218 protein-coding genes, 9 tRNA genes and 3 pseudogenes (2 of these 230 only partly in view) are annotated in these 230,686 nt (G+C 29.4%); 63 read left to right on the top strand and 167 right to left on the bottom strand.

Annotated elements, in window-relative coordinates; genetic code table 11:
• Both CBLAS_RS03005 and CBLAS_RS03000 read right to left on the bottom strand, forming a co-directional pair.
• On the bottom strand, positions 1–1,759 hold the 5' portion of the coding sequence (locus CBLAS_RS03005) for a cytochrome c3 family protein (RefSeq protein ID WP_106871230.1). It extends 356 nt beyond the left edge of the window; 1,759 of the gene's 2,115 nt are visible here — the first part of the coding sequence; it begins with the start codon at positions 1,757–1,759; its stop codon lies beyond the left edge, outside the window.
• A gap of 63 nt (positions 1,760–1,822) precedes the next feature.
• Positions 1,823–3,703 (bottom strand): cytochrome c3 family protein, encoded by a 1,881-nt coding sequence (locus CBLAS_RS03000; RefSeq protein WP_241517595.1) that lies wholly within the window; start codon positions 3,701–3,703, stop codon positions 1,823–1,825.
• A gap of 546 nt (positions 3,704–4,249) precedes the next feature.
• On the opposite strand from CBLAS_RS03000, the gene CBLAS_RS02995 reads away from it, so the two are divergent.
• The 4 genes from CBLAS_RS02995 (at position 4,250) to CBLAS_RS02980 (ending at position 10,451) form a co-directional block, all read left to right on the top strand.
• The gene (locus tag CBLAS_RS02995; protein ID WP_106871234.1) at positions 4,250–4,681 is read left to right on the top strand and encodes a hypothetical protein; all 432 of its coding nucleotides are present in this window, start codon (positions 4,250–4,252) and stop codon (positions 4,679–4,681) included.
• Positions 4,682–4,768: 87 nt separating this feature from the next.
• Positions 4,769–7,879: a cytochrome c biogenesis protein gene (locus CBLAS_RS02990; protein ID WP_106871236.1), complete on the top strand. Its 3,111-nt coding sequence runs from the start codon at positions 4,769–4,771 to the stop codon at positions 7,877–7,879.
• A 54-nt stretch (positions 7,880–7,933) separates the two neighbouring features.
• Positions 7,934–8,602: a leucyl/phenylalanyl-tRNA--protein transferase gene (aat, locus tag CBLAS_RS02985; RefSeq protein ID WP_106871238.1), complete on the top strand. Its 669-nt coding sequence runs from the start codon at positions 7,934–7,936 to the stop codon at positions 8,600–8,602.
• Positions 8,603–8,648: 46 nt separating this feature from the next.
• A complete protein-coding gene (locus tag CBLAS_RS02980; protein WP_106871240.1) occupies positions 8,649–10,451 on the top strand; it encodes a peptidoglycan D,D-transpeptidase FtsI family protein in 1,803 nt (600 codons plus the stop codon).
• A 1-nt stretch (position 10,452) separates the two neighbouring features.
• On the opposite strand, the gene hemH is transcribed toward CBLAS_RS02980, so the two are convergent.
• Entirely contained in the window at positions 10,453–11,394 is a 942-nt protein-coding gene (gene hemH / locus CBLAS_RS02975) for a ferrochelatase (RefSeq protein ID WP_106871242.1), read from the bottom strand.
• Positions 11,391–12,266: a Gfo/Idh/MocA family protein gene (locus CBLAS_RS02970; RefSeq protein ID WP_106871244.1), complete on the bottom strand. Its 876-nt coding sequence runs from the start codon at positions 12,264–12,266 to the stop codon at positions 11,391–11,393. The genes hemH and CBLAS_RS02970 overlap by 4 nt, the downstream gene beginning before the upstream one ends.
• A 142-nt stretch (positions 12,267–12,408) precedes the next feature.
• Between CBLAS_RS02970 and alaS the strand changes: the two genes are divergently transcribed.
• The 7 genes from alaS to CBLAS_RS02935 all read left to right on the top strand — a co-directional run bounded on the left by alaS (position 12,409) and on the right by CBLAS_RS02935 (position 20,088).
• Entirely contained in the window at positions 12,409–14,952 is a 2,544-nt protein-coding gene (gene alaS, locus CBLAS_RS02965) for an alanine--tRNA ligase (RefSeq protein ID WP_106871246.1), read from the top strand.
• Complete coding sequence (locus CBLAS_RS02960) at positions 14,949–15,440, top strand: hypothetical protein (RefSeq protein ID WP_106871248.1); 492 nt, start codon at positions 14,949–14,951, stop codon at positions 15,438–15,440. The genes alaS and CBLAS_RS02960 overlap by 4 nt, the downstream gene beginning before the upstream one ends.
• Entirely contained in the window at positions 15,437–15,979 is a 543-nt protein-coding gene (maf, locus tag CBLAS_RS02955) for a septum formation inhibitor Maf (RefSeq protein ID WP_106871251.1), read from the top strand. The genes CBLAS_RS02960 and maf overlap by 4 nt, the downstream gene beginning before the upstream one ends.
• Positions 15,979–17,934, top strand: a complete 1,956-nt coding sequence (locus CBLAS_RS02950; protein WP_106871644.1) for a transglycosylase domain-containing protein — start codon at positions 15,979–15,981, stop codon at positions 17,932–17,934. Before maf ends, CBLAS_RS02950 begins: the two co-directional genes overlap by 1 nt.
• A 49-nt stretch (positions 17,935–17,983) precedes the next feature.
• Positions 17,984–18,844, top strand: coding sequence for a pentapeptide repeat-containing protein (locus CBLAS_RS02945; RefSeq protein WP_106871253.1), 861 nt, complete (start codon positions 17,984–17,986; stop codon positions 18,842–18,844).
• A gap of 270 nt (positions 18,845–19,114) precedes the next feature.
• Complete coding sequence (locus CBLAS_RS02940) at positions 19,115–19,375, top strand: hypothetical protein (RefSeq protein WP_106871257.1); 261 nt, start codon at positions 19,115–19,117, stop codon at positions 19,373–19,375.
• 344 nt (positions 19,376–19,719) lie between these two features.
• Positions 19,720–20,088 carry a hypothetical protein gene (locus tag CBLAS_RS02935; protein WP_106871259.1) on the top strand — a complete coding sequence of 123 codons (369 nt, stop codon included), beginning with the start codon at positions 19,720–19,722 and terminating at the stop codon, positions 20,086–20,088.
• Positions 20,089–20,135: 47 nt separating this feature from the next.
• Here CBLAS_RS02935 and CBLAS_RS02930 read toward each other — a convergent pair whose 3' ends face one another.
• The 20 genes from CBLAS_RS02930 to CBLAS_RS02835 form a co-directional block, all read right to left on the bottom strand.
• Entirely contained in the window at positions 20,136–21,605 is a 1,470-nt protein-coding gene (locus tag CBLAS_RS02930) for a BatD family protein (RefSeq protein ID WP_157940021.1), read from the bottom strand.
• Entirely contained in the window at positions 21,583–22,401 is an 819-nt protein-coding gene (locus tag CBLAS_RS02925) for a tetratricopeptide repeat protein (protein WP_106871263.1), read from the bottom strand. Before CBLAS_RS02925 ends, CBLAS_RS02930 begins: the two co-directional genes overlap by 23 nt.
• Entirely contained in the window at positions 22,398–23,339 is a 942-nt protein-coding gene (locus CBLAS_RS02920; RefSeq protein ID WP_106871265.1) for a VWA domain-containing protein, read from the bottom strand. Before CBLAS_RS02920 ends, CBLAS_RS02925 begins: the two co-directional genes overlap by 4 nt.
• Positions 23,336–24,247 (bottom strand): vWA domain-containing protein, encoded by a 912-nt coding sequence (locus CBLAS_RS02915; RefSeq protein ID WP_106871267.1) that lies wholly within the window; start codon positions 24,245–24,247, stop codon positions 23,336–23,338. The genes CBLAS_RS02920 and CBLAS_RS02915 overlap by 4 nt, the downstream gene beginning before the upstream one ends.
• Entirely contained in the window at positions 24,241–24,648 is a 408-nt protein-coding gene (locus tag CBLAS_RS02910) for a hypothetical protein (protein ID WP_106871269.1), read from the bottom strand. Before CBLAS_RS02910 ends, CBLAS_RS02915 begins: the two co-directional genes overlap by 7 nt.
• Positions 24,649–25,473 (bottom strand): DUF58 domain-containing protein, encoded by an 825-nt coding sequence (locus CBLAS_RS02905; protein WP_106871271.1) that lies wholly within the window; start codon positions 25,471–25,473, stop codon positions 24,649–24,651. It lies immediately after the preceding gene.
• A 3-nt stretch (positions 25,474–25,476) separates the two neighbouring features.
• Positions 25,477–26,424 (bottom strand): AAA family ATPase, encoded by a 948-nt coding sequence (locus CBLAS_RS02900; RefSeq protein WP_106871273.1) that lies wholly within the window; start codon positions 26,422–26,424, stop codon positions 25,477–25,479.
• A gap of 150 nt (positions 26,425–26,574) precedes the next feature.
• Positions 26,575–26,931 carry a 50S ribosomal protein L19 gene (gene rplS / locus CBLAS_RS02895; protein ID WP_106871275.1) on the bottom strand — a complete coding sequence of 119 codons (357 nt, stop codon included), beginning with the start codon at positions 26,929–26,931 and terminating at the stop codon, positions 26,575–26,577.
• Complete coding sequence (trmD, locus tag CBLAS_RS02890; RefSeq protein WP_106871277.1) at positions 26,912–27,634, bottom strand: tRNA (guanosine(37)-N1)-methyltransferase TrmD; 723 nt, start codon at positions 27,632–27,634, stop codon at positions 26,912–26,914. Before trmD ends, rplS begins: the two co-directional genes overlap by 20 nt.
• Positions 27,631–28,158, bottom strand: a complete 528-nt coding sequence (rimM, locus tag CBLAS_RS02885; RefSeq protein ID WP_106871279.1) for a ribosome maturation factor RimM — start codon at positions 28,156–28,158, stop codon at positions 27,631–27,633. The genes trmD and rimM overlap by 4 nt, the downstream gene beginning before the upstream one ends.
• Positions 28,159–28,404: a KH domain-containing protein gene (locus tag CBLAS_RS02880; RefSeq protein ID WP_106871646.1), complete on the bottom strand. Its 246-nt coding sequence runs from the start codon at positions 28,402–28,404 to the stop codon at positions 28,159–28,161.
• Between the two features lies 1 nt (position 28,405).
• Positions 28,406–28,636 carry a 30S ribosomal protein S16 gene (gene rpsP, locus CBLAS_RS02875; RefSeq protein WP_106871281.1) on the bottom strand — a complete coding sequence of 77 codons (231 nt, stop codon included), beginning with the start codon at positions 28,634–28,636 and terminating at the stop codon, positions 28,406–28,408.
• 71 nt (positions 28,637–28,707) lie between these two features.
• Positions 28,708–30,042, bottom strand: a complete 1,335-nt coding sequence (gene ffh / locus CBLAS_RS02870) for a signal recognition particle protein (RefSeq protein WP_106871283.1) — start codon at positions 30,040–30,042, stop codon at positions 28,708–28,710.
• A 76-nt stretch (positions 30,043–30,118) separates the two neighbouring features.
• The gene (locus CBLAS_RS02865; RefSeq protein WP_106871285.1) at positions 30,119–30,871 is read right to left on the bottom strand and encodes a pseudouridine synthase family protein; all 753 of its coding nucleotides are present in this window, start codon (positions 30,869–30,871) and stop codon (positions 30,119–30,121) included.
• Positions 30,868–31,998 carry a lipid IV(A) 3-deoxy-D-manno-octulosonic acid transferase gene (waaA, locus tag CBLAS_RS02860; RefSeq protein ID WP_106871287.1) on the bottom strand — a complete coding sequence of 377 codons (1,131 nt, stop codon included), beginning with the start codon at positions 31,996–31,998 and terminating at the stop codon, positions 30,868–30,870. The genes CBLAS_RS02865 and waaA overlap by 4 nt, the downstream gene beginning before the upstream one ends.
• Positions 31,995–32,708, bottom strand: coding sequence for a zinc ribbon domain-containing protein (locus tag CBLAS_RS02855; protein WP_106871289.1), 714 nt, complete (start codon positions 32,706–32,708; stop codon positions 31,995–31,997). Before CBLAS_RS02855 ends, waaA begins: the two co-directional genes overlap by 4 nt.
• A 9-nt stretch (positions 32,709–32,717) precedes the next feature.
• A complete protein-coding gene (locus CBLAS_RS02850) occupies positions 32,718–33,440 on the bottom strand; it encodes a Nif3-like dinuclear metal center hexameric protein (RefSeq protein WP_106871291.1) in 723 nt (240 codons plus the stop codon).
• Positions 33,430–34,296 carry a glycine--tRNA ligase subunit alpha gene (glyQ, locus tag CBLAS_RS02845; protein WP_106871292.1) on the bottom strand — a complete coding sequence of 289 codons (867 nt, stop codon included), beginning with the start codon at positions 34,294–34,296 and terminating at the stop codon, positions 33,430–33,432. The genes CBLAS_RS02850 and glyQ overlap by 11 nt, the downstream gene beginning before the upstream one ends.
• A 33-nt stretch (positions 34,297–34,329) precedes the next feature.
• Positions 34,330–34,836 (bottom strand): 5-(carboxyamino)imidazole ribonucleotide mutase, encoded by a 507-nt coding sequence (purE, locus tag CBLAS_RS02840; protein ID WP_106871294.1) that lies wholly within the window; start codon positions 34,834–34,836, stop codon positions 34,330–34,332.
• A gap of 11 nt (positions 34,837–34,847) precedes the next feature.
• Positions 34,848–36,110 carry a peptidase U32 family protein gene (locus CBLAS_RS02835; protein WP_420912991.1) on the bottom strand — a complete coding sequence of 421 codons (1,263 nt, stop codon included), beginning with the start codon at positions 36,108–36,110 and terminating at the stop codon, positions 34,848–34,850.
• Between the two features lie 138 nt (positions 36,111–36,248).
• On the opposite strand from CBLAS_RS02835, the gene glnA reads away from it, so the two are divergent.
• From glnA to CBLAS_RS02820, 3 genes are all read left to right on the top strand, one after another.
• Entirely contained in the window at positions 36,249–37,676 is a 1,428-nt protein-coding gene (gene glnA / locus CBLAS_RS02830; protein WP_106871298.1) for a type I glutamate--ammonia ligase, read from the top strand.
• Between the two features lie 147 nt (positions 37,677–37,823).
• A complete protein-coding gene (locus tag CBLAS_RS02825) occupies positions 37,824–38,081 on the top strand; it encodes a helix-turn-helix domain-containing protein (RefSeq protein WP_241517591.1) in 258 nt (85 codons plus the stop codon).
• Positions 38,068–38,913, top strand: coding sequence for a hypothetical protein (locus CBLAS_RS02820; RefSeq protein WP_106871302.1), 846 nt, complete (start codon positions 38,068–38,070; stop codon positions 38,911–38,913). Before CBLAS_RS02825 ends, CBLAS_RS02820 begins: the two co-directional genes overlap by 14 nt.
• On the opposite strand, the gene CBLAS_RS02815 is transcribed toward CBLAS_RS02820, so the two are convergent.
• The 8 genes from CBLAS_RS02815 to CBLAS_RS02780 all read right to left on the bottom strand — a co-directional run bounded on the left by CBLAS_RS02815 (position 38,910) and on the right by CBLAS_RS02780 (position 46,348).
• Positions 38,910–39,980 (bottom strand): DNA cytosine methyltransferase, encoded by a 1,071-nt coding sequence (locus tag CBLAS_RS02815; protein ID WP_106871304.1) that lies wholly within the window; start codon positions 39,978–39,980, stop codon positions 38,910–38,912. The two genes, CBLAS_RS02820 and CBLAS_RS02815, sit on opposite strands and share 4 nt — an antisense overlap.
• Before the next feature lie 304 nt (positions 39,981–40,284).
• Positions 40,285–41,616, bottom strand: a complete 1,332-nt coding sequence (locus CBLAS_RS02810; protein WP_106871306.1) for an L-cystine transporter — start codon at positions 41,614–41,616, stop codon at positions 40,285–40,287.
• 620 nt (positions 41,617–42,236) lie between these two features.
• Entirely contained in the window at positions 42,237–43,409 is a 1,173-nt protein-coding gene (locus CBLAS_RS02805; protein WP_106871308.1) for a hypothetical protein, read from the bottom strand.
• An 8-nt stretch (positions 43,410–43,417) separates the two neighbouring features.
• On the bottom strand, positions 43,418–43,921 hold the full coding sequence (locus CBLAS_RS02800; protein WP_106871310.1) for a GDYXXLXY domain-containing protein: 504 nt from the start codon (positions 43,919–43,921) through the stop codon (positions 43,418–43,420).
• A gap of 2 nt (positions 43,922–43,923) precedes the next feature.
• A complete protein-coding gene (locus tag CBLAS_RS02795) occupies positions 43,924–45,186 on the bottom strand; it encodes a DUF2157 domain-containing protein (RefSeq protein WP_106871312.1) in 1,263 nt (420 codons plus the stop codon).
• A gap of 92 nt (positions 45,187–45,278) precedes the next feature.
• Positions 45,279–45,614 (bottom strand): hypothetical protein, encoded by a 336-nt coding sequence (locus CBLAS_RS02790; RefSeq protein WP_106871314.1) that lies wholly within the window; start codon positions 45,612–45,614, stop codon positions 45,279–45,281.
• 83 nt (positions 45,615–45,697) lie between these two features.
• Positions 45,698–45,976, bottom strand: a complete 279-nt coding sequence (locus tag CBLAS_RS02785) for a hypothetical protein (RefSeq protein ID WP_106871316.1) — start codon at positions 45,974–45,976, stop codon at positions 45,698–45,700.
• Positions 45,977–46,117: 141 nt separating this feature from the next.
• Positions 46,118–46,348 (bottom strand): hypothetical protein, encoded by a 231-nt coding sequence (locus CBLAS_RS02780; protein ID WP_106871318.1) that lies wholly within the window; start codon positions 46,346–46,348, stop codon positions 46,118–46,120.
• 120 nt (positions 46,349–46,468) lie between these two features.
• Here CBLAS_RS02780 and CBLAS_RS02775 point away from each other — a divergent pair, with 120 nt between their 5' ends.
• Positions 46,469–46,714 (top strand): helix-turn-helix domain-containing protein, encoded by a 246-nt coding sequence (locus CBLAS_RS02775; RefSeq protein WP_106871321.1) that lies wholly within the window; start codon positions 46,469–46,471, stop codon positions 46,712–46,714.
• Positions 46,715–46,777: 63 nt separating this feature from the next.
• Here CBLAS_RS02775 and CBLAS_RS02770 read toward each other — a convergent pair whose 3' ends face one another.
• From CBLAS_RS02770 to pheS, 12 genes are all read right to left on the bottom strand, one after another.
• Positions 46,778–48,160 carry an aldehyde dehydrogenase family protein gene (locus CBLAS_RS02770; RefSeq protein WP_106871323.1) on the bottom strand — a complete coding sequence of 461 codons (1,383 nt, stop codon included), beginning with the start codon at positions 48,158–48,160 and terminating at the stop codon, positions 46,778–46,780.
• 12 nt (positions 48,161–48,172) lie between these two features.
• Positions 48,173–49,819 (bottom strand): acetolactate synthase large subunit, encoded by a 1,647-nt coding sequence (locus CBLAS_RS02765; protein ID WP_106871325.1) that lies wholly within the window; start codon positions 49,817–49,819, stop codon positions 48,173–48,175.
• Between the two features lie 55 nt (positions 49,820–49,874).
• The gene (locus CBLAS_RS02760) at positions 49,875–50,783 is read right to left on the bottom strand and encodes a 1,4-dihydroxy-2-naphthoate polyprenyltransferase (RefSeq protein ID WP_106871327.1); all 909 of its coding nucleotides are present in this window, start codon (positions 50,781–50,783) and stop codon (positions 49,875–49,877) included.
• Between the two features lie 18 nt (positions 50,784–50,801).
• Entirely contained in the window at positions 50,802–53,546 is a 2,745-nt protein-coding gene (locus tag CBLAS_RS02755; RefSeq protein WP_106871329.1) for a M16 family metallopeptidase, read from the bottom strand.
• Positions 53,547–54,002 carry a GatB/YqeY domain-containing protein gene (locus CBLAS_RS02750; protein WP_106871331.1) on the bottom strand — a complete coding sequence of 152 codons (456 nt, stop codon included), beginning with the start codon at positions 54,000–54,002 and terminating at the stop codon, positions 53,547–53,549.
• 3 nt (positions 54,003–54,005) lie between these two features.
• Positions 54,006–54,896, bottom strand: coding sequence for a Ppx/GppA phosphatase family protein (locus CBLAS_RS02745; protein ID WP_106871333.1), 891 nt, complete (start codon positions 54,894–54,896; stop codon positions 54,006–54,008).
• 75 nt (positions 54,897–54,971) lie between these two features.
• A complete protein-coding gene (gene serA, locus CBLAS_RS02740) occupies positions 54,972–56,549 on the bottom strand; it encodes a phosphoglycerate dehydrogenase (RefSeq protein ID WP_106871335.1) in 1,578 nt (525 codons plus the stop codon).
• A gap of 26 nt (positions 56,550–56,575) precedes the next feature.
• Positions 56,576–58,261 (bottom strand): 30S ribosomal protein S1, encoded by a 1,686-nt coding sequence (locus tag CBLAS_RS02735; protein ID WP_106871337.1) that lies wholly within the window; start codon positions 58,259–58,261, stop codon positions 56,576–56,578.
• A gap of 109 nt (positions 58,262–58,370) precedes the next feature.
• Positions 58,371–59,198: a 4-hydroxy-3-methylbut-2-enyl diphosphate reductase gene (locus CBLAS_RS02730; protein ID WP_106871339.1), complete on the bottom strand. Its 828-nt coding sequence runs from the start codon at positions 59,196–59,198 to the stop codon at positions 58,371–58,373.
• On the bottom strand, positions 59,179–60,462 hold the full coding sequence (gene aroA / locus CBLAS_RS02725; protein ID WP_106871341.1) for a 3-phosphoshikimate 1-carboxyvinyltransferase: 1,284 nt from the start codon (positions 60,460–60,462) through the stop codon (positions 59,179–59,181). Before aroA ends, CBLAS_RS02730 begins: the two co-directional genes overlap by 20 nt.
• A complete protein-coding gene (pheT, locus tag CBLAS_RS02720) occupies positions 60,459–62,783 on the bottom strand; it encodes a phenylalanine--tRNA ligase subunit beta (protein ID WP_106871343.1) in 2,325 nt (774 codons plus the stop codon). Before pheT ends, aroA begins: the two co-directional genes overlap by 4 nt.
• Positions 62,780–63,772: a phenylalanine--tRNA ligase subunit alpha gene (gene pheS / locus CBLAS_RS02715; RefSeq protein WP_106871345.1), complete on the bottom strand. Its 993-nt coding sequence runs from the start codon at positions 63,770–63,772 to the stop codon at positions 62,780–62,782. The genes pheT and pheS overlap by 4 nt, the downstream gene beginning before the upstream one ends.
• 123 nt (positions 63,773–63,895) lie before the next feature.
• On the opposite strand from pheS, the gene CBLAS_RS02710 reads away from it, so the two are divergent.
• The gene (locus CBLAS_RS02710) at positions 63,896–64,255 is read left to right on the top strand and encodes a histidine triad nucleotide-binding protein (RefSeq protein ID WP_106871347.1); all 360 of its coding nucleotides are present in this window, start codon (positions 63,896–63,898) and stop codon (positions 64,253–64,255) included.
• Between the two features lie 8 nt (positions 64,256–64,263).
• Here the strand turns inward: CBLAS_RS02710 and CBLAS_RS02705 are convergent.
• Together CBLAS_RS02705 and atpE are read right to left on the bottom strand one after the other, a co-directional pair.
• Positions 64,264–64,348: transfer RNA gene (locus CBLAS_RS02705), tRNA-Leu, on the bottom strand.
• A gap of 57 nt (positions 64,349–64,405) precedes the next feature.
• Entirely contained in the window at positions 64,406–64,744 is a 339-nt protein-coding gene (gene atpE / locus CBLAS_RS02700; protein ID WP_106871349.1) for an ATP synthase F0 subunit C, read from the bottom strand.
• 240 nt (positions 64,745–64,984) lie between these two features.
• Here atpE and pckA point away from each other — a divergent pair, with 240 nt between their 5' ends.
• The 4 genes from pckA to CBLAS_RS02680 are packed head-to-tail and all read left to right on the top strand — an operon-like array spanning position 64,985 to position 69,697.
• Positions 64,985–66,562, top strand: a complete 1,578-nt coding sequence (pckA, locus tag CBLAS_RS02695) for a phosphoenolpyruvate carboxykinase (ATP) (RefSeq protein WP_106871351.1) — start codon at positions 64,985–64,987, stop codon at positions 66,560–66,562.
• Positions 66,522–67,874: a CAP domain-containing protein gene (locus CBLAS_RS02690; RefSeq protein ID WP_206603530.1), complete on the top strand. Its 1,353-nt coding sequence runs from the start codon at positions 66,522–66,524 to the stop codon at positions 67,872–67,874. The genes pckA and CBLAS_RS02690 overlap by 41 nt, the downstream gene beginning before the upstream one ends.
• A 1-nt stretch (position 67,875) precedes the next feature.
• The gene (gene argH / locus CBLAS_RS02685) at positions 67,876–69,267 is read left to right on the top strand and encodes an argininosuccinate lyase (protein WP_106871353.1); all 1,392 of its coding nucleotides are present in this window, start codon (positions 67,876–67,878) and stop codon (positions 69,265–69,267) included.
• A gap of 13 nt (positions 69,268–69,280) precedes the next feature.
• Complete coding sequence (locus tag CBLAS_RS02680) at positions 69,281–69,697, top strand: SRPBCC family protein (protein ID WP_106871355.1); 417 nt, start codon at positions 69,281–69,283, stop codon at positions 69,695–69,697.
• 122 nt (positions 69,698–69,819) lie between these two features.
• Here the strand turns inward: CBLAS_RS02680 and CBLAS_RS02675 are convergent, their stop codons facing one another.
• From CBLAS_RS02675 to CBLAS_RS02630, 10 genes are all read right to left on the bottom strand, one after another.
• Positions 69,820–70,611 carry an alpha/beta hydrolase gene (locus CBLAS_RS02675; RefSeq protein ID WP_106871357.1) on the bottom strand — a complete coding sequence of 264 codons (792 nt, stop codon included), beginning with the start codon at positions 70,609–70,611 and terminating at the stop codon, positions 69,820–69,822.
• Positions 70,612–70,817: 206 nt separating this feature from the next.
• On the bottom strand, positions 70,818–71,669 hold the full coding sequence (locus tag CBLAS_RS02670; RefSeq protein ID WP_106871359.1) for a universal stress protein: 852 nt from the start codon (positions 71,667–71,669) through the stop codon (positions 70,818–70,820).
• Positions 71,670–71,753: 84 nt separating this feature from the next.
• The gene (locus tag CBLAS_RS02665) at positions 71,754–73,964 is read right to left on the bottom strand and encodes a polyribonucleotide nucleotidyltransferase (RefSeq protein WP_106871361.1); all 2,211 of its coding nucleotides are present in this window, start codon (positions 73,962–73,964) and stop codon (positions 71,754–71,756) included.
• Positions 73,949–74,659, bottom strand: coding sequence for a phosphoribosyltransferase (locus tag CBLAS_RS02660; RefSeq protein ID WP_106871363.1), 711 nt, complete (start codon positions 74,657–74,659; stop codon positions 73,949–73,951). The genes CBLAS_RS02665 and CBLAS_RS02660 overlap by 16 nt, the downstream gene beginning before the upstream one ends.
• A 9-nt stretch (positions 74,660–74,668) precedes the next feature.
• Positions 74,669–76,894 (bottom strand): LPS-assembly protein LptD, encoded by a 2,226-nt coding sequence (locus CBLAS_RS02655; protein ID WP_106871365.1) that lies wholly within the window; start codon positions 76,892–76,894, stop codon positions 74,669–74,671.
• Positions 76,884–77,312 carry an RDD family protein gene (locus CBLAS_RS02650; protein ID WP_106871367.1) on the bottom strand — a complete coding sequence of 143 codons (429 nt, stop codon included), beginning with the start codon at positions 77,310–77,312 and terminating at the stop codon, positions 76,884–76,886. The genes CBLAS_RS02655 and CBLAS_RS02650 overlap by 11 nt, the downstream gene beginning before the upstream one ends.
• The gene (gene purD / locus CBLAS_RS02645) at positions 77,309–78,556 is read right to left on the bottom strand and encodes a phosphoribosylamine--glycine ligase (RefSeq protein WP_106871369.1); all 1,248 of its coding nucleotides are present in this window, start codon (positions 78,554–78,556) and stop codon (positions 77,309–77,311) included. The genes CBLAS_RS02650 and purD overlap by 4 nt, the downstream gene beginning before the upstream one ends.
• A 267-nt stretch (positions 78,557–78,823) precedes the next feature.
• Entirely contained in the window at positions 78,824–79,477 is a 654-nt protein-coding gene (locus CBLAS_RS02640; protein ID WP_241517592.1) for a uroporphyrinogen-III synthase, read from the bottom strand.
• Positions 79,478–79,568: 91 nt separating this feature from the next.
• Positions 79,569–80,063: a DNA-deoxyinosine glycosylase gene (locus tag CBLAS_RS02635; RefSeq protein WP_106871371.1), complete on the bottom strand. Its 495-nt coding sequence runs from the start codon at positions 80,061–80,063 to the stop codon at positions 79,569–79,571.
• Positions 80,064–80,191: 128 nt separating this feature from the next.
• The gene (locus CBLAS_RS02630; protein WP_106871373.1) at positions 80,192–81,688 is read right to left on the bottom strand and encodes a protein adenylyltransferase SelO; all 1,497 of its coding nucleotides are present in this window, start codon (positions 81,686–81,688) and stop codon (positions 80,192–80,194) included.
• A gap of 239 nt (positions 81,689–81,927) precedes the next feature.
• Here CBLAS_RS02630 and CBLAS_RS02625 point away from each other — a divergent pair, with 239 nt between their 5' ends.
• Positions 81,928–82,257, top strand: coding sequence for a cupin domain-containing protein (locus CBLAS_RS02625; RefSeq protein WP_106871375.1), 330 nt, complete (start codon positions 81,928–81,930; stop codon positions 82,255–82,257).
• A gap of 249 nt (positions 82,258–82,506) precedes the next feature.
• Here the strand turns inward: CBLAS_RS02625 and CBLAS_RS02620 are convergent, their stop codons facing one another.
• From CBLAS_RS02620 to guaA, 15 genes and pseudogenes are all read right to left on the bottom strand, one after another.
• Positions 82,507–85,512: a type I restriction endonuclease subunit R gene (locus CBLAS_RS02620; RefSeq protein WP_106871377.1), complete on the bottom strand. Its 3,006-nt coding sequence runs from the start codon at positions 85,510–85,512 to the stop codon at positions 82,507–82,509.
• A 9-nt stretch (positions 85,513–85,521) separates the two neighbouring features.
• On the bottom strand, positions 85,522–86,664 hold the full coding sequence (locus tag CBLAS_RS02615; protein ID WP_106905676.1) for a restriction endonuclease subunit S: 1,143 nt from the start codon (positions 86,662–86,664) through the stop codon (positions 85,522–85,524).
• Positions 86,657–88,204: a type I restriction-modification system subunit M gene (locus CBLAS_RS02610; protein WP_106871652.1), complete on the bottom strand. Its 1,548-nt coding sequence runs from the start codon at positions 88,202–88,204 to the stop codon at positions 86,657–86,659. Before CBLAS_RS02610 ends, CBLAS_RS02615 begins: the two co-directional genes overlap by 8 nt.
• A 214-nt stretch (positions 88,205–88,418) precedes the next feature.
• Complete coding sequence (locus tag CBLAS_RS02605) at positions 88,419–89,042, bottom strand: ABC transporter permease (RefSeq protein ID WP_106871383.1); 624 nt, start codon at positions 89,040–89,042, stop codon at positions 88,419–88,421.
• Between the two features lie 42 nt (positions 89,043–89,084).
• Positions 89,085–89,972 (bottom strand): glycine betaine ABC transporter substrate-binding protein, encoded by an 888-nt coding sequence (locus CBLAS_RS02600; RefSeq protein WP_106871385.1) that lies wholly within the window; start codon positions 89,970–89,972, stop codon positions 89,085–89,087.
• 16 nt (positions 89,973–89,988) lie between these two features.
• The gene (locus CBLAS_RS02595) at positions 89,989–90,567 is read right to left on the bottom strand and encodes an ABC transporter permease (protein ID WP_106871387.1); all 579 of its coding nucleotides are present in this window, start codon (positions 90,565–90,567) and stop codon (positions 89,989–89,991) included.
• A 92-nt stretch (positions 90,568–90,659) separates the two neighbouring features.
• Positions 90,660–91,421, bottom strand: a complete 762-nt coding sequence (locus tag CBLAS_RS02590) for an ABC transporter ATP-binding protein (RefSeq protein WP_162296617.1) — start codon at positions 91,419–91,421, stop codon at positions 90,660–90,662.
• A gap of 204 nt (positions 91,422–91,625) precedes the next feature.
• Positions 91,626–92,264, bottom strand: coding sequence for an AIPR family protein (locus CBLAS_RS09665; RefSeq protein ID WP_241517596.1), 639 nt, complete (start codon positions 92,262–92,264; stop codon positions 91,626–91,628).
• Between the two features lie 26 nt (positions 92,265–92,290).
• On the bottom strand, positions 92,291–93,235 hold the full coding sequence (locus CBLAS_RS09660) for an AIPR family protein (protein WP_106871393.1): 945 nt from the start codon (positions 93,233–93,235) through the stop codon (positions 92,291–92,293).
• Positions 93,236–93,397: 162 nt separating this feature from the next.
• Complete coding sequence (locus CBLAS_RS02575) at positions 93,398–94,141, bottom strand: TRM11 family SAM-dependent methyltransferase (protein WP_106871395.1); 744 nt, start codon at positions 94,139–94,141, stop codon at positions 93,398–93,400.
• Positions 94,134–94,961: a restriction endonuclease gene (locus tag CBLAS_RS02570; protein WP_106871397.1), complete on the bottom strand. Its 828-nt coding sequence runs from the start codon at positions 94,959–94,961 to the stop codon at positions 94,134–94,136. Before CBLAS_RS02570 ends, CBLAS_RS02575 begins: the two co-directional genes overlap by 8 nt.
• Before the next feature lie 11 nt (positions 94,962–94,972).
• Positions 94,973–95,832: pseudogene (locus CBLAS_RS02565) on the bottom strand (type II restriction endonuclease).
• The gene (locus CBLAS_RS02560) at positions 95,829–96,389 is read right to left on the bottom strand and encodes a PD-(D/E)XK nuclease superfamily protein (protein WP_106871399.1); all 561 of its coding nucleotides are present in this window, start codon (positions 96,387–96,389) and stop codon (positions 95,829–95,831) included. The pseudogene CBLAS_RS02565 and the gene CBLAS_RS02560 overlap by 4 nt, the downstream one beginning before the upstream one ends.
• The gene (locus CBLAS_RS02555) at positions 96,382–97,410 is read right to left on the bottom strand and encodes a DNA adenine methylase (RefSeq protein WP_206603292.1); all 1,029 of its coding nucleotides are present in this window, start codon (positions 97,408–97,410) and stop codon (positions 96,382–96,384) included. The genes CBLAS_RS02560 and CBLAS_RS02555 overlap by 8 nt, the downstream gene beginning before the upstream one ends.
• Before the next feature lie 85 nt (positions 97,411–97,495).
• Positions 97,496–99,031: a glutamine-hydrolyzing GMP synthase gene (gene guaA / locus CBLAS_RS02550; RefSeq protein ID WP_106871403.1), complete on the bottom strand. Its 1,536-nt coding sequence runs from the start codon at positions 99,029–99,031 to the stop codon at positions 97,496–97,498.
• 169 nt (positions 99,032–99,200) lie between these two features.
• Here guaA and CBLAS_RS02545 point away from each other — a divergent pair, with 169 nt between their 5' ends.
• The 5 genes from CBLAS_RS02545 (at position 99,201) to CBLAS_RS02525 (ending at position 106,359) form a co-directional block, all read left to right on the top strand.
• On the top strand, positions 99,201–99,668 hold the full coding sequence (locus tag CBLAS_RS02545; RefSeq protein ID WP_106871405.1) for a hypothetical protein: 468 nt from the start codon (positions 99,201–99,203) through the stop codon (positions 99,666–99,668).
• Positions 99,649–101,445, top strand: coding sequence for an excinuclease ABC subunit UvrC (gene uvrC, locus CBLAS_RS02540; RefSeq protein ID WP_106871407.1), 1,797 nt, complete (start codon positions 99,649–99,651; stop codon positions 101,443–101,445). Before CBLAS_RS02545 ends, uvrC begins: the two co-directional genes overlap by 20 nt.
• Before the next feature lie 70 nt (positions 101,446–101,515).
• A complete protein-coding gene (locus CBLAS_RS02535) occupies positions 101,516–102,181 on the top strand; it encodes a hypothetical protein (RefSeq protein ID WP_106871409.1) in 666 nt (221 codons plus the stop codon).
• Positions 102,178–105,972 (top strand): ATP-binding protein, encoded by a 3,795-nt coding sequence (locus CBLAS_RS02530; protein ID WP_106871411.1) that lies wholly within the window; start codon positions 102,178–102,180, stop codon positions 105,970–105,972. Before CBLAS_RS02535 ends, CBLAS_RS02530 begins: the two co-directional genes overlap by 4 nt.
• Positions 105,973–105,981: 9 nt before the next feature.
• Entirely contained in the window at positions 105,982–106,359 is a 378-nt protein-coding gene (locus CBLAS_RS02525) for a response regulator (RefSeq protein WP_241517593.1), read from the top strand.
• A 29-nt stretch (positions 106,360–106,388) separates the two neighbouring features.
• Here the strand turns inward: CBLAS_RS02525 and dnaJ are convergent, their stop codons facing one another.
• Positions 106,389–107,504 (bottom strand): molecular chaperone DnaJ, encoded by a 1,116-nt coding sequence (gene dnaJ / locus CBLAS_RS02520; RefSeq protein WP_106871415.1) that lies wholly within the window; start codon positions 107,502–107,504, stop codon positions 106,389–106,391.
• A 105-nt stretch (positions 107,505–107,609) separates the two neighbouring features.
• On the opposite strand from dnaJ, the gene CBLAS_RS02515 reads away from it, so the two are divergent.
• The 5 genes and pseudogenes from CBLAS_RS02515 to CBLAS_RS02495 all read left to right on the top strand — a co-directional run.
• Positions 107,610–108,281, top strand: coding sequence for a response regulator transcription factor (locus CBLAS_RS02515; protein ID WP_106871417.1), 672 nt, complete (start codon positions 107,610–107,612; stop codon positions 108,279–108,281).
• Positions 108,278–109,585, top strand: coding sequence for an ArsS family sensor histidine kinase (locus CBLAS_RS02510; protein ID WP_106871419.1), 1,308 nt, complete (start codon positions 108,278–108,280; stop codon positions 109,583–109,585). Before CBLAS_RS02515 ends, CBLAS_RS02510 begins: the two co-directional genes overlap by 4 nt.
• Entirely contained in the window at positions 109,569–110,141 is a 573-nt protein-coding gene (gene recR, locus CBLAS_RS02505; RefSeq protein ID WP_106871421.1) for a recombination mediator RecR, read from the top strand. Before CBLAS_RS02510 ends, recR begins: the two co-directional genes overlap by 17 nt.
• A gap of 47 nt (positions 110,142–110,188) precedes the next feature.
• Positions 110,189–110,329 (top strand): annotated as a pseudogene (locus CBLAS_RS02500) (recombination mediator RecR); the annotation flags it as partial.
• Between the two features lie 37 nt (positions 110,330–110,366).
• Positions 110,367–110,507 (top strand): annotated as a pseudogene (locus tag CBLAS_RS02495) (recombination mediator RecR); the annotation flags it as partial.
• A 45-nt stretch (positions 110,508–110,552) separates the two neighbouring features.
• Here the strand turns inward: CBLAS_RS02495 and CBLAS_RS02490 are convergent.
• From CBLAS_RS02490 to CBLAS_RS02470, 5 genes are all read right to left on the bottom strand, one after another.
• Positions 110,553–111,359: a transporter substrate-binding domain-containing protein gene (locus CBLAS_RS02490; protein WP_106871423.1), complete on the bottom strand. Its 807-nt coding sequence runs from the start codon at positions 111,357–111,359 to the stop codon at positions 110,553–110,555.
• A 177-nt stretch (positions 111,360–111,536) separates the two neighbouring features.
• Positions 111,537–112,346, bottom strand: a complete 810-nt coding sequence (locus tag CBLAS_RS02485; protein ID WP_106871425.1) for a transporter substrate-binding domain-containing protein — start codon at positions 112,344–112,346, stop codon at positions 111,537–111,539.
• Between the two features lie 115 nt (positions 112,347–112,461).
• The gene (gene pyk, locus CBLAS_RS02480) at positions 112,462–113,916 is read right to left on the bottom strand and encodes a pyruvate kinase (protein ID WP_106871427.1); all 1,455 of its coding nucleotides are present in this window, start codon (positions 113,914–113,916) and stop codon (positions 112,462–112,464) included.
• Positions 113,917–114,151: 235 nt separating this feature from the next.
• Positions 114,152–114,841, bottom strand: a complete 690-nt coding sequence (locus CBLAS_RS02475; protein ID WP_106871429.1) for a class I SAM-dependent DNA methyltransferase — start codon at positions 114,839–114,841, stop codon at positions 114,152–114,154.
• Positions 114,828–116,186: an FAD-dependent oxidoreductase gene (locus tag CBLAS_RS02470; RefSeq protein WP_106871431.1), complete on the bottom strand. Its 1,359-nt coding sequence runs from the start codon at positions 116,184–116,186 to the stop codon at positions 114,828–114,830. The genes CBLAS_RS02475 and CBLAS_RS02470 overlap by 14 nt, the downstream gene beginning before the upstream one ends.
• Before the next feature lie 231 nt (positions 116,187–116,417).
• Between CBLAS_RS02470 and CBLAS_RS02465 the strand changes: the two genes are divergently transcribed.
• From CBLAS_RS02465 to CBLAS_RS02440, 6 genes are all read left to right on the top strand, one after another.
• The gene (locus CBLAS_RS02465; protein WP_106871433.1) at positions 116,418–116,669 is read left to right on the top strand and encodes an OadG family protein; all 252 of its coding nucleotides are present in this window, start codon (positions 116,418–116,420) and stop codon (positions 116,667–116,669) included.
• Positions 116,669–118,468, top strand: a complete 1,800-nt coding sequence (locus tag CBLAS_RS02460) for a biotin/lipoyl-containing protein (protein WP_106871435.1) — start codon at positions 116,669–116,671, stop codon at positions 118,466–118,468. The genes CBLAS_RS02465 and CBLAS_RS02460 overlap by 1 nt, the downstream gene beginning before the upstream one ends.
• Before the next feature lie 8 nt (positions 118,469–118,476).
• Positions 118,477–119,772 carry a sodium ion-translocating decarboxylase subunit beta gene (locus CBLAS_RS02455; protein ID WP_106871437.1) on the top strand — a complete coding sequence of 432 codons (1,296 nt, stop codon included), beginning with the start codon at positions 118,477–118,479 and terminating at the stop codon, positions 119,770–119,772.
• 124 nt (positions 119,773–119,896) lie between these two features.
• Positions 119,897–120,712, top strand: coding sequence for a hypothetical protein (locus tag CBLAS_RS02450; RefSeq protein ID WP_106871439.1), 816 nt, complete (start codon positions 119,897–119,899; stop codon positions 120,710–120,712).
• Between the two features lie 146 nt (positions 120,713–120,858).
• The gene (locus CBLAS_RS02445) at positions 120,859–121,074 is read left to right on the top strand and encodes a hypothetical protein (protein WP_133169614.1); all 216 of its coding nucleotides are present in this window, start codon (positions 120,859–120,861) and stop codon (positions 121,072–121,074) included.
• Between the two features lie 329 nt (positions 121,075–121,403).
• Positions 121,404–122,072 carry a hypothetical protein gene (locus CBLAS_RS02440; protein WP_106871443.1) on the top strand — a complete coding sequence of 223 codons (669 nt, stop codon included), beginning with the start codon at positions 121,404–121,406 and terminating at the stop codon, positions 122,070–122,072.
• Positions 122,073–122,154: 82 nt separating this feature from the next.
• Here the strand turns inward: CBLAS_RS02440 and CBLAS_RS02435 are convergent, their stop codons facing one another.
• The 5 genes from CBLAS_RS02435 to CBLAS_RS02415 are packed head-to-tail and all read right to left on the bottom strand — an operon-like array spanning position 122,155 to position 126,299.
• Positions 122,155–123,114, bottom strand: coding sequence for a hypothetical protein (locus CBLAS_RS02435; protein WP_106871445.1), 960 nt, complete (start codon positions 123,112–123,114; stop codon positions 122,155–122,157).
• Positions 123,115–123,768 carry an ABC transporter ATP-binding protein gene (locus CBLAS_RS02430; RefSeq protein WP_106871447.1) on the bottom strand — a complete coding sequence of 218 codons (654 nt, stop codon included), beginning with the start codon at positions 123,766–123,768 and terminating at the stop codon, positions 123,115–123,117. It lies immediately after the preceding gene.
• Complete coding sequence (locus CBLAS_RS02425; RefSeq protein WP_106871449.1) at positions 123,765–124,937, bottom strand: ABC transporter permease; 1,173 nt, start codon at positions 124,935–124,937, stop codon at positions 123,765–123,767. Before CBLAS_RS02425 ends, CBLAS_RS02430 begins: the two co-directional genes overlap by 4 nt.
• A complete protein-coding gene (locus tag CBLAS_RS02420) occupies positions 124,934–125,218 on the bottom strand; it encodes a hypothetical protein (RefSeq protein WP_133169615.1) in 285 nt (94 codons plus the stop codon). Before CBLAS_RS02420 ends, CBLAS_RS02425 begins: the two co-directional genes overlap by 4 nt.
• Complete coding sequence (locus tag CBLAS_RS02415; RefSeq protein WP_241517594.1) at positions 125,211–126,299, bottom strand: nitrous oxide reductase accessory protein NosL; 1,089 nt, start codon at positions 126,297–126,299, stop codon at positions 125,211–125,213. Before CBLAS_RS02415 ends, CBLAS_RS02420 begins: the two co-directional genes overlap by 8 nt.
• A gap of 153 nt (positions 126,300–126,452) precedes the next feature.
• Here CBLAS_RS02415 and CBLAS_RS02410 point away from each other — a divergent pair, with 153 nt between their 5' ends.
• Positions 126,453–127,154 (top strand): TenA family protein, encoded by a 702-nt coding sequence (locus tag CBLAS_RS02410; RefSeq protein ID WP_106871455.1) that lies wholly within the window; start codon positions 126,453–126,455, stop codon positions 127,152–127,154.
• A 21-nt stretch (positions 127,155–127,175) separates the two neighbouring features.
• On the opposite strand, the gene CBLAS_RS02405 is transcribed toward CBLAS_RS02410, so the two are convergent.
• From CBLAS_RS02405 to ileS, 19 genes are all read right to left on the bottom strand, one after another.
• A complete protein-coding gene (locus CBLAS_RS02405; protein WP_106871457.1) occupies positions 127,176–127,547 on the bottom strand; it encodes a RidA family protein in 372 nt (123 codons plus the stop codon).
• A 97-nt stretch (positions 127,548–127,644) separates the two neighbouring features.
• Positions 127,645–127,968 carry a hypothetical protein gene (locus CBLAS_RS02400; protein WP_106871459.1) on the bottom strand — a complete coding sequence of 108 codons (324 nt, stop codon included), beginning with the start codon at positions 127,966–127,968 and terminating at the stop codon, positions 127,645–127,647.
• Between the two features lie 187 nt (positions 127,969–128,155).
• The gene (locus tag CBLAS_RS02395) at positions 128,156–128,656 is read right to left on the bottom strand and encodes a hypothetical protein (RefSeq protein ID WP_106871463.1); all 501 of its coding nucleotides are present in this window, start codon (positions 128,654–128,656) and stop codon (positions 128,156–128,158) included.
• Entirely contained in the window at positions 128,637–129,698 is a 1,062-nt protein-coding gene (locus CBLAS_RS02390) for a hypothetical protein (RefSeq protein ID WP_106871465.1), read from the bottom strand. Before CBLAS_RS02390 ends, CBLAS_RS02395 begins: the two co-directional genes overlap by 20 nt.
• A gap of 162 nt (positions 129,699–129,860) precedes the next feature.
• Positions 129,861–130,709: a hypothetical protein gene (locus CBLAS_RS02385; RefSeq protein WP_106871468.1), complete on the bottom strand. Its 849-nt coding sequence runs from the start codon at positions 130,707–130,709 to the stop codon at positions 129,861–129,863.
• A 144-nt stretch (positions 130,710–130,853) separates the two neighbouring features.
• Positions 130,854–131,951: a succinyl-diaminopimelate desuccinylase gene (gene dapE, locus CBLAS_RS02380; RefSeq protein ID WP_106871470.1), complete on the bottom strand. Its 1,098-nt coding sequence runs from the start codon at positions 131,949–131,951 to the stop codon at positions 130,854–130,856.
• Positions 131,952–132,161, bottom strand: coding sequence for a hypothetical protein (locus CBLAS_RS02375; RefSeq protein WP_106871472.1), 210 nt, complete (start codon positions 132,159–132,161; stop codon positions 131,952–131,954).
• A gap of 65 nt (positions 132,162–132,226) precedes the next feature.
• On the bottom strand, positions 132,227–132,553 hold the full coding sequence (locus CBLAS_RS02370) for a LysE family translocator (RefSeq protein ID WP_106871474.1): 327 nt from the start codon (positions 132,551–132,553) through the stop codon (positions 132,227–132,229).
• Between the two features lie 8 nt (positions 132,554–132,561).
• Positions 132,562–134,766: an endonuclease MutS2 gene (locus CBLAS_RS02365; protein WP_106871477.1), complete on the bottom strand. Its 2,205-nt coding sequence runs from the start codon at positions 134,764–134,766 to the stop codon at positions 132,562–132,564.
• Positions 134,759–135,109, bottom strand: coding sequence for a hypothetical protein (locus CBLAS_RS02360; protein WP_106871479.1), 351 nt, complete (start codon positions 135,107–135,109; stop codon positions 134,759–134,761). The genes CBLAS_RS02365 and CBLAS_RS02360 overlap by 8 nt, the downstream gene beginning before the upstream one ends.
• Positions 135,106–136,413 carry a UDP-N-acetylmuramate--L-alanine ligase gene (gene murC, locus CBLAS_RS02355; protein WP_106871481.1) on the bottom strand — a complete coding sequence of 436 codons (1,308 nt, stop codon included), beginning with the start codon at positions 136,411–136,413 and terminating at the stop codon, positions 135,106–135,108. Before murC ends, CBLAS_RS02360 begins: the two co-directional genes overlap by 4 nt.
• 209 nt (positions 136,414–136,622) lie before the next feature.
• On the bottom strand, positions 136,623–137,177 hold the full coding sequence (locus CBLAS_RS02350) for a DNA-3-methyladenine glycosylase I (RefSeq protein ID WP_106871483.1): 555 nt from the start codon (positions 137,175–137,177) through the stop codon (positions 136,623–136,625).
• A 367-nt stretch (positions 137,178–137,544) separates the two neighbouring features.
• On the bottom strand, positions 137,545–138,201 hold the full coding sequence (locus CBLAS_RS02345; protein ID WP_106871484.1) for a HesA/MoeB/ThiF family protein: 657 nt from the start codon (positions 138,199–138,201) through the stop codon (positions 137,545–137,547).
• Complete coding sequence (locus CBLAS_RS02340; protein ID WP_106871486.1) at positions 138,198–138,995, bottom strand: carbon-nitrogen hydrolase family protein; 798 nt, start codon at positions 138,993–138,995, stop codon at positions 138,198–138,200. Before CBLAS_RS02340 ends, CBLAS_RS02345 begins: the two co-directional genes overlap by 4 nt.
• Positions 138,988–139,182, bottom strand: coding sequence for an exodeoxyribonuclease VII small subunit (gene xseB, locus CBLAS_RS02335; RefSeq protein WP_338152844.1), 195 nt, complete (start codon positions 139,180–139,182; stop codon positions 138,988–138,990). Before xseB ends, CBLAS_RS02340 begins: the two co-directional genes overlap by 8 nt.
• Positions 139,170–140,279 carry a homoserine O-acetyltransferase MetX gene (gene metX, locus CBLAS_RS02330; protein ID WP_106871490.1) on the bottom strand — a complete coding sequence of 370 codons (1,110 nt, stop codon included), beginning with the start codon at positions 140,277–140,279 and terminating at the stop codon, positions 139,170–139,172. The genes xseB and metX overlap by 13 nt, the downstream gene beginning before the upstream one ends.
• A complete protein-coding gene (gene guaB / locus CBLAS_RS02325; RefSeq protein ID WP_106871493.1) occupies positions 140,279–141,727 on the bottom strand; it encodes an IMP dehydrogenase in 1,449 nt (482 codons plus the stop codon). The genes metX and guaB overlap by 1 nt, the downstream gene beginning before the upstream one ends.
• 1 nt (position 141,728) lies before the next feature.
• A complete protein-coding gene (gatA, locus tag CBLAS_RS02320) occupies positions 141,729–143,087 on the bottom strand; it encodes an Asp-tRNA(Asn)/Glu-tRNA(Gln) amidotransferase subunit GatA (protein ID WP_106871495.1) in 1,359 nt (452 codons plus the stop codon).
• Between the two features lie 96 nt (positions 143,088–143,183).
• Positions 143,184–145,937: an isoleucine--tRNA ligase gene (ileS, locus tag CBLAS_RS02315; protein WP_106871497.1), complete on the bottom strand. Its 2,754-nt coding sequence runs from the start codon at positions 145,935–145,937 to the stop codon at positions 143,184–143,186.
• Between the two features lie 114 nt (positions 145,938–146,051).
• Here ileS and CBLAS_RS02310 point away from each other — a divergent pair, with 114 nt between their 5' ends.
• From CBLAS_RS02310 to CBLAS_RS02300, 3 genes are all read left to right on the top strand, one after another.
• The gene (locus CBLAS_RS02310; protein ID WP_106871499.1) at positions 146,052–147,155 is read left to right on the top strand and encodes a CinA family protein; all 1,104 of its coding nucleotides are present in this window, start codon (positions 146,052–146,054) and stop codon (positions 147,153–147,155) included.
• A 43-nt stretch (positions 147,156–147,198) separates the two neighbouring features.
• Positions 147,199–147,603, top strand: a complete 405-nt coding sequence (locus CBLAS_RS02305) for an acyl-CoA thioesterase (RefSeq protein ID WP_106871501.1) — start codon at positions 147,199–147,201, stop codon at positions 147,601–147,603.
• 112 nt (positions 147,604–147,715) lie between these two features.
• Positions 147,716–149,053, top strand: coding sequence for a sodium-dependent transporter (locus CBLAS_RS02300; protein ID WP_106871503.1), 1,338 nt, complete (start codon positions 147,716–147,718; stop codon positions 149,051–149,053).
• Positions 149,054–149,080: 27 nt separating this feature from the next.
• Here the strand turns inward: CBLAS_RS02300 and CBLAS_RS02295 are convergent, their stop codons facing one another.
• The 4 genes from CBLAS_RS02295 to ybaK all read right to left on the bottom strand — a co-directional run bounded on the left by CBLAS_RS02295 (position 149,081) and on the right by ybaK (position 152,913).
• Positions 149,081–149,791 (bottom strand): metallophosphoesterase, encoded by a 711-nt coding sequence (locus CBLAS_RS02295; RefSeq protein ID WP_241517598.1) that lies wholly within the window; start codon positions 149,789–149,791, stop codon positions 149,081–149,083.
• 392 nt (positions 149,792–150,183) lie between these two features.
• Positions 150,184–151,035: a tetratricopeptide repeat protein gene (locus tag CBLAS_RS02290; protein WP_106871507.1), complete on the bottom strand. Its 852-nt coding sequence runs from the start codon at positions 151,033–151,035 to the stop codon at positions 150,184–150,186.
• A gap of 79 nt (positions 151,036–151,114) precedes the next feature.
• Positions 151,115–152,284 carry an NAD(P)/FAD-dependent oxidoreductase gene (locus CBLAS_RS02285; RefSeq protein ID WP_106871509.1) on the bottom strand — a complete coding sequence of 390 codons (1,170 nt, stop codon included), beginning with the start codon at positions 152,282–152,284 and terminating at the stop codon, positions 151,115–151,117.
• A gap of 152 nt (positions 152,285–152,436) precedes the next feature.
• On the bottom strand, positions 152,437–152,913 hold the full coding sequence (gene ybaK, locus CBLAS_RS02280; protein WP_106871511.1) for a Cys-tRNA(Pro) deacylase: 477 nt from the start codon (positions 152,911–152,913) through the stop codon (positions 152,437–152,439).
• A gap of 428 nt (positions 152,914–153,341) precedes the next feature.
• On the opposite strand from ybaK, the gene CBLAS_RS02275 reads away from it, so the two are divergent.
• Positions 153,342–153,418: transfer RNA gene (locus CBLAS_RS02275), tRNA-Ile, on the top strand.
• 501 nt (positions 153,419–153,919) lie between these two features.
• Here the strand turns inward: CBLAS_RS02275 and CBLAS_RS02270 are convergent.
• From CBLAS_RS02270 to hemB, 28 genes are all read right to left on the bottom strand, one after another.
• Positions 153,920–153,996, bottom strand: a tRNA-Arg gene (locus CBLAS_RS02270).
• Positions 153,997–153,998: 2 nt separating this feature from the next.
• Positions 153,999–154,124 carry a hypothetical protein gene (locus CBLAS_RS09740; RefSeq protein ID WP_277620696.1) on the bottom strand — a complete coding sequence of 42 codons (126 nt, stop codon included), beginning with the start codon at positions 154,122–154,124 and terminating at the stop codon, positions 153,999–154,001.
• On the bottom strand, positions 154,121–154,426 hold the full coding sequence (locus CBLAS_RS02265) for an effector binding domain-containing protein (RefSeq protein WP_106871513.1): 306 nt from the start codon (positions 154,424–154,426) through the stop codon (positions 154,121–154,123). The genes CBLAS_RS09740 and CBLAS_RS02265 overlap by 4 nt, the downstream gene beginning before the upstream one ends.
• Positions 154,427–154,469: 43 nt before the next feature.
• Complete coding sequence (gene fusA, locus CBLAS_RS02260; RefSeq protein WP_106871514.1) at positions 154,470–156,545, bottom strand: elongation factor G; 2,076 nt, start codon at positions 156,543–156,545, stop codon at positions 154,470–154,472.
• 15 nt (positions 156,546–156,560) lie between these two features.
• Positions 156,561–157,031 carry a 30S ribosomal protein S7 gene (gene rpsG, locus CBLAS_RS02255; RefSeq protein ID WP_106871516.1) on the bottom strand — a complete coding sequence of 157 codons (471 nt, stop codon included), beginning with the start codon at positions 157,029–157,031 and terminating at the stop codon, positions 156,561–156,563.
• 73 nt (positions 157,032–157,104) lie between these two features.
• The gene (gene rpsL, locus CBLAS_RS02250) at positions 157,105–157,479 is read right to left on the bottom strand and encodes a 30S ribosomal protein S12 (RefSeq protein WP_106871518.1); all 375 of its coding nucleotides are present in this window, start codon (positions 157,477–157,479) and stop codon (positions 157,105–157,107) included.
• A 135-nt stretch (positions 157,480–157,614) separates the two neighbouring features.
• Entirely contained in the window at positions 157,615–162,126 is a 4,512-nt protein-coding gene (rpoC, locus tag CBLAS_RS02245; RefSeq protein ID WP_106871520.1) for a DNA-directed RNA polymerase subunit beta', read from the bottom strand.
• Positions 162,119–166,258, bottom strand: coding sequence for a DNA-directed RNA polymerase subunit beta (gene rpoB, locus CBLAS_RS02240; RefSeq protein WP_106871522.1), 4,140 nt, complete (start codon positions 166,256–166,258; stop codon positions 162,119–162,121). Before rpoB ends, rpoC begins: the two co-directional genes overlap by 8 nt.
• Before the next feature lie 103 nt (positions 166,259–166,361).
• The gene (gene rplL, locus CBLAS_RS02235; RefSeq protein WP_106871524.1) at positions 166,362–166,736 is read right to left on the bottom strand and encodes a 50S ribosomal protein L7/L12; all 375 of its coding nucleotides are present in this window, start codon (positions 166,734–166,736) and stop codon (positions 166,362–166,364) included.
• Between the two features lie 24 nt (positions 166,737–166,760).
• A complete protein-coding gene (gene rplJ / locus CBLAS_RS02230) occupies positions 166,761–167,240 on the bottom strand; it encodes a 50S ribosomal protein L10 (RefSeq protein WP_106871526.1) in 480 nt (159 codons plus the stop codon).
• Positions 167,241–167,342: 102 nt separating this feature from the next.
• Positions 167,343–168,044 carry a 50S ribosomal protein L1 gene (gene rplA / locus CBLAS_RS02225; protein ID WP_106871528.1) on the bottom strand — a complete coding sequence of 234 codons (702 nt, stop codon included), beginning with the start codon at positions 168,042–168,044 and terminating at the stop codon, positions 167,343–167,345.
• 57 nt (positions 168,045–168,101) lie between these two features.
• Complete coding sequence (rplK, locus tag CBLAS_RS02220; RefSeq protein ID WP_106871530.1) at positions 168,102–168,527, bottom strand: 50S ribosomal protein L11; 426 nt, start codon at positions 168,525–168,527, stop codon at positions 168,102–168,104.
• Between the two features lie 17 nt (positions 168,528–168,544).
• Positions 168,545–169,075 carry a transcription termination/antitermination protein NusG gene (nusG, locus tag CBLAS_RS02215; protein ID WP_106871532.1) on the bottom strand — a complete coding sequence of 177 codons (531 nt, stop codon included), beginning with the start codon at positions 169,073–169,075 and terminating at the stop codon, positions 168,545–168,547.
• Between the two features lie 7 nt (positions 169,076–169,082).
• The gene (secE, locus tag CBLAS_RS02210; protein ID WP_106871534.1) at positions 169,083–169,262 is read right to left on the bottom strand and encodes a preprotein translocase subunit SecE; all 180 of its coding nucleotides are present in this window, start codon (positions 169,260–169,262) and stop codon (positions 169,083–169,085) included.
• Positions 169,263–169,282: 20 nt separating this feature from the next.
• Positions 169,283–169,358: transfer RNA gene (locus CBLAS_RS02205), tRNA-Trp, on the bottom strand.
• A 17-nt stretch (positions 169,359–169,375) separates the two neighbouring features.
• Positions 169,376–169,534 carry a 50S ribosomal protein L33 gene (gene rpmG / locus CBLAS_RS02200; protein WP_106871536.1) on the bottom strand — a complete coding sequence of 53 codons (159 nt, stop codon included), beginning with the start codon at positions 169,532–169,534 and terminating at the stop codon, positions 169,376–169,378.
• Positions 169,535–169,583: 49 nt separating this feature from the next.
• Positions 169,584–170,783: an elongation factor Tu gene (tuf, locus tag CBLAS_RS02195; RefSeq protein ID WP_106871538.1), complete on the bottom strand. Its 1,200-nt coding sequence runs from the start codon at positions 170,781–170,783 to the stop codon at positions 169,584–169,586.
• 69 nt (positions 170,784–170,852) lie between these two features.
• Positions 170,853–170,927: transfer RNA gene (locus CBLAS_RS02190), tRNA-Thr, on the bottom strand.
• Between the two features lie 114 nt (positions 170,928–171,041).
• Positions 171,042–171,118: transfer RNA gene (locus CBLAS_RS02185), tRNA-Gly, on the bottom strand.
• Positions 171,119–171,128: 10 nt separating this feature from the next.
• Positions 171,129–171,213, bottom strand: a tRNA-Tyr gene (locus CBLAS_RS02180).
• A gap of 44 nt (positions 171,214–171,257) precedes the next feature.
• Positions 171,258–171,333: transfer RNA gene (locus CBLAS_RS02175), tRNA-Thr, on the bottom strand.
• 111 nt (positions 171,334–171,444) lie between these two features.
• Positions 171,445–172,905: an aldehyde dehydrogenase family protein gene (locus tag CBLAS_RS02170; protein ID WP_106871540.1), complete on the bottom strand. Its 1,461-nt coding sequence runs from the start codon at positions 172,903–172,905 to the stop codon at positions 171,445–171,447.
• A 72-nt stretch (positions 172,906–172,977) separates the two neighbouring features.
• Positions 172,978–173,655, bottom strand: coding sequence for a hypothetical protein (locus CBLAS_RS02165; RefSeq protein WP_106871542.1), 678 nt, complete (start codon positions 173,653–173,655; stop codon positions 172,978–172,980).
• On the bottom strand, positions 173,648–174,931 hold the full coding sequence (locus CBLAS_RS02160; protein ID WP_106871544.1) for a (Fe-S)-binding protein: 1,284 nt from the start codon (positions 174,929–174,931) through the stop codon (positions 173,648–173,650). Before CBLAS_RS02160 ends, CBLAS_RS02165 begins: the two co-directional genes overlap by 8 nt.
• The gene (hemN, locus tag CBLAS_RS02155; RefSeq protein ID WP_106871546.1) at positions 174,931–176,304 is read right to left on the bottom strand and encodes an oxygen-independent coproporphyrinogen III oxidase; all 1,374 of its coding nucleotides are present in this window, start codon (positions 176,302–176,304) and stop codon (positions 174,931–174,933) included. Before hemN ends, CBLAS_RS02160 begins: the two co-directional genes overlap by 1 nt.
• Complete coding sequence (locus tag CBLAS_RS02150) at positions 176,301–176,783, bottom strand: DUF2603 domain-containing protein (RefSeq protein WP_157940023.1); 483 nt, start codon at positions 176,781–176,783, stop codon at positions 176,301–176,303. Before CBLAS_RS02150 ends, hemN begins: the two co-directional genes overlap by 4 nt.
• Entirely contained in the window at positions 176,773–177,711 is a 939-nt protein-coding gene (gene argF / locus CBLAS_RS02145; protein ID WP_106871550.1) for an ornithine carbamoyltransferase, read from the bottom strand. The genes CBLAS_RS02150 and argF overlap by 11 nt, the downstream gene beginning before the upstream one ends.
• A gap of 10 nt (positions 177,712–177,721) precedes the next feature.
• A complete protein-coding gene (hemB, locus tag CBLAS_RS02140) occupies positions 177,722–178,696 on the bottom strand; it encodes a porphobilinogen synthase (RefSeq protein WP_106871552.1) in 975 nt (324 codons plus the stop codon).
• A gap of 147 nt (positions 178,697–178,843) precedes the next feature.
• Between hemB and ribA the strand changes: the two genes are divergently transcribed.
• The 4 genes from ribA to CBLAS_RS02120 are packed head-to-tail and all read left to right on the top strand — an operon-like array spanning position 178,844 to position 180,538.
• On the top strand, positions 178,844–179,410 hold the full coding sequence (gene ribA / locus CBLAS_RS02135) for a GTP cyclohydrolase II (RefSeq protein ID WP_106871554.1): 567 nt from the start codon (positions 178,844–178,846) through the stop codon (positions 179,408–179,410).
• The gene (gene rsmG, locus CBLAS_RS02130) at positions 179,407–179,952 is read left to right on the top strand and encodes a 16S rRNA (guanine(527)-N(7))-methyltransferase RsmG (RefSeq protein ID WP_106871556.1); all 546 of its coding nucleotides are present in this window, start codon (positions 179,407–179,409) and stop codon (positions 179,950–179,952) included. The genes ribA and rsmG overlap by 4 nt, the downstream gene beginning before the upstream one ends.
• Entirely contained in the window at positions 179,952–180,155 is a 204-nt protein-coding gene (locus CBLAS_RS02125; protein ID WP_106871558.1) for a PP0621 family protein, read from the top strand. Before rsmG ends, CBLAS_RS02125 begins: the two co-directional genes overlap by 1 nt.
• Positions 180,155–180,538 carry a hypothetical protein gene (locus CBLAS_RS02120; protein WP_106871560.1) on the top strand — a complete coding sequence of 128 codons (384 nt, stop codon included), beginning with the start codon at positions 180,155–180,157 and terminating at the stop codon, positions 180,536–180,538. Before CBLAS_RS02125 ends, CBLAS_RS02120 begins: the two co-directional genes overlap by 1 nt.
• A gap of 391 nt (positions 180,539–180,929) precedes the next feature.
• Here CBLAS_RS02120 and argS read toward each other — a convergent pair whose 3' ends face one another.
• From argS to bioB, 11 genes are all read right to left on the bottom strand, one after another.
• Positions 180,930–182,522, bottom strand: a complete 1,593-nt coding sequence (gene argS, locus CBLAS_RS02115) for an arginine--tRNA ligase (protein WP_106871562.1) — start codon at positions 182,520–182,522, stop codon at positions 180,930–180,932.
• A gap of 5 nt (positions 182,523–182,527) precedes the next feature.
• Positions 182,528–182,755 carry a twin-arginine translocase TatA/TatE family subunit gene (gene tatA, locus CBLAS_RS02110; RefSeq protein ID WP_106871564.1) on the bottom strand — a complete coding sequence of 76 codons (228 nt, stop codon included), beginning with the start codon at positions 182,753–182,755 and terminating at the stop codon, positions 182,528–182,530.
• A gap of 22 nt (positions 182,756–182,777) precedes the next feature.
• Positions 182,778–183,389 (bottom strand): guanylate kinase, encoded by a 612-nt coding sequence (gene gmk / locus CBLAS_RS02105; RefSeq protein WP_420912993.1) that lies wholly within the window; start codon positions 183,387–183,389, stop codon positions 182,778–182,780.
• Entirely contained in the window at positions 183,389–185,089 is a 1,701-nt protein-coding gene (locus tag CBLAS_RS02100) for a hypothetical protein (protein ID WP_172658166.1), read from the bottom strand. The genes gmk and CBLAS_RS02100 overlap by 1 nt, the downstream gene beginning before the upstream one ends.
• Positions 185,090–185,169: 80 nt before the next feature.
• Positions 185,170–185,811: an ABC transporter ATP-binding protein gene (locus tag CBLAS_RS02095; protein ID WP_106871570.1), complete on the bottom strand. Its 642-nt coding sequence runs from the start codon at positions 185,809–185,811 to the stop codon at positions 185,170–185,172.
• Positions 185,812–185,813: 2 nt separating this feature from the next.
• The gene (tsf, locus tag CBLAS_RS02090) at positions 185,814–186,869 is read right to left on the bottom strand and encodes a translation elongation factor Ts (RefSeq protein WP_106871572.1); all 1,056 of its coding nucleotides are present in this window, start codon (positions 186,867–186,869) and stop codon (positions 185,814–185,816) included.
• Positions 186,870–186,878: 9 nt separating this feature from the next.
• Complete coding sequence (gene rpsB, locus CBLAS_RS02085; RefSeq protein WP_106871574.1) at positions 186,879–187,664, bottom strand: 30S ribosomal protein S2; 786 nt, start codon at positions 187,662–187,664, stop codon at positions 186,879–186,881.
• A 174-nt stretch (positions 187,665–187,838) separates the two neighbouring features.
• On the bottom strand, positions 187,839–188,978 hold the full coding sequence (gene iadA, locus CBLAS_RS02080; RefSeq protein WP_106871576.1) for a beta-aspartyl-peptidase: 1,140 nt from the start codon (positions 188,976–188,978) through the stop codon (positions 187,839–187,841).
• Between the two features lie 57 nt (positions 188,979–189,035).
• Positions 189,036–189,740 (bottom strand): peptidoglycan editing factor PgeF, encoded by a 705-nt coding sequence (gene pgeF / locus CBLAS_RS02075; RefSeq protein ID WP_172658165.1) that lies wholly within the window; start codon positions 189,738–189,740, stop codon positions 189,036–189,038.
• Positions 189,704–190,312, bottom strand: a complete 609-nt coding sequence (locus CBLAS_RS02070) for a riboflavin synthase (RefSeq protein WP_106871578.1) — start codon at positions 190,310–190,312, stop codon at positions 189,704–189,706. The genes pgeF and CBLAS_RS02070 overlap by 37 nt, the downstream gene beginning before the upstream one ends.
• 11 nt (positions 190,313–190,323) lie before the next feature.
• Positions 190,324–191,292: a biotin synthase BioB gene (gene bioB, locus CBLAS_RS02065; RefSeq protein ID WP_106871580.1), complete on the bottom strand. Its 969-nt coding sequence runs from the start codon at positions 191,290–191,292 to the stop codon at positions 190,324–190,326.
• Between the two features lie 119 nt (positions 191,293–191,411).
• Between bioB and mnmG the strand changes: the two genes are divergently transcribed.
• Positions 191,412–193,286 carry a tRNA uridine-5-carboxymethylaminomethyl(34) synthesis enzyme MnmG gene (gene mnmG / locus CBLAS_RS02060; RefSeq protein ID WP_106871582.1) on the top strand — a complete coding sequence of 625 codons (1,875 nt, stop codon included), beginning with the start codon at positions 191,412–191,414 and terminating at the stop codon, positions 193,284–193,286.
• 385 nt (positions 193,287–193,671) lie between these two features.
• On the opposite strand, the gene CBLAS_RS02055 is transcribed toward mnmG, so the two are convergent.
• The 14 genes from CBLAS_RS02055 to putP form a co-directional block, all read right to left on the bottom strand.
• A complete protein-coding gene (locus CBLAS_RS02055; RefSeq protein ID WP_106871583.1) occupies positions 193,672–194,880 on the bottom strand; it encodes a Wzz/FepE/Etk N-terminal domain-containing protein in 1,209 nt (402 codons plus the stop codon).
• A gap of 193 nt (positions 194,881–195,073) precedes the next feature.
• Positions 195,074–196,102: a c-type cytochrome gene (locus tag CBLAS_RS02050; RefSeq protein WP_106871585.1), complete on the bottom strand. Its 1,029-nt coding sequence runs from the start codon at positions 196,100–196,102 to the stop codon at positions 195,074–195,076.
• A gap of 2 nt (positions 196,103–196,104) precedes the next feature.
• Positions 196,105–197,364, bottom strand: coding sequence for a cytochrome b (locus CBLAS_RS02045; protein WP_106871587.1), 1,260 nt, complete (start codon positions 197,362–197,364; stop codon positions 196,105–196,107).
• A 10-nt stretch (positions 197,365–197,374) separates the two neighbouring features.
• On the bottom strand, positions 197,375–197,875 hold the full coding sequence (gene petA, locus CBLAS_RS02040) for a ubiquinol-cytochrome c reductase iron-sulfur subunit (protein WP_106871589.1): 501 nt from the start codon (positions 197,873–197,875) through the stop codon (positions 197,375–197,377).
• Between the two features lie 185 nt (positions 197,876–198,060).
• Positions 198,061–198,543 carry a c-type cytochrome gene (locus tag CBLAS_RS02035; RefSeq protein WP_106871591.1) on the bottom strand — a complete coding sequence of 161 codons (483 nt, stop codon included), beginning with the start codon at positions 198,541–198,543 and terminating at the stop codon, positions 198,061–198,063.
• Positions 198,544–198,610: 67 nt separating this feature from the next.
• Positions 198,611–199,903, bottom strand: a complete 1,293-nt coding sequence (locus CBLAS_RS02030) for a major outer membrane protein (protein ID WP_106871593.1) — start codon at positions 199,901–199,903, stop codon at positions 198,611–198,613.
• 286 nt (positions 199,904–200,189) lie between these two features.
• On the bottom strand, positions 200,190–200,531 hold the full coding sequence (locus CBLAS_RS02025; RefSeq protein ID WP_106871595.1) for a chaperone NapD: 342 nt from the start codon (positions 200,529–200,531) through the stop codon (positions 200,190–200,192).
• A gap of 1 nt (position 200,532) precedes the next feature.
• A complete protein-coding gene (locus CBLAS_RS02020; RefSeq protein WP_106871597.1) occupies positions 200,533–201,468 on the bottom strand; it encodes a WD40 repeat domain-containing protein in 936 nt (311 codons plus the stop codon).
• A 10-nt stretch (positions 201,469–201,478) separates the two neighbouring features.
• Entirely contained in the window at positions 201,479–201,931 is a 453-nt protein-coding gene (locus tag CBLAS_RS02015; protein WP_106871599.1) for a 4Fe-4S binding protein, read from the bottom strand.
• Between the two features lies 1 nt (position 201,932).
• On the bottom strand, positions 201,933–202,436 hold the full coding sequence (locus tag CBLAS_RS02010; RefSeq protein WP_106871602.1) for a nitrate reductase cytochrome c-type subunit: 504 nt from the start codon (positions 202,434–202,436) through the stop codon (positions 201,933–201,935).
• Position 202,437: 1 nt separating this feature from the next.
• Complete coding sequence (napH, locus tag CBLAS_RS02005; protein ID WP_106871604.1) at positions 202,438–203,226, bottom strand: quinol dehydrogenase ferredoxin subunit NapH; 789 nt, start codon at positions 203,224–203,226, stop codon at positions 202,438–202,440.
• Positions 203,226–203,975: a ferredoxin-type protein NapG gene (gene napG, locus CBLAS_RS02000; protein WP_106871656.1), complete on the bottom strand. Its 750-nt coding sequence runs from the start codon at positions 203,973–203,975 to the stop codon at positions 203,226–203,228. The genes napH and napG overlap by 1 nt, the downstream gene beginning before the upstream one ends.
• A gap of 8 nt (positions 203,976–203,983) precedes the next feature.
• Positions 203,984–206,767: a periplasmic nitrate reductase subunit alpha gene (gene napA / locus CBLAS_RS01995; RefSeq protein ID WP_106871606.1), complete on the bottom strand. Its 2,784-nt coding sequence runs from the start codon at positions 206,765–206,767 to the stop codon at positions 203,984–203,986.
• Positions 206,768–206,959: 192 nt separating this feature from the next.
• The gene (putP, locus tag CBLAS_RS01990; protein WP_106871608.1) at positions 206,960–208,468 is read right to left on the bottom strand and encodes a sodium/proline symporter PutP; all 1,509 of its coding nucleotides are present in this window, start codon (positions 208,466–208,468) and stop codon (positions 206,960–206,962) included.
• 128 nt (positions 208,469–208,596) lie between these two features.
• Between putP and CBLAS_RS01985 the strand changes: the two genes are divergently transcribed.
• From CBLAS_RS01985 to CBLAS_RS01960, 6 genes are all read left to right on the top strand, one after another.
• The gene (locus tag CBLAS_RS01985; protein ID WP_420912994.1) at positions 208,597–209,304 is read left to right on the top strand and encodes an amino acid ABC transporter permease; all 708 of its coding nucleotides are present in this window, start codon (positions 208,597–208,599) and stop codon (positions 209,302–209,304) included.
• Complete coding sequence (locus CBLAS_RS01980; RefSeq protein WP_106871610.1) at positions 209,297–210,025, top strand: amino acid ABC transporter ATP-binding protein; 729 nt, start codon at positions 209,297–209,299, stop codon at positions 210,023–210,025. The genes CBLAS_RS01985 and CBLAS_RS01980 overlap by 8 nt, the downstream gene beginning before the upstream one ends.
• Positions 210,026–210,073: 48 nt before the next feature.
• Complete coding sequence (locus CBLAS_RS01975) at positions 210,074–210,826, top strand: transporter substrate-binding domain-containing protein (protein WP_157940024.1); 753 nt, start codon at positions 210,074–210,076, stop codon at positions 210,824–210,826.
• A 241-nt stretch (positions 210,827–211,067) separates the two neighbouring features.
• Positions 211,068–211,802: a basic amino acid ABC transporter substrate-binding protein gene (locus CBLAS_RS01970; protein WP_106871614.1), complete on the top strand. Its 735-nt coding sequence runs from the start codon at positions 211,068–211,070 to the stop codon at positions 211,800–211,802.
• A gap of 46 nt (positions 211,803–211,848) precedes the next feature.
• Positions 211,849–212,457, top strand: a complete 609-nt coding sequence (gene thiE, locus CBLAS_RS01965) for a thiamine phosphate synthase (RefSeq protein ID WP_106871616.1) — start codon at positions 211,849–211,851, stop codon at positions 212,455–212,457.
• Between the two features lie 2 nt (positions 212,458–212,459).
• Positions 212,460–213,236 (top strand): undecaprenyl-diphosphate phosphatase, encoded by a 777-nt coding sequence (locus CBLAS_RS01960; protein ID WP_106871618.1) that lies wholly within the window; start codon positions 212,460–212,462, stop codon positions 213,234–213,236.
• Positions 213,237–213,245: 9 nt separating this feature from the next.
• Here CBLAS_RS01960 and CBLAS_RS01955 read toward each other — a convergent pair whose 3' ends face one another.
• A complete protein-coding gene (locus tag CBLAS_RS01955; RefSeq protein WP_172658164.1) occupies positions 213,246–214,553 on the bottom strand; it encodes an aminotransferase class V-fold PLP-dependent enzyme in 1,308 nt (435 codons plus the stop codon).
• 111 nt (positions 214,554–214,664) lie between these two features.
• Here CBLAS_RS01955 and CBLAS_RS01950 point away from each other — a divergent pair, with 111 nt between their 5' ends.
• The gene (locus tag CBLAS_RS01950; protein ID WP_106871620.1) at positions 214,665–215,474 is read left to right on the top strand and encodes a DUF234 domain-containing protein; all 810 of its coding nucleotides are present in this window, start codon (positions 214,665–214,667) and stop codon (positions 215,472–215,474) included.
• A 59-nt stretch (positions 215,475–215,533) separates the two neighbouring features.
• Here the strand turns inward: CBLAS_RS01950 and dnaE are convergent, their stop codons facing one another.
• Complete coding sequence (gene dnaE, locus CBLAS_RS01945; protein WP_106871622.1) at positions 215,534–219,145, bottom strand: DNA polymerase III subunit alpha; 3,612 nt, start codon at positions 219,143–219,145, stop codon at positions 215,534–215,536.
• Positions 219,146–219,314: 169 nt separating this feature from the next.
• On the opposite strand from dnaE, the gene CBLAS_RS01940 reads away from it, so the two are divergent.
• Complete coding sequence (locus CBLAS_RS01940) at positions 219,315–221,240, top strand: WG repeat-containing protein (RefSeq protein WP_106871624.1); 1,926 nt, start codon at positions 219,315–219,317, stop codon at positions 221,238–221,240.
• Positions 221,241–221,315: 75 nt separating this feature from the next.
• Here the strand turns inward: CBLAS_RS01940 and CBLAS_RS01935 are convergent, their stop codons facing one another.
• On the bottom strand, positions 221,316–221,861 hold the full coding sequence (locus tag CBLAS_RS01935; protein ID WP_106871626.1) for a DJ-1 family glyoxalase III: 546 nt from the start codon (positions 221,859–221,861) through the stop codon (positions 221,316–221,318).
• A 101-nt stretch (positions 221,862–221,962) separates the two neighbouring features.
• Between CBLAS_RS01935 and CBLAS_RS01930 the strand changes: the two genes are divergently transcribed.
• Complete coding sequence (locus CBLAS_RS01930) at positions 221,963–222,196, top strand: SelT/SelW/SelH family (seleno)protein (RefSeq protein WP_420912995.1); 234 nt, start codon at positions 221,963–221,965, stop codon at positions 222,194–222,196.
• A 35-nt stretch (positions 222,197–222,231) separates the two neighbouring features.
• On the opposite strand, the gene efp is transcribed toward CBLAS_RS01930, so the two are convergent.
• Positions 222,232–222,795: an elongation factor P gene (efp, locus tag CBLAS_RS01925; RefSeq protein ID WP_106871630.1), complete on the bottom strand. Its 564-nt coding sequence runs from the start codon at positions 222,793–222,795 to the stop codon at positions 222,232–222,234.
• Positions 222,796–222,884: 89 nt separating this feature from the next.
• Positions 222,885–222,960, bottom strand: a tRNA-Glu gene (locus CBLAS_RS01920).
• A gap of 243 nt (positions 222,961–223,203) precedes the next feature.
• On the opposite strand from CBLAS_RS01920, the gene CBLAS_RS01915 reads away from it, so the two are divergent.
• Both CBLAS_RS01915 and CBLAS_RS01910 read left to right on the top strand, forming a co-directional pair.
• On the top strand, positions 223,204–224,529 hold the full coding sequence (locus tag CBLAS_RS01915) for a TrkH family potassium uptake protein (RefSeq protein ID WP_106871632.1): 1,326 nt from the start codon (positions 223,204–223,206) through the stop codon (positions 224,527–224,529).
• Positions 224,526–225,185, top strand: a complete 660-nt coding sequence (locus CBLAS_RS01910; RefSeq protein ID WP_106871634.1) for a potassium channel family protein — start codon at positions 224,526–224,528, stop codon at positions 225,183–225,185. The genes CBLAS_RS01915 and CBLAS_RS01910 overlap by 4 nt, the downstream gene beginning before the upstream one ends.
• Positions 225,186–225,451: 266 nt before the next feature.
• Here CBLAS_RS01910 and CBLAS_RS01905 read toward each other — a convergent pair whose 3' ends face one another.
• Together CBLAS_RS01905 and CBLAS_RS01900 are read right to left on the bottom strand one after the other, a co-directional pair.
• Positions 225,452–226,057, bottom strand: a complete 606-nt coding sequence (locus CBLAS_RS01905) for a LysE family translocator (protein ID WP_106871636.1) — start codon at positions 226,055–226,057, stop codon at positions 225,452–225,454.
• Positions 226,058–226,406: 349 nt separating this feature from the next.
• On the bottom strand, positions 226,407–227,255 hold the full coding sequence (locus CBLAS_RS01900; RefSeq protein ID WP_106871638.1) for a transposase: 849 nt from the start codon (positions 227,253–227,255) through the stop codon (positions 226,407–226,409).
• Positions 227,256–227,627: 372 nt separating this feature from the next.
• On the opposite strand from CBLAS_RS01900, the gene CBLAS_RS01895 reads away from it, so the two are divergent.
• Positions 227,628–227,861, top strand: coding sequence for a phage tail assembly protein (locus CBLAS_RS01895; RefSeq protein ID WP_106871639.1), 234 nt, complete (start codon positions 227,628–227,630; stop codon positions 227,859–227,861).
• A gap of 121 nt (positions 227,862–227,982) precedes the next feature.
• Here the strand turns inward: CBLAS_RS01895 and CBLAS_RS01890 are convergent, their stop codons facing one another.
• Entirely contained in the window at positions 227,983–228,285 is a 303-nt protein-coding gene (locus tag CBLAS_RS01890; protein WP_133169616.1) for a hypothetical protein, read from the bottom strand.
• Positions 228,286–228,314: 29 nt separating this feature from the next.
• Here CBLAS_RS01890 and CBLAS_RS01885 point away from each other — a divergent pair, with 29 nt between their 5' ends.
• From CBLAS_RS01885 to CBLAS_RS01870, 4 genes are all read left to right on the top strand, one after another.
• Positions 228,315–229,304: a phage tail tape measure protein gene (locus CBLAS_RS01885; protein WP_106871643.1), complete on the top strand. Its 990-nt coding sequence runs from the start codon at positions 228,315–228,317 to the stop codon at positions 229,302–229,304.
• Between the two features lie 172 nt (positions 229,305–229,476).
• On the top strand, positions 229,477–229,617 hold the full coding sequence (locus CBLAS_RS01880) for a hypothetical protein (RefSeq protein WP_157940025.1): 141 nt from the start codon (positions 229,477–229,479) through the stop codon (positions 229,615–229,617).
• On the top strand, positions 229,614–230,315 hold the full coding sequence (locus tag CBLAS_RS01875; RefSeq protein ID WP_157940026.1) for a Rha family transcriptional regulator: 702 nt from the start codon (positions 229,614–229,616) through the stop codon (positions 230,313–230,315). Before CBLAS_RS01880 ends, CBLAS_RS01875 begins: the two co-directional genes overlap by 4 nt.
• Positions 230,312–230,506, top strand: a complete 195-nt coding sequence (locus tag CBLAS_RS01870) for a hypothetical protein (protein WP_106872952.1) — start codon at positions 230,312–230,314, stop codon at positions 230,504–230,506. Before CBLAS_RS01875 ends, CBLAS_RS01870 begins: the two co-directional genes overlap by 4 nt.
• Before the next feature lie 143 nt (positions 230,507–230,649).
• Here the strand turns inward: CBLAS_RS01870 and CBLAS_RS01865 are convergent, their stop codons facing one another.
• Positions 230,650–230,686 carry the 3' end of a phage virion morphogenesis protein gene (locus CBLAS_RS01865; protein ID WP_106905684.1) on the bottom strand. 452 nt of this gene lie beyond the right edge of the window, so 37 of the gene's 489 nt are visible here — the last part of the coding sequence; the start codon falls outside the window, past its right edge — the gene reads right to left on this strand; its stop codon occupies positions 230,650–230,652.

Raw genomic sequence — 230,686 nt, 5'->3', positions numbered from 1 at the left:
TAAACCAAACAGGGAACCAAAGCATTAAACCAGATAAGCCTATAATAAACATACCCCAGAACACCGCAATCCAGTCAAATTTCTCCCAGTATGTCCATCTATCAAACTTAGGCATAGTTTCACGCTTACCAATGAACCATAGGAAGTTTTCTTTAAGATCTCTAAAGTCTTGGAAATTTGGCATTAATGAATCTGGTCCAAACAATTTTCCTAAGAATATCTTAAAGCTGTATTTTCCTGTTGCAGGATCAATTATAGCTTTTCTATTTCTCCATCCATGTAGAGTAAACTCGGCAATATGGCTTAAGAATACTATAATCATAATAATAGCTGATATATGGTGAATTTTAATTGCACCCATAGGTCCACCCATTATAGCGATCATATCTTGAGCCCAAGAAGCTGTATAGAACTTTTGAGGAAGTCCAGAGAATCCTAAGCCTAAGAAGCTAGCTGCTAAGAAGAAATGCTGAATTTTATGGAAATTCGTAAATCTTTCAATTTTAACAGGGTCACTATGAGCTTTTTCTTTTGCCTCTTTCCACTCTTTTGGATATTTTGCTCTTGTTATAAGCAATCTCATTGTCCATAATGCTGTATGTATAAAGAAAAATCCAAATACAACTGCTATTAATCCTGTCATAAAAATAAATGCACTATATAGCATTGTATTATCTGGATCAGTATGATCAGCATGAGCTATCCAATTAGAGAAGTTTTCTCCTCCACCAGGGTGACATGATGCACAAGTTTCTATTCTATTTGCACCAGGATGTAGAGTTGAACGCTTATCATCTATTTTATAAATATTATGAGCACCATGACAATCATAACAAGCAGCAACATCTATAGCTTTACCAGCATCTTCAAGATACATCGCCTTTCCATGGAAAGTATTATGATAATGCTTTCTCTCTTTTTCATGACAGCTACCACATTTTTGGTCACTCATTTTTTTCATATTTACAAGAGTTGTTTCCTTGCCCATATGCACATCGTGACAATCTGTACACATAGGGCTATTTTCTTTTGTGCTAACTAAAAAGCTATGAGCACTTGTACTAAATTCTTCGCCCTCTTCTTCGTGACAAAGAGCACAGTTTTGGTTAATATTTTTTCTATTACTCGCAAAATTTTCAGATATTGCTTTTTTATCATAGCCTATTTGAATACCATGACAATCTCTACAAGATGGAATATCTCCAAACATAATTTGTCTATGTATAACATCTGTATAATCAGTTACACTTTCTGATTTTGCCCAGTTATTACTACCAACATATTTGTATTTATCTGGAACATTTGAACCATTCTTTTTTTCAACTGGATTACCATGTAATATCCAAGCTTCAATACCTTCAAGCATTACATAAACATTTTTATAACCCATCTTCATAATAGATAATGCCGCTTCACTACTTGTATAGCATAATCTATTTAAGCAGTAACAAAGTATTGTTGCATCTTTATCTTTAGGCATCATAGCCTCTAATTTATCAAAAGGTATTCCCATGTCTACATCAACTAAGGTAGCACCTTTTATAAACCCATACTCATTTCTAACTTCATTCATATTAAAATCATAAACATGAGCGCCATTTTCCATAATCCCTTTTGCTTGAGACATACTGATTGGAATTACGCCATCAACGATGGCCATAGAACCTTCTCCAGAAGCATGTGTTTTAGCTGGAGAGAAAAACAGCAATGAAGCAAATAGAAAAAGAGTAGTAAACATTTGTTTTAATAATCTATTCATATCATTGTCCTTATTACTTTATAAAAGCTCAGCTATTGAAGCTGAGCTTATAATTAAAAGATGTTATTTAATACCTAGTATATTTTTTGCTTGTTCTAAATACACTAATGCTTCATCAACTATCTTTTTAGAATATTGCGGACCATGAATTCCCCAACCACCATCTTTTTCAAGTTTCTTTTTAACTTCATTAGCTTCTTTTGCTAAGAATATAGCTTGGCTTTTCTTATCAACATCAAGACTTACGTTATTAGCAATAGCTTTATTAACTTCTTTTAAGCCTTTTTTGATTTCTTCATATCCATTCTTAACAGGAGTTTGCCATTCCATAACTTTTTCATAGATCATAGCTTGATCTGTAAAGTGTAAATCTTTTGGTAAAGTTGATTGGATAGGACTGTGACATCCACTTGCACCTGGTTTAACTAGGTTAGGGTCTGCCCAAGTTGTTCTACCACAACTCCACATTAAGTCAACAAAGAATCTACCATTTTCATCTCTATCAAATCTCCAGCCTTTAACATTCATAGGATCTCTATCTTTTCCTGCTGGTGGGTTGATTGACTTTCTATCTTTGCTTACATCAATTTTCCAAATATGGCTTGTTCTAACATTATCGAAACCACCTTTATCTGGATTTTGAACAGCTGCAAAGTTTTCACAACTCATCATAACAGGCATATGGCATCCTGTACAATTATCTTTAGAATGGGCTCCACCCATTTCAGCAAAAAACTCTGTTTGTGTTGGGTGGCAATCTTGACAAGTTTGTTTTAGTCCAACTAAAGTATATTCATCTCTCCAGTCGTTTGCTGTAACTTCGTGTGGATCGTGACAAGTTGTACATCTCATACCTTTATCATAGTGTAATGAACTATACATTTGAGCACCTTCTGTGCCACATGATGGACAACTTGATTTAAAGTATGCATTAAATGGTTTTCTTGGATTTGGCTCAGCCTCATCTTCATGAAATGCAAATCTTTGGTGACATCTTTCACAGTTACTTGGCATACCAGCACCTCTTGCACCATACAAGTGAGCTCCAGCTCCATGACACTCTTCGCATGAAATACCTCTTGAGATAGTGTGTTCTCTTAGCATATCCTTATCTCCTATAGCGTCAAAAAACTCTTGTCTTGATTTAAAATCAAATTTGAAACTATGACATACTTCACAGTATGAGCTAGCTGGTTGAAAAGCCATTGATTTAGCATAGTTTGCACCATATGAGTTTGTTCCCCATACAGTTGATTGAGAACGACCAAAATCTTCCATTTTTGTTGGGAAGCCTGGTGAAAATTCAGCAATTTTTTTAGCTGTTTCTGGTGTAATGTGTTGCGCCCAAACTCTAGAGAATTGGTTGCCACCAGCTACCATTTTACCACTTAAGTCGCTCAAATTTCCATCTTGAACATGGTAAGTTCCTCTAACTAACCATCTATCTATAAAACCATATTTTGTTCTTGGTGTTCCAATAACCGCATATATATCATCTTCTTGAATACCTAGTGGGAGTATACTTGCTGAACTTCCATAAAGAGGTCTTTTTAAATCGCCATCTACCTCTAACATTTGCTCAGGGAATCTTACTGATTTTGCATGTCTTGATCTTTCCCATTGTTCATATTGTGCAGGGTGACACTCACCACATTTATCTGGACCAACAAATTTATTAGGATAGTCTAGAATTGATTCCATACCTAATCTATATGTTATAGCAGCTCTTTCAAGTCCTTTTTTCTTTGCAAATTTCGGACCAGAGTTCATCTCAACAAACTCTTCCATACGGTCACTGATTCTATATTGACCTACAAGCCTACCCTCTCTTTCATAGTGAAACATAGGGTGTCTTTCAAAAAGTATCTCTAAAAAACCATCAGCATCGCCAACATAGTTTTCTAAAGTTCTTGGAGTATTTGGATCAATCTCCCTAATACCCATAGCGTTTAATCTCTTCTCATTTTGAATTTTGCTTTGATATTTGTTAACATCAAATTGTTCTGGACGCTTACTAGCAGCCCCCAAAGATGCAAAACTTCCCCCAAAAAGCAAACAGGCCACTGTTACTTTTAACCAACGTGTTTTCATCCAACACCTCCTAAATTTGTTCTTTAACTATATTTAGTCCTTATTAAAGGAGCTAAAATCCTAAATTTTGATATATATACTCAATATTAAACTTAATTTATATGAATTGAGTTGAAAATTTAAAAAATATATATATCAACTATTGAAATTATATTTAATTAATATTAATCTAACTTGAAATATTTAGCTATTATTTTAATATTGTTTACTATTTATTACTTTTTATTTATCTTATTAAATAATATATAAATTTTATTATAATAATATTGTATTTTATATCTAATTTTATATAGTCTTATAGCTTTTATGCATAAGGTACTTTAAAGCAATAAAAAGTAATAATCTTAAATATATAAATATAATTTAAAATCTAACATATTAAATTAAAAAGGATATATAATGTGTAAAAAGATGATATTCGCATCTGTATTTATTTTATTGTTTTTTACAGCCTGTAGTCCCAAGATTGATGAAACCAATCCTGTTGAAGTAGTTAGGGGCTTCATATTATTGTGTGAAGATGGTAAAGTAGAAAAAGCAAAAGAGCTATTAACTAAAAATCATAATCTCTTATATTTGAAAAAATTTGAAGATATGGGAAATGGAAAAGATCTGTTTTATATAGATTATGATTATAAAGGCAACGATGATATTGTGGAGCTTACTTTTGAAAATCTTAAAGAAAAAAGTAGTCCAACTTTAGCAGTTATAAAACTTACTTCAAACTACAAAAGACAGCATCATACTTTTACAAAAAATGTAGTATTGCATAAAGTAAAAAATAAATGGAAAATACACGATTTTATGTTTATGCCTGTTAAAGTTAAATAGCTATATTAACTATTTAAAAATAGTTGCATTATTAAATGTAATATTAGACCCAAGTTACAAATCATACAAATTTATTAAGGAAAATATATGAGAAAATTTTTATACGCCTTTTTAGGTATGCCTGCGGCATTAGTACTAATGTTGATATTTGGCATAGCTAGTGCTGTGGCTACTATAGTAGAGACTACGCAAGGCATTGATGCTGCATGGGCATATGTTTATGGCGCTGATTGGTTTGCTATTGTACAACTTCTAATTGTTATAAACCTAGCATACAATATCTATAAATATAAATTATATTTGCCAAGAAAAATTCCTGGTTTTTTATTTCATGCTAGTTTTATAGTTATATTTATAGGTTCTGCATTAACTAGATATGTTGGCTTTGAAGGCTCTATGCATATAAGAGAAAACTCTCAAACCAATTTAATATCAACAAGAGAGGTGTTTATACAACTTATGGCTCAAAATGATGACAATGAAGAGGTTTCTAAAGATATAAAAAAATATATATCTACAGAGGGTTTAAAGCCGTTTGATTTCTCTTTAGATTTAGGTGAAAATACTGCAACCTTAAGATATGAAAAATTTGTATTAAATAGCGGTATGCAATGGGTGGAAAAAAAAGGCGGTGAACCAGTTATCGAACTTTTTTTCTCAGATGAACAAAACAAAAGAACTGTTCTTTTAAAAGATCGCCAAATAATACCAATAGGTGATCTTGATATTGCTTTTAATACAAAACCAAGACAACATAATTATATCCAAATCACACTTAAAGACGATGGTAAATTCTATATAAAAACTAATCAAAATATAGGTTTTATAGATATGGCTGAGCAAGAAAAAGGAACTTTAGAAAAAGATGTGGATATATCTGTGGAAAATCAAAGATTATACAATATAGATGGCATTAACTTTGCATTCAAAACAAAACTCAAAGAAGCCAAAAGAGATATAGTAGAACTACCTAGAACAGAAATGGGAAACAATGCACTTACAGGAACGCTCGAATACAATGGAGGAAAAGAAGATGTTTATGTATTCTTTGGTGATGCGCCAAGATCGTTTTTTGTTGGTGGAAAAGAATTTAAACTAGCATGGTCACCAAAAATGATAGAACTTCCTTTTAGTTTGTATTTAAAAGATTTTGCCATGGATAGATATCCAGGCTCAAACTCGCCTTCTGGATATAGTAGTGATGTAATAGTAAAAGATGGAGACTTCGAAATGGAATATAAAATTTATATGAACCATGTACTTGATTATAAAGGATATAGATTTTTCCAAAGCTCTTACGATAGAGATGAAAAAGGGACTATACTTTCTGTAAACAATGATCCTGGAAAAGTTCCTACATATATTGGCTATTTTTTAATGATGCTTGGAATGTTTTTAACACTGTTTAATAAAAATTCAAGATTTTTAGAACTATCAAAATTAATTGATGACAGAACTAAGATAGATAATAAAAAAACAAATTCTTTTAAAAAAGGCGCTATGGCATTGCTTATAGCAACATGTATAGGATTTAGCACAACACCGGCAAAAGCATTTTCAGATGTACCACCAATTGATGTAGAACACTCCATGAAACTTAAAACTTTAACTGTTCAAGGTTTTGATGGGAGAATGAAGCCATTTGATACGGTAGCAAAAGAAGTTCTTCAAAAAGTGTACAAAAAAAGTAAATATAAAAACATGAACCCAACTCAAGTTATGCTTTCTATAATGGTAAATCCAGGATATTGGAGAAATGTTCCTTTTATTAAAGTAAGTGATCCTGAACTTAAAAAGATTATTGGAATTCCAGAAAATGCAACTCATGCTAAATTTAGTGATTTTTATGCTATTAATGATAAAAAAACATCATATTATAAGCTTAGTTTATTAACAGATGAGATAAGTAGAAAACCGCCTAATATTAGAACTAAATTTGATAAAGATGTTATAAAAGTTGATGAAAGATTAAATATTTTTTATATGACATATATAACAGAAATTTTTAAAATTTTACCAAAACAAAATGATCCAAATCATACATGGTATTCTCCATATAGTGCTATGAGATCATTTACAGGAAATGAATTGCAACAAACAACAAATCTACTTGAGGGGTATTTTGACAATGTTATTGAAGCTCAAAAAAGTGGCGATTGGAAAAAAGCAGATCAAGGACTAGAGGCAATAAGAGAGTATCAAAACACAATTGGAGAAAAAGTTGTTCCTAATATGAATAAGATAAAATTTGAACTTATATTTAATAAAGCTAAAATTTTCCAAAGACTTTCACCTATCTATCTTTTAGCTGGGCTTGCTCTTTTAATTTTTGTTTTTATAAGGATAATGAGGCCAAATATAAATATGTCTTTTGCTTTTAAAAGCGTATATACTGTAAACATATTAGCATTTATAATACACACTATTGGACTTGGTATAAGATGGTATATATCAGGTCATGCTCCTTGGTCAAATACATATGAATCATTAGTTTATATAGCATGGTCGCTTTCGTTAAGTGGGATAATATTTTCTAGAACTTCAGCCATTTCCCTATCTCTAACATCAATCCTAGCTGGTGTTACGCTTTTTGTGGCTCATTTAAGCAGTATTGACCCACAAATTACTCCACTACAACCTGTTCTTAACTCTTATTGGTTAGTAATCCATGTTTCAGTTATAACTGCAAGCTACGGATTTTTGGGTCTTGGTGGACTTTTAGGTATGTTTACTTTAATGCTTTTATTATTTAAAAAATCAGATAAAGATGATGAAATTTCTAGAAATATAGCAGAAGCTTCAAGAATAAATGAAATGAGTTTGATTTTAGGTCTTTTTTTATTAACTGCTGGAACATTTCTAGGTGGTGTTTGGGCAAACGAGAGCTGGGGAAGATATTGGGGTTGGGATCCTAAAGAGACTTGGTCTTTAATTACCGTGTTAGTTTACTCAGTTGTAGTTCACATGAGACTAGTTCCAAAACTAAATTCTCAATACTGGTTTGCTGTAGCTTCAATGTTCTCTTATGCAAGTGTAATGATGACATACTTTGGAGTAAATTTTTATCTTTCAGGAATGCATAGTTATGCAAATGGTGAAAGTATCCCAGTACCAAAATCTGTTTGGATAAGTATTTTAGTTGCTATAGGCTTATCAACCTTAGCTTATTTTAAAAGAAAATATTCTAAAAAACTTTGAATAACAAAACCAAATCTAAGCTAATATTTAGCTTAGATTTGGCATTTTATCCACATGTATATTTATAATAATTTTCCTGATCCAAAATTTGCTCCTGATGATATGCCACTTTGTGTTGGTGGAAATTTAAATCCTGAAACATTGATTAATGCATACAAAAAAGGTATTTTTCCTTGGTTTTTAGAAAACGAACCAATATTATGGTGGTCTCCAAATCCACGTGCAGTTTTATCTCCAAAAGAGATAAGAGTTCAAAAAAGCATGAAACCATTTTTAAATAGATATAGTGTTAAATTTGATTATGATTTTGAATCTTTAATAAATTTATGTTTTAATCAAAGACAAAAAGAGGGAGCTACTTGGCTAAGCCAAGATATAGTAAATGCCTACACCAAACTTTATCATATGGGAATTGCTCATAGTGTTGAAGTCTACAATAAATCAAATAAGCTAATAGGCGGTCTTTACGGTCTAATATTTGGTAAATTGTTTTGTGGAGAAAGTATGATTAGCATAGAAAAAAATGCATCAAAAACAGCCCTAATATATCTATGTAAAACCTTAGAAAAATATAATTTTTTAATAGATTGTCAGATATCAAACCCTCACCTTAAATTTATGGGCTCAAGAAATATATCAAGAGATAAATTTTTAGAAATATCAAAAATTTTAATCTCTCAAGAAGTGATAGATTTTAAAAAATTAAAACCAATTTATAACTAGTATTAAGTTATTTTTTTTATAATAGTTGTTTATTAAAAGGTAAGGCATGCACAAAAACAAAGACACAAGATTAAGCGCTATTATAATTTTTATGCTTATAGTCCCATTATTGCTATCTCTTTTTATTTTAGCTGCTTATTACTGGGCTAATACAGATAGAAACCTACCTACTCTACAACTTAAAAAAGAAAATCTATCTATAAGAGGAGATATAATAAGTCAAGATGGCTTTATATTAGCACACTCTAAAAAATTACATAAAATTACAGTTGATACTAGAAGCATTGATATAAATAAACTAGATATGTTTATAAATTTATATTCAATCTATACAGGCGAGGATAAACAAAAGATAAAAAATCTTCTAAGCAAGAAAAATGGATCAGTTGTTTTATCTTTTAACGCTGACACAAAAACAGCAGAAAATTTAAAATCTTTATCTCGAAAACTTAATCAAAAAAAAGTTTTTATGCCTTTCAAGGTTAGAAATGGTATTTATTCCCCTGCTATAGATATAGATATTATTCAAAGTGGAGAAAATAGAAATTATATAGCAAATGACTCACTTAGCCCAATTCTTGGATATGTTAAAAAAGAAGAGATAAATAATATAACTAGAACGCAAGGAGTTAAAGGAGTAGAGAAATTTTATGATTACTATCTTAGTGATTATAAAAATGATGAGATAAAAGGATATAGAGATATAGGCAATAATATAATCTTAGATAAATCTTCTTTGCTAAATAAAAAAGAGAGTGGCTTTAATATCATTTTAAACATACCCATAAAGTTACAAAAAAGAATAGAGCTTTTACTTAGTCAAAAAGCTAAACAATATGACGCAAAAGAGATAATTTTAGGAATAATAGAATCAAAAACTGGCAAAGTTTTATCTCTTGTCTCATCACAAAGATACAACCCATCAAAAATTACAAAAAAAGATTACCACGCGTTAAATTCTTCTGCAATTGAGTATATTTATGAACCAGGTTCAGTTATAAAACCAATAGTATTTTCTATAATATATGAAGCTGGAAAAGTAAAACCAAATGATATTATAAATACTCACAATGGTGTATTTAGACTAGGTAGACAAACTATAAAAGATACTCATCCAAAAAAAGAGATGAGTGCTGAAGATATTATAGTGTACTCATCAAATATTGGAATGGCAGAACTTTCTGAAAGAATAGATGGATTATCTTTAGCGCAAGGCTTTAACTCTTTTAAAATCTCCAGACATACAAATATTGATTTACCATATGAACATCAAGGAAATATAAGAGCTCTTAACAATAAAACCCATAAAATAAGTGTTAGCTATGGGTATGCCATAAACACAACATTCATTCAACTTTTAAATGCCTATACTATATTTAATAATAGTGGTCTTATATCATCGCCTAGAGTAGTAAATACTTTAGAGAAAAATGGTAAATATTATGAAATAAATAAACCAAATTTAGAAAAAGCTATATCACCAAAAACAGCAGAAGCTGTAAAAGAAATTTTAATTAACACTGTAAAAAGAGGAACAGGTAGAGGAGCACAAACAAATGGCCTTATAGTTGGCGGAAAAACTGGAACTGCAAAAGTTGCACAAGGTGGAAAGTATGGAGATTTATACAATAGCTCATTTTTTGGCTTTGCAAATGACGCCAACCGTAGCTACACTATAGGAGCATTAGTAATAGAACCAAAACAAGGTAGTTACTATGCATCACAAACAGCTCTTCCTGTATTTAAAGAAGTTATCAATATCTTAATAGATGAAGGCTATCTAACACCTGCAAAATCTAATGAAGATATTGACATTGATAAAAACGATTTAGAAAATATTATTGATTAAACTATATCTCCAAACTTAGTTTATTTATAAAACTAGCAAATTCGTCTTTGTCATTTGGGCATTTTACCACTTCATAAAATTCAAATTCTTCCTCATCAGCAATTTCACGGTATTCTATATCTAGTTCAAAATCTGTTTCTGAATTATCTATACAAAACGACATTGGTATAACTAAAGCTCTTTTGCTTTTTAAATTTTTTAAAACTTCACTTAAATTTGGACCTAGCCACTCTACTGGTCCTAATTTTGATTGATATGCAAGCCTTATCTCTTTAAAATTGATTTTAAACTCTTTTATTAATTTTGTTAAGATATCTACATGTTCTTTAATATGCTCTTCATAAATATCGCCACGCTCTACCATCTTTTTAGGCAATGAGTGTGCTGAAAAAATTAAACTTGTTTTTGCTATATCCTCATCTGAGAGTTTTTCTATACTATCTTTAATTAAGTTGACAATTATCTCATTATATTTGCTATTTTTATAAAAATATTCAACCTCTTTAATATTTGCTTTAATATCTAATTTTTTTAATGCCATTTTAACATCATCTAGGCTAGATAATATAGTTGTTTTAGAATATTGAGGATATAAAGGAAAAAGTATAATTTCATTATAATCTTTATATTTAGATAAAACATCAATGGCAAATGGTGGAGTATATCTCATTATAAAATCAACATCATACTCACTAATTTTTTCAACTTTATCTACTAATCTTTTTGTTATATCAACTATGGGTGATTTACCACCTAATCTTTCATAATTGCTTTTAGCATCTTTTTTTCTAAAAAATGTTATTAAATTTGCTAAAACTGATCTTAAAAAATCACTTTTAATATTTAAAATATATGGGTCGTTGAACATATTTTTTAAAAATATCTCAACCTCATCTAGATTATTTGGGCCACCCATATTTAATAATAGTATCACTTTTTTCATTTTAAAATCTCTCTAGCTTTTATTATATCTTCTACTCTTGCTAATGGACCAGAATTGTCATTTGTGCACATCTCATAGAAGTATTTATGCTCATTTCTAATAGAAAAATCCTCATTTTCAACCTTTAAATTTACCCTTCCATTGCTTGTTAATTTACACAAAGAAAACTCAGCTAAATCTGCTAAATATATTCCACTTTCTGCGCAAATTTCCATAACAACTCTATATTGAGGATAGAAAGAATTTGAACTTATATTGACTAAAATATTATTTTTTGTTTTGAGATTAGAGTGTGCTATAGCTAAACTATCTTGATTCTCAAATATAATTTTTTTCATATCAAAAAGGTTGATATCTGAATTTGTTAAAAACCTAACTAAATCCAAATCTCGCAATAAAAAGTTTTCCACAATATCCATGTCATTTTTACAATTACAAGCCCTTATTATATTTATAGAGTATATATTTTTTTCTTTTTTAAATTCTCTAACTAATGATGTAACGGTTGGATTAAATCTATCATTAAATCCGATTGCGATTTTAACATTGTTAATAGAAGCTGCATATTTCATCTCTCTTGCTTGTTCTAAATTTGAAGTAAATGGAGGTTCTACAAAAATATTTTTAATATATTTCATACATTTTAGTATAATCTCTTTATGTGTTCTTGAAGGAGTTGTTATTATAACTGCTTGAGGTTTTGACACCGCAAACATCTCATCAATATCTTTAAAAAAAGCAAATCTTCCAAATTCCTGAATTTCTTCTTTATCGCAAACCGCAACAAGCTCAAAGTAATCAGACCTTCTAAGCTCGCTTAAGTGCTCTTTGCCTATTTTACCAAGTCCTATTAGTGCGACTTTTACCTTCATAGCCTTCCTTGATTTCATACTTGTTACAAATTATATCTTAAATTATTTAACACTTGAAAAAGAGCTGATAAAAGCTTTGTTAGCTTAAATTTAAAGTAATTTAGATAAAATATCTGAATTAAATTTTAAATTAGGAATATTTATGGATATTAGAGCTGAATTTTTAAATTTTTTTAAAAACAAAAAACATGAAATAGTACCAAGCTCACCATTAGTACCAAATGATGATACACTTTTATTTACAAATGCTGGAATGGTACCATTTAAAGATATTTTTACAGGATTAGTTCCAGCCCCAACTCCTCCAATTAGAACAAGTTGTCAAACTTGCATTAGGGCTGGTGGAAAACATAATGATTTAGATAATGTTGGCTACACAGCAAGACATCACACTTTTTTTGAGATGCTTGGAAATTTTAGCTTTGGAGCATACTTTAAAAAAGAAGTTATAGGATATGCGTGGGAATTTATAACAGAAGTTTTAAAACTTGAAAAAGATAAACTATATGTAACGGTTCATGAAAAAGATAATGAAGCATATGAGTACTGGAAACAGTATGTAGATGAATCAAGAATATATAAATTTGGAGATAAAGATAACTTTTGGCAAATGGGTGATACTGGACCTTGTGGACCTTGTAGTGAGATATTTTACGATCAAGGAAGTGAACATTTCAATACAGATGAAGATTATATGGGTGGTGATGGTGATAGATTTTTAGAAATTTGGAATCTTGTTTTTATGCAGTATGAAAGAAGCAAAGATGGCAAATTAAGTCCACTACCAAAACCTAGCATTGATACTGGAATGGGATTAGAGAGAGTTTATGCTATTAAAGAGGGCAAATTTAGTAACTATGATAGTTCGCTTTTTATGCCAATTATTGACAAAATTGAAGAAATTTGTGGTAAAAAATATGAATACGCAAGTGGTGCAAGTTATAGAGTTATAGCTGATCATATACGCTCAGTTGTATTCTTACTAGCACAAGGTGTAAATTTTGACAAAGAGGGTCGCGGGTATGTTTTAAGGAGAATTTTAAGACGCGCTGTAAGACATGGTTATCTTCTTGAAATTAAAAAGCCTTTTATGTATAAATTAGTAGATATAGTGTGCAAGATTATGGGTGAGCATTATGCCTATCTAAATGAGAAAAAAGATTATACAAAAGAGTTAATAAAACTTGAAGAAGAGAGGTTTTTTACAACCATTGCAGCTGGCATTGAGCTTTTTAATGAAGAGCTTAAAAACACAAAAGATATTTTTAGTGGAGAGGTTGCTTTCAAACTTTATGACACTTACGGATTCCCGCTTGATTTAACATTAGATATGCTTAGAGATAAAAACTTAAATGTCGATGAAGATAAATTTAATGAACTTATGAGCGAGCAACGAAAACGTGCAAAAGCTAGTTGGAAAGGTAGTGGAGATAGTGTAAAAGAAGATGGTGACTTTAAAAAACTTTTAGAAAAATTTAAAAACAATGAGTTTATAGGGTATGAAAATAAAATTTCTAAAAGTAAAATTTTAGCACTGCTTGACAATGATTTCAAACAAGTAGACAGCCTACAAGCAAACGAAACTGGTTGGATAATGCTGGATAAAACTCCATTTTATGCACAAAGTGGAGGACAATGTGGCGACACTGGAACTATCAATTCTAGCTCCAAAATATTAGACACAAAAAAGTTTTTTGGTTTAAATTTATCCAATGTTCAAACTAAAGAAATTTTAAAAGCTGGAGATATAGTAAAAGCAGAAGTTAGTGACACAAGAGATATGATAGCAAGACATCATAGCGCTACTCACCTGCTCCACTCTGCTTTGAGGACTATACTTGGTGAGCATGTAACACAAGCTGGAAGTAGTGTTGAGGCTGATAAGTTAAGATTTGACTTTTCACATCCTAAAGCACTTTCAAAAGAAGAAATTCAAAAAATAGAATCTTTTGTAAATAGTGCAATATCAAAAGGAGCTGCTGCTAAAACAGAGATAATGAGCATAGAAGATGCTAAAAAAAGTGGCGCTATAGCTCTTTTTGGTGAAAAATATGATAGCAACGTAAGGGTTCTTAGTTTTGGCGATGTTAGTAAAGAGCTTTGCGGAGGGACGCATGTTAAAAATATCTCAGAGATTGGAGCATTTTTAATTACAAAAGAGAGCGGTGTTAGTGCTGGAGTTAGAAGAATTGAGGGGATTTGCTCTTTGGAGGTTGTGAAATTTGCAAATAGCCTCAAAGAACAAATATTTAAAATAAATGATGAATTAAAAAGTAAAGACCCGTTAATATCTATTCAAAAACTAAAAGAAGAGATAAAAACACTAGAAAAAGAGTTAAGAGATAGAAGCTCATCAAAACCAATTGAGCTATCAGATATAAATGGTACCAAGGTTGCAGTGGCTGAGTTTGAAGGCGATATTAAATCAAAAATAGATGAATTAAAAAATCAATATGATAAAATAGTTATTGTCTTTTTCAATGTAGTAGATGAAAAAATTCAAATAGCAGCTGGAGTTAAAAATGCTCCCATTAAAGCTGGAGTGTTGGTAAAAAATATAGCTAAAATTCTAGGTGGTGGTGGTGGCGGAAGAGATGACTTTGCAACTGCTGGAGGAAAAGATATAAGTAAGCTGAATGAGGCTATGGATAGTACTAAAAAAGAGATAGAGGAACAACTGATTTGAACTATGAAATAGATGGTGCATTTGCAAAAAGTGAGCAAATTTTACCATTTTTAAATGATGTATTTATCATATGCTTTATAACCGTAAATATCATGTTTGTATTTACAACTAGGTTGTGTTTTAAAACAGAGCAAGAAAATTATAAAGCTCTGTTTAAATTTTATAGATTATATAAAATTTACTTTATTGTTCTTTTTTTATGCGTTATATTTTCTGATTATATACTCTCTCAAAGTGGCGATTTTAAGTTCTCAGACCCTATGATATTAGCTACTATAAATACAAAATTTGTTATTTATCTATTTGTATTGTGCAATTTTATATATATCTCCTCTAAAATAAATATAGCTAGAAAATTCTATCAAGAAAACAACATTGAAGAGACAAAAGAAAATCTAATTATAGCAAGCCATTATTTTGGAGTTTTAAATATAGCTCTTCTATTTTTTATAATATATCTTAAAGTTGTTATTGGAGAATTTAAATGATCTATTTAGCCTCAAGTTCATCATCAAGAGCTAAGATACTAAAAGACAATAATATAGAATTTAAACAAATTCCATTTGATTATGATGAGAGTGGGGTTAATAAAAAAAATATTTATAAATATCCATATGAAATTGTTACTTTAAAACAAAAACAGTTTATGAAAGCCTATAAAAATATCACAAATGTTTTATTTGCTGACAGTGTTGTTGCTGTAAATAATCAAATTTTTGGCAAAGCTAAAGATGATGAAGAGGCACTTTTTATGATTGAAGAGCAAAGTGGTAATTACTCAAGCGTTATAAGTGCTTTTATATTTAACTCAGAAGATAAAATAATCACAAACTTAAGTATAACAACTTATAAATTTGCTAAATTTAATAAAGACGATATTGAAAATTATATAAAAACTAAAGAGTATAAAGGAAAAGCTGGGGCTATGATGATAGAAGGTTTTAATAAAAAATATATAGTGAAACAAAAAGGAAATACAAGCACAGCAATGGGACTTAATATAGAGGCTTTAAAGGCATACTTATGATGAAATTTATAGTAAGAGCTATATTTGGCTTTGCAATAGTATCTGTATTTACAGCTATTGGTATATTTATCTATTTTTATTCAGAAATTGAGCACGATTTAAATAATATTATAGATTATAAACCCACCCTTACGACTCAAATTTATGATAGAAATGGTGATTTGATAGCAAATGTCTTTGATGGAGAAAATAGGGTCTATGCTAAATATGAAAATATTCCTGGAAAGATGATAGAGGCACTAGTTGCTATAGAAGATACAAACTTTTTTGAACATGAGGGGATTAATGTAGAGGCTATTCTTAGAGCTATCATAAAAGATATTGAGACGATGAGTTTTGCACAAGGAGCATCTACCATAACACAGCAACTTGTTAAAAATATCCTTTTAACCAATGAGAAAAAATTAGATAGAAAAATCAAAGAGATGATTTTATCTCTTAAACTGGAAAAAGAGCTCTCTAAGGAGGAAATTTTAGAGAGATATTTTAATGAGGTTTATTTTGGACATGGATACTATGGTATAAAAACAGCAGCTCTGGGCTATTTTAGAAAAGAGCTTGATGAGCTAACACTTAAAGAGATAGCAATGCTTGTTGGTCTTCCTAAGGCTCCTAGTAGTTATGATCCTACAAGGCATCTAAATCTATCTTTATCACGTGCTAATAGAGTCATTGAAAGAATGTATGAGATTGGATGGATAAGCAAAATAGACTATGAAAATGGACTTAGAGAAGAACCTACTATCTATGATGATAGTCTTACACAAAACAAAGCACCTTATGTAGTTGATGAAGTTATAAAAGAGGCAAATAGATTTTTACCGAATTTAAAAACTAGTGGATATAAAATCTATACGAGCGTGGATCTTAAAGTTCAAAAAATGGCACATGATGCTTTGGTTTTTGGCTATAACGAAATCTTAAAAAGAGACAAAGATGCCAATGAAAGTATTTTAAATGGAGCTATTACGGTTACAGATCCTACAAATGGAGATGTGTTAGCATTAGTTGGTGGTGTTGATTATAGTAAAAGTAATTTTAACCGTGCAACACAAAGCAGAAGACAAACAGGCTCTAGCTTTAAGCCATTTATATATCAAGTTGCGCTAGAAGAAGGCTACTCTCCAATGAGTGAAGTGGCTGACATACCAAGAACATTTGATGATGGTTCAAACAAAGAGTGGGCGCCTAAAAACTATAGTAAAAACTATGATGGCTATATTACTATAAAAACGGCACTCCAAAAATCAAGAAATTTAGCAACTGTAAATTTAATGTATTCGCTAGGAACCAAAGAGGTGGTAGATACTTTAAGAAGTTGGGGGTTTAAAAATCTTCCTTACGCCCTATCAGTATCCCTTGGAAGTTATGGAATTTCTCCACTTGATTACTCAAGATTATACTCTATGTTTGCAGGAGGTGGTGTGGTTAGCACCCCTAAATTTATGGTTAGAGCCACTAGTTTTTATGGTGGAGAGACTATCTTTAAACCTGAGCAGATTGAGCTTATAAAACCTGAACAAGCATATCTAATGGTAGATATGATGAAAAACGTTATAAATAGTGGAACAGGTAGAGCAGCTAGGGTAAAAGGCATACAAATAGCTGGAAAAACTGGCACTTCAAACAATAACATAGATGCATGGTTTTGCGGGTATACCCCTGAACTTTTAATTATGATATGGTATGGAAACGATAACTATACGCCTATGAGAAATGTAGAAGTTGGAGGAAGAACTGCAGCTCCTGTATTTAAAAAATTAGTTGAAGACTATATAAAAGAATTTCCTGAAACAAAAAGAGTATTTAGCGTTCCAAAAGGGGTATATAGTAAAATATATAAAGGTAAAGATGAGCTATACACAACAACTTCGCCTCTTCCATCTCAAGAGAGAATTCCTGATAATTTTGACTACGAAACAGGAACGGGTGGCGGAAGTTCGCTATTATTTTAGATTATTAAGATTGTAAATTTACAATCTTAATTTTACTTAAGGGTTTGATTTGAACGATAAAGAATTAAAAGAAATATTAGAAGCAGAATTTCTTGATATTCGTTGTTATATAAACAATGATTCAATTACGATAAGTCCAGAGAGTATAACACATAGACCATTTGAGATAAAATGGTTTAAAAAGATTGAAGACATATTGGCAACCTCAAAACCTAAATCTAGTATTACATTTAGATATTTTATTTTTTTAGATGAAGTTGATTTAATAAATCATCAAATAACTTTTGAAAATTGTGCTTTTAATTATCCATTTAATATAGATTCCAAAGAATACAATAAAGCCTTAAAATTTAAAAATTGTCAATTTAATTTAGAAGAAAATTTAATTTTTGACAATAATAACAAAACTAATTTTATAAATAATATTCAATTTTTAAATTGTAATTTCAATTCTGATTTTAAAATAAATAGCCAAAATTTTAAAAAGCTAGAATTTAAAGATTGTATTTTTAATGAAGATATAAAAATTGATTGCTGTAAAATACATAATTTAGTTTTTTGGAATACTCGACATTCTGAAGTTATTTTTAACAAAGAAATAAATTTTGATAATACTAAACTAAATGATGTAGATTTTATAGACTATATATTTACAAAATATCCGTGTTCATGTTATATGTCAAAACTTAAAAATCAAAATTACACAAATTGTAAATTTAATTTTGATTTTAACTACATAACCGAAAAAGATATTTTAAATTTGAAATTTGAAAATTGTATTTTTACTGGAAATGTAAATTTTAATAATACTGAGTTTAATCAAAATTTATCTTTTAAGAATTCTAAATTTGAAAAAGAATTTAGATTTGAAAATGTTAAATTTTTACAAGATAATGATAAAAACAAATAAAGTAAAACTATAGATTTTTCCAATATAAAATTCAAAAACAATGCTTACTTCAATAATACAATATTTAATAACTATGTTGATTTTCATGAAACACAATTTGAAAATGTAGCTTGTTTTTTTGGAGTTATTTTCAAAGACATTATAAATTTTTCAAATGTTGTTTTTAAAGAATTTAACAAAGTAAATTTTGTAAATATAAATATAAGCTGTATAAACATAGATGCATTGGTAAATAATTTTAAAAATAAAGATATAAAACATATAAAAAGCATGAGAGATTCTTTTAGAGTAATAAAACATTCTTTAATAGAAATGGATAATAATCTTAAAGCCTCAAATTTCCATAAATTAGAATTATATGCAAAAGAAATTGAACTTAAAAATAAATTAAAAAATGAAACAAATAAATCTCAAGCTTCAATATTACTTGATAGAATAATGCTTTTAATCTATAGAACAACAAGTGATCATCATACAAATTTATTAACAATATTAAATTTTACTATTATGATGATAGCTATTTTGGAATAGTAATTTTTATTAAAGAATCTATTATTTCTGACATTTTATACAACAATTTAATTATTAATATAATTATCTATTTATTATTTGGTATTATTTCTATTTGGGCATTCTTCTGCACTGATAAAAAATATTTAAATGCTACTAATTTATTAAATGAAACAATTCTATTATTTATACTTGGTGTTTTATTTTATACCATATTAATATCCAATATCTCGATAATTGTATTTTTTATTGATGTATATCTAGTTCTTATGTTCTTTTTTTATAAATATTTTATTCACAAAAATATTATTTTAAGAACCCTATTTGCTTCAATTTTTATATGCATTCTGGCAATGAATCCTTCTATGATAATACCTATTTTTAATGCAAATCAGAATTTAGAAAATAAATTTTTACAAGCTGAAATATTAAAAATTAAAAATGACCAATTATCAGATATAGCTAGACAAATCAATAGTAAAGCCAATATAAAAAATATAATTATGACAAATCATTTTATATTAAAAAATAAAGAAATTTTATACAACAAAATAGAAAATAATAAAAGCCTAAAAACTCAAACTCCATATAAAGAAATTTATACTGCAATTTATAAAGATAAATTAAATAAGGATATATCTAATAGTATTAATTTTATCTATATGATAATTTTAGGTCTTTGTTTGTTTTCACTTCAAAAAACTGCGCGTAGAAACTCTGTAGTTCCAAATTAAAAAAGCTAGCGATAACTGCTTGCTCTACAAAAAGTAGAGCAAAGCTCTTACTTTATTGAACTTAGATAAAAATATCTCTCAAGTCTTTCAATTAGCTTTTTCTTATCTATATTATGCGTTGCACTTTTATAGATATTTTCTTCTAGCTTTGATAAAATCTCATCTATATATGCATCTTTTTTAGCATATGGAAGTAAAATACCAAAAAGTTCTTTATCGCTTTTTGATCTTTTAATCAAAATTTCAATAGGCAACTCTTCTTTTGGAGTTCTCTTAAAATTAAATTTCAAAAGCGCAAACATACATAAAGCTCCAGCCATAAAGCCAAACAATATGTTTAAATAATTATTTTTATATTCAATTTTGGTTATAGTTGTTGCTTTTGATATAGAAGAATCTAGTGTTTCTATATTACTACTTAAACTTTTTGGATCTACCTCTACTTCAATTTTTATCTCATCTGTTTTTATAGTCTTTACGCTATTTGTTTTACTATCTAAATATCTAAAAGATATACTAGGTATAGTATAGTTTCTATCAGAAATTAGTGCAAATTTTTGTATAAATTTACCGCCGTATTTGTCATTTTTCATACCATGCTTTAGATCTGTTTCATCTGAGTAAACCATAGCACCATCAAAATTTAAACTAAATTTATCAATATCGTCTATATTGCCAAAGCCTTCTATCTCAAGAGTTAAATTTACCGGCTCATTGGCTTTTACCTTTGTTTTATCAACAATAGTTCTTATGTTAAAATTACCAAAATTTGCAATTCCAGCTGGAAGTGGCTCAACATTTATCTTAAAAGATTTTGAATACACCCTCTCCCACTCTAAATCAGCAAAAAAATCAGCCGAGACTATCGTGCCAATATATGCTGCAATTGATGGAATTTTATATGTTCGTGCTTTTAAAGGCGTAAGAAGAAACTCCACCTCTTCTACTGTGTAATTGCCATCAATATATCTTTTAGCATCACCAACCCTTCGTAAAAGCAGTCCATCTATATCCAAACTATCTAGTCTAACCCTATCTGGATTTCTTCCTATTTTACTTTTTATAATAAAGCTTAACTTAGTACTATCACCTAAAACTAGATTAGTTTTGTCAATTTTAAGTTCAAAAACATGATTATCCCCATCTTTGCTAGCTTCTGGCTCAACGACTTTTATCTCTGCTTTTTGTGTTTTATAACTCCTACCATCTACAATTACCTCAAACTCAGGTATAGTTACGCTCCTATTTGGCATGAAACCATAAGTTCTTGAAAATCTTTTTATAGTTTTTCTATTTATCGTATTAATGCTTTGTGAGCTAGATGTAGATAAGACTTTAAATTCATCTATATCAACGATTATAGGAAATTTTACATCATTTCCAGTTGCTATAATGGTAAACTGAGCTAAATCACCTTTATTAATAGCTGGAGTATTAAGTCTTAGTTCTGCGCTTGCAAAAACATTTATGCTTAAAAATATGGTTAAAATAATACTACCAAGGTTTAATTTCTTCATTTTCATCCTCTTTTTTATTAAAAGGCACAATAAGAGTTTGTATCCCATCTCTCTCATCTAAAAGCTTTTGCCATTTTTTCTCTTCTATATTTACAGATTTTTCATTCAATTTTGCAACATTTTTTTGACTATTTAATTTTTCTTCATCTTCTTTTTTCTTATTACTATCTTTGTGCTTATTACTATCTTGCTGGTTTTTCATATCGTGCTCATCACTATTATCATCGGTTTCGTCTTGTTTTTCACTCTTATTTTTTTTCGGAGTTTTATTGCTTTGACTTTGTTTTTGTTTGCTGTTTGTGCTTTGATCATCTTTTTTATCATTATCTTTTGGAGTTTTATTACTATCTTGATTTTCTTTTTCTTCTTTTTCCTCATTTTCTTTTTCTACTTGTTTCTTTTTCAAACTTTTTAAAAGCTCAAGATTATACCTTGTATCGTTATCATCTTTTATCATTAAAGCTTTTTCATAAGCATCTATACCTTCATCAATCTTATTTAATTTTGCAAATGAGTTTCCTAAATTATGCAACTTTTCAAATTCCAAAGTATCCAAATTTAACTCGTTTAAAATTTCTATGGTTTTATTAAAATCGTTTAGCTTATAAAAGGCATTGGCTTGATTAAATTTTGCTTCTTTGGATTTAAGCTTTCCATAATAACTTATAGCTTTTTCATAATCACCGCTAATATAGGCATTTTTTGCGTTATTTGCGTTTTTATAATCAACCAATTCAAAAAAAGAAAAGTAGGAAAATATGGCAATAAGGATTGATAGTGCTAAGTATTTTTTCATATTTTTCTCCTATCCATTAAAGAAAAATTTGCCATAATAAAAAAGATTATAGCCAAGATTAAAGGATAGTAAAAAAGCTCTTGTCTATTATAGATAGTTTTTTCTTTTTCTTCTTGGTTTTTAAACTTAGCACTAGTTAGGCTATTTAACTCTTTCATATCTTCATTGCTTAAAGAAAATCTAACAAAGGCTCCGCCTGTTTCAAGTGCTAAATTTCTAATGTTTTCATTGGCTTTTAGTAAAACCACATCCCCATTATCGGCCTTAAAAAGAGATCCTTTTTCAGTAGCCGTTAAATATACAAAAACTGCGATATTGTTACTTTTAGCATACCTTATCTCTTTAGAAAAATCTTCATTATCTCCACCATCTGTAAAGATAATTAGAATTTTATTTTTTTCATCTTTAAACATAGTATTTGTAGCTTCTAGCAATGACATAATGCTTGTCCCTTTTAAATTTAGATGGCTAAATTTAAGATTTTCTACAAGATATTTTAGTGAATTAAAGTCATTTGTTAAAGGAGATACCAAAAAAGCTCTACTACTAAAACCTATTAAGGAAACATCTTTATCAAAAGCATTTTCCATAAATGCAAAAATTTTTCTTTTTGAAAACTCAAGCCTATTAGGGTAAATATCATCCACACTCATTGATTGCGATACATCAAGCCCTATGGCTACATCTACCTGCTCTGATTTAATCTTAATTTTACCATTATCAATATATGGTCTAGAAAGTGCTAAAATAGCAAATATCAGTGCTGCAATCAAACAATATGAGCGAGTTTTTTTACTAAAGCCATATTTTTTTATCTGAATTTCTTTTAAAACATCTTTTGAAAAATAGGAATTAAAATCTCTTTTTTTGGCAATAAAAAATATTAGCAAAAAAGGGATGATAAGTAAAATTAAATAATAAGGATTTAAGATACTCATATGACCTCTTTTTTGTTTCTATATAAAAATAAAGCTATCAATGTCAATATAGCTAATCCTAAAAATATTTGGTAATAGTAAGTTTTTTTATAATGTCTTTGTTTTTTAACTTCACTTTTTTCTAAAGCATCAATCTCTTCATATATTTCTTTTAGCTTTTCATTGGACTTTGCATGAAACTCTTTTCCACCTGTTGCTCTAGCTATTTTTCTTAAAACATAGGAATTATAATCATGATTAAGAGGATTATAATCTGTGTTTCTTCCTATCCCTATTGTATGGACTTTAATGCCATATTTCTTAGCCCTATCAATTGCTACATCTATAGGAACAGTGTTTGAGTTATCCATACCATCAGTTGCTAAAACTATGATTTTTTCTTTTGCAATGCTATTTTCAAACAAATTTGCACCCAAGAACAGTGCTTCATAAAGTGCTGTTCTTCTACTTCCTGCAACACCGACCTCTATCATATCTAAAAGCCTTAAAATACTATCTTTATCATAAGTCAAAGGAACTGCAACATAAGCAAAATCAGCAAAAACAGTAAGTGCTAAGCTATCATCTTTTCTCTTTTGAATAAACTCTTTTGCAATTTTTTTAATATTAGCAAATTTATCATCTTTAAGCATAGAAGCACTAACATCTATTAAAAGTGCTATCTCATAACCTTTGCCTTTTTGCTCCTCTAATTCATCTTTTTTTATAGGACTTGCAAGAGCTATAATTAAAAATAGCACAGAAAAAAACTTAAGCAGACTTAGGATTAAATTTTGCTTTTTGCTAGCTTCTTTAAGCATAGAGATATTAGAAAAATATAAGCTATCATTTTTAGCCTTAAAATATCTAACCAAGATAAAATAAACAACTAAGCCTAAAAAAACCAAAGGATACTCAAATGTTAACATTTTATCCCTTTTACAAATTCTTTAATCTCTTTTTTCAACTCTTCATCTATCTCATCTATATCTTTTTTATATTTATATTTATAAAGATTTAACTCTAGCATTTGAAGTGGTTTTGTGTTTTTATGATCTATAAAATAGAGATAGTTTTGACTAAATTTATAAACTATATCTTTTGTATTGCTATAATCTATGTTCTTTAAACTCTCATATGCTAGCTCTTTTTGTGTCTTAAAAAATCTTTTTTTGCTATTTTTACTTAAAAAATCGTATATTAAAAATATCATTAAAACAGACAAAGATATGGCAAGTAAAATGGAGAAGAAAAAATTAAAAGGTAAATTTGTAAGCAATCCAAAACTATTAATATCTACAATATCTTTTATATCTTTTAACTTATCCATTTATGACCTTGTAATTTTTATAAGTTTTGGTAAAACTTCATCGTCTGTATATATTTTATCTGAAAAAATTCTATTTTCTAAGAAATGATTTTTAACTTTTCTATCATGCTCTTTTAAAAGCTCTTTATATCTTTCCACTACACTTTTATCTAGATGAAGTTCGAATTTATCTAATTTTACAGGATTTATTAAATCCATATCACTATCAAATTTTAACTCTTCTTCTATCTTGTCTCTAATTATTATAGAATAAACATCATTATAATAAGCAATATCTGTAAAATCTGGTTCTTTTAAAAAATCACTTATTATAAAGATGGCTGATTTTCTTCTAATTGTTGAGTTTATGGTATCACATAGATTTTTATAATCAACATCTTTACCTAAAACATCAATATTTAAAGAGTCTTCTATAGCTTGATATACGCCATCTTGGCTCTTTAAAGCTGGATAAAACTTTTCTAATTTATCACTAAAAATAATCGGATAAAGCAGATTTTTACTCTCAACTGCCGCTAAAGACAAAAGAGCAAAAATTTCAGTCGCAAGATCACGCTTTAGCCTAACTGAGCCAAATTTTAAACTACCACTAAGCATTAAAACTACAACTATATTTATCTGCCTTGTCTCATTAAAAACATTGGCTTTTATAGCTCCACTTTTAGCTGTGGCTTTCCAATTTATTTTTTTTAAATCCTCATCTATATAATCTTTAATCTCTTTGAAATCAAGTCCGTCCCCTTTTATAGGGCTTTGCATATTTCCAAAATTTTGATTATATATATCTTTTTTAGCTTTAAAAAAAATCTCTTTTGCTCTTTGCATAGATTAAGGTGCCTTTATAGTTTCAATAATCTTTTCAACTATATTATCAGGAGTTATACCGTTTGCTTTTGCTTTATAATTTAAAGTAAGTCTATGTCTTAAAACACCCTTTACTACATTTGCAATATCTAAAGGAGTAACATAATCTTTTCCATTTATAAACGCATAAGCAAGGCTTGATTTAAGAAGATCGATACTCGCTCTAGGACTTACACCAAATTCAATGTATTGTGATATATCTGGTATCTCATATAGTTCTGGCTCTCTTGTTGCATGAACTATTTTAACCATATATTTTTTAACCTCTTCATCTATGTGAACTTTTTTAACTTCTTCTCTTAACTTTAATATATCCTTAGAATCAGCTACTTTTTGAACCTCTTCAAACCCTTTTAATGCAACTCTTTCTATAATTTCTAACTCTTCATCGAAGGTATTATAATCAACTAAAACCTTCATCATAAACCTATCAAGTTGTGCCTCAGGAAGACTATAAGCACCCTCTTGTTCTATTGGGTTTTGTGTTGCCATAACCAAAAAAGGCTCATCTACTTTAAAAGTTTCATCACCAATAGTAATTTGTCTTTCTTGCATAACCTCAAGCAAGGCTGATTGAACTTTTGAAGGAGCTCTGTTTATTTCATCTGCTAACAAAAGATTTGTAAAAGCTGGACCTTTTTTAAAACTAAACTCGCCTGTTTTAATATTGTAAATTTCAGTACCTGTAATATCACTTGGAAGTAAATCAGGAGTAAATTGAACTCTTTTAAAATCAATACCCAAACTCTTTGATAGAGCATTTATAGCAGTTGTTTTTGCAAGACCTGGAACACCTTCAACTAAAATATGACCATTTGAAATTAGACCTATTAAAAGTGAGTCTATAAGCTCATCTTGCCCAACGACTATTTTTTTAATCTCTGTTTTTATTCTTTGTATAGTTTTATTCATAATTAACCTTATAAATTTGTTATTTATTATACAATTTATTGGTTAATAGAATTATATAAATGCTGATAGTTTGATATTTTGAAATTTAAATTTGTAATAAAATTAAGTATAATAATTATAGCAAAGCTATAAAAAGGGATAAGCCCCTTTTTATTTTCTAAGTTCTCTAATTTTAGCAGCTTTACCACGTCTATCTCTAAGATAAAATAGCTTAGCTCTTCTTACGCGACCATGTCTTAGAACTTTTATCTCTTCTATACTATCACTATAAATAGGGAAGATTCTCTCAACACCTACACTATTAGCACCAATTTTTCTAACTATAAAACTCTCGCCTGTTCCTGTTCCTCTTCTAGAAATACAAACACCTTCAAAATTTTGAATTCTGCTTTTGTCACCTTCTTGAATTTTAACAGCGACTCTTAAAGTATCACCTGCACGAAAATCTGGAATACTTTTTTCACTAATTTGTGCGTTTTCAAACGCTTCAATGTACTTGTTTCTCATTTTTTTTCCTTTTGTTTTGGCTATTTAATCTGAGATATAAATCTGGACGAAAAAATTTTGTTCTTAAAATCGCCATATTATTTTTTAAAGCTTGTATTCTACCATGATTACCCTTTAAAAACTCTGAAGGCACATAAGAATTATTAAAAATATTTGGCTTTGTAAAAGATGGCGCCTCTAAAATCCCATCTTCAAAACTCTCAATTTCTAAAGATTGGCTATTTCCTAATACACCTTCAATGTTCCTGCTTATGGCATCACACAAACAAAGTGCTCCAAGCTCTCCACCTGTTAAGACAAAATCACCTATGCAAAAAACCTCATTTGCATATTGCTCAACCACTCTTTCATCAACACCCTCATATCTACCACAGATAAACACTATCTCTTTTTTGGTTGATAATCTTTTGGCATCATTTTGGGTAAATTTCTTTCCAGCTGGAGTAAGATATACTATATGTAAGTTTGGATTTTTTTCTTTTGCTTTTAAAATTGAGCTTTCAATTGTGCTAGCATTTATTAAAAGCCCAGCTCCACCACCTATCATATAGTCATCTACTTTTTTATGCCTATCTTCGCTATAATCTCGCGGATTTATAAACTCAACATCTATTAATTTAGAATCAACTGCTCTTTTTAAAATAGAGTCATTAAAATATGGCTTAACTAAATTTTCAAAAAGAGTTATGAATGTAAATTTCATGAATTTTCTAATAACAAAATAGCGTTTTTGCTATAAATTTTCCCATCTTCTATGGAAATTTTTTCTATATAATTATCAATGTATGGTATATAAAAAATATCACTAAATTCTTTTTTAATAAAATCTTCGTCTGTTTTTATCTCAAAAAGATAGCTTCCGCCAACTTCTAAAATATCATCAACTCTACCTAATTTATGGTCATCTTCATAAACTTCAAGACCAATTATATCAAAATAAAAAAACTCATCTTTATCTAGTTTGCAACTTTTTCTTGTGTTTTCAATACTTTGATATAGTTTCTTGTTTACTAAATTTTGGGCTAAGTTTATATCTTCATAGCCTTTAAATATAACAGATAAATTTGACATATTTACACTTAAAATTTCTAACTTCGTTTCATCTTTTAAAAAAAATATTTTACCTTTTTTAAATTGTGAAACAAAGTCGCTTTTATTATGAAGTTTTAAAGCTCCTTTAAGGCCTATAGTTTTGCCTATAACTGCTACTTCAAGAAGCTTTTCCATCTATTCCTCTAGAGCTTTTATGTTAACTTTATATGAAGTTTTATTTTTACTTTTATAAGCAGATATAACTGTTTTTATAGCGTTTATGATTCTGCCATCTCTGCCTATAAGTTTACCTGTATCTGATTTGTCAGCTGTTATGATAATCTCAACAAAATTATCTTCGTGTTGTATCTCTTCTATGGTTACTTTTTCTGGATACTCTGCAATAAGCATTGCATATTGTTTTAAAAATTCTTTTATCATATTATTTACTAGTAATCTTTTCAACTCTATCGCTAAGTTTAGCACCTACGCTTTTCCAGTAAGCAAGTCTTTCAGCGTCAAATTTGATAACTTCAGGTTCTGTCATTGGGTTGTAATAACCAATGTTTTCTATATAACCACCGTCTCTTCTTTTTCTACTATCCGTTACTACGATACGATAAAAAGGTCTCTTTTTTCTACCTACTCTGTTTAGTCTAATAACCGTTGCCATTGTTTCTCCTTGTGATTTTAAATAAAACTTTATTATAAGTAAGTGCTTTACTCATAATAAAATCCTAAGCATTACCTAGGAATTTGATTGTTTTTCATCATGTTTGCCATGTTTTTCATAGCGCCTTTATTTGAAAACTTTTTAGCTAATTTTGAAGCATTGCTAAACTGCTTTATAAATCTATTAACCTCAACTTGTTCAAGTCCAGCCCCTTGTGCTAGTCTTCTTTTTCTTGAGTTATTTAAAAGCTCGGGGTTTTCTCTCTCTTTTGGAGTCATTGAGTTAATCATAGCTTTAATATGCAAAATTTCTTTTGAATTTTCTAAATCCATATCGCCAATCTTGCTAGCCATATTTCCCATACCAGGAATCATTCCTATAAGATTTTTCATATTTCCAAGTTTTTTAACACTCTCAAGTTGATTTAAAAAATCAGTAAATGTAAATTTACCTTTTTTAATTTTTTTGGTTATATCTTTTACATCTTTTTCATCAAAAATTGCATTTGTTTTTTCAACTAGTGTTGCAAGGTCACCCTCGCCCATAATTCTACCAACAATTCTATCTGGTATAAACCCTTCAATATTACTTGACTTTTCACCTGTTCCTATAAATCTTAAAGGAATTCCAATTTGCTTTGCAATACCTAAAGCAACACCGCCTTTTGTATCAGCATCAAATTTACTTAATATAACACCTGTTATGGATAAAGCGTCGTTAAAAGTGCTTGCACTTCTTACACCATCTTGTCCACTCATAGCATCAGCTACATAGAAAATTTCATCTGGATTGATAGTGTTTTTTACATTTTTAATCTCTTCCATAAGCTCTTCATCTATTGCCAAACGCCCAGCAGTGTCAACCAATAAAACATCATATAGCTCTTTTTTAGCCTTTTCTAATGCATTTTTTGCAACTTTTATAGGATTTGTTTCATCTTCTATATAGTATAAATCAAGCTCGTTTGCTTCGCATAGTTGCTTTAGTTGCTCTACTGCAGCAAGTCTTTGCAGGTCACAAGCTGCTATTAAAACTTTCTTTTTTCTAAGTTTTAAATAGTTTGCAAGCTTCACTGTTGTAGTTGTTTTACCACTACCTTGAAGTCCTGCCATTAAAACTACTGTCGGTGGCTTACTAGCAAAAACAAAACCTTGATTTCCTGGTGCTGTTAAAACATCTGTTAGATTTTTCTTTATAGCATCTAAAAACTGCTTTTGACCTATAGTGCCACTTTTTACATCTGTCTCTATAAGGCTTAATAGCTCTTTGGTAACTTTGTGGTGAACATCTGATTTTAATAGTGCTTTTTTGAGTGTATCTAAAGCATTTTTTAGTGCTTTTTCATCATCAATTATTTTTAATTTATTTACTGCTGATCTAAACGATTCACTTATTTGTTCAAACACATCTCTACCTTTTTATTTTCAACTTTTATAATTAAAGGGCTCATTTTACTATTTTTTTGCTTAAATATCTTTAAATTTAGATATCTTTTGGAATTTCAAAACCAAAAGCATGAAAACTATTATCTAAATTTGCTCTAAATTTATAACCTAAAATTTCAGTCTCATAAGAGTGTAAAAATAGTCTTTTTGAGCTACCTTTTCCATATTTTTCATCACCAACTATAGGGTGATTAATGCTTGCTAAATGAACTCTTATCTGATGAGTTCTGCCTGTTTGTATTGTAACTTTTACGATGCTTTTTTTACCACTTATCATAAGTGGCTCAACCTTTGTTATAGCGTTTTTTCCTTGCTTAGATATTTTAGAAAAAGCACCACCTTTTGTTTTTAAAGTTATGATTGGCTCATCTATGATGATCTCTTCGCTTACAATGCCATCAACCATAGCAACATATATTTTTTTAACTCTTAAATGCTTAAATTCCTCTATTGCTTTTTCTTGAAATTCTTTGTTTTTGATAAGAAGTATAACTCCGCTTGTATCTTTATCTAGCCTGTTTAAAAGCTCAAATTTAAATTTTTTAGCTATCTGTTCGCTTGTTGTAAATTGTGGTTTATTTATAGCTACTATATTATCATCTTCAAATATAACTTTTGGCTCTTTAGTTTTTAAAACCTTAAATGTAGTTTTTGAAGAGATTAATCCCCTTGCTATTAATATCTTTTTATCATGTGCAAAAACCTGCCCATTGTCTATTAAATTTTTAGCTTCATTGTTTGAAATTCCCTCTTGAACTGCTAAAAGTTTATATGCTTTTTCTTTTGTCAAATTTTTTCCTTGATTATGTTTTCTATCTCTTTTATTTTATAGGTTTGTTTTATCTTTGTTTTTGTTAAATTCTTGCTCAAAAGTTCATTTAAATTTGATAAATCACTAAAATTTACTCCATCTATCAAACCAAAAAGAACTTTTTGATTATGAAAATACTCTCCATTTATTATAGGAGTGTTAAATTGTGCTATTTCTACTGGGTTATGTCCACCAATCCCTTTTATAAAACCGCCTCCTAATATAACAACATCTGCAATCTTATAAAAATTTATAAGTTCTCCTAATGTATCAAGCAATATAAAATCAGAACTTAAATCTTTATTTTCTGAAAATCTCTCAAAGCTAAGATTATGCTTACCACAAAATGCTTTGCAAATTCCGCCAACTTTTTCAAATCTTTCAGGATGTCTTGGTGCAAGTAGAAACTTTTGCTCTTTATTTGGATTTAGATTTTTTAATATAAGCTCTTCTTCACCCTCATGTGTGCTTGCTATGACTATAAATTTTTTATTAAACTTAGAGTAATCTTTTGAAGCTGGTTTAAAATTTGCACTTTTAATATTACCAACTACTTTTATATTTTTTGCACCCAACTCTTCTAATCTTCGCCTATCTACTTCGCTTTGTGCTAAAACTAAATCTACATTTTCAAAAACTTTTTTATAATATAAGCTTAGTTTTTTATAACTTTTATATGACTTATCATTTATCCTAGCATTTAATAAAATAACATAAGATCCATTTTTTTTAGCATATTTTACTAAATTTAGCCAAAGTTCTGCTTCAAAAACAACTAAAACTTTTGATTTTTCAAGCCACAATGGTAAAAACATCTCATATGGTAAAAATCTTACATTTTTAGTAATACTACTAGCCTTATTAAAACCTGTAGCAGTTGCTGTGGTTATAGCTATATCATCAAATTTTAAAGCCAAAGATGATATAGCCTCTACTTCGCCTAAACTACAAGCATGAAAATGAACATCACAAGATTTTAATTTAGAATTTTTAAATAGAAAAAAGCGTGCTGGTATACTACGCTTATATTTTTCCTTAAAAGCTAAAATCAATAAAAATGGGATTGAGATTAGCCATAATATAAAACTTAAAAGATTATATATCACTCAGAATCAATCTCTTTATAAAGAATTCTACCACAATGCGGGCAAGTAATTATATCATCGCCTTTTATAACAGATATAAAAGTTTTATCATTTATACGCATAAAGCAACCATAACAAGCTTGTTTTTTAACTTTAACTACAGCTGTATTTCCAGCCCATTTTCTAATCTTTTCATAAAATGAGATTAGTTTGTGATCCATTTTTTTAACTAATTTATCTTTGTTTGCACAAACTTCATCTCTAAGTTTTTCTATCTCGGCTCTCTTTGCTTCTGTTTTCTCTTTTGTGCTTTCAAGTTCAGCCTCTAAGACAACTTTTTTCTCATTAAGCTCTTTTAAAATTCCCTCTTTAAAATCAATTGACTTTTCAAGTTTTACGATATCTTCATTAGCTGCGCTTAATTGGTCTTTTGCAAGGCTCTCTTCAAGTTGTAAAGCCTTTGCTTCTCTTTCTGTCTTTACAGATGCACTTTTTTTACCAGCATCTTTTAATTTTGCAGAAAATTCAGCTATATGGGTGTTTGTAGATGAAATTTGAGATTTTACATCTTCTATTTCTTCTAATACAGTTGCAATTTGCTCTTCTACTAAGTTAATTTCATTTTTTTTGCTATTGAACTCTTTTTCTATATCTTCTATTTGTGGTATAAATTTATCTATACTTTTATCATATTCGGAGAGTTCTACTAATTGTTCTAAATTTTTGTTCATAAATGTTCCTTAAATTTGTGTAAATGGATTTACTGAATTTGTTATTATAACTTCTATTTGCTTTTTTTTCAAATTTTCTTTTAAAGAGATTGCAAAATATCTCTCGCTTTCAAAGTGATTTATATCTATTAAAGATATGCCATTTTCCATAGCTTCCAAGGCTTCGTGATACTTTAAATCTCCAGTTAAAAAACAATCTCCATCAAAATGCCCAAGCATGCTAATCCCACTTCCTGTGCAAAGTGCAACTCTTTTAACTCTATCTTTTGTCTTAACAACTCTAAGATTTGGGATATCTAACTTCTTTTTTATATCATCTACAAATTCATTAAAACTCATATCAACTTCCATATTGATTAAAAAATCATCTATGCTAACTATTTCATATCTTAAAATCTCTTTTGCTACAAATTTATTTAAGATATGCTTATCGTAATTTGTATGCATAGATATAAGTTTTATATCTTTTTTTATAAGTTTTTGTATCAAATTTGATGGATATCTAGAGTAATCAATTCTTTTTAAACCTTTAAAAATAAGTGGATGATGGGTGATTATAAGCGAGTTTTCTTCCAAGCTATCAACCAAGTTTGAATCTAAATCCAAACTTGCATAAACTCTATCAAATTCATCATCAAATGAGCCTACAAGAAGTCCTGAGTTATCCCACTCTTCTTGATCTTCAAACGGCGCTATCTCATCTAAAATTTGATAAATTTCACTAATCTTCACTTTTATCATCCTTTTTTATATAAGCTAGTGCACACCCTTTTGCAAGCTCTCTAATTTTTAAAATATAATCTTGCCTTTGAGTTACACTAATTGCCCCTCTTGCATCTAAAACATTAAAAGTATGAGCAGCTAGCATACAATAATCATAAGCAGGTAGTGCCAAACCATGCTCCAATACATGCTTGCACTCTTTGCAAGCATTATCAAATTGGTTAAAAAGCATATCCACATCAGCTATCTCAAAGTTGTATTTTGAAAACTCATATTCGCCTCTTTTATGAACATCGCCATATGTTATGATTTTTCCATCTTTGTCATCCCAAACTATATCATAAACATTATCAACACCTTGAAGATACATAGCAAGTCTTTCTAAGCCGTAAGTTATCTCACCGCTAATTAGCTCACAAGTTATACCGCCAACTTGTTGAAAATATGTAAATTGAGTAACTTCCATACCATCAAGCCAAACTTCCCAGCCAAGTCCCCATGCACCAAGAGTTGGGCTTTCCCAATTATCTTCTACGAACCTAATATCATGCTTATTTAAATCAAGTCCTAAAATTTCCAAACTTTTTAAATATAGCTCTTGGATATTGCTAGGACTTGGTTTTAAAATCACTTGAAATTGATAATAAGCCCCTAATCTGTTCGGGTTTTCTCCATATCTTCCATCAGTTGGTCTTCTTGATGGTGCAACATACGCAGCTCTCCAAGGATCATTGCCTAATGATCTTAAAAATGTAGCATTATGGTAAGTTCCAGCCCCAGCTGGCATATCATAAGGCTGAACTACTATACACCCTTGTTTGCTCCAATATTCTTGAAGCGTTAAAATTATACGCGAAAATGTCATTTTTTACCTCTGTTTTTATTATAAATAATTAATCTATTTAAGTAGTTTTTCTATCTCTGCTGAGTCTTCTTCTACTTTTTTAGCCATCTTAATTTTGTCCTCTTTTAAAATAGCATTTAATCTATCATCTTTTAAAGCTAAAATTTGAGCCGCTAAATACGCAGCATTTTTTGCACCTGCTTTTCCAATTGCTAAAGTTCCAACAGGCATACCTCCTGGCATTTGAACAGTTGAATAAAGTGCATCAACACCATTTAAAGCTCCTCCGCCAATAGGAATTCCTAAAACTGGCTTTATAGTTTGAGATGCTACAACTCCTGCTAAATGAGCTGCCATACCAGCTGCACAGATAAATACCTCAGCACCTTTTTCTTCTGCTGCTTTTACATATTTTATAGTTCTTTCAGGACTTCTATGCGCTGAACTAACTATAATCTCATGCTCTATTCCAAATTTTTCTAAAACTTTTAAAGCTTCACAAACTACATCATAATCACTTTTACTTCCCATTATAATTGATACAAAAGTTTTTTCTTTCATATTTCTTCTCCTTAAATTTCTTTTCTTAAAAAACTATAAATTGGTAATCTAGCAGGTAGCAAAATTTCATGAATATTTCCACTATGAATTTCTTCAAATTCTTTACCTGTTTTAGTAGTAAGTTTTTTAAACTCAACTAAATGTTTGCCATCTTTTTTATAAATTTTACCTATTTCATTATCTATATTTAAAATTTCGCTCTTAAGTGGCGACATTATCTCATAAGGTTCATCTTTTATAATTTTAAATTTTGTCTTAAACACCTCACCATCTTCACTAATGGCATGAACTTGATGGGTGCCCTCTTCTAAACTTGAAGTTAAATTTTGGGTATCATCTCTCTCATAAGGTTTATGAACTAAATATCCATCAGTAAATCCTCTATTTTTAAGAGTTTTAATTTCTATATCATATTTTTTAGTATCAAATTTACCATTCATAGCATCATCAATAGCCATTCTATAGGCTCTTGTTGTACAGGCTACATAATACTCGCTTTTTGTTCTTCCCTCTATTTTAAAACTATCTATGGCATTTGTTTGCATTATCTTTTCAATATGTTTTGATAAATTTAAATCCTTAGCATTCATTATATGAGTGCCTTCTTCATCTTCATCTAGCCTAAACAAAGCACCATTTTCACTATTTTTAGCATATAATTCATACTTAAATCTACAATCATTAGCACAACTTCCTCGGTTACTAAATCTACCGCTTTGAATAGCACTAACCAAACATCTTCCACTATATGCAAAACACATTGAACCATGTACGAAAATCTCTAACTCCAAATTTGGGTTTAATTCTTTTATCTTAATAGCATCTTTTAAATTCATCTCTCTTGCTGCAACTATTCTACTTGCACCCATTTGATGATAAATTTTAGCATCTAAATAGTTCATAACATTTGCTTGAGTTGACAAATGAACATCAATTTCTGGTGCTATCTCTTTTGCTAAACTCATAACGCCCGGAGTTGCTAGTATAAAAGCATCAACTTTACAATCCCTTAGAAATTTAATATGTTTTTTAAAGTTTTCTATTTGACCATTAAAAGGAAACCCATTTATAGTTGCATAAAATTTCTTACCTTTTTTGTGAGTATAATCAACTCCTGCTTCAAAACTATCTTTGCTAAATTCTTTTGCTGATCGCTGTCTTAAAGAAAAAGCTCCAACGCTTGCATATACAGCGTCTGCTCCATAATTTATAGCTATTTTAAGTTTTGTTAAATTTCCAGCTGGTGCTAAAAGCTCTGGTTTTTTCAAATGCATTCCTTAAAATTATTATAGTATTTCATTATATATTAATTTTGTTTAAAGAAAGTTATATTATCTAAATAATTTTAATTTTATATTTATTTTTAACTCTATTATGATAAAATACTTTTTTGATATTAAAAGGAGATATATATGGGGAAGTTTGTTAATAACATAGATGAGTTTCATAAATTTTGCAAAGAAAACGAAGTTGTTTTTGTAGATTTTAGATTTACTGATTTAAAAGGTGTTTGGCACCATGTAGCATATAATTACAAAAGGTTGCCAGATGGTTTTGAAAAAGGGCTTCCTTTTGATGGTAGTAGCATTGATGCATGGCAACCAATACATAAATCAGATATGATTTTAATTCCAGATATTCCAACTGCATTTTTAGATCCTTTTACAGCAGATGTAACCGTAATAGTAATTTGTGATATTTACGATATTTATAAAGAACAAATGTATGAAAAATGTCCTCGCTCTATCGCAAAAAAGACAGAACAATACCTAAAAGATAGTGGCATAGGCGATACTTGTTTTTGTGGACCCGAGAATGAATTCTTTGTATTTGATGATGTTAAAATAGTTGATGATATAAACCATGCTATGTATTATGTAGATAGCGAAGAAGGTGTTTGGAACAGCGCAACAGACTATAAAGATGGTTACAATACAGGCCATAGACCTGGAACAAAAGGTGGATACTTTCCTGTTCAGCCTGTTGATAGTATGGTGGATTTAAGAGCTGAAATGCTTCAAGTTTTAGAACAAGTTGGACTTGAAACATATGTTGCTCACCATGAAGTTGGACAAGGACAAGGCGAACTTGGTGTAAAATATGCGACCTTAGTTGAAGCTGCTGATAATGTTCAAATTTATAAATATGTTGTAAAAATGGTAGCACATTTAAATGGTAAAACTGCAACTTTTATGCCTAAACCACTTTATGGAGATAATGGAAGTGGAATGCATGTACATCAATCAATTTGGAAAGATGGTAAAAACCTATTTTACAAAAAAGGCACATACGCAAATTTAAGCGATACTGCTAGATATTTTATAGGTGGAGTTTTAAAACATACAAGAACCTTAGCTGCATTTACAAACCCTAGCACAAATAGTTATAAAAGATTAATTCCTGGCTTTGAAGCACCAAACATTTTAACCTACTCATCACAAAACCGCTCAGCTGCTATTAGAATTCCTTATGGCGGTAGTGAGCATAGTACTAGAGCTGAGATGAGATTTCCTGATGGGACATCTTGCCCCTATCTAGCCTTTGCTAGTTTACTTTTAGCTGGAATAGATGGGATTAAAAATAAATATGAACCAGTTGGTCCTATGGATGAAAACCTATTTAAACTACACTTAGATGAAATTCGCGAACGAGGTATCCAACAACTTCCTCATACATTAAGAGGTGCCTTAGAATCTTTAATTAGAGAGCATGAATTTTTAAAACCCGTTATGACTGATATTTTTATCCAAACATATCAAAGATTTAAATTTGAAACTCAAGTTTGGCCATATGAGGCTAGACCTACTCCATTTGAATTTGCAACTTGCTACTCTTGCTAAACAGGTATCCTAGCTCTTAGCTAGGATAAAATTTATCGATCTCATATCATAAAATCAATCAACCATTATTATCATACCATTCCCATTCATAATTATGAAACTTATAGTCTGTAGACTTATTTTATCATAGTTATTATAATTACAAAATTGGAGATTATAATGAATTTAGTTGAAATTTTTGCTTTGAATGTAAAATTTTATAGACAAAAAATTGGTATTTCACAAGAACAATTAGCGTTTTTATGCAATTTGCATAGAACTTATATTAGTTCAGTTGAAAGATGTGAACGAAACATATCTTTAAAAAACATTCAAAAAATAGCCAATGCTCTCGGACTAGAACCATATAAATTACTAGAACCACGCAATTGTTTACAAGCGAGGACAAATGATGAGAAGAAATAAATCTCAAGGTTGGTCTCATGCGAAAAATAGTGGGCACAAAAACGAAAATTTAGTGTCTGACTTGTTGTTAAACAATATATCATACCAAGAACAAATTTTAATGAAACTTGGTTTTGATAAAAATATCTATCTACGCAAAAATGTTGTTAATGGTTTAAATGAAAAGCAAGTTGAAACAATACTTGGAGGAAAAGCATATTCCAAAACGGATTTAAAATTATATTTAAGCAACGATATGATTATTAATATTTCTTTAAAAAAATCCGATGCTGGACAAGTTTATCTCATAACAAAAAATAATTTTATAAACGGTTTTGAAAAAATATTTAATAAAATAATTCCCAATAATGTAAAAATAGGAATAAACTTATTCTGGAGTGGGAAAAATGATAGGGATCTATATGGTATTATAAATGAAAATAGCCCATATCCATACAACATAAAACAACATGAATTAAATCACAATAGACTTCATTCTGAAACTCTAAAATCATATAATCAAAATATACATGATGCCTTGATAGCCTGGTTTAAAGATAATATATTTGAAATTACTTTATTTTGTTTTTCATATGGACTTTCAAAAGAAACTAAAGAGCATTCAAAATATATATGGTATAAAAATTTAATTAAATCAGACAATCTACAAGATATGGATTATATCTTTGATATAAAAACCTTAGCCTTATGTTGTAATAAAAAAAATAATGATATAAATTATAGTAGCAAGAACGGATCCACTATAACTTTACCTTTTGGATTTGTGCAGTGGCATAAAAACAGCCTACAATTCCATCATCAACTAAAAGAGATTTTAAAAATTTACTCCTAATTTTTAAAATATTTTTTAACTTGATTTGATATTGCAATTGACAACAGTGGAGGGACTGCATTTCCTATCTGTAATCTTTTTATACTATCTGAACCATAAAATTGATAGTCATCTGGAAAACTCTGCAATCTAGCCCCCTCTCTTATACTCATAGCTCTTGAATCCCTAGGGTGAATACATCTTGAAGATGAAGGACATGCAAAGTTTCTTGTAATTGTCGTGCTTGGTCTGTTCCACCATAATTTAGCATATGTGTTTCCGTATCCGCTTTTTGGTCTAATGTTTTCAGGCAACATATCTTTAGTTTCACCATCTTTTAAAGTTTTCATAATTTTTATTAAATGTAAATTATTTTTTGGAGCTTTGTGTTCAGTTAAAGAATATTTAGCTTTTCTTACAAATTTTAAAAAATCGTTGTCAGCTTCCTTTAAATATTTATTAGAACTACCACCTGACTCTAAATAATCCAAATCTCCTATAGCTTCATTAACTGTTATATAAGGTTTTAATCCCTCGCCATAGGTTGCCTGTGGAAATTCAAAAGTATTTTTTTCAAAAGTTCCTACAATTATTACTCTCTCTCTATCTTGCGGAACACCATATTTCAAAGCATTTAAAATTTGGTATTTTACATCATATCCTAGTTTTTCAAATTCATTTTTTATTTTTAAAATCAACTTTCCATTTTGCATACTAAGCAAACCTTTAACATTTTCAAAAATAAAAATTTTAGGCTTTAATATACTAAGTATTCTACAATATTCCGTGAATAAATTAGCCCTACTATCCATCTGTCTTTTACCTAGGGTAGAATAGCTTTGACAAGGAGGTCCACCAATTATTATGTCAACATTTTTATTATTTAAGTGACAAAGTAATTCCATCTTGTCAATTTCTTTTATATCTTTATTCAACATTACTACACCAGGATGGTTTAATGAGTATGACTTGGCTGTATTTGGTTCTATCTCATTTGCTAGCAAAATACTAAAATTACTATCTATAGAAAATCCATAACTTAAACCACCTACACCACTAAATAAATCTATTACATTTATTTTTTTCATCTTTTACTACTTTTTTTATATATTTATTTTATCAAATTTCAAATAAAAATATTGCTTAAATTCTGATTTTTTAATTTTTTATACTAGACATTATTAAAATTTTATATTCATACCTCTATCATAAGTACTATATTAACTAAATTATATTGTTTTATCTTTATTTTTTAAAGAGATACAAAAAATATTATAATAATTATAGTAAAAAAATTTTAATTGTATTTTTTTGCTATAAAAAATATGCTTTTTAAATTATAAAATACACGATAAGTTTTTTATTAGCTCATCGTGTATCTGTTTTTATAATTTAGTTTTGTTTTTTATTTAAAATTCTATCACTCAAAGTGCCTGCAACCATAGCACCATTGACATTTAAAGCTGTTCTTCCCATATCTATTAAAGGTTCAATAGATATTAGCAAGCCAACCAAAGCAAGTGGTAAATTTAAAGCAGACAATACAACAATAGCAGCAAATGTAGCACCACCACCAACACCTGCTATACCAAATGATGAAATAGTAACAATCAAAATAAGACTAAGAATATATTGAACACTAAAAGGATCTATACCTACTGTTGGTGCTACCATAACCGCTAGCATTGCAGGATAAATCCCAGCACAACCATTTTGTCCTATAGTTGCACCAAATGTTGCGGCAAAATTAGCTATAACGCTATCATTTCTGAGTTTATCTATTTGCGTTTCTATATTTAAAGGTATAGATGCAGCACTTGAACGAGAGCTAAATGCAAAACTTAAAACCGGTAGTACTTTTTTATAATAATCAAATGGATTAACTTTAAAGATTAAAAGTAATAATCCATGAATGATAAACATTAACAATATAGCCGAATAAGAAGCTATTATAAAGCTACCTAAGTTCACTATATCAGACCAAGCAGACACAGCCGCCATTTTTGTCATTAAAGCAAAAACACCATAAGGCGTTAAGCGAATTATAAAACGAACTAGGCGTATTATCCATTGATTTAGTAACTCTACCCCGCTAGCAATTCTTTCGCCAAATTCTTGATTTTGTTTAGCTAAGCTTAAAGCAGCTATACCAAGCAATGCTGAAAAAATAACAGTGCTAATTATAGATGTAGAACTAGCACCTGTAAGCTCTGCAAATGGATTTTTTGGTATGAAAGATAAAAGCATAGAAGGTATTGTTAAACCGCTTATCTTTTCAGCTCTACCATTTACACTAAGTTGTGCAGCTAATTCTCTTTCTCCAGCAACTAAGCCCTCTGCTGATAAATCAAACATATAAGCCATCATAATACCTATAGTAGCAGCAATAGCCGTAGTAATGAGCAAAGTAGTTAAAACACTAAAACTAACTTTACCTAATGATTTTGTCTGGTGCAATCTAGTAATGGCTGCTAAAATAGAAATAAAAACTAGCGGCATTACAATCATTTGAAGCAAACGAACATATCCGCTACCAACTATACTTATCCAATCCAATGTAGGGTTTATAATTGATTTATCATAAAAGTTTTGCATTAAAGCACCACTAATAAGACCCAAAAATAAACCAATAAACACAGTTAAACCCAATTTGTTAGTGCTTTGAAATATTTTAAATAGCACAAACAGCAAAGCAACAAAAACTACTAAATTAAAAATAATCATATTAAATCCTTAAAAATAAAACAATGACAAAATATATCGCCATAAAAATACGAGTAAATTTCTAAAATATAAATTTACAACTTATAAAAATAATAAAAAATGTATAGACCTATTTAAGGTAGTAAGTATTATTGCTACAACAATATCCAGCAGTAACTTCTGGAGTTTTTAAAGTATATTCGTTTATAGGCAAAATATAATTAGCAAATAAACGAGATAAAATATTGTTCATAGCAAACCTTTCATAAAAGTGGAATAATTTTATCCTAGCCTATTAAACAAATTTTCAATGAATTATATAAAATATGAATATAGGTTTTTGATTTTTATTTAAATGCATTATATTCAATATAAAAATATAAATTTTTTAGATTAAACAATAAGAACACATCAAATTTTATGTAAAAATTTTATTATATTAAACATTAAGATTATATCTTTTAAAACCTTTTTATATAAAATTTCATTTGAGCTTATTTACTATAAATATATAGTTCATCTTAAATAAGTTTTTTATGGTTATAGTTTTTTAGTTAGGAAGTTTTATATTTATATTATAAATTACAATATAAATATAATTTTTAAAATAATATATTTATTTTACATAAATTAAAAAACATCTACCTAACTTCTAAAATTTTACCTAGTTCCCTCTTTTGAACATCGTTTAAATTTTCATGTGCATATGCCCACTCCATGTATTGTTTTACTAGCTTGTGTTGTTGCATATTGCTTTTTAAAGACCAAACTAATGAGCCATATATGGCATTGTATAAAGCGTTCTTTTTATCATTTTGAGTTTTATTATTTTTATTTTTATAAGTCTTTAATGCTCCATCATACTCAACATAGTCTAAAGTTTGAATAAGCTTTAAAATCGGTTTATAACTACCGCTTGCCATAAAATTTGTCCATAACATATCTAGCTGCATTGGATGCATTATCTCTTCATATGGATTTGGAATAGGAGATTTTTTAAACTTCAAATAACTCTCTTTTTCATCTTTTGTAAGTTCATTTATAAACAAATTCTCATCAATATCCAAATTTGATATTAAAAATAAAAGCATATTTCTAGCGTAGCCTTTTTCATTTTTTAAAGCTTCTAAAATATCTGGATACAAAAAGGTATTATTTTTAAAAATTTCCAAAAAGAACTCTGCAATATGCAAAGATAACCTATTTTTTTTAGCAATACTGCTTTTTGTAAAATATATAAAATTTGATAATGCTTTTTCTGGTTCAAGCTTTGTATAATAAAATGAAAGCCATTTTCCTAATTCCTTATCATTTTTTACCACAAAATCACTATATTTTGGCAATTCAACTAAGTTTATTTTGGAGTTTAGTTCTTTAGTTTTGCCTGAGATATTATCTGTAATTTTTGCATAAATTTTGTATTCTCCAAACTCATCAACATCTTCAAAAGATATTTTTAAAACAGCATCTCCAATCAAAACCATATCTTTAGGCGTGTTTTTATGTTTATAAAAATCAGCGATTCCTTCAGAAAAAGCCTCTTTGCCATTAGGTTTTACAACCTTTATAGACAAACTAATATCAACCATTCCATCATCTTTCATATCATAATGGCTAAAAGGAACTACTATATAAAAATATTGATTTTTGAAAATAGTATCCGATCCTACAAGTGTAGGTCCATCGTTTGATTTAATCTTACTCCATTTATCCATAAAAGTGTAATCTTTTGTCGCTACAATAAGCCCATCAATACTAAAACCATTTATGGCAAAAACCATTAAAAATAGTGGCAACAATATATATTTTTTCATCTTTTCTCCTAATTATTTTTTTGCAATTCAACTTTTTTAATTCTAGCAAAACCCTTTAAAACCCCAAGAGTTACTATAGCTTCAGCATCTCTTAAATCCTTTTCCATATCTAAAGCCTTTTGTCTTGGCAAATAGTATTTTTCTATCCCAAATTTTAAATCCAATCTTATTCTAATTCCATTTTGTAAAATTCCTCCACTAGTCCTGCCACTTAAATAGACTTCATCTTTTGGTCTTTGTTTAGTTACAAATTTACCCTTATATAAATCTCCATTTTTTTCTAAAACTACATAAACTTTCCTACCCACATCAACTTTTTCATCAAAATTTACATCTTTTATATCAGGATAATCCAACCTAACATAATTGCCTAAAAATATATCTCTTGGATCAAATCCAGTAGCCCTTACTTTAACTTCATTTCCAAAATACAAAGGAGCATAGGCAAAAAAGATAAAAGAAAACAAAACTAAAATTTGAAAAGATATTCCTATTAAAACCATTTTTTTCATAACTATGCCCTTTTAATTTTTTTAAAAAATTTTACACTAATAAGTAAAAACATTGCACATACAAAGAAAAATATAGCTGTTGAGATATAGTCTTGCGATATGAGATTATAGTAGTGGGTGCATATAAAAATCAGCACAGAAGCCACGCCCAAACGGTATGAGCCAAGGTTACTTTCTATTATACTGTGGTATATAACATAACTATAAAATAAAAAGATTAAGAAATTCATAGCTATAAAAATATAACCATAATACTCTGAACTTGTTATCATAAAAACAAAGATTAAAAATAAAAATATGGCTGTTGATATATAAAATTTCTTTTGATTAAGTAAAAATGCTAGCAGCAAAATACAACCAATTAAAGGATAAAAAATTACATTAGAATTTAGATCAAAAGTCTTTATTAAAGAGAGACAAACATCTTCAAATAAAAACAAAAAAGATGACATATAAGCAAGTGTTATAAACATAGAATTTGTTGTTTGGAGGTATTTGTTTTCAAATTTGCTTAATGTAAAATTTAAAAATAAATATATCAAATACGCTGACAATATAAAAAACAATACATAAAGCTCTAATTCATATGAATAAAACATTTTAGCATTGACAAGATAGTATTCTTTTGTGAAATAATACAAAGTGTAAGGTATAAACCATAGTAAATTTAGCACAAACAAAACAAACAAAGCTCTATTTTTCTCCTGTTTATAAAGAATGTGTATGACAACTAGTAAAAATACCCAAAACAGATATGGATAAAATCCTTCTATCTCCATAAATGCCCAAATCATAGCAATAATCAAAGCCTGCAAATTTACCCATTTGTTGTTTACAAAAATAGCTACCAAAAATGAGCCTATTGCCCAAAGTAACACGCCATTTGGCATATATGTGCTTAGATGATAAATTTGAGCTATAAGTATAATGCTAGCTCCATAAAACAAATTTGCTAAAAAGAAAAAATTTGATTTTTGCTGATTTATGGAATTTTTGTAAGCTATAATGTGAGTTACTGAAGTGATAACTATAAGGGCAAAAACTTTTATAAAAGCTGGAATTTCATTCCAATTATTTGCGATTAAAACTATTAAAGCAACACCCAAAAACAGATACCCTAAAATGGAAAGAATGCTAAAATTTTTCTCGCTCTCATCATATTTTAAATCATACCTGCCTAGTATGCTTAAAGCTTGTTCTTTTGTGATAGTTGCATCTTCCACCCATTTTACTATCTCTTTTTTTAAAAACATTTTGCCAATCATACAGCACTTCCTAGCTTAAATTGTTTGTGAACTTATACCATTTTAACTAAAGATTGTAAACTGTATTCTTGCCGTAATGTTTGTTATTAGAATTAAAAATTGAAAGTCCAATCTCCTTTATTAGTTGAAACTTCAACTTCTTTTAAATTTCTACATACTACCATAAATCTTTGTTCTTCTCCATATTTTATAATACTTTTATTATCAAAATAAGCTTGAAATTTACAATTTCCCCTGTTTAATACAAGTTTTTTTACCTCAACCTCGTCTATCATAGATACAATATGCAATGTATTAACATATACTTTTAGAATTGAATCATAATCATTTGTCATGGTAATTTCAATAGGTGTTTCTTGATTTTCTTCTTCACACCCTACAAAAATAAAACTAAATATCAATAACAAACCTAATAAAATATTTTTCATTGTTTAACTCCTTAGTATGTTTTATTTTATAAAATAATTATCTATTTTTTTATATTGCAATTGCTAATCTTTTGTATGCTAATTTAATAATTTTTTAACCTAACTTGCTCATCTGAAATTGTTTTAAATGTGTTTTCTATACTTCCTTTAAATGGTCTACTTTTAGAATTTATAAAATATCCGGTTAATGATAGAGCAACTTCATAGCCATATCTATTCCCACAATCATTTTCTCCAGTATATGATGTTCTGCTCCAGTCCCAAACCCATTCAGATGTTTCATAGTCTTTTGTATCAAAATAATAATCTACTCCAGAACAAAAACTAGTTTGATATCCGAATTCATCAAAACAATCCTCCATAAACTGTTCCAAAGAAACATGGTCAAAAGTAGGAACATATTGAATGTGTATTGTATTGATATCATTTTTTTCATCATAATAACCATCACTAGCAATTAAAGTATTATCAATTTTATGATATTTAACTTTTTGTTCTGGCTTTTAAAGGCACATCAAAACATCTAATTCAAAAATTTTCTTTTCTTCTGCCATTTTATCTAAAAAATTAAAAAATAGTTCTGCCTCTTTTTTATTTGAAATTGAAGCACTATATTTTTGAATTTTTTCTTTTTTCAAATTTAATAAATCTGGAAAAAATATAGCCACTATACCAAGAGCAGTAGCAACAAAACTAACAATAGAACCAATAATTATCTTTTTTTGAAAAACCAATTATAATCCTTTTTATTAATTCCAAATAGAACAATTTTTTAAAATAATGTTCTATTGAACATTGTTAAATAATTATATTGAATTTAAACTTTCATATAGCTTATACCAATAGGACATTATATGGAAAATTATGAAATACAAAAAATAAATATAGATAATTTCTATAAAAAAGTAGGTAATAACGTAAAAAGAATTAGAGAAAAGAAAGGTTTTAGCCAACTTCAATTGGCAAATGAAATTGGACATAACTCAGTAGGGCATATAGCAAAAGCAGAAATATATGCATATAATAAAAGATTTAATCTAGAACAATTATACAAAATATCAATTGTTTTACAAGTTGATATAAAAGATTTTTTTGATTAAATGTTTTTTATCAAAAAATAAAAAAGTCTGCATCTAGTTTTTTGACTAGATGCAAAGAAATATTTAAATTGAGTTTGATTTTACAACAAATAATTTTTGATTTGACATTTCTTCCATAGAGTAATTAATTCCACCAATTCCAATGCCTGAGCTTTTTGCACCACCAAATGGCATCCAGTCAACCCTAAATGCTGTGTGGTCATTTACCATAACAGCAGTTGCATTTAGCTCTTTAACTGCTTTGATAGATGTGTCAATATTTTTAGTGAAAATCGCAGCCTGGAATGAAACATCAAGTGAATTTGCTCTTTTAATAGCCTCATCAATATTTTCATAAGAATAAACACAAACAACAGGTCCAAAAACCTCATTTTGTGAGATAGTTGCACTATCTTTTGCATTATAAATCACAGTTGGAGCGTAGCAGTTATTTTCTAGTCTTTTACCGCCACATAAAATCTCTCCACCACTTGTATTCACCCACTCTTCAACTCTGCTAACCTCTTTTGGATCAATTAACGGTCCAACCTCAGTTTTGGGATCCATTTGATTTCCAACTACCAATTTACTAGCTAAATTTGCCAACTTATTTGCAATTTCTTTTGCGATATCTTTGTGAGCATAAACTCTTTGAACAGAGACGCAAACTTGCCCAGCATGGTAAAATCCACCTTTTAAAAGTGCTGGTAAGACCTCATCTAAATTCGCATCTTTTTCAACTATTACAGGTGCAACTCCACCATGTTCTAAAGCTATTCTTGTGCCATTGTTTACCTTTTTAGATAAGCCCCAACCAACTTTTGCTGAACCTATAAATGTTAAAAAGCTAATTTTCTTAGATGAAGCAAGCATTTCAGCACTATCTCTATCACAAAGCACGGCAGTTGCATAGCCTTTTGGAAGTCCTGCTTTTTCTAAAATTTCAACTAATTTAAAAGCACTAAGCGGGGTTGAGCTAGCTGGTTTTATAATCACAGGGCAACCAACAGCGATAGCTGGAACTACTTGATGAACTGCAAGATTAAAAGGGTGGTTAAAAGCAGATATTGCAGCAACTACTCCGATTGGCTCTTTAAAAGTGTAGGCTATTCTGTTTTCAGAGCTTTTTGTATGTCCCATGGCAATTTGCTTACCCTCATAACTTCCTAGATGAGAGATAGCAAGTTTTATACCATTAATCGCACGAAGTATCTCAACTTTTGAATCCATATAAGGCTTTCCGCCCTCACTTGCTGCTAAATTTGTAAGCTCTTCTACATTTTCCTCACAAATTTTGGCTGCTTTTTCTAAAATTTCAACTATTTGATATTTTGGAAGTCTGTATTTGAAATTTACAAATTTCTCATAAGCCTCATCTATTATTTTTTCCAACTCCTCTTTAGAAGTAAAAGGAACTTCACCTATCTTTTTTCCATCAAATGGAGATGTTACTTCAACCATTTTCATTTTATAACTCCTTTATATTAAACAACTTTTTTTCTCTAATAACTCATGTAAAATTTTATGATTTAATGAATAATCAACCGCCAAATCAATCAGATGAACTCCTTTTGAGTTCAAACAACTATCCAAAATTTCTTCAAATTCTTCGCAACTTTTTGGTCTATAACCCTTTGCTCCATAGCTTTGTGCATATTTCACAAAATCAGGGTTTCCATAATCAAGTCCAAAATTTGGAAGTCCCATTCCCTCTTGTTTCCACTTTATCATACCATAAGCACTATCATTTAAAATAACTACAACTAAATCTAAATTCAATCTTACAGCAGTTTCTAACTCTTGTGAATTCATCATAAATCCACCGTCGCCACAAACAGCAAGAACTTTCTTATCAAGATTTAACATTTTTGCAGCAATAGCAGAAGGAAGTCCTGCACCCATTGTAGCAAGTGCATTATCTAAAAGCAATGTTTTTGGTGAGGTGCAAGCATAGTTTCTTGCAAACCAAATTTTATATATTCCATTATCAAGGGTAACTATATCTTTATCACCCATAGCATTTCTAACAGTCCTTACAACTCTTTGTGGCAAAATAGGAAATCTAGTATCGTTAAAATATTTTTTTAAACGATTTCGTATTTCATCAGAAATTTTATAATAATACTCAAAATCCCAATGCTTTTGTGGAGTTATGACCTCAGTTATAAATTCCATATTTGCATCTATATCACCTAAAACATCAAGTTGTGGAAAATATACATCATCAACCTCAGATGGATAATAGTTTATATGTATAACTTTTGTAGCACCCTCTTCATTTTTCATAAAAAATGGTGGTTTTTCAATAGCATCGTAACCTATATTAACAATCAAATCTGCCCTATCAATAGCACAATGTAAAAAATCATCTTTTGATAAAGCCGCTGTTCTCAAACAAAGTTCATGGTTTTCATCAACAACACCTTTTCCCATTTGAGTTGTAAAAAATGGAATTTTAGTTTTTTCTATAAATTTTGTTAAAACTTCACTAGATTGTTTTGTATTTGCCGCTCTTCCTATTAATATCAAAGGTCTTTTTGCCTCTTCTATAATCTTTGCAGTTTGTTTTAAAAGATGTGTCCTTGCCCTTGGGAAGATAGTTTTATTAACTGGAAAAATTTTAGCATCACTTTCTTCTATTGCTATATCCTCTGCTAGTTCTATATGAACAGCTCCATATCTATGAGTGGTTGCTATTTTAAAAGCATCTCTTACCATAGATGGAATGTTATTTCCATTAACAACTTGTTTTGCGTATTTTGTAACCGGTTTCATCATATTTACAATATCAATAATTTGAAAACGACCTTGTTTTGACTTTTTAATCGGCTTTTGCCCTGTTATCATAAGCATAGGCATTCCGCCAAGTTGGGCATAAGCTGCTGCTGTTACTAAATTTGTAGCTCCTGGTCCTAAGGTTGCTAAACATACTCCAACTTTTCCAGTAAGTCTTCCATAAGTTGCTGCCATAAAACCAGCTCCTTGTTCGTGTCTTGTTAAGATAAATTTTATTTTTGATTTTCTAATAGATTCTAATAAATCTAAATTTTCTTCTCCTGGAACACCAAAAATATATTCAACACCTTCGTTTTCCAAAGCTTTTACAAAAAGATCTGAGGCTTTCATAAAGATACTCCTTTTAGTGACATTCGTATATCACTTTATTTATAAAATTATATTTTTAAAAAAAGAACATTAAGTAAACTCCAAAACTTAAAACCTGCAGAAAAGACATAACACCTAAATTTGTAATTATATATTTAAAGCTTTTTAGTTTAATTGGAGTTTTTTCTAGCCTAATAGTATTTTTTACAACCAAAGGAATACAGATAAAAACTAAAAGTAAACTAATAGGGTAAACTTTTGTGAAAACTGCCAAAATCACAGATAAAAACCCAAAAATATATGCAAATTTAAAAAGCAAAATTGAGTTTTTAAACCCTAAAATATGAGGCAGCGTAACTCTTCCATTTTTTCTATCTTCGTCCATATCGCAAATATTATTAGCAAAAAGTAAATTTGAGATAAAAATTATATTTATAAAGCTAGATAAAAACACTATCCATAAATTACTTATCTCAAAAACATGACGCTCTGGATTTAGTGTAAAAACGGTTATTAATGGTATTAAAAAACCCATAGTAAGCCCAGATGCAATTTCACCAAATGGCGTTGAGGAGATTGGTCTTTTTCCATATGAATACCAAACCCCAACGATAAATGATATAAGTCCTAAAAAAAGAAGCTCAATCCCTGTTTTAGAAACTAAAAAAATGCCCAATGAAAAAGAAACTAAAAAGGAAATTGCCATTATGATCTCAAGTTGTTTAATATTTAAATTTTCTCTGCCAATGACATTGGTTTTAACTTTATAATGTTCTTCATCAATGGCGTTTTTATAGTCCATATAATTATCCCAAATATCAACAAAACAATTAAATAAAAACATAGCAAGATACAAGATAATTGCTATGTTTAAATCAAAACTATTAAAATGATAGATAGATATACAAACACCAAGTAAAAACGGAAAAAGGCTTGCTGCTTTTGCTTTAAACTCTATTAATTCTAAAAATATTTTCAGATTCATTTTACCAACTCTGCAACTCTATCTCTTGTCTGATTTTATATACCGATTGGAACTTATGATAAAATTTCTTGTATCAAAAGCATAAGCTGCAACTCTTTTTATATCATCTAATGTTATTTGGTCTATCAAAGAAACTATCTCATCATAACTAAAAAAATATTCATCAAAAACAAGAGTTTCAAAAAGGCTATCTACCCAGTATTGTGGTTGTTGGTATGCTTTTTCTAAAGCTACTTTTTTAATGGTTTTAATGTTTTTAAGCTCATTTTCATCATTAAAAGTTGTTTTTAATTTATGTATAATTCTTTTTACATCGCTAACTATTTTATCACTGTCTTTAACATTACTTGTAAAATATATCTTAACATTACTATATTGATATGGAATATCTTTAAGAATAGAGTAGGCATTAATCCCATAAACTTTGCCTTGCTTTTCTCTTATATCTTCCCTCATTAAGATATTTAAAATATCAGTTGCAAATTCCAAAGCTAGTCTATTTTTAGGTGTATTTTGAAGTTCGTTATTTTCTATAAAAATTGTATTTTTAGATACATTTTCACTAAGATAGTTTTTAACAAATTTGTGGTTTCCTAAAATAGGCCTAACCCCGTCATCAACAATATCAATAGAGGTTTTTTCTCCTTTTAAATTTCCTATATAGTTTTTTGCTATTTTAATAAAATTATCAGGGTCCATATCTCCAACAAATACAAAATCATACTCTCCTGCATTTTCAAAAGCGCTTCTTATAAATTCTCTTGATCTGTTTAAATCCAAATTTATAATGTCTTGCTTGGTTGTAAATTCCATCTTTGGATTGTTATCATAGTAAAAATCATTAAACTCTTTTGCAAATTTATAATCTGGATTTTCTTCATTTTTTTTAAGTTTGTCTAAAGCTACTATCTTATAATTTTTAAAATAATTCTCATCTATCTTTGGATTATGAAAATCAACATAAAAAGCATCAAAGAAATTTTTAATATCATAAATCATAAAATTACCTTGATAACCTAAAGATGTTCTATTTATATATTTTGAATACTTAAACACCTGACCAGCAGTTATCTTTTGCACCTCGTAATCATTGAAATCGCCTATACCGCTTCCATTTGATAGATTAACACTAAAATTTGCCAATTTTAAATCGTCAAAATTTGAGTATCCCTTTTTCTTAAATGCCTTAAAAAATATATTATCTTTTCTTGTGTCAATTTGTTTAAAATAAACATTTACGCCATTTTCAAATTTATACATATGAACCAAATTAACATTATCAAAACTACTTTTATATGGATTTTGTCTTTTTAATCTCTCTTTTAAAATAGGTCCACTAAGCTCTTTTTCTATATTTTCTGTAACAACTATATCTTCATATATTGCTAAAAAATCATCTTTATTAAAACTTACAGACTCTTTAGATATTAAGCCAATTAAAACCCCATTTGCACTTACTATTTTTTTAAAGTGAGCATTAATCTCTTCTAGGCTTAATTCATCAAGGATTTTTTCTGTAAAATTATATCTGTCTTCAATGTTTAAAAATGTTGTGTTTGATTCAACATAGTCTAGAATTTGAGAAACTAAAGCACTATTTTCTCTTTTTTTACTCTTTTTAAAAATGGATAAATTTGCAGCTTTTAGATCTTTTTTTACATCTTCAAAATCATTTTTATTAAACCCAAATTCTTTTATGCTCTTTATAGTATAGAGTAAATTTCTAATGCTATTTTCAAAATCATTTTCTAAAACACTACTATTAAAAGCATTTAAAACTTTTTTATTATATAAATTTATGGGATAAAAAGCACTGCTTAATGTAGTATTACCCATGCTTCTTTCTCTTTGATTTATGGCGCTAAAAAGCTTTGATATAAACTCATTTTTTATATCGTGCTTTAACCCATCATAGCTATTAATCAAACTAACATTATCTTCAAACATAATATTTAAGCTATTATCCATAATATCTTTATCGTGGCTATTGTAAACTACAAGCTCATTAAAATATCCTATGTTTTTTTCCATATGTTCTATCTTTTTGTATGCAATATCTCCAAAAACCTTTTGAATTTTACTATCCATTTTATCTATATCAAAATCCCCAGCAACAACTAAAACGGCATTATTTGGATGATAATATTTATTATAAAATCCTTTTAAAAGATCTGGTGTAGAGTTTTTAATAATATCCATATCTCCAATAGGAAGTCTTTTTTGAAAAATACTATCTTTGAAGTAGTATGGGATTGATTGTTCAAATATTCTAGTTCCAGCATTTCTTCTATTTTTTTCTTCAGCTATTATAACGCCTTTTTCATCTTCAAGATCGTCTTCATTAAATAAAACCTTAAAGCCCATATTTGCAAAAATATTTAAAGCTTTTTGGATATTTTCATCGCTATTTTTTATATCTAATTTATATGTAGTTGAAACAAACCCTGTAGCCGCATTTAAATCTGCTCCAAATTTAACACCTAAGCTTTCCAAAACTTTTATCAATTCATTTTTGTTATAGTCTTTAGTTCCGTTAAATGCCATATGTTCAACAAAATGAGCTAAGCCCTGTTCGCTATCTTTCTCGTCCGTTGAGCCAGCTTTTATAAGAAGTCTTAAAGATATACTATCTTTTGGCGTTTCATTTTTGTATAAATAGTATGTAAAGCCATTTTCTAGCTCTTTTTTTATTAATTCTTTATCATTTTCAAAACCAAATAAAGCTACTGCAAAAAGCAGAATTAAAACTAAAACCTTTCTCATTTATTGCCCTTGATTGCTTAATAGTTTTTTAGCACATTCGCTAATGTTTTTTCCATCACTACTTGAGCCTATCTCCTCTTTAGCAACCTTCATAACTTTTCCTAAATCCTTTATACTAGTAGCGTTTGTTTTAGTTATTATCTCCGCTAATTTTGCTTCTAATTCATCTTTGCTTAACTGCCTTGGTAAATAAGAGATTATTACATCTATTTCTGATTGTTCTTTATCTGCTAAATCTTTTCTATCTCCTTTTAAATACTGCTCTATTGAGTCTTTTCTTTTTTTAATTTCACTTTGGATTATAGAAAAAGCTCTTGTATCATCTATCAAAACTCTCTCATCAACTTCAATTTGTTTAAATACCGATAAAATAGTCCTTAAAGTATCTCTTTTAAAATTATCTTTTTCTCTCATCGCAGTTTTAACATCGTTTTGAATTTGCTCTTTTACACTCATCTTTTATCCTTTTATTTTATTATATTTTAGTATTTCTGATATCATAACACCTTCTCTTAAACCATCATTAACAACGATATATTTATGCATTGCAAGTGGCTTTAAAAGCTCTTTTAAAATAAAAATTCCACCTAATATATACATAGCTCTATCTTTTCCAAAAAGTTTTTCAAGCTCTATTTCTTCCATATGGATAATTTTTTCAATCCAAATATCAAAATCATCATATTTTAAAATAGATCCATTGACAATATTTTCATCATAGTTTTTATAATCCAACCCATTATTTAAAGCAGCCAATGTTGTTGGGACACCTGAAGTTAATACAACTTTATCAATATCTAATTTAGAGATAAACTCTTTTGCATCTTTTACTGCAAATTTTGCATTTTCTTTCATATCTTTTATCTGCTTAGACTCATTATATAGTTTAATAATTCCAAATTTATATGTTTTAAAATTATGCTTATTTGATATCTCTGTGCTAGCTCCACCTAGATCTATAGCAAGAATATCTTTAAAGTTGACACTTAGCTTACTTAATCTATGTTCAACTGCCAATCTTGTAAACTTTGATTCACTAATGCCATCTATTATCTCAAAATTAATATTAAATTTATCTTTAATAAATTTAAAAAATTCCTTACTATCTTTTGCAATCCTAAAAGCCTCTGTTGCAACTGCAATATATTTAAATTTATTAAAATTAAATTTTGCTTTAATTTTCTCTAATGCATTTATAATATTGTTTTTAGAATTAGGGCTTAAATTTCCACCATCTTTTAAATCTTTAGCCGATCCAACTATAATCTCATAACTTTTTAAAATTTCAAATCGCTCATTCATAAGCGCTACTCTTAGAGTGTTGGAACCAAGATCTATACCAATTACCATCTTGTTTAATAACCTTTTAGGGTATGTATTGGAATTTATTGTATAAAAATATTTAAGCTCATTTGAGCTTAAATATTATAAGGTTGCGTATTTAGCCCAGACGCAAGCTTCTACTTCATTTAATTGCTTAAGTATCTCTTTGTCTATGCTTTCATCTATCAAAATAACAGCTAGTGCAAAACCATCTTTATTTCTTCCAAGCCTAAAATCCGCTATATTTACATTGGCTTTTGCAAGTATTGAACTTATATCCATAATAAAACCCGGAATATCTTTGTTTTTAAGCAAAATCATTTTACCTTTTGGCTTAAAGTCTGTTTTAAAGCCACTTATATTAACAATTCTTGCCTCTTCATCACCAAAGATAGTTCCACTAACGGAAGAAACTTCTTTATCTGTTAAGATGTTAACTGATATTTGATCTTTATAGTTAGCATCTTTGCTTTTTATAATTTCAGTTTTAATTCCTCTTTCATCTGCTAAAAATTTAGCATTTACATAGTTTATAGAATCGCCAAATCTCTCTTTTAATCCACCATAAATAGCAAATGTAAGAGCTGAATCAGAATATTCCATCATCTTTCCATTTATCTCTACTCTTATTGCTTTTATAGGTGCTTTATTAATCTGAGCAGCTAAATATGCCATTTTTGATACTAGTTCCAAATATAGTTGTACCTCTTTAGGAATATTGTCTGTTTTAATAGGTAAATTTAAAGCATTTGGATAGTTAATTCCTCTAGATGCGCTAATTGCTTGTTCAGCTGCTTGTGTTGCTATATTTTGTTGTGATTCTAAGGTATTTGCTCCAAGATGTGGAGTTGCAACTAAATTATCAAGATCTAACAAAGGGTGACTCGTTGCTGGTTCATTTACAAAAACATCAATTCCAGCATATGCAACCTTTTTGGTCTTTAGTGCCTCAAGCAAAGCTTCTTCATTTATGAGCCCACCTCTAGCACAGTTAACTAGCCTTACTCCGTCCTTCATTTTTTCTATCTCGTGAGTACTGATTATATCTGTAGTTTCTTTTGTTTTTGGTGTATGTATAGTTATAAAATCACATTTTAAAATATCTTCAAAATTTGAAGTAAATTTCACACCAAGATCTGTAGCTTTTAATGGCTCTATATATGGATCATAAGCAACAACATCCATTCCAAAGGCTTTAGCTCTAACACCAACCCTTGAACCGATATTACCAAAACCAATTATTCCTAAAGTTTTTCCAAATAGCTCAGTTCCATACCATTTTTCTCTTTTCCAAGTTCTGTTCAATTTAAGATCATTGCAAGAATCTACATATTTTCGTGCAGCATTTAAAAGATGACACATTGTCATCTCCACTGCTGCTATGGTATTTGCAGTAGGGACATTCATAAGAATTATACCTCTTTTTGAGCAGCCATCTATATCCACATTATCAACACCAACACCAGCTCTAACAATAGCTTTTAGGTTTTTACCAGCTTCTAAAAAAGCTTCGTTAACAGCTGTCGAGCTTCTAGTAATGGCTATATCTGCATCCCCTAGAATCGTTAAAAGTTCATCCTTTGGGGTTTTTGAAGCATCAACTACCTCAATATCACTCTCTTTTGATAATATTTCAAATCCAGACTGGTGAATAGCATCACAAACTATAATTTTACTCATAACATCCCTCTTTAAATAATTTATATTTAGTTATCTGATAATTGTTCTTTTATAAGATCACCTAAAGACATTAAATCATTATCTTCACTACTATTAATCTCTTTTAAAACTGCTCTTTCTTTTTCTCTAGCAAGTCTTCTAATACTAAGGCGAATTCTACTTCTTTTAGTATCTATAAAATCAATAGCAGCTTCAATCTCTTCATCAATTTTCAACTCATCGATATCAACATTACCCAAATCTTCTTTTCTAATAAGAGCGTCAACTCCCTCACCTAAATCAACAAAAACTCCAAAATCTTTTTTGTCTCTTACTATGCCTTTTACAACATCACCAACTCTATGGTTTTTAGCATATTTAGCAATAGGACTCTCTTCTAGCTCTTTTTTGCTTAAAGATATTTTCTCACCATCAAAATCAATGTTAATTATCTTAACTTCAATTTCATCGCCAACTTTTAAAATATCTTTTGTTTTAATACTTCTATCCCAAGATATATCTTCATTATGCAAAAGTCCTTCAACACCATCTATTTTAACAAATGCACCAAAATTTGGTATTGTTGTTATAACTCCTTTTACCACATCGCCAACTTTATAGGCTTTCTTGAACTTAGCAAAAGGTTTTTCAAGTAGGTTTTTAAGGCTAACTCTTAATCTTCTTTTATCTGTATTAATTTCTATAATTTCAACATCAATGTCTTCATCTTCAGTTATAAAATCTTTTGGATTTTTAATATTTTTATCCCAAGAAATTTCACTAATATGCAAAAATCCCTCTATGTCATTTCCTAAATCTACAAATGCACCATAAGGTTCAATATTACTAACTTTAACCCTAATTGTATCGCCAACCTCTAATCCATCTTCTATTATCTCTTCCCAAGGATCAGGCATAGCAGCTTTTATAGATAAAGAAAGATGTTTTTTCTCTTCATCATAATTTATAACTTTAACAGGAACTTTATCACCCTCATTAAATAATTTACTAGGGTTTACAGGGCCTTTATAGCTTATTTCACTATAGTGAACAAGGCCATCAGCACCACCAACATCAACAAACATACCATATGTTGTTATCTTTTTAATAGTTCCTTCAATTATCTCTTCACTTTTTGAAATTTTTTCAATAAGTTCTTTTTTAACTCTTCTCTCTTCATCAACTATTTTTTTTCTAGAGATTAGAATGCTATTATTTTCTTTATCAACTTTTATAACTTTAGCTTTATAAGTTTTACCAATTAGCGAAGGAGAATCCTTAAGAGCACTTTGAGATCTAGGCATAAAAAATTCAACATTATCTTCGTTTACACAAATATAACCGCCTTTGTTTTTTGCCCTAATTGTAACCTCAACTATGTTTTCAGCATCTTCGTCGTAGTTTTCTATAAAATCAGCTACCTTAACTTTTCTGATTGCTTGTTCATATGAAAGTATTGGTCTTCCGCCTCTGTTGCCAGTTATTACCACATCTATAGGATCTCCCACTTTAACAGTGATATTTCCATCTTTGTCAGTAACCTCACTAGCCCTTAGCACACCTTCTATTTTTCTATCAACATCAACAAAAATCTCTTCGCCTTTGATAGCAACTATAGTACCTTTGCTAATAACACTCTCTTCTCTTTTTTTAAAAGACTCTTCTAATAGAGCTTCGAAATCTTCGAACTCCTCTTTTGTAGAATTTTGAACCTTATCGTTCACCTCAGCCATTGTTTTCCTTTATGAATTATAATTTTTATCCTAAGCAGAATAAATAGCCTTAATTATACTTAAAATTTGCTTTAGATTTATTTAAAATAATTTTTTAATATTGCAATGGCTAAGATAGTTCTTTTATTTTATTAACTACTTTTTGTATAATCCAACCGGGTGTACTAGCTCCAGCTGAAATTCCACAAAATTTCTTACCATCAAACCACTCTTTTTTTACTTCACTGTCGTTTTCTATTAAATAACTATCTTTGCAAACTTGTTTTGATATTAAAAAAAGCTGTTTTGTATTAGATGAGTTTTTACCACCAATTATAACCATAACATCAGCTTTTAAAGCAAGCTCTCTAACTGCTTCTTGGTTTTCCAAAGTAGCGTTACAAATAGTGTTAAAAACTCTAACTTCTTTAGTTCTAGTCATCAAATAACTTACTATTTTTGCAAATTCTTCTATCTTTTTTGTAGTTTGAGAAACAACTGCAACTTTATTTCTAATTTTAACCCCATCTAGCTCTTTTGGTTCTAAAACTACAAATACATTGCCACTAGCATAAGACATTACACCTTTTACCTCTGGATGATTAAAATCCCCAAATATAACTATATCATAGCCATCTTTACTCATTTTTTCAACTATATTTTGCGGCTTAGTAACAAATGGACAAGTGGCGTCTATTATGTTTTTATTCTCTGTTTTTAAAATTTCAAGATCATTTTTAGTAATGCCATGAGTTCTAATAATAACTTTTTTTTCATTTTTCATCTCATCAATAGTTTTTAGAGTTTTAACATTAAAATCATCTTTTAATCTTTTAATCTCCTCGCTATTATGGATAAGCTCTCCAAAAGTTGCTCCATCTTTACTATTTTCAGCTATTTTAATAGCTCTTTTCACTCCAAAACAAAATCCATAATTTTTAGCAAGTTGTATTTTCAACTTTTACCCCTAATGACATTAACAATTCTTTAAAATTTGGAAATGATATATTTATTGATTTGCTACCACTAAGATTCATACCACATTTAATACCAAGAATTGCAAAACTCATAGCAATTCTATGATCTCCCCATGAATCTACATTGCCTAACTTAGCAACACCTCCAACTACTTTAAAGCCATCATCTAGCTCCTCTGCCTCAATTCCACAATTTTTTAAACCATCTACTGTAGCTTTTATCCTATCACACTCTTTTACTCTTAACTCTTTCGCATTTCTTAAAATACTTTTTCCTTTTGCATTTGCAAAAGCTATAGCTAAAGCTGGAGCTTCATCTATTAACCAAGATATATTCTCATGAACTTCAATTGCTTTAAGAGGCGCATACTCAACTACTATATCTCCTACATCCTCATATTCGCTAGATTTTAATTCAAATGTAATATTTGTACCCATTTTTTGAAGAATCTTATAGGCTTCAATTCTTGTTTTATTAAGTAAAATATTTTTAAGCACTATTTTAGAACCAGGTATTATAGCAGCGGCAAGTGCAAAAAAGAATGCAGAACTTGGATCATTTGGAACTATTATATTTAGAGGCTTTAAAGGTTTTTTAAGAGGAGATACCTCTAAAGTCAAACTATTTTTAACTATATCCGCTCCCATTCCTAAAAGCATTTTCTCACTATGATCTCTGCTAAGTTCTATCTCACTAAACTCACACCCCTCGCCTCTTAAAGCAGCTAAAATAAGGGCTGTTTTAACCTGAGCAGAGGCTATTTTACTATGATATTTAAAATATTTAAGTTTTTTTCCCTGAATGCAAATAGGTGCTTTGTTTCCACCCTCTCTACCGTAAATTTGAACTCCTATATCTATTAAAGGCAACCCTACTCTATTCATAGGTCTTTCATTTAAATACTTATCTCCACTTAAGACAAAAAATCCATCCACACTTGAAAGTAGTCCCATAAAAATTCTCATTGAAGTTCCTGAGTTTCCGCACTCTAAAATGTGATTTGGCTCTTTTATCTGCGTAGGTGGTGTTATGATAATTTCCCCATTATCAATCTCTACTTTACAGCCTAAGCTTTTTATAATATTTAGTGTATTTAATGTATCTTCTGCTTGGAGATAATTTCTAATCCTAGATGGCTTGTCACTTAAAAGCGAAAAAATTGCACATCTATGAGATATTGATTTATCAGATGCAATATTTTCTATATCACATCTGATAGGTTTTTTAATTGGATAAATCTTCATCTAATTCCAATATTTAATTTTTCATTTAGTTGGCTTAATATTTTATCTATTTGCGTATTTATATCATCATCCTCTAATGTTTTTTCCATACTTTGAAAAACAAATTTAATAGTTAAACTATTTTGATCGTGCATTTTTTCATCTGTATAGATATCTATTATATTATATGATTTTAAATTGTTTATTTTTATTGAGTCTAAACATTTACGTATCTCCTCATATCTCATACTAGAAGGAGCTATTAGGCTTAAATCTCTACTAATAGTAGGAAATTTAGCATATGGTTTTGCAATGATTGGATTAAACTCGAGCTTACTAAAATCAATTTCACAAACATAGGTTTTAGGAAGGTCATATTTAGCTTCAATAGCTAAATTTAACCTACCTATGTATCCTACATTTTTACCATTTTGGATGATATTTGCTTGTTCAAAATTATTTAAAAATTCTATATTTTCTTTTGGAATTTCGCATTTAAACTCACCTATGGTTGATTGAACCTTTGAAGCAAACCTTAAAAAATCAATTGCTTTTGGTTTTGCACCATTAAGCAAACTACTCTCCCCAATAAGTCCACTAGATAAAAAGGCTATATTAGTTTTTTCTTTAGAGCTTATATCAAAAACAGTTCCTATCTCAAAAAGATTCACAGATTTTCTTGAGTTTTTTATATTTCTCTCGCAAGATTTTATAAGGTTGTTTATTAAAGTAGGTCTAAATGCATTTAAATCGTTATTTATTGGATTTATAATTTTTACCTTGCAGTTTTTAAAACCTAACTCTTCAAGCTCTTTATCGTTATCAAAAATATAATGAAGCGTTTCAAAAAAACCCTCTCCAATTGCCTTATATCTAACTTCTTTTTTATTTTTATACTCTATAAATGATTGGTTTAGCCTATTTGTTTCACTATAAGATAGTGGTTTTGAAGGTATGTTATCAATACCTATAATCCTAACTATCTCCTCTGTTACATCATGGATATTTTCTATATCATGTCTAAAATAAGGTACCTTTATATTAATAGATTCTTGTTCAATGGCAACATCAAATTTAAGCTTTTTAAGTATTTTAACTATCTCATTTCTATCAACTTTTTGCCCTATGATTGAGTTTATCTCTTTTGTATCTAAATTTATAATTTTTCTATCTCTATGTGGTAAAATTTGTTGCGAACCATTATATAAATCCACATTATCCATCTTTGAAAAAATATTAAACAGATAATCACCACCCAAACTTAAATTTGGCTCACTACCTCTTGCAGATCTATATACATGATTATCGCCCTTATGTTTTTTGTCTTCATTAACTGCAACTGATATTATCTTTGGATCTGTATAGTTTGCTTCTAAGATAATTACTTTTGAATCATCACTAATTTTTCCAAAATCATTTTGTGATATTCCTGCTATTGATAAGCACTTATCATCATAATATACTCCACAATTCTCATTTTTTTCCTCTTTTATGCTAAGTGTTATCTTATCGCAAGCTGGACAAAGTTTTATTGCATCATATGCCCTTAATAAAACCCCAGTAGAATATGTTGTGTATGCTAGCATGCTTTCAATATTATTTTCTTTATTAATTTCAGCAAGATGAATTCTTATTAAAACAAGCATATTTAATTTTATACTATTTTTTACATTAAACGCCCTATACTGAAAAGAGCTTTGAATTTTTTCATTTGAGTGAATTCCTAAAAGTCTGCCTATGCCAAGACCATCTTCTTCATTATAAACTACATTTTTTAGCGATAAATCAAGAGCTGCGCTTAGATCTCTAGCAATACCATAAACACTAAGACAATCGCCTCTATTTGGAGTTAAATCAATCTCAATAATATCATCATTTAATATTGGATATTGGCTTAATTCTTTTCCAAGTTCGAGTTTGCCAATACTATCATCTAAAATCATGATACCTTCGTTAATTTTGATAAGTCCAAGCTCAGTTGAAGAGCATATCATCCCATTGCTCTCAACTCCTCTTAGCTTTGTAGTCTTTATCTTAAGTCCACTAGGAAGTACAGCGCCAACCAAGCTTACTGCAACATATTGTCCTGCTTCAACATTTTTAGCACCACAAACTATTTGCAATACCTCATCTTTGACATCCACTTCGCATATACTTAACTTATCTGAGTTTTCATGCTTTTTTTTGCTTTTTACATAGCCAACAACTACTTTTTTAGGTATTCTTATCTCTTTATAGCTATCAACTTCAAGACCTATCCTGTTTAAAGTCTCTTTTAGCTTATCGCTGCTAATTTTTGATATATCTATCCACTCTTGCAACCAACTTCTTGTTATTATCATTTAAACTGCTCCAATAATCTTAAATCGCCCTCAAATAAAGAACGTAAATCCCCTATACAATGAAGTAACATTGCAAATCTTTCAACCCCTAAGCCAAAAGCATATCCACTAACATTTTTATATCCAACTTGTCTAAATACATTTGGATCAACAACACCACTTCCTAAAACCTCAAGCCAACCTGTATGAGAACAGACCCTACAACCACTTCCTTTGCAAAATATACAGCTTATATCAACCTCGGTTGAGGGCTCAGTAAAAGGGAAAAAACTTGGTCTAAACCTGACTTTTACATCACCAAACATATATTTTAAAAAATTTTCTAAAGTATATTTTAAATTTGCAAAACTAACTTTATCTCCTTCCTCTACAACAAGCCCCTCAATTTGATGAAACATAGGAGTATGTGTTAAATCAAAATCTCTTCTAAAAACAGCTCCTGGACAAATCATTCTAATTGGTGGTTTTGAAGCTTCCATAGTTCGTATCTGAACTGGACTAGTGTGAGTTCTAAGGAGTCTTTTGTCATCTGTATAAAATGTATCTTGCATATCTCTTGCTGGATGATATTTTGGCAAATTTAATGCCTCAAAATTGTGGAAATCATCTTCAATTAATGGACCATTTTCAATACTGAAATTTTGAGATAAAAAATACTCTATAATTTTATCCATTGTAATCATCACAGGGTGTAAAGCACCTATACTTCTTTCTTCGTTGAACAAAGTAACATCAATAGATTCTGCTTTCATTTTGTTTTGAAGATCTATTAGCTCTAATTCATTTTTCTTTATAGAAATAGCGCTATTTAATTCATCTTTTTTTCTATTTAAATTATTAGCAAACTCTTTTTTCTCATCATTTGGCATATCTTTTAACTTAGAAAACTCTTGTGTTATAAGTCCTTTTTTGCCAAAAAGACTTACTCTTATCTTATCAAGCTCTTCTAAGTTTTTGGATGAATTTATTTTCGAGATTATTTCATTCACATTTCTTCCTTAAAAATATTTTGTTGATTTTATTAAAAAAATGATAAAAATAAGGTAAAGTTCGTGATAAATATCAATATTTTAGCTATAATCTATAAATTCTTATATATAAAAGGAGTATTTATGAAAAATGTATTTGAAAAAATTGTAGATGGCGAAATTCCTAGCAATAAAGTTTTAGAAAATGAAAAATTTTTAGCTTTTCATGACATAAACCCAAAAGCACCAATACATATACTTATCATACCCAAAAAATGTTATAAAAACTTTCAAGAAGTTGATCCAAAAATAATGGGAGAATTTACATCATTTATACAAGAAGTTGCTGTAAAAATGGGATTAGATAAAACAGGATATAGACTAATTAATAATTGCGGTGAAAATGCTGGGCAAGAGGTAATGCACTTGCATTTTCATATGCTAGGTGGAGCAAATTTATCATGGGATCAAACATCTGGTTCTAATATGAAAGATGGGTTCTAAAAGATAGGTGGTGCGATTGACGAGACTTGAACTCGTACAAGCGAAGCTTACTACCCCCTCAAGATAGCGTGTCTACCATTCCACCACAATCGCATAAAAATAAAATATTTTAGTTATAAAACCCTCTAAAAAAAGAGGGTTTTATATTAATTAATTAGCAGCTGTTTGAATAGCATCTGTAATAAGTGGATTTGCATAAAGCAAAATAAATGTAATAACTAGTGCATAGATAACTTGTGCTTCAATCATCGCCAAAGAAACATACATAGTTGTTGATAATTTATTAGCAACACTTGGGTTTCTTGCTATACCTGTTAATGTTGCAGAAGCAGCATTACCCATACCTAAAGCACCACCAAGAGCAGCAAGTCCTAAAACAATTCCAGAACTTATGATAGAATAAGAAGCTATAGTTGTATAAGCATCCATTCCCTCAGCAGCGAAAATAACACCCGTAAGTGAAAACAGCAAAAAAACAATCTTTTTCATAAAGATATCCTTTAAAATATATTCTTTAAAGCGTGTTCGGATCTTTCCCCTACTTACAAACTTTAAACAGCCGTATTTTACAAAAATATAACTTTTATTTTGATTAAAATTAAAATACACATACTAGAAAATAATCTTTTTTATAATTTTAATAATTCCTTAATTTATAAAATAATTAAAATATTAAAAAGTCTTTTTTTGATATAATTACGATAAATTTATTACACCAAGGATTTAAAAATGATTAACGACTTAAAGAAACTTGATTTAAAGGGCATTAAAGAGATATTTTATAATCTAAGCTATGAAGAACTTTTTGAGCATGAAGTCAAAAACAAAGAAGGAAAAATTAGCGATAATGGCACTTTCATAGTGGATACAGGTATTTTTACAGGAAGAAGTCCTAAAGATAAATATTTTGTTAAGCAAGATCCCTCAAATAAATATATAGCTTGGGGAAATATCAATCAACCAATAACAAAAGAACTTTTTGAAAAACTATTAAAAAAAGCAAAAGCGCAACTTTCTAATAAAAATATATATATTCAAGATGCCTATTGTGGTTCAAGTAAAGATAGTAAAAAATCTGTTAGATTTGTAACTGAAGTTGCTTGGCAAGCACATTTTGTAAAAAATATGTTCATAAGACCTAGCGAGGAAGAACTTAAAAGTTTCTATCCTGAATTTATAGTTTATAATGCTTGCAAATGTGTAAATGAAGACTATAAAAAAGATGGGTTGAACTCTGATGTTTTTGTAATTTTTAATATTGAAGAAAACATGGCTGTAATAGGCGGAACATGGTACGGCGGTGAGATGAAAAAAGGTATTTTTTCTATGATGAATTACTGGCTTCCACTTGAGGGAAAACTGTCTATGCATTGCTCTGCCAACATTGGTAAAAATGGTGATACTGCCCTGTTTTTCGGACTTAGTGGAACAGGTAAAACAACACTCTCAACTGATCCAAATAGAAAACTAATCGGTGATGATGAGCATGGCTGGGATGATAAAGGTATATTTAACTTTGAGGGTGGTTGTTATGCTAAATGTATAAATTTAGATCCTGATAGTGAACCTGAAATTTATAATGCCATAAAAAGAAATGCACTTTTAGAAAATGTCATATCTGATGAAAATGGCAAAGTTGATTTTAGTGATGCTTCAAAAACAGAAAATACAAGAGTAAGTTATCCAATAGAGCATATTAAAAATAGAGAACCAAGCCTGCAGGGTTCACATCCTAGAAATATTATATTTTTAACAGCAGATGCATTTGGAGTGCTTCCACCAGTTTCAAAACTTACAAAAGAACAAGCAATGTACTATTTTCTAAGTGGATATACTGCCAAGGTTGCAGGAACTGAAAGAGGTATAACTGAACCAGTTGCAACTTTTAGTGCTTGCTTTGGTGAAGCTTTTTTACCATTACATCCAACAGTTTATGCAAAACTTCTTGGAGAAAAAATGGATAAATATAATGTTAATGTATATTTAGTAAATACTGGATGGAGTGGCGGAGAGTATGGTGTTGGTAAAAGAATGAGCATTAAAGCCACAAGAGCTTGCATAAATGCAATTTTAGATGGCTCTATAAACAACTGCGAATTTGAAAATTTTGATAAGTTTAATCTTGCTATACCAAAAAAATTAGAAGGAGTAGACGCTAATTTACTGAACCCTAAAAATAGTTGGAAAAATCAAGATAGATTTGAAGAATTAAAGGCAAATTTAGCAAATATGTTTGTAGAAAATTTCAAAAGATATGAAGATGTAGTTGAAGGGGTGGAATTTGCCAAAGCCGGTCCAAAAATATAGTTATATATTTTTAACAATAATAGCTATATTTTTTACAGCTTGTGATGATGGTAAAAATTTAAAAGATGCATCATATCCTATACCAATGCCAATTTATGAAAATCCTATTGATTTTTTAAATGCCATAAGAATTGATTCAGGACTAAATTCTTTAGCCCTGAATCAAAAACTATCTGATTCGTCATTAAATCATGCAAAATATCTATATGAAAATAATTCTAAGTCCCACTATGAAACTGAAAACAATAGATACTTTACAGGCATATCTCCAAAAGATAGAGCTTTTTATGTTGGATATAACACTCAAATAACCGAAAATATATCCATTAACTCAATTAATTCAATGGATTCTATAGATGGATTATTGAGTGCTATATATCATAGATTTAATTTTTTAGATCCAACTATCAATGAGATTGGATATGGCTTTTTTGGTAATGATAAAAATCAAAACTATGTATATAATATGGGTAATTCTAATTTAAATGAGTTTTGTCAAAGAGGAATTTCAGACAAAGGATATGGTAAATTTTACTCTGGATATTGCAAGGAAAAAGATATAGCAATATTAGAATCCAATTTAGATAGATTTAAAAATTTAAATTTTTTTGATTATGTAGTTTATCCTAACTCAGACAAGACGAAATCTTTTTTTAGCAATGAAGATCCAAATCCTTTTCCTGAATGTAAAATCACTAGCAATCCTGTAAGTATAGAATTTAATAAGCAAGGCAGTCTAGTAACAATGGTTGATTTTAAGATATTTAAAAATGGCGAAAGACTATTAAATACAAAACAGCTAACAAGTTTAAATGATGTAAATTCTATTCTAAATAAGTATCAATTTGCACTTTTTTCAAAAGATGTTTTTGATTTTAACCAAGAGTATTTGGTAGAATTTGACTATATACAAAAGCAAAAGCAAAAAACTATAACTTGGAAATTTAAAACAAAAACACCACAAAATAAATATTTTGTGGCTAACAATAAGGATAAATTATCTCTTTCACCAAACATTTGGTATGATATTTTTTTAAAGCCAGAAAATTGTAACGATGTTTTTAATAGTTATCAAGCCAGTTATAAGTTAATGAAAAAACCTGATATAAAAACATTAGATACAAATATGCTAAGAGTTAAATTAAATGGTCTTAAAAATTCAAAACTAACACTTAAATTTGATAATAATAAAGAGATATATTTAATCTTATCAAAAAGTTCAGAAAGTTTAAAAATTTATGAAAATAAATTTATTTATATTATTTTTGTGGCTATATTAATAACTATATTTTACATAATAAAAAGGAGATAATTTGAAAAAGTTATGGCAAGGTAGATTTAATGAAGAAAGTTCTGAGCTTTTAGAAGAATTTAATGCTTCAATTAATTTTGATAAAAATTTATACGAGGAGGATATAAAAGGCTCCATCGCTCACGCTAAAATGCTTGGAAAATGCAATATTATATCAGAACATGAAAGTAAAGAAATAATAAATGGATTAAAACAAATACTATTTGAAATAGAAAATGATAGATTTATTTTTAAAACAGAAGATGAAGATATACATATGTCTGTGGAAAAAAGATTGTCTCAAATAATTGGTAAAGAAATTGGCGGAAAACTACATACTGCAAGAAGCAGAAACGACCAAGTTGCACTCGATTTTAGATTATTTGTTTTAAAGCAAAACAAAGAAATAGCAAATTTAATTTTAAGCCTAGTATCTACTTTAAAAGACATTGCAAAGGAAAATTTAGATACTTTAATGCCCGGATATACTCATCTTCAACACGCACAACCTGTTAGCTTAGCTTATCATTTAATGGCATATGCTTTTATGTTTATAAGAGATTATGAAAGACTTGTGTCAAGTTATGAAAGAAATAATCTATGTCCACTTGGATCAGCTGCACTTGCAGGAACTCCTCATCCAATAAATAGAGAATTAACTGCATTAGAACTTGGATTTAGCAAACCTACATTTAATGCAATGGATTCAGTTAGTGACAGAGATTTTGCGTTAGAGTTTTTATTTAACATTAGCGTTTTATTCACTCATACCTCAAGACTATGCGAAGAGCTTATTTTATGGAGCTCTCAAGAGTATGGTTTTATAACTATAAGTGATCAGTTTTCAACAGGAAGCTCCATAATGCCTCAGAAAAAAAACCCAGATGTTGCAGAGCTGATTCGTGGAAAAACTGGAAGAGTTTATGGGAATTTAATCTCTCTTTTAACTATTATGAAATCACTGCCAATGGCATATAACAAGGATATGCAAGAGGATAAAGAGGGTGTGCTTGATAGCACAAAAACTACAAAAGATAGCCTAATAATCTTAACTCAAATGTTAAAAACTACAAAATTTAACAAAGACAATATGATAAATGCTTGCAAAAAAGGACATCTAACCGCTACTGATTTAGCTGATTATTTAGTGAGAGAAAAAGGGATAAATTTTAGAGAAGCACACTATATTACTGGGCGTTGTGTTGCACTGGCTGAGAGTAAAAATTTAGACTTAAGTGAGTTGAGTCTTGATGAATTAAAAACAATACATAGTGATTTTGATAAAAATGTTATTGACATTTTAAATTTAGTAAATTCCAAAGAAGCAAGAAAATCATATGGAGGAACTTCAAATAGAAGCGTTGAAAAACAAATTTTAATAATTGAGAATTTTTTAAAAGATAAGCTTAGCTAAAAAAGAGTGCACTATGTGGGCGAAGAAAGTGACTATTGAAACTAGCGCAACAAAAGAGCAAATTTGGAATTTATATAGTGATGTAGAAAATTGGAATAAATGGGATAACACAATCAAATATTCAAAATTATATGGAGAATTCAAAGCAGGAAATAAAGGGATTTTGAAGTCTAGCAATGGACCAAAGTCAAATTTTGAACTAGTTTTAGTCTCTAAATTTCATAAATTCACAAGTCGCTCATCTTTACCTTTTACTAAAATAGATTTTATTCATGAAATTAATGAAAAGAATGGGAAATTATTTATTACTCATGAAATTCAAATAAAAGGATTATTAACATTTTTATTTTCAAAAATAATTGGCGAAAAATTATTAAAAGAGTTGCCAAAAACCATGCAAACACTTTCTAAAGAAGCTACAAAAAACTAAAATTTTAGTTTTTAAAATTTAGGATTTTCAAGATAAATTTGACTAAATTTAAATTCTATGATGCTATTAAAGATATTAGATGCTAAAATCATCTAATATCTTTTTTAAAATATAGTTTTAATTTATTGTTTTTCTATCCAAGAAATTATAAATTCCCAATGAGAATTTTTTGAATCAATCATTTCCATATGAGGCATATTTGCAAGTCTTAAATAGTCCACATTTACATTATAATCACTTTGATTCTTTACATATTTATCTGAAGTTTCTATCAGAACTGAATCATCATTTTTTCCGTGCACAACCAAAACATTTTTTCCTGCTTTAAGTTTATAGTTTGAAGGAGATGCTTTTAGTAGATTCTTATAGCTATGATCTTTAAAATACTGCTTAGCTGCATTGTTATCACCTAAATTTTTCTTATAACCAAAGTATACATCGGTAACTGGTGATAAAGCTATTACTCCATCTACAAGATTTTCGGTTAGAAGCACTAATTGTCCCCCAACAGAATGGCCAATTGTAATGATTTTTGCATTTTTATAACGTTTTTTAATATCATTTATCGCAAGAGATACATCGTTATAAGGAATAGGCCATTGATTTTCAACACCTCTTCTATATTCAACACTTGCCACATTAAAACTTTTGTTTATCAAATAAGACATCAAGTCATTTAGATGATCAAGATTATATTTACTACGCCAATATCCACCATGAACAAGAACTATTATCTTATCTGGATCTTTCATATTTTGAATATGGATATTATAAAATTGATCTTTATCTTCTCCATAAACAACTTTTTCTACCTCAACCATTTGATTGTTCATATTAATATCAGGATTTTTTTTACTGCAACCAGAAATTAATATAGCAACAACTGCAACTACTGTTAAAATAATCTTTTTCATAATAACACCTTTGTTTTGAATTTTGATAATTATATCATAGAGAAAATAAAACTTATAAATTTAATTAATATTAGTATTGAAAAAAAAGATATTTTTAATATTAATTAGTTATTTAAAATATATATATTTAATTTATTATATTTTGAGTGAATTTTATATTTTTGATAAATTTTAAAAAATAAGTTTGGCTTTTGAGCCAAACTTTGTTACATAAGAACAGGTATAGTTGTATTTTGCAAGAAATACTTAGAAGTTCCCCCTAAAAATATTTCTCTAAATCCATTGTTTTCTGCCATTCCAGCTACTATTAAATCAGCATTATGCTCTTTTGCACTATCCAAAAGTGCTTGTCCTGGTATTTTACCTTCAGTTTTTACAACCTCAAATGTAGGATCAATTCCATGCATACTAAGATAGTTCTTTATTCTACCTCTAGTTTCATCAATATCCTCTTCAAGATAATGATGAGCAGTAATACAATGAACCTCTTTAGCCTCTTTTAAAAACGGTATAGCATTTGTAAGGGCTCTTGCGCTACTCGTACTTCCTGTAAGACTTAAAAGTATTTTATCTGCTTTAAAAGATTTTAATTTTCTTGGTATGACAATAGCTGGCTTACCACTTTTTATAACAGCAGCTTCAAAAGTTCCTGTTATAGCTCCATTAGGTGGCACAGCTGCTACTACTAAATCACAATATTTAGAGTATTTTTCAACTAGTTGTGAGCGAGTTCCTATATCGTTTCTCAAAAAAGCACTGCTTGGTTCGTGTTGATTTTCTGTAAATGTTATACCAACTTTTTCTGCCTCTTCTTTGGCAATTTGTATATTTTTTTCTTGTTCTATTTTCAGCTCCTCTTTGGCTGTTTCTATAAACTCGTCCATTAAAATTCCACCCCTTAGTGTCATTCTAACATTATAAACTGTCTCTGGATCTAATTGAAATGCAAGAATGCTCATGTGTGATCCAAAGTATTTGTTAACAAGTAAAGCCCCATGAATTCTCTCCCTTAGCTCTTCACCTCCGCCTATTGGAAAAAATATTTTTTTTACATTCATTGCAAATCCTTTAATTATGATATATTTATTACTATTTTATCTTTTTTTTCTTAATATTTTTCTTTTTATTTATAATAACATATTTTATACTAAATCTAAAGAAATTTTTCCATTCTTATCGTCGTTTACTTTAACTCTTACAATATCGCCTTCTTTTAAATGATTTTTTATTTTTGATATATGTAAAAGTCCGTCAACTCCATCTTTTAAGTGTATGAAAGCACCAAAATCAACTATTTTTTTAACCTCGCCATCAAATTCTTCGCCTATTTTAAAAACTACATCTTTCTTAAAATCTCTTTTTCCACCTCTTTTGAAGTTTCCTTTTGACTCTTTTTGGGTTATTTTAATAATTGTATCTTTAGCAAGCTCAACATCTTTTTTATTATCACCTGAAATTTTAACTTCTCCTTTATCTCTGTCAAGATCAATTGATACATTAAATCTCTCTATCATCTCTCTTATGGTTTTACCGCCTTGTCCTATTATGTCAACAATTTTTCCGGGATCTACAGTAAAAATTTCTAACTTAGGTATAATATCCTCATTTACGACTATGTTATTATCTGCTTCTTTCATAATATTTAAAATATGTTCTCTTCCTTCTTTAGCCTGATATAAAGCCTCTTTTAATACATCAAGACTGATTCCTCCAAGCTTTATATCCATTTGAAGTGCAGTAATACCATCCATAGTTCCAGCTACTTTAAAATCCATATCTCCATCATGATCTTCAAGCCCCATTATATCACTTAGCACCGCATGTTTACCATCTTCAAAAATAAGCCCCATAGCAATACCAGCTACTAGCTTATAACTTTTAATTCCAGCAGCTCTGATAGCTAGTGAACCACCACAAACTGTAGCCATAGAGCTTGATCCATTTGATTCTAAAATTTCACTAACAAGCCTGATAACTTGTTCTGTATTCATATCTATAGTAGGTGAAAGAGCTCTTTTTGCTAAATTCCCATGCCCAAGTTCTCTTCTACCCGGTGCTCTTAATGGGCTTGCTTCACCTACGCTAAATCCCGGAAAATTATAATTAACCATAAATCGTTCACTAACTGCTTGCTTTTCCGTTAAAATTTCACTCATTTGAGCATCGCTTTCCCCACCAAGAGTTACAATGGCTAAAGCTTGAGTTTGTCCTCTTGTAAATAAACAACTACCGTGCGCATTAGGAAGTATATTAGTTTCTATTGAGATTGGCCTAATGTCTTTTAACCCTCTTCCATCTGCCCTTACTCTCTCATTTATAATTTGATTTCTAACAATTTTTTTCTTATATTTTTCAACTGAATTTGTTACAGTTTTTTCTTCCCATTCTTCACTAATTGCTCTATCAGATTTCATAATTTTTTTAATAAGTTCATTTAATTCAGATGCTCTTTCGCTTTTTGCCATTTTATTAATTGCAAATTTAATATCTTCTTTATAGTTTTCTTCTATACAAGCAAGAATATTTTCATCATTAATATCTTTTTTATACTCTAATTTTACTATATCTTTTTTATGTGATAAAAATTTTTCCTCATAAGCAAGGCTTCCTTTTAATATAGCCTCACCTGCAAATTTAATAGCTTCAACCATAAGTTCTTCGTCAAATTCATTTATACGCTGTTTGCTATCTACAATATCAAAAACATTAACATCATTTGCTGATTCAATACCATCAAAATTTGTAATTGGTTTGATTGGCGTTGTATCTTCATCTATTGATTGCGGAATTGATCTCATCTCTATCATTAAAAGTTCATCCTTAACACCTGCTACATAAAGATCAATATCGCTTGTTTTAAGCTCTGAATTACTTGGATTTATGATAAACTCATTGTTAATTCTACCAATTCTAACACCACAAACTGGTTGCTCTACTGGTAAATCACTTAAATATAAAGCAACACTTGCTGCATTTAAAGCTGCAACTTGAAGGTCAACTTCACTATCAGCTGATAAAACATATATTACTATCTGAGTTGGATATGCATAACCTTTTGGAAAAAGTGGTCTTAAACTTCTATCAATTATTCTTGATGTTAAAGTCTCAAAATCTCCTGGTTTTGTCTCTCTTTTTATATACCCACCAGGTATTTTTCCTGCTGCATATGACTTTTCTACATATTGAACAGTGAGTGGTAAAAAATCCCCTTCTACTTGCTCGTCATCTCTTGCTACTGTTGCTAAAATAACTGTATTTTTAATCCTAAGTATAACTGAGCCAGCTGCTTGTTTTGCAACTTTATTTAGCTCAAATATCTCTACTTGATTATTTATGTTTAGCGTATATTGCATGCTTGTTTTTCTCCTTCTTTTTGTAGTGGCAAATAATATGGACTTTCTTCTAGTATAGATACTATTTTTTGTGAATCCACTTCTATTTTTTCTTTGTAGTAAAAGTCCACTTCCACGAAATTTAATATATTATTTACTGTATAAATTTGATCTGTAATGCTATTTAAGTTATCAGCAACATTATTAGCAATTAATGGCGTAGCATATGATACTGATTTTGCTTTTAAACCTATAATTGATTTTAGGCAAGTAAATGAAGTAAGTCCTGTCTCGCACCCTTCATCAATGAGAATTATATCCCTATCACTTAAATTTCCTATTTTATTTCCTTTTCTATATTTATATATATTTTTTAATATTTTTTCTTCATATTTTCTATTGCCCTCACCATATATATAATCCAAGCTTATATTAAATGAGTCAACAAGTTCATCAATTATAACTATATCTTCTGTTTCACTTACCATAGCTATAGTACAATCTTTATTATTAGGCGCTGTTATCTCTTCCGCGAAAAGCAGTTCATAGCTAAGTCTTAGTTTTCTAGCAAGATAATCAACCAAAATTACAGATTCTAAAGACGCTGCTACTAAAAGTGGTTTTTTATCTAAAATTTCCTTTACAGGCATCTCTTCAAAAAGCTTTTGGGCTGCTTCTATTTGATCTTTAAACATTAACTTGTCTTTTTTAATCATCCTTTAAACCTATTCATAAACCGTATCTTTTGAATAATTATAATTAAAGCCACCAAATGGATAGAAATTTATAAAGAAATATAAAGTTCTTTCCTTTGAAGCTTTTTCATAACTAAGTGAGCTACTAGTTTTTGGCTCTATGTTTTCTTGATAAACTAAACTATAATTCCAACATTTTCTATTTTTAGTAATTCCTATCCTCCACATTTTAGTGTAATCTCTCTCTAAATCATAATCAAACCTACCAAATAATCTATAATAGTCTGGTAGCTTTAGAGAAAAATCAAAAATTATATAATTATCTTTATCATACTCATTATCATACCTTTTAAAACTTTCATAAGTATGCCTTAGCCCTACATTATACTTAACATTAGAATACCTTGCATATGTTTGAACTTTTTCAAAAATATGATCTTCATGAGAAAATTCAAATTTATTTCCAATTGTTAATCCATTTTGAAAATAAATATCAAGCCTATGGTTTAAATTTGATAAATCATCTTCATCAAAATCATATCCTTGAGAAACAGAGTGTCTAATAAATTTTCTGCCCTCTTTATTAAAAACATATTGAGTCAAGCTAGCCTTAGCATTTTCTTGTGTATAATCTTTTCCTAATTCACTTAAAAAATTATCTTCATAATATAGATTGTTTGTAATATCTTCTAATCTAAATTTGTTTAGCTTATTACTAGCTTTATCATAATCATACTTATGTTTTTTAAAAAGTCTTGATTTTATACTACCACTTTGATAGCCAGGTAAAACATAATCAAGTTTTAAATTCATTGTATGAAAAAAACTTTCATAAGGCTTTGCTAAATCTGTGCTTAGTGAAATTTGATGATAGTGGTTTATATAATCATCTGAACTATCTGCTTTTAAATACCCATTTCTATACTCGAACTCATCTTTATATTTTATATGTGTAGCATAGAAATTTTCACTTAACTTTAAACTTGCATACTCATTAAAAATTGGTATGCTTATGCCAATTGGAACACTAAGCTCATATTGATTTGCTGTAACTCCAGCTTTTCTTGTATAGTTATGGTATTTTGAGTCAACAGAATATGTTAAATTATCCAAAAAAAGTGAATCTAAAAATTTATGGTAGTGGATTGTAGGTAGTTCTTGAACTGTCTCATCGTTTCTAAAAATATTTTTACTATTAAGCTTATCTGTATCAATATAGTATCTTGCATAAGCTCCTAAATAGTGATTATCATCAGTTAAATAATAATTTATTTTAGAGATTACTAATGAATCTCTGCTATCTGAATCTCCACTTTTACTTTTTAAATCAAAATATTCTATATCATTTACTTGTTGTATATTTACCCATAAATACTCTTTAAAATTTCTATCAATAAAGTAACTTAAAAGTTTACTTCTATCATAATCTATCTCAAACCCATAGTGTTTTTTATTTTTATATTCTAATCTCTCCTGATGTTTTCTTTTGTTGTTAAATATCCCACCGCGAATCTCTCCATAAGAATAAGGAGAATCAGCAAATCTTAATGTTGAATATAAACCAACACCTCTTCTAGTTCTAATTTGTGGGTCAAATTGCAAATCCCAGCTTTTATACGGTGCAAAGTAAATTGGCTGTTTGTAATATCCGCCTTGACTACCTATATATCCAACCTCTGGTATTAAAAGCCCGTTCTTTCTTTCTTTACTAGTAGAAAACCCAAAATATGGAAGATATAATACAGGCACATTTTTTATATAAAAAACAGGATTATATAGGTGTAGAAATTTTGTTTCTTTATTTAGCTTTCCACTTGAAAAATTAATTTTCCAATCAGGGTCTTGTATATTACAACTAGATACCACAGAGCCTTTTGTCCGGTAATATTTTTTATCACTACAACTTTCATTATTTTGACTCCAAAACTCAGACTCTTTGTCCATAACAAAATTTTCAGTTGTAGATGTTTTATCATCCTCTAAATTAATTTTAAAGTAGTTAGTTCTAGAAACCTCATTCTTGCCTTTTAAGATATTTACATTCCCAAAAAACTCAACTACTCCCTCTTTTTGATTATATGTTGCCCTATCTGAGGTTACAAAATACTCTTTAGAGTGCATAATTACATTGTCTTTAGCAACTATAATATCTCCATCTTTATCCACACCATTTGCTAATAACTCTACATCTTGAACTTGTGCAAACAGATAAAATGTGCTTAAAATAAGTAAAGCTATAACTCTTCTAACTAACATCTATCACCAAAGTTTTTGCTAATTTATCATGCCATGTTTGTCTGACTGGGTTAAAATATGCCCAAATATACCCTATATAAAAAAGGGTTTCGCTTATAAAAATTCTTACCATCGCTCTATTCAAAGAGGTTAAAAAATTTGGAATTTCTCCATTTAAATTTATGCATTTAATCTTAAAAATCAATTTTCCAACCGTTGCTCCGTAGTAATTTACAAAAATTGCTTGATAGGCAACTTTAACAAATACAAAGTAAATAGTAAAAGTTCCTAAAATTTGTATAACTTCCTCTTGGGAGGTTATATTGGAAAATTTATCATAAAAAGCAATTATAAACAAAATACTTAATATTATTTCATCTATTAAAAAAGCACCTACTCTCTTGTTGAAACTAGCTAGTTTTACATCTTCATAGTTCATTTTAAAACCTGATAAGCAATATCTTTTCTATAGTGCATTCCTTTAAATTTAACTTTTTTACAAAGTTCATAGGCCTTATCTCTAGCTTTATTTATTGTATCTCCTACACCTACGCAAACTAAAACCCTTCCACCATCAGCATACAAATCACTACTTATAGCGCTTACTCCAGCATATGCGATATGAGAATTGTGTGGAATTGTTTCTATATGTATTAGTTCAGGCTTTGAGCTAGAGTATGGATAGTTCTTGCTAGATATAACAACTGCAACAGCAAATTTATCTTCAAGTTTTATATCTTCCAACTTTCCAATAGAAGCGTTATATAGTATCTCACTTAAATTTCCATCTATTAAAGGCATTATAGCTTCACATTCAGGATCTCCAAAGCGAACATTAAACTCAAGAACATAAGGTGTATTATTTACCACCATAATACCTACAAATAAAACTCCACAAAATTCATTACCATCTTGTTTCATACCTTTTAAAGTAGGCTTAATTACATCATCTTCAACTTGTTTTATAAGCTCTTTTGTAGCTAGTGGACTTGGTGCGTAAGCGCCCATTCCACCTGTATTTGGACCTTCATCATTATCAAGAAGTCTTTTATGGTCTTGTGCAACGGGTAATAAAACATAATTTTCTCCATCGCAAATAGCAAAGAAACTAAGTTCAAAACCATCTAAGTATTCCTCAACTACAACTCTTTTACCAGCATCTCCAAAGCTACTTCCACTAAGCATATCTTGTGCTGCTTTTTTTGCTTCTTTATGATTGTTTGCTATTATAACACCTTTTCCAGCACAAAGTCCGTCAGCTTTTACCACAACTCTTTCACTCATAGTATCTATAAAATCTGAAATTTCTTCGTAATTATCACTATTTATATATTTTGCAGTTAAGATGTTATTTTTAGCTAGAAAATCTTTCATATAAGCTTTGCTGCTTTCTAATCTTGCAGCAGCCTTTGTTGGGCCAAAAATAGCTAAATTATATTTTTTAAAAATATCAACAATTCCAGCACTAAGTGGTGCTTCAGGACCAACTATTGTTAAATCTATTGTATTTTGGATAGCAAAATTAGCAAGCTTATCAAAATCACAAATATCTATATTTTCGCCAAGTCTAGCAGTAGCACCATTTCCTGGCGAGAAGTAAATTTTATTAACTTTATTTTCACTTTTTAACTTTTGACCTATAGAGTACTCTCTTCCACCGCTTCCTATTATTAATATATTCAAAATAACTCCAAAGTATGTTTTACCCAGGTGACCGATGCGTACGACTGATTAGGCCCTAATCAGCCAATCATGCAGATAGAAATTTTCTTTAGGTTGCAAACTCTAATCCTTTAACAGACTCAAGCAAGATCACATCTCACCGAAAATTTACATCTCCGCCTATACTAAAGTGTTGGACCCTCATAAACGACACTGTCGAATCACCCAGGCAAATAAAATTATAACAAAACAATACTTAAAATGAAAATAGTTTCAATATTTTTTGAACTATTTTAAGTTTTGAGCTATTTCTATACACTTCTTTACATCCTGAAAAGAAGAAGTTATAACATTTTTATACTCTAACAACTCATTAGTGGTAGCTTTTCCTATGGATACTATACTATAACTCTCATCAATTTCAAAATTTCTTAAAAAGCCTTTTACATTTGATGGTGATGTAAAAATTAAAATGCTATTTTTTGGTGGAATTTTATCAGCACTTAGTTTTATAAACTTATTTCGATAGGCTACTATTGAAGTTAAGTCTACTTCATTATCAAGCAATATACCATCTACATTTGAAACTACCTCTTTTGCCCTTAAAAAAAGCACTTTTTTGTTTGGTAAAAGTGACAATATCTCTCTTGCAAATTCATTTCCATGATGATTTTTTGCTGTATATATATCTGTAAAACCAAAAGCCTTTGCTTCGTTTGTAGTTCCATCGCCAATTGAAAAAACTTTAATATTTTCAAATTTTATATTATTAAATTTTAAGGCTTTTATACTATGTTTTGAAGTTACTACTAAAGCATCAAAATCTTTTAAATCTATGCTAAATTTCAAAAACTCAATCTCACAGACTTTTAAGTGTTTCACCTCATCATTTGGCGTATGTGATATTAGATAAATTTCTCTCATATTATATTTTCCAACCATTTATATTTCTTGCAAATTTTACTTTAAATTACAATTAAACCTATTTTAGCACAATAAATTTTAGTACGCTTTATTTTAATTAAAATATTTATCAAACTCTAGCTATTATATCCCACTCTCTAATAAGCATGTCAAGATTAAATTTAGCATTAGCTGGGCTTGTTGAAGGAAGCTTTATAATACTTTTTTTAGTAGCTTTTACTATATCATCCTTTAAATATTTTTGGCAAATTTCATATGCTTTGTTTCCATTTGCAAAAACTTGAACTATGTTTGAAGTATTGAAAATTTCACTCAAATTTGCAGGTTTGATATCACTCATCTTTGCATCACTTGAGCCTTCTATCTTGCAAGATATCGCAGCATCATAAAGAGCAATTTTATAATTTAGCAAAAACTCTATTTTTTCATCTTTGTTTTTTGGAATTTGCGAACTAAAAATATTTGCTAAAACTTTCCAAAAACGATTTTGTGGATTTGCATAATAAAACTGTTCTTTACGGGAAATAACAGATGGAAAAGAACCTAAAATTAAGACTTTTGAGCTTTTATTAAACACAGGCTTTATAGGGTGAGTTTGCAAAATTTACCTCCAAATTAATACAATTTTTACATTTTAATATTTTAAACTATTTTTAAATTTACTTTTTGCCAAACCAACACCTTATGACTATATTATTACACATTATTTTTACATAAAATTTAAAAATAGCCTCATGTGCCACAAAAAGTTTGATATTTTTGCATAGTTTTTGGTGGTAACTCTTGATAATTTTTGTTTTTATCTTTATATTCATATGGATTTTTTAGGGCATTTAAAAAATTATTAAATTCTTCAAAATTCCCGCTTGAAGCCTTTTTAAGCACATCTTCTACTATATTATTTCTAGGGATTATAAATGGATTTGCCTTTTTCATATTTTCAAAAATTTGCTTTTTATCTATTTTTGATGAGTTTATATTTTCAAGCCATTTTTTTTGCCAAATTTTAAACTTGCTACTATCAAAAAGCTCTTTTGTCCCTTGCAAATAACTTCCATCTTTGCCTCCCATTTTTAAAGTCAAACGAACAAAGGTATTTGTGTAATCAGCTCCCATTTCTTGCATCATAGTAAGTAAATTTTGGATTAACTCTAGGTAATCATCCTCATTGTTTAACAACCCTATTTTTGCTTTCATACCTGATATAAAAGCTTTATTAAATTTCAAACTATATTTTGAAAGCGCTTTTGTGGCGATTTTTACAGCCATATCTTCATCTTTATGAATAAGTGGCAAAAGAGTATCAGCAAATTTTGAAAGATTCCATTGCCCGATTGATGGTTGATTACCATACGCATAACGTCCATTTCTATCAATGGAGCTAAATACTGTATTGACATCATATTCATTCATAAAAGCACAAGGACCATAGTCAATACTCTCACCCGAAATAGTCATATTATCAGTATTCATAACCCCATGTATAAATCCGACAAGTTGCCATTTAGCTATAAGATTAGCCTGTTTTTCTATAACATTTTGCAAGAGTTTTGTATAAATATTTTCTTCATTTTGAGTAAGAATTTCCCCATAATGCCTTTTTATAGCATAGTTAGCAAGCTTTTTTAAGTCTTCTTTTTCATTTAAAGAAGCAAATTCAAATGTCCCAACTCTTAGATGGCTACTTGCAACCCTTGCCAAAACCGCACCTTGTTCCATACCATTTCTATAAATTTCTTCTCCAGTTAATGAAACAGCTAAACTTCTAGTTGTAGAAATGCCTAAATAGTGCATTGCCTCACTTATCAAATACTCTCTTAACATAGGCTTTATAACCGCTTTTCCATCACCTCCACGCGAATATGGTGTTGTTCCACTGCCCTTTAAATGCAAGTCATATATCTTTCCATCTAGTGCTTGTTGTTCTGCAATTAACATTGCCCGTCCGTCACCTAAAATTGTGAAATGTCCAAACTGATGCCCTGCATATGCTTGAGCTATGGGTTTTGTATGTTTTATAGGCTTGTTTCCGACAAAAATTTCAGCCTTTTCATCTTCACTTAATTTTTCTATCTCTTCATCTATGCCTAATGTTTTGGCTAAGCTTTCATTATACAAAATTAGTTTTGGATTTAAAAAATTTGCATTTTTAACTTTTGAATAAAACTTTTTTGGAAGTTTTTCATATGTATTAACTATACTCCAACCGGATTTTTCTGATAAATTCATTTTTTGCAATTTCCTTTTATTTTTTATATATTATATAAAATTAGGTTAAATCAAATTTGATATTTAATTTATAAAAATAAAATGGCAAGCAGATGATCTTGTATAAATTTGATAAAAGCTTCTAATTTTATAATTTGTATTTACTAGGTAGTTTTAAAAAATTTAGCTTATTCTTAACACATATCAATGTTTTTAATTTTGAAATTTGATATTATTATAAAAATTATTTAGGAGATAACATGAAAATAATTAATTGGAAAAATGAAGATTTCAGAGATGTTTCAGCTATTAAGCTTTTTGAGCATAGTGGCGGTAAAGAAATTAGAATAAGTATGGAAAAAGACTCTTTTATGAAAGAACATCAAGCACCAGCGGCTATAATGGTTCAAGTTTTGCGTGGAAAGATAGAGTTTTTCGTTCAAGATGAAATGCAAATTTTAGATGAGCTAGATATGGTAACTCTAGATTCAAATGTTCCACACTCTCTAAAAGCACTTGAAAATAGCATAATTAGATTAAGTTTAAGCAAAAATGATGATGTAAGCCGTGTTTTTAAGGTGGTAAATTAATTTTACAAATTTGTTAAAAGCTTAAAAATTATTTAAGTAATGAAATTATCAATTAAATTACATAATTTTATTATAAATAAAGTAAAGAAATTTCTTTACTTTAACTTTTACATATCTAATAACAATAAACAAGATTTATTTTGTTTATTCTACATAAAGCAAAATAATAAGTTAACATAACAATCATATTTTAAAACATTTAATTTGATTATAAAATTATCTTACTATCTTTTATAGTAAAACTAAATTTTAAATATTTACAAATATCTCAACAAGTTTTTGAATTTTTTCTAAAACAGTATGTTTTTTAGCCTCTCTAGCTCCACCTCTTCTTGAAACTGCTGGTAAAATTTCATCTAAATCAGTGCCTGCTGAACTTGCAAAACCTTTGTTTATAGAAGTTTCAATATATCTTTTAGAACTATCTTTTAAATTTTCATTCTTTATAAGTTTGTTTATTTGGACATCTTTTTGCTCTTTTGCAAATTTATAAAACTTTTCTAAAATTTCTTCTTTATCATTTAGTTTAGATAAATCAGTACTATTCATAAAATTAATTATCAACTCTTCTTTAGCTCTAGTTCCCAAAGATGAACGAATAACTCTTTTAATCTCTTCTTTAAACACTTCACCATCTTCTTGATTTTGTGATTTTTCAAATATTAAAGCCAAAATATAATCAAGATTTATCTCATCAGTTTTAAGTAAATCTACCTCAAACTCAACATCACTAAAATCAATTTTTGAATTAGCATTTTCATCATTTTTTTTAGATTTTAATGCTTCTTCTCTTATCTGCAAATATACACTTTTCATATCTTGCATTACTCTATCAGATATAATAGACTCAAAGCTATCAAATTCATCAAAATTTCTTAAAATATTTTCGCTTTTTAAAAGATCTCCAAATATTTTAGCAAATTCTTTTTTCTCACTTTCAAGAAATATTTGCGTAGGTTCGGGAAATTTATCAACCATCTCATTGCAAATTTCAATATAACCTTTTACACTTTTCTTGCCTTCTTCATCAACAAAACCATTCATATATTCATTATAACTTTTTTCTAAGATTATATTTATACTATTTTCATCTCCAAAAAGTTTAATTGCCTCCTTTGTTGCATCTTCTAAATTTCTAAAACAAACTATATTTCCAAAAGCCTTAACTTTATTTAGTATTCTGTTTGTTCTAGAATATGCTTGGATTAGTCCGTGATATCTTAAGTTTTTATCAACAAACAAAGTATTAAGAGTTGGTGCATCAAATCCAGTTAAAAACATACCAACGACAATAAGTAAATCAATATCTTTGTTTTTCATACGCTTAGATAAATCTTTATAGTAATTAGTAAATCCATCGCCATCAATTGAATAATTAGTTTTAAATTGCTCGTTATAATCTTCAATAACTCTATCTAAAAACTCTTTAGAACTTGAGTTTAAGGCACTAGGTTCAAATCCTTCATCAATTATATCACCATTAGCACTTTGCTCTTCATTGGCAGCAAAGCTATAAATAGTTGCAACTTTTAACCTTTTTTCTTCTGGTAAATTTTGTTGTTGTCTAACAATTTCTTCATAGTATAGTTTTGCAGCCTCTATGCTTTGGACGGCAAACATAGCATTAAATCCATTTAATCTTTTTAATTTTACAGTGTATTGTTCATTCCTATGAGTTTTACTGTCAAAAACATCTAAAATATGTTTAGTTACTTCAGAAATTCGCTCAGGATGAAGAAGGAATTTTTTGTTTTCAAGAGCCTTCAACTTTTCTTCATCTTTTTCTAGTTCTACAGATTTAAATTTAGCCTCTACGTTGTTATAATCAACCTTAAATTTTAAAACTTTGCCATCACGAATAGCATCGGTTATAACATAGCTATGAAGTTGAGCCCCAAATACTCCAGCAGTAGTTTTAGCACCTGAAGCATTTTCAACAAATATAGGCGTTCCAGTAAAGCCAAATTGATAGTAGTGTCTGAAAGATTTTTTTATATTTTTTTGTGCCTCGCCAAATTGAGAACGATGACACTCATCGTAAATTATCACACAGTGTTTGTTATAAATTTCATGTTGTGAATTTTTCTTTACAAACTCATTTAATTTTTGAATAGTAGTAACTATAATTTTATTATCATCTCTTTGGATATTTCTTTTAAGCTCTTTTGTATCCTTACTACCATTTACACTATCTTTCTGAAATTTTTGATACTCTTTCATGGTTTGATAGTCCAAGTCTTTCCTATCAACTACAAAAAATACCTTATCAATAAAGCCAAGTTCACAAGCTAATCTTGCTGCTTTAAATGAAGTTAGAGTTTTACCAGAGCCTGTTGTATGCCACACAAATCCACCCGCATTAATGCTTCCTGATTTTCTAGTTTCATAACTTGATTTTATTTTCCATAAAATTCTCTCAGTTGCAGCTATCTGATAAGGTCTCATAATAAGCAAAGTATTTGTTACATCAAAAACACAATATTTAGTTAAAATTTCAAGCAAAACTCGTTTAGTAAAAAATGTAGCAGTAAAATCACTAATATCGTTAATTGCTCTATTTTTAGCATCTGCCCAAACACAAGTAAATTCATAATTGTTTTTATTTTCAGCTGTAGTATTAGCAAAATATCTAGTATAAGTTCCATTTGATATCACAAAAATTTGGACATATTTATAAAGTGAGCTTTGTGTATTAAAACTCTCTTTTGAATACCTATGAATTTGATTAAATGCTTCTTGCAAACTCACACCACGCTTTTTTAACTCTATATGCACAAGTGGCAAACCATTTATCAAAACAGTTACATCATAGCAGTTGGCGTGAGAGCCTGATTGATTTAGTTGATTTATCACTTGTAAGTGATTATTATTTATATTTTTCTTATCTATTATTTTGATATTTTTTAAATATCCATCATCAAAAATAAAATCATGAATATGTTTTTCCTGAATTTTACGAGTTTTCTCTACAACTCCATCACTAGGAGCATCAAGATACTCTTTTAAAAATCTCTCCCATTCGCTAGGTAAAAATTTCACGTTATTTAATCTCTCTATTTGAGTCTTTAAATTTTCACAAAGTTCTTTTTGAGAGTGGATATCAAGCTTTTCATAACCTTGAGAGATTAGATTTTCTATAAGTTCATCTTCAAGCTGAGCTTCACTTTGATAACTCTCACTTCTTGGTTTTAAACTCTCAAATTTGGCTAGCACTATACCGTCAGTCATCTGTGCAATAGGCTTAATATCATTCATGTTTTTCCTTTATGTTTTACTAAAATTTAATAACTTATCTCTATAATATTCATATTGTTTAGTTCTCAAACTTATCTCTTTTGGCAACCCTTCACTTATATCATTTACCAAAGTATCAAATTTATCTAAAATTTTAACTATTTTTTCTTGAACATCAATTGGAGGGATTGGGATGAGAATTTTTTCTAAATCAGTTAAATTTACAGCAGGTGTTCCTCCTTCTTGTTTTAATAAAATTATTTGATTTGAAGTCAATAAATAAAAATATAAATATTTAATACTTAATTCTTTATGATTTTTAGCTCTTATTCCGTAACATAATGCTCCAAGCCAAAATTTTTCTGATTGATAGCCAACAAATCCTATTCCACCTTGCCCTCTTGAAGGTGTTGTAATTGCATTAGCATCATTATTAAATTCATCTAGATAACCAGATTCTCTAGTTCCTCCATTAATATACTTATATTTTCCATTAATAAAAATATTATTAGGCTTACTTCCTGTGTTGATTATACAGATTTTCCCCATTTGATTATATTCTACCCCCCCCCCCCCGTTACCTAATAGACTTTTTACAAATTTAGAAGGGTTCTTAAAATTTAAAAGTTCATTTCTATAATATTCATACTGTTTTTTGCGTGCTGTAAGCTCCGCTGTAAGCTCCGCTGTAAGCTCCGCTGTAAGCTCTGTGAAATTGTCCAGAATTCGGACAATTTCACTCTGAACCTCTAAAGAAGGAATTGGAATTTTAATACTTAAAATTTTTTCTTTTGAAATACTATATGGAACAGCAGTTTTATTTGAAATTTCATAAAGATAACTTTGTTTATTGGTTAAAAAATAATATAAATAACGATTATTAATATTATTTTTAGGATATACACAAAAACAAACATCGTTCGCCCAAAATTTATTTTTTTGCCAATTTACATATCCAGCAGTTCCATATTGTGCTATAGTTATAGTATTTTCTTCTCTATTATATTTATCAATAAATCCCATATAGCCAGTTCCGCCAGATACAACTGGATAAATACCATTTACAATTAAATCTTTTTTTGTAACTCTTACACCTCTAATAATATCACAAACTTCGCCCAGTTTTTTCCATTCAACATTATCATTTTTTATTAATGATAAAATTTTACTCACTTTCGATCTCCAATATTACTTTATCTATGGAGGCTCTTAGTTTTGTTATCTTGCTTACAGTTTGTTTTAACTCTTCATTTAGAACTTTTATATCTATAACTTCTCTTAAGTCCTCTTTTTCTACATAACTTGAAGGCGAAAGGTTGTAATCATTTTTTTGTATATTTTCATACTCTACAAGCTTGCAAATGTATTCTTTGTCAGTTCTGTCTTTAAAATAAGATATTATATTTTCAATATTTTTAGTTGATAAAATATTATTGTTTGTTTTTGACTCAAATTCCTTACTTGCATCTATAAATAAAATTTTATTATCAGTTTTGTTCTTTGCCATTACAAGTATACAAGTTGCAATGGATGTACCAAAAAATAAATTTTCAGGGAGTGCTATAATAGAGTCAATGAAGTTGTTGTCAACTAAATATTTTCTTATAGTTTGCTCCGCTCCTTTTCTGTAAAAAATTCCCGGAAAACAGACAATCGCCGCACGTCCTATACCTGAAAGATAGCTTAAAGAGTGCATTATAAAAGCATAATCAGCATAATTTTTTGGTGCAAGTCTAGAAGCTGGAGCAAAACGCTCATCGTTTATCAAAGTTGGGTCACCATCGCCTACCCATTTTATAGAATATGGAGGATTTGAAACAATTGCATCAAATGGTTTTTCATTATCATGAAGTGGGTTTAGTAAAGTATCACCTCGTTTTAATGAGAAGTTATTATAATTAATATTATGTAAAAACATATTCATTCTAGCTAAATTAAAAGTGGTAAGATTTATCTCTTGACCAAAAAAACCATCTTCTATAATATGTTCTTCAAATTGCTTTTTCATTTGAAGCAAAAGCGATCCTGAACCACATGCGGGATCATATACTTTGTTAATCTTCGTTTTACCTTGCATTACAATTTTTGCTAGAAGTTTTGAGACACTTTGAGGGGTGAAAAACTCACCTCCTGATTTTCCTGCATTACTTGCATAATTTGCAATCAAATATTCATAAGCATCACCAAAAACATCGATATCATTATCTGCAAAATTTCCAAATTTTATACTATTTATGCCCTTTAAAATTTTGGCCAATCTTAAGTTTTTCTCAGACACAGAACCGCCTAAACGGCTACTTGTTGTATCAATATCATCAAACAAGCCTTTTATATCTTGCTCAGAATCATAACCCACAGCACTTGCTTCAATTGATTTAAATATATTGGCTAAATCTGTATTTAAATTTTCGTTACTATCTGCATTTTTGACCACATTTACAAAGAGCTGACTAGGTAAGATGAAAAAACCTTTGTCTTCTACGGTATTTGGTTTAAAATCCTCATTAGCTTCTTTGTCTGTGATTTTAGCATAATGAAATTCTAAATCTCCAGCTTCGTGTTCAGTTTTATTAAAATACTCTGTTATATTTTCTGAAATAAACCTATAAAAAAGAATTCCTAAAACATATTGTTTAAAATCCCAGCCATCAACTGCACCTCTAACATCATCGGCAATAGACCAAATTTTGCTATGCAGCTCATCTTTTTGCATTTTTTCATTACTCAAAATTTCAACCTCATATAAAATGCTAGTATTGTAACTTAAAATGATTTATTTTATTATTATATTTTATACTTATTGTTACAAAATTAGATATTATTGTGAATTTTTAAATTTTAATGCAACTATAAATTTAGTATTTAAGTGCTATTGAAGTATTTTATATATTTTTAATAAAATAATTTTATTATTTTGGTAATATAATTTATCTCCATTTTGAAGAGATTGATTTTTCGATTTGCTTTAATGCAATATCTGCCACAAGGGCTATAAATACACATAAAATAGTTCCCCAAAGTAGCTTATACATATTAAATGTTTTCAGCCCTGAAAACAAAACAGCCCCTAGCCCACCAGCATTAATGGTAGCTGCTATTGTAGCAATTCCTGTGGTGGATATTATAGCTAGTCTAATGCCTGCGATGATAGAAGGTAAGGCTAAGGGAACTTGTATTTTAGTAACTAGTTGCCACTTGTTCATACCCATTCCACGCCCAGCTTCTAAAACACCATAATCAACATTTAACATACCTGTAAGAAAATTTCTAAGCAATATATATTGGTTATACATTATCAAAACAAATATAGCCGTTACCTTGCCTAACCCTAAAACTGGTATTAACATAGCAAATAGTGCAAGAGATGGAACTGAGTAAGTCACCGCAAATATATGATTTATCAAATTTCCAAGCTTTTCAAAACTTAGTAAAACATAAGTCATTACCATGGCTAATATAACAGATATGACTAAAGTAACAAACACTATCCATAAATGTTCAAAAAATGCATTTAAGAACATATCAGAATTTTTTATAAAGTAATCTATCATATCCGCTAGCCCCTTAATCCTACAAATTTATAATTGCCTTAACTATTTAAGAGTTTGGTAAAAACTTTTAGCCACATCTTTATACTCCTTGCCTTCTATATCAACCTCAGCATTTAGTTTGGTTAAATTTTCTGTATTTAATGCAGCACTTATTTTATTAAGAATTTGCTTTATTTTAGGATTTTTTGTTAACACTTCTGCTCTAACAACTGGTGCTAAGTTGTATGGCGGCCAAACTTTTTTATCATCTTCAAGAAGCATAAACTCACTTTCGGTTAGTCTTCCTTCGGTTGTATAAGCTGGTGCCACATCCGCCTCATCATTTTTTAATACTTGGTATTTTAAAGAGTTGTCATACACTTTGCTAGATTTCCAATTAAAATGCCCATAAACTGCCTCTAAAGCTGGTAATGCATCTTCTCTTTCGTTAAATTCTCCTTGTGAAGCAAATCTAATTTTGTCCGCATTTTTTTGTAAATCCGAAATTGTTTTAATACCATATTTTTGTGCTACTTTTGTTGCGATAACTAAACCTTGTCCATCGTTTGCCTTAGAGTAATCTAGCCATTCAATGTTAAATTTATCTTTATACTCTTTTTTAACAATTTGATAAACTTTATCTGGGTCTGCTATAGGACTCATTTTTAAAACTGCTAAAAGTCCTGTTCCTGTGTATTCTGGATATACATCAATGTCGTTATTATATATAGAGTTGTGAATAACTGCTGATGAAACATCAAAAACTCTTTCAACATTAAACCCTTCATCTTCTAAAGCTAGTGAATATAGCTCTGCTACTATTTGATTTTCTGTAAAATCTTTAGAGCCAACTTTTATCTTAACTTGATTATCTTTTTCACCATTACAACCTGTAAATAGCAAACTAAGTGCTAATAATAATCCTGTTATTAAAAATGTTTTTCTTTTCATTTAAATTTTCTCCTTTTTATACCATTTGGTATTTTGTAAATTTTTTATATACTAAATCTAGCATAAAACCAATAAACAAAGATAAAAATGCCACAGAAAATCCACCTATTAACAATAAATCATATCTTAAAAGTGAAAGTCCTGTAAATATTATATCTCCAAGTCCGCCAGCACCTATATAAGAGGCTAAAGTAGCACTTGATATCACCTCTATAGTTGCTGTTCTTATACCAGCAAAAAATAGCGGAAATGCTAAAGGCAATTTTATCTTGTAAAAAACTTCCATTTTGTTCATGCCCATACCGGTTGCCGCTTCAATTGTAGCTTTTGGTATCGAAATGAATCCTTGAACTGTGTTTATTAAAATTGGAGGTATAGCTAGCAAAATTAATGCTATAACTGACGGAACTACTCCTGTGCCGATGATAGGTATCAAGATAAATAGCACTGCAAGAGATGGAATGATTCTTAAAATTCCAAAAAACTGCTCTATAAATACTCTTGCCTTTTTCATTTTATAAACAATTATCCCAAAACCAAAACCTATGACAATGGCTGTTAAAACCGATATCAAGCTAATTGTTATATGGTCCATAAGTAGCTTAAAATATGTTTGCGAATTTTGTGCAAAATAATCAAATATTTTATCCGTAACTAATTCTCCTTATAATAATGCAATGCAAATCATTATAAATTTTTCCAAAATTTCTCTTGAGCTCTAGCAGAATAAATCAAAGACTTAACAAATTCGTTTTCTGGATTTTTAACAATGTTTTCTGGTGTATCAAATTGTAATAATTTTCCTTGATTCATAACCATAACTCGGTCTCCTAGTTTAAAGGCTTCGTTGATATCGTGTGTTACAAACAAAAAAGTCTTTTTAACCCCTTTATGTATGTTCAAAATCTCATTTTGCAAATTTAATCTTGTAATCGCATCAATAGCCCCAAAAGGCTCATCTAATAACATAATTTTTGGTCTTACTGCTAATGCTCGTGCAAGCCCTACCCTTTGTTTTTCACCGCCTGATAGTTGTGCAGGATATCTGCTTTTATAACTTTTAGGATCTAAGCCTACCATGGTTAGAAGTTCATCGACTCTTGCTTGTGTTTTATCTTTTGGCCATTTTAAAATGTCTGGAAGTGTTGATACATTTTTTTCTATTGTCATATGAGGGAAAAGCCCTACTTGCTGGATTACATAGCCTATGCTTCTTCTAAGTTCAACTGCATTTTTTTCTGAAATGTCCTCGCCAAATAGAAGTATTTGTCCACTATCGGGGTCATGCAATCTATTTATCATCTTTAATAAAGATGTTTTTCCAGAACCAGAAGAGCCTAATATAGTGATAAATTCGCCATCTTCTATCTTAGTGCTAACTCCATCAACACTAAATTTATCATTTCCTGGAAATTTTTTATACACATTTTTAAATTCAATCGAAATCAATATATAACTTTCTAAACTAGTTTCTTTTAAAAAACTCTAACATTACAAATTAAATTTATTTATAAATATTTAATAATACATTTAAAATCAGCATAAATTTGCTACAAATAAAATAAAAATAACAATACTCCATTTTGATGGTTTTCAAACATTAAAATAGTATTCCAAATGAATACTATTTTTTAATAAATAAAATTTATAATCCTACTTTTTATTCAATGTAATTGGGCTAATTAAAGTTCCGCCCTCCTGAACTATTCTTTTATCCAATTCATCCTTAAACCCTTTTTGGATAAGTTTTCTTGCGGGTGATATTTCCTCATTAGCTCTATATTTCATCAACACTTCCTCTAATAATAAAATATTTTTAATAATGTCATTTTTTTCGAAGCACCTATTCAAATATATTATATAAAATATTTTTTGTTCATAATATTTATATTTATCAGTTAAATCTTTGTATTTGTTAAAAACAGCATGATAATTTTTTACTAATTCTATGGAAATATTCATAAAATCAGGCTTATCATTAAATAATACATTATAATAATCCTCAAAAATTTTCTTTTTACTATTGCTAACTTTTTCAGGATGTCCATTATATGCCAATAATAGCTGTCCTAGTTTTTCCATAGAAATTTCATATTTATGTTTTCTCTCAAAATTGTCTTTTGTTCTTTTTCTTAGATATTTAATATTTTCAATATCAAATCTCTTTTCAATATCTAGCTGAATTTTGTCAACTGACTTCAGGTCTCTACCTGATATAGTATTTTGACTATTTGTATATTCGGAGACTTTATTGACTAACCCATCTTCAAGACCAGTTTTAAAAAACCTAATTAATACACTTGCTCTTGCTAAATTATTTATTTTCTTCTGTGTTCATCTTTAAATTGATAAATGCTCCTTAATGTTTGGCCGCCATTTACTATTTGATAGTTAATTAACTCAATTTTATAGCATTTATCCATTCTTATTTTTTTAACAATTATATCATCTGCAGTAATAGTTAACCCATTATTGAAAAGAAAAAACTTTTCTGGTTCTACTTCCAATGTAGATATAATATTTTTATTGTATTTGGTAGACCCTAAATATCCCCTAACATTATCAAACAATACATTTATATCAATTTCTTGTTCTAAAATTATAGAAGACTCATCTATACTTTCCTTCTCTCTCAATTTATGATTAGTACTAGTAATTCGTATTAAATCAACTATATTGACTTTAGCAACATATGAATTTGCAGTTGTATACCCATCCATATCATGCTGTAGTAGTTCTTTATCATTTAATATAAGTGAAGCTTTATTATTATCTGGTTTTATTGCCAATTCCTTGGACAAATCTAACAAATTAAAATTTTCAACATCTAACCAAGAATAAGTATCAATGAATTCAACCACCGAAGGGTCTTCTTCATCTAAAACCGTACAATCATTACTAACCATGTACAATTCACACTTAAATTCTGGTTCGATTTTCTTAAATTCTATGATTTCATAAATCTTTTCTTTAGTCAATTCAGTTATTTTTTCTTTGTCTTTATTAAACCGTTCATCATCTTTAATATAGCCTAAAAATGAATTTGTAGATCTTAAATCAGCAGGCGTTTTAGCACTTCCCTTTTTTAATGTATCTCTATACTTAAAATTAAATAGACAAATCCTATTATTATTTTCATCTATGTGTACAGCGTCAATGCCTAAATCTTCATTAATAACTCCATTAACCTTTTCTTGAAAAGAAGAATCTATTATTTTTGTTGACAATTCTGCTATATCTTTTATTCCTAAAATTAGTTCCAAAGCTAGAAAATAAAAGCCTATTCTTGCTTTGTCATTTTCATCTAAAGAGCTATCCTTTATTTTAAAAGAATCAGCATAAGTTATACTTATTTTTTTACTAAATCATAATCCTTTTGTTTTACTTTAATTTCCATTTATAATCACTCCTTTAATTTGACTATTTCACTTCCTAAACACAAACAAATATTCATGTGCCAACAATAAAAAATTATACTTAACACTATTTGTTTTCCAAAAACCTGTTGCTTTACAATTATGTTGTTCTTTTATGATAATTTCTTTTGTTTTAAAGCCTTCTGCTTCAAATATCTTCATTACTTCAAAACTCATTGGAATTACATGACCTTTTTGCCTTGTATCACCCATAAGTATGGTGCAAAATTTATCTTTCTTTAGAACTCTATAACATTCTTTTGCAACAAATTTCATTTCGTCTAAAAAATCTTTAACTTTTAAATGTGATAAATCATTTTCCAAATTTTCGCTATACTTAATAATATTAGCATATGGTGGATGGGTACAAATTAAATCTATGCTTTCATCTTTAATAAAATCCAACTTTCTTGCATCACCTTTTTTTAGATATACCTGTCCCGCATTTTCCCATTCAAAATCAATTTTTTCTTTGCATCTATTTAATGCAACATCATTTATATCTACACCAATTATATCTCTATTTAATAATTTTGCCTCAACTAATGTAGTTCCACCACCAACAAACTGATCTAGTATAATATCACCCTTTTTTGAATATCTTAATATTAAATTTCTAGGTATATAAGGTGACCAATTTCCTCTCCATTTAGCATCATGAGTCGCCCAATCTCCTCGTTTTGGGAAAGACCAAACGGTATTCATCTCTAATTCAAAATCATCAGGTTCCCATTTATTTATTTTTTTAGACATTTTCTTTACCTATATAAATAAAAACTTTATCCATTTTATCATCAAAATACCACTTACTTTTTCTCGGAGTTATAACATTATCATCAGATAATAGTCCGTATTCTCTAAAACATTCTGTAACCTTTGCAAAATAATTTCTACCCTTGTTTATTGAAAAAGTAAATTCTTTATCATCATTAATAATAACATCAACTTCTTCTCTTCCATCTAGCTTACTCATTATTGCAGATGGACAAGAGATTATTCTTGCTCTTATATCATTTGCTGTAATAATTTTTTCAATATAATTTTTGGCTTTATATTTAACATAGTCAGAATCATGTTTTAAAAAACTATCCATTTCCTTTGCACTAAATTTTGGCAAATAGACAAAACCAATTTGATTATCAATACAACTTCTTATTAGTGCCTCTCCATTAATTAATACAACAGGCTTGGAAGGATCATTAATTGCTTCGCTTTTAGCATCATTAGTAAAGAATGAAGTCGTGATGAACATTCCTTTATATCCAAAAGGAATTGTTCCTTTAAGCTCTCTAACTTTATTAACACTTATTTTACTAGAAATTTTATATCTTTTTGCTTGAACATAATAATGAATTATATCAATATCACTAAAATCACCAACACCTTTCCTGATAGCTTTTAAATCAATTCCTCCATCTTTAGATCTTTGCGTAACTTGAACCTCATCTAACCCCATTTTAATCAAATATTCCTTTAAAAATTCTTCAAAATGATATCCAGTTTCAAAATACTCATATAATGTTTTTTGTAATTGTTTTATTTCTTTGTCAGATAAATTTTCACTTATTTTCATATATTATCCCTTTATTCAAACACTCTTTCCATTATCCCATTTTTCATATCATCTATATTATAAATATGTTCCATTACATCAAAGGCTTCTTCTAAATTTCTTTTTGCACTTTTCCAGCCTTCGCCATCTGTAAACCAAACAAATGTAACTCCATCAATTCTATCTACTTCTGTTGCTATTGTCTTATAGCTTCTTGCTGTTTCGTTAAGTTTTGAACCACCACTTGCATAAAAGTTGGTTTCTATTAAGTAAATTTGATTCTCTGTTTTTACAACATAATCAAAGCGTTTTTCCATTTTTCCTTGATTGGATATCTCTGATAAATCAATGTTCCATCTTGATTCTATTTCATTAATATACATTTCCTTAAAATAGTTTTTTTCTTTTTTAAATCCAGCTTTAATGATGAAACTTTCAACCAAATCTTCCATCAAATGTCCACCACGATTTTTTCTACCATTGGATCCAAGTCCAGTTTCAACTCCTGTTGCATAATCATATAAATTATTAACAATATGTTCTTCAAGTAAATCAAATAATCCTGATTTTCTCATAAAAACAGCATATTGCTCAGGCGAATAGTTCATCTTTTTAAACGAATAATTAAACTCACCATCAGCATCAACTGCATATATTTCATTGGCTCTTACCGCTATAAGAATCGGGATACATTTTAAAGTTTCGGGATATTTATTAACTAAATCAATAAATTCTTTTTCAATATTTTTGAACCAATTAAAGAATTAAGTATATTTAGTTCAATCTTTATATCATCAACATTTTTATAAACTTTTTTAAAATCTGTATAATAACCATAGGATGCTATACTCTTTTTAAAACCATTTAACCATTTTTCAAATACTCTACTCATTTAATAGACCTTTTCTTATCTTTTGGAACTGGTAAACCAAGTTTTTTTAGCGGGATATATTCAAAGTAATATTGACATCTTACACTTATAATATAGTCAAGAACATCTTTATATTTAGAATCTTTAAACCAATCAGATAATAAATACATATATTCAACTTCAATATTTGCCCTAGATAGTAATTTTTGATATTGTTTCTTCTTAAAATCACAAGTTTGTAATTTTTCATCAACTGAACCTGGAATTTGTTGAAATTTACATTCTATGATATACATGGTATTTTTGACTATAACAAAAATACTATCGTCTGGAAGTAATTTCTTTGATATAATATCTTGCCAATTAATATTATATTCTTCTAAAAATTTATAAAATGAATGTTTCTTTAAGATCCTTCCAACAAAATTATTTTTGAAGTATACATCAAAAGATTGATTATATTTTCCTTTTTCAACTCTATAATCTTTTTGAGCCTTTAGAAAAGTCACAAGATCTGTTTTTCCTTCAAACACTAACCCTGTTGTTGTATTTGCTCCTCCTGTTCCATGTTTAATCATTACTATTCTCCTTATTGCTTGTAATGAGTAATTCACTAACATTTCCACGATTAATAGCATTAGAATTGATTCTTCTTTTGGACTTAATTCTATTGATATTAAAATCCTTATACAAATCGTCAAAAAAATTATCATCTTTATCAGCATTTTTAGGATCTGAATTGCTCAATACACATACAGCTCCTGTTTCGCTTGCTTTTTTATAATATTTTGATAATTCAATTTGTTCATTATCTCCAAAATCTGATTTGTCATAAGATGTAAAACTTGAAGTTTCAGTAATCGGTCTATATGGTGGATCAAAGTACACAAAAGTATTCTCATCAATAAAATCTATGGATTTATCATATTTAGCACAGAATATATTCACATTCTTTAATTTTGCAGAAATATTCTTCAAATTATATTCATCGCAAATTTTAGGATTTTTGTATGAACCTATAGGTACATTAAACAACCCTTTACTATTTACTCTATATAAACCGTTAAAACAAGTTCTATTTAGAAATATAAACAAAGCAGAACCATAAGTAATATCATCTGTTTTTTTACTTATGTAATCATTAAATTCATCTCTTTTTAGATAGTAATATTCTTTTCTTTTTTCAGTATCTAATGAAATATATTCATTTTGAATTTTGCTTAAAATATCAATCAATTGTAAAACATTAAATTTTATAGTTTTATATACATTTATAAGCTCATTATTAATATCGCTAATATAAATCTCATCGATATTATATTTGGATAATATATCAAACAATACCGCTCCTCCACCTACAAAGGGCTCACAATATTTGTTTATATTTTTTCCCAAGTTATTAGGATAGAATTTTCTTATATCCTCAAGCAAAGCAGACTTACCACCAGCCCACTTAATAAAAGGTTTAACATTAATATGATTATTGGCAGTTGATAAGTTTAAAGTAGTATTTTCTATAAATTTGTTTTTATTACAAAAAGAAGTTCCCATAAATTTTTCTGTCACTGAATTATTTATAGTCAATCCTTTTAATTTCATTTTCCATCTTAGTTAGGTTATTAAACTCACATATAATCAAAATATAATTTTATATTTTGATTATATATTAAAAACATTACTTATTTTATTCCCATTCAATTGTTGCAGGTGGCTTGCTAGAGATGTCATAAACTACTCTATTTATTCCTTCAACTTCGTTTATTATACGGCGACTTACATTTTCCAAAAACTCATAAGGAAGCCTTGAAAAACTCGCAGTCATTCCATCGCTCGCATCAACAACTCTTAAACAAACTGCATTTTCATAAGTTCTATTATCACCCATAACTCCTACACTATGGACATTTAAAAGCACACAAAATGCTTGCCAAGTTTTATCATACCAACCTGTGCTTTTTAGCTCTTGTCTTAAAATCACATCAGCTTTTCTTAAAAGCTCAAGTCTATCCTCAGTAACTTCACCCATAATTCTTATAGCAAGACCAGGTCCAGGGAAAGGATGTCTAAAAACCAAATCCCTACTCAAGCCAAGTTCCAAACCAAGGGCTCTAACTTCATCTTTAAATATCTCTCTTAAAGGCTCAATTAGTTTAAATTTCATATCTTTTGGAAGACCGCCAACATTGTGATGACTTTTTATAGTTTTACTAGCTCCAGCTACACTGCTTTCTATCACATCACTATAAAGTGTTCCTTGTGCTAGGTATTTCACATCTGTATGTTTAGCTGCCTCTTTATCAAATATCTCTATAAATGTGTTGCCTATAATTTTTCTTTTTTGTTCTGGATCTGTTACACCTTTTAACCTACTTAAAAATGTCTCACTAGCATCAATGCTTATCAAATTTATCCCAAGTCTTGTTTTAAAAGTTTCTTGAACATGCTTTGCTTCATCTTTTCTTAAAAGTCCATTATCCACAAAAACTACAATCAAATTATCTTTTATACAACTTCCTAGCAAAGCTGCTACAACAGAGCTATCAACCCCACCACTTACAGCACATAGAACTTTGTCATCTCCAACTAGATTTTTTATCTTTTGGCTTTGTAGTTTTGCAAAACTTCCCATATTCCAAGTGCTTTCACATTTGCAAATGTATTTTGCAAAGTTTTTTAGTATTGTATTTCCAAATGTAGAATGTGCAACTTCTGGGTGAAATTGCAAGGCATATATCTTTCTTTCATCATCTCCATAAGCACAATACTCGCTATTTTCAGAGTATGCAATAACTTCAAAACCCTCAGGCAAATTTTCAACCTTGTCAGAGTGGCTCATCCAAACAACTTGACCATCTTTTGTATCTTTAAAAAGCTCATGCTCTTTTTTGAAGAAAATTTGTGCTTTTCCATACTCTTTTTCCTTTGCAGCTACAACACTTGCACCAAAATGGTGTGCAATTAGTTGCATTCCATAGCAAATTCCAAGTATTGGAATTCCAAGCTCAAAAATGCCCTCATCACTAAAATAAGCATCTTTTGCATAAACACTAGCTGGACCACCACTTAAAATAATACCTTTTGGCTCTTTTGCTTTTATATCATTTAAACTTGTATTAAATGGTATAAGTTCGGCATAAACGCCTTGTTCTCTTAATCTTCTTGCGATTAACTGTGTGTATTGTGATCCAAAATCAAGTATAACTATGTCTGCTGTTCTCATTAAAATTCCTATTTATAAATTTACAGGTTAGTATATCAAAATATATCTAAATTTATTTTTACCAATTGCTTGTGTGCTTTATACTTATCTCACCTTCTGTATAAACAGGTGGTCCTTTATAGCCACAACCTACAACAAAAATTAATATTAATAATGCTAAAATACACTTATGAAAAGTGCCAAATGTGTAATTACTGAAATTCAAAACTCAACCCTTTATAAAAATTATGAAGACTTAAATGATTTTTTAAAGCTTTTTAGCCAAACCCATCAAAAAGTCATTGCATTTATATATCAAAAAAATGAAATTCTCTATATAGCCTGCAAGCATAATGCAGGGCTTCAAGAACTTAAAAGAGATAGTAATATAAAAAACATAAAAGACTTATTAAAAATGTTTTTAATGGCTAGACCAAATTCAGAACTAAAAAATGCTAGTGATATAAGAATTTTTGTAGCCACAAACTATATGAAAAGAAAAATAAAAATGATGCAAACTTTGCAAAAAGAGAGAGAAACTCAGCACATTTACTATGAAAAAAGTAGTGGTAAATTTAAAAATAACATTAAAGATAAAAAGGCTTTTGAAATTTTTGAAGAGATTAGGAAACTAATAATTGCTAGCAAAACAGATTAAAACACTTCCAAATTTACCTGGAGTTTATCAGTATTTTGATAAAAATGGCAAACTACTATATGTAGGAAAAGCTAAAATTTTAAAAAACAGAGTTAGAAGCTATTTTTCTTTTACACCTAGTTTTGGAATAAATAAAAATGTAAGTTCAAGAATAGCTAAAATGCTAAGCGAGGCTGTAAATTTAGAGTATGTAGTTACAGCTAGCGAAAGCGATGCTTTAATACTTGAAAATTCTTTTATAAAACAACTTCATCCAAAATATAATATTTTATTAAGAGATGATAAGACTTATCCTTATATTTATATAGATTTAAATCAAGATTTTCCTAGATTTACAATAACTAGAAAAGTTGTAAAAGGGGTAAATATAAAGTATTTTGGACCATATTTTAGGGGCGCTAAGGAAATTTTAGAAATTTTATATATGCAGTTTAAACTGGTTCAAAAAGCAAGTTGCATTAAAGGTAAAAAATCTTGTCTTTTTTACCAAATAGATAGGTGTTACGCACCCTGTGAAAACAAAATTTCAAAAGAGGAATATGCTAAAATAGTTGATAATGCAATAACTGCACTTAAAAATCCAAAAAGTATGATAAGTGCTTTGCATGAAAAAATGATGCAATTAGCAGAAAATCAAAACTACGAAGAAGCAGCAAATTTACGAGATAAGATTGGGTTACTAAAAGATTTGGATATTAAAGTTGAAGTTGATTTAGCAAAACTTGAAGATTTTGAAGTTATTGCGATAAACTCAGCTAACAAACTTATAAGCTCGGTTAGATTTAGCATTAGAGATGGTAAAATATCGAACTCAAACTTTAACATTACTAACTCAAAATTAGCCGATGAGTCTGATTTAAATGAAATTTACAAGCAAGTTGTTCTTGATGCATTTCCTGTTGGCTCGCCTATATCTGTAAATAAAATTTATGTCTATGAGGATTTTGAAGACAGAGAGCTAGTAAGCCAAATTCTAACATCTAGACATAATAAAAAATTTGAAGTTTTGTACCCAAAAATAGGTGAAAAAAGAAAAATTTGTGATATTGCTTATAAAAACGGAGAGATTAATATAAAAAAACATCTAAAAACAGATGGATATCAACTTTTAAATGAGATTAAAGAGTATTTCAAACTCTCAAATTTACCACTAAACATAGAAGCTTACGATAATTCACATATGTTTGGAAGTGCTCCTGTTGGTGCTATGATAGCATATAATGAAGATGGTTTTAACAAATCAAACTACCGCCATATGCATCTAAGCTCTAATAGCGATTATGATCAAATGAGCGAATTTTTAACTATGCGTGCACAAAGATTTGAGAAATTAAACCCTCCTGATTTATGGGTTATTGATGGCGGAATAGCACTTTTAAACTTAGCTAATGATATTGTTAAAAGTACTGGGGCAAATATCGATTTAATAGCGATTTCAAAAGAAAAAGTAGATGCAAAAGCTTACCGTGCAAAAGGAAACGCAAAAGACAAAATTTATACATTAAATGGAACTTTTACATTGCCACCTAGTGATAAAAAACTGCAATTTATCCAAAAATTAAGAGATGAAGCTCATAGATTTGCCATAAGTTTTCATCAAAAAATAAAAAGAAATCTAGATATAAATCGTTCAAATTTAAAAAATTTAGGTTTAAGTGATGGTAAAATTCAAAAATTAATTGATTATTTTGGAACTTTTGAAAATGTTTATAAGGCAAATTTTGATGAAATTTCAGAAATTATAGGTAAAATTAGTGCAGAAAAACTAAAATTTTAAATAAAATATTAATTTTTAAAACTATATATGGTAAAATAGTTTAAAAATTTTCTTAATGAAGGAACTTTAATTGATACTGTATGATTCAAATTATAAACTTGTAGGAATATCAAAAAAACTATTAAATTCTTTTGGTTTTTTTGATTTTGGAAGTTTTCAAGCACAGCATGATGATATAACTAGTTTTTTTATAGAAGCTGATTTTGATTTAGGTTCGTATAATCATTTTATAGACTATATGTTAAAAAATAAAAAAAAATATATTTATGTGGTGTTTAAAACTGATAAGCAAAAAAAGTTAAATCTAAAATTTAGTATGGACTATTTCTATAATATAAATAAAACTATATGCTATGCAATAGATGTTATAGAAGTTGATAAAATTGAGAGTTTGTTGGATTATAACTATATAAATGAGGAGTGGCTCAGTAAAAAAGCTAAAAATATAGATTTAGATTATATTAATTACAAAATTATTTTGTCAGAATTTCTAGAAGAAGCTAAGTCAAAAGAGAAAATATTATATGAATCTTTAACGCTAGGTGATAAAAAACAATCATCATACATACTACTAAGCCTAAAAGAGCCAGCAGAATCATTGGGGCTAAAACCTTTGGTTGAAGCAATTATTAATTTAGAAAATGCAAATATTAATGAAATTTCAGTGACTTTTACAAAATATAACGATATCATTACAAAAATAAATAAAATCATTACAAAAAGGGATGAACTATGAAGCTAAATACAACTTCAATTCTTAAAATGGCAATGGGTATTCCCCTAGCGATTATTTTAGCAATAGTTGGCTACTATCTATATTTTTCTTACGAAAACTATAAATCTGCAGCAAATCTGCGATATACAATGAAAAATATTAATAACGCCAGAGCTGTTACTGATCAAATAGGTCAAGAAAGAGGTATTAGTGCAATATATTCTGCTAGTGCTGGTAGATTTAATGTTGGAGAAATTCTTAATATTCAAAGACAAAAAACTGATAAGGTAATCCGTGAATTTAATAACTATGTAAATAATGCAAATGATCAGAAAAAAGATATTATTTTATATTTTGTAAATCAAGATACACCTGAGCAAATACAAAAAATTACTGATTTTGCAAATCAGCTAGGTAATATAAGAAAAAATATTGATAGTTTCGAAACTTCATTTCAAGATTTATTTTTAAAATATTTTAAAGAATTAGATGATACCTATTTTGAATATCTAAAAAACGCACAAGAAAATGCAACAACACCAGAAATTGCAGCTTTAATTTCTAACCTTGTCTTAACTTATCAAACAGCTATTACATCAGCTTTTGAAAGAGACTATGTTTTATCTATACTTTCAAAAGGTGAAAACTTAAATTTTGAAACTCTAAATACATGGAGAAAGATAGCAAGTCAAAGTAATATAATATCATATAACACTCTACCAAAATCAGATGTAAAAGAAGATATAGAAAAATTTTTATCATCCCCTGCTTCTCAAAACACAATTTCAAATGCTAACTATCTTAGTGTTCAGCTTCAACAAGAAGCCTTAACTGGTGACTATAGCGTTGCAGCTATGGAATGGTTTGCTGCTGCAAGTGATAAAGTTAAACTAATCCAACAAATAGCTGAAAAAATTGATGGTGAACTAAATGCAAAAGAAAAAGCATATCAAGAAGGAATCAAAACTCAGCTATTTATATCTATTGGAGTTGCTATAGCCGCATTGATACTATTATTTATGGCTATTATAGTTATTAGAAGATTCCAAAGAAATATAGAAGAACTTGATGGGGTTCTTGGCAATATTGGGCATATTTCAAACCAAGACATTCATATTGACTTAAGAACATCTGAAGGTCTAACTAGGGCTTATTCAGTTATCGAGGATGCAGTTGATGCCATAGCAAGAGAAAAACAAGCAGCTGAAGAAGCCAACAAAGCCAAATCAATCTTTCTTGCAAATATGTCCCATGAGATTAGAACACCTCTAAATGGTATTTTAGGATTTACTGAACTTCTTAGCAACACAGAACTTGATGAGGAACAAAGAGACTATGTTGAAACCGTTGAAAAAAGCTCTGAAAACCTGTTAACCATTATAAATAATATTCTTGATGTTTCCAAAATTGAAAGTAATAAAATTGAAATTGAAGATATTCTATTTGACCCAATTTCAGATTTTGAAAGCGCTATTGAAGTTTATGCTGCAAAATCTAGCGAGAAGAATATTGATTTGCTATCATACATTGATCCTAGTTTAGTAAATCATTTATATGGAGATGTTCCGAAAATTAAAGAAATTTTAATTAACCTAATGAGCAATGCTGTTAAGTTTACTCCTACTAACGGCACTATACTTGTTGAAATTAGTCGCTTGCAATCTGATATTGAAGGTGAGGCAAAAATTAGCTTTAGTGTAAAAGATAATGGTATTGGTATATCGCCAGACAGACTTGAAAATATCTTTAGTGCTTTCTCACAAGCAGACTCAACCATAACAAGAAGATATGGTGGTACAGGTCTAGGTCTTACAATTTGTTCAAAATATGTATCTATGATGGGCGGTATATTAGAAGTTGAATCAGAAGAGGGAAAAGGTTCAAGATTTTACTTTACTTTAACATTTAAAGAGACAGAAAAATCAGATGGAAGAGAGAGATATAAAGATGTAAGGGGTACTAGGTTTGCTATTCTTACCGATTCAGCTCACCATGCATATAATACTATAGCAAAAGAATATATTAAGTATATGAAAGGTAGCGTAGAGATTTTTGAAAATGCTAGCGATATAGATGAAGATAATTTTGATGTATTACTAATTAGACTAAAAGACTATGCTATGTTAAACAGGAAACTAAGCATACCTATTGCAATTAGTGCAAAACCAAAAGAGCTGCAAGTTCTTAACATTCAAGATGATAATATATATACTATTTCTGAACCTATGAACACATCAAAAATAGTCAAATTTATGGAAAGACTTGTAAAAAGTGGTAAAATTACAAAATCAGGACCTTTAAATTTAGATATAAACATTAAACAAAATTTGACCCAACAACATGGTTCAATAAGCATTGATGATCAAAACATATCTATAAAAGCCAAAGAAGAGACTATAGAAAAAACTGATGTTGGAAGTGAGAGAAAAACTCAAAGCGACGTAGCTCAAAATTTAAGAGATATATTAAGAAGTAAAATAAACGAATCGTCAGCTAAACAAGCAGATATTCCTACAATTGAAGATGTTCCTAAAGCTACAATTGACTCAAACTTAACTCAAAATGACCTAGAAAACATTAAACCTTCTGATGATACAGAAGACGATATTGCACTAAGCTTTAATTTCAATGAGGAAACAGAAGCTCAAACGAAAAAAATAGAAAGTACTGAAAAAGAAGATGAAGGTATAAAACTAGATATTACTCTTGATCAAAAAATCCCAGATGAAAAACCTGAAGAGTTAGAAGTGTTTTCATCTACTAATCAAACATTAGAAACAGATACCTTTGTTAAAGATGATAACATAGAATATGTTGAAGTAGAAGAAGAGGTGACTGTATATGTTGATGAAGAGGTCGAAGTAGAAGAAGTAGTTGAAGTTCCAAAAGAGCAAACATCTAAAGCAGGAGATAGTAGGCAATATAATGCAGATGCTCTAGTTGCGGAAGATAATGAAATTAACCAAAAACTAATCAAACACACACTTAGCAGTTTTGGATTAAATCTAAAAATAGTTGGCAATGGTAAATTGGCTTTAGAACAAAGACAGCAAAGAGATTTTGATATCATCTTTATGGATATTGCTATGCCTGTTATGGATGGTGTTGAAGCAACTAAACAGATAAAAGCCTATGAAAAAGAACAGGGCTTAAACCATATTCCTATAGTTGCTGTTACTGCAAATGCGCTTGAAGGAGATAGGGAAAGATTTTTAGCAGAAGGACTTGATGAATACTGCACAAAACCTATTAAAAAAGATGTATTGGCTAATATGCTTGAGATGTTTATTCCACATAAAAAAGTTGGAGCAAATGAACAAGTAACTGAAAAGAAAATTATAAAGAAAAAAGTGATTAAAAAAGTTCCAAAAAAAGTGATTAAAAAAGTTCTTAAGCCAGTAAAAAAAGAAATTGCTTCAAATAGACATAGTGAAAGTTTTGAGGAGTTAGAAAAAAAATCTGAATCTACATCTAAAGATATTTTACTTTGTAAAAAAACAAAATTAGAAAATCAAATTTTTTACGCTGTTTTAAAACAATTCTCAAACAAAATTGATACGGCTAATAACATGGAAGATCTACTAAAGTTACTAAAAACTAACTCTTATAAAGTAGTTATGGTTGACCATAAAATAGTAGATCACAATTTAAATGAATTTGAAAAATTGACAAGTCAAGATAATATAAAAACTGTACTATTTGCTAATCCTGAAGATGAAAGTGTTCATCTTTTAGAAGATAGTTTTACCGAAGTGGTAAACAGTAAAATAAAAAAATCTGGGCTTGAAAATTTAGCTAAAAAATATATATAAGGAATTAATGTGAAATCAATTAACATACTAATGATAGATGATGATGCTATCAACTTAAAACTTACAGAAGTTATGCTTAAAAAGCATGCCAATGTAAATGAAATTATAAAAGCGTCTAATGGGCTAGATGCCCTTGGTGTCTTAGATAAAAGAGGTGACATAGATTTAATTCTTTTAGATATTGTCATGCCTGTTATGAATGGACTCGAGTTTTTAAGCAATGTTTATAGCAAAAACTCAAACTTCAATATTCCAATAGTTGTTTTAACTACGGATGAAACCGTAAAAAAAGAAGCTATGAGCAGAGGAGCTAACGGCTTTATAGCAAAGCCGATAGCAGAGCAAGCATTAATTCAAGAAATAAGCAAACTTATAGATCTTGGATAAAAAATTTAAATAGGCGGTTACGATATCGCCTATTTAAACCAACCTTTAATTTTATCAAACAGACTTTCTTCTATAATTTCATTATTTTTTACATTAAAACTCTCTTGTAATTCTTTTAGTAGTTTTTCTTGCTTTTCATCTATTTTTTTTGGCATTTTAATAGAAACTTGAGCAATTAGTCTTCCTAGTTTTTTAGTTCTTATATTTTCAATACCTTCATTTTCTAAAATAAACTGCTCACCATCCTTTGTTCCTACATGAAGCTCTAAATCTTTCTTACCTCTAAGTGTTTCTATTTTTATAGTCTCTCCTAAAATAGCTTGTGTTACAAATATAGGAACTTCCATGTAAACATCATCACCATTTCTTACAAATTTACTATCTTCCTTAACTCTAATGTTAACATATAAATCTCCATAACTACCGTCTTTAGATAGGTTCCCCTTTTCTGCTATTCTTATCTTTAAGCCGTTATCAACTCCTTTTGGAATGCTAAACTTAAAACTAATATTTTCTTCTTCATATCCAAGTCCATTACATTTAATGCATTTTTCTTTTATTATCTCGCCTTCGCCTTTACATGTAGGACATGTTTGAATATAACTCATAAAACCTCTTCTTTGGCTTATTTGACCCCTTCCTCCACAAGTAGGACAAGTCTCTTTTTTACCATCTTTTGATCCACTTCCATCACAAGCCTTACAAGGTTTTTTAATTTTATATTTTAACTCTTTTTCTTTACCAAATACAGCATCTTTAAAATTAACAGTTAAACCAATTTCCACATCTAAGGGATAATTATCCAAATTTCTTTGTCTTCTTTGTCCAGTCGCACCACCAAATCCATCGCCAAAAAATGAACTAAATATATCCCCTAAATCAAAATCTTCAAATCCGCCAAAACCTCCTCCAGAAGCTCCGTTTAATCCATCTTTTCCATATGTATCATAAATATTTCTTTTTTCTCTATCGCCTAAGCACTGATAGGCCTCATTTACTTCTTTAAATTTTTTTTCAGCCTCTTTGTCTCCTTGATTTCTATCAGGATGGTATTTTAAAGCCATTTTTCTAAAAGCTTTTTTTATCTCATCATCGCTAGCATCCCTAGATACTTCTAAAATTTCATAATAATCTAAACTTGCCAATTTTTTCTCCGTTTGTATTGTATTCAATCTTTGATTTTATCTAAATATATTAAAATATTTATAAATTTTTGATATAATGTATTTTAAAATAATAGAAGGACCAATATGATTAATGTTTTAATGATTGAAGATGATGTTGAGTTTGCACAAATTTTATCTGAATATTTACTTAAATTTAATATAAAAATAACCAATTATGAAGACCCTTATCTTGGACTTAGCGCTGGGGTTAAAAACTACGATCTACTTATTCTTGATTTAACTTTGCCTGGAATGGACGGGCTTGAGGTGTGTAGAGAAATTCGTGAAAAATATGATATCCCTATAATTATATCTTCAGCTAGAAGTGATGTTAGTGACCGTGTAATTGGGCTTCAAATAGGTGCGGATGACTATATGCCAAAACCATATGATCCAAAAGAGATGTATGCAAGAATTATGAGTCTTATAAGACGCTATAAAAAAACATCAGAAGCACAAGAATCCGAAATTGATAGTGCTTTTAGAGTTGATGAAAAAAGACATGAAATTTATTACAACAATGAACCGCTAGTATTAACGCCAGCTGAATATGAAATTCTAGAATATCTAATCAAACAACACAGCTTTTCAGTATCAAGAGAACAACTTGTATATAATTGCAAAAGCCTAAAAGACAAAGATTCTAAAAGTCTTGATGTTATTATAGGAAGGCTTCGTGCTAAAATAGGTGATAATTCTAAAAATCCTAAACATATTTTCTCTGTTCGTGGTATAGGATATAAACTCATAGGATGAAGAACTCTTTAAGTACAAAAATTAGCATTGTATTTACTATAGCATTTACTTTGGTGTGTGTGCTATTTATAACATTTGGTAGAATTCAGACAAATCAAGCCTTTGATCGTATGAGAATTTCTCAGCTGAATTCTATCGATTATCTTATATCTTTATATAGAAAATCAACACCACCTCAAGACATTGAAGACTACTTCAAAACCTTTAATCTTGCAATAGTTAAAGATAAAAATTTAATAAATAATGTTTTAAATGGAAAAATTATATTTACAAACAACACTCCTATTGGTGAATTTATATCTTTAAAATATCAAAATGTTTTATATCTACATCTACATAACAAATCTTTTAATATAACTTTTGAAAGTATTGGTTCAAAAAATATCAATGACCCACTTTGGGCTGGATTTTTTATAACTGTTATTCTTCTAATATCTTTATATCTATCAGTTATGAAGAGTTTAGATCCACTAAAAAAGTTAAATTATAATATTAAGAAATTTAGTTCTGGAAATTTAGATACAAACTATTCAAAAATTAAAGGCAATGATGAGATAGCACAAGTAGCTCATGAATTTGACAAAGCTGCTTTAAAAATACAAGAGCTAGTTTCTTCAAGACAACTATTTTTAAGAACTATTATGCATGAACTTAAAACCCCTATTGGAAAAGGAAGAATAGTATCAGAAATGATAGATGATGATATTCAAAAATCAAGGCTTATTAATATATTTGAAAGACTTGAGATATTAATTAATGAATTTGCAAAAATTGAGCAACTTCTTTCAAAATCATACTCTATAAATTTTCAAGAATACCATTTTAGCTTAATAATAGAACAGGTAAAAGATATGTTATTGCTAGATAATTGGGACGAGCATATTAATTTAAATTACGAAGAAGATGCTGTCATTAATATTGATTTTCAACTATTTTCCCTCGCTATAAAAAATCTTATAGATAATGGACTTAAATATTCTGATGATAAAAAAGTTAATGTAACTTGCACAAAAGAAAGAATATGTATCCAAAACAGAGGAAGACCTTTTTCTATGTCTATTGAGCATTATAAACAAGCTTTTGTTAGAAATAAAAATGAAAAAAGCACAGGAATGGGACTAGGTTTACATATAGTAGATGAAATATGTAAATTGCATAAATTTAAATTTGACCACTATTATAGTCAAGGAATGCATAGTTTTTGTGTTATATTTGATGATAGTATAAAAATCGAACAAAGCTGTAAAATACCAATAACAAATAAAACATCTAAAAAGAAAAAAATTAGTGAAAAACAAAATTAATAAATTTGAAGAACTTGTAGCATCTTTTCAAAAATTACCGGGAGTTGGTAAAAAATCAGCACTAAAATTTGCATACCATGTTAGTCTTGTTGACTCTTTTTCTGGTCTAAATTTAGCACATAATATCGAAGACGCTATAAGTTCTATTAAGAGATGTAGTAAGTGTGGAGCTTTAAGCGAAAATGAAATTTGTGATATTTGCATAGATGAAAATAGAGATAAAGATATATTATGCATAGTCGAAAACCCTAAAGATATATTAATACTTGAAGAGAGCGGATCATATGAGGGTTTATATTTTGTTTTTGACGATATATCCGAAGAGTTTATTCAAAAATTACAAGATTTTATTTTATATAATAAAACAAAAGAGGTCATTTTTGCCTTTACTCCAAGCATTAATAGTGATGGAGTTATACTATACATTGAAGACAAATTAAAACATTTAGATGTTAATCTAACTAAAATCGCACAAGGCGTTCCTACAGGAGTTAGCTTAGATAATATAGATATAATCTCTTTAAATAATGCCATAAAATATAGAATTAAAGTTTAAAATAACTATTATTAAATATTTTAACAACTATATAAAATATAATGGATATACTATACATTGAAGACAAATTAAAACATTTAGATGTTAATCTAACTAAAATCGCACAAGGCGTTCCTACAGGAGTTAGCTTAGATAATATAGATATAATCTCTTTAAATAATGCCATAAAATATAGAATTAAAGTTTAAAATAACTATTATTACAACTATATAAAATATAATGGATATACTATACATTGAAGACAAATTAAAACATTTAGATGTTAATCTAACTAAAATCGCACAAGGCGTTCCTACAGGAGTTAGCTTAGATAATATAGATATAATCTCTTTAAATAATGCCATAAAATATAGAATTAAAGTTTAGTTAATCTGTTTTGATTATTTGAGTTAGCTTTGCTAACTCAAATAATTATCCAAAAATTCTATAAATATCTTCAAGTAAGAAATATTTTTCTTCAGCTGTGCCTTTATAGAATGGATTGATAGTATTGTTAAAAGATTTTTTAAAAAATCCTTCTCTACTAAGATCAATCATTATGTCATTAATTTTTTTAAGCAATTCTTTATTTCCTTTTTGAACTCCAATTGCTAAATAATTAGTATCTCCTAAATTCTTAATACCAACCTCCATTGTTCTATCAAGTATCGGAAATGCAAGAACGGCTATATTGTCATCTGCAAATGCATCGCCTGTGCCACTTGAAAATAACCTATAACACTCAGATGGCCCACCGCACTTAATGAGATTATAGCCTTTATTTTTAAAAAAATCTCCAGCAGGAGTATTTGGGATAACAAGAACTGTTTTCCCAAATAAATCTGATTCTTTTTTGATCTTATCACTTTTTCTAGTTAGCAATCCAACATTTGTTGAAAAATATGGCATAGAAAAATCAATTAGTTTTTCTCTATCGTCTGTCACAGTTAGAGAATCTATAACAATATCTACATTGTTTTTTTGAAGATTTGGAATACGTTCATCAGTATCCTCAGTAATAAATTTAACAATTCCTCCTTTTGATCCAAAAAGTTTATTTCCTATTTGTTTCGCAAATTCTATCTCAAATCCACTAAATTCACCATCTCTTTCAGATGAAAAAGGGGGATAATCAAAATTAACACCTATTCTTATAACACCGCTACTTTCTATTTGTTCCAAAGTATTAGAAAAAAGAATGGAGCTAAAAAACATTAAAGAAAAAATTATTTTTTTCATTTTCAACCTTTTATTTAAATTAATATAACTATTTTTTGTAATTATATAAAAAAAAAAAAACGAAATATCAACAAATATAATAAATAATAAAATATGTAGAAAATTAAACAAATTTGTAGATTTTAGTTTTCACTCTATTTTTATATAAATAGAGTGAAAAAATATTTAATTATAATTTTATCCAAAAATTCTATAAATATCATCAAGTAAGAAATATTTTTCTTCTGCAGTTCCTTTGTAAAAAGGGTCTATTGTGTTTTTAAATGCATTACTAAAAAAATGTTCTTTACTTAAATTTATAAGCGTTTGATTTAAAAATTCAAGCAACTCTTTATTTCCTTTTTGAACAGCCAAACCTAAAAAGTCCGAAGTACCTAAATTTTTAATATTAACTTCCATACCTCTATCAATAACAGGATAAGCAAGAACTATTAAGTTATCATTTGCATAACCATAAACATCATTTCTGTCTTTTAATTGTTTATAACACTCATTTGAACTAGGGCATGTTTCAGTATCAAAACCTCTTTTTTGGTAAAAAGCCTGAGCAGTAGTTCCATTTTCAACAAGTATTTTTTTACCTGCTAAATCTGATGATTTTTTAATATTATCAGCTTTTTTAGTTAAAATGCCTATATTAACTGAAAAATATGGCATAGAAAAATCAACTCTTTTAGCTCTCTCATCATTTATAGTAAGAGTAGCAAGTATGATATCAACTTTATTAGTTTCAAGATCTTCTATACGATTTTTAGCATAAGTTGTATGAAATTCTACCTTACCACCTTTATTACCAAAAATACGTTTAGCCAATTCATTTGCAAAATCTATCTCAAAGCCTTCGTAAGAGCCATTTTTAAAACTTGAAAATGGTGGTTGTCCATCAAAAACACCTATTCTAACTACACCTTTTTCTCTAATCTCGCTCAAAGAGTTAGAAAAACAAAAACTAATAACAAACAATAATAAAAAAATAACTTTTCTCATATTACAAACTGTTCCTTAAAATTAAATTACGAGATTAATTATAGTTACTTGCGCCTAAATCTAACCTTATAATTAACTTTTGTTGAACAATTAGTTTTTTTTTTTTTGATTTATTTTATTTTTTGTTTAAAATATTTTTATAATATTCAATTTGATCTTGCTTAAGTATCCTTATATAGTTAGTGCTTCCTTCAACTCCTGTTGGAAAACCAGCTGTCATAACATATGTATAATTTTCATCAATATTATTTTGTTCATACAAAGCTTTTACAACCTCAGCCACTAGTAGTGTAACTGAATTTTTCTCTTTAACTAAAACAGGATTTACTCCCCAAGCAAGAGTTAAAAAGTGTGCTGTTTGTTCATCATGAGCAATAGCTAATATATCGATATTTGGTCTATTTCTTGCCATTTTTATAGCAGATTTTCCAGAGCCTGTAATCGACAATATTCCCTTAGCGCCTAGCCTTGAAGCCAAAGCACAACTGCTTGAAGCTATCATATCTGTCTCATCAAAAAACTTATAATCATCAAATTTATTATAAGGATAAATTTTTTCTGTTTCTTTTATAGTATTTGACATAGCCTTTACAACACCAACCGGATCAATCCCAACAGCACTCTCTTCACTAAGCATCACAGCATCAGTTCCATCTAAAACTGCATTTGCGACATCGCTTATCTCAGCTCTTGTGGCTCTTTCATTTTGTGTCATAGATAGCATCATTTGAGTTGCAGTGATAACAGGTCTTGCTTGTTCATTTGCTTTTTTTATAATCATCTTTTGGATATTTGGAACTTCATAATATGGAACCTCAATGCCCAAGTCCCCTCTTGCAACCATTATCCCATCACTTACTTTTATAATCTCATCAATGTTTTCAACAGCGTCAAATTTCTCTATCTTTGCAAATACTTTTGCTTTGCTATTAAACTCATCAAGTATTTTTCTAACTCTTAAAACATCTTTTGAAGTTTGCACAAAAGATACTGCTACAAAATTTACCCCCTCTTTTGCACCCCACTCTAAATCTTTTTTATCTTTATCTGTTATAATATCAATGTTAATCTTTGTATTTGGAAAATTTACGCCTTTGTTTGATGTGAGAATTCCGCTATTTTCTAAAACTGCTTCAACACTATTTTCATTTGCTAAAACAACTTTTGCACGGATACTTCCATCGCATAAATATATATACTCACCAACTTTTATAAGTTTTAAAATATCTGGGTGATTAATGCAAATTTTATATGTTTTATTATCAATTTGTTCGCCTTTTACCTGCTCTTTTACAAAGATAAGTCTGTCTTCTGAGTTTAATTTAAAAACTCCATCTATCTTGCCAACTCTAACTTTAGGACCGCTTATATCTTGAAAAATTCCAATCCTAACTCCAAGTTTTTTCTCAACATTTCTAATTTTTTCTAAATTTGACTTATGATATTGATGATCGCCGTGACTAAAATTCATACGAAATGCATTTACTCCTGCTTTCACTAAATTTTCTATTATATTTTCATTATCACTTGCAGGTCCTATAGTTGCTAATATCTTTGTTTTTTTATCCATTAAATAGCTCCTTATTTATTTTTCCTTGAATTATATCATTTTAATATCAACCTATTACAAATTGATAACAAAACTACATAGTTATAGATAAAAATCGGTATTAAAATAGATATCATTTGTAAAATTAGCTATAAATTTAAAAGATAGTATACATAAAAGTAAGTAGTTTAAGATTTTAAATTAAAAAATCAAGTTTAGATAAATAGACTTTATTTTTCAAAGTCTATTTAAACTATTATTTAGTGAAAACAAATAATTTTTTATCTGGTTTTGTATCGCTATATAAATTTACATCAACTAAATTTAAAAGCTTTAAACTCAAATATTTTTTAATCTCATCTTCACTATGATAATATTGAGTTATTTTTTGTTGAAATTTCTTGTAAATTTCACCATTTTTTTCAAAATATATCATAGTGGTTTCAAGTATATTATTATCAAAATTTGCATCAATTATAAGTTCATTTCCTTTATCATCACTTTCATATAAAAGTCCATCAGCCACGTCAGTAAAACCAAATTTTGTATTTATATCAAAAACAAAATACCCGCCATCATTTAGCTTTTCGGAGATAATTTTTAAAAATTCCTTTAACTCTTTTTTATCCATATAATTTATCACATCAAAACTCGCAGTTATTAGATCAAATGTTTCATTAACTTCATTTAAACTTGTATTTCTTGCATCAAGTCCTTTTGAACTAGCAACTTTTACCATTTCAGAACTTTTATCTATACAAATCACATTAAAATCTTTTTTTAATTTTAACGCAAAATTTCCACTCCCACTTCCAAAATCAAGTGCGTCATTACCCATAAACTCAAGTTTGTAAATTTCATCTAAAAAAATCTCATAAAGTTCATCGCAAGCTTCTTGCATACCTATAATAGGCTCTATCTTTGAATAAAAATCAAGAGATGTCATCTATTAATTCCTCATTAAATTTATTCTCATTGAAAGTTTTTCCTAAATACTCACAAATTATTTTTACATCTTTTAGAGCATTTCCTAGGCAACTTGTCGCACCGGGACTTGGGGTCATGTTAAATATAATTCCATCTCCTGCATTTATAGATGCCTCGCCTAACATTAAACTTCTGTTTTTCTTATTTATAACTTGTGGCCTAACTCCACCAAAGCCTTTTGCAAAATATATATCACTAGTTTTTAAAGATGGTATTATCTTTCTTGCATCTTTTACAAAACTTCTAACATTTATAAATGGCATTTCAAAAATTACATTTTTTATAAAATATTTTCTTATATCTCTATCTTTTAAAAGATTCCAAAAAACAGACATAACATTGCTATCTAAATTTAAAGTTTTTAAATATTCAGGAAAACTTTTAAATCCATGGTATCTTTCTAGTTTTAAAATAGGAAGTGCAGTTGGTCCAAATCTTGTTAAGCCATTAGCTTTTATATCTGGGTCACCATGAAGTGCAGCAAATGGAAGTTTTGGATTTTGCACCATATAAACCTTGCCCTTTAAAAATTCTTTTTTTGAAAGATAGAAACTTCCTGCCATAGCAAGACAACTAAGGTCCTTACCATATCCCATTTTATGAGCTAACCATAAAGAGTGGGCACCCGCATTAACTATAACAAAATCAGCACTAATTGAAGCTTTATTTTTTGTTTTTAAGTAGTATCTATCGCCAATTTTCTCTATATCTAAAACCTCAGTATTATAAAATATATCACAAACTTTATTTGGCTCTTTTTGTGAATTTTTTATAAGAGATACCGCCATAGCACCATAGTCTATTGTAGTATAAGTAGCACTTCTTGTTCCCATCGCAACAATTTCTTCATCTCTTTCATTACCAAATTCATCATAAACAACAGCTGGCTCAATCTCTTTTAAGTCATCTTTGCTAAATAGTTCAAGATGTGGATATATATTTTTAAATGATTCAAATCTCTCTTTTATAAACCAAACTTCTTTATCACCAACACCCATTGTCATCTTTTGAGTTCTAAACATAAATTTATCTTCATATCCATGTTGTAAATTGTATTTTACCACCATATCAGCAGTTTGTTTTACTTTTGACGCCTTTTCATATGTGTAGTTTGTCTCTATGTCGCCTGAGTGTATAGTTTGAGAGTTTGCAGTAGCTTTAGTGTTTAAAGTTCCCGGTGCTTCATACTTTTCCAATAAAGCCAATTTTTTAATATCTGTATATCTTGAAAGTTCATACAAGAGTGCTGCTCCTGTTATACCGCCACCTATAACAATCACTTCATAATGTTTTTCTTGTTGCATGTTTTTTCCTGCATTTTTGTAATTTAATAATAAAAGATTATATACCAGCTAGTATTTGATACATCTTAAATTTTATATTAACTTTATTATATTAAGTATTCTTTATAATAAAGCATAGCTTTTATATAAATCAATTTTTTAGTAATGTTTTTATAATTTAATAACAATTTCAGCTAAAAACATATAACTTTTAGTTAAAATTTGTTAATTTAAATTAACAAAAGGTGTTTAATGGAGATAAATCTTGTAGCAGAAGGCTTTAAACTTATGATTTTAGGCATGAGTGCTGTTTTTTTGTTTCTAACTATTATAATTTATACTCTAAAATTTCAATATTATTTAATTAATAGATTTTTCCCTCAAAACAAAAACATAATACAAAAAAAAGAGTTGAAAAATTTAGACAATGATATTGATCAAGATGTAGTTGTTGCAATTACCGCAGCTATCAAACAATTTCAAATTTCACAAAAAGGTAAATAATGTCAAAAAAGTTTATAGATGTAATGGATACTACTTTTAGAGATGGTTTTCAATCCGTCTTTGGAGCTAGAGTTTTAATGGATGATTTTTTACCAGCACTTAGTGCGGCAAAAGATGCAGGAATTACACATTTTGAATTTGGCGGTGGAGCTAGATTTCAAAGTCTTTATTTCTATTTAAACGAAGATGCATTTACTATGATGGACAAATTCAGAGAAATTGTTGGAAAAGATGCAAATCTACAAACTCTTTCTCGTGGAGTAAATACAGTAACTCTTGATACTGGAAGCCGTGAAATAGTTGATTTACATGCTAAAATGTTTAAAAAGCATGGCACTACTACTATTAGAAATTTTGATGCATTAAATGATGTTAAAAATTTAGAATATAGCGGTGAGAGGATAGCTCATCACGGATTAAAACATGAAATTGTTGTAACTATGATGGATTTACCGCCTAAATGCGTTGGTGCACACGATGCGGCTTTTTATGAAAAAACATTAAGAGAAATTTTAGATAACGGAATTCCTTTTGATAGTGTATGCTTTAAAGATGCAAGTGGGACAAGTAGTCCACAAAAAGTCTATGAAACTATAAAAATGGCTAGAAAACTACTCCCTGAAAATACTCACATTAGGCTTCATACTCATGAAACTGCTGGCGTTAGTGTAGCCTGCTACTTAGCAGCTCTTGAAGCAGGAGTTGATGGAATTGATCTAGCTGCAAGTCCTGTAAGTGGCGGAACTTCTCAACCTGATATTTTAACAATGTTACATGCTGTTAAGGGTAAAAACTATGATTTAGGTGGTTTGGAGCTAGAAAAAATACTTAAATATGAAGATGTTTTAGCTGAGTGCTTAAAAGATTATTTTATGCCACCAGAAGCAACACAAGTTAGCCCACTAATACCATTTTCACCTATGCCAGGAGGCGCACTAACTGCAAATACCCAAATGATGAGAGATAATAACATTTTAAATAAATTTCCAGAAGTTATAAAAGCTATGCGAGAAGTTGTAGAAAAAGGCGGGTTTGGAACAAGTGTAACTCCTGTTAGTCAATTTTATTTCCAACAAGCATTTAATAATGTGATGTTTGGAAAATGGAAAAAAATAGCTGATGGATATGGTAAAATGGTGCTTGGCTACTTTGGGAAAACGCCTGTTAAGCCTGATGAGGAGATAATAAAACTTGCAAGTGAACAACTAAAACTAGAACCAACTACAAGAAATGCAATTGATATAGCCGATGAAGATGAAGAAAAATCAATAAAATATGCAAAAGAAATCTTAAAAAAAGAAAAAATAAAAGAGAGTGAAGAAAATATTTTTATAGCTCTTGCATGTAAAGAAAAAGGCATAGCTTTCTTAAAAGGTGAAGGCAAGGTTATGGTTAGGAAAAAAGATAAAAATATAGATTCTGGGTCTGCTAAAAAAGAGATAGTTCAAGATAGTGGTGATTATACAGTTACAGTAAATGGACAAGCTTACAATGTGAGTGTTGCAATGGGACATAATGTTGAGATAAAAAATATTGAAAAAATATCAACAACTATAAGAACAGAAGAGATAAAACAAACTATCTCAACAGGAGAAGTGGTTACAGCAGGGCTTTCTGGCTCTGTTTTTAAAGTACTAGCTAAACCTGGTCAAAGCGTTAAAAAAGATGAAGTTATCATTATATTGGAAGCTATGAAAATGGAGATAGAAGTAGTGGCTCCTTGCAGTGGAACTATAAGCGAAATACTAGTTTCACAAGGTGATAATGTAGAAACTGGTCAAATTTTAGCTAAATTTTAAGGTAAAAAATGAAATTTTTATTGAAACTTTTTTTGTTTATATTCTTTGTTATAAGTAGTTCAAATCTTTTAGCAAATGATATACAAACAACACAGCAACATATGACTCAAGAATATAAATCCAAAAGCATGACGGAACTTTTTGTAAGCTTTGCCAAATCAACAGGAGTTGCTGGACTAATAAACCCCGAAACAAAAGGGCACGGAACTAAATTCACACAAAGTTATGGAAAAATCATAATGATACTTGTGTGTTTTTTACTATTTTATCTAGCAATAGTAAAAGGCTTTGAGCCATTGCTTTTACTGCCAATTGCTTTTGGTGGATTTTTGGCAAATATACCCCTTGCAGGAATTGCAGAACCTGGTGGATTTTTAAATATAATCTACTCAGCTGGTATTGAAAATGGTCTTTTTCCGCTGCTTATTTTTATGGGCGTTGGAGCTATGACTGACTTTGGACCACTTTTAGCAAATCCAAAAACGGCAATTCTAGGCGGTGCTGCCCAACTTGGCATATTTTTTACACTAATTGGAGCTTTGGCATTATCACAGTACACATCTATTTTTAACTTTACCATTCAAGATGCTGCTTCCATTGGTATAATAGGCGGTGCTGATGGTCCAACTGCTATCTTTGTAGCCTCTAAACTATCGCCTGATTTACTTGGTGCCATTGCGGTTGCTGCATACTCCTATATGGCACTTGTTCCTATAATCCAGCCACCTATTATGAGATTTCTTACCACACAAGAGGAAAGAAAGATTAAAATGGTTCAACTAAGAGAGGTTTCAAAAATTGAAAAAATAATTTTCCCTATAACTGTTTTACTTCTTTGTATGCTTATGCTTCCATCAGCAACTCCTTTAATAGGAGCACTTACTTTTGGAAATTTCATAAAAGAAAGCGGTGTTGCTGCAAGACTTAGTGATACTATGCAAAATGCACTCATAAACATCATAACTATATTCTTAGGGCTCTCTGTTGGCTCAAAACTTGCAGCTGAAAAGTTTTTAGTTCCTGAAACTTTGGGTATTTTGGTTCTTGGTCTTATAGCTTTTAGTATTGGAACTGCTGGCGGGGTTTTAATGGCAAAAATTATGAATAAATTTTGCAAAGATAAAATCAACCCTTTAATAGGAGCTGCTGGGGTTAGTGCTGTTCCTATGGCTGCTAGAGTTGCAAACAAAGAAGGGATGAGAGAAGATCCAACAAATCTACTTTTAATGCACGCAATGGGTCCAAATGTATCTGGAGTAATAGGCTCAGCAGTTGCAGCTGGAATACTACTTTCAATTTTATAAAATTTAATATTTTAGAGTGGTGCTATACCACTCTAAATTTTACTGCTCTATTTTTAGCATTGATTTTATTTAGATACTATTTATTATAGCTCTAATATATTTACTTTACCCTAAAAGGAAAAAGATGGATAAAAATACAAAGCTAGACAATAGTTTAACTGATAGAGAAATTAAAATATCTAAAAAAGATTTAAATTTAGATGATAAAAATAGTAACATTAACCAAGCAAACAATAACTTAAATTTAAACAATAACTCAAATTCAAATAAAGAAAATTTAAACAATAATTCAAATTTAGATACTAACTCAAATAATGAAAGCTTAAACAACACCCAAGATAAAAATGACAAACCAACTATAACTACAACATCAATTAAGATAATGTCTATAATCTCAATAAGCATTATGGGTTTTATTGTAATTATTATATTTTTACTAGCCTTTGCTCTTTCTGCTAATGAAATAGCAGAAGATTTTAAAGAATTTACAACTCTTTACCCTTTAGCTTCTTTAATAATAAGAGCTATAATATCTTTATTAATCCTATATCTCATACTAAAACGCTTTTTTAAAAAACAAAAGATACTCTTATCATTTACAATACTCATAATTTTAACTTTAATCTTTGTAAGAGCTGTTCCTGATTACTCTAATAAATATGGCATAAGCTTAACTACTATCTTTGGAAAAGAAAAATATAAACAGGGGTATTGTTTAAAAGAAAACAGAATACTACCAAAAGAGGAGTTATATAAAAAAGCTGTTTTACAGTATTTAAAAAAGAGAAAAACTATAGATAAGAAAGTTGATTATTATTTAGATAGTGTTGGAATAAATGAATACTATATAGATGAAAACTTTACTATTGATAATTGGGAAGAGTATTTGAAAGAAAAAAGAAAAAATATGAGTTTTTTTCTTCAGATAATTTACAATTAGTAAATTTAGATGAATTATTTATAATAGACACAAAAACAAATATAGCTGGGTTTAAAAAGCCAGTTATATATATACATATTAATGATATTCGAAGAAAATATAAAATATACCTAAATAATAGCTTTTATTTAAAAAATAATACATTAATGCAAGCCCATGCATACATAGGTTTAAATTTGTTTTATGACAAAGATAAACATTTTAGCAAAGAAGAAGTAGATAATATTATTAATAAATACAAAAAAGATATAAAAAATATCGAAAGTTTTAAAAGAAAAATTGATAATTGTGGAAATGTGAATTATGATGTAGAAAAAAGAATAAAAGAAATAGTATCTTCGAATATTCTTAATGGCTTATAAACTAAACAAAACTTAAAACAAAAGAGAAACAATGGCAACATATAAATTAAACTTAAATGGTGATTATTCAAACAAGGTTCAAGCTACTACTTATGGGGGCAAAAAATGCACCTAGTAAAAGTGAGATAGCAGATACTAAATGGATAAAGGTATTACTTTAAATGTAGATGGTGAAGAGTTAGCTAAGAAACTAGGAAATTTTGTAAATGCAAAAGATTTTAAACTTTTTAAAGTGTTTTACTAATAATATTAAAATATTATTTTAATCATTTTACAAGAAAATAGTTTTATAATTAAATTATTTTAAATTTAAAATATGAAAGTTTATTATGGATTTAAATAGAGATTATAATAAAGAACCAATAATAATAAAAGATAATAATGCCTTTTTTGATTTTTTGCTTATAGTTCCTTCAATAATATTTTGTATATATGTTTATATTTTTAATCCTTGGGGTGCAAATAAAGATACATTAAATAGACATTTCTTTTGGTTGTGGCCTGCTATGTTTGCACCATATATCTTACCATATTTAAAAAGTAGAAATAAAAGAAAAATTGTTTTAACAAATGAAAAAATTAAATTTCTACATCAAAACTTAATCATAGAAGAGATAGACTTAAACAAAGAATATCAAGTTTTTAAAACATATGAACCTTTTTATCATAAGTCGCAAAGACCAATTGAGATAGTAAGGGTATTGTGGATTATTTTGCTTCCACTAACTATATTTTGTTTTATAGAAAATATAATCAATAAATTTCTATACAACCTATTTCAAAACAGATTAAAAGAGTATAAGTATTATGACTCTATCATAATACTTCAAGATGATAAAGTGATAAATATTAGACCCAACACAAAACAAGAATATGAAAACATAAAAAAGTATTTTATAAATATAACAAATATAGACATAGAAAATACAAAAGTATTTTTTAATAAATATGGACTTTTATATGAAAAAATAAATTATGAGGAGTTGAAAAATGAGTAAAAATACTAAATGATGATAGTAAAACACTTAACCAAAATGTTAAGCGGTAAAAATAATTAAATATCAAAATTTAAAACAACCTCTACAGCCAAACTCCGTTTTTTATATAGTAAGCTAGTGGAAAATAGCTTAAAATTCCAACAAGTGCTAAATTTGCATACATTGAAATTTTATACCAACACTCCTCTATCTTCACATTTAAAAGCTCTAAAATAAATATAAAAAACCCAGGAACAGCACCCAAATATATCAAAATATATATAGGATATCCTATGTAGCCATAGTCTGATTGAAGCATACAAAATGGACATTTATGAGTTGGTAGTTCATAAATATATGGAGAGAAAAATCTAATAATCGCATATATGGCTGATAACATAAACAAAAGAGAAAATATAGATATCAAAAGATCAGCTTTATAGTAAGCGGATATAAAATTTAAGATAAAAAATAGATAAAAAATAGATAGTATAAACTTATCCGTATGCCAAAGTTTAAGTTCGCCCAAATCATTTGCCTTAAATATATCACTACAACAAAGCACAGGCTCAGTCAAAGAGATACCTGAAAAATGTAAAAATTCCAATAAAAATTCTAAAGCCAAGAGTATAAAAATAGGTATGAAAAATTTGAATTTGGTCTTTAAGAAACTTGAATTTTTAGTCTTTGAATCTTCATAGTTTATAAGAAGCCACCCGCTTAGAAAAAACAAATTTAAAATCTTAAAGATGAACATATAAATTCCATAATCTGTAGCATCAACAATCCCAGCAGCACACATAGCTCCTGGAATTAAAGATGAAACCACATCCATAGACCAAACAAAAAACAAAAATAGAGGTAATTTTATACATAGTATAAAAAATACGATTATAGATACGAGATAACCTTGTTTTGCGAGATTGTATTGATAGCTGGTATTTTCATTAAAATTGTATTTTTTATAAATTTTTATAGAAAATATAAAGGCTATAAAACCAAAAAATACAATTATCCCCTCAACTATCAAAAGTGTCATTATAAAAGGTGTAAGCACTAACATCTATTCACCCTTTTTAAGTTCAAAAAAGCCATCAGCTATATCACTTTCTAGTAAAAATGGATCGTGCGTAGAGATGATGATAGTTTTTCCATCTTTTTTCATATCTTCAAAATATTCAAACAACTTTATACTTAAAGCCTTATCTAAATTTGCAGTTGGCTCATCGGCTAATATAATGGTTGGATTGTTGATTAACGCTCTAATTATGGCAACTCTTTGTTGCTCTCCGCCTGAGAGATTTTTAACCAAAAGATTCTCTTTGTTTATTAAGTCAAATTTACTAAGTAGCTCTTTTGCGTATTCTACTTTATTTGTTTTATCCACAACGGTTGGAATTAGTATATTATCTATCACATTAAATGTTGGAATTAGGTTGAAATTTTGAAAAATCATCCCTATGTTTTTTCTTCTAAATGCACTTGCAAATTTCAAAGAAAGCTTAGAAATGCTCTCATTGTTCATTATAATCTCTCCAAAAGTTGGCTTATAAAGTCCTGCCATTATGGCTAAAAGCGTGCTTTTACCACTACCACTTATACCTTTTAGAAAGAAAATATCTCCACTATTTACACTAAAGCTTATATCTTTAAGAGCTGTAAATTCTTGATTTGTATTTTCATTAAAAATTTTTGTTATATTTTTTACATCAATCATCTTAAAACCTCTGCGCTATCCATTGTAGCAATTTTCCAAGCTGGCATTATACAAACAGCTACATATAATGGAATCGTTATGAAAAAAATAAGAGCTATTGCTTTAAAATCAAACGAAAATATAAGCTCAAATGGTTGTTTGAGCTCACTATATCCACTAAACACATACTTAAGCCCTGGAGCTTGTAAAAAATATACAAAAAACATAGCCAAACTAATTCCTATAGTAAAAGCAAACATAGAAAGAATTAAAGATTCCATTAGTTTATAATTTATTATATGTGATATCTCCCAGCCAAGAGCTTTTAAAATGCCTATCTCTTTTTTCTCTTCGCTTCTAAGTCCACTTGCTTTATCATATAAAATTATAGAAAAAGAGACAAAAGAGATAATTAAAAGCATTAAAAACCAACCACTTTTATAATCATATAAAACTTGATATGATTGCAACATCTGTTTTTTTGTTATAACCTTTAAAGTTGGATCAAAAAGACGAATTTTATCTGCTATAAAATCAGCTTCGTTTGGATTAGAAACTCTCATTACAAAATCAGCATAATAGCCCTTTTCTATCCCTAAAATTTCTCTTGCTATATCTTCATCCAAAAGTATTAAATCATTGTTTTCTAAAGAGTGTTTTAGCTTAAAAACACCGCCTATTCCTACTCTTATCATACTATTTTGAGGTGTAAAAAACGGCAAACTTCCATCATAAGTCTCAATATCTTCTTCAAAAAAATCCAAAATACTTTGTGATGTAATCATCAAAGGACCACTAGAAGAGTTATCTAGTTTTTCAGCTATATCTTTTATCTCTTTTTGATAGTAATCAACAAAACTTTTAATGCCAAAAATGCTAGTATAAATTTGCTGCCTTTCAAAGTAATATTGACCCCAAATTCTACCCTCAATAGATGAAATTCCAGCCATTTTCCAATATGGCTCAACATCCTTTTGGCTTATTAGATATGTCTTTGCTCCATATCTTTTTTGAACTAGCAAATCTGGAAAATCTTTTGATATAGTTTTATACTCAAGAGCTAGTGAGTTTGTTATCATAATAACAGATGATAGTAAAAAAACCAAAAATCCAAATATGACTATTATGACTATATTTTTAAGTCCATGTCTTGTTAGCGATGATAGAGTGTAATCAAATAAATTTTTCATTTTTCTATAAACCTTTTTGCGTATCCAGAATTAACAAAGCTTCCTATATCGCTTTCTCTAAAAGCTGGGTGGTATTTAAAAATTTCATCCAATGAGTGCCCAAAACTATGTCTTAGATAAGGAATTTGAGTATAAAAGGCAAAGCTATTTAAAGATGTGATTTTTATAAGATTTTGCTTTTCTTCTATCTTGTAATCTTTAAGTAATAATATAGAAATTTGTACTATTATAGATAAAAAAACCACAATAGTTAAGATTGTAAATTTTACTCTTTTACTCACAGCTTCTCCCATCTAGTTTACAAATTATACCTTTTGTTATTTCATCAAATCTTAAAATTTCCATCCCTACATGATCAAGCCTAAAAACTCTTGCATCTTCTTCTTTTTTAAACGGTATAAGCTCATTACCCATAGGGCCAAGAACATCGCTGCCTAAAACATAAAAAGCATCTTTTGCATCTATGGCTTCTAAAGTATAATATCCTGTAACGTGGATAAACTCATATCTTAAATCATTGCTATTTGCTCCATAGTTTTTAGGGCTATGGATAAACTTAAACATATCTTTAACGCCATCAAAAAAAAGAACTTTACTCTCTTTGCTATCTGCATACTTTAAAGAGCTTGTCCATTTAGGATATTTATATACAAACATGCCACATACTGGACATTTGTCCTTATCTGTAGGAGAAATTTTATAATTTAAGCTACTAGTTTGAGACTTTTTATACCACAAATAATTCAAAACAAGTTGTGCTTTTCGCTCATCTAAATTTTTACAATTTTTAAAAATATCTACCTTTAACTCATTTATATACGGATAGTTTTCAAAATTAAATTTCTTACATTTAAGATTATATATCCTCTCGCCCATAGGATAAAATTTCTTTTCATTTTTATATATATTTTTATCTAAATCATTTTCAACTCTAATAAAGCCAACATCATATGCTTTATCTAAATTAGCTATCTCTCCACCAAATTCTTTACTAAATTTCAAAGCATCTTCTTTATTCTTAAACGCAGCTTCATATTCAAGACTTGAATTTACTACATAGTAGGCACTATCTGCCTTAATATTTTTTTTAGTATACCAATCCACTGCACTAATAGTGCTAAATAAAATATCCATATCCATACTATGAACAGCAAGCTCACCAAGTGAACAATACTTTAAAATTTCCCCATCTCTTGTTTTAACTTTATGCAAGGCTTTACCGCAATCATTAAGGTTTTTTGCGCTAAGTGATGAAAAATCACTCTTAATATAATCTATTTTTGAATTTGAGTTTTCATTTGGTTTTAAAGCAAAGCTATTTGCTATATTAAGAGCTAAAAATATAAATATTACAAAACGCAAAACTATCTCCTTATACTGTATTTATTATATAAAATTGGCTATAAACAATGTCTTAATCATCTATATTTTATATTAATTGTATCATTTTAGCTTAATTCTGATTATTTAATTATACTTGTTATAATCAATTTAACTATTTTAAAAGGAGTTTTTATGTTATTACAAGATTTAATTGACAGAAATCAAAGTGAATGGAATCAATACCAATATCATGATTTCATTAAAGACTTAGCTAGCTCTAAACTAAAACTTGAAGCTTTTAAACACTATCTAATTCAAGACTATATTTTCTTAAAAAATGTAGGCAAACTTTATGCTTTGGCTATATATAAAAGTAAAGATATCGATGATTTAACATTTTTCTCTTTAGGTCTTCAAAATTTACTACAAGAAGAGCTTGCTCACCATATAAAATACTGCTCTGAACAAGGCATATCAGAAGATGAACTAAAAAAAGCAGAAGAAGAAATTTCGACAATAGCCTACACTAGATACCTTTTAGATATTGCTAATTCATACTCAGTTAATGAAATACTTATATCGCTTGCTCCATGTATAGTGGGGTATTATGGTATGGCTGAAAAAATAGGAAAAGATATATCTTATAATCCAAGAGTAGAAGCTTATAAAAACTGGATTGATATATATAAAGGTAAGACTTATAAAGAGGCAGTTCAAGAATATACAGACTTTATAAATGAGAAAATTGCAGATATTGAACTAGAATCAAAAGAGGGAGAGAGATTCTTAAAAATCTTTAGAACAGCAATTAAGTGTGAAATAGGTTTTTTTGAACAAAGCTATGGAAAATTCCATGGACAAGGTTTTTGTTTAATAAGAAAAATCTTTGGCTAAAAAAGAGCCGTTTGGCTCTTTTTATATCTTAGCTATTAACTCTATCTCCACTAAAGCGTTTTTTGGTAAAGCGTTTACAGCAAAAGTGCTTCTTGCTGGTTTATGCTCTCCAAAATAGCTTCCATAAATTTCATTAACTTTTGCAAAATCATTCATATCTGCTAAAAAAATTGTAGTTTTAATAACATCTTCAAAAGTTAAATTTTTTACTTCCAAAATGGCTTTTAAATTTTCCATAGCCTGTTTTGTCTGCTCTTCTATACTGCTTCCTGCAAACTCACCATCAACCTTTAAGCCAATTTGACCTGATGTAAATAAAAAATCTCCAACTTTTATAGCTTGTGAATACGGTCCTAATGCAACTGGTGCATTTTTTGTCTCAATTTTTTTCATTTTTTTCCTTTTAAATTTGGTTTGTAATATTATAGCAAATTTATGTTACTTAGAAATATTTAATTATTAAAACACCATATAATATTAAATCTAAAAACTAATTTGCATTATATCCTGTAAAAACACAAACATTTGTAATATTATTGTCAAATAATTCTATACCTATAATATACTTTTTACCTAAAATCATATTTTTAAAGTAAAAAGTAGTAAATCCTTCTTGATTGTAAATTTTAAAATTCTGTTTTTTAAAAAAATCTAAAATTTCATCATTATTTTTATAAGCAAGTATTTTGTTGACATATAATTTTAATTTTTCATTATCTTTTATAGAAATTATATTTTGTATAAATTCAGTTGGCTTTTTATAATAAATTTTGTATATTTTGACAGAATAAAAAGCGAATATACTTGTTAACATTAAAAAAAGTATATTTTTATTAATTTTAAAATTGCCAATTTGTTTTGATAGAAGTAAATATATAAATAGCCATAATATAGCATACAAGGCAAAATAAAAAAAGAAAAATCGTTTATAAAAATAGAAAATATAATTTTTGAGAAAAAAAATACAAAAATACAAAATGAAATATTTTTAATGATATTTTTCATTTTTTACTTTCTAATTTAAATTTCAATATAAAAAAGATTATCCAAATTAAGTAAATTTGCGGGACTATAGACAAACAAATAGTAAAAATATATGAATTTGATATTTTATTTATATAAATAACTATAGGTGCCATAATCCAAGGTATTATAAATGAATAAACACAAAAAAACTTAAAAAAATCATTTAAATTTTTAAGATTTTTAAAAAATTTAGCAAGAATAATACTTGTAATTAAAAAAAACAAAAATATATATAAGTACAAAATAGTAAACTCAACCATCGCAACCATTCCATCCACTGGGCTATATAAGGTATTATCAAATTTTACAAACAAAACATAGTATGAAATATAAAACGCAAAGCATACAAACACAAATGAATTTGCCATATTAAAAGATAACAATATGATTTGAAAAACTATGTTAATTTTTGATTTTTCTGTTTTTGCTTGCTCATTATCAAGTAACTCTATTTGTTTATCTGTTAATTTGTTCATTGTCTATACTCCTTTTATTTTCTTTATCTTTATTTTTAAAAAACCTTACTTCTTTATGTGCTATAATTGATGTTATAAATGTAACTATTAGTGATATGGTTGCTATTATTGTATATTCAAAAAAATATGATTTTTCATATATGTCAGTAGGATATATCTCTGATGTTTCTAAAAATGCTACAATTGCAGAAAATATAAAAACAAAATAGATAAAATAAAAAAACATACCAAGCCTTTTTTCTTTTCTAAAATGATTTATAAGTAGTTTTATATAAGTGTATAGTGTTAGAAAAGCAATCGAAAGGTACCAAGTTCCAATTAACAAACCAAGTTCTCCAAAATCAAAATCATCTTCAGTTGTGATAGGTATAACGGTATTATAATTTGGAAATAGGTATTTTGAAATAATATCATAAAGATGATCCATATATAAATAAAATTTAAAAGCACCAAGAATATAAATATAACATAAAAAAGCACATATAGGAATGCCTAACAAAATTCCTATTATAATTTTAAAAGTAAGTTTTGATTTTAATTGTTCGTTTATATTAGTATTGTTATCTTTAATTTCACTAAAAAATTTATTTTTTTCTATCCCTTTACTTTCTAAAAGTTCAATGAATTTAGAAAAATCATCTTTGGTAAATACATATTTGTTTATAAAAGTTTTAATTTTGTATTTTTTATGTGTTAATGTTAAACTCATATCATTTATACCACTAGAAAAACTATATTTGTTATGTAAAGTATTATAATAAATCTTTTTTGTATAAAATAATCTTTTTATTAAAAAATATTCATCATAACATAAAATTTGTTTTATACTAAATACACAAAAAAAATGCCAAAGGATTAAGATTAACAAACTATAGCCGATGATAGTTGATATAGCATTGTGCAATAATGCCATAAAAAATAAACTAACAAAAGCCGTAACAATTACCCATATCAGATAAAAAATTTCATATAAAACAACCTTAAAATCTTTTTTACGATTTATAACTAAAAGTGGCTTGTCTTCATCGGTTGTTTTTTCCATTTTTATCCTTTTATTTTAATTTCATAAAATGCTCTTCTTTTAAGGTTTTCATTTTTTAAATACTCATCGTGGTTATATTTATAGAATTTAACTATGTAATTAACTCCATTTTTTGGATTTAGTTTAGTTAAATTTATTTTAATATCATTAAAAACTTTATCATTATTTATGTTGTTGTGAATATATATATATATATATATTATTTTTCATTACTCTATAGAGAATATACTGTTTTGCATCACAATCATCTTCATTTTTACATACATCATTTTTTATCAAAATATTTTCTGTTAAATTTATAACATTTTCTTTTTCATTTATCGCTTCATCAGTAGGACCTAAATACAATAAAACATAATATAAGTAGCCTAAACCTAAAACAATTATTATCATTATAGGGGCTATAATAGCTGAAAAAAATATCTTTAAAAAATATTTAAAACCTTTTGAATTACTATTTGTTTTAAAATTCTTTTTAGTAACTAAGTCTTGTTTTGACTTTTTTGGCAAAACTGCTTTTTTATTAATTATTACTGATGTTGTATAAGTTATGATTAGCGATATAAATATAATTATAGAGTGTTCAAAAAAGTATTTAATTTCATAACCCTTTATATCACTATATATCTTAGAAACAAGCATTATAAACAAAGAAAATATAAAAATAAAATATAATAAATAATCAATAATGCCTATATTTATTTCTCTACTAAAATAGTATTTATAAAATTTGATATAAACATAAAGCATTGAAAAAATGGATATTATAAAAGTGCAAATAATTAAAAAACTATGTTCTGCATAATCTATTGTTTCATCTATAAAGCTATCACCTGAAAAATAGCTAAAAAATAAATTTTGCAAAATACTATTATATACATAATCCGCATATCTAGCAAAAGATACAAAACCATAAAAATATACATACCATAAAAAAGCACATATAGGAATTCCTAGCAATACTCCTATTATGATTTTAAAAGTAGGTTTTGAATTTATATTTTTATTCATATATTTGCCTTATGCTAATTCATTAGTCAAATTATATATGGCATTTACATTTTTAAATTTTATCGCCAATGCTTATTAATGCAAATTTATAATTAAAATACTTATATAAATTTATCTATTTTTTTAAAAGTTCTATAGTTAAATTTAATTAAATTTTTCTATTAAATTTTTTAAAATTTTATCTAATTTTTCTACTTCTTCTATGCTAACTCTTTCATTTGTGGCATGGATTCTATCATTAATAACCCCAAACTCAGCAACTTCTACCCCATAACTTGCAAAATATCTAGCATCGCTTGTTCCTCCTGCTGTATTTAAAACAGGCTTTATGCTACAAATTTCTTCAACACTACTTTGTAAAAATTGAACTAATTTTGAATCTTTATTTGTCAAAAATGGCTTTGTTCTCCCATTTATTTCAAGTGAGATATCAGAATCTTTATATAAATTTCTAATATAATTTTCAATATCTTGGCTTGTTGTTAGGTTTGAATTTCTTACATTAAACATAACTTTTACATAATCAGGTGTTACATTAGTAACTTCCATTCCACCTCGGATATCAGTTATAACTATCTTACTTGGCTCAAAAAACTCATTTCCATTATCTAAATTATGTCCTGCAAAATCTTTAAATTTACTAGCTAAAATATGGACTGGATTAATACACTTTGCAGGATAAGCAGCATGTCCTTGTTTTCCAAAAATTTTTAAAACCCCATTAACTGAACCTCGTCTACCTATTTTTATGGTATCTCCCATAATCTTGCTACAAGTTGGTTCAGCAACAATTGCGTAATCAGGAAGTTCATTTCTTTGTTTTAAAATTTCTAAAACCTCAACAGTTCCGTGCAGTGCATCGCCCTCTTCATCACTTGTTAGAAGTAAGCTTAAAGTTCCACTAAAATTTTCTACACTATTAAGGGCTGATATCATAGCTGCCACTCCACTTTTCATATCTTGGGCACCTCTTGCATATATATATCCATCTTCAATTACTGGCTTAAAAGGATCACTACTCCAGCCATCTCCCGGTGGCACGACATCAACATGTCCAGCAAAGCAAAGATGAACACCATCGCCAAATTTCTTTTTTAAAAAAAGATTTTTAACACTATTTTTTTCTATAAATTCCTCTTTAAAATTAGGAAGTAATATGTCAATATAATTTAATACACCATCATCTTTAGGAGTTATTGATTTAAATTTTAAAATCTCAATTAAAATATCTATTGCTTTCATTTATACTCCTTTAATAAATGTATTATACAATAAACTAATTGCAAAAAATATCAAAATCAGTGCTGAAAAATAAGATAACCCCTTTTGTAATCTTTTGCTTATTATGTTTCTGCTTTTATATATTACAAGTGGAAACAAAACTATCCAACTTCCAATCCCAAAAAGAACACCTAAGAATGCAATAATATAACTTCCTTCAAAAGACGCCATTGCAGTGGCTATTCCTATCCAGATAGCTATAATTAAAGGGTTTGTTACATTTAAGAAAAAACCTTCTAAAAAATTTTAAAATTATTTTTTTGTAAATTTGTCTCTAATGCAATATCTTTAGAGGCATTTTTATACATATCATAAGCCAAATAGACTAAAACCAAACTACCCACTACACTTAAAATATTAAAAAACTCTGGGCTATTTAATACTTGTAAAACACCTATGCTTATTAAAAAATAATAAATCACATCTGCACCTACAGCACCAATACCTGTTATTAAAGCGTGCTTGTAACTATGAATCGCATATGACATAACTAAAATATTTAAAGGACCAAAAGGTAAAGCAACACTTAATCCTATCATAATTCCTTGTAAAAACTCTTGCATATTCAACCTTAAAATTTTATCACTTTTGAACCATACCCACCCTCACTTGGAATTCCATCACGAAATGCTTTTACGCTAGGGTGTGCTTTTAAAAACTCTTTTACAGCATAAGCTAGTTTTCCAGTTCCAACTCCATGTTTAATCAAAACCTCATCATATCCCATTACTAATGAATTTGATATAAATTTATCAAGTTTTTCCAAAGCCTCTTCAGCCCTTAACCCATGTAAATCAAGAGTAAAACTTGCATTTTTAGGTTTAGATACATTGATTTTAATTGAGCTTTTTTTGGCTGGAGTTGGATTTCCACTTCTTTTTAATAATTTAATTGGTACTCTAAGCTGAAGATTATCACTTAAAATTACTGCATCACTCTTGCTAAGAGTTATAATCTTACCTTTTATCTTGTCGTATTTAACCATATCTCCTACTTCAAAATTTTCTACTTTACTTTTAGATTCTGGTTTATTTATCTGTTTTTTTAACTCATTTGCTCTATTAATACTACGTTGTTTATCTTTTACATCTTTTAAATTTATAGTTTTTTTAGCCTCTTCTATCGCTCTATAATATTCAATTTCAAGCTTTGAAATTAAAAGTTTTTGCTCTTTTTCAATTTTTTCTTTTTGATTTTTCAAACTATTTAACAAATCATTTAATTTCTGCTCTTTCACCTTTGTTTCTTGAAGTTTTTCTTTAAGTTCAAGTTCCAAATTTATAGCTTTGCTTATAACTTCATTTAAATTCTCTTTATCTTCTCCATAAAGCTTTTTGGCTTCATTTACAAAATTTGGATTTATTCCATAGCGTAAAGCTGTTTCAAAAGCGTATGATTTTCCAATAACTCCTTTTAAAAACTCAAATTTTGGAGCTCCTTTTTCTTCGTCATAAAGTGCAGCAACAAGCTCAACTTCACTATTTTTAGCAAGTAGCATTGCAAGTCTTTTATGGTGAGTTGTGATTACAATTTTGCTATCTTTTGCAATTAGTTTTTTTATAAGCACGCTATATAAGCTAGCTGCTTCTTCAAAATCTGTTCCAAGCTCTATCTCATCAATCCCTAAAATAAGGTTATTTTTATTAAAAAGTTTAGAAAATCCAAGCATTCTACCAGCAAAAGTAGAAATATCATTTTTAACATTTTGTGGATCTTCCATAATGGTTTCAAACTCTTTAAATGTCCCTATTTTACTGCCATAAGATCTTATGGGCATAGGAAGAAGGTATTTGCTGAGCAGAGTAGCACTTAAAATCGACTTTAAAAGCATACTTTTACCACCAGCATTAACTCCTGTTACTAAAAGCACTTTTTTAGTAAAATCAACGCTTACTCTCTTTGCATTATTTAGCGCTGGGTGGGCAAATTCTTTTATAATTATATCTCTTGAGTTATCGCTTAAAACAAAGTCATAATCTTTTGCTTTTGCTAAAAAAGACCTTGCTAGCAAACTATCAAGCTTATCAAATTCCTTATTTATGAACTTTAAAAATGGTAAATTTTTATTAAAAGTAGATGAAATTTGCTTACAATACTCATAAACAATCTCCTCTTTTTTATCCGAAATAGCACTTTGTTCACTTTTAAGTTTTGATATAGAATCAGGAATCACATAAAAATACCCTCCACTACTTCTTGCAACAACGCTCCCTTTTAAAACATGGTTAAATCCACCTCTAACCAAAAGTGCTTCATTTTCATTTATGTAGTGAATTTGAGTATCTGCCAAATATGGCGTTATGGATTTTGAGTATATTAGTTTTTTAAGCTCTCTATCTATCTCGTTTTTTTTGATTTTATACGCTTCTTTTAGTGAAAAAAATCTTTCATCAATACTATCTTTTAACTCGCCTTTATTATCAAAATAATCTAAAATTTCAGAAATTGCCTCTGGTATGATAATCCTATCAAGCCAATTTTTTAACCTAATATCAAAATTAAATTTCTTTATATAGTTAAAATATCTTATAATTTTTATAAATTCGTAAATTTCACTAATGTGTAAAACTGCAAATTTACTAGTTCTTATAATTGCATCATCTAACTTTGCGATGTTTTCACACGGTGTTATTTCATGTTTTGAAAATTCCATAATTTGTTCATAGTTTATCTTACTATCACCATCTAAATATAGATTTTTTGGTCTTGATAAAAATGAGTTGAAATTTTCTATATATTCAATTAAATCTAGTTTTTTAAAAATATTTTTATTCATTATCTAAATTGCAATCCTTAGCTTTAATAATTACATTTTGAAACTCTTTCTTAGCATCTTTTTTAAAAATAAAAGAGTGCGTTGCGTATGAGAAGTTAAAATTTGTCATGTTTACCTCATATCCATTACAATTAAGCGTTTTTCCTTGTTGAAAAGCTTGTATTTTGGAATTTAAACTATCAAATTTCTTATCTTGTTTTGCTTCGTAAAAATAACCAAAAGAGGCAATTGCAACTAGGATAAGTATTATTATAAATTTAACTTTTTTACTTATTTTGTTATCATCTATACTAAATAAAGCTAGCACAAGAATGGCTAGTATTATTAAAATTATATATCTCATATTTTTTTCCTTAATTGATATGTAATATCGCCTGCCCCAAAGCCTATCACTATACCATAGTCTAATCTATGCTTAACTCCAAATATATCATTAAACTCAATATTTTCATTAACTCTACTTACTTTATCAGCAAAAAGTGGATTTAAATGAGCAAATTCTTTTTGCAAATCTATTCCATTACTCTTTTCACCGGCTGAATAAACCGGAAGTATAACCAAATCATCAACTCCCTCAAAGCAGTTTTTAAACTCTTGTAAATTTACTTTAAGTCTTGTGTATTTATGTGGTTGAAATATTGCTGTAATTTTGTTGATTCCCATAAGATTAGCATACTCTTTAACGCTTTTTAAAGTTGCTTTTATCTCTGTTGGATGATGTGCATAATCATCAATTAAAACATAGTCCTTTCTAGCAACTAAAATATCAAATCTTTTTCTAATACCCTTATATTCGCTTAATTTTTCTTTTATCTCCTCAAGCCCCATTTTGCAAGCAGCTGCTAAAATAGCCAAACTTGCATCAATTGCTATGTGATATCCAATCCCAAAAACTTCAAACCTACCTAAATTTTTTAGATTAAAACTCATATATGGCTGATAGTCTCTTAAAACTAGCCTTACATCTGTAATATCTTTACTTGGATAAAGTTTTATGCAATCCATCTTTAAAGTTGATAAAAACTCATCTTCTGCATCAATAACACAGATATCAGCTCTCTCAAGAAACCCTTTATAAGCAGCATAAAGCTTTCTAGTATCATAGTCATAATGTTCCATATGTTCAGGCTCAGCATTTGTAACAACTGCCAAATATGGATTTGAATTTAAAAAACTGCTATCGCTTTCATCTGCTTCAAAAATAATATTTTCACTCTCAAAATACTTCATATTTGAACCAAATTGCTTTGAAATAGCTCCAATTATAACAGAACCTTCAAGTATACTTGCAAGCATGGCTGAGGTTGTACTTTTACCATGAGCTCCGGCTACTGAAAATACCTTTTTATCCTTTAAAACAAGTGGTAAAATTTCCTTTCTAGAATAGCATTTTATACCTTTTTCTCTAGCTTCTTTTAACTCAATATTATCTTCTTTAATTGCAGCTGAATATACTATAAAATCTTGATCTTTGATAATATCTTTTGAGTGTGGAGTTACTACTTCCATTCCCTCTTGTCGAAGTTCTACTACGGTTTCACTCTCTTTGATATCTGAACCACTTATTATATAATTTTTCTCTTTTAAAAATCTAGCAATAGCTGAAATTCCAATTCCACCAATCCCTATAAAATGAACTTTTTGCAAACCTCTACCTTGAAATTAAATTTTAATTTATTATAGCTAAAATAGGCTTACATTTTAAGCTAAACTTAGCACAAAATATAACAAAATCTCTTAGCAAGTCCATACTTTTTCTTTTTCTTATGCCTAAATACTAAAACATCTGGATTTTTGTCATTAAATGGCTATAAACATCAAATTTAATTTAATGCATTTTAAAATTTGGCTTACATTTATCTTTTTTCACAATATATTAGATGATCATTTACTACACCCACACTTTGCAAATATGCATAAACCGTAGTTGAGCCCATAAATTTAAACCCACGTTTTTTCATATCTTTTGCTATTTTATCGCTAAGCTCGGTTTTAGCAGGAACATCTTTCATATTACTAAATGAATTTATTATCTGTTTTTTGTCCACAAATCCCCATAAGTAGTTATAAAAACTACTAAATTCATTTTGAATATTTAAAAAAGCTTTTGCATTTGAGGCTAGAGATTTAAGTTTTAATCTGTTTTTTATAACTCTATCATCACTCATAAATTTTTCAACACAATTATCATCATAAGAAACTAAAATTTCAGGATTAAATCCATCAAATGCCTCTCTCATTTTTTCACGTCTATTTAAAATAGTTCTCCAAGAAAGCCCTGCTTGAAAGCTTTCAAGAATAATAAATTCAAAAAGAATGCTATCATCTTTTACAATTTTACCCCATTCATTATCGTGATAAATTTTTTCTATTTCACTTTTAAGCGCCCAATCGCAACACTTTTTTTCCATATTTATTCCTTGCCAAATTTTAAATTGTATAGATGGTTTTTCACATTTTTTTGCCATAAATTCTTAAAGCTTTCAAAATTAACTTTAGTAAAAAATAGCTAATCCTCATTTTTACCTATTTGGCAATACACACCATATTTTAAAACCTTAAATTAATAATTTTATGAATAGTCATACTAAATTTAAGGTTGCTTTAATTTAAACAAATTTTATCTCTAAATTTATATATTTTTTTAACTTATTTATTATTATGGAATATTTGTTCTGTCTAGCAAATGACATTAACATGCCATTTTAGGATTTTACCTTTAGAGTAAAATCTATTTCAAACTCAATATTTTCCATAATAAACCTTTTAAAATTATCTTTATAGTTTAAATTTCCTTAAATTTAGCTCGCCCGAACTAATATCTAAATAGTATAAAATATCTTTTTTAACTTCTAAATTTGCTAAATATCTAAGTGCTAAATTTGCCTCAAAACTAGCTATAAACATAACAATTGGAGCAGCAATTCCAGCTGGTTTTAAGTTCTCTTTTACAAATGGTTTAAAATTTGCCTTATCCATAAAGCAAACCTGTCCATGAAACGCTTCAACTGATGAATATATCCAAGGTGTATGTTGTGATTTTGCAAATTTATCTATCTTGCCTCTAGTTTCTAAATTATCTGTGGCATCTAAAATTAAGTCAAATTTTTCAGTAGATGTTTTTATAAATTCATCAAAGGTTTTTATATGAGTATTTATCTTTATACCATCATATCTTTTTTCTATTTTTTCTTTAAAAATTTCTGCTTTAAACTTATCGCCATCTTCTAGATTAAAAAGAATTTGGCGGTGGATATTGTGAATGCTCACCGTGTCAAAATCCACAACATCAATTTGCCCTATTCCACTACTTCCTAATGCATATGCCAAAGAACTTCCTAGCCCGCCACTTCCAACTATTAAAACTTTTTTATCTTTTAATAAATTTTGAGTATCCTCACCCCACAGTTGAATTTGTCTATGGAAATAATTCATTTAATTTCCCTTTCTTCTATAATTTCTCTAAATTTCCAAGCTTTTCTTTCCTCTTTTAACTCATCCTTGCAAAGCTCAAAGAGTAAAATTCCCTCTTCTTTTTTTAATCTACTACTTATAATTCCATTTGGAGAAACAGCAAAACTATCACCATAAAACTCATAAATTTTTCCCTCAAATTTAGTTTTGCCTATACGATTTGCTCTTAAAACATAAACTTGATTTGTAAAAGCTCTAATTTTTAAAAGCTCTTCCCATCTTAAGTTTGAATCAAATGTTGAAGATGTTGGAACCAAAACTACATCAACTCTGTTTTTCATCATATATTGCCAACAGATATCAAAATGAGATTCAAAACCACTTATAACGCCATATTTAAATTTATCGTGGTTAAAAACTGGAAGATTTATCTCTTTTGCATCATTTAAAAAAAACTTTTTTTCATTCCAATGATGATAGTTAATAAGTATATTTTGTTGCCAAAATTTAGTTGATTTTGGTGAAAATTTTGATATGCCTTTGATGAAACCATCCCCTTTAGGATGTAAAAAAGGAGCAACTATAGTTATGTCGTATTTTTTAGCAAGCTCTCTCATAAGCTCTTTTTTGTGTGAAATTTGCTCTTTTATTAAATTTTTTGGCATTTTTAAAAGTTCATTTAAAAAGCTATTTAAAACATATTCACCAAGAACAACCATGCAAGCACCATTGTCTTTTACAACTCTTATATAGTAATCAATCCTTGCCTCACTCATAGAAAGAGTAGGAAGTTGAATAATGCAAATTTTACTCATCTTCTTTTTCTATTTCTATGATTTCAAGCTTAGCATTTTCTAAAATATTTTTTGCTTCTTTTAAAATTCCCATACCATCTTTATATAACTTAACACTCTCATCTAAACTTAAATTTTCATCTTTTAATCTCTCTAAAAGAAGGTTTATTTTTTCAATTTTATCTTCAAAACTATCTATTTTTTCCACTCTAATGCCTTTTTTATATAAAAATCAAATTTATCAGTTTCAACTAAAAATGCGTCATGTCCGTAGTTACTGTCTATCTCAAAATATTCTACCATATTTTTTCTATCAGTTTTAACCATTGCCTTATATATCTCTTCCATTTCAGAAGGCATAAAAAGCATATCTCCTTTAAAAGATATAAGTGTGAGTCTTGATTTTATCAAAGACAGTGCATCTTCTAAGCTATCAAAATGCCTTGTACAGTCAAATATATTCATCATTTTTACTATATAAAGATAACAAAGCGGATCAAATCTTTTAGAAAAGTTATGCCCATTATACTCCATATATCTATCTATTTGAAACCTACCTTTTAACTCATAAAGACCATCTGTCTCAACATACTCTCTTCCAAATTTCTTTAAGGTTGAATCAGGACTTAAAAAGCTTATATGTCCTGCCATTCTCCCAATAGCCATACCTTTTAAGCCTTCACTTGCTATCTTGTATCTATCATAATATCCGCCATTAAACTCAGGGTCATTAACAATGCCCTCAATAGCAATTTTATTAAAAGCTATAGCCCAAGGTCTTGTTGCATAGGTGCTTGCAAGCATTATAACCCTTTTACTAAACCGAGGGTGCTCTATAGCAAAACAAAGAGCTTGCATACCTCCTAAGCTTCCACCAATTACAGCATAAGCTTCCTTGATACCAAGTCTTTTAAATAGTTTTATTTGAGCATTTACAACATCACTAATTACAACAACAGGAAATTTTGTTCTATACTCTTTACCGGTGGTTTTATCTATATCAAGTGGACAAGTAGATCCAAAAGGACTAGCTAAAATATTTACACAGATTACAAAATATTTCTTTGTATCAATTGCTTTATCATTGCCTATTAAAGAATCCCACCATCCAGATTTTACTTCATCTTTATATCTTCCTGCTGCATGGTGAGAGCCTGTTAATGCATGACAAACTACTATTGCATTACTTTTATCGCTATTTAGCTCTCCGTATGTTTCATAAACAAGATTATATGAAGGTAGTATACGGCCACTTTCTAAATAAAGTGGCTCGTTAAAATACTCTGTTTCTGTAGATATTTTCACTACTCAACTCTATAATTTGGTGCCTCTTTTGTTATAACAACATCATGAACATGGCTCTCTTTAAGTCCTGCAGTTGTAATTTGAACAAACTCAGCTTTTTCCTGAAAAGTTGGTATATCTTTACTACCACAATACCCCATAGAGCTTTTTACACCACCTACAAGTTGGTATATAACACTACTTAGTGGTCCTGCATATGGAACTCTACCTTCAATTCCCTCAGGAACAAATTTTTCTGATGCAGTGCCTTCTTGGAAATATCTATCTGCACTTCCTTTTTGCATAGCACCAAGTGATCCCATCCCTCTATAGACTTTATATCTTCTACCTTGATAAGTTATCATATCGCCTGGGCTCTCTTCACATCCAGCAAGAAGACTTCCTATCATTATAGAGCTTGCTCCAGCTGCCAATCCCTTTGCTATATCACCTGAATATTTAATTCCACCATCTCCAATTATTGGAATTCCATATTTTTTAGCCTCATCTGCACAATCGCTAATAGCTGTAATTTGAGGAAATCCAACACCTGTTACAATTCTAGTTGTACATATACTTCCAGGTCCAATTCCTACTTTAATACCATCAGCACCAGCCTCTGCTAAGTCTTTAATGCTAACAGAATTTGCAACATTTCCAACAACAACATCAACATCAAATTTAGCTTTTAACTCTTTTAGTGTGTTAATAATGCCTTTTGAATGTCCGTGAGCTGAGTCCATAACAATTGCATCAACTCCAGCTTCAACCAAAGCCTCAGCCCTATCAATTTGCCCAACACCAATAGCAGCTGCAACTATTAGTCTTCCATATTTGTCTTTGTTTGCATTTGGATATTCTGCTCTTTTCTTTAGATCTTTTATAGTAATAAGCCCATCAAGTCTTCCGTTTTCATCTACAATTGGAAGTTTTTCAACTTTATTGCTTCTAAAAATCTTCTCTGCATCATCAAGGGTACAACCTTTTGGTGCTGTTATAAGTGGTGCTTTTGTCATTTTTTCACCAACTAACGCGGCTGTATCTGTTTCAAATCTTAAATCACGATTGGTTAAAATTCCTATTAAAACATTATTATCATCAACTACAGGAACTCCTGAAATTCTATATTCAGACATAATATCTAAAGCATCTTTTACAGTAGCCTCAGCTTTTATAAAAATAGGATCTATTATAACACCACTTTCACTTTTCTTAACTCTTTTTACCATTCTAACTTGGGTATGAATATCCATATTTTTATGAATTACACCAATGCCTCCGAGTCTTGCCATCATAATAGCAGTTCTATACTCGGTAACTGTATCCATAGCAGCGCTTACTATTGGAATATTCAAATTTATATTTTTACTAAATTTTGTTCTTAAATCAACTTCTTTTGGTAATACCTCAGAATACTGAGGAACCAAAAGTACATCTTCAAAAGTTAAAGCTTTTTTTGTTATATTCATATTATTCCTTTACTATCTTTTCTAAAATCAAACCGCCGTCCAAAACACTTTGTTCATCGTATTTTTTACCTACTATTTGAGCACTTATATTAAGACCATCTTTATCTTTACCAACAGGAACAGAGATTGCAGGAATTCCTGCTAAATTTACCCCAACTGTATAAAGATCTCCTAGAAATGTTTCCATAGGAGTTTTATTAGCGCCTAGCTTGTAAGCTGTAGTTGGAGTAACGGGCATAAAGACAATATCAGCCTCTTTAAAAATCTCTTCATACTCTTTACTTATAAATTCTCTAGCTTTTTGAGCTTTTACATAATAAGCATCATAATACCCACTACTTAAAACAAAAGTTCCAAGCAATATTCTTCTTTTTACCTCAGACCCAAAGCCCTCACCTCTAGTTTTTGAGTATAGCTCACCCAAACTATTAGCCTCAGCTCTTCTTCCGTATCTAATACCATCAAATCTGCTTAAATTTGCACTAGCCTCAGCTGTTGATATGATACAATAGGTCGCTATATCATAATTTGCATTTGAAAAATTTTTATATATAATTTTATGACCATCTTTTTTTAGCTTTTCAATTACCTCTAAAAGTCTATCTCTAATCTCACTATCAGCTTGATCTATGTAGTTTTGTATAACAGCTATTGTAAATTTTCTATTTTTATTTAGCTTATCAGCAGTAGTTTGATACTCACCATTATAACTTGTACTATCCTTTTCATCATATCCTGAAATAATATCATATAAAATAGCAGCGTCTTCAACATTTTGAGTTATTGGTCCTATTTGATCTAAGCTACTTGAATACGCACCCAAGCCATACCTGCTAACTCTTCCATAACTTGGCTTAAATCCAACGCATCCACAAAATGCAGCAGGTTGTCTGATACTTCCGCCCGTATCACTTCCCAAAGCTACAATAGCAAGCCCGCCACCAACAGCAGCCGCACTTCCTCCACTACTTCCACCTGGGACTCTGCTTTTATCAATTGGGTTTAGAGTTTTGCCATAAAAAGATGACTCAGTAGTTCCACCCATAGCAAACTCATCCATATTTGTTCTTCCAAAAGGAGATAGTTTTGCCTCTCTTAGCTTTTTAATAACTGTTGCATCATAAGGAGCAACATAGCCTTGAAGTATTTTTGAACAAGATGTAACGCTCCAATTTTTTACTTGAATATTGTCCTTAATGGCTATGGGAATTCCCTCTCCACTTATGGAAATATCACCATTAGTTAATTGCTCAACATATGCTCCAAGTTCTTTGTCTTCTTTTATCTTAACTTCAAGCTCTTTTCTTAATTTATTTATTTCATCTGCTGGAAGTTTTAATGCTTCTTTTAAGCTTATCACTTTGACTCCTTATGTTTGTTTACAAAAAATATACTAATACCTATGCTTACACAAATTAAAGCAACCGTAATCACTACAACACTAAAATTCATAGGCTCACTTAGCATTTAAAACCTCTTTACATCTTGGGCAAACTTCACCTTCAACTTCTGCACTAAATTTCCAACATCTTGGGCATTTATATTTTTTGGATTTAACTAGTCTAAATACCTCATCCAAAACATTAAATTCAACCAAATACTCATCACTATTAATCTCTTCAATATCACTTACTAAAAACCAATCCGACATAGCTAATCTATCAGCTTTTAAAATTTCATCTGAACTTGTTTGAAGAGCTAATTCTAAAGTTGATTTAATACTTTTATCTTTTTTAAGAGTATCTATAACTTCTGAAAATTTCTCTCTTGCTTTTAAAAGAAGTTCATAATTTTCATCGCTTTTATAGTTTATTCCACTATAAATAATGTCAAAGACACTATTACTATTTTCTTTTATAACCTTTGGTGCATTTTCAATTGCTTCATCAACTGTATAGGTTAAAGTTGGTGCTATCAGGGCTAAAAGCTCTTTTGCAATTATTGCCATAGCACTTTGTGCACTTCTTCTTCTTGTACTATTTAACTCATCACAATAAAGTCTATCTTTGCAAATATCAAGGTAAATTCCGCTTAAATCCACACTTATAAAGTTCATAATCAAGCTAAAGCCTTTTGAAAAATCATAATTTTTAAAAGCAGTTGCTGTTTCATTAAATACAGTTGTAGCACGAGATAATATCCACATATCCAAAGAGTTGAAATTATCTGTATCTATTTTTTCTAAATCACTAACATTTGCAAGCAAAAATCTAATAGTATTTCTTATCTTTCTATATTGCTCGCTTACTTGTTTTAAGATATTTTTACTAATTTTTAAATCACTTGAGTAATCACTTAACCCAACCCAAAGCCTTAAAATTTCTACACCATACTCTTTGGCAACATCACTAGGTGCTATAACATTACCGACAGATTTACTCATCTTTTGCCCTTTTTCATCAACAGTAAATCCATGTGTTAAAATGCTTTTATATGGTGCTTTTGCATTAACTGCACAACTTATTAAAAGTGAGCTTTGGAACCAGCCACGATGTTGATCGCTTCCTTCTAAATACATATCTGTTTGATATGCTCCAGCATCATACTCTCCACTATTTAAAACAGCATTCCAAGTGCTTCCGCTATCAAACCAAACATCTAAAATATCCATAACTTTTTCTAAATTTTCTGGATTATATTTTGAGTTTTTTGGTAAAAGTTCACTAATTTCTAAATCCCACCAAGCATCTGCACCTTTTTCTTCAAAAATGTTGGCAACATTGTTTAAAATATCCTCATCAAAAATTGGCTCTTTCGTAGTTTTATCTCTAAAAAATGCGATAGGAACTCCCCAATCTCTTTGTCTTGATATACACCAATCAGGTCTATTTTCCACCATAGACTGAAGTCTTTTTATCCCACTTTTTGGATAAAATGTTACATTTTCTATCTCTTTTAATGCAACCTCTCTTAAAGTCTTGCCATCTAATTTTGGTTCATCCATTGCTATAAACCATTGCTTTGTAGCTCTATAAATTACAGGTTTATGAGTTCTCCAACAATATGGATAAGAGTGGGTAAATTTACTAGAGTGGATTAAGTTATCTCCTAATAATTCTAAGATTATCTCATTTGCTTTGAAGATGTGAACGCCAACCATTTTATCAACAATATCATCTCTAAAAAGTTTTTTAACCTTTAAAGTTTTATCATATTTCCCCTCTTCATCAACAGGCATAGTTATATCAATGCCATATTTCAAAGCTACAAAATAGTCATCCTCACCATGTCCTGGAGCTGTATGAACAAGTCCTGTTCCGCCATCCATTAAAACATGATCGCCTAAAATAATTTTAGATTTTCTATCATTTAGTGGATTTATAGCAAACTCACCTTCTAGCTCTTGTGAGTCAAATTCTTTTACTATTTTTCCCTCTGTTATGTTTTTACTTATTAAAACTTCCAACAAAGGTTTTGCAAAAATATAGTCTTCACTTGTAACAACATATTTTTCACTAGGGCTTAGAGATATCGCCTCATTTGCAGGTAAAGTCCAAGGAGTTGTAGTCCAGATAACTGCTTTTGCTTTTTGCACTCCAAGTTTTTTACAAGCCTCATTGCTTAAATCAAATGCAACATAGATTGAGTAATCCTCTTTATCTTTATACTCAACCTCAGCCTCAGCCAATGCACTTTTTGCAGCCCAGCTCCAAAATACAGGTTTGCTTCTTTCAACCAAAAGCCCTTTTTGTGCAATTTTACATAAAGTTTTATAAATGTCTGATTCAAATTTAAACTTCATTGTAATATAAGGATCTTCCCAATCCCCAACAACACCTAAAGATTTAAACTCATCTCTTTGAATATTTATAAACTCTCTTGCATGCTCTCTACAATGCTCTCTTATGACACTTTTACTTAAACTGTTTTTTTTATCTCCAAGTTTACTTTCAACTTGTTGTTCTATCGGAAGTCCATGACAATCCCAGCCTGGAACATAGCGGATATCTTCGCCAAAAAAGTAGTGAGTTTTTAAGATAATATCTTTTAAAACCTTATTTAATGCATGTCCTATATGCAAATGCCCATTTGCATAAGGAGGTCCATCGTGAAGATTAAAACTCTTTTCTGCGTTTTTTCTTTTCTCTTTCATCATTTCATAAGCATTTTCATCATACCATTTTTTAAACCTTTTAGGTTCATTTTGCGGTAAATTACCCCTCATTTCAAACGATGTTTGTGGTAAAATAAGCGTATCTTTATAATCCATATCAAGCCTTAAAATTAAATTTGTAAATTCTACCTTAGAAGCGCTGAAATATCCATAAATTTTAAAAATCTTATAAAAAAATGTTATAATAATTCTAATAAATAAAGGATTTTTATGAGAAGTATAATCTTGATAATAGGTGAGGATATTAGAGCAAATACATCTTTTTTAAATTATATTTTTAAAGAGTATGTTAAAAACTACAAAGAGCTAGATGATTTAAAATTTATAGATAAAAACAATAAAAATTTATCAGATATTTTTGATAAACTTAGTAGAGATTATGAAAATATTTTTGTATTTGCTTCAAATGAAACATATCACCTAGTAGCAAGAGTTTTAGCAACCTTAACAAATGATGTTTTAAAACTAGAAAAAGACAATCAAACCCTAGCGCCATCTTTATCTAAAAAAATGGAGAGAGATAGTTTTTTAATAAACTATAAAGATATAAATATAAATGTCTTGAAAGTAGAAGCACTCCAAAAACTGCCTAAATTTCTTATATCTCCTACAAAAGATAGTTTATATTTTTATATTTTTGGCTATGAAATTTCAATGATCAAAAACAACCTAGAAGATCTTTTAAGTAAATTTGAAGTTGAATTAGATATCGCCCAATATAGTAACTACATAATAAGAGCAAAAGCAACTAAGAATAAATTTGGTGATTTATCTGGGTTTACAAAGTCTATCTGTAGGCTTTTTAATGAACAAATTATAAAAAATGATTGTATATTTGAATTTGCCGTAAAAAATTTAAGAAAAATTGGTGCCAAAATTAGTATTGCAGAGAGTTTAACAGGTGGTCTTATAGCTTCTAAAATATGTGAAATAGATGGAGCTAGCGAAGTATTTGGTGGTAGTTTAGTCACCTACTCCAATGAGATAAAAAATATATGGCTAGGTGTTAGCGAAGATATTCTAAACACTTATGGAGCAGTTAGTAAGCAGTGTTTAGAAGCAATGCTTGATGGAACTCTGGAAAAAAGTGGAGCTAGTTTTGCCATAGCAGCTAGCGGCATTGCAGGACCTAGTGGCGGAAGTAAAGAGCTTCCTGTGGGAACTGTTTTTATAGGCATTAAAAGCTCTGATGGAAAAAAGATAATAAGAGAGTATCATTTAGACGGCGATAGAAATTACATTAGAGAAGAAAGTGCAAACATAGCAATAAGCATGCTAATAGAATTTTGCGCTAATCTATTTTTTTTCTTATAATGCCAAAGATGATATATAAAAAGATGTTTAAAAAAGGTTTTATATGAAAGATATGGGTGAAGTTCGCATTAAAGTGGTTGCTATGCCAAACAATACAAACTCATCGGGTAATATTTTTGGAGGTTGGATACTATCTCAAATAGACTCAGCTGGAGCAATTGCTGCTAGAGAGGTTGCACCTGAAAGGGTTGTAACTATATCCATGAAAGAGGTAACTTTTAAAGAGCCTGTTTATATTGGAGATCTTCTTAGTTGTTATGCAAAAATTATAAAAGTTGGAAAAACATCCATTACTACATCTATAGAGGTGGTAGTAGAAAGACTAACTCATGAAAAAAGAAAAGTGTGCTTGCATGTAACATCAGCTGAGGCTACATATGTGAGTGTGGATAGGATTGGAAACAAAAAAGAGATAGACCCTGAACTTAAAAAACTACATGGGTTTTAAGCGTCTTAAAAACTTTATGTTTAATTATTGCTATAATATAAAGTTTATTTTTTATCTAAACGTAAATTAATTTTAGATAGAGTTTAAGAATTTATTTTGAAAAAGGATAAGAGTGAAAAGTAAATTTACACAAATAGGTTTTGTTCTTTCTGCCGCAGGAAGTGCTATAGGGCTTGGAAATGTATGGAAATTTCCTTATATGACTGGAGAAAATGGTGGAGGAGCTTTTGTTTTAATATATTTAATAACTATCTTTTTTGTTGGAATTACACTATTTATAGCAGAAGTTGTCCTAGGAAGACTTTCTAGAACTGACCCTGTTGGAACATTTGAAACCTTAGCAACAAAACATGGTAAAAAGTGGAAATATGCTGGCTTTGCCATCATAGGCTCTATGCTTATAGCCTCTTTTTATATGGTTATAATAGGGTGGATTTTAAAATATATGTATGAAATGTTTGTAAATTTACCAAGCACCATAGAAGCCTCTTCAGCTATTTTTGGTGGTTTTGTAACAGCTGATTTTAATATGCAATTTATACTTTTTAACCTTGTATTTTTTATAGTGTTTTTTATAGTTTCAAAAGGGATAAAAGGCGGTATAGAAAAAGCAAATTTAATCCTTATGCCACTACTTATCTTAATACTTGGTTTTATGCTTTTTTACTCATTTTCTATGGATGGTTTTGGAAAATCCTTTGAGTTTTTGTTCTATCCTGATTTTTCTAAAGTTACAGGCAAAACTATAATAACAGCAGTTGGACAAGCGTTCTTTACACTCTCACTAGGTGTTGGAACTATAATGACTTATGGTGCATCTCTTTCAGATGATACAAATATAGTTAAATCATCATTTCAAGTTGCTTTTTTAGATACATTTATAGCTTTAATGGCTGGTCTTATAATATTTACACTTATTTTTCAATACAATGCAGAACCAGCTCAAGGTTCTGGACTTGTCTTTATATCTTTACCAACACTATTTTATCAACTTGGCTCTTTTGGGAATATAATTGGCATGCTATTTTTCGTCGCTCTTGCTTTTGCTGGCATAACATCTGCAATATCCATGATAGAGCCAAGCGTGTTTTTTATGATTAAAAGATTTAAATTTTCAAGAGTAAAAGCGCTATTTGCAGTGGGTGCTCCTGTTTATATATTTGGCACAATGTCACTTATGACAAATATAGATAATTTAAAAAGATTTGTTACATACTTTGGCATAGGATTTTTTGATATTTTAGACAAACTAACTACTTTATGGATGATGCCTATTTCTGGAGTTTGTGTTGCTGTGTTTACAGGATATTTTGTAAAAAAAGAGCTTGTGTATAATCTTCTTTCAAAACATATGAGTGATACTTTGTTTAATATATGGTATTTTGCTATAAGATATGTAGCACCAATTAGCGTTATAATCATATTAATAAACGGCATTATTGGTAGCTAAATTTAGGGTGCATTAATTTGCACCCAATTAAAATAGTTTCTTAATATTCCCAAAAATTGTTTTTGATTTGGCTTTATTGACAGATAATACCTCTCCACTTTCTACACAATAAGCACTTAGTTTTTTACCAAACCCACAACCTGTATCAACATCAACACAATTATAAATTTCTAAAACATCTTCATGCGGAGTGTGTCCAAATATATTAAATATTTTACACTCTCTATAAGGCATTTTAGTATTCCATAAAGCAACCTCTTCTATAATTTTTTTATCATCTTTTCTATGCCAATGCTCCCCTATAAAAGCATGAGAAATAACTACAGGTAGATTGTTTTTAGTAAGATTTAACTCAAGATATAAAGGCAAAGTTTCAAGAAATTTTAAGACATTTTTTAAAATTTCTCTTTCTTTTTCAGATATTTTATTTGATGGGTAATTTATATTAATACCAAATGAAATTAAAGCCTCTTTTCCTCCATAATTAAACCACGGATACGAACTCCAATAAATTTCATATTTATCATGTTTTAAAAAAATTTTAACTGCATTAATCATCATAAATTCGTGATTACCCATAACGCATTCAAATTTATTTGTTTTAATATACTCTAAAACTTTTTTAGAACCAGATCCTCTATCTATGACATCACCAACAAATATAATCCTTGATTTTTTTGGAATTATATCTACAAGTTCTAATAACATCTCATACTCACCGTGAACATCGCCTATCACATATGTCAAAATTATCCTTTGATTTATTTTATTTATTATATCAAAATCCTAATTCATACGACATATTTTATAAAATACTACATTTGCTATAATTTTAGACACTAACTCATATGGAAATTTTCTCTACTATAACCCCGCTAAGTACGAGTTAGTAGCATTATATTTTAAATTATTAGTTATTAATATTTTAGATGTAAAGTTTATGATAATATTTTGTTGTCTCATAAATCTTTCTAGTAAGCTCTTTAATCTTTTCATCATAACATAATTGTTAAATTTCTCATCACCAATAAAATCACTATTAACTTTAAAGGTTTTTAAGTTTTCTAAACCACATATAATTAAAAGCACTATAAATACAAACTAAAACTATGAATGATAAATTATATATTTTAAAAATTTTTTATCTCATCTTTTATGGTTGAATCAGAAGCTTTTTTGAAATAAAATTTTGATTTTTCGCTATTTTTAAAACGATATAAATTAGCTAAATAATAACAAGATTTATAATAGTTTAAATCATCACATCCTTTTGTAAAATACTTTATAGCCATTTCAAAATCTTTATCGTAATTTTTGCATTCATTGTTTTTACAAGTTTTATTATAATGATAAAATCCTAAATTTTGACACCCTTCTTTTACACCATTATCACAAGCTTTTTTATAATTTTTATTTGCATTTATTTGATCATTTAACTTTATATCATATATATTTCCCAAGCTAGCACAAGCATAAAAGCTATTGTTATTACAAGAAATTTCATGGTATTTTAAAGCCATATTATAATCCCCTTGTTTAAAATAAATATGCCCTAGTTCTGTGCAAAATTTAGTATCTAACTCACAAGCTTTTTTATAATAAGTAAATGCTTTTTGTGTCATATTTGAATCATCTAGCATAATAGCCGACATCAAACAACCTTTTGCATTATTATATTTGCAAGCTTCATTAAACTGTTCTAAGCAAACACTGCCATCTTTATGACTTAAATTTCTTACTCCACCTATATATAAACAACTTCCCAAAGTAAAGCAAGATTTAGCATTTTTATTTTTTGAACACTCTTTAATATAAATTTCAAAATCGCCAAGATTGCAATCAAGATAAGGCGATAATAAATTGGTAAGATTATAACTATTTTTTATATCTGATTTATTATTCAAGATTTTGTTTGTATCATTTGTAAAAGCTAAATTTGCAAATATAAAAAACATAAAAATTAAAGTTAAAATTTGTTTCATTGTTTTATCTCCTAGTAAAATGTAAATTTAATATACTATATTTAATTATAGCTTTATGTAATTATTTTTAAAATTTGAATTATAAAATTAGCCCTTTTAAACCAAGCAGTTTCATATTCCACTTTTTTTCAACCATAGTTTTAAGAAATGCTGGAACAACTCCACTCATCTCAAAACCTAACACATTAGCAACAGCATAACTATGTCCTATAGAGCATATAACACCATGACTTTTAAATTTAAACTCCTCTTTAAAGTCTTTATTTTCAAGCATAGCTTTAAACTCTTTGGCTAAAAACTCACCTTGCTCACAAGCTATTTGTGCTGTTGGTGGGTAAAATCCACCATTTCCATCGCTTACCGCACTTACATCACCTATACAAAAAACATTCTCATGGTCAAAGGTTTTAAGTTTGCTATCAACTTTAACCCTGCCACGCTCACTTTCTATATAACTTTGGCTAACCACACTAGCCCCTCTTACACCAGCTGTCCATACGATAATATCAGCATCAAGATAACCACCATTTTGAAAATTTACACGATATTTTTCAAGCGAACTAATTCTAGTATTATGAGTAACTTTAACACCTAATTTTGTAAGGTTCTTTAGTATTTTTTGAGATATTTTTTCACTAAAAAAAGTAAGAAGCCTAGGGGTTGAGCTTATAAGATTAACACTAAATTTATCAAATTTAGAGCTATCTTGCCTATAAAATTCCAATTTTTTCTTTAACATATTAGCACAAGAAGCAGAAAATTCAATCCCAGTAAGCCCACTACCACATACTGCAATGCTTAATCCAGTTCCATTTTCTAAAGCTTTTGTAAATTTATCCTTTATAATCTCACATATTCTAGAAGCCTGTATGTACGAGTCTATAAAAACTGCATTTTCTATACCCTTTAAGTTGAAACTCTCTTTTTCAAAACCGGCTGCACATATTAGATAATCATACTTAAATTTTGAAAACTCAGTAGTTACTGTGTGGTTTTCTTCGTCTATATCTAAGACTAATTGTTGTATTATTTTTATTTCTGGGTGCAAAAATTCACGCAAATCAAACATAATCTTTCCGCTGTTTTCTGCTGTTGCAACTTTATGTAGCATAGTTGAATGATAGTGATATGAGTTTTTGTTTATAATGGTAAAATCGCCCAACCTAAAACACTCTTCATCTAAACTTTTTAAAAAAGCTATGCCAGCATAACCAGCTCCTACTACTAATATCTTTGGTTTTTCTTTCATAAAATGCCCCTAGTTTGATTAACACCTAAATTTATATAGATTAAATTTTAACTTTGCATATAATATAATCTTTGCAGTTTTTTTATTTAGATAAACAATATTATCAAAAAAAATATTAAGCAAAAATTAATAAAAATATTTACAAACTAAAACTAAACTTTCAATAAATCAGCAAATTTAGCATTACGAATTTGAACTATATCTTTAACTTTTAATTTGATTTGCACACCTATTTTTCCACCGCTTACAATTATTTCATCTAAGCTTTGAGCACTTTTGTCCAGCTGGATTGGATAATCTTTTTTCATACCAAAAGGAGAACATCCACCCCTTACATACCCAGTTACTGCATTTATCTTTGCTACTGGAATTAACTCAACTTTTTTAACCTCGCAAACTTTTGCCATCTTTTTTAAATCAAGCTCTTTTGCGACAGGAATCACAGCAACATAGTAGTTGTTGTCATTTCCTTTAAGTACTAGTGTTTTATATACCATATCTACATCAAAGCCTATTTTCTTTGCGACAGATATGCCATCTATAGCACCATCTGATTCATAAAAGAATGCTTCATAATGAGCTTTATGCTTGTCTAAAATTCTCATCGCATTTGTTTTATATTTTTCCATTTCATCATCCAATTTTTATAATGAATTAATTTAATATTTTAATTAAATTTTACTAAGTAATTATCGCTTATGCTAATTTAATATCTTATAAAAATAAAAAAATCCTTTTAAATATACTTTTTCATAAAGAGTAAAAAATTAATTTTATTAGTAAGATTAAATAGCTTTTTATAAAAACTAAACTATTATTTCAAAATAAATTTTCTTTAATCATAGGCTTTGAAGGCTTATATAAATTTGATTTAAAGTATCCATAGCAAGTTATAAAACGATATGCACAAAATCTACATTAAATAGTGATAACTATAAAATAAATTGCTGTAAATATTTTAAATGCTTTCATTTTTGTTATAAAATTTTAATTTAAAACATAATTTTAGCTTTTTTAAAGCTTAGCTTGTATATAATAACTTTTTCAACAAATCAGTGGGTTCTTAGCTCAGTTGGTTAGAGCTCCCGGCTCATAACCGGGCGGTCGAGTGTTCGAGTCACTCAGAACCCACCACCTCAAATACTACTCCAAACAAATTTATAAACTACGAAAATATGTCTATATATAGATCAAATACTAATTTTTAAACTATCATCAAAATTTAGCTTTATCAAATTTCGCCACCTTTTACTTCTTTTTTTTATATGATTTATTTTATTTATTTCGCTAATTCATTTTAAGTAGTATTTTTGCATAAATAAGTCTATGCTTTTATAACTTGCTTTAAAATATGAGATAACTTACTCTTTGTTGGTTTAAAGTTTTCTATCTATTGTTTCTTGTAAAATAATATTTTGTTATTTAAATTAAATATATTAATTAAACCTGACTTTGCTCCAAATAACAAGAAAGTCTTTGGTTATATTTAAAAATCTCTTTTAGTAAGTAAAAAACAAAAAAGTAGTCAATATAAGCTACTATTGAAATTTATTTAAATTTTCCGACTATTTTAGTTTAAAACATTTCAATATTTATTAAAATAAGACTTTTAAAAGTGTTTTTATAAAATGTAAGTGGTGTCCCCAGCGAGATTCGAACTCACGGCCTCAAAATTAGGAATTTTGCGCTCTATCCTGCTGAGCTATGAGGACATTTATAATAATGATATGTAAATTTCTATTTTATCTTTGCCAATGTATTTTTCAAAATCTGTATTATAAGCTCTTTTAACATCACTTTTATCAAAAAATTTCCAAATTTCATACCACAATTCAATCACAATTTCTGGAATTTTACCTTCCTTTTTAAAACCATATATTTGCCTGATTGCACTACAACATTTTCAAAATTTGAATTTTCGTTGTCTTCTATACCAACTAAAATATCATAGTCCCCAAGATGCATATTTTGGTAATTAAAATAAACTCCATAAGTTATTTTAATTAAACTAGAAATTTCACTGCTAAAAAAATTATTCCATAATTTAGAAATTTTAGAAACATTATTAAGCTCATCTTTATTGTTGGTTGTAGTTTTAAAACCAACTATATTAAAAGAGTTTTTTAAAATAATTTGCTTCATAGGTTAAACCTAATACAAGGTGGATATTCCACCTTGTATATTTTTAGCCATTTCTCTTTTTGATTATTTCTTCGCTAACATTTTTTGGAACTTCTGAATAGTGATCAAATTCCATAGAATATGTAGCACGACCTTGTGTTTGACTTCTAAGATCTGTTGAGTAGCCAAACATTTCTGATAGTGGACAAAATGCATCTACAATTTTATTTCCACCACGATCACTCATGCTATTAATCTGCCCTCTTCTTTTATTAATATCGCCAATTACATCACCCATATATTCTTCAGGAGTTTCAACTTCAACTTTCATAATAGGTTCAAGTATAACAGCACCAGCTTTCCTAGCACCCTCTTTAAAACCCATTGAAGCAGCTAATTTAAATGCCATTTCAGAACTATCAACTTCATGATAACTACCATCATATAAAGTTACTCTGACATCTTCAACAGGATAACCTGCCAATACACCACCTTGCATAGCTTCTTTACAACCTTTATCAACAGCTGGGATGTATTCTTTTGGAACAGCTCCACCTTTTATATCGTTAACAAATTCATATCCACTACCCGGCTCAAGTGGCTCAAGACGCAAGAAGACATGACCATATTGACCGCGACCACCTGATTGTTTTGCGTATTTATATTCTTGTTCGACAGTTTGTTTAATCGTTTCTCTATATGCAACTTGTGGTTGTCCAATCTCAGCATCAACTTTAAACTCTCTAAGCATTCTATCAACAATAACTTCCAAGTGAAGCTCGCCCATACCAGAGATAATTGTTTGTCCACTCTCTTCATCAGTCTCAACTCTAAAGCTTGGATCTTCTTGTGCAAGTTTTTGTAATGCTATACCCATTTTTTCTTGATCAGCTTTTGTTTTAGGCTCAACTGCAACTGAAATAACTGGATCAGGGAATTCCATTTTTTCCAATATAACTTTATCTTTTTCATCAGCTAGAGTATCTCCTGTAAGTGAGTCTTTTAGACCAACTACAGCACCAATTTCTCCAGCATAAAGTTCTTTAATCTCTTCTCTTTTATTTGAGTGCATTCTAAGAATTCTACCAATTCTCTCTTTTTTACCTTTAGCAGTATTATAAACATAACTTCCGCTTTCAAGTTGTCCTCTATACACACGAACAAAAGTTAGCTGTCCAACAAATGGATCAGTCATAATTTTAAATGCAAGACCTGCAAAAGCACCATTATCACTTGATTCAACTGCCACTTCACTTCCATCTTCATACTCGCCTCTAATTTGCGGAACCTCATCAGGAGCTGGAAGATACTCTACAACTGCATCAAGAAGTGGTTGAACTCCTTTGTTTTTAAAAGCTGTTCCACAAAGCATAGGAACAATTTTTAAATCAAGAGTTGCTTTTTTAATACCTTCTTTTATCTCATCTTCAGTTAATTCTTCACCACTAAAATATTTTTCCATTAAAGCGTCATCTGTTTCAGAAATAGCCTCAACTAATTTTTCTCTATATTCTTTAGCTTTATCTATTAAATCAGTTGGAATTTCTTTCTCCTCAAATGTTAAAGGATTTTCTTCATCTTCCCATACTATAGCCTTCATAGCAATAAGATCTACAACTCCTTTAAATTTATCTTCTGCTCCAATTGGAATTTGAAGTGGAACTGGATTTGCTTTTAATCTATCTTTGATTTGTTGTTCAACACTATAAAAATCAGCTCCAACTCTATCCATTTTATTAATAAAAGCTATTCTAGGAACATGGTATTTATTCGCTTGTCTCCAAACTGTTTCACTTTGTGGCTGAACGCCACCAACTGAACAAAACACAGCAACAGCACCATCTAAAACACGCATTGATCTTTCAACTTCAATTGTAAAATCAACGTGACCCGGAGTGTCTATAATGTTAATTTGACGATCTTTCCAAAAACATGTAGTTGCTGCTGAAGTAATTGTAATACCTCTCTCTTTTTCCTGCTCCATCCAGTCCATAGTAGCGGTACCTTCGTGAGTTTCACCTATCTTATGGCTAATTCCTGTAAAAAATAGAATTCTTTCAGTTGTCGTAGTTTTACCAGCATCTATATGGGCTGCAATACCTATATTTCTAATTGAGTGTAAAGGTGTTTTTCTTGCCATCTTAATTCCTTTCCCTTACCAACGATAATGAGCAAATGCTTTATTCGCTTCAGCCATTTTATAAACATCTTCTTTTTTCTTAAATGATGCACCTTTTGAATTTGCTGCATCCATAAGTTCATAAGCAAGTTTTTCAACCATAGTTCTTTCACTTCTTTTTCTAGCAAAAGAGATTATCCATCTAATTGCTAAAGCTTGTTGTCTTGCAGGTCTTACTTCGATTGGAACTTGATAAGTTGCTCCTCCAACACGGCGAGATTTAACTTCCATAATTGGTTTAATATTTTCAATAGCATCATTAAAAACTTCAATACCTTTTGTCTCTTCATTTTTTTTATCGATAAGTTCTAAAGCACCATAAACAATTTTAGTTGCTGTGCTTTTTTTCCCATCGTACATAAGTGAGTTAATAAATTTAGTGATTATTTTGCTACCATATATTGGATCTGGTAAAACTTCCCTAACTTGGGCTCTTCTTCTTCTCATTTTATACCTTCAAATTTATTTAAATTTTACTCAAACTAAGCCAAATCTAATGGGCTAGTCTGTTTTAGCTAAACTATTTTTTAGGACGTTTAGCACCATATTTTGATCTTGATACCGTTCTTTTTACAACACCTGCAGTATCAAGTGCACCACGAACGATATGATATTTAACACCCGGTAAGTCTTTAACTCTACCGCCTCTAACTAATACAATAGAGTGCTCTTGTAGGTTATGACCTTCACCACCTATATAGCTAATTACTTCGTAACCGCTTGTTAATCTAACTTTCGCAACTTTTCTCAAAGCTGAGTTTGGTTTCTTTGGAGTTGTCGTATATACTCTTGTACAAACTCCTCTTCTTTGAGGACAATTTTCTAACGCTGGTGATTTTGATTTTTCAATCACTTTTTTGCGTTGTTTTCTTACCAATTGATTTATGGTTGGCACATTAATTCCTTTCACTATTAAATTTATTAAAAGACCTAATATTATCTAAATTTTACTTAAAATATTGTTAATATATTAAAAATATTTATAAGAGTCGTAAATATGGTGTTTTGGGTGCCGTGTAGCACCCAAAAATTATTCAGTTTCTTCTATTTTTATCTTTTGATTTTTATAAAGTCCTGTTCCTACAGGTATCATTCTACCCAGAATTACATTTTCTTTAAGATCTTCAAGATAGTCAAACTTACCAGCGATACTAGCTTCAGTTAAAACCTTAGTAGTTTCTTGGAAAGAAGCTGCAGAAATGATACTATCACTTCCAATTGCTGCTCTTGTAACTCCTAAAAGAACAGGCTCAGCAATGGCTGGTTCTCCGCCCATTTTCATAATTCTTTCATTCTCTTCTCTAAATTTTCTTCTACTAATCAAATCTCCAACAATAAAATTTGTATTTCCACTATCTAAAATTTTAACCTGTCTAAGCATTTGAGAAACAATCACTTCGATATGTTTGTCACTAATTGCAACACCTTGCGAACGATAAACTTGTTGAATTTCACTAATTAAATAGTAGTGAAGTGCTTTTTCACCTAGTATTCTAAGAATATCGTGGCTACTTATTACACCATCAGTTAGTTTTTCACCCGCATGAACAAACTCACCATCTCTAACTTGAATTTGTCTGTTTTTATCTATTAGATACTCTGCTGTTGTTCCATTTGATGCCTCAACTATTACTCTTTCTTTTGAGCGTAATGGTTTATCAAATCTAATATAGCCATCTATCTCAGATATTATAGCCGCATTTTTAGGTCTTCTTGCTTCAAATAGTTCGCTAACTCTAGGAAGACCTCCGGTAATATCTTTTGATTTTGCAACAGCTTTTGGGGTTCTAGCTAAAATATCTGCTAGAGCTACTTTTTGTCCATTTTTAACCAAAATAGATGTTTTAGGCTCAATTGGATATTTTATAATCTTACCATCATCAGCTATAATTTGAATAGATGGCTTAATACTAGGTGCCAAATACTCATTTACAACCAACCTGCTTTGTCCTGTTAGTTCATCATATTGTTCAGTTGCACTAAATCCAGGCTCGATATCTTCAAAGTGCACAACACCCTCTGTTTCTGCAATAATTGGACTTGAGTAAGGATCCCACTCAGCTATAATATCTTTTTTATCTTCTTGTGGTCTTACTATAATTGAATCTGCTTCAACTTCTGCATCATCATTGAACTCTATTACGGATTTTCTAGGTATATAGTGTCTTGTTGCCTCTCTACCTGTCTTATCTGCAATAACAACAAATAGTCCTTTTTCCGTAACAATATCACCTTTTTTTACACCCTTGAATCTTTCTAAATAATCCCCTATTAAAATAAAGAATTTCAGATTACCTTTTGCGCCAGCTACGATCTCTTTAGTGATAGGCTCTCCATCATCTATTTTAATCTCACTAGCATAAGGGATACGTCCAGGAACATTCCAGCCCTCTTTAATAACCTCAACTATACTTCCATTCTCTCTTACTTTCGTACCACTTGGATAAGGAAGATAAAATTTACCTTCAATTTTTCCTGCAACCCCAGCAAGTTCGTTTGGTTTAGCAAGATTGTGTTTTCTTAAAATATATCTTGCTTCGTCAGTTTCTGATTTAACTGAAACTATTAAATCCTCATGTTCTGTTTCGATATTTAAAACACCTTCAAAAGGTGCTTTAATTTTTGGTTCAACTATTAAAATAGCTGCATTTCTTCTATTTGCAACGATTTTCTTACCATTATTTTCATACGTATTTAGATTATAATATCTAACAAAACCCTCTTTTTTAATGATAATTTGTCTATCTTGTTGCTCTGCTGAAGCTGTTCCACCAATATGGAAAGTTCTTAGTGTAAGCTGTGTTCCTGGCTCACCAATTGATTGAGCTGAAATGATTCCAACTGCCTCACCTGGTTTTACAAGTTTTCCCTCTCCAAGGTTAACTCCATAACATTTTGCACATACACCTTTTGCTGCTTTACAAGTTATAGGATTTCTAATTGAAACTGATTTAATGCCAGCATCAACTATTATTTTTGCACTCTCTTCATCAACTAGTGTACCTTGTGAAATTAAAATTTCATTGGTTATAGGGTCAATTACATCATCACTTAAAACTCTTCCTATAACTCTATCTTCTAATGTTTCAACCAACTCTCCATTAACAGATATTTCAGAAATTTCAATACCTTCGTGTGTTCCACAATCACTAATAGTAACTTTAACATTTTGTGCAACATCGATTAGTTTTCTTGTTAAATAACCAGCATTTGCTGTTTTCAAAGCAGTATCAGCAAGACCTTTTCTAGCACCGTGAGTTGAAATAAAGTATTCTAAAACATTTAACCCTTCGCGAAAGTTTGAGATAATAGGTGTTTCAATAATACTACCATCAGGTTTAGCCATAAGCCCTCTCATACCAGCAAGCTGACGAATTTGAGCTGCACTACCCCTAGCACCACTATCTGCCATCATATAAATAGAGTTAAATCCACCTTTGTCAGCCTTTACAAGCCTCATCATCTCACCGGCTACTTGATTGTTAGTATCTGTCCATATGTCAACAATTTTATTATATCTTTCACTATCTGTTAAAAGACCAGCACTATAGTCATTTTGTATATTTCTTACTTCTTTTCTAGCGGTTTTTATATATTCACTTTTTGAATCAGGTATTATAATATCATAAACAGATATTGAAATTCCTGCTTTTGTAGCTGATTCAAAACCCAAATCTTTTAAATTATCTAAAAATTTAGCTGTTACTTCAAAACCACCTATTTTATAAACATGGTCAACTAAATTTGCTATATCTTTTTTCTTAAGTATTCTATTCCACAAATGCTCTGGAATAAAATCAGGAACAATTGATTTAATTATCAACCTTCCAGCAGTTGTAAAAATAGTATTTCCATCTATCATAGTTTTAATTTTTGCATGAATATCCAAAAAACCTGACTCCACAGCGATTAAAACCTCATCTACACTTGAGAAAATTTTGTTTGCACCTTTTGCACCCTCTTTTTCCAAAGACATATAGTAAATCCCCAATACCATATCTTGAGAAGGAACAGAAATTGCCTTACCGCTTGCAGGAAGCAAAATATTCATAGAGCTAAGCATTAAAACTTTACATTCAGCTATTGCCTCTTGCGATAATGGAACATGAACTGCCATTTGATCTCCATCAAAGTCTGCATTAAATGCAGCACAAACAAGCGGATGAAGTCTAATAGCTTTACCTTCAATTAAAACAGGATGAAATGCTTGAATTGACATTTTATGAAGTGTTGGAGCACGGTTAAGCATAACAGGGTAATCTTTTACAACCTCTTCTAAGCATTCCCAAACTTCATTTACTTTATCATCAATCATTTTTTTAGACTGTTTTATAGTAGTTGCATAGCCTTTTTCTTGAAGTCTTGCTATTAAATGTGGCTTAAATAGCTCAAGTGCCATAGTTTTTGGTATACCACATTGATCCATTCTTAAATTTGGACCAACAACAATAACACTACGTCCAGAAAAATCAACCCTTTTGCCAAGTAAATTTTGTCTAAAACGACCTTGCTTACCTTTAATAATTTCACTTAAAGATTTAAGTGGTCTTTTGTTGGCTCCTTTTACAGCATTTGCTCTACGACCATTATCAAACAAAGCATCAACTGCTTCTTGAAGCATTCTTTTTTCATTTCTAATGATAATTTCAGGGGCATCAAGCTCTACAAGCCTTTTAAGCCTTGTATTTCTGTTTATAACTCTTCTGTATAAATCATTTACATCAGAAACTGCAAATTTTCCACCATCTAAACTAACAAGCGGTCTTAAATCAGCAGGCAAAACAGGTAATGCTGTTATCATCATCCACTCAGGCTTATTTCCAGAAGATACAAAACTTTCAACAACTTTTAGTCTTTTTACTATATTCTTCTTCTTAGCTTCTGAGTTTGTATTTTTCATATCCTCTTTTAATTGCTCTAATATTGCAACCAAATCAAGTTCAGAAAGCATATCTTTAATGATTTGGCCACCCATTTCAGCACTAAAGCCTGTTGGAGCATATCTGCTTGAAAGCATCTGATATTGATCTTCATTTAAAACTTCATATTTTTCTACTTTTTTAGAATTTTCATTATCATAATATGCATCACCAGGATTGCTAACTATGTATGCTTCATAGTACAAAACCCTCTCTAAATCTTTCATCTTTACATCAAGCAAAGTTCCTATTCTACTTGGAAGTGAATTTACATACCAAATGTGAGCAACAGGTGTTACTAAATCTATATGACCCATTCTTGAACGGCGAACTTTTGAAGTAGTTATTTCAACACCACATTTTTCACATTTATGACCTTTAAAACGCATTTTTTTATACTTACCACAAAGACATTCATAATCTCTAATTGGTCCAAAAATTTTGGCACAAAAAAGTCCATCTCTTTCGGGTTTTAAAGTTCTATAATTTATAGTTTCTGGTTTTTTAACCTCACCATAACTCCACTCTCTTATCTTTTCAGGACTAGCTAATTTTATTTGAACAGCATCAAAATCATGTGGTCTTTCGTTTTCGTTTATCTCTATTGGGCTCATTTCACTCATTATCTTCGTCCTTTTTATATATATCAATATCAAGTACTAATGATTTTAGTTCTTTTGTTAAAACAAAGAATGTCTCAGGGATACCAGCAGTTGGAACATTTTCACCGCGGATTAATGCTTTATAAGCAGCAAGTCTTCCATCAACATCATCTGATTTAATAGTAAGCATCTCTCTTAATGTATAAGCTGCACCATAAGCCTCCAATGCCCAAACTTCCATCTCTCCAAATCTTTGACCTCCAGAAAGAGCTTTACCACCAACTGGTTGTTGTGTAACTAAACTGTAAGGTCCTGTACTTCTTGCATGAACCTTTTCATCAACTAAGTGATGAAGTTTTAGATAATACATACATCCAACATTAACTCTTTCTTTAAATTTCTCTCCTGTTCTACCATCATAAAGTTCTGTTTTGCCATCACTATCAATGTTAGCCATTTTAAACAAAGTAACAAAATCTTCAGGAACAATTCCTTCAAAAACAGGAGCAGAAAATTTAACACCTTTACTCCAGTCTCTAGCATATTTCAATAATGTTTCATCATCTATTTTACTCAACTCTTTTTTAGCATCCATAAGTTTTGCAGTATCTGCTATCTCAATCATTTTAGCTCTTAGTATTTTTAGCCATTCGCCTGTTTTTTCTTCCATAATGGCTTCAATTTGCTCACCTAATTTCCACCCAACCAATCCAAGGTGAGATTCCATTATCTGACCTATATTCATACGGCTTGGAACACCTAGTGGATTTAATACGATATCAACTCTTTTACCATCTGGAAGATATGGCATATCAACCTCTGGAACTATGTTTGAAACTGTACCTTTGTTTCCATGGCGACCTGCCATTTTATCGCCTATTTTTAACTTTCTTTTTGTTGCTATATAAACTTTAACAAGTTTTACAACTCCACTTGGTAAAATATCATCTTTTTCTAAAATTTCAAGCTTTTCATCATGCTTTTCTTTTAACATTCGCTTTTCGTTTTGAAAATGATTTTTTATTGTATCATACTCTTTTTGAACCTCTTTAGAATAAGACTTTATAAATAAATTAATAGTAAATCTATTAGAACTTTCAATATCAGCCTTTTCTACAAATTGACCCTTAGAATATTCTTTATCACCAAGCTTTCCATCTTCTGCAAGCTTATGTTTTGCAAGAAGTGAAACAACTTTAAACATTTCTTCTCTATCGAGCATTAAAAGTCTATCATGATGTTCTTTTTCTAAAGATGTCTTTTCTACTTCATAAGCTTGTATTGTTCTAGCATCTTTTTCATAACCTTTTTTAGTAAATATCTTGACATCTATAACAACACCTTCCATAGATGTTTTTGCATACATAGATTTATTTACAACATGACCTGCTTTTTCTCCAAAAATGGCTCTTAAAAGTCTCTCTTCTGGTGTTGGTTTTACTTCGCCTTTTGGTGTTACTTTGCCAACTAGAATCATTCCAGCTTTAACTTTTGTTCCAATTTTTACAATTCCACTCTCGTCAAGATGTTCAATATCTTCTTCTTTTACATTTGGAATATCTCTAGTTATCTCTTCTACGCCATCTTTAAGCTCTCTTGCTTCTATATCTTTTTCATATATATGTATGCTGGTATAATCATCATTGCGAATCATTTTTTCACTTATTACAACAGCATCTTCATAGTTATATCCATGCCAAGGCATAAATGCTATAAGTGCATTTTTACCAAGAGCAAGCTCGCCACCGTCCATACTAGCACCATCAGCTATAACTTGACCGGCTTCAACCCTATCACCTTTTTTAACAATAGGATGCTGCGTAAACATTGTGTTTTGGTTTGTTCTAAGATTCTTTTCCACTAAATAATGATCTATAAAAGAGCCATTCTCATCCTCGCCTAAAATAAATATATTTTTGTTATCAACTTTTTCTACAACACCAGATCTTTGTGCTTTTATGGCCTCCCAAGAATCTCTTGAAATTACAGCTTCCATTCCAGTTCCAACAAGTGGAGCTGTTGCTTTTAACAAAGGAACGGCTTGACGTTGCATGTTTGAACCCATTAAAGCCCTATTAGCATCATCGTGTTCTAAAAATGGAATTAAAGATGCAGCAACACCTGCAATCATGCCAGAACATAGGTCAATTAGTTTAATATCCTCTTTTTTTGCAAGAATTGTTTCACCATTTTTTCTAGCTTCTAAAAAATCTCTTACAATATATCCATTTTCATCAGCTTCAGCAGAAGCTGGAGCTATAACAATTCCCTCTTCTTGGGCAGCTGTTAAATATATAACTTCATCTGTAATTTTTCCATCAACTACTTTTCTATAAGGAGCCTCAACGAAACCTAACTCATTTACCTTAGCATATGTTGCAATTGTGTTAATAAGCCCAATGTTTTGACCTTCTGGAGTTTCTATAGGACAAATTCTACCATAGTGAGTCGGGTGAACGTCACGAACCTCAAAACCAGCTCTTTCTTTTACAAGCCCACCTTCGCCTAGTGCTGAAAGTCTTCTTTTATGTGTAATCTCACTAAGTGGGTTTGTTTGATCCATAAACTGGCTAAGCTGTCCACCTGTAAAAAATTCCATCAAAGTTGTTGTAATGGTTTTCGCATTGATTAGATCATAAGGCATAATTTCATCTATATTATTACTTAAAGTTGTAAATTTATCTCTTATGCTTTTTTGCATTTTAACAAAACCAAGATGGGTTTCATTTGCTAAAAGCTCACCAATTGATCTAATTCTTCTATTTCCTAAGTGATCTCTATCATCAATAAAACCTTCACCATTTTTAACTTTTATTAAATATTGTGCTGTTTTTAAGATATCTTCACTTGTCATTATAGTAACATATTCAGGCACTTCAAGGCCCAATTTATGGTTCATTTTCATACGACCAACTTTTGTAAGGTCATATCTTTCAGGGTTAAAAAACAAATCTTGAACAAAAGCTCTTGCCGCCTCTTTTATAACAGGCTCGCCTGGCTTCATAACTTTGTAAATTCTAATAGCTGCTAAATCATTTTCATCATCTACATCTTCTGTTTGTTGAAGAGTTTTTAAAGTCTCAGCATCTTGCAAGAATGAATTTATAATACTATTATCAACCCCTTTAGCAAGGTCATTAGCTATATCTATGCTTTCTTGAGTAGCCAGAATTTTTTCAATCTTTGCTTCATCTAATGAAGATAGAGTATCATATAAAACCTCACCACTTTCGTTGTCAATTATAGGATTTGCCAAATATCTATCAAGTAGCTGTTCTACTGGATACTCTACAAGCTCCGCGCCTTGATCTAACAAAGTTTTTGCTTTTTTGCTTGTCAATCTTTTTCCAGCAGAGTGCAATACATTACCATCTTCATCTTTAATATCATGTTCTAATCTTGTATTATAATCCTCTGGATCAAATTTAGTTAAAAATTTACCATTTTTTATAATCAATGTCTTTATTGGGTAAAATAGTTTTATTATATCTTGTTTTTTATATCCTAATGCTCTAAAAAGTATTGTAATAGGCATTTTTCTTCTTTTATTTATTCTTACATATAATACATCTTTTGCATCATATTCAAAATAAAGCCAAGAACCCCTATCGGGTATAATCTGAGCTGTGTAGATACGTTTATTAATAACAGTTGGACTATCTTCTTCTTTAAAAATAACACCAGGGCTTCTATGGAGTTGATTAACTACAACTCTTTCTACTCCGTTTACTATAAATGAGACCCTATCTGTCATAAGAGGAATATCTCTTATAAAGATGTCCTGTTCTTTTATATCTTTAATACCAATTTTCTCACCTGTTTTTTCATCTTTATCATGAACAACAAGTCTTATTTTCATTTTTAAATTTACAGAATATGTAAGGCCTCTTTCCATACATTCTCTAATGGAATATTTTGGGCTTAAAATTTCACTACTAACATATTCTAATGTTAATCTATTTTGAGGATCGTGAATAGGAAAAATAGATTTAAAAACCCTCTCAATACCGCTTTCGCTGTTTGAATTGTTTACGTTTAAAAAATTATCAAAACTCTTTTTTTGTAGTTGTAATAAATTTGGAATATCAATCTCTTTTTTAACTTTTGAAAAGTCAATTCTAAGACGATTTCCGGAATATAGGCTATTTAACATTTGACCACCTTATGGCAAAAATTTGAAAGAATTATTGGTGCTAGAGTTAGCACAAATTGGAAAAAGCCAAAATAGCTTTTTCCATCGGATTTGTAAAAATAAATTATTTAAGCTCGACTTTAGCGCCTGCTTCTTCAAGTTGTTTTTTAGCTTCTTCAGCATCTTCTTTACTAATACCTTCTTTAAGAGTTGAAGGAGTTCCTTCAACAGCATCTTTTGCCTCTTTAAGACCAAGACCTGTTAAAGCTCTTACTACTTTAATAACATTAATTTTTTTAGCGCCTGCGTCTGTTAAAATAACATCAAACTCAGTTTTTTCTTCAGCTACAGCACCAACATCGCCACCAGCACCACCAGCTACCACAACAGGTGCTGCGCTAACGCCAAATTTTTCTTCGAATTCTTTTACTAATTCACTTAATTCTAATACTGAAAGATTAGAAATATATTCTAATACATCTTCTTTTGTAATCGCCATTTTATTATCTCCTAATTTTTATATTTAAGCTATTTCTTCTTTTTTTTCTCTAAGCGCATTTAAGCCGATTGTGAAATTTTGAATCGGTGCATTCCAAACTTGAAGTAACATCGCAAGAAGTTCTTCGCGGCTTGGCATTTTTGAAAGCGCTTTAACCTTATCTATACTACAAACTTCGCCATCTATATATGCAGTTTTTATAACAAATTTTTCATTTTTTTCTTCAAATTTTGCTGCAACTTTTGATACATTAAGCGAATCTCCCCATAGGAAGATGTTTGTATCTTTTAGCCCCATACCATCTTTATTAGCGTTTTTTAAAGCTATTGAAGCTAAAGTATTTTTAACTACTTGAACTTTAACATCTTGTTCTTTTGCTTGTTGTCTTAATTCTTCAATTTTTTTAACAACTAGGCCTTTGAAATCGCTTACAATAATACCATCAGAATTAGAAAAACTTTCGGTAAGTTCAGATATAAGAGCAGATTTTTCATCTCTTGTCACTATTCGTCTCCTTTCCGACCGGTGATTTCAAGCAGAGCGGATTTAATCCAATTAAGCAATTGCCTCGGCTATCTCCAATCAAAGATATATTTTTTATTTTTATTATTTTAAATCAATCAACTCTTGTGTATCAAGAGCTACTGCTGGACTCATTGTCAAAGACAGAGCACCATTTTTAATATATCTGCCTTTTGCTGCTGCTGGCTTATGTTTGTTTATAGCTTTAATAAAAGTAGTAACATTATCCATTATTTGTTCTTTAGTAAAACTAACTTTTCCAAGACCAGCATGTATATTTCCTTGCTTATCAACTCTAAAATTAACTTGTCCGCCTTTGGCATTTTCTATTGCTTCTTTTACATTCATTGTAACAGTGCCTGTTTTTGGATTTGGCATTAAACCTTTTGGACCAAGTATTCTACCAACTTTACCAACAAGTCCCATTAAATTTGGTGTTGCAATTAAAACATCAAAATCTATATTGCCTTTTTGAATATTATCTATTAAATCATCATCTCCAACCATATCAGCACCAGCAGCTTTTGCCTCATCAGCTTTTGCATCTTTTGCTATAACAGCAACTCTTACAGTTTTTCCTGTACCTGCTGGAAGTATAACTGAACCTCTAACCATTTGATCAGCATGTCTTGGATCAACATTAAGCTTTAATGCAATCTCAATAGTTTCATCAAATTTTGCAGATGGTAATGTTTTTATAACATCAACTGCTTCATCTAATAAATATCTCTTACTTGTGTCAATTTTTTTTAGTAATTCGTTAAATCTTTTTGAATTTTTTTTCATAAGTTTCTCCGCATAAAATTTGCTTCCACCAATTTTAAGCCTTGGTGGTAAAGGCTTTTAGTTTTCTACAGTTATTCCCATAGATCTAGCAGAACCTGCTATAATTTTCGCTGCTTGCTCTCTATCATTAGTATTAAGGTCAGCTATTTTCTTATCAACAATTTCTAAAATTTGATCTTTTGTTAACTTTCCAACTTTATTTTTAAGTGGGTTATCTGAACCCTTATTTAGGCCTGCAGCTTTTTTTATTAAATCAGTAGCAGGTGGCTGTTTTGTAATAAAAGTAAAACTTCTATCAGCATAAACTGTTATAACAACAGGTATATTATATCCTGCCATATCTTTAGTTTTTTCATTAAATGCTTTACAAAACTCCATAATATTAACACCTTGCTGTCCTAATGCTGGACCAACTGGTGGGCTTGGATTTGCTTTTGTTGCTGCAATTTGCAGTTTTATTTCGCCTATAACTTTTTTAGCCATAAACCTCTCTCCTTCAATTAAACAATTTTTTCAACTTGGGAATATGTTATTTCAACAGGTGTGCTTCTACCAAATATTGAAACATTTAGTTTTAAAGTCCCATGTAGCATATCATACTCTTCTACAGTTCCATTAAAATTTGCAAATGGACCTTCTGTAATTCTTACAACTTCACCCTCATCAAAAGATATTTTTGGTCTAGGTGCCTCTCTTCTATTAACCTTATCAAGAATAAGCTCTATATCTCTATCACTTAAAGGAGATGGCTTTTTAGCTTCACCAATAAATCTGCTTACTTTTGGCAACATTTGAATTTTGTGCCAAATAGTAGTGTCTAAATCTATATTTGCAAAACAATAGCCCGGATATAAACTTTTTTCTTTTATAGTCTTTTTTCCGTTTTTTACATCAATAACATCTTCAGTAGGAACAACAACTTGCTTAATCTTATCTTCAATATTGTTGTCTACTGCTAATTTTTCAATAGCATTTTTTACACTAATTTCAGATCCGGCATAGGTTTGAATTGCATACCATTTATGTGTCATGCTACCCTCACACTATTTTTGAAATAGAAATTGACATTAACAAATCAATTAGTGCTAAAAATCCAGATACTACTGATACAACAATAATTACAGTTATAAAAGCATTTCTTACCTGCTCTTTAGTTGGAAAAATAACATTACCAATTTCTATTTTGGATTGATGTAAATAACTCTTAATTTTATCCATATTAATTTTACCTCATAAAGTGGCAGGGCAAGAGGGATTCGAACCCCCAACCATCGGATTTGGAATCCGGCGCTCTACCGTTGGAGCTATTGCCCTAAGAAGCATACATTGGCTTAGCTTTTAAGCTTAACTTCTTTATGCAATGTATGTTTTTTAAGTCTTGGGCAATATTTTTTAAACTCAAGCTTCTCAGTTGTGGTTTTACTATTTTTATATGTGCTATAGTTAATATCACCACATTCTGAACATTTTAATCCTACTTTAACTCTCATTAAATATCCTTAAACTAAGAGTGAGAATTTATCTCACTCTATTTTATAATTATTCTATAATTTCAGTAACAACACCTGAACCAACTGTTCTACCACCTTCACGGATAGCAAATCTAGTACCCTTATCAAGCGCAATTGGGTTAATTAACTCAACTGTAATTTTAACATTATCACCAGGCATAACCATTTCAGTACCTTCTTGTAATGTAATAGATCCTGTAACGTCAGTTGTTCTTACATAAAACTGTGGTCTATAATTATTAAAGAATGGAGTATGTCTACCGCCTTCTTCTTTTGTCAATATATAAACCTCAGCTTCAAATTTCTTATGTGGAGTGATTGATTTTGGTTTACATAAAACCATACCTCTCTCAACATCTTCTTTTTTAGTACCTCTAAGCAAAATACCGCAGTTATCACCAGCTTCACCTTGCTCCATCTCTTTTCTAAACATTTCAACACCAGTAACTGTAGTAGTTTGTGTTGGTCTAATTCCAACAATTTCAATAGTATCGCCAATTTTAACAACACCTTTTTCAATTCTACCTGTTACAACAGTACCACGACCTGAAATTGAAAATACATCTTCAACTGGCATCAAGAAATCTTTATCAGTATCTCTTTTTGGCTCTGGTATGTAGCTATCAACTGCATCCATAAGTTCCATGATTTTTTCTGACCATTTGCCAGGAGTACCAGCTTGAACTTCTTCAATTGCCTTAAGAGCAGATCCAATTACTATTGGAGTATCATCGCCTGGGAAATCGTATTCATTAAGAAGTTCTCTTACTTCCATTTCAACTAACTCTAAAAGTTCTTCATCATCAACCATATCAGCTTTATTCAGGAAAACAACTATATATGGAACACCAACTTGGCGTGATAAAAGAATGTGCTCTCTAGTTTGTGGCATTGGACCATCAGCAGAACTAACAACTAATATAGCACCGTCCATTTGTGCAGCACCTGTAATCATGTTTTTAACATAGTCGGCGTGACCTGGACAATCTACGTGTGCATAGTGTCTTTTTTCTGTTTCATACTCAATGTGAGATGTAGCAATTGTTATACCACGCTCTTTTTCTTCTGGAGCGTTGTCAATACCAGCATAATCTTTAAGTTCAGCTAGACCTTTTGTTGAAAGAACTGCAGAAATTGCAGCTGTTAGTGTAGTTTTACCATGGTCAACGTGACCTATAGTACCTATGTTAACGTGTGGCTTATTACGCGTAAATTTTTCTTTAGCCATCTTTATCCTCCGTAATGATATGTATACTTTCTAAGTCTGTGCTATTTTTTATAGTTGCTCTATTTTGTATGGAGCTCATAGCGAGACTTGAACTCGCGACCTCTTCCTTACCAAGGAAGTGCTCTACCTCTGAGCCATATGAGCATAACTCATGGCAAAAGTAAAGCTATACTATATATTATAACACAAAAACAACTATTTGGAACCTTGTTAGTAACTGTATAAAGTATTTTACAGCTCCCAGTATGGTATCCTAAATGGAGCGGGAAACGAGACTCGAACTCGCGACCCTCAGCTTGGAAGGCTGATGCTCTAGCCAACTGAGCTACTCCCGCAAATAGCAAATGGTGGTGAGACGTGGATTCGAACCACGGAAGGCGAAGCCAGCAGATTTACAGTCTGCCCTCGTTGGCCACTTGAGTATCTCACCCAAAAAATATGCTATGTCTGGTCAAACACTGTTTTTACAAAAAATGGAGCTGGTAAACGGACTTGAACCGCCGACCTACTGCTTACAAGGCAGTTGCTCTACCAACTGAGCTACACCAGCATTCCTATAATTTGTAAGTTTGAATTATACCTCATTTTTTTTTATATGTCAAGACTTTTTAAAATTTTTTAAAGCAGGTGCATAGCTTATAAACTATACACCTGCTTAATATTAATAAAAACCTGTAGTTTTGCCAGTTACATCAATCATTATATTTTTTGTTTGTGTATAATGATCTAATATAACCTTATGAGTTTCTCTTCCTATGCCAGATTGTTTATAACCCCCAAATGGACTACCTGCTGGAATTTGGTTATAGCAATTAACCCAAACCCTTCCTGTTTCCATAGCCCTTGCTGTTCTTAAAGCTTTTGTGATATCTTTTGTAAATACACCGCCACCTAAGCCATATTGACTATCATTTACCATTTTAATAAGTTCTTCTTCATTTTTAAATTTTATAACAACTCCAACAGGTCCAAAAATTTCTTCTTGTGCAACTTCCATATTATTTGTAACATTTACAAGTAGTGTTGGTTCAATAAATGTTTCACCTATAGATGATCTTTTACCACCAACTGCAACTTTTGCCCCCTCCTTTTTACCTATTTCTATGCAGTCTAAAATTTTATCTGCTTGTTTTTTATTTATTTGAGATCCCATTTGTGTGTCTTCTTTTAAAGGATCTCCAACTTTAATATTTTTAAATTTCTCTATAGCAGCCTCTAAAAATTTGTCATAAATTGCTTCTTCTACAAAAATTCTACTACCTGCGCAACAAACTTGTCCTTGATTGAAAAGTATTCCCATTTGAACACCATCAAGTGCTTTTTCAAAATCAGCATCTGCATATATTATATTAGCACTCTTTCCACCAAGCTCTAAAGTCGCAGGTATAATTCTTTTAGCTGCTGCAATACCAATATCCCTACCAACTTCAGTTGATCCTGTAAATGCAAGCTTATTAAGTCCTTCATGATTTTTTAGATATTCGCCGGCCTTACTACCTCTTCCAGTTATCACATTTATAAGACCTTTTGGAAGAATATCTTTTATAAGCCTCATTAGCTCTAAGACACTAATGCTTGTTTCAGAGGATGGCTTAAGAACACTAGAATCACCAGCTGCAATAACTGGGGCTAGTTTCCAAGCAGCCATTAAAAATGGGAAATTCCATGGAACTATCTGACCAACGACTCCAATTGGCTCTCTTAAAACTATGCTTAACTGCTCTTCATTTAAAATATTAGCAGTTCCCTCTTCGCCTTGAATAACTCCTGCAAAATATCTAAAATGGTCAGCTGCATATGGAATATCAACATTCAAAGTTTCACGGATAGGTTTTCCATTATCCATTGTTTCAACTTTAGCTAAATATTCTTTATTTTCATCAATAATATCTGCAATTTTTAAAAGTAATTTGGAGCGCTCGTTCACGGTTGAGTGTTTAAATTTATCAAAGGCTTTTTTTGCAGCCTCAACTGCCCTATCAACATCTTCTTTAGTAGCATCAGCAATAGATGCTATCTTTTCACCTGTTGCAGGGTTAAAACTATCTAGTGTTGCTCCATCACTTGATGGAACAAATTCCCCATCAATAAACAGATCGTATTTGTCTAATATTTTTATCATATTATACTCCTTATATTTTATATAGTTATAGTATAATAATAGAGTAAATATTTATATTTAAAAATGCGGAATTTATATTCTGATATCTACCTCACAAAAGACCTCTTTGTGTATCCCTTTGTTTTTTGTATTTAGTATATTTAGATATATAAGATATAAATTTGGCTTAACAAATCTGTTTTTAACTATGAAATACTTATTTCCAGAACCAGTAGCCATTTGGCTATTTAATTCAATAGGTTTTTCTAAAATATATCCAGAGCTTCCTACAAGATATGCTTTTATATCTATACTTTCATTGCAATAAACACGGAAAATTAGCTCTTTTTTATGCAATACAAACCTGTAGTCAATTTCAAGATCTTCATAATTTTCGCTTCCTTTTTCGTTGTCTATATCTATTGGATTATCAAATGAAATAATTTTACTATTAAAATCTGGATCTAGTTGAATATCAAAACCACTACTGCTTTTTTTGATTTGTTCTATCTCTTCTTGTGTAAAAAACTCATAACTATTATTTTGTTTTAAAAACTCTTTATCAAGAGTTATTCTCATACCTGCAGATAACTCTATCTCTTTTTTATGCAGAGCTAAAACTGCTTTAGCATCCAAAGATCTAGCCCACACAGAGTCATCAATATATAACAGATCTCCAGCTTTAAGGTTTTCCTCTTCGCATAATATAACATCTCTTTTAACGATTAGCCCCTGTATACTTTTTACATAGCCTATTGTTCTATTATTCATTTCCATTTTCCAATATAAAATTTATGAGCTCAATTGGGTTCATACACCTCATATCGCTTTTCGCTAAATTCAGTGCATTATTTAGCTGCATCTTACAAGCACTGCACTCTGCACTAACTATTTTAACACCTGTGTTATTTAACATTTCTATCTTTTGTTGTCCTGCTTTTTTGCTTAAATTGTATCTATTTGTCTGCATAGTGACCCCGCCAAATCCACAACATTTATTAGGATCAGACATTTCAACGATATTATAATTTTGAGATAAAAGTTCCCTTGGCTCTTTGTATATGCCTTGCATTTTTCTTGCATGGCAAGGATCATGATAAGTAATATGTTCTTCACTAATCCCTTTTTTTGCTAGTATCTTTTTTAATCTAGTATATTTATAAAAATATTCAGTAGCTAAAAAAATCTTTTTATTTATATTTTTTGCTCTTTTTAACCACTCTTCATCATCTTCAAACAGATGTAAATAATCAACTCTAATCATAGCCGAGCAAGTTGCTTCAGGAATAATTATAGCATCTAATTTTTCTAGTTTTTTTTCAAAATATTCTATATTAAATTTAGCAGCTTTCTTGACCGCTTTAAAATCCCCTGTAAAATACATAGGAGCACCACAGCAAGCTTGTTTTTTCATCAAATCTACATTGATATTTAGCGCTTTACATATATTTAAAACACCCTCTCCTATATCTGTATAGGCATAATTTGCCATACATCCTATAAAAAGCCCAACTGTTCGTATCCCTCCATTGTGTATATACTCTCCATGAGAGTTCATAAAACTTTTTTTAGCTATAGCAGGAAAAAGCCTCTCTTTTTTTAAAAGTGGTAAATCAAATTTAGTATGTAAAGATTTATCAAATTTGCTACTTTTTTCTGTAACTAGCCCACAAGTCTGAAAAACATATCCCATTTTAGACAGTATATCAAGCATCGTTCTGTGGCCTAGTAGCCAAAAAGCTGTTTTTTTATACCATGAAATTCCATACTTATCGGCTATATCGCTTCTAATATTTTCAATAGCTGTATCTACATTTAGACTACTTGGACAGATATCAACGCAATTTGTGCATAAAAAACAACTCTCAAAAATATTCTTAGCATCTTCATTAAGTTTTAGCTCTCCTCTTTGATAAGCTCCAACAAGATCTAAAAATCCACGAGGAGATGTAACCTCATCTTGATTTATACTATAAATAGTGCAAACTTGTATACATTTTCCACACTTAACACAGCTATCGCTTATCTTTTTAAAATCATATTTCATTATACAGTCTTTGAAAACCTCTTTTCACCGCTTCCTATTTTCTTCATATACTCATCAAAACACATAGCTATGTTTCTAATAAGAAGTCTTCCTGTAGGATTAACCTTTATCTCTTTTTTTGATACTTCAACAAATTCATTTAAATATTTAAGCTCTTCAAACCCCTCTTTAAAATGTTCAAAAAAGTCTATATTAAATTTATCTTCAACGCTCTTTATATTAACATAGAAATTTGCCATCAAACTCATTATAACATCTTTTCTAAGTCTATCTTCATCACTTAATTTTACACCTCTAAAATATGGCAATTTTCCCTCATCAATGGCAGCTTCATAAGGCTTCATATCTTTATAATTTTGAGCATAGTGTCTAAAGCCTTCGCCTATACTTGTAAGACCAACTCCGATTAAATCAGCTCCAGCTTTTGTCGTATATCCTTGAAAGTTTCTATGTAAAGTTCCATCCTCTAAGGCTCTAAATAATTCATCTTCAGGCTTTGCATAATGATCCATACCTATCATTCTATAGCCATTTGAGGTTAAATAATCATGGGTATATTTTAAAATTTCAAGCTTTACTTGAGGTGTTGGTATAGTATCTTCATCAAGTTTTCTCATACTTTTTTTAATCCACGGAACATGTGCGTAGTTAAATACAGCAAATCTATCAGGATCTAGCGATAAAGCAAGCTCTAAAGTCTTTTTAAAAGTATCTAGTGTCTGATATGGAAGTCCATAAATTAGATCCATATTTATAGACTTAATGCCTTTTTCTCTTGCCATATCTATTGCATTTTTTGTTATTTCATAAGGTTGAATTCTATGAATTACCTTTTGAACCTTTTCATTGAAATCTTGAACGCCATAGCTTATTCTATTAAATCCATTTGATGTTAAAACTTGAAGTTGCTCCTCATTTAAAAATCTAGGATCAATTTCACAGCTAATCTCAGCATCGCTACTTATGTTTTTAAAATGTTTTTTAATGTTTTTTATATGTAGTTCTAGCTGTTTGGCATCAAAAAAGGTAGGAGTTCCTCCACCAAAGTGAATTTGTGTTACTACTCTATTTGTATCTACATATTTAGATAAAATTTCTATCTCTTTATCTAAGTACTTTATATATCTATCCATCTTTTCACTTTTACTAGTATATACAACATTACAGCCACAAAAATAACAGGCCGATCTACAAAAAGGAAGATGAAAATACAAAGACAAAGGCGTGCTTGACTTTTGAGACTTTAACTCATCTAAATACTCTTCATATTTAAAATCTTCGCTAAATTCAATAGCTGTTGGATAGCTTGTATATCTTGGTCCTGGTTTTGAATATTTTACATAAGCATCAAAATTTATATCTTCTTTTTTCATATAACCTCTTTTATAATTTTATCTTTTATAATTCCATCTAATTTTAAAAATAAATTTGGATGTCTCTTTTTTATATCAATAAGCACCTCATCTAAATCAATATTTAAAATTTCCTCTTTTGAACCCTTTGAAGCTCTTTTTTTAATTTCATCAAGCGATACTGCCCAGACATCTCCAAAATCAACCGGGAATGTTTGAGCAATCGATTTTTCAAGTTTTAATTTAAAATTCTCGTTAGCAATTTTTCTATATGATTTTATCATCCCTTTTAATGTTTCAACTGAAATTGTAGCATAAAGGTTATTATCCTCATCTACTCCAAAAAGTGGTTTATCACTATCCCATCTACCACTTTCTAGCGTAATAAGTTTTGAATTTTCATCTTCTAAATTTTGAACTTTAAATACATTTTTTTTATCAGCATCTATTCCTAATATTTTACTAATTTCATCTAAATTTTTATATTTATTATCTAACATTGTTTTTCCTTTTTTCATTAAGCCAAACCAACAACCCTTTTTGCGCATGAAGTCTATTTTCTGCTTCTAAAAAAATTTCTTTACTATGTTTTTCAAATACTTCTTTTGATACTTCATAATCTCTATAAACAGGTAAACAGTGTAAAAATTTAGCCTCCCTATCAGCCAATTTCATAAGCTCGTTATCTACACAAAAACCTTTAAAATGTTTTATTTTTTCCTCTTTTTGTTCTTTGTTGCCCATAGACATCCAAGTATCAGTAGTAGCTACATTTGCAAGCTCTATAGCTTTTTTTGGGTTGTTACTTACAGATATTTTAGCTCCACTTTGTTTAGCGTTGTCTAGGGCTATTTTTAAAATTTCACTATCTATTTCATAATTTTTAGGAGTTGCAATTTTTAATTCAAATCCTAACTTACTTGCAGCCATGAGCCATGAATTGCTCATATTGTTAGCATCACCAATATATGCAACTTTTAAATCCTCTAAATTAAACCCTAGCTCCATTAAAGTTAGAAGATCCGCCATTAACTGAGCTGGATGAAAAAGATCACTTAACCCATTTATTACAGGAACTTTTGAATATTTTGCTAAGATTTTTAAGTCTTTGTGTCTATATACTCTTGCCATTATTATATCACACATTGATGAAATAACAAGAGCTGTGTCCTTTAAAAGCTCGCCTCTGTTTAATTGCATATCATTTTTACTTAAAAAAAGTGCATGTCCTCCTAGTTGATACATACCAACTTCAAAACTCACCCTTGTTCTTGTTGAGTTTTTTTCAAATATCATAGCAAGAGTTTGTTTTTCTAGATATGGTTTAAATATTTTATTCTCTGCTTCATTTTTAATCTTCTTACTAAGATTTAAAATTTCAATGATTTCATCTTTACTAAAATCATTTAAAGTCAAAAAATGTCTCATTTTAACTCTTTTAATTTTTATTTAAAATTTTAGCTAACTCTTTTGCATGATATGTTATTATGAGATCAGCACCTGCTCTTTTTATACTAATAATTGTTTCTTGCATAATTCTTTCATAATCAATGATACCTGCTTTTTGTCCTGCTTTTAAAAGTGCATACTCTCCACTAACATTGTAAGCACAAACAGGAAGAAGGGTTCGCTCTTTTACATCTCTTATGATATCTAAATATGCAAGAGCTGGTTTGACCATTAAAATATCAGCTCCTTGAGCCTCATCTTCTAAGCTTTCATTAATAGCTTCAAATCTATTTGCTGGATCCATTTGATAAGCTTTTCTATCTCCAAAGCTTGGAGCAGATTCTGCAACATCTCTAAACGGACCATAATAAGCGCTCGCAAATTTTGTTGAATATGCCATTATAGGCAGGTTTTCATATCCATTTTCATCTAAAACTTCTCTTAAAGAGTAGATAATACCATCCATCATTCCACTAGGAGCTATCATATCAGCGCCATTTTTTGCATGAATTAGTGCCTGTTTTTTTGAAATTTCAAGTGTTGCGTCGTTATCTATATCGTGAGAACATTGATCTATTATCCCACAATGTCCATGATCTGTATATTCACAAAAACAAAGATCTGTTATAACATATAAATTTGGAAAATCTTTTTTTATAGCCCTAAGAGTTTTGGCAATAATCCCATCATTACTTAAAGCATCACTTCCTATACTATCTTTTATACTAGGAATTCCAAAAAGGAGTATCGCTTTTATACCTAAACTCTCAACTTCCTTACACTCTTTTAAAATCTCATCTATACTCATTTGATAAACACCTGGCAATGAAGGAGTATCTTTTTTTATACCTTCGCCCTCAACTACAAAAAGTGGATATATTAAATTATTAACATTAAGTCTTGTTTCTCTAATCAAATCTCTAACATTACTATTTTTTCTAAGTCTTCTAAATCTTTTAAACATAACTAACCTCTTTAAGTTAAATAACTTATATTTTATCATAGCTCAGTTAAATAGTTTATAAAATACAGCTAAACTTTAATTTACTATTAATTTTTTCTTTTACTTAATTAGATATAATCACTACTTTAAAATGTTAGAGGAATTTAAATGAATATTGAAATCTCAAAAATAGCAAATTTGCCAACTGAATTTGGTAAATTTGAAGTTCAAGTTTTTAAAGAAAATGAAAAAGAACATCTTGTAATAACAAAAAAACCATTGCAAAAGATTGTAAATGTTAGAATTCACTCAGAATGCTTGACAGGCGATGCTATAAGTAGTTTAAAATGCGATTGTGGGGATCAGCTTAAAGCTAGTTTAAATTATATAGAAAAACATGGTGGAATGGTTTTATATCTAAGACAAGAGGGAAGAAATATAGGTCTTTTAAACAAAATAAACGCTTATAATCTCCAAGATAGCGGACTTGATACAATTGAAGCAAACCACCAACTAGGATTTAAAGCAGATGAGAGAACTTATGAGATAGTTGATTTTATCTTAAAATACTATAATATAAAGAAGATAAATTTACTTACAAATAACCCTGATAAACTAAAAAGTTTGCACTGCGTGGAGATTGTAGATAGAATTCCAATCATAATTAAACCAAATGAGTATAACCAAGGTTATTTAAAAGTAAAAGAAGAGAAGATGGGACATATGTTAAAATGAAATTTGATATTCCAGATGATTTTAATGAAAAGGTTTTAGAATTTGATGAAATATTAAAAAAATTTAATGCTATTCACAATCTTACAAATTATGATAACTTAAACCCTATTGTAAAAGATAGTATTAATGGATTAAAATATATAACAAACACTCCAACTATAGCTATAGATATAGGCAGTGGGGCTGGTTTTCCAGCTATTTTTTTAGCTATGATTTTAAAAGATTGTAAATGGCATCTTTTTGAACCTATATATAAAAAATCGTCTTTTCTTACATATGCAAAATTAAACTTAAATCTTAAAAATGTTACAATCCATAGTAGCAAAATTGAAGATGAAAAAAGTTTTAGGGCTGATTTAATAACTTCAAGGGCATTAATGCATACAAAAAGATTACTTGAAATTTGCCAAGGATACTATGATGAAAATACTGAGTTTTTACTCTATAAAGGTTCAAGTTATCAAAGTGAAATAGAGGGATTAAGTGCTAAAGTTTTTAATCATAAAACAAGAAATTATATATTATTTAAGGGAGTAAATTAATGGGAAAATTGCTAATGCTTGCTATAATTGTAGCAATAATTTATTTTTTAATACTTCCTAGGTGGAGAATTAAAGATAAAAAAGATGATAAAAATGTAGATAGTTTTGTAGAGTGTGAAAAATGTGGAACCTATATTGATGTTAAAAATGCCATTATTAGCAATAGTAGATATATTTGCGAAGACTGCATAAAGGAAAAATAGTGCAGATAATCGGACATAAATTAATAGAATTTACCAAATTTAACTCTATATTAAATATTAGATATGTTAGCCAATTTGATAATTTAATTTTTGATTTTGATGAAAATTTTGTAGAAGAGGCAAAAAAGCACAAAAAAGAATTTAGCATTATCATTGGAGATGAAACACAAGCAGTTTTATCAAATGCCTTTGGTGCAAAATATATTATTGTTAATTTAAAAAATGATTTAAATTTAGTAAAAAAAGTAGTTGAACTTGCTGAATTTTATCTTTTTGATAGTAAAATAGCTGTGATAATAGATGATGAAGATAGCGATTTAGAAAATGCTATTTTAAATAGGGTTGATTGTGCTATATACAAAAAAGCTATAAACTGTATATAGTTTTACATCTTAATTTTTTAAATTTATATAAATAATTTATCTTAGGTAATTATTAATAAATAGGAATTTAGCTACAAAAGAGATAGTAAATTTTCAAATTTCATAAATTATGGTATCAAATTCTATTAATTTTTAATATTTATCTTATATCGTATCAAAAAACTAACCATGCTTTGCTTGAAAACAAGATGTTTAATGGACATATTTACTAACTAATTTGATTAATATTTTAACAATAAAGCTTAGATTAAAATAAGATGTTAAAATTTATTGCTTATATTATGCTTTTTAAAAAACATCAACCTTAGACAATTTTAATATTTTTAAAAAATATAACTTAATTTTTCAAACCTGACCTATTTTAAAGGCACAGGTCTGTTTAATTTAATAACTATCTATGCATCTTATCTTTTGCAGTTATACCCATTAAGCTAAGACCAGTTCTTATACTCATAGCAACCACTGCAAAAACTTTCAACAAAGCATCTTCATTTGCGCTACCAACAACTTTGTTCTCATTATAAAACTTGTGAAAATTTGAACTTAAACTTTTCAAATAATCAGGTAGTTTTTGGAGTTGTCTACTATGAAAAGCATCTTCTAAAACATCATTTAAAATTAAAGCTTCAAAAAGTAAATTTTTAGCATCTTCATTTAGATTTTCAAAACTTGCATTTACAACATCTTCAAGATTTTTCTCTGCTTTTGCAAATACTTGGTGCACTCTTGCATGTGCATAATTGATATAAAAAATAGGGTTTGAACTATCCTCTGCTTTTAACTCATTAATATCAAATTCAAGTGGAGTATCACATTTTTTGCTAATAAATACAAATCTTAATGCATCACTACCAATCTCTTCAAGAACATCACTCATAAGTATAAAATTTCCAGCTCTTTTACTCATCTTGTAAGCTTCGCCATTCTTCAACAAACTAACCATCTGAGCCAAAATGACCTCTAATCTATTTTCATCATAACCTAAAAAATGTAAGCTAGCTTTAACTCTTTGGATATATCCATGATGATCAGCACCCCAAATATTTATATAATGGTCAAAATTTCTTTGAAATTTATCGTCATGATAGATTATATCTCCGGCAAGATATGCACCATTACCATCTTCTTTTACGATAACTCTATCTTTCTCATCATTTAGCTTGCTTGAGTTTAGCCAAATTTTACCATCTTTTTCATATATCCCATTAGATTTTTTTAACTTTTCTAAGATATTGTCTAGTTTAGAATAAAGACTTTTTTCACTAACCCAATTATCTATAGCAATATGAGCTAATGATAAATCATTTTTAATGACATCTATCATCTTATCTTTACCCCAAGAACTTAACTTTATTGAGTTTTTTTCATCTAAAAAAATCTCTTTACCAAACTCTTTATATGCCTCTTTTGCCAAATCTTCTATATATTCGCCCTTATAGAAATTTTCAGGATATATGGTATCTAACCCTAATATCTTTTCTCTTCCTACTAGATAAATTGATAGCCCTAAAAGTTCGATTTGATTTCCTGCATCATTTATATAATATTCAGTAGCTATATCATAGCCAACATGTATTCCTACTCTAGCTAATGTATCACCATAAACAGCCCCTCTAGTATGCCCTATATGCAAAGGTCCTGTTGGGTTTGCACTTACATATTCTAACAAAATAGAACTATTTTTATCTTCTGATTTGGCAAAATCATTTTGTGCTTTTAAATACTTAGTAGAGATTTCGTTTAAAAAACTTTCTTTAAGTCTAAAATTTATGTAGCCATTCAATGATGTTATATTAAAAACCTTACTATCTTTAAAGTCTTTAACTATATCCTCGGCTATAACTTTTGGAGATTTTTTAAGCTCTTTTGCCATAGAAAAAGCTAAGGGGGTAGCATAGTGAGCTAAGTTCTTATCCTTTGGCTTTTCTAAAACAACTTCTCTATTTAGTGTTTTAACAATTTCTTTTTGTATTATCTGTTTCAAGACTATTAAGCTTCTTTCGTTGTTTCAGAGGTTTTTGTTTCTGCTTTTTTTTCTCCCTCTTTTACATCTTCAACTTTTTTAGCCTCTACAATCTCGTCATCAGATTCCATCTCTTTTTTAAAGCTTTTTATACCTTTACCTACGCCCTTTGCAAGTTCTGGAATTTTTTTAGCTCCAAAAAGTAAAACAACAATAAGCAAAACAATTAACATTTGTTGAGCACTTGGTCCCATATCTTCTCCTTAAAAATTTTATTTAATATATCCAATCATCTATAACATTGCGTAAATTTAAATACGCTGTTTTATATTTCATTGAATTAAAAATTGACTTAAAAGCACTATAAGAGATATCTAAGTCATCATTTATTATAAGATAATCATACTCTTTTATATGCTCCATCTCGCCAACTGCATTCATAATTCTTTTTTCAATCACATCTTTGTTTTCAGTTTTTCTTGAATTTAATCTAGTCTCAAGGTCTTTTTTATTTCTTGTCGTTATAAAAACAGAGACTATATCATCTTTAAATTTTTCTTTTACTATATTGTAGCCTTGAACATCTATATCAAAAATTACAATTTTTCCTTTTTCCAACGCTTCCATAGCAGGCTTTAAAGATGTTCCATAATAATTTTTGTGAACTAATGCCCACTCCAAAAACTGCTCTTTTTCAATACCTTGCTTAAATTCATCTTCGCTTACATAATAGTAGTTAACTCCGTGTTTTTCTCCGCTTCTAATCTCTCTTGTTGTGTTAGAGATGGAAAAATATATATTCTCTTCTTCTTTCATAAGTTTTTGTATAAGTGTACTTTTTCCACTGCCACTTGGTCCAGAAACTACTAAAATCTGACCTTTGTTCACTATTTTTTATCCTTAAAAGAAATTTCAATATTTATATCTAAATCCTTTAAGGCCTCTTTTAATTTTGAACTACTTAAAGCATCTACAATAGCATCATTTAATTTGGTTTCAATTTTTTCTTTAACTTTCTCTTCTGTTGTCTCTTCTTTTTTGTCTAAATTATTTTTATCTATTTGTTTTTTAAGCTTTTTTTCCTCTTTTTTCTTCTTTTTTTTAGATAAATCTTTCTGAGTTAAGCTAAGATTGTTTTCTAACCCTTTTTTTAGCTCTTCTGCTAAAATTTCAACAGACACTTTGTCCTCTTTTTTATCGTCATCTTTTATACCAAGTTTGTCTGCTAAATCTTTATTGATATCTAAATTATCATCTTCTTTGTTGTCTTCTATAAGATCATCGAGATCTAAGTCTTTAGCAATATCTAAACTATCTTTATCTTCTTCACTAAATATATCATCATCTAGTTTAAGACTGTCCTCTTCATCTAGTTTTAACTCGTCATCTTTTATACCAAGTTTGTCTGCTAAATCTTTATTGATATCTAAATTATCATCTTCTTTGTTGTCTTCTATAAGATCATCGAGATCTAAGTCTTTAGCAATATCTAAACTATCTTTATCTTCTTCACTAAATATATCATCATCTAGTTTAAGACTGTCCTCTTCATCTAGTTTTAACTCGTCATCTTTTATACCAAGTTTGTCTGCTAAATCTTTATTGATATCTAAATTATCATCTTCTTTGTTGTCTTCTATAAGATCATCGAGATCTAAGTCTTTAGCAATATCTAAACTATCTTTATCTTCTTCACTAAATATATCATCATCTAGTTTAAGACTGTCCTCTTCATCTAGTTTTAACTCGTCATCTTTTATACCAAGTTTGTCTGCTAAATCTTTATTGATATCTAAATTATCATCTTCTTTGTTGTCTTCTATAAGATCATCGAGATCTAAGTCTTTAGCAATATCTAAACTATCTTTATCTTCTTCACTAAATATATCATCATCTAGTTTAAGACTGTCCTCTTCATCTAGTTTTAACTCGTCATCTTTTATACCAAGTTTGTCTGCTAAATCCTCCAGTGGTATGTCTTCATCTAATTCAAAATTATCAAGTTCATCTGTTTTTAAAATTTCAAAGGAGCTCTGGTCTTCATCTTCTGTTTCTTCTATGTCAAGTTTTTTTACTAGATCCTCAAGAGGCAAACTATCATCTAAATAAAAATCCTCTTCAAGGATTTTATAATCTATATTATTATCTGATTCTTTATTTTTTTCTTCTATTTTTTTATCAAATTTATCTGCTAAATCTTCTAAGGGCATAAAATCATCTATCTTTTGAGTATCCTGAAAAGAGTCATCAAGCTCATCAATTTCATTTATAATGGTATTTATCTCTTTTATACTGTCTGGTGTTTTTTCTAGCTCTAGTTTAAATTCCCTTAAAACCTCTATTAATTTTGTGGGCAAGAAAGGTTTTGAAATTTTATACCTGACTTGGGCTTCATTTAATAATTTTTTAGGCAGTATAAAAAGTGTTTTTGTTAAATCAAAATTACTAATTACATCTAAACCATCAGAATCTTTTATTATAAAATCAGCTTTACTTATATCACTAACTAAATTATAATTAAGTCTGTCACAACAAAGATCAACTATTGATAATATAGCTTGATTTTGACTATCTACAAAAATATCCATTGCCCTCTCCTTTTAGAAATCACATCTCTTTGTCAATTTTATGATATTTTCTATTAGTTATTGCTTAGTTTTTATCTATTTTAAATCAAATTTAAAGTTTTATTTTCTAGTTTATAGGTACGAGTACACTCTTTTGCTAAATTTTCATCATGAGTTACTAAAATAAGTGCTGCATTATTTTTATCTATATATTCAAAAAGAACATTCATAGCATCATTTGCTGTATTTTTATCCAAATTTCCAGTTGGTTCATCTGCAAAAATAATCTTTGGTTTTTTACTTAAAACTCTTGCTATACTAACTCGTTGTTGTTGTCCTCCACTTAGCTCACCTACTTTTTGATTTAAAATATTTTCTATATTTAATCTCTCTAATAGTAAGTTATCTATTTTTTGTTTTGTAAGAATTGTGGATAACTCTATGTTTTCTATTGCTGAAAAACCTTTAAAAAGATAGTGTGATTGGAATATTATACCAAAATGATCTTTTCTTATTTTAAGAAGCTCACTTGAGTTTAAAGAATAAATTGATTTATTATTATAAAATACTTCGCCATCATCTGGTTTTAAAAGGGTGCATAAAATGTGTAAAAAGGTGGATTTACCGCACCCACTAACTCCTGTTAACGCAACGCTTTCACGCTCGTTAACAGAAAAATTAATATCTCTAAAAAGCTCATAGTCAAAACTCTTAGTTAAACTAGTGCTTTTTAGAATTTCCATATTTATTTGCCAATTTGGGCAGCTACTTCGGCAGCGAAGTCTTCAACTTTTTTCTCTAAGCCTTCGCCTACTTCATATCTTATATAGCTTGTTATCTCTATTTTATCGCCTAAATCTTTGCTTTTTTCTTCTAAAACTTGTTCAATAGTTTTTTTATCATCCATTACATAAAATTGACCAAGAAGTGTAAGTCTTTGATCTAAAACTGTATTATCGGCTATAAATCTATCAAGCTTCCCAGGAAGTATTCTATCCCAAATTTTCTCAGGTTTGCCTTCAGCTTTAAGCTCTTCTTCTATCTCTTTTTTAGCTTGTTCTATAACTTCGTCAGTTAATTGAAGCCTACTTCCGTATTGTGGTATATGATGAAGTGTTTTTCCAAGTCTTGCTAACTCTTCATTTTCTTTTTCAAGTTCGCCTTTTAATGCCAAAACTTCACTTTTCACAAACTCAGGATCTAAGTCTTTATAGCTTATAACAGATGGTTTCATAGCTGCTGCATGCATTGCTATATTTCTTAGTAACTCAGCAACTTTTTTCTTATCAGACTTTCCACATTTAGCAGCTATAGCAACCGCTACACGACCATTTGAGTGAACATATCCATTAACTACTTCATCTTTAATTGTTGTAAATCTTCTAACTACAATATTCTCACCAATTGTTGCTATTTGAGTCTTTAAAAACTCATCAAAATTTACACCATTCATAGAACTATCATTTAAAGTATCATTATCTTTTATATTATTATTTTGAATATGGTTTACTGTATCGTTTACTAAATTTATAAATTTATCATTTTTAGCAACAAAATCTGTTTCTGAGTTTATCTCAACCAGTGAAGCTTTTGTATTTTCATCATCAATAACCAATCCAGCTAACCCTTCACTTGCAAGTCTATCAGCCTTTTTAGTTGCTTTTCCAAGACCTTTTTCTCTTAAATATTCAACTGCTTTTTCCATATCGCCATTAGTTTCAACTAATGCCTTTTTGCAGTCCATCATACCAGCTCCAGTTCTTTCGCGGAGCTCTTTAACCATTCCTGCTGTAATATCCATTATATCTCCCTACTCTTCTTCATCTTCAATTTCTTCTATCTCTTCGCTAACAGCTTCTTCAACTATCTCTTTTTTTTCTTCTTCACTTATCTCAGCAATCTCTTCGCTATCTTGGTCTCTCATAGCTTTTCCCTCATTTATAGCCTCTGCCATCTCTTGGCAAAATAACTGAATTGAACGAATTGCATCATCATTTCCTGGAATTGGATAATCAACAACATCAGGATCGCAGTTTGTATCAAGTGGTGCAACTATAGGAATGCCTAGTCTATTTGCCTCAGCAACTGCTATTTTTTCTTTTACAACATCAATTATAAACATCATGTCAGGTAGCTTTTTCATCTCTCTAATACCACCAAGATATGCTAATAATTTCTCTTTTTTTCTTCTAAGCATTAAAGCTTCTTTTTTAGTTAAAAGGTCAATTGATCCATCTTCTTCCATAGCTTCAATTACTTCGAGTTTTCTAATTGATTGTTTTATTGTGCCGTAGTTTGTAAGCATACCGCCTAGCCATCTGTGGTTAACATAAGGCATACCACATTTTTGGGCATATTCTTTTATAGTAGGACCAGCTTGTTTTTTTGTTCCGACAAAAAGCACAGTTTTACCTTCAGACGCTGCATCTCTTACTATATTATATGTATATCTAAAATATCTTATAGTTTTTTGCAAATCTATAATATAGATACCTTTTCTATCACCAAAAATGTATTTTTTCATCTTTGGATTCCATCTTCTTGTTTGGTGACCAAAATGAACACCACACTCAAGTAAATCTCTCATTGTAACCATGAGTTTCTCCTTAAAAATATTTAGTTTATTCCTCTACACACCTTAGTAAATTTGCCTAAATTTACAACTAAATTAGGATTTGTGTATGTGAAATGAATTGACAATTATATCCAAATTTCCTAAAAAAGAGCTAAATTTTCTATATCACTACTTTTAGACCTCTTAACATTACTATTATTCAAAAAACCCTTTTTTGCAAATCCTACCATCTTTTATACAAAATTCTCCCCTTGCAATTACATCATATAAATTTAGTTCATTATCAAAACTTGCAAAATCAGCATCATTGCCAACTTTTATCTCGCCTTTGTGATGTAAATTTAAAAAACTAGCAACATTTTTTGTCATTAGTGATATAGCTTTTTCAATATCTAAAATTTTATTTTTCACAATTGTTTGTAGAGTTTTTAAATTTGACTCACAACTAGCACAGCCATATCCAACTAAATTTCCATTTTCATCAAATTTTGGAACGCTTCCATTTCCATCTGAACTCATAGAAATCATATCCAATTTTAGTCCATTTTCAATACCATAAGCTATAACCTCATCAAGTGGTGCAAATTTACTTCCTCCAGTTGTAATATCTATAAATCCACCTAATTTTTGGAATTTCAAACACTCATCAAAAAGCTCTTTTGTTCTAGCACAATGTGTAGGAGAAAAATAGTTTATCGGAAATGAGAAATCTTTTAAAATTCTAAATATAAAATCAAGCTTAGTCTCAAGCCCACCCATATGTATATGTAAAATTCCACCTTTTTTTGAGATCATTCCACCAATTCTTATTTGAGCTAAAATTTTAATAATCTCTTCGTCTGTTGGATAACTACTTCTATTATCAGACATAGCTATTTTTACGCCTATTACTTTGTCAATTAAAACCAAATCTTTAGTAATACTATCTGTAAAAGTAACACTTGGTGTGGCATATGAGCCCGTATGAATAAAGGTAGAAATTCCTTCATACTCAAGTGCTTTTGCTTTTGAGTATAAATTCTCCAAACTCCTAGTGCAACCATCAGTTCCAAGCGTTCCTACAAGCGTTGTCGTTCCATATTTTGTAATATCGCTTAACTTTATCTCAGGAGTTCTAGAATGATATCCAGCCTCACCGCCACCACCTGTTATATGAACATGTTGGTCAATTAACCCAGGAGTTAAAATTCTTCCATCTAAATTATAAATTTCAAGCTCTTTTATGTTAAAATCTAAATTTTCTCCGATTGCTAATATCTTGCCACCACCAACTAAAACATCATTCATTCCCATATAAGCAGGAGCATATAAATTTGCATTTTTAAGTAATAACATTTCAAATCCTTTAAATTAAAATTTATTTTTGCATTTTAATCCAAAAAATCTTAACTATCATTTAAGCATAACAAAACCAGCAAATCTGCCTGTTTTTCCATCTTTTCTGTATGAAAAATACTCATCGCTACAATGTGTGCAAATATCTAAAAAATTAATGTTTTCGACACCCAAAGCATTTAGCTCATCAACCAAAGCACCCTTCATGTCAAATTTGCCATTTTGCTTATACTTGTTAAACTCGTTTAAATCCAAAGCTCCAACTTCATAACATCTAGGCTGTATAAAAGGACCAACATAGATGTAAACATTTTTTACACTAAACTCGCTTTGCATTAAATTTAAAGTCTTAGAAGCTAAGTTTTTTACTATTCCTACTCTTCCACAATGTGCTACACCTGTACATCTTTTTTCACTATCTACAAAAATTACAGGCACACAATCAGCTACCATAACACAAAGTGCTACATCTTTTAAATTTGTAATTACTGCATCACATTGGTTTAAAATTTGATTTTGTAATCTTAAAATTTCTACCTTATCACTATGGATTTGTTCCATAAAAATTAGTTTTTTAACGCCTAAACTATTTTTTAAAATTTCTCTATTTTTTAAAACCTTATCTTTATCATCTCCAACATGCAAAGCTAAATTTAAAGAACTAAACTCGCCTTTACTAACTCCACCAAATTTATTTGTGAACCCAGCTACACAATTCTCATCATCTAATACAAACTTGATATCAGCTCCACTTTTTCCCAAGTAAGCTCCTTTTTACACTCAATCAGTCTTGCTACATATCTAGCAAGTAAATCAGTTTCGATATTTACTCTTCTGTTTACTCTATACTCTCCAAAAAGAGTGTCTTTAAGAGTTAAAGGTATAATGCTTATTCTAATTCCATTTTGTAAAATTTCACTAATAGTTAGGCTCACACCATCAACACAAATACTACCCTTATTTGCCACTAAATGCATAAGTTTTTTTGGAAGTTCTATGAAAAAATCGCTACCACTTTCTTTTTTTTCTATTTTATAAATCACTCCAATTCCATCAATATGTCCTTGAACTAAATGCCCATCAATTCTATCTCCAATTCGCATAGCTGGCTCAATATGAACTTTGTCTTTATAGTTTTCAATTGCTAAAACACTCCTGCTTTCACTACTAAGTTCAACGCTAAAACCATCATTAAAAAGCTTAGTTACACTAAGACAAGCACCATTTATAGATACACTATCGCCTAAATTTGGTTTATATTTTGCTTTAATTTTTAAAACATTTCCACTAAATTCTTTTACTTCTGCAAATTCTTTTATAAGCCCATTAAACATTTTTTCCCTTTTTATATATGAAATCCGCAATCTTTTATCATACTCTTATCAGACTCAATACTATCGCCTGTTGTTGTTAAAAAATCCCCTGTTAATGCTGCATTGATTCCTGACTTTAAAGCTTTTTTAACACTTTTTCCTAAATTTTTACGCCCGCCTGCAAATCTTAAAAAAACATTTGGCAATATAAATCTATATATTGCAATCGATCTTAAAATTTCCTCATTATCTAACAAAGGATTATTTTGAAATGGTGTTCCTTTAATTGGTGTTAAAATATTAATAGGCACAGAACTTACACCAAGCTCTCTTAATTCAATTGCCATATCAATTCTATCTTCAATGCTCTCGCCTAAGCCAAATATACCACCACTACACACATCAAGCCCAGCCTCAAAGGCTGCTTTTATTGTATTAATTCTATCATCATAAGTGTGAGTTGTGCAAATTTTAGGATAAAACCTGCGTGAGCTTTCAAGATTGTGATGATATGTTCTTACCCCTGATTCTTTTAATTTTAAAAGATCTTTTTTATCTGCCATACCAAAAGAAGCACAAAGATGTAAAGAAGTTTTATCTTGTAAATTTTCATAAATTTCTCTAATTTTATCTATATCTTTTTTATGAGAGTTTAGATCTTTACCACTTGCAACTAGCGAAAACCTATGTGCTTCTTGCTTTTCATTATATTTTGCAGTTTCTAAAATTTCAGAGATATCTTTAAAAGGGTAAACTTCACAACCTGTTTTATAATGAGCTGATTGAGCACAGAATTTACAATCTTGCGAACATTTTCCTGATTTTACATTTATAATTGTGCAAAGATTAAACTCATCACCACAAAAAGCCTCTCTTATCTCATTTGCAGCGTTTAAAAGATTATCTAAATTTATACTATTTACAATCTTTAAAGCCTCAATTTTATCTATTTTCTCGCCATTTAACACTTTGTTTTTTGCTAAATTTATTAAATTATCCAAATTTTTCCTTTATTTATAGAAATTGTTATAAAATTATATTAAATTTATAACTACATTTTATGATTTTAAAATTTAATTTTAGATAAAATGAGAACTTTTACTTTTAAGGACGATATAAAATGAATTATGATGTAATAGTTATTGGTGGTGGGCATGCAGGTATTGAAGCATGTATGGCTGCAGCAAAAATGGGTAAAAAAACACTTCTTATTACAATTTTAGCTGAACAAATTGGAGCAACTAGTTGTAACCCTGCAATAGGCGGGCTTGCAAAGGGTCATTTAGTAAAAGAAATTGACGCTCTTGGTGGAGTGATGGCAAAAGCAACTGATGAGTGCGGAATTCAATTTCGTGTTTTAAATGAAAGTAAAGGTCCTGCAGTAAGGGGAAGTAGAGCTCAAATAGATATGGATAAATATAGAATTTATATGCGAAATTTACTATTAAAAACTGATAATTTAGATGTTTCTCAAGAAATTGCTACTGAATTATTAGTAAAAAATGGTGAAATTTATGGAGTTAAAACTCAACTTAATAGCACTTACTATACCAATAAAATTATAATTACAACAGGAACTTTTTTAAATGGACTAGTGCATGTTGGGAAATCTAAATTTGAAGCAGGTAGAGTTGGAGAGCTTAGCTCTAAATCTCTTTCATCTTCACTTAAAAATTTAGGTTTAAGTTTAGGAAGGCTTAAAACTGGAACTTGTCCTAGAGTTTTAGCTTCAAGCATTGATTTTTCTGAACTTGAAATTCAAGATGGCGATAAAAATCCAAAACCATTTAGTTTGCAAACTAAAAATTTTAACCCAACACAACTACCTTGCTATATAACATACACAAATGAGACAACTCATCAAATTATAAGAAATAATTTTGGTGTTGCTCCAATCTTTACAGGGCAAATAGAAGGAATTGGTCCAAGATATTGTCCTAGTATCGAAGATAAAATAAATAGATTTAGTGATAAGCCAAGACATCACCTTTTTATAGAGCCACAAACTAAAGATGCGACAGAATACTATATAAATGGGCTTTCATCATCACTTCCTTATGAAGTCCAAAATCAAATGCTAAAAACAATAAAAGGTTTTGAAAATGCAAAAATAGTTCGTCATGGATATGCTATTGAGTATGACTATGTTGATCCAACTGAACTTAAACACACACTTGAAACAAAAAAGATAAAAGGTCTTTATCTAGCAGGTCAGATAAATGGCACAACAGGATATGAAGAGGCAGCTGCACAAGGTCTTATGGCAAGTATAAATGCTGTTTTATCTCTTGAAAATAAAGATCCTTTTATTTTAAGAAGAGATGAAGCTTATATAGGTGTTTTGATAGATGATTTAGTTACAAAAGGAACAAAAGAACCATATAGAATGTTTACAAGTAGAGCTGAATATAGACTTCTACTAAGAGAGGATAATGCACATTTAAGACTTGCAAAATATGGTAAAAAACTCGGGCTTTTAAATGATGAAATTTATAATAGATCACAACTTATAAAAGAAAATGTAAAAAAAGGTATGGATATACTTACAACAACAGAGCTCACTCCATCAAAAGAGAATTTAGAATTTTTAAAAAGCATTGATGAGGAACCTATAACAAATAATATATCTTTGCAAAAAATTGTCGCACGAAAAAGCTTCAATGGGCAAAATCTAAAATCATTAAATCCATTTTTTAAAAATTTAGACGATGAGAGTATAGAACAAATTTTAATAGAGGCAAAATACTATTTTTACATAAAAACACAAAAAGCAGAAGTTATTAAGATGAAAGATATGATGAATATTAAAATTCCAGCAGATATGGATTTTTCTATAATTTCAGGATTAAGCAAAGAGGTAGTTGAAAAATTAAAAAAGTTCAATCCACCAACACTTTTTGCAGCAAGTGAAATTTCAGGAATTACTCCTGCTGCAATTGATCTTATTCATATTTATATAAAAATAAATGAAAAAAATAAAATAAACAAGCGCTAAATTAAGATTATTTGAATTTATTAAGATAACTTTGTTATAAATGAGTATTTTGCTAAATGAATCCTTTATTTAATTTAGCAAAATAGAAATTTTAAGTAAATACCAAACAATTATAATATTTTTGCTATATTTAAGATTGCATAACCAAACACTCTAAGCTAAAATTTTTTTAGCTTAGACATTGCAATTATGATATTTTTTACTTAACTTATAATAGCAAATGGAGGTTTTGTTTATTAATATAACAAATTTAAACCTTAAAATAGCAAATTTAAGATTGACTATGTTGTATAATCATTCTGAGGCTTTATTTCATCATTTTAACTTACAAAAAATTTGTTATCTTATCCTTCAAAAATCTTATTATAGAAAAATTTTATTAAATCTATGAATTTTGCAATTTGTATTTATTTATAGAATCATAGATTAATACTACAAAAATACTAAACATAAATCCCGTAATTAAAGAAATAGCTATAATTAATTTCTTTTTAGGTTTTTCAGGGTTTTTTGAGATAACTATATCAGAGACTATTGATGTGTTTTTATAACTATATGATTTAAGCGCAAGTTCAATGATAGATCTTTGGTCTAAAAGTTTATTTAACTCTATAGTTTTTAAATTATTTAGTTCTCTTTCCAAAGCTATTAAGTCTGTATTTAAAATTTTATCTTTATTTTCTTCAAGATTTACTAAATCTATATTTATAAGCTTATCTAATTTATCTTCAAGAGCTGGTTTTGTTTGTGATATAAGAATATTTTTTTGCTCTTCAAGCGCTATAAGTGATTTTTTATTTGATGAAATTTGAGAATAGATATATGTTTTTTGTGAGAGTAAAAACATTCTATCATCTCTTGAAATGTTCTTTTCATTTTTTTTAATCACTTCTAAATCTTTATTATACTCTTGTGTATCATTATTTAAATTTTCTATTTTAATCTCAATGGACGGCAGAAGTATCTTATCTACCTTATCTATATTTCTTTGTGTTGCTGGAATAATTGTTTTTTCAAAATACTCTATTTGTCTATCAAGTCTTGGAATAGTCATATTTTTTATTATATCTATTTTCTCTTTTAGTGCAATGGTTTTAGTATTTTGTAAATAGTCTATTTGTCTATCAATATTAGATAATTCAACATTTTTTTTACTAAGATATCCGTTTAATAGATTCTTATGCTCATTTGAAACATCTAAAACTATATTTTTTATTATATTAATAGCATGCTCATTGCTTTTTCCTAAAACATCTACTTTAAAAAAGCTAGGTTTTCCCTTAATTTCACTTATGTTTTTAACAATTTCGTTTCTGTCTTCTATCTCTTTTAACAAATCAATATATTTAACTTTCAATTTTTCAACTACATCATTAGTATTTGCCAAAGGAATCTCTTTTTCGCCATCTTTATAATATCCTACTTCAACTAAAGCAGTTGCTTTATACCAAGGAGTAACTACAAAAGAATAAATCAAACCAATAATAACAAATCCTAAAGTTATAAGCAGTATTTTTATCCTATATGCCCATAAAGTTTTAAAAACTTCAAAAAGATCAATTTCATCATCTTTGTAAATTTCATTTGTATTCAAATTTTAAATCCTTAATAGTTATTTCATTAGATAATTTATTTTAAAACTAGGAGTAATTATATCTAAAAAATATCAAATTTTAATAGCGCATAGACGAATATTATAATTAAACCCAAAAAGCATTCCAACTAATTGAGTTTAAAAATTTTAATAGCTGTAATAATTAAACCCCATTCATTTGGGGTTTAATTTACTACTCTTCTAATTTAGACCAAATTTTCTTTTTCCAAAGACCTGCGAAAATAGCTAAAATTACAAAATATATCATTATATATATAGATGTTTTCTCTCTTTCAGCCTTTTTGCTATCCCCTACAGTTTCCATATAAGCTATAACTTTTTCTTCAGAAGCTTTATTTAGCCCTACTCTTGGCATAGCAGTGCCCGGAAGCATTTTTTGCGTATCGTTTATAAAGTTATGTAGATAATCTTTGCTTTTTGATCTTATTATCATAGATAAATCTGGTGGTGTAGAACCCATAAACTCAGCTACAGAAATTTTATTACCGTCTGTATAAAGATTGTCATATTTTATATCGTGACATCTTTGACATGCATCCACAAAAATTTCTTTACCACTTACCTCTTTAGGTGCTATTGATTTTAAGTAAGCAACTATATCTGAAACTTCTTGATCTATATCTCCACCTGCACCAAAAAATCCCGGCATTGGATATGGATTTTCATCATCAAATTTATGCCCCAACTTTTGTGCCATAACCGGATCTTTTATAAGTGCAGCAAGAAATTTTTCATCAAATATAGCTCCTGCTCTACTTAAATCAGGTGGGTTAGTTCCATATGTCTCACTTGAAGCCATAGCGTCCATAGGAGCGTCCATACCCTGAGATTTTACAGCATGGCAACCTATACATCCTGCCATCATAAATGTTTCAGCGCCAGCAGTCGCATCTCCTTTTGAAAGATCTATTTTATTGATATCTTTCCAAAAACTATCAAATTTTTCTTTTGAGCTTTTAGCTGTTTCAAATTCTATTTTAGCACTCTTTATAATGTCCTCATTGCCTGTTTTCATTGCAGCTTCTAAGGTTTTTTGAGATTTTTCTATATTTGTATTTGCTAAAGATATATCCTCAGCTGCAAAATCATAATTTGCAGGTTCAACATGAGGGTGCAACTTTGTATGCGCAAAAGGCTCAACTCCTATATAAAGAATAGCTATAAAAAAGATAACTACTAATAATGTTTTTAATTCTTTCATTGTTATCTCCCTTTTCTCTCAAGTATTGTAATTAGAGGTAAAAATACCACTATGAGTCCTATATATAATATAGATAAAACAAAACCTATATAGGTGTTATTTATCCCCATTATAGAGCCATCTGCTGGTAATTTTCCAAAAATACTAAGTAAAATCATATCTACTAGTAACACCCAAAACCATATAAAAAAGCCTCTGTTTTTATGTGCGGGTGCTACAACATCACTTCTATCAAGCCACGGAAGAAGTCCTAAAGACACTCCTGCAAACGAAAATGCTATAAGTCCTATGTCTGAAGCTTTCAAAGGTCCTATATCAAAGAAAAATCCTCTTAATATCTCATATTGCCATAAAAAATACCACTCTGGATATATATGCGTAGGTGTTTTTAAGCTATTTGCTGGCTCAAAGTTAATAGGATCCATTGCAAAATTATAGTTAAACCCTACAAGATAGAAGAAAAATATCATAAATATTGAAACATAGAAAAAGTCTTTTGCTAAAAATCCTGGCCAAAAAGGTATAACTTTTGACTCTTTAACTTTACCGCTTAAATATTTTTCGCCTTCTAAATCAAAATCAATCTCTTCGCCATCAAGATTATTTACATGTGGAAACCTTAAACTATAAAAGTGAAATGCTATAACAGCAATAATTACGATAGGAAGTAAACAAACATGAAGCATATAAAATCTAGTAAGTGTTGGATCGCTTACTGCATAATCGCCTCTTATCCACTCAACCAAAGCATCTCCAATTATTGGAACTCCTCCAAAAAGTTGAGTTATAACTTGGGCAGCCCAGTAGCTCATTTGACCCCATGGAAGCATATATCCACTAAATGCCTCAGCAGAAAATATGATAAAAAGTAAAATACCACTAACCCAAATCATCTCTCTACCATTTTTATATGAACGATAATAAATCCCTGTAAATGTATGGATATAGATAATTAAAAATGTAATAGAAGCAGCAATGCCGTGCATATGTCGCCATAGCCAACCGTATTCAACTTCTTGCATAATAGTATAATTAACGCTATCAAATGCTAATTTCGCGTCTGGTTTATAATACATAACAAGCATAAGACCACTAACAAACAAAATAACAAAAAGTGCTAAAAGTATAACACCCATAGCCCATAAAAAACTAATATTTTTTGGTATCCAATACTCAGCAGCCATAACATTCCAAAATTTCTTAACAGCTAGTCTTTGATCAAACCAATCGCCAAGACTAGTTGATTTTTTAATATTTGCCATTTACAACCCCCTATGCTTTCTTAACAAGTTTTTCAAATTCAGGACTTGTTTCGCCTAAAACTAACTTAGTTCCATCGATTTTAAATGGAGGTATATCAAGCCCTCTTGGGGGAGGACCAAATACAGCATTTCCACTAATATCAAAAATACCACCATGGCAAGCACAGATGAATTGACCTGATTTATAGCTTGGAATACAGCCTAAATGTGTGCATAATCCTATGCAAACTGTATATCTTGCACCATCAACTATAACATCTCTGTTATCATCTGCTTTCATATCAGCTGTTTTTTTAAGTATGAAAATTGGCTTTTTACGCCAAGTAATTTGATGTAACTCCCCTTCTTTTAATGGACTTAAATCAACCGTCGTAAAGCCTGCGGCTTTTACGCTTGGAAGTGGGTCCCATGTTTTTTTCATAGCAACTAGTGAAAAAAATCCACCCACAGCTGCTACAGCACTAAAAGAAGCGCCGATAAATTTACGTCGCTCACTGTTTTCAAGAGACATGTTCAACCTTTCTAAATAATGTATTAATTAATGATTAATATTCTATCCTAAAAATAATAAAAAAGAAATGAAATAAAAGCAAATTTATCTAAAAAGCATGATATTAAAAGCATATTTAAAAAATAGCTAGTAAAAAATAAGCATATGTAAAATCAAAGCTTATTTTTTGATAAAAATTATCAAACTTATTTTATATAAACACCCTGTGAAGTAGGTTTATCAGATATATCTGTATTTTTTAATTTGTAGTTTCTTTTTAAAAATTCATCATCATTTTTAATATAAGATATAATTTGTTCTAACTCATCTAGAGTAATTTTACTTGCCACAGCTTCCATTGTCACTCTTGAACTTCCACCTACATTCAAACCAAAAGTATAGTATTTCTTAAATGTATAGTAAATTTCTTCTGAAGTCATAGAAGACAATCTTCTGGATTTTGGAGATGATTTTTTCTCTCCATTTACTCCATGACATTTTTGGCAATTAACCTCAAAAAGTTGTTTGCCTATAATTTGAGAAACAGATAACTTTTTAGGTTGTGTAGTATTTTCATCTTTAATATGTTTTTTAGATTGAGAACTAACATCAATATTAGAATTATTTTGAGCATAAATATTTGTTAGAAGTAAAAAAGATATTAAAAAAGAAAGTTTGAAAAATTGCATTAAGGAACCTTATAGTTAAATTTAAAAAAGGCGAGAGAAAATCTCGCCTTATATTATTCTAAGATTATTAGAATGAGTATTTAGCTTCAAATCTAAATTCATCAAATTTGTCTTTTTTTCCATCAAATTTTTCTTGATAATGTGAATAGTAGCTTGAGAATTTAAGCTGTTCTGTAGCTTTGTAAGCAAATCTACCAACAATTTCTTGTTTTTTAATTTCTACATTATCAACACCTTCTTTGAACTTATTTTTACCATTTAAGTAATCAGCACCAAAACTAAAGTTTGTGTTTGGAATTTCATACATTGCTGTTACAAAGAAGTAGTTGTTATCACCTTTAAATAGTGTATAGTCACCACCATCAGAGTAAACTAATTGTTCACCAGCATTGATAAATGAGCCTATATCTTCAAATGAAACTAAAGATAGTTTATCTTTTTTGTCTGCTGAGTAATCAACATAACCAGCTGTAAAGTCTAAGCCAAATAGTTTTGTTGAAGCTTCGATACCCCAGAACTCACCATCATCTACATTATTTTTAAGACTAGTTTTAAATTTGCTATCCATATTTGAGAATGCATATTGACCTTTTAAGCCAATGTTGATATTATCTGCAACATCAAAACCAGCTGTTAACTCAACTGCAAATAAATCAGTTACATCTTCTAAAATTGCATACCATAGTTGGAAAGATACTGGATCATATGAACCAATAGCTGCTACACCATATAGGTTATGATCTGTAGTTTCTTTGCCAGTTTTTTTACCAGTTGTTGGATCTTTAAATAAGTCTTTTGTTGCAATATCACCATCTGCTTCTAATGTATCCATAAATAAAGCTGCTAGAGTTAAACCTTCAATATCTGTGTTTACAACTTTGATACCATCACCGAACATATCATCAGTAAAGAATGTTCCAAGAGCTTGTCTACCAACTGTTACAGTTGTTCCAGCTATGTTATATCCAAAGTGGAAATTTGATAGTCTTGAATCGTGTTTACCATATGAAGTTGCAGTGCTACCAACAAGTTCATCTTTACTATTCTTATAACCACCATGACCTTGTGTTCTATATCTATAGTCACCGCCAACTACTGCAAAGAAGTTGTCATCTATCATAGTTTTTAGGTGTAGTTGACCTCTAAATTCCCATCTACCTGTATGGTCTTTTTCACGAGTCATTTTACCACTTTTTGGATCCTTAACACCTACATCTGCTTTGTTTGTTTGATATCTCATTCTAGCATAGCCGTTTGCATCTACATTTTTGATTAACTCATCTAGTGGTGTAGCTGAAGCTGTACTTGCCATAAGTCCCGCAGCCATAGCTGCTACTAAACTCAATTTTACTAATTTCATTAGAACTCCTTTTAAAATTTTGGTTTCAATGTTGTTATAGTAGCATAAAAGTTTGTATCTTTTGCTTAAAATTATCTTAAATTTACCGAAAAGACACCAAATTGTTGCCAAATGTTTACCAAAAGGCTTAAAAATGTATAAAATTGTAATTTTAAAGCATTGAGGAGAATAAATTCTCCTCGCTTTTTTGAAAGGAAGTTCTATCATTTTTTGATATGTATAATTATATATAGTAAGAGTAAATAGATGGCAACCTAAAATATAAGTAGTTTTAAACCTAAAATTACTATTTTACCTTATAGTGAATGCTACCTTTATATACTACATCTTTAGTATCTACATCGTCATCTAAAATTTTACTTACACTAGGTGCATTTTTTAAATTTTTAATATCCTTATCTAATTCATCATAGCTATATATCATAGCCACATCATCAACCCCGTTAATATTTTGAATTTGTTTAAATATAGATATCTGCTCATCTGTGTTTTTTGTGCTTACTATAACTACTATTTTATTATCCTGGCTTGTTACAATCTCGCACTCTTTAAAGGTTTTAACCTTTTTTATTACTTCATCTTTAAAATTTTCTTTTTTTAAATTTATAACTATACTTGAAATCGTCATCTTAATATCTCCAAATTTTTATATCATTTTCATATGCAAAACTTATAATTTTATCATCTTTATAAAAGATAATTCCGCTTATCGTGCTTTGCTTTGTATCTATTTTACTAATAGTTTTTAATGCACTAGTGTCGAAAATAGTTATTTTACTATCTATATCACTCATAAATGCACCTTTTTTACCATCAGCACTAACCCCTACTGCATAGACTAAAAAGCTAGATTTCATATGTTCTTTTTTATCATTGACAAAAATACCTACAAATTTATCAGCTGAGCCACTTACTATGGTTTTGTTTTTTGAAATTTCTATATCATAAATATTATCTTTATGCATATCTATAGTTTTTAAAAGCTTTTTTTCATCTATAGAAAAAATATATATCTTTCCACTCTCACAACCCATCACAACTAAGCCATTTTTAGATAATAGCTCTACATCACCTAAAGCAGATGTTGTTATTTTGTAAGTTTCAGTAATTTCTTTTTTATCTAAGTCGTAAATGTAAATTTCACTACTTAAACTTACTAGAAGAACCCTGTTTTCATCTATAAAGAGTGCTTTTTTAATGGCTTCGTTTTCCAAAGAAGTGCTAGTTAGCTTATCATCGCTATAAGAGTATATATGTAAAACTTTTGAGCCAAAATCGCCCTCACTAAGCATTAAAACTTTTGAATTTAGTTTATCTATATTAAATATTTTTGCGTTTTGTGTGTCAAAATATGTTTTAATTTTATCTATTTTAATAGTTTTTAGAGTTTTGTTTTTACTGATATCATAGATTAAAGCCTCGCCGCCATCTGTTGCAATAAATAATATATCTTTATTTAGTTTGATATCCATAACATTGTGCTTTGTGTGGACTGTATGCAAAAGCTTGCTTTCATTTGGATATAAAAAAGTAGTTAACATTAAAATAAATATAATTAACTTCATATATTATCCTTTAAATTGCTTTTAAAGATAGGGAATTTACGAAGCAATTTCTTAAACATTCACCACAACCTATGCATTTGTCATTAATAGTAGGCTTAAATACTCCAAAATAATCAATCGCTTTGTAATTACAACTATCTAAGCAATTATAACATGTAGTGGCATTCCATGCTAGACATAAGTTTATGTTCAAACTAGCTTTAGCTAAAACCTTGGCTTCAAATTTTAAACTTAAAACATTTTTACCTATGTTTTCACAAGCTAAAGCACAATTTTGGCAAAAATTGCACCCTAAATCAACCACTTTAAACTCAACCTTATCACCTAAAAAACTTAATAGATCTCTATCACAACTACTAACACAAGGTGCGCTACAATCTTTACAATCAAACTTTCCACTAAAATATGGAGGAGAAATAGGCTCTTTTATTTTTTTAAAGAGCCCTCTTCTTTTAATATCCAACTTACTTAACGCCTTGATTTAAAATATCAATCAAATTTGAACTAGTTTTTGACTTTTCATCTCTGAAATTTGGATGAAATTTGTTTTTAACTAAAGGTTCTGTGTTTGCTTGTGGAGCATGACATTGAACACAATTATACCTTGAGCCATCAAGCATTCCTTTGTCATCTTTACCTGTTCTTAAATCAACTAAGTGACTTTTTGGAACAGAAGTTGAACCAACATCTTTTGCAAATTCTGGCATATGGCAAGTAGTACACATATTAAGTTCAGTTGTTATAGGAAGTAAACCATCTAAATCATGAGGTATCATTGGTGGCGCATTTTCAAAAGATCTATCAAATCTTGTTGACATTCCAGGGGGCTGTGCACTATAGTTTATATCTTCTATTTTTACCTTATTTTCATCCATTAGGCTAACTTTTCTTAACCCAATGCTTTCATCGTTTATGCCAGCAGCCCAAACACAGGCTATACTTAGGCATACTAATATTATTTTTTTCATATTAATTCTCCTTATTATGTCTAATGCTAAAATTTAAAGCATCGTGTTTGCATATATCTATACATCTACCACAGCTTATGCACTCACTTTTTATAAAAGCATTTTTTTTACCCACTATGTTTAAAACTTGTTTTTCAGGACAAACTTTTTTACAATCCATACATCTAGTACAGTTTTCAACTGTATGTTCAACTCGCACAAATGCGAATTTCCCAGCTAGAGAATAAAAAGCCCCTAAAGGACATATATTTGAACATATTCCCCTTTCAAGTATAAATGCATCAAAAGCAAATATAAAAAATGCTACGCCTATTGCCATTACATTGCCAAAAATTATACCTCTTTGTATCACTCCAACAAAGCTTATTTGCTCAAAAGCAGGAGTTGATAAAACAAAACTTAAGATTAAGCTAAGTCCTAAAAAGTAGTATCTAAAGTTTTTTGGCAACCTAATAACCCTTGTATCTTTTGCATAATTAAACTTTTTTCTAAAAAAATATGCAAAATCTGTTATCAAATTTACAGGACATACCCATGAGCAAAAAGCCCTTGATGCGATTATAGAATAGAAAAACAATACAAGCAAAGCCCCACTTATAGCAGTAGCTGATACGCTAAAAGTAGCTAAATATATTTGAAGAACTGCATATGGGTCGCTAAGACCTAAGCCACCAAATAAAATAGAGCTACTTAGATTACCTTCTAAGATATTTAAAATTTTAAGATTTCCCAAAATAAAAAGAATTAATATTAAAATTTGAATAAATCTTCTAACTATATTTATCTTCATTAAAACTCTCCATCATTTAGATAATCTACAGCTTTACTCTTTTTAAATTTCAAAGATGTATCAACATTTTCTAATCTCTTATCCGCACCTTTTTCCCAGCCTTTTATATAGTTATCCCCAACACTGCCCAAAGCAATCTTCCTAGGTAATACAAAAATAGCTGCTTTTTCTGTTATACAAGCTCTTTCACATTTTCCACATCCTGTGCAAAAATTTGGATCTACTATAGGAAGTAAAAATGCATGTTTTGCTGTTCTATCATTTCTTCTGTATTCAAGATAAATGGCTTCATCTATTAATGGACATGCTCTATAACAGGCATCGCATTGTATGCCCCAGTATGCAACACAATTTTGCATATCAAGAACAGCAACACCAACTTGCATTTTTTTAATATCTAGTTTTTCATCTGTGCTAACTAAATCTACATCTAATGCACCAGTTGGGCAAATCGCAGTACAAGGTATATCCTCACACATATAACATGGAATTTCTCGTGGCGTAAAATATGGTGTGCCAATTGCAATATCATCTTTAAAGCTAGCAAGCTTTAAGGTATTATAAGGGCAAGCTTCAACACAAAGGCCACATTTAATACATTTTGCATTAAATATTTCCTCTTTTAAAGCTCCTGGCGGTCTTAAAAGAATTTTGCTCTCACTTTTTGTAGCAATACTCCATATAAAACCACCAGCAAGTGCTAAGCTTGCACCTTTTATACCCTTTTTTAAAATTTCACGCCTTGAGATATTCAAATTTATGCCTTATATATCTTTACTGCACATTTTTTAAAATCTGTCTGTTTTGATAGCGGGCAAGTAGCATCCAAGCAAACTTTGTTAATAAATACATTTTCATCAAACCAAGGAACATAAACAAGTCCACGTGGCGGTTTGTTTCTACCTCTTGTATCTATTTTTGCTTTTACTTTTCCACGGCGTGATTCTACCCATACGCTATCACCATGGATTAGTTTTAACTCTTCTGCGTCCTTTTCACTCATATAGCAAAATGCTTCAGGAACAGCTCTATAAAGTTCAGGAACTCTCATAGTCATTGTTCCACTATGCCAGTGCTCTAAAACACGTCCTGTACATAACCAGAATGGATACTCTTTACTTGGCATTTCTGGTGGATCCATATATGGTCTAAAGAAAATTTTGCCTTTGTTGTTGATATCAACTTTCTCATCGCCTTTTATATCTAGCAAGTCACCTTTGCTTAGCTTTTTGCCTGCATTTCCATAGAATGCAAAATCACTTTTACTATCAGCTTTTTTAGCATAAGGATCAAATTTAGTATTAAATCTCCATTGTGTCTCTTTACCATCGACAACAGGCCATCTAAGTCCTCTTACTCTATGATAAGTGTTAAAATCAGCTAAATCATGGCCATGCCCTATACCAAATTTTCTATACTCTTCCCAAAGGTATTTTTGAACAAAGAAGTTATAACCTTTAAACACCTCTCCATCACTTCCTTTAACTTCTCTTTCATCTCCAAATACTTCAGAGTTATAAAAGTCTTCCATTATTTTATCTTTAGCGCTAAATTTCAAAGCCTCTTTATTTGCATATAAAACATCAAATAAAGTATCATCTTCTTTATAACCCATAGCTTTTGCATCTTCTAAAACGCTAGGCAATGTTAGCTTATCATCTATTTTTTTAGCACCCCAAACATCTTTAAGTTTAAATCTTTTTGCAAACTCAAACATTTGCCATGTATCACTCATAGCTTCACCTACTGGTAGAACTTGTTGTCTCCAATGTTGTGTTCTTCTTTCAGCATTACCATAAGCTCCCCATTTTTCATAGATCATAGCAGTTGGTAAAATAAGATCAGCAACCTTAGCTGAAATTCCTGGATAAACCTCACTTACTACTATAAAGTTATCCATTTCCCTTGCTGCTTTTATCCAGTGGTTTGCATTTGCAGTGTTTTGCCATGGATTATTTACTTGAACCCATGCAAATTTAATCTTTCCATCTTCTAAATCTCTCATAATCTTTGTAAAGTGAGAGCCTGGTTTTGGGTTTAATGTCCCTTTTGGTAAATTCCAAATTTTTTCAGTAATTTCTCTATGTTTTGGATTTGCAACTACCATATCAGCAGGAAGCCTGTGTGAGAATGTTCCAACCTCTCTTGCTGTTCCACAAGCACTTGGTTGTCCCGTAAGTGAAAATGCTCCACTACCTGGTTTTGCTTGTTTTCCTAGTAAAAAATGCACCATATAGCTTTGCTCATTAACCCATGTTCCACGAGTGTGTTGATTAAAGCCCATAGTCCAAAAACTTACAACTTTTCTTTGCTTTTCTATATATAAATCAGCTAGTGTTTTAAGCTTAGCTTTAAACTCTTCAATATCCTCGTCTTTGTCGCCTTTTGCTAAATTTGCAACAAATTCAAGTGTATATGGCTCTAAAGCTTTTTTAAACTCATCAAAGCCTATTTCCCAGTGCGCTCCAGCTTTATTGCTATTTTTCATCTCCATATTATCTTTAGCTTTTAAGCCTAGATATGATAAAGTAACGCCTTCTGCTTCACTAACTTTTTTACTTTTTTGCTTTGCTACTGTATCAAGCTCTGATTTTTTAAATTTTGGATGATTAATATTTTCTCTCATTCCATAACCAATGTCAGCATATCCTGTTGTAAAAACACAATGTTTTTTAACAAATTCTTCATCAATGGCTTCTGGGTGGTTATATACAATCTCTCTTGCTATGTAGTTCCAAATAGCAAGGTCTGTTGAAGGTTTAAAAATAATTTCAATATCAGCTAAATTTGATGTTCTGCTTGAAAATGTAGTAAGGTTTACAATTTTAACATTTTCTGGATCGCTTAATTTTCTATCACTTACCCTGCTCCATAAAATTGGATGCATTTCAGCCATATTAGCGCCCCATGTGATGATTGTATCAGTAAGCTCAATATCATCAAAACAGCCACTTGGCTCATCTATACCAAAAGTTTGCATAAATCCCACAACCGCACTTGCCATACAATGTCTTGCATTTGGATCTATGTTATTACTTCTAAAGCCAGCTTTTATAAGCTTAACAGCTGTATACCCTTCTTGGATAGTGTATTGACCACTACCAAAAACACCAATACCTGTTGGACCTAGCTCATTATAGGCTTTTTTAAACTGTTCTTCCATAACATCAAAAGCTTGTTTCCATGAAATAGGAACAAATTTACCTTTTTTATCAAATTCGCCCTTTTCATTAACTCTTAGAAGTGGAGTTGTAAGCCTATCTTCACCATACATAATTTTTGCATTAAAATAACCTTTAATACAGTTTAATCCACGGTTAACAGGAGCTTCTGGATCCCCTTTTACAGCTACAATCTTGCCGTCTTTTGTGGCAACCATAATCCCACAGCCCGTTCCACAAAATCTGCAAACAGATTTGTCCCAACGCCAATCCTTCTCAGCCTTTTTAGCATTTGCTGCTAGACTTGAGGGAACTACTGCTCCTATACTTGTACAGGCTGCTGTAGCTGCTGCACTTTTAATAAAATCTCGTCTATCCATTAGATACTCTCCTTTATATTGAGTTTTCCATAGGATAATTGTAGCATTTATACTTTATTAAAAAAATGATTTAGGTCATGATAACTATAAAAATTTAAATTTAGAAAGAAATTTATATATAAATTAATATTATAAAAAAGGCTTTTCCTCTCTTTGAAATAGCTAAATATTTCAAAGAGAGTTTGTTTAAATTTAATTTCTGTTTTGTTGTTCCATTTTTTCAAATTCACTTGAGATAATTGCCTCTTTTGGCTCATCTGACATCTTGCCCAGTAAATAACTATATTTATTTACAATTATAATAGTTAAAGCTGACATTAAAAAGCCTGGAAGTAACTCATAAACAAAACTTGATAAACCAAAACTTATCCAAAATATTACAGTTCCACCACCAACAATCATCCCAAAAAGTGCTCCAAGTGCTGTCATATTTTTAGAATACAAACTAAAAAGCAAAACAGCTCCAAAACTAGCTCCAAAACCAGCCCATGCATTTCCTACAACACCAAGAACTGTATCTGTTGAACTAAAAGCTAAAATAGTAGCTATTATTGACACAAATATAACAGCTACTCTACCAACTAAAGTTTGAGTTTTTTCGCTTACATCTTTTTTGTAAAATGCAAATATAAAATCCTTTGTAACAGAACTTGCGCTAACTAAAAGTTGTGATGAAATAGTGCTCATAATAGCAGCCAATACTGCTGAAATAATAACGCCAACTATAAAAGGGTGAAATAAAACTTTACCTAACTCTAAAAACACCGTTTCACTATCATTTAATATGATGCCATTTTGATTAAAGTAAACAAAACCTATAAGACCACTACAAATTGCGCCCAAAAGCCCTAAAACCATCCAGCCAATCCCAACTCTTCTTGCACTTCCAAGCTCCTTTGATGATCTAATAGCCATAAATCTTACTATGATATGAGGTTGTCCAAAATAACCAAACCCCCAGGAAAGAAGCCCCAAAATTCCTAAAAAACTCTGTCCATAAAAAAGACTTAAGTGATTTTCTTTTGCACTTAAACTATATCTTGTTATCTCTTTTAAAAAACTAGAATCACTAGGAATATTTAATGCAAAATATGCAGCTAGAGGTATTATTATAAGAACTGCAAACATTAAAGTTCCTTGAAGAGCATCAGTTATACAAACAGCCTTAAAACCTCCAAAAAAAGTGTAAAAAGCAACTATTAATAGAGTAAAAATCGCTCCAACTTCAAAAGATAGTCCAAAAAAACTATGAAATGTTTTTCCACCAGCAATAATCCCACTACTTACATATAATGTATAAAATATTAAGATTATAAGTCCTGACATTATTCTTAAAACTTTGGTTTTATCTTTGAAGCGATTTTCTAGAAAATCAGGAATTGTAACACTATCACTTGCAACTTCTGTATAAATTCTAAGTCTTTTTGCTAAAAATTTATAATTACACCAAGCTCCAATTGTAAGACCAATAGCTATCCATATATTTGAAAGCCCAGTAGCGTATATAGCTCCCGGAAGTCCAAGAAGCATCCAACCACTCATATCACTAGCCCCTGCACTAAGTGCTGTTACAACAGGCCCTAAGCTTCTGTTATCAAGCAGGTATTCATTTATATTAGCATTTTTGTTATAAGATATTTTTCCTATCCAAATTAACATCAAAAAATACAATCCTATTGCTGAGTAAGTTGTTATATCCATATTTTCCTCCAAGTATGAAATTCTAGCTAAATTATAATAAAATTTTAATTATTACGTATATTTAAGCAAAAAGACATTAAAATTTCAGTATTCTTTTATATTGCAATTTATGATTATAAGGTTAAATCTTGAAAGAAAAATACTTAAAATTTATATTTTTTATTGTAGCTACTGCAATTGCTATATATTTTACATATCCTGAAGACTTGACAAATTCTCAAAAAATGTCATATTTTACAAGCTATTTAACGACTCTTGAGCTTACTCTTGGCGGTATTACTATAGGAATTATACTTGGCTCTATATTGGCCTTTGTAAGATTTTTAGAGATAAAACCTATTAATTTTATCATAGATGAATACATAGATATTATTCGTGGTACTCCGCTTCTTATACAGTTAATGATATTTGCATTTATAATCTTTGCAACATTTTCAAATAATTTATTAGCAGGTATTGTTGCACTTGGATTAAATAGCTCTGCTTATGTAGCTGAAATCGTTCGTTCAGGGATAAATAGTGTTGATAAAGGTCAGATGGAAGCAGCAAGAGCTATGGGACTTGGGTATTATGATTCTATGAAAAGTATTATTTTACCACAAGCTGTTAAAAACATACTTCCAGCACTAGCAAATGAGTTTATAAGCCTATTTAAAGAAACCTCTGTTGTTGGAATGGTTGCAATATTTGACTTAACAATGTTTTCAAAAAGCCTTCAATCAACTCTTTTTACAACTCAGCCAATACTATTTGCAGCTGTAATATACTATGTTAGCGTTAAGCTTTTCTCATACTTAGCAAAAAGACTTGAAGCGAGGTTAAATAAAAATGATTGATGTAAAAAATTTATCTAAAAATTTTGGAGAACTACAGGTTTTAAACGATATTTCAGTTACTATTAACAAAGGCGATATTGTAGCCATAATAGGTCCTAGTGGCGGGGGTAAAAGTACCTTTTTAAGATGCATAAATAGACTTGAAGAAGCAAGTAGCGGTGAAATTTTAATAAATAATAAAAATATATTAGATAAAGATTCAAACATAAACAAACTTCGCCAAAAAGTAAGTATGGTTTTTCAACATTTTAATCTTTTTGCAAATAAAAATGTATTAGAAAACTTGACATTGGCACCAGTTAAATCTAAAATTTATACTGAAGAAGAGGCAAAAGAAAAGGCTTTTGAACTTCTTGAAAAAGTTGGATTAAAAGATAAAGCATATGCATACCCTCACAAGCTTAGCGGTGGTCAAAAGCAGCGTGTTGCCATAGCAAGGAGCTTGGCTATGAATCCTGATGTTATACTTTTTGATGAACCTACCTCTGCATTAGATCCTGAAATGGTAGGAGAGGTTTTAAGCATTATGAAGCAAATAGCCAAAGAAGGCATAACTATGCTTGCAGTAACTCATGAAATGGGTTTTGCAAAAAATGTTGCAAACAGAGTGTTTTTTATAGATAGTGGAAAAATTGCTGTTGATGGAACTCCTGATGAGTTTTTTAACAACCCAAAAGATAAAAGATTAAAAGAATTTTTAAATAAAATTCTTTATTATTAAAATATATGGTAAAATAATAATATTATATTAAATTACGGAGTTATAATGATGAAAAAAATTTTCAATTGTTTAATAGTATTATTTGCAATTATATTTTTAAATGCCGATGAGATAGATATGGTAGAACCTGGTAGCTTAACCTTAAAGGTTGGCACAAATGCAAATTACCAACCTTTTGAATATGTAAATATGGGTATGGAGATTGTTGGCTTTGATATCGATCTTATGAAAGAGATAAGCAAAAGAGCTGACTTTAAGTTCAAACTTCTGGAAATGAGTTTTGATGACCTATTTGCGGCACTACAAGAAGGAAAAATAGATCTAGCAATATCAGCTATTGGGATATCAGAAGAAAGACTAACAACCTTGGATTTTTCTAAGCCATATTTTAATACTGAAACACTATATCTAAAAAAGAAAATTGATAATAGAATAAAATCAAAAAATGATTTAATAGGTAAAAATGTAGGTGTCCAAGAAGGAACTTTACAAGAAAATATAGCTAAAAAAATAGATGGCATTGTCTTGCACTCATTTGCAACCGACACTTCTTTAATGAATGGCTTAAGAACTGGCTCACTTGATAGTATAATTTTAGATAGTGCTGTTGGTCTTAGAATTTTAAATAAATACCTTGATTTAAGTGAATTTTTAAGAGAATCTGACGGAACTGGAGGTTTTGGAATTGCTTTTAAAAAGGGTAATTATGTTGAGTTATTATCAAAGATTAACTTTGCTATAGATAGCATTATTGAAGATGGAACTTATGAAAAATTACTAGTTAAATATAAATTAAAATAGATAATTTTTAGGTGAGTTTGGCTTAGTTTTATACTTAAACATTATTATATTATTTATCGTTGCAAAATATAGTTATATTTAGATTAATATAGGTACTAAAATAGCTTTTATACCTAGTTTACTAAATTAAAATGAAAAATTAAACGATAATATTTAATTATAAATGATATAATATGCTTAAACTTTTATGATAACCTAGACAGGTTAAGTAAAGTATGATTTTAACAAATAAAGGAAAAAAATGAAAAAGATTATAAAATACTGTTTAGTTACTCTAGTTTTTCTAGGTATCTCTAGCTTAAGTGCTGAAACTATAAAAGTTGGAACAAATGCAAATTATCCGCCGTTTGAGTATATAGATGAAAACTCTCATATTGCTGGTTTTGATATAGATCTTGTAGATGAACTAAGTAAAAAAGTAGGTTTTAAATACGAAATTGTAAATATGGGTTTTGATGGCCTTATTCCAGCTTTAAAGAGTGGCAAAATTGACATAATAGCCGCTGGAATGAGTGCAACTCCAGCTAGAAAGAAAGCTGTTGATTTTTCAGACTCTTACTATGTAACTGAAAATCTATTTATAAAACAAAAAAGCAACTCTGATATTAACTCAAAAGATGATTTAAGAGATAAAAGTATTGGTGTTCAGCTTGGAACAGTTCAAGAGCAAGCTGCAAGAAAACTAAATAAAGTCAATGTTTTTGCAGTAGAAGATATATTTGCAGCTATTATGGCCCTAAAAAATGGTAAAATTGATGCTGTTTTAGTTGATTCTTCAGTTGGCTATGGCTATTTAAGAAAAAATGATGATATAGTTGAGTTCCATAAAGAACCAGATGGAAGCGAGGGTTTTTCTCTAGCATTTGATAAAAACAAACATACAGAGCTTATATCAAAAATTAATTTAGTTATAGAAGAGTTAAGAAATGATGGCACTTACGATAGTCTATTGGACAAATACGAACTAAAAAAATAAAGAGATGTGTGCACAATATATGTGCACATCTTCAATCTAATCAATTATGCAAAAAAATCAATTATATGTTTTAACTGACGATCAATATACACCAGAAAATAAAATATTTTTTCAAGTAAAAGAGATACTTGATTGTGGTATTAAACTTATTCAGTTTAGAAGTAAAAATAAAGATTATCAAGAAAATACTATAAAATCACTAATATCTCTATGTGAAGATTATGACGCTAAACTTCTTATAAATGATGATGTAGATTTAGCAAAAAAACTAAATGCTCACGGTGTTCATATTGGCAAGGATGACAAAGATATTACTGGTGCAAAAAAAACTTTAGGAAATAATAAAATAATTGGAGTAAGTTGTTATGGAGATATGCGCTTGGCTCTTAATGCGCAAAAAAATGGTGCTAACTATGTAGCTTTTGGTGCTATTTTCCCAACTGATACAAAAAAAGATGCAACTATTTGTGATATTTCGTCAATAGATTTTTCGAAACTAACAATCCCAACTTGTATAATAGGCGGAATAAATTCACAAAATTTAAAAGATGTATTAAAATATAATGCTGATTATATAGCTATTGTAAGTGCTACTTATAAGCCAAAATCCATTACAGAAAATTTAACAAATTTAATAAATATAATTAAAGGATAAAATTGGGAATACTAGATGCTATAATTCTTGGCGTGGTCGAGGGCTTAACAGAGTTCTTACCGATTAGCTCAACAGGTCATATGATTCTAGCTTCAGAACTTTTAGGACTAGAGCAAACTAGCTTTGTAAAGTGTTTTGAAGTCGTCATCCAGCTTGGCTCCATTTTAGCTGTTGTTTTTATGTTTTTTAATAGGTTAAAACAAGATATAAATTTATGGATAAAGCTTATTATTGGCTTTTTGCCAACTGCTTTTATAGGTCTTATGCTATATAGTCATATAAAATCTCTATTTAGTTCAAATACAGTTGCTTATATGCTGATACTATGGGGAGTTATCTTTATAATAGTTGAGTTATATAGAAAGAAAAACAGACCAAAGAATGAAATAGTAAATTTAAATGACATAAGTTATAAACAAGCATTTATAATTGGATTATCACAATGTTTTGCTATGATTCCAGGAACTTCTAGAAGTGGCGCTACTATTATAACCTCACTTTTATGCGGACTAAATAGAACAACAGCCGCTCAGTTTAGCTTTTTGCTTGCAATTCCAACTATGTTTGCTGCAACTCTTTATGATAGCTATAAAAATATAGAAATTTTTAAAGAAAATTTAAATCATATATTTATATTTTTAATAGGCGGTTTCGTTGCTTTTGTAGTTGCGTTATTTGCTATAAAGATATTTTTAAACTTTGTTAGTAAATTTGATTATATTCCTTTTGGTATATATAGAATTATAGTTGGCTTTGTGTTTTTAATCTGGATATTATAATATCCAGATTTAACAAAGATATCTTCCTTGTGAAAATTTAATTTTTCCACGCTTTTTTATAACTGCTTTTATCGCACTTATAAGATAATCAATATCCTCTTTTGTATGTGTGTAGTGTATACTAATCCTAACCCAACCAGGCTTATCATAATCTAAAAAATCCATATCATCTAATTCAAGTAAATCATGTCCATATGGTCCTGCACATGCACAACCTGCTCTGGTTTCAACATAGTAGTTTTGACTAAGAATTGAGGCAAAATCATAAGGGTTATAACCTTTTACATTAAAAGAAAATACAGCTAGTCTATCTTTAACATTTTTAGCATATAGTGTAACATCATTGATTTTTGTAATTTTACTTAAAAAATACTCACCTAACTCTTTTTCTTTTTTTCTTATATTTTCAAGACCGATACTATTTCTAAGCTTAAAAGCTAAAAACGCTCTAATTAAAGCTATTATCCCTGGAGTTCCGGGTTGTTCTAGCTGTTCTTTATCTAGAGCAAAAACCTCATGTTTTCTATTTACATATTGCACTGTTCCGCCAGCAGCAAATGTAGGCTCTTTGCATTTACACAAGTTTTTTTTTATAACAAGCACTCCACATCCAGCAACTCCGCCTAAAAGTTTATGAGATGAAAAAACCATAGCATCATAAAAGTTACAATCTACATTGTCATAAGCTATATATGAAGAAGCATCTAGCAAAACAGTGCCTCCGTATGCCTTTATGGTAAGATAGAGTTTTTTATAGTCAGTTAAAACACCAGTTACATTTGATGCTACACTAAAAGCTGCAATAATTTTTCTTCCTCTGTTTTTTTCTAGAATTTCCTTAAGTTCATCAAAATTAATTTCACCATTTTTATCTAAAGATACTCTTATAGTCTCACAAACACCTTGTCTATAGCTAATCTCATTTGAATGGTGTTCATAAGGAGAGACTAAAACAAGTGGCAAATTGTCCATATTTTTAATATTTAGTCCTAAAAAATCTCTTGTTGCTGGTGGTATATATATACCCATTATCTCTTGAAATCTTTTTATAGCGGCTGTTGCACCATTTCCACATGGAATAAGATAAAAGCTATCGTCTAATGCAAGTAGCCCCTTAAGCCCTCTACGGGAATTTTCATAATACTCATTTGTAATTCTAGCAAGTTCACTTGATTCAGAATGTATATTAGAGTATGTCTCTAATATACTTTGAATTTCATTTTCTATTGATTTGCAAGCTAACCCTGTAGCAGTATAATCAAAATAGTAAGTTTCATCTTTTAAAATAATATCTTTTCTAACATTTTCTATGTCCAAATTATCTTCCTTATTTTTTTGTAAATTATACCGAAAAATGATAAAATTAAAAACAAGGAGAGAGCTATAGAAAATTTCAAAAAAATATTTAATAAATTTCCAAATCTAAGCATGGATGAACTTATTAAATTTTACTTAGTGTTTGATGGTTTGGATATAAAAAATAACTATGATGATGTTTTTATTGCTATAAAAGATGAAATTTTACTTAACCATAATAAATTAAGATTAAAATTTAAATTTGATAAATATAGCAAGCTAGCACTTTCTAAATTCGCTAAAAATGATAGAAAAAAATTTTCAATAAATAAAGTTATGTCAAGATTTAAAGCTCAAAAATCTGTAAATTGGCTTTTAAATGAGGGAATTTTAGAACTTGAAAAAAGTAGAGAAAAAAAGCCTACTCCACAAAACAAAAAGGAAAAACTACCTAAATATCTAAGAAGATATACAATCCACGATAAGGTTAAATTTAAAAATCACTTTGATAGGTTTTGGTTTAGATTCATAGAACCTAATCTAACTCTACTAGATAATAATAAAATAGAACAAGTTTTAGAAATAATAAAGCTAGATTTTGAAAACTATGCCAGTTTGGGATTTGAGGCTTTAAGCGGATTGGTTCTAAAAAAATATTTAAATTTAGAAAAAGATGTTTATAGTTTTTGGACTAAAGATTTAGAAATCGATATTTTTTATGAATTTGATGATAAAGTTATGATTGGCGAAGTAAAATATAAAGATAGGAAAGTCTGTAAAAGCTTGTTAAACTCTATTAGTTTAAAGTGTGAAAAGTTAAATATAACTCCAGATAAAATTATCATTTTTTCTAAAAGTGGCTTTAGCAAGGAGCTTTTAAATATTAAATCTGAAAAATTACTGCTGTTTGATATGGATGATTTTACAATTTTACTTGAATAATAAATTTGTAATTTAAATACATATAAGTAAAAGCTAATAATTTAGCTTTTACTAAATTATTAAGCAGCCAAAAACTCCTTCATATTATCTAAAAATCTATCGTCTATAAAAAAGTTTGTTTCAAAAATAAAAATTTTACTACTTGTTATAATCTTTAAAACAAGTCTTTTGCTATTTACTCCATTGTTTGATTTGTAAGCTAAATTATAAATTTTGTTTATTAAATCAACATCTAAATTATCTAAATTTAATTCTATTTCACAATCTTCAATATTTCGTTTTTGCTCATTTTGATATTCATTTTTATAGCTATCGTTTTTTCTATTATAGCTTTTTTGCTTAAACTCTCCATTTTTAGCATCTTCTAAACTAAATACATCATTTACGCTTATTTTATACTGGTGTTCATCTTTTATAATGCGTACAGCAAAAACATATGGCCTGCCACGCTCCTCTTCACTAAAGCTTTCTATCTTTTCAAGTTTGTCATCAAAAGCTACCATTTCAAAGTTACCATGCAAATCTAAGGCTGAGATTATCCCCATTTTTTTTCCACGCCTAGTAATTTTTATATCAATATCTTCGATTTTGCCAATTAAAATGGTCTCAGTATAGTCTTTTAAATTTTCAAATTCACTTGTTAGGGTGTATTGCATACTATTTATCTCATCTTCAAATTCACCAAGTGGATGCCCTGAGATATAAATTCCCAAACTCTCTTTTTCAAGCCTTAAAAGGCTTTTCATATCATATTCATCGCTATTTGGAATGAAATTCACCTCAACATTTGCTATACCATCTTCTAAGCCAAATAGTGAATTTTGTGCATCATTTTTGATTTTAGCTGAGTTTCTGCAGGCATCTGTTATATTTTCTATATTTTGTAAAAGCGCCATTCTAGTAAGCCCTAAGCAATCCATTGCACCAGATTTTATAAGTGCCTCTGTAACTCTTTTGTTTACTTTAAAACTATCAATTCTTGAGACAAAATCATTTATATTAGTAAAATCTCCATCTTTTTCTCTCTCTTTTACAATATTGTCAATAGCTCCAAGTCCAACTCCTTTTATAGCACCCATTCCGAAAATAATAGCTTCTTTATTGTCTTTTTTTATAACGCTAAATTGTCTAAAAGATTTATTTATACTAGGCGGTAAAATATCTATATTAAGTCTTTTAATCTCATCAATATATATTGCGACTTTATCCATATTATCCTCTTCACTTGTAAGAAGTGCTGCCATAAACTCAGCTGGATAAAATGTTTTTAAATAAGCTGTTTGAAAAGTTATCATGGCATAAGCCGCTGCGTGAGATTTGTTAAACCCATAAGAAGCAAATTTCATAATCATCTCAAACAACTCGTCAGCTTTATTTTCATTATAACCTTGATTTTTAGCACCGACAAGATATTGTTTTTTAAGCTCTTTCATCTCATCTTCTTTTTTCTTACTCATAGCACGCCTAACAATATCAGCAGCACCTAAAGAAAAACCTCCAACTTTTTGAACAATTTGCATAACTTGCTCTTGATAAACTATAACCCCATAAGTTGGCTCTAATATATCTTTGATCTCATCTATAATGTATTCAATCCTAGCCTCACCATGTTTTCTTTTTACAAAATCAGGAATAAGATCCATAGGTCCTGGGCGATAAAGTGCTATCATCGCAATAATATCTTCAAAACAGTCAGGCTTTAATTCACTTGCAAGTTTTTGCATTCCAGCACTTTCTATTTGAAAAATCCCTAAAGTGTATCCGCTTTGAATAGTCTTATATACTTTTTTTTCATTCATATCTATTTGTTCCCAAATGATATCTTTACTGTATCTACTTTTAACAAGTTTTATGGCATTATCAATTACTGTTAAAGTCTTAAGACCCAAAAAGTCAAATTTAATCAAATCCACATCTTCTAAAAAGTCTTTTGTATACTGAGTAATCAACCCCCCATCGACATTGTTTGTTTGCCTAAAAAGTGGAGTTTTATTCCAAAGCTCCTCATTACTTATAACAACACCTGCTGCGTGCATACCTGCGTTTCTATTAAGTCCTTCTAAGTCAAGCGAATACTTCCACACTTGTCTTGCACTAGGATTTGAGTCAATCAACTCTTTTATTTTAGGTTCTAGCTGAAACGCTCCTTCTTTAAAATTTGCACTTCCTGGCTCTCCTTTTCCATTTAAAGTTATTCCTAAATTATCAGGAATTAGTTTTGCCATTTTGTCAGCCTCAGCATATGCCATACCACAAACTCTTGCAACATCTCTTATAACACCTTTTGCAAGTAATTTACCAAAAGTTGCAACTTGAGCAACATTATATCTGCCATATTTTTCTACAACATAGTCAATTACTTCGCCTCTTCTATCTTGACAAAAATCAACATCAATATCAGGCATACTAACTCTTTCAGGATTTAAAAATCTTTCAAAAAGTAAGTTGTATGGCATTGGGTCAATATCTGTTATCTTTAAAGAAAATGCTACCAAACTTCCAGCAGCAGAACCACGACCTGGACCAACTGGAATACCTGCTTTCTTAGCTTCATTGATAAAATCAGCAACTATAAGCATATAACCTGGAAATTTCATTGAATTTATAATGTCAATCTCTCTTTTTAATCTCTCTTTATATTCTATATGTTTGCTTTCATCTATAAATTGAAGTCTTTCTTCAAGCCTTTTTTCACTAAGTTTCTTAAACAAAATTTTATCATTTTCTAAATTATATCTATCATTTGGATATGGTAATTTTATACCATTTTCTCGTGCATATTCTAAAGTAAATTTAAAATTTGGAGGAGTCGGCTCTCCTAATTTTAGCTCTAAATTACATTTATCAACTACCTCTTGGGTATTTTCTATAACTTCAGGAATATCTGCAAAAATCCACTTCATCTCTTTATCGCTTTTTACATATAACTCCTGCATACTATGCCTGAGCCTATTTGGGTCATCTAAGTTTTTTGCCATAGCTATACACATAAAAACTTCATGTGCTTCAGCTCTTTGTTTATAAGGATAGTGAGCATCGTTTGTAGCTATTATTTTAATGCCTGTCTCTTTTGAGATTCTTAAAATATCTTTATCAATTTTCATTTGATCATTTATGCCATGACGCATAATTTCAAGATAAAAATCATCTCCAAAAATCTCTTTGTATTCTAAAGCAACCTCTTTTGCTTTCTCGTAACCCTGTGCTCCTCTTTTTAAATTTCTATCGCTTAAATTTAGATGAAAATTTACCTCTCCTTGTAAACAAGCAGCAGAACAAACCAGACCTTCACTATGTTCTTTTAATATTTTTTTATTAATTCTTGGATTAAAATAAAAGCCTTCTAAATATGCCATTGAGCTAAGATACATTAAATTTTTATAACCAACTTCATTTTTAGCAAGAAGTATAAGATGAAATCTACTCCTTGTGCTTTTGTCATCTAATGTTTCACCGTTATGAATGTATGCTTCCATACCAATTATAGGCTTAATACCATTTTTTTTCATAGTTTTATAAAAATCAATTGCACCAAACATATTACCATGATCAGTTATTGCAACAGCCTTACTTCCACGCTCTTTTAGCATAGCAGCTAACTCTTTTATCTTGTTTGCTCCATCAAGCAATGAATACTCTGTGTGCAAGTGTAAATGTGTAAATTCGCTCATTGTTTTTATTATTTCTTTCTAAATTTATTTTTATTTATTGTATAAAAATTGTGGTAAAAGTCTTATAAATTTTTAAAGAAAGTTCAAATAAACCGCTTCAGTATTCAAAAGACAAATTAAATAAATTTATAACTAATTTGCTATATAATACGAATTTAAAGGGGCTAAAATGAAACAAATTTTAAAAACTATTTTAATTGTAAGTATTTTATTCAGGTTTAGTTTTTCAAATGAATTTATAAAATTTCAAGGTAATAAAATATGGAAATTTATAAACCAGAAAGGCGAAGTTGTAATAAAAACAAATTTTGATGATGTTAGAAATTTTAAAAATGGATTAGCTGCATTTAAAGTAAACAATAAATGGGGCTATATGAATGAAAAAGGTGATATTGCAATTGAGCCAAAATTTGATGGTGCTTGGGATTTTGGAGAGTATAATCTAGCAATAGTTAAAGTAAATAAAAAATGGGGATATATAGATGAAAAAGGGGAATTTGTAATTAAACCAAAGTATTATGAAGCTTGGGATTTTGCAGATGTTGGACTAGCTAGAGTTCAAATAGGTGGAATATACCAATATATAAACAAAAAAGGTGAAATTATAACTACTGTTAATTTTAATGATGGTCGTGATTTTAATAAATACGGGCTAGCTGCAGTTAAGCTATATAATAAATGGGGTTTTATAAATGAAAAAGGGGAATTTGTCATAAAATTTAAGTTTAATAACGCCTTTAATTTCGCTAAAAATGGATTGGCAGCAGTTGAATTAAATGGGAAATGGGGATATATAAATAAAGATGGAGAATTTGTAATTAAGCCAAAATTTGAACATGCTTATGATTTTGGTGAAAATGGTTTAGCTGGCATTAAAATAAATGGTAAATTTGGTTTTATAAATAAAGCTGGAAAAATCGTAATAGCAGCAAATTTTGATAGCTTTTATGGTTTTATTGAAAACAATTTAACTAGTGTTAAAATAGATAATGAATGGGGATATATAGACAAAAAAGGGGAATTTGTAATTGAGCCAAAATTTGATAGTGCTTATAGTTTTAGTAAAAATGGATTGGCTAGAGTTAGAACATTTGGGAAATGGGGATATTTAAATGAAAAAAATGAGATTGCAATTGAGCCAAAATTTGATTTCGCTAGCGAATTTACCAAAAACAGCTTGGCTACAGTCTTAATAGATAACAAATGCGGTTTTATAAATAAAAATGGTGATTTTGCAATTGAGCCAAAATTTGATAATTGTTATGACTTTTACAATGGACTGGCTAAGGTTCTTTTAAATAAAAAATGGGGATATATAGACGAAAAGGGGGAATTTGTAATTAAGCCAAAATTTGATGGTGTTTTTAATTTTGGAGATGATAATCTTGCAATAGTTACAATAAAAAATAAAGTAGGATTTATAAATAAAAAAGGCGAGTTTGTAATTGAACCAAAATTTAATGAAGCTTTTCCTTTTGCCAAAAATGGCTTAGCTGCAGTTGAGATAGATAACAAATGGGGTTTTATAGATAAACAAGGCAAGTTTGTAATTGAGCCAAAATTTGATGCAACCTTTGGATTTTTTCAAAACGGTAAATTAGCTTTAGTAAAAATTAATAAAAAATGGGGATATATAAATACAAAAGGCGAATTTGTAATTAAACCTAGATTTAATTTGGCTTCTAATTTTACAAAAAATGGCTTAGCTGCAGTTGAGATAGATAACAAATGGGGCTACATAAATGAAAAAGACGATACTGTAATTGAGCCAAAATTTGACGGAGCTTTGGATTTTGCAGAAGATGGATTGGCTATAGTAAAATCAAATGACAAATTTGGATATATCAGCAAAAATGGCGAAATCATTATAAAAATACAATTTGACAATGCTGAAAATTTTACAAACAATGGACTAGCTAAAGTTAAGTTATATGGCAAATGGGGCTACATAAATGAAAAAGGGGAATTTGCAATTGAGCCAAAATTTGATGAAGCTTATAGTTTTAGAAGCAATGGACTAGCTAAAGTTAAGTTATATGGAAAATGGGGCTACATAAATGAAAAAGGGGAATTTGTAAACAAAACACCAAAATAAAAGTCTTTTATTTTTAAAAATATGGCAAAAGATGTAAATTTGTAAAAAGCTTTAAAATTTACATCTTAAATAAAATTAGCTGAACAAAAGCCCTTCCTTAACCTCTTTATATCTGCTTTCTCCAAGCAATTCTTTTACTAAAGCAAGGGCAAATTCCATAGCAGTTGCAGGTCCTTTGGATGTTATAATGTTTTTATCAATTACGACATTTTTGTCCGCAATATATCCCTTATGATTTACCTGTTTTTCAAAACCTGGATAACAAGTGTATTTTTCTTTTAAAACTCCTGCCTCACTCAGCGCCCAAGGAGCCGCACAAATTGCTGCAATTTTTAAGTTTTTTCTGTCAAATTCTTTTAAAATTTGAGCTAACTTTTCACTCTTTGCCAAATGTTCTGCTCCTGGTAGCCCACCTGGCAAAACTATCATATCAAACTCATCTACATTTAAATCATCTAAAATTGAATCTGTTTTCATTTCTACATTATGAGCACCTGTAACAATTTTTTTAAAAAGCCCAACACTAAGTGTTTCTAGCCCTGCTCTTCTTAATATATCAACTACACTCATAGCCTCAATTTCTTCAAAACCATCAGCAAACATAACAGCTACTTTTTTCATTTTTTCTCCTTTGTATTTTTTAAATTATACTATTTAAAAGAAATTTTTCAAAATGTTTATTGTATAATTAAAATTAATTATCATATACAAAGGAGAAAAAAATGAAGGTTAAAATTACATATTGCAATAGTTGAAACTATAAACCAGAAGCTTTCCGTGTGAAAGAAGAAATTTTAAAAGCATATCCTGATGCAGTAGTTGAAACTGCAACTGGTCTTAATGGAATTTTTACAGTTGATGTTGATGATAAAACTATATTTTCAAAAAGAGCAATGGAAGAACCAAGATTTCCATTCGAAAATGAAATAGTAGATATTATTAAAAAAATAAGTTAGATATAAAAGTAATCTAGGAAACCCTAGATTACTTTTTATTTTACTCTTTCTAAATATTCACCAGTCAAAGTATCAACTTTAATAGTTTCGCCCTCTAAAATATGAAAAGGAATTGTTACAACTGCTCCTGTTTCAAGTGTTGCTGGTTTTTTATTACTACCTTGTGTATCACCTCTAAAATTAGGTGCTGTTTCTACAATCTTTAACTCAACAGTAGGTGGAACTTCAAGTCCGATTGCTTTACCGTTGTGAAATAATATATCAACCATCATTCCATCAAGTAACCATTTTTTGCTATCAGCAACTAGTTCATCACTTATAGCAAGTTGTTCATAAGTTTGGGTATCCATAAATTGGCAAAAATCACCATCATCATAAAGATATTGCATCTGTTTTTCTTCCAAATGTGGCTCTTCGCACTTATCTCCTGCGTGAAAAGTTTTTTCCAAAACTCTTCCATTTATGTATGATTTTATCTTAACTCTAACAAAAGCTGCACCTTTACCAGGTTTTACATGTTGGTATTCTATAATTTTGTATGGGATACCATCAAGTTCAATTTTTAAACCTTTTTTTAAATCGCTCATAGAATAAGCCATATTTTCTCCTTAGTTATTAAAAGGCTATTATATCAAATAAAAGTTTAAAATATCATATTTGCAATGCTATATTTAGCTTAAAAAGAATTTGGCGACCCTTGAAAGATTCGAACTTCCGTTTTTGCATTGAGGATGCAATGTCCTGGGCCACTAGACGAAAGGGTCATAGCAAACAATTATAGGTTAAATTGTATCATTAATAATTTAAAATAATCTTATAAATTTTTAAAAATTAACTTATAAAAATTAACTTAAAATATTTTAATTAGAATAAATCATTAAGTAGATTATAATATTTTTTAATTTAGAATGATAAAAATTTTATTATCTTAAAACTGTCTTATTGTATAGTTTTATGGTATTGAATTTTAGTTTAGTTAATTAAAATTTCTAATAGCAAGGGAATTCGTGCAACATAAATATATTAAGAGAATTTTTTATGGTTATATATTCATTATTTTTTTTGGTGCATGTTTATTACTACTTCCTGTATCTCATATTGGTCATTTAAGTTTTATAGATGCTGTTTTTACTTCTACTTCTGCAAGTTGTGTTACTGGACTTATAGTAGTTAGCACTTCTGAAGTTTTTACACCAATAGGAGAAGGCATTATATTATTATTGATACAAATAGGCGGAATTGGATATATGACTTTAGTTATAATTTTCTTTACAATAGTTAAAAATTCTTTAAATCTTGATGAAAAACTTATTATGAAACACTCTTTGGATTTGCCTAATTTATATGTTTCAGAGATTGCAAAAAAAATATTTTTTATATCGCTTATTATTGAAACTATCGGTTCTTTAATACTTACTATTGTGTTTAGTGAAAAATATAGTTTAATTAGTTCTTTATGGCTTGGAGTGTTTCATTCAATTAGTGCATTTAATAATGCAGGATTTTCACTTTTTACAGATAGCTTGGTTGGGTATCAAAACAATACAATATTAATTTTTACCATATGTGTTTTAATCATTTTAGGAGGTATTGGCTACCCTGTCTTGATTGAAATTTATGAAAAAAGAAAAGTTGCTAGAAATTTTACTTTACATACAAAAATAATGATTTTTGGAACAATAATTTTGATTTTATTTGGAATGATTTTATTTTTATCTATAGAGTGGAATAATCCAAAAACATTTGGCAGTCTTCCACTTTATGACAAGATATTAAACTCATTTTTCTTATCAGTAAATTTTAGGACAAGTGGCTTTAATAGCATAGATATAGGTGGCTTGAAAGATTCTTCTTTATTTTTTTCAACTATATTTATGATGATAGGTGGTGGACAAGGAAGTACAGCAGGTGGAATTAAAATAACAACTGTTGCCGTTTTGATAATAACTGCTTTTTTTATCTTTAAAGACAATGATCAAGAACCAAGTATTTTTAAAAGATCTATTGAACAAAATATTATAAATAAAGCTCTAGCAATCATAATATTTTCATCAGTTTTTACAATTTTTTGCACTTTGATTGTAGTTGAAACTCAAAAACTACCATTTATTAAAATTCTTTTTGAAGTAGTATCAGCCTTTGGAACAGTTGGACTTTCAGTCGGCAATGGTGATATTTTGAGTTTTTCAGAACAATTTAATGTATTTGGAAAAAGTGTTATTATTATGCTAATGCTAGCTGGTAGATTAGGAATATTTGCATTTGCAACTATGATGATAGGAAAAGGAAAAAATAAACAATTTAAATATCCAAAAGGAAAAATAATAATATGAACACAATAGCAATTATAGGATTAGGCAAATTTGGCTTTTATGTAGCTAAAAGACTATCAAAACTTGACGCTAAGGTTATTGCAATCGATAATAATGAAAAAATAGTTCAAGAGATAAGCCAATACACTGATTATAGTTATGTTCTTGATAGCACAAACAAAGAGGCTCTTGAAAATGCAGGAATTTACAATCTTGATACTGTTATTGTCAGTATTGGTGAGTCTATAGAAGCTAATATTTTAACAGTTATGGCACTAAAAGAGCTGGGAAATAAAAACATAATTGCAAAGGCTATTAGCACCACACATGGCAAAATTTTAACTAAGATTGGAGCTACAAAAGTTATACATCCTGAAAAAATTGCTGGTAAAATGTTAGTAAAAATCATAGTGGAAGATATCAATTTTGATAGTATTGATTTAAGTAATAGTATGAGAATTTTAAAATTTGTCGCACCTAAATCTCTTATATCTAAAAGTTTTAATGATATAGAAAAAGCTAATTTTGATGTGAAATTAATAGCATATAAACACGATGGAGAATGGAATAAAGATATAAACTATGAACATATAATACAAGAAGGTGACATATTAGCCTATCTAGGAAATGCTGATATTGTTGAAGAATTTTATGAAAATATCTCTTTGACAGGATAATTCATATAAATTACTCTTTTTTATTTAGTTAGTACTAATTTTGTAACAGAAAATAAAAATAAGTTAAGCTTTGTTTTTAGGAATCTAAACACTAGAATATTTTTATCTCACTATACAATTTAACTTAATTAAACAAGCTTTTTTATAAGAATAAAATATTTTGACCAAAAATTGACCAAAATTAAAAATAAACAACTATTAAGGTTATGTAGTATAAGGCTTTAATATATTTTTTTATAATTTATAAAAATTTCTCAATTGCTTTTTTATATTACATTTAATACCATAATAGCACAATATACTAAAAGCAGACTCATCACTGCATTAAATGGCTTTTGATATTTTGACAAAAACCTATTAAACACAGTCCCAAACAGCGCCCAACTGCTAATAGCTAAACTGCTTATAAGGCTAATTGAAAAAGAAAATGTAATTAGTGCAAGATTTGTCTTATAATAAGGAGTAATAAAATTTGAAAAAACCGTTATTCCAAATAGTATTGTTTGTGGATTTATAAATTGTAAAATAAGACCTATAAAATATAATTTTGAATTTGGTTTTTCAAATTCTGTTGTAGTTTCGTCATTTTTATCATCTTTTGGCTTTATTATACTATATGCCAAATATATCATAAATATAGCACCAAATATTTGCATAAAAATTTGAATTTTAGGAATAAATTTAAAAAAGAAAAAATTAAAATAACTAGATAAAAGCATAATCAATAAAACACCCGTAAAAACGCCCAATATGAATTCCAAAGACTTTTTAAAACCATATTTATTAGCATTTGCCATAGCCATAACCGCATTAGGACCTGGTGCAAACGACATAACAAATATGTAAAATATAAAAGCACTTATATTCAACATTTTAATCTTCCTTGCAAATTCTTTTTGACATATCTTTTAAAAATAGATAAAAGTATAACTAATAAACAATTAAAATAATATTTAAATAAATTATTAAATAAAATATAAAGAAAAAGCTGTATTGATTTATTTTAATGTTCTAAATTTTTATTAAATTTTTATATTCTTATTTAAAATTACATTTTAAATTTACAAAATAAAATAGTGTTAAATTTTAAGATAAATTTAGCATATAGATGATTTATAATTTCTGTCATAATAGCTATAGATTAAAAGAATTTTTGATAGTATATTTATATGTTAAGTTTTTATTAAGTATAGATTTTTACTCTTTTTATGCTTTAAATAATTAAGTATAAAATATTTTGTTTTTGAAAATTGGATTAAATCTTATACAAGATAAGGCAGATAAGAAAAGAGCTTTCCTTATATTTGAATTACCTATTTTATTAATATGTTGATTTTTTTTAACAGAAATTCCGCTTTCATAAATTCTTGGACTAAGTCCTAAATACGATATTATCTGTTTGTAATTTTTATCCTTGCTATAATAAAGAACAGGAAAAAGAGTTATAGCAATATTTTTGCCTAAACCTTTATTATTATTTACAATTTTTTCTGTTTGTGGAATTTCTTTCTTTAATATTTCATAAGTTATAAGCTCTATTTTGTTTAATAATTTAGTTAAATTTAGTTTTAACTCTTTTATTAAATCTTTTAATATTTCATCATTTACGCTTATTTGTGATTTTTCAAAATTCTTTATTTGAGTTTGCATTTTTACAAACAAATTATAAGTGCTATGATAACTTTTAATAAGTTTATATTGTGAATTGTACTTACTTGCGATTATGTCATTAGTAAAATTAGCACAATAATAAGCTATTCCGTAGCTATCTGTTATATCTGTTTTAATATGTGATAAATGCTTTAAAAATAATGAAGTTTTAAAACTGCTTAACTCTGAATAAACGATTTTATTTTTAGTTAAAAATTTAGATAATTCTATATGATAATTATTTGTTGATTCAAAACAAACAATAATTTCATCTTTTTTAAAAGAGTTAAAAAAAGAGTTTATATTTTCTTGGTTATTTGGAATTTTATAAAATGATTTATCTTTTTTGTTTGAAGATAAAAAACATATATCTAATGTATTCTTTGACACATCAACACCGACATAATATTTTACTTGCATAATAAAACCTTTAAAAATTAATTTAAAGCTTTGTTTTCTCTCTTGTAAACAGGTTCTAAAAGACCTAAGATTTTAAACAAAAACCAAAGCTAATAACACAAAATCTTGAATGCTGTTTTAAAAACATTGCTTTTATACTGTGTTTATTTAGCTTAACATAAAATAATTTTATGTTGATGTTATCTTACAAGATTATTTAGTAAATGCATTTGAGATAATGGGATATCTAGTATATCAAAGAAGTATTTGAGATAATAACTTCTGCTTTTTCTACCAAAGGTTGTTAAATATGAAAATTGCGGTCATTACTAACAAGATAACTACCTTGTTTTTTGATATTTGATTAGTAAAAAATCATTTATTATTTAAAATATGAAAAGTATAAAAATAGAATTAAGCGATAGAAATGTTGAGATGTTTGAACCAACTGTTAGAGTTTTAAAAAATGCAAATTTAAAAGATGGCGAGGTTGCACAAGCAGTAGCTATGATAGCAGCTACAACTAATATGACAGAGAATGAAATAGAAGATATGGGGCTAAAAGATTATATGGCTTTGCAAAAAGGTCTTAATTCTTTTTTAGAAGAGGCGGGGGTTACAGCTTAGAAGCTGTAGCTCTCATAGGGCATACATTGCATTTTACTTATAGTGAAATAATGGAATTAGAGCTTAGCGATTTTAGTGAGTTTGTAAGAATTTCACAAGATATATTAAAGCACAGGAGTTTTTAAAGTTGGGTTTTTCTTTTTTCCTTTTCTTTCTTATTTCTTCTTTTTTCTTTGTGGTAATCTATGGATTCATATATGTCTATTAGTATTTCTATTATAAGAAATATTGGAGTTAGTAAAAATCCTACCGGAATAAGTGTAACAAGCATAAAAAGAAAAGCTGCAAAAGCTTTAATGAACAAGTCATCGTCGCCACTAGGAGTAGACATAAGGCACCAATTTAAAACAAATGGAACAATAAAAAAAGTAGTTCCCATTATTTCAAGTTTATATTTTTCGTAAAAACGGATAATATTTTTCATATTGGGATTATAACACAAAGGAGATTAATATGCAAGAAACTGCAGTTGGTATTAGTATAGGTATAGCACTAAAGGGATTAAGTGGAATTAGTACTTGCACAAAAGCCTTTGGAAAACTAAACTCATCAATTAAGAAAGCTGGAGCAAGTGTTTCACATCTAAAAAAAGATTTGTCTAAAATGAGATTAAATATAAAAACGATAAATAAATTAGATGATGAAATGAAAGAGTTTAAATCAAAAATGCTAGAAAAGATTGCGTTAATTGGCTCTATTGCTTTACCTGTAAAAATTGCAATTGATTATGAGGCTTCATTTGCTGATGTTAAGAAGTATGTAGACTTTGCCAATAAAGAAGAAGAGACTATGGTAAATAGTGCTTTAAAAAAGATTAGTAAAAACTATGGTGTTTCCTTTGCTGATATTGCCGATATTGCTGTAAGTGGTGGAAGACTAAATTTAGCAGCAAAAGATATAGAAGAGTATACAACCTTAACATCAAAAGCTGCAGTTGCGTTTGAGATGAGTGGTAAAGAAGCAGGAGACGCTCTATCTTTACTTACAAACAATTTAAAGATGAATTTAAAAGAGTTAGCCATTTATGCTGATAAGATAAACTATTTAGATAATAAAATGGCTATGGTAAATGCAAAGGATCTATTTAACATAATAGGAAGAACTGCAGGCTCTTCAAAAATTCTTGGAATTAGTGAGGATAAACTAGCTTCCATTGCATCAGGATTTTTATCACTTGGAAAAGCACCTGAGGTTGCATCAACTGCTATAAATAGCTTACTAAACCGCCTTGCAAATATAGATGGACAAGATAATAAATTCCATAAAGCAGTTGAGAATATGGGACTTGATGCAAATTATCTTAAAATAGCACTCGGGAAAGATGCAAACAAAGGGCTTGATAGAAAGGAGAGTAAAACAATGTCAGCTAGTGAGATACTCGAGTTAATCACTACGATAATTTGCTTAATAACTGCAATTATTCAAGCAAAAGGCAAGGGGTAAGCAAGGGGGCAGTTGCCCCAACCCTTTGTTTATTGTTTTACTCATCCTTTGATTATACCATAAAGGAGCAAAAAATGGTTATAAATGTTTTAGTGCTTATTTTAGCAGTTAGTGTTTTGGTGCTTAGTTTAAAAGTAAATAGATTAGAAAAAGATATAAAGGAGCTTAAAAAATGAAAAAACATAAATCAACAAAGTATGAAAAAAGCATTATGTCTTTAATTCATCAGATAGCCAACACTCAGCTATCTGAACAATTAGCGGAGCTAAGTAGAGCCAATAAACAAAAAATAAAACAAAGGAGTAAAAAATGAGTAGCTTTGTGATAAACAATCAGCAGGTAAGTTTTGAAGTGGTGGGAAACCAAACCTACACCACTTCATTAGCAATCGCTAGTGTGTTTGAGAAAGAACACAAACATATTATAGCAAAAATTAAAGAGCTTCCGCAAGATGAATTCCGTGAGCTTAATTTTCGGCTTACGGAGCGAATAGCTAAATTTGGGGCAGTTGTAAGAAGTGAGCCATACTACAACCTTACCCGTGATGGCTTTTCACTTTTAGTTATGGGATTTACAGGTGAAAAGGCTTACAGGTGGAAGATTGAGTTTATCAAAGCTTTTAATATGATGGAGAGTATGCTAAGAAAAGAGCGACCGCATCTTGATAATTTAATTAACAGCTTAGCGGAGGTAAACAAAAAGCTTGAGGGTTATAAAAACGAAGCAAATGAGTTTAAGACAAAATACTATAAAAGCTTAGAGCTTACAAACTCACTTTTACTTGAAAAGGTTGAGAGTAAGAGATTAAAAACATTTGAGGATTTAAAGGTAAAAGGAAAAGGTGTTAAATTTAGCAAAGATGAGCTAAACAAAGCCATTAACCTTTATAAACAGGGTTTAAACTATGCACAAATAGCAAGGAAGCTTAACAGAAGTTCTTGGACTATAGCAAGGCATTTAAGATATAGTGGTTTAGTTAAAAGTTATGATTTGTTTGGAGGTGAGTTATGAGTGTGGATTTTGATAAAATGGTAAAGCTAGAAGAGACTAAGGACTTTTTAGATGGCGCTACAGCTTTGCTTTATAGTATGGCTATATATGCAAAAGATGGTGACAATGATAGAATCGTCAGCGGGTTACTTTTTTTAGGTGATGGCTTTTCTTCTATGGTAGAAGAATTAGAGGAACTTTTAAAGGACTAATTAGCCTTTGTTATTTGGAGTTTGTCCATTCCGTCATTCTGAGGCTTTAGCCTTAGAATCTCCCCTTGTTAGCAATGTTTGTTTACAATCTTGATGAGATCCTTCGCTTCGCTCAGGATGACTGGGTAAAAGGCTCAGGATGACTAGGCTAAAATATCTTTTATATAGTTAATGCAGTCT

Origin of the sequence: Campylobacter blaseri, assembly GCF_013201895.1 — a bacterium.
GTDB classification, from domain to species: domain Bacteria; phylum Campylobacterota; class Campylobacteria; order Campylobacterales; family Campylobacteraceae; genus Campylobacter_B; species Campylobacter_B blaseri.
This window is presented reverse-complemented; position numbering and strand designations above follow the sequence as displayed.

What these genes read in the sequence shown, in the direction of transcription:
- CBLAS_RS02940 (WP_106871257.1), top strand. Translation starts at nt 19,115, where the DNA reads ATGAGAGATTCTTTTAGAGTAATAAAACATTCTTTAATAGAAATGGAT.
- glnA (WP_106871298.1), top strand. Translation starts at nt 36,249, where the DNA reads ATGGGGAAGTTTGTTAATAACATAGATGAGTTTCATAAATTTTGCAAA.
- thiE (WP_106871616.1), top strand. Translation starts at nt 211,849, where the DNA reads ATGCAAAAAAATCAATTATATGTTTTAACTGACGATCAATATACACCA.
- CBLAS_RS02020 (WP_106871597.1), bottom strand. Translation starts at nt 201,468, where the DNA reads ATGAAGTTAATTATATTTATTTTAATGTTAACTACTTTTTTATATCCA.
- CBLAS_RS02970 (WP_106871244.1), bottom strand. Translation starts at nt 12,266, where the DNA reads ATGAAGGTAAAAGTCGCACTAATAGGACTTGGTAAAATAGGCAAAGAG.
- CBLAS_RS02340 (WP_106871486.1), bottom strand. Translation starts at nt 138,995, where the DNA reads ATGAGTAAAATTTGCATTATTCAACTTCCTACTCTTTCTATGAGTGAG.
- CBLAS_RS02410 (WP_106871455.1), top strand. Translation starts at nt 126,453, where the DNA reads ATGTTATTACAAGATTTAATTGACAGAAATCAAAGTGAATGGAATCAA.
- CBLAS_RS02755 (WP_106871329.1), bottom strand. Translation starts at nt 53,546, where the DNA reads ATGAGAAAGGTTTTAGTTTTAATTCTGCTTTTTGCAGTAGCTTTATTT.
- rpsG (WP_106871516.1), bottom strand. Translation starts at nt 157,031, where the DNA reads ATGAGAAGAAGAAGAGCCCAAGTTAGGGAAGTTTTACCAGATCCAATA.
- CBLAS_RS02610 (WP_106871652.1), bottom strand. Translation starts at nt 88,204, where the DNA reads ATGCAAAAAGATGAGCTGCATAGCAAAATTTGGTCTATTGCCGATGAT.
- CBLAS_RS02265 (WP_106871513.1), bottom strand. Translation starts at nt 154,426, where the DNA reads ATGAAGCAAATTATTTTAAAAAACTCTTTTAATATAGTTGGTTTTAAA.
- CBLAS_RS02150 (WP_157940023.1), bottom strand. Translation starts at nt 176,783, where the DNA reads ATGTTAGATAATAAATATAAAAATTTAGATGAAATTAGTAAAATATTA.
- CBLAS_RS02575 (WP_106871395.1), bottom strand. Translation starts at nt 94,141, where the DNA reads ATGTCTAAAAAAATAAATAAATGGGAACCTGATGATTTTGAATTAGAG.
- CBLAS_RS02160 (WP_106871544.1), bottom strand. Translation starts at nt 174,931, where the DNA reads ATGAAATATGATTTTAAAAAGATAAGCGATAGCTGTGTTAAGTGTGGA.
- CBLAS_RS01950 (WP_106871620.1), top strand. Translation starts at nt 214,665, where the DNA reads ATGGATGAACTTATTAAATTTTACTTAGTGTTTGATGGTTTGGATATA.
- CBLAS_RS01895 (WP_106871639.1), top strand. Translation starts at nt 227,628, where the DNA reads ATGAAAAGTATAAAAATAGAATTAAGCGATAGAAATGTTGAGATGTTT.
- CBLAS_RS02360 (WP_106871479.1), bottom strand. Translation starts at nt 135,109, where the DNA reads ATGAGATATATAATTTTAATAATACTAGCCATTCTTGTGCTAGCTTTA.
- CBLAS_RS02430 (WP_106871447.1), bottom strand. Translation starts at nt 123,768, where the DNA reads ATGATTGATGTAAAAAATATAACAAAAATTTTTAATGAAAATACAAAT.
- CBLAS_RS02805 (WP_106871308.1), bottom strand. Translation starts at nt 43,409, where the DNA reads ATGAAAAAATATATATTGTTGCCACTATTTTTAATGGTTTTTGCCATA.
- CBLAS_RS02515 (WP_106871417.1), top strand. Translation starts at nt 107,610, where the DNA reads ATGATTAATGTTTTAATGATTGAAGATGATGTTGAGTTTGCACAAATT.
- rsmG (WP_106871556.1), top strand. Translation starts at nt 179,407, where the DNA reads ATGAAATTTGATATTCCAGATGATTTTAATGAAAAGGTTTTAGAATTT.
- CBLAS_RS02655 (WP_106871365.1), bottom strand. Translation starts at nt 76,894, where the DNA reads ATGTTAGTTAGAAGAGTTATAGCTTTACTTATTTTAAGCACATTTTAT.
- CBLAS_RS01970 (WP_106871614.1), top strand. Translation starts at nt 211,068, where the DNA reads ATGAAAAAGATTATAAAATACTGTTTAGTTACTCTAGTTTTTCTAGGT.
- CBLAS_RS02095 (WP_106871570.1), bottom strand. Translation starts at nt 185,811, where the DNA reads ATGGAAATTCTAAAAAGCACTAGTTTAACTAAGAGTTTTGACTATGAG.
- mnmG (WP_106871582.1), top strand. Translation starts at nt 191,412, where the DNA reads ATGAATTATGATGTAATAGTTATTGGTGGTGGGCATGCAGGTATTGAA.
- CBLAS_RS02880 (WP_106871646.1), bottom strand. Translation starts at nt 28,404, where the DNA reads ATGATAAAAGAATTTTTAAAACAATATGCAATGCTTATTGCAGAGTAT.
- CBLAS_RS02100 (WP_172658166.1), bottom strand. Translation starts at nt 185,089, where the DNA reads ATGGATATTTTTGTAGATAGTCAAAATCAAGCTATATTATCAATAGTT.
- CBLAS_RS02030 (WP_106871593.1), bottom strand. Translation starts at nt 199,903, where the DNA reads ATGAAATTAGTAAAATTGAGTTTAGTAGCAGCTATGGCTGCGGGACTT.
- trmD (WP_106871277.1), bottom strand. Translation starts at nt 27,634, where the DNA reads ATGAAATTTACATTCATAACTCTTTTTGAAAATTTAGTTAAGCCATAT.
- rpmG (WP_106871536.1), bottom strand. Translation starts at nt 169,534, where the DNA reads ATGAGAGTTAAAGTAGGATTAAAATGTTCAGAATGTGGTGATATTAAC.
- CBLAS_RS02775 (WP_106871321.1), top strand. Translation starts at nt 46,469, where the DNA reads ATGGAAAATTATGAAATACAAAAAATAAATATAGATAATTTCTATAAA.
- CBLAS_RS02745 (WP_106871333.1), bottom strand. Translation starts at nt 54,896, where the DNA reads ATGGTAATTGGTATAGATCTTGGTTCCAACACTCTAAGAGTAGCGCTT.
- CBLAS_RS02835 (WP_420912991.1), bottom strand. Translation starts at nt 36,110, where the DNA reads ATGCATTTGAAAAAACCAGAGCTTTTAGCACCAGCTGGAAATTTAACA.
- nusG (WP_106871532.1), bottom strand. Translation starts at nt 169,075, where the DNA reads ATGACACATAAATGGTATGCAATTCAAACCTATGCCGGATCTGAAATT.
- CBLAS_RS02530 (WP_106871411.1), top strand. Translation starts at nt 102,178, where the DNA reads ATGAAGCTAAATACAACTTCAATTCTTAAAATGGCAATGGGTATTCCC.
- CBLAS_RS02285 (WP_106871509.1), bottom strand. Translation starts at nt 152,284, where the DNA reads ATGAAAGAAAAACCAAAGATATTAGTAGTAGGAGCTGGTTATGCTGGC.
- CBLAS_RS02345 (WP_106871484.1), bottom strand. Translation starts at nt 138,201, where the DNA reads ATGAATTATTTCCATAGACAAATTCAACTGTGGGGTGAGGATACTCAA.
- hemN (WP_106871546.1), bottom strand. Translation starts at nt 176,304, where the DNA reads ATGAAAAAAGAAGATATAAATTTTGATGCTTATGTAAAATATTCAAAA.
- CBLAS_RS02925 (WP_106871263.1), bottom strand. Translation starts at nt 22,401, where the DNA reads ATGAAAAAATACTTAGCACTATCAATCCTTATTGCCATATTTTCCTAC.
- CBLAS_RS01975 (WP_157940024.1), top strand. Translation starts at nt 210,074, where the DNA reads ATGAAAAAAATTTTCAATTGTTTAATAGTATTATTTGCAATTATATTT.
- aroA (WP_106871341.1), bottom strand. Translation starts at nt 60,462, where the DNA reads ATGAAGATTTATCCAATTAAAAAACCTATCAGATGTGATATAGAAAAT.
- aat (WP_106871238.1), top strand. Translation starts at nt 7,934, where the DNA reads ATGTATATTTATAATAATTTTCCTGATCCAAAATTTGCTCCTGATGAT.
- CBLAS_RS02050 (WP_106871585.1), bottom strand. Translation starts at nt 196,102, where the DNA reads ATGAAAGAATTAAAAACATTATTAGTAGTTATCTTTTTTATAGCTATT.
- rplA (WP_106871528.1), bottom strand. Translation starts at nt 168,044, where the DNA reads ATGAAAAAAAATTCAAAAAGATTTAACGAATTACTAAAAAAAATTGAC.
- CBLAS_RS02545 (WP_106871405.1), top strand. Translation starts at nt 99,201, where the DNA reads ATGAAAAGTGCCAAATGTGTAATTACTGAAATTCAAAACTCAACCCTT.
- tatA (WP_106871564.1), bottom strand. Translation starts at nt 182,755, where the DNA reads ATGGGACCAAGTGCTCAACAAATGTTAATTGTTTTGCTTATTGTTGTT.
- CBLAS_RS02915 (WP_106871267.1), bottom strand. Translation starts at nt 24,247, where the DNA reads ATGTTAACATTTGAGTATCCTTTGGTTTTTTTAGGCTTAGTTGTTTAT.
- CBLAS_RS01885 (WP_106871643.1), top strand. Translation starts at nt 228,315, where the DNA reads ATGCAAGAAACTGCAGTTGGTATTAGTATAGGTATAGCACTAAAGGGA.
- rpoB (WP_106871522.1), bottom strand. Translation starts at nt 166,258, where the DNA reads ATGTTAAATAGCCTATATTCCGGAAATCGTCTTAGAATTGACTTTTCA.
- CBLAS_RS02980 (WP_106871240.1), top strand. Translation starts at nt 8,649, where the DNA reads ATGCACAAAAACAAAGACACAAGATTAAGCGCTATTATAATTTTTATG.
- CBLAS_RS02375 (WP_106871472.1), bottom strand. Translation starts at nt 132,161, where the DNA reads ATGGCGTCTTTTGAAGGAAGTTATATTATTGCATTCTTAGGTGTTCTT.
- CBLAS_RS02165 (WP_106871542.1), bottom strand. Translation starts at nt 173,655, where the DNA reads ATGAATAATAGAACAATAGGCTATGTAAAAAGTATACAGGGGCTAATC.
- CBLAS_RS02770 (WP_106871323.1), bottom strand. Translation starts at nt 48,160, where the DNA reads ATGAAAATGGTTGAAGTAACATCTCCATTTGATGGAAAAAAGATAGGT.
- tsf (WP_106871572.1), bottom strand. Translation starts at nt 186,869, where the DNA reads ATGGATATTACAGCAGGAATGGTTAAAGAGCTCCGCGAAAGAACTGGA.
- CBLAS_RS02855 (WP_106871289.1), bottom strand. Translation starts at nt 32,708, where the DNA reads ATGAACAAAAATTTAGAACAATTAGTAGAACTCTCCGAATATGATAAA.
- efp (WP_106871630.1), bottom strand. Translation starts at nt 222,795, where the DNA reads ATGGCTTATTCTATGAGCGATTTAAAAAAAGGTTTAAAAATTGAACTT.
- CBLAS_RS02760 (WP_106871327.1), bottom strand. Translation starts at nt 50,783, where the DNA reads ATGAATCTGAAAATATTTTTAGAATTAATAGAGTTTAAAGCAAAAGCA.
- CBLAS_RS02650 (WP_106871367.1), bottom strand. Translation starts at nt 77,312, where the DNA reads ATGAACTATGAAGATGTAAAACTAGCTAGTTTCAACAAGAGAGTAGGT.
- CBLAS_RS02620 (WP_106871377.1), bottom strand. Translation starts at nt 85,512, where the DNA reads ATGAATGATATTAAGCCTATTGCACAGATGACTGACGGTATAGTGCTA.
- CBLAS_RS02950 (WP_106871644.1), top strand. Translation starts at nt 15,979, where the DNA reads ATGAAATTTATAGTAAGAGCTATATTTGGCTTTGCAATAGTATCTGTA.
- CBLAS_RS02475 (WP_106871429.1), bottom strand. Translation starts at nt 114,841, where the DNA reads ATGACATCTCTTGATTTTTATTCAAAGATAGAGCCTATTATAGGTATG.
- CBLAS_RS02365 (WP_106871477.1), bottom strand. Translation starts at nt 134,766, where the DNA reads ATGAATAAAAATATTTTTAAAAAACTAGATTTAATTGAATATATAGAA.
- ileS (WP_106871497.1), bottom strand. Translation starts at nt 145,937, where the DNA reads ATGGATTATAAAGATACGCTTATTTTACCACAAACATCGTTTGAAATG.
- CBLAS_RS02425 (WP_106871449.1), bottom strand. Translation starts at nt 124,937, where the DNA reads ATGAAAAATTTATTTGATTACACTCTATCATCGCTAACAAGACATGGA.
- CBLAS_RS02405 (WP_106871457.1), bottom strand. Translation starts at nt 127,547, where the DNA reads ATGAAAAAAATTGAGACAAAAAATGCACCAGTTGCATTAGGACCGTAT.
- hemB (WP_106871552.1), bottom strand. Translation starts at nt 178,696, where the DNA reads ATGTTTAAAAGATTTAGAAGACTTAGAAAAAATAGTAATGTTAGAGAT.
- CBLAS_RS02395 (WP_106871463.1), bottom strand. Translation starts at nt 128,656, where the DNA reads ATGAACAAATTAACAGATAAACAAATAGAGTTACTTGATAATGAGCAA.
- guaB (WP_106871493.1), bottom strand. Translation starts at nt 141,727, where the DNA reads ATGAATATAACAAAAAAAGCTTTAACTTTTGAAGATGTACTTTTGGTT.
- CBLAS_RS02045 (WP_106871587.1), bottom strand. Translation starts at nt 197,364, where the DNA reads ATGGCAAATATTAAAAAATCAACTAGTCTTGGCGATTGGTTTGATCAA.
- fusA (WP_106871514.1), bottom strand. Translation starts at nt 156,545, where the DNA reads ATGGCAAGAAAAACACCTTTACACTCAATTAGAAATATAGGTATTGCA.
- rplK (WP_106871530.1), bottom strand. Translation starts at nt 168,527, where the DNA reads ATGGCTAAAAAAGTTATAGGCGAAATAAAACTGCAAATTGCAGCAACA.
- CBLAS_RS02710 (WP_106871347.1), top strand. Translation starts at nt 63,896, where the DNA reads ATGAAAAATGTATTTGAAAAAATTGTAGATGGCGAAATTCCTAGCAAT.
- CBLAS_RS02665 (WP_106871361.1), bottom strand. Translation starts at nt 73,964, where the DNA reads ATGCAATATACGCTAAACATAAATAATCAAGTAGAGATATTTGAGCTA.
- serA (WP_106871335.1), bottom strand. Translation starts at nt 56,549, where the DNA reads ATGAGTAAAATTATAGTTTGTGATGCTATTCACCAGTCTGGATTTGAA.
- CBLAS_RS02920 (WP_106871265.1), bottom strand. Translation starts at nt 23,339, where the DNA reads ATGAGTATCTTAAATCCTTATTATTTAATTTTACTTATCATCCCTTTT.
- CBLAS_RS02460 (WP_106871435.1), top strand. Translation starts at nt 116,669, where the DNA reads ATGTCAAAAAAGTTTATAGATGTAATGGATACTACTTTTAGAGATGGT.
- CBLAS_RS02900 (WP_106871273.1), bottom strand. Translation starts at nt 26,424, where the DNA reads ATGAATAAAACTATACAAAGAATAAAAACAGAGATTAAAAAAATAGTC.
- glyQ (WP_106871292.1), bottom strand. Translation starts at nt 34,296, where the DNA reads ATGACATTTTCGCGTATAATTTTAACGCTTCAAGAATATTGGAGCAAA.
- pyk (WP_106871427.1), bottom strand. Translation starts at nt 113,916, where the DNA reads ATGGATAAAAAAACAAAGATATTAGCAACTATAGGACCTGCAAGTGAT.
- CBLAS_RS02455 (WP_106871437.1), top strand. Translation starts at nt 118,477, where the DNA reads ATGAAATTTTTATTGAAACTTTTTTTGTTTATATTCTTTGTTATAAGT.
- rimM (WP_106871279.1), bottom strand. Translation starts at nt 28,158, where the DNA reads ATGGAAAAGCTTCTTGAAGTAGCAGTTATAGGCAAAACTATAGGCCTT.
- CBLAS_RS02370 (WP_106871474.1), bottom strand. Translation starts at nt 132,553, where the DNA reads ATGCAAGAGTTTTTACAAGGAATTATGATAGGATTAAGTGTTGCTTTA.
- CBLAS_RS02640 (WP_241517592.1), bottom strand. Translation starts at nt 79,477, where the DNA reads ATGGTTGGAAAATATAATATGAGAGAAATTTATCTAATATCACATACG.
- CBLAS_RS02910 (WP_106871269.1), bottom strand. Translation starts at nt 24,648, where the DNA reads ATGGATAAGTTAAAAGATATAAAAGATATTGTAGATATTAATAGTTTT.
- CBLAS_RS02905 (WP_106871271.1), bottom strand. Translation starts at nt 25,473, where the DNA reads ATGCAAAGAGCAAAAGAGATTTTTTTTAAAGCTAAAAAAGATATATAT.
- CBLAS_RS02815 (WP_106871304.1), bottom strand. Translation starts at nt 39,980, where the DNA reads ATGAAAAAAATAAATGTAATAGATTTATTTAGTGGTGTAGGTGGTTTA.
- CBLAS_RS02735 (WP_106871337.1), bottom strand. Translation starts at nt 58,261, where the DNA reads ATGGCTGAGGTGAACGATAAGGTTCAAAATTCTACAAAAGAGGAGTTC.
- CBLAS_RS02820 (WP_106871302.1), top strand. Translation starts at nt 38,068, where the DNA reads ATGAGAAGAAATAAATCTCAAGGTTGGTCTCATGCGAAAAATAGTGGG.
- CBLAS_RS02765 (WP_106871325.1), bottom strand. Translation starts at nt 49,819, where the DNA reads ATGAAAGCCTCAGATCTTTTTGTAAAAGCTTTGGAAAACGAAGGTGTT.
- CBLAS_RS02400 (WP_106871459.1), bottom strand. Translation starts at nt 127,968, where the DNA reads ATGTTAACAAGTATATTCGCTTTTTATTCTGTCAAAATATACAAAATT.
- alaS (WP_106871246.1), top strand. Translation starts at nt 12,409, where the DNA reads ATGGATATTAGAGCTGAATTTTTAAATTTTTTTAAAAACAAAAAACAT.
- CBLAS_RS02025 (WP_106871595.1), bottom strand. Translation starts at nt 200,531, where the DNA reads ATGACGATTTCAAGTATAGTTATAAATTTAAAAAAAGAAAATTTTAAA.
- napA (WP_106871606.1), bottom strand. Translation starts at nt 206,767, where the DNA reads ATGGATAGACGAGATTTTATTAAAAGTGCAGCAGCTACAGCAGCCTGT.
- CBLAS_RS02595 (WP_106871387.1), bottom strand. Translation starts at nt 90,567, where the DNA reads ATGGACCATATAACAATTAGCTTGATATCGGTTTTAACAGCCATTGTC.
- atpE (WP_106871349.1), bottom strand. Translation starts at nt 64,744, where the DNA reads ATGAAAAAGATTGTTTTTTTGCTGTTTTCACTTACGGGTGTTATTTTC.
- CBLAS_RS02010 (WP_106871602.1), bottom strand. Translation starts at nt 202,436, where the DNA reads ATGAAAAAAATAATATTAGTATGCCTAAGTATAGCCTGTGTTTGGGCT.
- CBLAS_RS02930 (WP_157940021.1), bottom strand. Translation starts at nt 21,605, where the DNA reads ATGAAGAAATTAAACCTTGGTAGTATTATTTTAACCATATTTTTAAGC.
- pckA (WP_106871351.1), top strand. Translation starts at nt 64,985, where the DNA reads ATGATTAACGACTTAAAGAAACTTGATTTAAAGGGCATTAAAGAGATA.
- CBLAS_RS02445 (WP_133169614.1), top strand. Translation starts at nt 120,859, where the DNA reads ATGCAAGCCCATGCATACATAGGTTTAAATTTGTTTTATGACAAAGAT.
- dnaE (WP_106871622.1), bottom strand. Translation starts at nt 219,145, where the DNA reads ATGAGCGAATTTACACATTTACACTTGCACACAGAGTATTCATTGCTT.
- rpsP (WP_106871281.1), bottom strand. Translation starts at nt 28,636, where the DNA reads ATGGCAACGGTTATTAGACTAAACAGAGTAGGTAGAAAAAAGAGACCT.
- CBLAS_RS02800 (WP_106871310.1), bottom strand. Translation starts at nt 43,921, where the DNA reads ATGAAAAAAATGGTTTTAATAGGAATATCTTTTCAAATTTTAGTTTTG.
- argF (WP_106871550.1), bottom strand. Translation starts at nt 177,711, where the DNA reads ATGAGACATTTTTTGACTTTAAATGATTTTAGTAAAGATGAAATCATT.
- CBLAS_RS02440 (WP_106871443.1), top strand. Translation starts at nt 121,404, where the DNA reads ATGGATTTAAATAGAGATTATAATAAAGAACCAATAATAATAAAAGAT.
- CBLAS_RS02810 (WP_106871306.1), bottom strand. Translation starts at nt 41,616, where the DNA reads ATGATTATTTTTAATTTAGTAGTTTTTGTTGCTTTGCTGTTTGTGCTA.
- rplL (WP_106871524.1), bottom strand. Translation starts at nt 166,736, where the DNA reads ATGGCGATTACAAAAGAAGATGTATTAGAATATATTTCTAATCTTTCA.
- CBLAS_RS02625 (WP_106871375.1), top strand. Translation starts at nt 81,928, where the DNA reads ATGAAAATAATTAATTGGAAAAATGAAGATTTCAGAGATGTTTCAGCT.
- CBLAS_RS01875 (WP_157940026.1), top strand. Translation starts at nt 229,614, where the DNA reads ATGAGTAGCTTTGTGATAAACAATCAGCAGGTAAGTTTTGAAGTGGTG.
- purE (WP_106871294.1), bottom strand. Translation starts at nt 34,836, where the DNA reads ATGAAAGAAAAAACTTTTGTATCAATTATAATGGGAAGTAAAAGTGAT.
- CBLAS_RS03000 (WP_241517595.1), bottom strand. Translation starts at nt 3,703, where the DNA reads ATGGGTATTAGGGAGATTGATCCAAATACTCCAAGAACTTTAGAAAAC.
- CBLAS_RS01905 (WP_106871636.1), bottom strand. Translation starts at nt 226,057, where the DNA reads ATGTTGAATATAAGTGCTTTTATATTTTACATATTTGTTATGTCGTTT.
- CBLAS_RS02510 (WP_106871419.1), top strand. Translation starts at nt 108,278, where the DNA reads ATGAAGAACTCTTTAAGTACAAAAATTAGCATTGTATTTACTATAGCA.
- CBLAS_RS01910 (WP_106871634.1), top strand. Translation starts at nt 224,526, where the DNA reads ATGAACACAATAGCAATTATAGGATTAGGCAAATTTGGCTTTTATGTA.
- CBLAS_RS02390 (WP_106871465.1), bottom strand. Translation starts at nt 129,698, where the DNA reads ATGGAAAAAACAACCGATGAAGACAAGCCACTTTTAGTTATAAATCGT.
- CBLAS_RS02465 (WP_106871433.1), top strand. Translation starts at nt 116,418, where the DNA reads ATGGAGATAAATCTTGTAGCAGAAGGCTTTAAACTTATGATTTTAGGC.
- iadA (WP_106871576.1), bottom strand. Translation starts at nt 188,978, where the DNA reads ATGTTATTACTTAAAAATGCAAATTTATATGCTCCTGCTTATATGGGA.
- ribA (WP_106871554.1), top strand. Translation starts at nt 178,844, where the DNA reads ATGAATATTGAAATCTCAAAAATAGCAAATTTGCCAACTGAATTTGGT.
- CBLAS_RS02675 (WP_106871357.1), bottom strand. Translation starts at nt 70,611, where the DNA reads ATGAAAAAGATTATTTTAACAGTAGTTGCAGTTGTTGCTATATTAATT.
- CBLAS_RS02555 (WP_206603292.1), bottom strand. Translation starts at nt 97,410, where the DNA reads ATGAAATTAAAAGGATTGACTATAAATAATTCAGTGACAGAAAAATTT.
- pheT (WP_106871343.1), bottom strand. Translation starts at nt 62,783, where the DNA reads ATGATAATAACAAGAAGTTGGTTGCAAGAGTGGATAGATATATCAAAA.
- CBLAS_RS01890 (WP_133169616.1), bottom strand. Translation starts at nt 228,285, where the DNA reads ATGAAAAATATTATCCGTTTTTACGAAAAATATAAACTTGAAATAATG.
- CBLAS_RS02680 (WP_106871355.1), top strand. Translation starts at nt 69,281, where the DNA reads ATGTGGGCGAAGAAAGTGACTATTGAAACTAGCGCAACAAAAGAGCAA.
- CBLAS_RS02570 (WP_106871397.1), bottom strand. Translation starts at nt 94,961, where the DNA reads ATGAAAATAAGTGAAAATTTATCTGACAAAGAAATAAAACAATTACAA.
- CBLAS_RS02035 (WP_106871591.1), bottom strand. Translation starts at nt 198,543, where the DNA reads ATGCAATTTTTCAAACTTTCTTTTTTAATATCTTTTTTACTTCTAACA.
- CBLAS_RS02490 (WP_106871423.1), bottom strand. Translation starts at nt 111,359, where the DNA reads ATGAAAAAAATAATTTTTTCTTTAATGTTTTTTAGCTCCATTCTTTTT.
- CBLAS_RS02990 (WP_106871236.1), top strand. Translation starts at nt 4,769, where the DNA reads ATGAGAAAATTTTTATACGCCTTTTTAGGTATGCCTGCGGCATTAGTA.
- rpsB (WP_106871574.1), bottom strand. Translation starts at nt 187,664, where the DNA reads ATGGTTACAATGAGAGATTTACTTGAGTGTGGTGTTCATTTTGGTCAC.
- CBLAS_RS02600 (WP_106871385.1), bottom strand. Translation starts at nt 89,972, where the DNA reads ATGAAAAGAAAAACATTTTTAATAACAGGATTATTATTAGCACTTAGT.
- CBLAS_RS02795 (WP_106871312.1), bottom strand. Translation starts at nt 45,186, where the DNA reads ATGATTGGCAAAATGTTTTTAAAAAAAGAGATAGTAAAATGGGTGGAA.
- CBLAS_RS02435 (WP_106871445.1), bottom strand. Translation starts at nt 123,114, where the DNA reads ATGTTAGTGCTTACACCTTTTATAATGACACTTTTGATAGTTGAGGGG.
- CBLAS_RS02070 (WP_106871578.1), bottom strand. Translation starts at nt 190,312, where the DNA reads ATGTTTAATGGGCTTATAAAAGAATTTGCAGAAGTAAAAGAATTTAGT.
- CBLAS_RS02385 (WP_106871468.1), bottom strand. Translation starts at nt 130,709, where the DNA reads ATGAATAAAAATATAAATTCAAAACCTACTTTTAAAATCATAATAGGA.
- guaA (WP_106871403.1), bottom strand. Translation starts at nt 99,031, where the DNA reads ATGAGAACAGCAGACATAGTTATACTTGATTTTGGATCACAATACACA.
- CBLAS_RS02785 (WP_106871316.1), bottom strand. Translation starts at nt 45,976, where the DNA reads ATGGAGGATTGTTTTGATGAATTCGGATATCAAACTAGTTTTTGTTCT.
- CBLAS_RS01935 (WP_106871626.1), bottom strand. Translation starts at nt 221,861, where the DNA reads ATGAAAAAAGTAGCTGTTATGTTTGCTGATGGTTTTGAAGAAATTGAG.
- tuf (WP_106871538.1), bottom strand. Translation starts at nt 170,783, where the DNA reads ATGGCTAAAGAAAAATTTACGCGTAATAAGCCACACGTTAACATAGGT.
- CBLAS_RS02485 (WP_106871425.1), bottom strand. Translation starts at nt 112,346, where the DNA reads ATGAGAAAAGTTATTTTTTTATTATTGTTTGTTATTAGTTTTTGTTTT.
- rpoC (WP_106871520.1), bottom strand. Translation starts at nt 162,126, where the DNA reads ATGAGTGAAATGAGCCCAATAGAGATAAACGAAAACGAAAGACCACAT.
- petA (WP_106871589.1), bottom strand. Translation starts at nt 197,875, where the DNA reads ATGTCTCTTGAAAACAGTGAGCGACGTAAATTTATCGGCGCTTCTTTT.
- hemH (WP_106871242.1), bottom strand. Translation starts at nt 11,394, where the DNA reads ATGAAAAAAGTGATACTATTATTAAATATGGGTGGCCCAAATAATCTA.
- napH (WP_106871604.1), bottom strand. Translation starts at nt 203,226, where the DNA reads ATGAAGATAAATATAGTTAGAAGATTTATTCAAATTTTAATATTAATT.
- CBLAS_RS01900 (WP_106871638.1), bottom strand. Translation starts at nt 227,255, where the DNA reads ATGCAAGTAAAATATTATGTCGGTGTTGATGTGTCAAAGAATACATTA.
- CBLAS_RS02125 (WP_106871558.1), top strand. Translation starts at nt 179,952, where the DNA reads ATGGGAAAATTGCTAATGCTTGCTATAATTGTAGCAATAATTTATTTT.
- CBLAS_RS01940 (WP_106871624.1), top strand. Translation starts at nt 219,315, where the DNA reads ATGAAACAAATTTTAAAAACTATTTTAATTGTAAGTATTTTATTCAGG.
- CBLAS_RS02790 (WP_106871314.1), bottom strand. Translation starts at nt 45,614, where the DNA reads ATGAAAAATATTTTATTAGGTTTGTTATTGATATTTAGTTTTATTTTT.
- CBLAS_RS02290 (WP_106871507.1), bottom strand. Translation starts at nt 151,035, where the DNA reads ATGAAACAAATTTTAACTTTAATTTTTATGTTTTTTATATTTGCAAAT.
- CBLAS_RS01880 (WP_157940025.1), top strand. Translation starts at nt 229,477, where the DNA reads ATGAAAAAACATAAATCAACAAAGTATGAAAAAAGCATTATGTCTTTA.
- CBLAS_RS02935 (WP_106871259.1), top strand. Translation starts at nt 19,720, where the DNA reads ATGATAATACCTATTTTTAATGCAAATCAGAATTTAGAAAATAAATTT.
- CBLAS_RS02605 (WP_106871383.1), bottom strand. Translation starts at nt 89,042, where the DNA reads ATGATAGATTACTTTATAAAAAATTCTGATATGTTCTTAAATGCATTT.
- CBLAS_RS02450 (WP_106871439.1), top strand. Translation starts at nt 119,897, where the DNA reads ATGGATAAAAATACAAAGCTAGACAATAGTTTAACTGATAGAGAAATT.
- CBLAS_RS02470 (WP_106871431.1), bottom strand. Translation starts at nt 116,186, where the DNA reads ATGCAACAAGAAAAACATTATGAAGTGATTGTTATAGGTGGCGGTATA.
- CBLAS_RS02350 (WP_106871483.1), bottom strand. Translation starts at nt 137,177, where the DNA reads ATGGAAAAAAAGTGTTGCGATTGGGCGCTTAAAAGTGAAATAGAAAAA.
- CBLAS_RS02630 (WP_106871373.1), bottom strand. Translation starts at nt 81,688, where the DNA reads ATGAATTTATCAGAAAAATCCGGTTGGAGTATAGTTAATACATATGAA.
- CBLAS_RS02750 (WP_106871331.1), bottom strand. Translation starts at nt 54,002, where the DNA reads ATGAGTGTAAAAGAGCAAATTCAAAACGATGTTAAAACTGCGATGAGA.
- putP (WP_106871608.1), bottom strand. Translation starts at nt 208,468, where the DNA reads ATGGATATAACAACTTACTCAGCAATAGGATTGTATTTTTTGATGTTA.
- maf (WP_106871251.1), top strand. Translation starts at nt 15,437, where the DNA reads ATGATCTATTTAGCCTCAAGTTCATCATCAAGAGCTAAGATACTAAAA.
- CBLAS_RS02995 (WP_106871234.1), top strand. Translation starts at nt 4,250, where the DNA reads ATGTGTAAAAAGATGATATTCGCATCTGTATTTATTTTATTGTTTTTT.
- dapE (WP_106871470.1), bottom strand. Translation starts at nt 131,951, where the DNA reads ATGAAAGCAATAGATATTTTAATTGAGATTTTAAAATTTAAATCAATA.
- secE (WP_106871534.1), bottom strand. Translation starts at nt 169,262, where the DNA reads ATGGATAAAATTAAGAGTTATTTACATCAATCCAAAATAGAAATTGGT.
- CBLAS_RS02170 (WP_106871540.1), bottom strand. Translation starts at nt 172,905, where the DNA reads ATGATAAAAATATTAGACAAATACGATCTGTTTATTGATGGGGAATTT.
- CBLAS_RS02305 (WP_106871501.1), top strand. Translation starts at nt 147,199, where the DNA reads ATGAAAGATATGGGTGAAGTTCGCATTAAAGTGGTTGCTATGCCAAAC.
- CBLAS_RS01980 (WP_106871610.1), top strand. Translation starts at nt 209,297, where the DNA reads ATGATTGATGTAAAAAATTTATCTAAAAATTTTGGAGAACTACAGGTT.
- CBLAS_RS02560 (WP_106871399.1), bottom strand. Translation starts at nt 96,389, where the DNA reads ATGATTAAACATGGAACAGGAGGAGCAAATACAACAACAGGGTTAGTG.
- CBLAS_RS02660 (WP_106871363.1), bottom strand. Translation starts at nt 74,659, where the DNA reads ATGATTAAAAAAGACAAGTTAATGTTTAAAGATCAAATAGAAGCAGCC.
- CBLAS_RS02310 (WP_106871499.1), top strand. Translation starts at nt 146,052, where the DNA reads ATGAGAAGTATAATCTTGATAATAGGTGAGGATATTAGAGCAAATACA.
- CBLAS_RS01870 (WP_106872952.1), top strand. Translation starts at nt 230,312, where the DNA reads ATGAGTGTGGATTTTGATAAAATGGTAAAGCTAGAAGAGACTAAGGAC.
- CBLAS_RS02670 (WP_106871359.1), bottom strand. Translation starts at nt 71,669, where the DNA reads ATGAATGTAAAAAAAATATTTTTTCCAATAGGCGGAGGTGAAGAGCTA.
- rplS (WP_106871275.1), bottom strand. Translation starts at nt 26,931, where the DNA reads ATGAGAAACAAGTACATTGAAGCGTTTGAAAACGCACAAATTAGTGAA.
- ybaK (WP_106871511.1), bottom strand. Translation starts at nt 152,913, where the DNA reads ATGGAAAAATATAAAACAAATGCGATGAGAATTTTAGACAAGCATAAA.